We start from the raw sequence: 224688 nt of genomic DNA, 5'->3' as shown, positions 1-224688 counted from the left end.
GCGATATTGATGCGGCAACCGCATTGGCTGCGGGGGTGCCGTTTTTGCTCTATATGCAGGGCTATCTACATGTGCCCGCAGAGAGCCTCACCTGTGTCGCGCGGTTCTCGCAATTTGAGGACTTGCCGCGATTGGTCGGGCAGGCTTTGCTATAGATTGGCCCTGAAACTGAATGAGGCATGTTTTGACTGCGCCTGATCTGCTCGATGCCCCTGAGCGCCTAGCGCGCGCCAGCCTTGCGGTGACGCCCAAGGGCCGCAGGCGGCTGATCGCCCTTGCGGGACCGCCTGCCAGCGGGAAATCCACGCTGGCCGAGGCCGTGGTCGCACAGCTCAACGCGGCAGGTGCGCGCGCGGTTCTGGTGCCGATGGATGGCTTTCATCTGGACAATCGCATTCTTGAGCCACGCGGCCTTTTGGGGCGTAAAGGGGCGCCTGAAACCTTTGATGCCAAGGGCTTCGTCAAAATGGTGCAGGCTCTCACTGAGGAGGAGGAGGTTGTCTTCCCGCTTTTTGACCGCAGCCTTGATTGTGCGGTCGCGGGCGCGGGGGTGATTACGCCTGATCATGACACGGTTGTGGTTGAGGGCAATTATCTGCTTCTGGATCGCGACCCGTGGCGCGCGCTTGCCCCGCTTTGGGACCAGACGGTCTTTCTATCCGTGCCGCTGATCGAGTTGAAGCGCCGCCTTGTCGCGCGTTGGCTGCATTACGGGTTGAGCCAAGCCGCCGCCGAGGCCCGCGCAGAGGGCAATGACCTTGCAAATGCGAAAACGGTTTTGAACCAAAGCGTTAGAGAGGCTTCGATCATAATCGAGCAGCCCGCGCAGGCGCGATAGGCGCTTATATTATCCTGAGTTGAGAAGTGGTGGGCGACCCTGGAATCGAACCAGGCGTGCGTCTCCGCGAGGGAGTTACAGTCCCCTGCCACACCTTGCGGCCTGTCGCCCACTGGCGGGCGGGATAGCTGGCATAGGTCAGGTGGTCAAGAGCAAAAGCTTGTGTTTTTCACCTGCGATCAAACTCGCATGATGCGCTCGCATCTTGAACTTTCTGCCAATCGCTGCGCATGGTCCGGCCATGGTAAAGAAACCGACATGGGTGGTTGAAAAAGAACGCGTTCGCAAGGCGGCAGCGGCGGAAACCGTGTGGCTGTTCGGCCTTCATGCAGTGCGCGATGCTTTGGTTAATCCCGCCCGCGAAAAACTGAATTTGGTGGTGACAAAGAACGCCTCCGATAAGCTGGCCGAGGCGATTGCCCAAAGCGGCATGGAGCCCGAGATTGTTGATCCGCGCAAATTCACGGCACCGCTGGATGCAGGCTCTGTCCATCAGGGCGCAGCGCTTGAGGTCAAGCCGCTGGATTGGGGCCGTCTCAAGGATGTGGCCGAGCCCGGATCAGGCGCGCCGCGTCTGTTATTGCTCGACCGTGTGACCGACCCCCATAATGTCGGGGCGATCCTGCGCTCGGCCGAAGTTTTTGGCGCGCGCGCGGTTATCGCCCCCCATCGCCATTCCGCGCCTGAGACAGGGGCCTTGGCCAAAACCGCCTCGGGCGCATTGGAGCGTCAGCCCTATCTTCGCGTTCAGAACCTCGGCAATGCGATGCAAGAGCTGCGCGACATGGGCTATACCATTCTGGGCCTTGACGGGCTTGGCGAGGATGAGATCGACACGATGGCGGCAGGGTTGCATGAACACCCCGTTGCACTTGTGCTGGGGGCCGAAGGGCCAGGCATGCGCGAGCGTACCCGTGAGCTATGCCACCATCTGGTAAAAATTCCCTATGCAGGCGAATTTGGCTCGCTCAATGTCTCGAATGCGGCGGCAGTCTCCCTATATGCAGTGACACGTCGCTAGCGAGGGTTTCATGAAGCATCAAAACAAAATCGCCACTTGCTGCTATTGTGGCGCACGCAGCCTGCTGCAACTGACTGCGCGTGGTGGGCATGAACTGGCCTGTGGCTCCTGCGGGGCACCGCTGCACGAGATGAAGCCCGTCAAGCTGGATCGCTGCAGCAGCAAGCCCGCCCCCAAACCGTCACGGCCAGCGCCTGCCTCGCGGGCAAGCTGGGTGCCGGATGAGGAATATAAGCGCCCCAAAAAGAAAAAGCGCCGCAAGAGTTTCTGGCGCGAGGCTTTGGGCGAGGCCTTTGATGTGATCGAAGATATTCTCGACTGACATCCCTTCATTACAGGTTTTCACGTCTGCGTCAGGCCTCTCGCGGCAGGGCGGGCTAGGGCCTATTTGTGCTCTCGTCGCTTATAGGAGGATGCAATGCCCGATCTATCCCGAAGAATGGCCCTTGGCCTTGTTGCTGCTGCCCCCGCCGCTGTTTGGCTTGCCGCACGGCCCGCTATGGCGGCCGAGCCGATGGTTTATCAGGAAGGTGGCATTGCCATCGATGGCAGTGATGTCGTGGCTTATTTCGAGGGCAATGGCCCCGTCGCGGGGATGGCGTCGATCACCCATGATTGGAACGGCGCGCGCTGGCAATTTGCCACCGAGGCCAATCGCGATGCCTTTGCCGCCGATCCCGAGGCCTATGCCCCCGTATTTGGCGGATATTGTGCTTTTGCGGCCTCGCGTGGCTATCTTGCCCCCACAATTCCCGAGGCGTGGACGATCCATGAAGGTCGGCTCTATCTGAATGCCTCGATCCGTGTTCGGCGGCGCTGGTTGCGCGATATTGATGAAAATATCGCCGCAGGACTGGCCAATTGGCCTGCGATCTTGGGCTGATCACATCTGCGGCATCACGGCCTTCCAAAACGTAAAGGCCGACATATGTTTTTCACAGGCGCTGGTGACCGGAACTCCCAGTGTCCATTACTGTCCCTCGTTCCGCAACTTGCGCCCGCCGGATTTCCGCTGCGGGCGCCTTTTTAATATGCTAACCCAATTGCATGACCGAGACACCTTCAGATGATTTGCTTCGAAAAGTCCTGCGTGAAAACAAGGTTTTCGCCTGTGTGGGCGTGTCGCCGAATCCGGTCAGGCCAAGCCATTATGTGGGCCGTTATCTCAAGCTGAAGGGCTATCGGGTTATTCCGGTCAATCCTGTTCAGGCGGGCACATCGCTGTTCGGTGAGACGGTGCTGGCAGGCCTGTCCGAGATCACCACAGCTGTGGGGGTTGTCGATATCTTCCGCAAATCCGAGGCTGTGCCTGAAATCGTGGAGGAAGCGCTCGCCATGCCGATCCGGCCCAAAGTGATCTGGATGCAGATCGGGGTGATGCATGCCGAGGCGGCCGCAAAGGCCGAGGCCGAAGGGCTGATCGTGATCCAGAACCGCTGCCCCAAGATCGAATATCAACGCCTGTTCGGTGAATTGCGGATGGGCGGGTTCAATACGGGCATCATCAGCTCAAAGCTGTGATCAACGGCTGGCTTTTTCCTCAAGCCCGCTGGTGCCTTCGCGCCGCTCCAGCTCTGCCAAGACGTCCTCAAGCGGGACATCACGCGCCGCCAGCATGACCGCTAAGTGATAGATCACATCCGCCGCTTCCGATGTCAGTGCGGCTTGGTCGCCTTTGACAGCTTCGATGATGGCCTCAACCGCTTCCTCACCGAATTTTTCGGCGCATTTTTCAGGGCCCTTGGACAGGAGCTTGGCCGTCCATGAGCTATCGGGGTCAGCAGATTTGCGCGCGTGGATGGTTGCGAAAAGGCGGGAAAGGGTGTCACTCATGTCAGCCTCACGGGGATGCCAGCGGCGGCCATATGGGCTTTGGCCTCGCCGATTGTATAGGTGCCGAAATGGAAGATGGAGGCCGCCAGCACGGCGCTTGCATGGCCCTCGGTCACGCCTTCCACCAGATGGTCCAGCGTGCCGACACCGCCCGAGGCGATCACGGGCACATGCACCGCATCCGAGACCGCGCGGGTCAGCGGAAGGTTGAAGCCCGATTTCGTGCCATCGCGATCCATCGAGGTCAGCAGGATCTCGCCCGCGCCCTTGGAGACCATCAGCTTGGCAAACTCAACCGCATCAATACCTGTGGCCTTGCGCCCGCCATGGGTAAAAATCTCCCATTTGCCGGGGGATACGGTTTTTGCATCAATCGCCACGACAATGCATTGGCTGCCGAATTTATCAGCCGCGCGCGCCACCACATCGGGGTCGGCCACTGCGGCCGAGTTGAAACTGACCTTATCAGCGCCAGCCAGCAGCAGGTTGCGCACATCCTCAACACTGCGCACGCCCCCGCCAATGGTCAGCGGCATGAAGCATTGCTCGGCGGTGCGGGTGGCCAGATCATACATCGTGCCACGGTTTTCATGGGTGGCCTTGATATCCAGAAAGCACAATTCATCCGCGCCCGCTGCGTCATAGGCGCGGGCCTGCTCCACAGGGTCGCCTGCATCGATCAGATCGACGAAATTCACGCCTTTGACAGTGCGCCCTTCGGCGACATCAAGGCAGGGGATGATGCGTGTCTTTAGCATGGGGCCTTCCATAAGCGGGCAAACCCGCCAGAACAAGTTGTCCTTACGCTGTCCTTATGAAAGGTTCACACTCAAAACGGAAGGACGCAGATGAGTTTTGCAATCTATCCCAGCCTCAAGGGGAAGGCTGTTTTCATTTCTGGTGGTGCCTCAGGTATCGGGGCCGAGATGGTGCGCGCCTTTGCCGAGCAGGGCGCGCATGTGGGCTTTGTCGATATTGACGAGGAAACCTCATTTCGCCTGATCGAAGAGACCGAGGGTGATGTCAGCTTTGCGCGTGCCGATCTACGCGATATCGATGATCTGCGCCGCGCCTTGGCCGCGCTGGAGCAGGAGATGGGCGCGGCAGATGTGCTTGTGAACAACGCCGCCCGTGATGATCGTCATGACTGGAAAGAGGTCACGGCTGACTATTGGGATGAACGCCAGCACACCAATCTGCGCCATATGTTTTTCGCGATCCAAGCCCTTGCGCCTGGAATGGCGGGCAAGGGGGGTGGCTCGATCATCAATATGGGCTCGAATTCTTGGTGGGAGGCGGGGGGCGGTTTCCCTGCCTATGCCACGGCCAAGGCAGCGGTGCATGGCCTGACGCGCACAATGGCGCGTGATTTGGGGCGGGACCGCATTCGCGTCAATACTGTCGTTCCGGGCTGGATCATGACCGACCGCCAGAAAGAGCTATGGGCCACGCCCGAAAGCCTTGAGGCGCATCGCAACAGGCAATGCCTGCCTGATCTGATTGATCCCGTCTATGTGGCGCGGATGGTGCTGTTTCTGGCCTCGGACGATGCCAAAATGTGCACGGCCTGCAATTACATGGTCGAGGCAGGCTCGATCTAAGGCGCGGGCGCTTCAGCCCTTAAGGGCTGCCAAAGCCTCGCCCAGATCAAGCGCGCCGTCATAAAGCGCACGACCCGAAATTGCGCCCGCGATCACGGCCGTGTCGCGCAGCGCGATCAGGTCTTTCATGGAAGAGACACCGCCCGATGCAATCACTGGGATCGAGGTGGCGCGGGCCAAAGCCTCGGTCGCCTCGATATTGGGGCCCTGCATCGCCCCATCGCGGTTGATATCGGTATAGATGATGGCCGCCACGCCCGCGTCTTCAAAGCTTTTGGCCAGATCAGTGACCATCAGATCGGTTTCCTCGGCCCACCCACGGGTGGCCACACGGCCTTCACGCGCATCCAAGCCGACGGCTACTTTGCCTGGGAAGGCGCGGGCGGCCTGACGCACGAGATCGGGGTTTTCCACGGCAACGGTGCCAAGGATCACGCGTGCGATGCCTTTTTCGATCCATGCCTCGATGGTGGCCATATCACGGATGCCGCCGCCCAATTGGGCTGGCACATTTGTATCGGCCAAGATCGCCTCGACGGCGGCCCCATTGACAGGCTCGCCCGCGAAAGCGCCGTTAAGATCGACCAGATGCAACCATTCGCATCCTGCATCCTCAAAGGCTTTGGCCTGTGCTGCGGGGTTGTCGCTGAAGACTGTCGCCTGATCCATCTCGCCTTTGTAAAGGCGCACGGCCTGCCCGTCTTTGAGGTCAATCGCGGGGTAGAGGATCATGGGGCGCACCTTTCAACAATCGCTTGGCTTGCGCGCCTTTTGGCCCAACCCCGCGCGGCGGGCAAGGTGCAGCTACGTAATCCTTGCCAGATTGGTGAAAAACCCGTCAGAAATTTGAGGGAAGCTTCGGAAAGGGAGAGAGATGAAGGTATTTGTTCTGGCCAGCTTGGCCATCGGTCTGGGAAGTGCCGCGATGGCCGAAGACCTGATCGGCACATGGCGCACCGCCCCTGACGATAATGGCAATTCCGGACTTGTTGATGTGCAGGTGTGTGGCGCGGCCCTATGCGGCACCTTGGTGCAGGCCTTTGATGCCTCGGGTGCGTCGGTGGAGACGGATAATCTCGGGCGGCAGATCATTTGGGAGACCCGCCCGCAAGGGGGTGGCGAATATCGGGGGCGCATCTATTCGCCTGACCGTGATCAGGAATACCGCTCTCGGTTGCAACTTGAGGGCGACACGCTTGCCGTCTCAGGCTGTGTTATGGGCGGGGCGATCTGCCGTGAAGGCGGGCGCTGGACGCGTCAGTAAAGCCCTTGCGCCTCAAGGTGCCCAGTTCAGGAAATTGGCAATCAGGCGCAGTCCTGCGCTTTGGCTCTTTTCGGGGTGGAACTGGGTGCCCACCACATTGCCGCGCCCGACAATCGCGGTGACATCGCCGCCATAATCGACATGGGCCAAAAGTTCGGCGGGGTCCGTGACCTTCATATGGTAGGAATGCACGAAATAGGCGTGATCGCCTGTTTCGATCCCGTCTAGCAGCGGGTGGGGCTGGTCGATCACAAGATCATTCCACCCCATATGTGGGACTTTGAGGCCCGCATCCGAGGGCGTGATCTGCACCACTTCGCCCGCGACCCAGCCAAAGCCTGCCACATCCTCATATTCGCGGCCCCAACTGGTCAGCATTTGCATGCCCACGCAAATCCCTAGAAAGGGAATGCCGCGCGTCTCGACAGCCTCGACCAAGGCCTCTTCTAGCCCGTCGATGTTTTGCAAGCCGCGCCTGCAGGCAGGGAAAGCCCCATCGCCCGGCAAAACAACACGGCTGGCGCGCGCCACATCTTCGGGGCGGTTGGACACGATCACCTGATCATGCCCGCCCTCGCGCGCCATGCGTTGGAAAGCCTTCTCCGCCGAATGGAGATTGCCGCTGTCATAATCGACGAGAACAGTGGTCATCGCCTATAAGCTACCCTTGGTGGAGGGCACGGCATCGGCCTTGCGGGGGTCGGTCTCGACCGCCTCGCGCAGCGCGCGCGCAACCGCTTTGAAGGCGGCCTCGGCAATATGGTGGCTGTTAAGGCCATGGAGCTGATCCACATGCAGGGTGATCCCGCCATGCGTGGCGAATGCTTGGAAGAACTCGCGCACCAATTCGGTATCGAATGTGCCGATTTTGGCGGTTGGCATGTCCAAGGTCCACACAAGATAGGGCCGCGCGCTCAGGTCGAGCGCGGCACGCACAAGGGCGTCATCCATTGGCAAAAGGCAGGCGCCATAGCGACGGATACCACGTTTGTCGCCAAGAGCTGCTGTGAGGGCTTGGCCAAGGGCAATGCCCACATCCTCGACGGTGTGGTGATCATCGATATGCAGATCGCCGCTGGCGCGGATGGTCGTATCGATCAGCGAATGCCGCGCCAATTGGTCAAGCATGTGGTCGAAGAAACCAACACCTGTCTGGTTGTCATAAGACCCTGTACCATCAAGATTAATCTCGACGGTGATATCTGTTTCTGCCGTCTTGCGGCTGATCTCGGCGCGACGCATGGACATGTCCCTTTGGCTTGCGTGATGAGCGGCTTATAGGCGGGGGCAGGCGTGCTGCCAAGATGGCGATAATTTAGTGGGGGCGCAGTGTTGCGGCTTGGCCCAAACAATGAAAAACCCGGAAGGAAAACCTTCCGGGTTTTTTATACTGGAGCGGGCGAGGCGATTCGAACGCCCGACCCTTACCTTGGCAAGGTAATGCTCTACCCCTGAGCTACGCCCGCTCTGTGAGACAGGTATTTAATGATGCCCGCAGAGGCCTGCAAGCGGAAAATTATGCGATTGCCGCTATTTTTTCCAAGCGGCTCATTCCGCGACCAGCGAGAAGTTGTCGATGCCGTAGAACTCGTCATCTATGCCTTGGTTGGTATTGGATCGCGCGGTCAGCGACAGCTCTGGGTCGGGGTTTTCGACCGTGACAGTGATCCTTGAAATATTATCTGACCAATAGTTGCGCCCGCCCATCTCCGTGTTGTTAGCCAAGACTTCTGTTTGGATTGTAACGCCCGCGAGATTGCTATCTGCAATGCTGAGCGATCCATCAAAAGGAGAACGTGCCACGAAGATCTCTTGGCCGTTAAGGGTGAACACAGCAGTCTCGTTGTCGATACTGTCCCCCGCGACCAAATCAAATGTGAAGGTCGCCGATGACGCGCCACTGGGGATGATCGTAGAATATGTTGTCGATTGGCCGGCACCCAGAACCATCAAGCTGCCAAAGCCCGATATATCCATGACATTGCCGCCCGACCACCCCGCAGACCCGCTCGCGAAATCGGTCAAGGCCAGTTGCACGCTTTCGAAGGCGCCGAACTCTTCTCCGGCGGTGTCGAAGGCGGCAGCGATCTCGGCTTCGCTCAATTGATGCGTGATTGCGGTGACCATATTATTGACGCCACCGGTTACCAATTCATCCATCGCCATGCCAAGGCCAGCGGCTGCTGCCGTCAGCATCACCCAGTCGACGGTCACCGCGCCGGACTCATCATTTATGAAGTGCAAAAGCATTTCAGGTCCCAAAAATCCAAATTCTTACCTTAACGATTTATTGGGCAAGAGCGGCAAAATTGGGGCGCGCAGACGGTGAAAACTGGGTCTTATAACGGGTCAGGCGGGTTTGGTTTCCAGCAAATCCCACCGATTTCCAAAGGCGTCCCGAAAGACGGCGACCTTGCCATAAGGCTCTTGTCTCGGGTCTTCTTCGAAATGGATGCCTGCGGTTTTCATGCGCGCATAATCGGCATCAAAGCTGTCGCTTTCGAGGAACAACCACACCCGGCCGCCGCCTTGCTGGCCGATGGCGGCCTTTTGCTCTGGCGTGGCCGCGCGGGCCAAGATGAGGGCGACCCCACCCCCTTCGGGCCGAACGACGACCCAACGTTTGGTCGGGGAAAGCGGCGTGTCCTCGAGCAGTTCAAAGCCAAGATCGCCCACATAATGGGCGATCCCCGCGTCATATTCGGGCACTAAAAGTGAGAGCTTGCCCAGATGGCGGGTCATTCTGTGTCGAATTCCACCAAAAGGTCTTTCGCATCAATCTGCGCGCCCGGTGTCACATGGACCGCCTTGATCACCGCGTCCCGATCCGCATGAATGCCTGTCTCCATCTTCATCGCTTCGATGGTCAGGAGCAGATCACCCTGTTTGACGCTTGCGCCAACGCTCGCAGCCACGCTGGCCACAACTCCGGGCATGGGGGCGCCAATATGGGCGGGGTTGCCAAGCTCGGCCTTGGGGCGTTTCGCGCTTGTGGCGGCCACTTTGCGGTTGGGCACGCGGATCGTGCGGGGCTGGCCGTTCAATTCGAAGAACACCTTGGCCTCGCCTTCGGCATTCGTCTCGCCCACAGCCTGCAAGCGGATGACAAGTGTCACGCCCGGGTCGATCTCGGCCTCGATCTCTTCGCCGGGTTCCATGCCATAGAAGAAGGTCTTCGTGGGCAGGGTGCGCACAGGGCCGTAATCGGCATGGCGGGTGGCGTAATCGGTGAAGACCTTGGGATACATCAAGTAGCCGTTAAGATCTTCGTCATCCACGGCCTCGCCGATCTGTTCTTCCAGCTTTTTGCGGGTTGCCTCCAGATCTACGGGGTCCAGATGCTTGCCCGGACGCTCGAGATTGGGGGCTTCATCCTTGAGGATTTTGTTCAGCATCAATGTCGGGAAGCCGCCCGGAGGCTGGCCAAGATTGCCGCGCATCATGTCAATGACGCTATCGGGGAAGGCGACATCGGTTTCTGGGTCTTCGACCTGCGCGCGGGTCAGGCCTTGGCTGACCATCATCAGCGCCATATCGCCCACCACTTTGGAGGACGGCGTGACCTTCACAATATCGCCGAACATCTGGTTCACATCCGCATACATCTGCGCGACCTCATGCCAGCGTTCTTCCAACCCGAGGCTGCGTGCCTGCGCCTTGAGATTGGTGAACTGACCGCCGGGCATTTCATGCAGATAAACCTCGGAGGCGGGGGCCTGCATGCCGCTCTCGAAAGCGACATAATGGGCGCGCACGGCTTCCCAATAATCGCTGATTTCGCGCACGGCAGAAATATCGAGGCCTGTGTCACGATCCGTATAGCGCAGGGATTCGACGATCGTGCCAAGCGTGGCCTGCGAAGTATTGCCTGAGAGCGCATCCATCGCGCAATCCACCGCATCCACACCTGCCTTGGAGGCTGCAAGGATCGTCCCGCAGGCCACGCCAGCGGTGTCATGGGTGTGGAAATGGATCGGCAGATCAACGGCATCTTTCAAAGCGGGGATCAGCACTTCGGCGGCGGTTGGCTTGAGCAAGCCCGCCATATCCTTGAGGCCCAGAACATGGGCGCCTGCAGCCTCCAACTCCTTAGCCATCGAAACATAGTATTTCAGGTCATATTTGGCGCGATCTGGGTCAAGGATATTGCCTGTATAGCAAATCGTACCCTCAACAATCTTGCCAGAGCTGCCGACCGCATCCATCGCCACGCGCATATTTTCAACCCAGTTCAGGCTGTCAAAGACGCGGAAGACATCGACGCCCGAGGCGGCGGCTTGGGCCACAAAGCTTTGCACAACATTATCGGGGTAATTGGTATAGCCCACACCATTGGAGGCGCGCAGCAACATCTGTGTCATGATATTGGGCATTTTGGCGCGGATATCGCGCAGGCGCTGCCATGGGCATTCCTGCAAAAAGCGATAGGCCACATCAAAGGTTGCGCCCCCCCAGCATTCAACGCTGAACAATTCAGGCAGGTTTGCCGCATAGGCAGGGGCTGCATTGATCATATCAATCGAGCGCATCCGCGTGGCCAAAAGCGATTGATGCCCGTCGCGCATTGTTGTGTCGGTGATGAGCAATTGTTTTTGCTCTTTCATCCATGCAGCAACCGCTTCGGGGCCTTTTTCATCCAGCAGATTGCGCGTGCCTTTCGGGGCCGCCTCAAGCCGCGGCTTGGGCGCGCGGGCCAGTTTGATATCGGCGGATGGGCGCGTGCGGCCTTCGGTTTCGGGATGACCGTTGACCGTGATATCGGCGACATAGCGCAAGATACGGGTCGCGCGGTCGCGGCGCGGTGCGAAATCGAACAGCTCGGCCGTCTCGTCGATGAATTTGGTGGTGTATTGGTAATTCAGGAATGTCGGATGCTTGAGCAGGTTTTCTACGAAAGCGATATTGGTCGAGACCCCGCGAATACGGAACTCGCGCAAGGCACGGTCCATCCGCGCAATCGCGGCCTCGGGCGTGGGGGCCCAAGCGGTGACCTTTTCCAACAGGCTGTCATAATAGCGTGTGATCACCGCGCCTGAATAGGCCGTGCCGCCATCAAGGCGGATGCCCATGCCCGTGGCCCCGCGATAGGCGGTGATGCGGCCATAATCGGGGATGAAGTTATTGGCAGGGTCTTCGGTCGTGATGCGGCATTGGATGGCGTGACCATCCAGCTTCACATCATATTGGCTTGCCACGCCTGTCGCCTCGGTCAGGCTCTTGCCCTCGGCAATCAGGATTTGGGCGCGCACGATATCAATGCCTGTCACCTCTTCGGTGACGGTATGTTCAACCTGCACGCGCGGGTTCACTTCAATGAAGTAGAAAGCGCCCGTATCCATATCCATCAGGAATTCGATGGTGCCTGCGCATTCATAACCCACATGCTCGGCGATCTTTTTACCAAGCAGGCAGATATCTTCGCGCTGCGCCTCGCTCAGATAGGGGGCGGGGGCGCGTTCCACGACTTTTTGATTGCGCCGCTGCACGGAACAATCGCGCTCATAGAGGTGATAGATATTGCCATGCGTATCACCAAGCACCTGCACTTCGACATGGCGCGCGCGCTGGATCATCTTTTCGAGATAGCCCTCGCCATTGCCGAAAGCGGCCTCAGCCTCGCGGCGGCCTTCCAGCACCTTTTCTTCCAGCTCATCAGCATTCAAGATGGCGCGCATGCCCCGTCCGCCGCCGCCCCATGAGGCTTTGAGCATGATCGGGTAGCCGACCTCATCGGCCTGTTTGCGGATCAGGGCCATATCCTCACCCAGAACCTCGGATGCGGGGATGACAGGCACGCCTGCTTCAATCGCAACACGACGGGCGCTGGCCTTGTCGCCAAGCGCGCGCATGGTTTCGGCCTTGGGACCGATGAAGGTGATGCCGGCCTCAAAGCAAGCATCTACGAATTCGGGGTTTTCCGATAGCAGACCATAGCCCGGATGGATCGCATCCGCGCCAGCCATTTTGGCCACGCGGATAATTTCGGGGATCGAGAGATAGGCCGCAACAGGCCCCAGACCTTCGCCGATCTTATAGGCCTCATCCGCCTTGAAACGGTGCAGCGAAAGTTTGTCTTCCTCGGCATAGACCGCAACGGTGCGTTTGCCGAGTTCATTGGCCGCGCGCATCACTCGGATCGCGATTTCACCGCGATTGGCAATCAGGATTTTCTTGAATTCGGCCATAATGTTCCTCCCCAGAGATATAGCTTTGCGGCGGCGCGCGGGCGCTCCTGCTTCTTTTCGCTGCAAAGCAGCATAATCCCAGGCGGCAGGGGAAGGAAACCCCTGTTTTACGGATATTTTAGCGCTAACAAATCGAGCTGTTACAACTGATTTCGCCTGAAATTTCTTTAGTTTGATAGCGCAGGCTGCCGATACCTGTTGCGCAAATAGGAGGTCATTTGCCAGCGGATCAGAAAGTCGAGATCATAGCTGCGATAATCGACATCCAGCGCTTGTGCGACCGTGCGGACCTGAAATTCGGCGTTATCCTCGACCCCGTTTGTATCGATCATGATGACCATGGGTGCACGCTCGGTCAGATGCGCGTAAAAGATGGCCTGATGCACGCTGTCATAGCTTGAGCGGCGATCATCAAGGCCGATCTCGATGGCATGCTCGCTGGTCAGGCAATCCATCCGAACCGAGTGCTGGCCTTCATTGATGTCATAGGCAACCCGATATTCTGGCGTGCCGCCAAGCAGCAAAGCGCAAATGATAGGGATGAGATCGGCTTCGAACATAAGGCGAACATTAACTGTTCGTTAAAGGATTGGGAAGCCGCTTTCTCTAGGCTGAGTTAACAAGACGTGACGGCAGATCAGCCAAGGTCTTGGCGCCGATCTGGGCCATATTCGACAGCATATCGCGTTCCAGAAGGTCATGTAGGTGGGCGGGCCCCTCGGCCCCAAGCGCGCCAAGCGCGTAATGCCATGCACGCCCCATCATTACGAAATCGGCCCCGAGCGCGAGGGCGCGCAAGATATCCAAACCGCCCGCGACCCCGCTATCAAAGATGATGGGCAGGGCGGTTGCGGATTTGATCCGGGCCAGCACATCAATCGCGGCAGGCGCGCCATCGAATTGCCGCCCCGCATGGTTCGAGACCCAAACGGCATCTGCGCCCGCATCTGCTGCGCGGGCGGCGACCTCGGGTTCCATCACACCTTTGAGGATGATCGGCCCCTCCCATTCATCGCGCAGCGTCGCCAGATAGTCCCAATCAGGGGCGGCGCGCAGCAGATAGCCGACATGAGCCGTTGAGGGCAGGGTGCCTTTGCCCGCAATCTCGGGCGCGTAGCTGTCCATCAGCTTCATCCGCGGCATGCCTGCGGTGCCAATTCCAAGCGCCCATTGCGGGCAAAGCGCCACTTGCGCGGCCAGCCTTGGCGTCAGTTTGGGCGGTTGCACCAAACCGCCTCGGGTCTGGCGTTCGCGCCTGCTGGCGGCGGGGACATCCACCGTCAGGATCAGCGTGTGAAACCCCGCCTCGCGCGCACGGCGCAACATGTCGCGTCTGATATCAGGGTCGCGCGGGGGGTACATCTGGAACCAGCCCTGTTGTCCGATTGCAGGGGCAAGATCTTCGGGCGTTCGGGTGGCGACTGTGGACAGGCAATAGGGAATGCCCGCTGCCGCGCCGTGCCGCGCCAGATGCAGTTCGGCCTCGGGCCAGATCAGCCCTGACATCCCCAAAGGCGCCATGCCAAAAGGCGCGGCATAGGCTTTGCCCAGAAATTCGGTCGAGATATCTGGCGCGATTTCACCGCGCAGGGCGGCAGGGCGAAACAAGACCTGATCCAATGCCGTGCGGTTGCGATGGGTGATCGTCTCGGCCCCCGTGGCGCTGTCGAGATATTCCCACACGAAATGCGGGATGCGCCTTTTGGCGCGGGCTTTGAGATCGGAGATTGCGGGGTATCGGCTGTGTAAATCCATAGGCGCCAAAGAGCCCGATTTGGCGGGCGGAGTAAAGAGTTGGAACTGCATTTCGCCTGTTTTTGGCCTGTGCGAACAATTTAAGAACAAATCTTTAACTGTGCGGCGTTCCCCTGTAATCTATCTCGCATGAGCAGCTTTGACGATTCAGAGGCCTTTGAGGCCGCCAGCCTGTCCGCCCGCGCCATGGGTGCGCGCCCGATGCCCTATTTCGACGGTCTCAACCCGCCGCAACGCGAGGCAGTTGAAACCTTGAGCGGCCCTGTCTTGATGCTGGCCGGCGCTGGCACGGGCAAGACGCGGGCCCTGACCGCGCGGATCGCGCATCTGGTCAGCACAGGCACGGCCAGACCTGACGAGATTTTGGCGGTAACCTTTACCAATAAGGCCGCCCGCGAGATGCGCAATCGGGTGACGGGGCTGGTGGGGCCTGCCGCGGAAGGCATGCGCTGGCTTGGCACCTTCCATTCGATCTGTGTGAAGCTTTTGCGACGCCATGCCGAATTGGTCGGGCTGAAATCCAATTTCACGATCCTTGATACCGATGACCAGATCCGCCTGATGAAGCAGCTGATCAATGCCGAAGGCATCGATGAGAAGCGTTGGCCCGCGCGGCAATTGGCAGGCATCATTGATGGCTGGAAGAACCGCGCGCTGACACCTGACAAGGTGCCAAGCGCTGATGCGGGGGCCTTTAACCATCGCGGCGTAGCGCTTTATGCGCAATATCAGGCGCGGCTCAAAACGCTCAATGCGGCGGATTTCGGTGATCTGCTTTTGCATATGGTCACCATTTTCCAGAGCCATGAAGATGTGCTGGAGCAATATCAGCGCTGGTTCCGCTTCATTCTTGTAGACGAATACCAAGATACCAATGTCGCCCAGTATCTGTGGCTGCGGCTGCTGGCAGCGGGTCATCAAAATATCTGCGTGGTCGGCGATGATGACCAATCCATCTATGGATGGCGCGGGGCCGAGGTGGGCAATATTCTGCGCTTCGAGAAAGATTTCCCCGGCGCGAAAGTGATCAAGCTGGAGCAGAATTACCGCTCCACGGGGCATATTCTGGCCGCCGCTAGCGCCGTGATCAAAGGCAATAGCGAACGCTTGGGCAAGACGCTCTGGACCGATGGCGATGATGGCGAGAAATTGCGCCTGATCGGTCATTGGGATGGTGAGGAAGAAGCGCGCTGGATCGGCGATGAGATTGAGGCCGCGCAAAGCGGCACCCGCGGGATGGACCCGTTCAGCCCTGAAGATACGGCGATTTTGGTGCGCGCCTCGCATCAGATGCGCGCCTTTGAAGACCGTTTCCTGACCATTGGTCTGCCCTACCGCGTCATTGGTGGCCCCCGTTTCTACGAGCGGATGGAGATCCGCGATGCCATGGCCTATTTCCGCGTGGTGATCAGCGCTGATGATGATCTGGCTTTCGAGCGGATCGTGAATACCCCCAAGCGTGGGCTTGGGGATAAGGCGATTGCCACGATCCAGCGCATGGCGCGCTCCAATGGTATCAGCCTGATTGAAGGCGCGAAGCTGTGTGTCGAGGCGGGCGAGATCAAGGGTAAAGGGGCGGTTGAGCTGGCGCGGCTGGTGAATAACCTCGACCGTTGGCGCGATATGCTGCATGGGCCCTTGCGGCAGGTGGGGCCTGTCGATGACCTGATCGAACCTGTGGATGCCGCGCCCGCGCAGGTCAGCCATATCGAACTGGCCGAGATCATTCTTGACGAGTCGGGCTACACCACGATGTGGCAGAACGACAAAACCCCAGAAGCGCCCGGACGGTTGGAAAACCTCAAGGAATTGGTCAAGGCGCTGGAAGGTTTTGAGAACCTGCAAGGCTTCCTCGAACATGTCAGCCTGATCATGGATAATGAACAAGATGACGGCCAGCCCAAGGTCACGCTGATGACCTTGCATGGCGCCAAGGGTCTGGAATTTCCTGTCGTGTTTCTTCCTGGATGGGAGGACGGGCTTTTTCCCAGCCAACGCTCGATGGATGAGGCGGGGGCTAAAGGCCTCGAGGAGGAGCGCAGGCTGGCCTATGTCGGCATCACCCGCGCCGAGGCGGTCTGCACAATCTCCTTTGCGGGCAATCGCCGTGTCTATGGGCAATGGCAAAGCCAGATGCCGTCGCGCTTTATTGATGAGTTGCCCGAGGCCCATGTCGAGGTCATGACCCCGCCGGGGCTCTATGGGCATCAAGGTGGCCAAGGGGGCGGTATATCGTCAAGCGCCTCGCCTGTGGCGCAGATGATGAGCGGCTCGGATTTGCATGCGCGCGCGGGGCGGGCGGATGTCTATAATTCGCCTGGATGGAAACGTTTGCAGGCCAATCAGGGCCAATATGGCACGCGCCAGCCAAGCGAGGCGCGCAATATGATCATTGATGCCGAGGCGATCAGCGGCTTCGAGATCGGCGATCGTGTGTTTCACCAGAAATTCGGCTATGGCGAGGTGATGCAGATCGAGGGTGACAAGCTGGATGTGGAATTCGACAAGGCGGGCTCCAAAAAGGTGGTCGCGCGTTTCCTGCAGGCCGCAGGGGCGGGCAATGACGTGCCGTTCTGAGCTAAAGCGCGCTTGAGCTGTGCCCCTAGCTGGTTAGCATCGGGTAGAGCGAGGCCACAAGCAGCAAGGCCATTGTGATATTGAACACCCGTAAACGCCGCCCCGTGGACAGGAAGCGTTTGAGCTGCGTGCCGCCCCATGCCCAAACGGCCACGGATGGGAAATTCACCACCGCAAAGACAAGCGCCACCGCAATCGCAGCGCTCCAATTGGCCTCGGGCGTGGTGAAATTTGTCTGCGCATAGATCGCCATATACCACGCTTTCGGGTTGACCCATTGAAAGCCCGCCGCCTGTAAAAAGGTAAAGGGACGGCCCTTTTGCGGCGCATCCTCTGGGGGGGCGGCATTGGCAATCTTCCATGCGAGATACAGCAGATAGGCCGCGCTTACGACCATCAAGCTGATCCGCAGCCAAGGCAGCAGATCAAAAAGCTGCATCAAGCCCAAACCCACCATCGCCACCATAAACGCATGGCCCAAGCTGATCCCCAGCATATGGGGCAGGGTCCGTCGCAAGCCGAAATTGGCTCCTGAGGCCAGAAGCATCAGGTTATTGGGCCCCGGTGTGATCGAGGAGGCGATGCCGAATAGGGCAAGCGGGATCAAAAGGTCGAGTGTCATGGGGGTGTTCTACGGGGCGTGGCGGGGAAAGACAGCCCAAAACAAAAAAAAGCGGTGATGCTAAGGGAGGAGGAAGCATCACCGCCTTGTTTCAGTTGCCTCCAAAGGGAGGAGGAGAAGGCAACCGATGGCTCGGTCTTTCGACCGGTATGAAGTTCAGCGACCCTCAGAGGGAGGATAAGAGGGCCGCTGCCTTGGTCACGTGCCCCGAGGGAGGAGAGGGGCGACGGTTCCATGTGGATCTTTCGATCCTTGTTTCGCGGCTCATCCCCAAAGGGAGGAGGAGGAGATTTACCGCTGTTCCTGAACGCTAGAGGGAGGAGGTGCGTTCAGGTGTTCTTCAAGCTTGCGCTTACTCGCCGTAAGCCGCTTCGATCGCGATGCGGCGGATCATGGAGCGCGAGATGCCCAGATCGCTCAATTCGCGTGTTGTCAGTTGCTGAAGCTCGGCCACTGTGCGGCGATATACGCGCCATGCAGTGAAGGCTTCGGAAAACTGTGTTTTGATCTCGGCAAGGCGTGCGCCCATGGAGATCGTTGTATTGCGGCTACCTGCGACATAGGCCATTGGTAAATCCTCGGTTCAAGTTTTGCGGTTTTCGCTTTTGGCCCCGAATTGGGCCTCAGCGCGGTAATTCATGATTGGGCGTTTGCCCTTTCGTTGAGACTGAAGATAACCCAATGCTGCGTTCGCACAATCCCGTGCTTGGTCAATGCTGCTATGCAGAAAATGCATAGCAAAGGCTGACCTATTAACGGGCGCTTAAAAGAGGTGGTGGTATGGCCCTTCTGGCCTTCTCGGACAGGCAGTTCAGGCTGTTTTTTATAGGGATCTTCTTTGCTGTCCAAGGCATCTGGATGCAGCGTGTTACCCTTGCATGGATCGCATGGGAGCTGACGGGTTCTGCCGGATTTGTAGGCATCGTGGCAGGTTTGAGCATGGCGCCGACCTTGGTGGCGGGGCCTTTCTTTGGTGTTTTGGCAGATCGGATGGATATTCGAACGGCCGCGTTTTTTACCAATGGCGCCATGATTCTGACCCTGACCCTCTTGGCGCTGTTTTTGCCCTTTATCGCGCCCGTGGGGGTGATGCTGGCGGCGCTGATGATTGGTGTGATCAGCTCGGCGCATCATCCGGTGCGCATGTCGTTGGGGCCGCGCTTGGTGGCGGTTGATATGGTGCAGCATGTGGTTTCGGTCACGGCGCTGAATTTCAATCTCGCGCGTCTGGTGGCCCCTGCCGTGACAGGGCTGATCATTGCCCAATTTGGCGCGGCAATCAGCCTTTGGGTCGCGGTTGCCTTCTATATTCCGATGATTGTGGTTCTGATGCGGCTGCGCCCGCGTTCACTGCCGCCGCGCGCCGCGGCCCCTTTCCTGAGCGAATTGGGCGAAGGAGTGCGGTATTCGATGGCCAGCCCTTTGGTGCGCCAAGCGCTTTTGATCACGGTGGTCTTTGCGACCATCCTTCGCGGAGCCTTGGAGGTGCTGCCCGTGCTGGCCGATGGCGCTTTCGAGCGAGGCGCGGCAGGGCTGGGGCTGTTGACGGGGGCGGCGGGAGCTGGGGCGCTGGTGGCTGCCATGCTGAAATCCGTAGGTGTGGGCGCGGTTGGGGCGCGCATCCCTTGGCAGGTTCTTTTGGCTGCGATGGTGGGGCAGGTTGCCGTGGTTCTGATGGGGCTGGCCCCGATTTGGCCGTTGGCGCTGGCGGCTACCGCTATTTCGGGCTTTTGCGCGACATGGTGCGGGGTGTCCTTGCAGGCGGCGATCCAGACTGATCTGCCCGATGCATTCAGGGGCCGCGTCATGAGCCTTTGGACCGTTGTGGGCTTTGGGACGGTCGCCCTTGGGGCATTGGCGATTGGCGGTCTTGCCGAATGGATCGAGATTGGACCTGCCTTGGTTGTGGCGGGTGTTTTGGGCATCCTTGCGCAGGCCGCAATCATTCTAGGGGGTGTGAAAGCGTGAGAGCTGGCTTATGTCCCTGTTCAGAGTGAAAGACCGAAAAGAAGGCCAAAGCCAATGAGCGTGACGCGCGAGACTGTCCTTGAAGCCCTGAAAACACTTGCATTGCCTGATGGTGGCGATCTGGTCAGCCGTGATCTGATCCGCGCTATGCAAATCGCGGATACGCGCGTGAGCTTTATCATCGAGGCAGAAAGCGCCGAAGCTGCCAAAGCCATGGAAGGCCTGCGTCAGGCCGCACAAAAGCTTGTGCAGGATCTAGAAGGTGTGACCCAAGCCACCGTCGCGCTGACGGCGCATGGCCCCCAACCCAAAGCACCCGCCGCGCCTGCGCAAGGCGGCCAGCCGCCGAGCCTCAAGATAGGTGGTCATCCCAAGCCTCAGAATGAGCCGATGAACCCGAAAGGGGTTGCACGGATTTTGGCCATCGGCTCGGGCAAGGGCGGTGTTGGCAAATCAACGGTATCGTCCAATCTGGCCGTGGCGCTGGCCAAACAGGGCCGCAAGGTGGGCCTGCTGGATGCGGATATCTATGGCCCCTCGCAGCCGCGCATGATGGGGATTTCGAAACGCCCCGCCTCGCCCGATGGCAAAACTATTATTCCGCTGCATAATCACGGCGTCACGATGATGTCGATCGGGCTGATGCTGGCCGAGGAAAAGGCCGTGGTCTGGCGTGGCCCGATGCTGATGGGGGCCTTGCAGCAGATGATGACCCAAGTCGAATGGGGGGAATTGGATGTGCTGCTGGTCGATCTGCCCCCAGGCACGGGCGATGTCGCGATGACTCTGTGCCAGCGCTCCAAGCTGACGGGGGCGATTGTGGTGTCCACTCCGCAGGATGTGGCCCTTCTGGATGCGCGCAAGGCGCTTGATATGTTCAACACGCTCAAAACCCCTGTTCTGGGTCTGGTCGAGAATATGTCGACCTATATCTGCGAGAATTGCGGCCATGAGGCGCATATCTTCGGCCATGGCGGGGTTGCCGCCGAGGCGGACAGGATCGATGTGCCTTTCCTTGGTGCATTGCCGATCTCGCTTGAGACGCGGATTGCGGGCGATGCAGGCACGCCAATCGCGGCGGGCGAGGGGCCGATGGCGCAGGCCTATGCGCAACTGGCCGCAAGGCTGGTCGAAGGCGGGATGGCCTAAGCGACACCCCAAGACATGGATTTCTAGGCCCGGCATGCGTTGTGTGTCGGGCTTTTTTCATGGTGATTCGTGCCGATCCGCGGGGTTTTCTGGCCAGTCCGTGTGATCTGTGCGCATGTTTTGCGCGGTGCTTGGAAAAATCTTCCAAATTCTGGGACGGCCCGCTGACCCCTACATGTTGCGTGTAAAATGGCCCCACCCACAACTTAAGCGGTATTTTGCCTGATTTCACCCACCATATGTTGTTCTAAAGATGCCTCAAAAACCAAGTGTTGGGATTTTTTCCCAAAAAAAGGGATTGATTGGGAATTTATTCCATGAGACAAGATTAACCAAGGCAACAGAGGTCGAACACAGAGCTCCCAAAGCTCTGATCAAAAATAAAAATAAGGCAGGTGTTCATACAGGCATCTCTCTTGCTGGAAGAAGAGCCGACGCGCAAACGAGCAGACATCCCCCCAGGTGGCTTGCGCAGTTGGTCACCCAGAAATGGGACAGGGCGGCGGATTGGGCAGTGGCAGCTAGCTCGATCCGCCGTTGTCGTTTCTGGGGCCCAAACGGGCCAACCAGAGCGGCGCAAAAGAAAACTAGGGCCAAATTGAGGCCGAAATAGGGCGCAAAGACGTGGAACGCAGGTTTCAAGGCGAAAGCCTGAACAAGATGGACGGAAAAGGCCGGGTCTCGATCCCGGTCAAGTTTCGTCGTGTCCTGCAGAATTCTGATCAGAAAAGCGCCACCGCAGGTGCGCCGCCGCGCCTCTATATTGCTTATGGCGATAAATCGAAAAACTTCCTTGAATGCCTCTCTGGCGATGCGTTTGACCAGATTGACGGCATGATCCGCCGCACACCGCTTGGCACACCTGTGCGCAAGGCGTTGGAATATCTCTATTACCGCAAATGCGACGAGACGACCGTGGATGACACGGGCCGTCTGGTTTTGCCCCCCGCCGCGCGCGAAAAGCTCGGTCTTGCCGATGAAGCGCTGTTCCAAGGGATGGGCGACAAGTTTCACATCCTCAATCCGGTTGATGCCGCAGCAGCCGATGAGGACATGGATACTCTTCTGGCGGCTTTGGGGCAGGGTAATGATTTCTTTGATCCGCTTTCGCTGGTGGCTCAGGGCGATGAGTTGGTCGCACAAGGGGGCGAGTAATCATGGCGGAGGAGCCGGACGCCCCCGCCAAGCGCCCGCATATTCCAGTATTATTGACGCCGCTGATCAAAGCGGCAGGTCCCGTCACGGGCGTTTGGCTCGATGGAACCTTCGGCGCTGGTGGCTACGCCCGTGGCTTGCTTGAGGCGGGGGCGGATGCAGTGATCGGCGTGGATCGGGACCCTTTGGCCCTTGAGATGGCAAGCGCGTGGCAAGGCGATTACGGCACGCGGCTGAAGCTGGTTGCGGGTACATTTTCCGATATGGATGAACAGGCCGCGCAAACGGGCCATCCCGAATTGGATGGGGTTGTGCTGGATCTGGGCGTGTCCTCGATGCAGCTTGATTTGGCCGAGCGCGGCTTTTCCTTCATGCGCGACGGGCCGCTGGATATGCGGATGAGCCAGAGCGGGCTTTCAGCGGCTGATCTGGTCAATACCGCCTCGGAAGAGCTGCTGGCCGATATTCTGTATCATTACGGTGAGGAGCGCGCCTCGCGCCGGATTGCGCGTGCCATTGTGGCCGCCCGCGCGCTCCAGCCCTTCGAGACCACTTTGCAACTGACCCGCGTCATTGAGAAATGCCTGCCGCGCCCCAAGCCCAATCAAAGCCATCCCGCGACCCGATCCTTTCAGGCGATCCGCATCGCGGTGAATGATGAATTGGGCCAATTGGTCGAAGGGCTGGAGGCCGCAGAGCGCGCGCTGAAATCTGGTGGCCGCTTGGCGGTTGTGACCTTCCATTCCCTTGAGGACCGCGTGGTAAAACGCTTTTTGCAATTGCGTGCGAGCACAGGCGGGGGCGGCTCGCGCCATGCGCCCGAGCCCGAGGCGCAAATTCCAGGTTTTACCCTGACACCCAAGAAAGCCATCGCCCCTGATGAGGCGGAACTGGCCCAGAACCCGCGGTCGCGCTCGGCGAAATTGCGCGTTGCGACCCGCACAGATGCGCCAGCGGCCTCCGTGGACCGTAAAGCGCTTGGATTGCCCAAAATGCCGGAGGTGCTGTGATGCGTGGCTTTTTCAGTTTCCTGACAGCATGTGCCGTGATCGGCTTGGGCTATTGGGCCTATCATCAGAATATCCAGACCCAACATTCCATCCGCGAAGTGGAGCGTTTGCAGCGCGCCATCGGCGTGGAGCGCGAGCGCCTTTCGGTTTTGCGTGCGGAATGGGCCTATCTCAACCGTCCTGATCGCCTGCGTGAGTTGAGCGATATGAATTTCGAGCGTCTGGGTCTTTTATCCATGAGCCCCACACAATTCGGAGAGACCGCCGAAATCGCTTATCCTCGCCCGCCTGAGCCGATCCCAGAGGATGAAATACTGTTCGAGAACGCCTCGGATGCAGAGGTGCTGCCATGACCCCGCGTATACCGCTTCGCCCGCTGACCCGCATTCTTGAGGCGCGCCGCAAGGGCGAAAACCCCGATGCGATCGAGCGCGAGAACCTGCGCCTGCGCCATGAGGCCGAGAGGGACAAGATGCGCCAGCGCGCCGAAAGCCGTCTGCTCTTGATGGCTTTTTGCTTCCTCGCCGCCTTTGCGACTGTCGGCTTCAGAATGGCCTCGCTGGCCACCGCCGAGGCCGAAGAGCCGCGCATCGCGACAAGTGCTTCGGCCATTTTGAACACCCGTGCCGATATCGTGGACCGTGATGGCCGCGTCTTGGCGACCAATCTGATCACCAATTCGCTTTATGCCCACCCCCATGAGATCATCGATGTGCCCACCACGATCGAGGGTCTGGTGCGGATTTTCCCTGATCTTGATGCCGAACGTCTGGCCCGCCAATTCACCGCCGAGCGCCGTTTTGTCTGGCTGCGCCGCAATATCAGCCCCGAGCAGGAACAGATGGTTCATGATCTGGGCGAGCCTGGCTTGCTCTTTGGCCCGCGCGAGATGCGGCTTTATCCCAATGGCTCGATTGCCGCGCATATTCTTGGTGGTGCGAGCTTTGGCCAAGAAGCGGTGAATGCCGCCGAAGTGATCGGAGTGGCGGGGGTCGAGGCGCAATTCGATACCGAGCTGCGCGATCCTGCCCGCGATGGCGCGCCCTTGGAATTGTCCATTGATCTGCCTGTTCAGGCCGCCATTGAGGAAGTTCTGGCAGGCGGCATGGCAATCATGAATGCCCGTGGGGCCACGGCTGTGTTGATGAATGTGCATACGGGCGAAGTGCGGGCCATGGCCTCCTTGCCCGATTTCGATCCCAATTCCCGCCCGCGTCCCCTGACCGAGGGTGAGGCCGCCGATAGCCCCCTGTTCAACCGCGCGTTGCAGGGCGTGTATGAGCTTGGCTCGGTCTTCAAGATTTTCACTGTGGCCCAAGCGATGGAATTGGGCTTGGTCAATCCCGAGACCATGATCGATACCACAGCGCCTTTGCGCTTGGGCGGTTTCTCGATCAATGATTTCCATGATTACGGGGCCACCCAATCGGTCACCGATGTCATCGTGCATTCGTCAAATGTTGGAACCGCGCGGATTGCGGCCATGATTGGCGGCGAACGGCAGCGCGGGTTCTTGGAAGAACTCGGTTTTCTTGAACCGACCGAATTGGAAATGGTGGAGGCCGCCACGGGCCGCCCGATTGCACCTGCCCGTTGGGGTGATTTGTCGACTGCCACGATTTCCTATGGGCATGGTCTGTCCAGCTCGCCGCTACATTTGGCGGCAGCCTATTCGACCATCGCCAATGGCGGCACGCGCGTCTTTCCAACCTTGCTGCGCCAAGACGGGCCGCAAAATGGCGCGCGCGTGATCTCCGAGGAAACTTCGCGCGCGATGAGCACCATGCTGCGCGCGGTTGTCACCGAAGGCACGGCCAGTTTTGGCAATGTCGAGGGCTATGCCGTGGGTGGCAAGACAGGCTCCGCCGATAAGCCAAACCCGCAGGGCGGCTATCACGAGGATCGCGTCCTTGCCACTTTTGCCAGTGTTTTCCCTGCCGATGATCCTGAATATGCCTTGATCGTCACCTTGGATGAGCCGGAAATTGTAGCGCTTGGCGAAACGCGGCGGACCGCGGGTTGGACGGCCGTTCCCGTCGCCGCCGAGATCATTCGACGCACAGCACCATTGATGGGAATGCGACCAGAGATTGAACCTTTGGCCAACACTCAGCTATCCAACGCCTCACAATAAGAGTGATTGGGAGGATTCGGGCATGACGCCTGAGGTCAAACGCCTTTCTGCCTTGGGATTGACCCCCACGCGCGGGCAAGATGTCGAGATTACAGGGCTCAGCCTTGATAGCCGGATGATCGAGCGCGGGCATCTGTTTGCCGCCTTGCCTGGCAGCAATATCCATGGCGCCAGCTTCATCGAGACCGCGATCGAGATGCAGGCCAGCGCTGTGTTGACCGACCGCGCGGGCGCGGAGCTTGCGAAATCTGCGCTGCAAGGCAGTGAGTGCACCCTTGTTGTTGTCGAAGACCCGCGCGCCGCCTTTGCGCATGCCTGCGCGCTCTGGTTCGAGCGGCAGCCCGATGTGGCGGTTGCGATCACGGGCACCAATGGCAAAACCTCGGTCGCCAGCTTCACCCGCCAGATTTGGCAGCTTTTGGGGCTGGAGGCCGTCAATATTGGCACGACTGGCGTGGAGGGCGCATTCTCGGCCCCTGGCATTCACACAACGCCCGACCCGCTGACCCTGCACCGCGTGCTTGGCGACATGGCCAATGCCGGTGTGACCCATGCCGCGATGGAGGCCTCCTCTCACGGGTTGGACCAGCGCCGCATGGAAGGCGTGCAGCTTGCTGCGGCGGGATTTACGAATTTCACCCAAGACCATCTGGATTACCACGGCACGATGGAGGCCTATTTCGAGGCCAAAGCGCGGCTGTTCAGTGAGTTGCTGTCGGAAGACGGCACGGCTGTGATCAATATTGATGACCCCCATGGCGCTGATCTGGTCGAGGCCTGCGATGCCCGCGAAATCGAAGTGATCACCGTGGGCCATAGCAATGGCGCGGCACGGCTCAAGATCACGGGGCTTCGGATGACCGAGACGGGGCAGGAAGTGCTGTTCCGCTGGCAGGGCAATCAATACAAAGTTGCGCTTGAGTTGATCGGCAGCTTTCAGGCGATGAATGTGATGGTGGCGGCTGGCCTTGTGATCGCCGCAGGAGAAGAGGCCGAGGCGGTGTTTTCCGTCCTGCCGAAACTCACAGGCGTGCGTGGACGGATGCAATTGGCGGCCACGCGATCGCATGGGGCGCCGATCTTTGTGGATTACGCCCATACCCCCGATGCCGTGCAAACCGCGCTTCAGGCATTGCGCCCGCATGTGATGGGGCGTTTGGTGGTGGTGATCGGCGCAGGCGGCGACCGTGATCGTGGCAAGCGGCCTTTGATGGGGCAGGCGGCCGCAGATCATGCGGATGTTGTATTTGTGACAGATGATAACCCCAGATCAGAAGATCCTGACGGGATCAGGGCAGAGATTCTCCAAGCCTGCCCCGAGGCGATTGAGGTCGCAGATCGAGCTGAGGCGATCCTTCGGGCTGTGGATAACCTATCCCCCGGGGATGCGCTGCTGATCGCGGGCAAGGGGCATGAGACGGGGCAGATTGTGGGCGATGTGGTCTATCCTTTTGATGATGTCGAACAGGCCAGTGTTGCCGTGGCGGCCTTGGAGGGGCGGATATGAGCGCGCTTTGGACGGCAGATGAGGCGGCACAGGCCACAGGCGGGCAGGTGCGCGGGGATTGGTCGGTCACGGGCGTCTCAATCGACACGCGCAGCTTGCAGCAGGGGGATTTGTTTGTGGCCCTGAAGGCCGCGCGCGACGGGCATGATTTCGTGGCCGATGCCTTGGCCAATGGGGCAGGGGCCGCGCTGGTCTCGCGCATTCCTGACGGGGTGGCCGAGGATGCGCCGCTGCTGATCGTGGAGGATGTGCTCAACGGGCTTGAGGCGCTCGGACGCGCGGCGCGCGCGCGGACAAAAGCCAAGGTGATCGCGGTGACAGGTTCGGTCGGCAAAACCACCGTCAAGGAAATGCTGCGCGCGGCCCTCTCGGATCAAGGCCGCACACATGCGGCTGAGGCCTCTTATAACAATCATTGGGGCGTGCCTTTGACCTTGGCGCGTATGCCCGCCGAGACGGAATTTGCGATTATCGAGATCGGGATGAATGCGCCCGGCGAGATCGCGCCCCTGACCCGCATGGCACAGCCCCATGTGGCAATTGTCACTACGGTTGCCGAGGCCCATCTCGAAGCCTTCGGGCAGATCGAGGGGATCGCACATGAAAAGGCCAGCATCTTTGAGGGATTGGTTGCAGGCGGGATCGCCCTTGCCAATGCCGATCTGGAGACCTCGGATATCCTTTTTGCAAAAGCACGAGACGTTGGTGCGGGCTTGATCCGCTTTGGCGCGGCCCCTGAGGCGGAGGCGCATCTGACGGGGGTGACGCTGAGCGATACCGCTACGGTCATTCGGGCCAGTTTCTCGGGTATTGAGCAGCTTTTCAAACTGGCCGTTCCGGGGCGGCATCTGGCCCGCAATGCGGTCGCGGTTCTTGCGGCGGTGCAGGCGGCGGGCGGAGATATCCCGCAAGCGGCGATGGCTTTGGGGCAATGGCAACCTTATTCGGGGCGCGGCACGCGCGAGCGTTTGGTCTTGAGCACGACAGATGATCTGGCCGTCGAATTGATCGATGACGCCTATAACGCCAATCCCGCTTCGATTGCCGCAAGCCTTGAGGTCTTGGCTGCCAGCCAGCCCGAATTGCAGGGCCGCCGCATCGCGGTGTTGGGAGATATGCGCGAATTGGGTGCGGCAGGCCCCGAGTTGCATGCCGAGATTGCCGATCTCGCCTCGGTCGAGAGCATCGATCTGATCTATACCTCGGGGGAATTGATGCAGCATCTGCATGACGCGCTGCCCGAACTGAAAAGAGGGCTTCATACCGAGAATTCCGACGAGATGGCGCGCGCCTTGCCGCGCCAATTGCAGGCGGGAGATGTGGTTTTGATCAAGGGCTCGAATGGGTCAAAGCTGTCCCGCGTGGTTGACGGCTTGCGCAAACTGGGGCAATCGGTAGCGGAGAAGCGATAAAGGAACCGCCATATGTTGTATTGGTTAAGCGAACTATCGGATGGCGGGGATTTCTTTAACCTCTTCCGCTACATCACGTTCCGCGCGGGCGGTGCCTTTTTCACAGCACTTATCTTCGGCTTCATTTTCGGGCGCCCCCTGATCAATGCGCTGCGCAGAAAATACGCCCATGGCCAACCGATCCGCGAGGATGGGCCCGAGAGCCACCGTTTGACCAAGGCGGGCACCCCTACCATGGGCGGTTTGCTGATTTTGGCCGCCCTGACCCTTTCAACCTTGCTTTGGGCGCGACTTGATAACGGCTTTGTCTGGATGGTTCTGGGCGTCACCGTGGCCTTTGGCTGTATCGGTCTGGCCGATGATTGGGCCAAGGTCAGCCGCAACACGACCAAGGGCGTGTCGGGCAGGGTGCGCTTTAGCATCGGTTTGGTCATTGCGGCGGTCGCAGCCCTGATCGCGAGCTATTTGCACCCGTCTGATTTGAGCAATCATTTGGCGGTGCCCGTTTTCAAAGAGGTTCTGATCAATATGGGATGGGTCTTTGTACCCTTCGCGATGATCGTGATTGTGGGCAGCGCCAATTCGGTCAATCTGACCGATGGCTTGGATGGTTTGGCAATTATGCCTGTGATGATCGCAGCCGCGACCTTGGGCGTGATCGCCTATGCGGTCGGGCGCGTCGATTTCACCGAATATCTGGATGTGCATTACGTGCCGGGAACGGGTGAATTGCTGGTCTTCTGTGCTGGCCTTATTGGCGGTGGCCTTGGGTTTTTGTGGTATAACGCGCCACCCGCAGCCGTCTTTATGGGCGATACGGGATCGCTGGCTTTGGGCGGTGCCTTGGGCGCGATTGCGGTGGCCACCAAGCATGAAATCGTGCTGGCCATCGTGGGCGGGCTTTTCGTGGCCGAGGCTTTGAGCGTGATTATTCAGGTGCTCTATTTCAAACGGACAGGCAAACGCGTGTTCCTGATGGCGCCGATCCACCATCATTTCGAGAAAAAGGGTTGGGCCGAGCCGCAGGTGGTGATCCGTTTCTGGATTATCTCCCTGATCCTTGCCCTGATCGGACTTGCGACACTGAAATTGCGCTGACGCATCGGGCTGATCTTGGTGACGCTCGTATTTGGTGAAAGATGAAGTCAAAGGAAGTGCCATGATCCCCGTGCTTGGGTTTGAAGGTCAAAGAGTTGGAGTTCTGGGGCTGGGGCGCTCAGGCATGGCCACGGCGCGCGCCTTGCAGGCGGGCGGGGCGGAGGCCCTCTGCTGGGATGATGGCGAGGCGGGGCGAACCGCTGCCAGTTCTGAGGGCTTCACGATTTGGGATCCGCTCAAGCCTGATGCTTTTGAGGATGTGTCATGGCTCGTGACCTCGCCCGGTATTCCGCATCTTTATCCTGCACCCCATCGCGCGATTGTGGCGGCATGGGATGCGGGGGTTCCGGTTGATAATGATGTGGGTCTGTTTTTCCGCTCGCTCGGGCAGGGGGATTGGGTGAACCATGATACCCCGCCGCGCGTGATTGCGGTGACAGGCTCGAACGGGAAATCCACCACCTCGGCCCTGATTGCGCATATTCTGGAAGAAAACGGAACGCCTGTGCAATTGGCGGGCAATATCGGGCGCGGGGTTCTGGATATCGAGCCTCCAGAGGATGGCGAAGTGATTGTGCTGGAATTATCCAGCTATCAGACCGATCTGGCCCGTGCCCTGACCCCTGATATTGCTGTTTTCACCAATCTCTCGCCTGATCATCTGGATCGTCATGGCGGAATGGGCGGGTATTTCGCTGCCAAGCGCCGCCTTTTTGCCGAAGGCGGGCCTGATCGTGCGGTGATCGGTGTGGATGAGGCTGAGGGTAAATATATTGCCAATCAATTATCGATGGGTGCGGCAGACGGGCGCGTGATCCGCATCTCCTCGGGGCAGAAGCTGACGGGTGTGGGATGGGATGTGTTCGCGCGCAAGGGCTGGTTGTCGGAATATCGCAAAGGGCGGCAGGCAGGCTCGATTGATCTGCGCGCCATCACGGGCTTGCCCGGCGCGCATAATCATCAGAATGCCTGTTGCGCCTATGCGGCCGTGCGCGCTTTGGGGATTGCGCCCAAAGTGATCGAGCAGGCCTTTCACAGCTATCCTGGCTTGCCTCATCGCAGTCAGGTGGTGGGCGAGAGCGAGGGGGTTTTGTTCGTCAATGACAGCAAGGCCACCAATGTCGATGCAGCCGCCAAGGCACTGGCCGCCTTTCCTCGTATTCGCTGGATTTGCGGGGGCTTGGAGAAAGAGGGCGGTCTGGACGCCCTCAAGCCTGCTTTGGGATCGGTCGCCAAAGCCTATGTGATCGGGCGCGAGGCGCAGAATTTCGCCTTGCAGCTTGGCGATACCCCGCATGAGATTTGCACCAGCATGGAGCGCGCGGTGGCCCGCGCAACAGCCGAGGCGGAGGCCGGCGATGTGGTGCTTTTGGCCCCTGCGGCGGCGAGTTTTGACCAATATGATAATTTCGAGGCGCGCGGGCAGGATTTCATGAATCAGGTGCAAAAGCTGATCGGCTGAAATCGGCCGCTTTGCGCGTAGGCTTTCTCTGGTCAGGGCGGGCATTTTTCGCTAGTATCACGTCAGATCCGGGAACAACCCGGGCTGGTAGAGGCAGTATTGGGCGGTAATCCATGACGGAAATGGCGCATGGCACGGTTCTCGTGCAATCCGGCGAGGCGATTTTGCCGCGTTGGTGGCGAACAGTTGATCGGGTGACGATCGGCTGCATTTTGGCTTTGTTTGCAATTGGTATTTTGCTTGGCTTCGCGGCCTCGCCGCCTTTGGCCGAGCGTAACGGGCATGACCCGTTCCATTATGTCTCGCGCCAAGCCTTTTTCGGGTTTCTGGGACTGACCGCGATGGTTCTGGTCTCGATGCTGTCGCCTTTGCAGGTGCGCCGCGTCGCGGTTCTGGGCTTTTTTGGCGCGATGGTTGCGCTGGCCATGCTGCCTGTTTTTGGCACGGATTTCGGGCAAGGGGCGGTGCGCTGGTATTCGCTTGGCTTTGCCTCGTTGCAACCGTCTGAATTCCTCAAGCCTGTTTTCGTGGTGTTTGCGGCATGGATGGTGGCCTCCAGTCAGGATTTGGGTGGCCCTCCGGGTAAAACCGTGTCCTTTATTACGGCGATCACCATTGTGGGCTTTTTGGCGCTTCAGCCTGATTTCGGGCAAGCCGCGCTGATCCTGTTTTCATGGTGCGTGATCTATTTCGTGGCGGGTGCGCCGATGCTTTTGCTTGTGGGGGTTGGTATTGTCACCCTGATCGGCGGCAGTTTCGCCTATTCCAATTCCGAGCATTTCGCGCGCCGCATTGACGGGTTTCTCTCGGCCGAGGTCGACCCCAATACGCAGCTGGCCTATGCGGCCAATGCGATCCGCGAGGGTGGAATTTTCGGCACGGGTCTGGGGGAAGGCTCGGTCAAATGGACTTTGCCAGATGCCCATACCGATTTCATCATTGCTGTTGCCGCCGAGGAATATGGCGTGGTTCTGGTGCTGATGATCATCGCCCTGTTTGCAACCGTTGCCTTGCGCGCGTTTTTCCGCCTGACCAAGGAGCGTGATCCTTTCATCCGATTGGCAGGCGCGGGCTTGGCAAGCCTTCTGGCGCTGCAGGCCTTTATCAATCTTGGTGTGGCCGTGCGGCTTTTGCCTGCAAAGGGGATGACGCTGCCATTCGTGTCCTATGGCGGCTCCTCCATCATCGCGACGGGGATTTCGGTTGGTATGTTGCTGGCCTTCACCCGCTCGCGTCCGCAAGGCGGTATTGGCGATATTTTGATCAAGCGGAGCAGGTAACCCATGGCCGAGCGGCAACGCCATTTGATCATCGCGGCAGGCGGGACAGGCGGGCATATGTTCCCCGCCCAAGCCTTGGCCGAGGCGATGTTACGCAAAGGCTGGAAGGTGACGTTGTCAACTGATGCCCGCGGTGCGCGTTATGCGGGGGGGTTCCCGCATGTGGTCGAGGTTCGCAAAGTAGCCTCGGCGACATTTGCGCGGGGCGGGATTGTGGCGAAGCTGTTGGTGCCTTTCCGCGTCTTGGGCGGCATTGTTGCGGCCAGTTTCCGCATGCTTCGTGAAAAGCCCGATATGGTTGTGGGCTTTGGCGGATACCCGTCGATCCCGTCTGTGGCGGCCGCTTGGATCACGCGCCGCCCTCGGATGTTGCATGAACAAAACGGCGTTTTGGGACGTGTGAACAAGCTCTTTGCCAAGCGCGTTGATGCGATTGCCTGCGGAACATGGCCCACGGTTTTGCCCGATGGAATTGAGGGCATCCATACGGGCAATCCCGTGCGCGGCTCGGTGATGGAGCGCGCGGGCGCCCCCTACACCCCGCCCGGGGATTGGCCGATGTCGCTGGTGGCGATTGGCGGCAGTCAGGGCGCGCGTATTCTTGGTGAAAGTGTGCCGCCCGCAATTGCCCTTTTGCCCGAGGAATTGCGCGCGCGCCTTCGCGTCGCGCAGCAAGCCCGCCCTGAGGATATCGAGCATGTGACCCAAAGCTATCTGGCCATGGGCGTCACCGCCGAAATCGAGCCGTTCTTCCGCGATATTCCCCGCCGCCTTTCGGAGGCGCAATTGGTGATCAGCCGTGCAGGCGCATCCTCGGTTGCTGATATCTCGGTGATCGGGCGGCCTGCGATCCTGATCCCTTTTGCGGCTGCCACGGCTGATCATCAAACCGCCAATGCGCGCGGCTTGGTGGATGCTGAGGCGGCCATTTTGATCCCTGAATCGCAATTGAACGCACAGAGCCTTGCACAAGCCATCGAGGCTGTTTTATCGCAGCCCGACGCGGCCAATCACATGGCGCAGGCAGCCCTTGCCCAAGGCATGATCGATGCGACCGAGCGGCTTGTCGCCCTTGTTGAAACCCTGTCCGAGAAAGGCCGCCCATGAGCGCTGCAGTCACAAAACTCCCGACCCAATTGGGCGCAATCCATTTTTCGGGGATCGGGGGCATCGGCATGTCGGGCATTGCCGAAGTGCTGCTCAACCATGGCTATGCGGTGCAGGGCTCGGACCTCAAAGCGTCCAAGATCACGGAACGTCTGGAAGCGCTCGGGGCGAAGGTGTTTATCGGGCAGAATGCTGAAAATCTGGAAGGGGCCGAGGTTGTTGTGATCTCCTCTGCGATCAAGCCGGGCAATCCCGAATTTGATGCAGCCCGCCTGAAAGGCCTGCCGATTGTGCGCCGCGCCGAGATGCTGGCCGAGTTGATGCGCCTGCGCTCCAATGTGGCGATTGCGGGCACGCATGGCAAAACCACGACCACCACGATGGTGGCGACCTTGCTGGATGCGGGCGGGGTTGACCCAACTGTGATCAATGGCGGGATCATTCATGCCTATGGCTCCAATGCGCGGGTCGGGCAGGGCGATTGGATGGTGGTCGAGGCCGATGAATCCGATGGCACCTTCAACCGTCTGCCTGCCACGATTGCCGTGGTCACCAATATCGACCCCGAGCATATGGAGCATTGGGGCAGCATCGAAAACCTGCGCAAGGGCTTCCTTGATTTCGTCTCCAATATCCCCTTCTACGGGCTGGCCGTGTGCTGCACCGATCACCCTGAGGTGCAAAGCCTTGTGGGCAAGATCACCGATCGCCGCGTGGTCACCTATGGGTTCAATGCGCAGGCCGATGTGCGCGCTGTCAACCTGACCTATAAGGGCGGGATCGCGCATTTCGATATCGCGCTTCAGGCCGAGGGGCAGGTGATCGAGGGCTGCACCCTGCCCATGCCCGGTGATCACAATGTCTCCAATGCTTTGGCGGCGGTTGCGGTGTCACGGCATCTGGGGATGAAGGGCGCTGAAATCCGTGACGCGCTGGAGAATTTCAAAGGTGTGAACCGCCGTTTCACCAAAGTGGGTGAAGTGGATGGCGTTACGATCATTGATGATTACGGCCACCACCCCGTCGAGATCGCGGCGGTGCTGAAAGCGGCGCGCCAAGCCAGCGAGGGCCGCGTGATCGCGGTGCATCAACCGCATCGCTATACCCGTCTGGCCAGCCTGTTCGAGGAGTTCTGCTCCTGCTTCAATGATGCCGATGTGGTGGGGATTTCCGAGGTCTTCGCCGCAGGCGAGGAGCCGATTGCAGGGGCCAGCCATGAAGATCTGGTCACAGGGCTGATCCGCCACGGCCACCGCCATGCGCGGGTGGTCAATTCCGAGGATGATCTGGAACGCCTCGTGCGCGAACAGGCCCGCGCGGGCGATATCGTGGTCTGCCTTGGCGCGGGCACGATCTCGGCTTGGGCCAATGGCTTACCTGCAAGGTTGCAGAAATAGGGGGCTTCCCCTCGCGGCGGTATTCCCTAATCTGGGCACATAGGGTGTGTTCGGGTAGGCGTGTATGAAGGCGGAAGAAATTAGATCGACGGATGATCTAGAGGCATGGCTGAACGGCCTGCCTGAGGATCAGGTTTTGCAGGTTGCCCCGCAGATCGCGCATCGCGCGGCGATGCGGATTTTGCCTGTTTGGGCCCAATATTGTGCGCGGTCACAACAAGATGATTTTGCAGCCTTACCCGTTTTTCGGGATAGTCTTTTAAACGCGGTGTCTCATGAGGACCGCACCGCGTTTAAAAAACTTGGGCTTGGAGCCTCCGCCTCCGCCGCCGCCTTCGCCGCCCGTGCCTTCGCCTCCGTCTCCGCCTTCGCCGACGCCTCCGCCGCCGCCTTCTCCGCCGCCTCCGCCTCCGCCGCCGCCTTCTCCGCCGCCTCCGCCTCCGCCGACGCCGCCGCCTCCGCCGCCGCCTCCGCCGCCGCCTCCGCCGACGCCTCCGCCGACGCCGCCGGTGCCTTCGCCGCCGACGCCTTCGCCTCAGAGCAGGGCGAGGACCTAACGAAGTTACCTCTCTGGCCTGATGCCGCAGACCCGCTTGCCGAGGTTTGGACCAGTGCCGAACCGCTTTTCGAGCGCCACCCCGCATGGCAGGTTTTCAAGGACCTCTACGAAAACACCCTTCATGCCCGACCGCAAAATATGCCCTTGCTCATCGCCTTGGCCAAGAAGGACAAAGCCTTTTGGACGGGGACAGATACAGAGGTTCTGGATCGGATTGCAGGGGTGGTGGAGGAGTTTAGCACGATTGGTGCCGATCAAGGCTCCCCAGACCTGACCCCTGATGAAATCATTGACCGTGCTCTGCAAAATCGACCTTCTTCAACGACGTCTGAAATAGGGGCAGTCAAGCAGGCCATTAGCGCAACTCGTTCCGAGTTGCCCGCGACCTTTGATGCCGTGCTTGGTATGATCTCGTTGGAAATAGATCGCTTGCAGAAGATCAATTTTACCTCTGATGAGCATCAAGAAATTTGTGTCCAGCAAATCAAAACGCTTTCAGTGATCTATCGCGCGATAGAGCGCCTTCGCGATGCTGTTCCCGAGGGTGCTGTCGGTGATAAGGATGCAGAAAAGATTTTGTCATTGGGGCGCGTTTTTGCCAACCAGTACATGGCTTGGCCGCGACAAAACGTAGAAGATATAGTTGATACGTCATGGAACTTCGCCTTAACGGGCGGTTGTTCTGCTGTGCTTTTGGGTCTTGGTTTCCCCACGCCCGTCGTTGCGGCCACCGCAGGCGCGGCGTTTTTTGCCCCAAGGACTATTAAAGTATTACTAGGGAAAGGCGGTTCTAAATAGCCCTCACAAAACCCGCCAAGCGGGTTTTGTCGCGCACGACCCGACCCCACGGGGTGGGCGCGCCTGTGGCGCTTCCTCCCCTCGGGTCGTGCGCGTCAAAACCCTTGCGCCTGCGATCTGCAGACCGTGACCTGCTCTTCATATCGAAGATGTATTTGGCGGGCATAAAGCTCGGCTATGGCAAGGTATCTTTCGCCAACCCGTTACTCGGCGATGGCGCTGGGGCAGGCGCGGCCAATGGCTTGCGCGGTATCCTCTTCCGTCTTATCACGCAGGGCATGAGTGATCTTCCCACCCCTCGTGGCGCTTTGACGCCTGATCGCCCCTTGTCGGAGCTGACTTGGCTGCGCGTTGGCGGGCCAGCGGATTATCTGTTCCAGCCTGCCGATCACGATGATCTGGCCGCGTTTTTGGCCGCACTGCCATCCCAAACGCCTGTGTTTCCGATGGGCGTCGGCTCCAACCTGATTGTGCGTGATGGCGGTTTGCGCGCTGTCGTGATCCGTCTGGGGCGGGGGTTTAATGCCATCACCTGTGATGCGCAGGCGGGGCTTGTCACGGCGGGGGCTGCGGCGCTGGATGCGCATGTGGCACGCCGCGCGGCCGAGGCAGGGCTTGATCTGACCTTTTTGCGCACCATTCCAGGCTCCATCGGGGGGGCTTTGCGGATGAATGCGGGCTGCTATGGCTCCTATGTGGCCGATCATTTTGTGCAGGCCGAGGCGGTGTTGCGCGATGGCACGGCGATCACGCTTGCGCCTGAGGATATCAGTTTTGCCTATCGTCAGACCGATCTGCCCGAGGGCGCGGTGATAACATCGGTGCGTTTCAGGGCCGAGGCGGGTGACCCGCAGGCTTTGGCCGATCGCATGGCCGACCAGCTTGCCAAGCGCGATGCGACCCAACCCACCAAGGATCGCAGCGCAGGCTCGACCTTCCGCAACCCCGCCGGATTTTCCTCGACGGGCAGGGCCGATGACAGCCATGAATTGAAGGCGTGGAAGGTGATTGATGACGCAGGCATGCGCGGCGCGCGGATCGGCGGCGCACAGATGAGCGAGATGCATTCCAATTTCATGATCAATACAGGCAGTGCCAGCGCCGATGATCTCGAAAGATTGGGCGAAGAGGTTCGAAAAAAGGTTTTCCAAAACAGCGGAATAGAGCTACAATGGGAAATTATGCGCGTGGGTGACCCTGCGGGCGATTAAACGCCGGATCAAAAAACCAATCGGCGAAAGATAAACACCGAAACGGGCGAAAACAGCCCGACGGTATACGAGGCAGATGTGGCGGTAGGTTCGAGCAGAACTCCCCCCCTTGTTGTCGTCCTGATGGGTGGCCCCTCCGCCGAGCGCGAGGTGTCACTGTCCACAGGTCGCGAATGCGCCGAGGCGCTGAGGGGAGAAGGATTCGAGGTGGTTGAGGTCGATGCAGGCCCCGACCTTTCCGAAAAGCTTGCCCAGATCAAACCTGATGTTGTGTTCAACGCGCTGCATGGCCGCTGGGGCGAAGATGGCTGTGTGCAAGGCATCCTTGAATGGATGCGCATTCCCTATACGCATTCGGGCGTGCTGGCCTCGGCTTTGGCGATGGACAAGCAGCGCTCCAAACTGGCCTTGCGCGGCGCGGGCCTTCCTGTGGCCGATAGCGTGATCTGCTCCAAGGCCGAGGTGGAAGCCAGCCATGTGATGGCCCCGCCTTATGTTGTGAAGCCGAATAATGAAGGCTCCTCGGTCGGGGTCTATCTGGTGGGTGAAGAGGCGAATACGCCGCCCAAACTGTCCGATGACATGCCAGAGCATGTGATGGTTGAAACCTTCGCACCGGGCCGTGAGATGACAACCACCGTGATGGGTGACCGCGCTTTGACGGTGACCGATATCCTGACGGATGGCTGGTATGATTATGACGCGAAATACAAGGAAGGCGGGTCACGCCATGTTGTCCCTGCCGATATCCCATCCGAGATTTTCGAGACCTGTATGCGCATGGCCGTGACGGCGCATGACGCCCTTGGCTGCCGCGGTGTCAGCCGCACGGATTTCCGTTGGGACGAGGCGCGCGGGCTTGACGGTTTGATCATTCTGGAAGTGAACACCCAGCCTGGTATGACGCCAACCTCGCTCTCGCCCGAGCAGGGCGAGGCCGCAGGCGTCAGCTTTGGCGCCTTATGCCGCTGGTTGGTGGAGGATGCCTCATGCGACCGTTGAACGCCACGCGCCCAGACCCACATGATCCAGCGCCCTCGATCTGGTCCTATCGGTTCCAGCGCCTCTGGCTCACGCCGTTTTTCCGCCGCTTGGTCCGCGTGGGTGTGCCTGCGTTTTTTGCCATTGTGGCCCTTGGCTGGTTCATCTCGGATGAGGAACAGGTCCAAAGCATGAGCGATAGCTTGGCCGAGATGCGGCGCGAGATCGAAGGGCGGCCTGAATTTCTGGTGAATGTCATGGGCATTGAGGGTGCAAGCCCCGATCTGGCCGAGAATATTCGCACCGTTCTGTCCATTGATTTCCCCGTCTCCTCATTTGATCTGAACCTTGTCGAGATGAAGCAGCGGATCGAAGAAATCCCGGCCGTCTTGCATTCTGAGCTGCGGGTGCAATCGGGTGGCTATCTGTCGGTTGTGGTCGAGGAGCGCGTGCCGCTTCTGATCTGGCAGCGGCGTGATGCGATTGTGTTGCTCGACCGCGAGGGAGAATTCGTCGCCGATATCACCGAGCGCGGCTTTGACGAGCCGATGCCGATGGTGGCGGGCGAGGGGGCTGATCTGGCTGTGGAGGAAGCGCTTGCCCTTTTCGCGGCAGCCGCGCCGATTTCCGAGCGGCTTCAAGGCCTTGTGCGCATGGGCGAGCGGCGTTGGGATGTTGTGATGAGCGATGGCTTGCGCATCCTGCTGCCTGAGGAAGACCCCGTCCGGACCCTCGACCGCGTGCTGGCCCTGCACGACATGCAAGATGTTCTCGACCGCGATGTTCTGCGGATTGATATGCGCCACCCCGAGCGCCCAACCCTTCAACTGACCCCCGATGCAATCACCGAATTGCACCGTATGCGGGGCACTGCGATCGTAAATGGAGATCAAAACGGATGAGTATGCTGTATCAGTCGCAGCGTGCGATGCGCGCAAAACGTCAAGAAGCCATGCGCCGTGGCGTTATCGCCATTCTCGATATTGGTAGCCACAAAATCGCCTGTCTTGTGCTGCGCTTTGATGACCCCGAGGGGTTTCGCGCTTCTGAGGGTGTTGGCGCAATGGCGGGGCAGTCGAATTTTCGGGTGATCGGAGCTGCAACGACCCGTTCGCGTGGCGTGAAATTCGGTGAAATCGACACGATGCAGGAAACCGAACGCGCGATCCGCACAGTGGTGCAGGCAGCGCAAAAAATGGCCGATACCCGCGTGGATCACGTGATCGCCAGCATCGCAGGCGCGCGTCCGCGCTCCTATGGTTTGGTGGGCGAGGTCAGCTTGCAAACAGGCACCGTGACCGAGGATGATGTGGCCCGCGTTCTGGCGGCCTGTGATGTGCCAGATCTTGGGGAGGGGCGCGAAGTGCTGCATGCGCAGCCTGTGAATTTCGCCCTTGATCACCGTACTGGCCTGTCTGACCCGCGCAGCCATATCGGCAATAACCTATCGGTTGATATGCATCTTTTGTCGGTCGAGCAGCACGCGGTTGAGGCTTTGCTCTATTGTATCAAACGCTGTGATCTTGAATTGGCAGGTCTGGCGTCTTCGCCTTATGTTGCGGGTGTCTCAAGCCTTGTTGAGGATGAGCAAGAACTGGGCGCGGCCTGTGTTGATCTGGGCGGTGGCACCACGGGCATTTCGGTGTTCATCAAGAAGCACATGATCTTTGCCGATACCGTTCGGATGGGTGGCGATCACGTGACCAGCGATATTTCGCAAGCCCTGCAAATCCCCATGGGCGCGGCCGAGCGGATCAAGACCCGTTTTGGCGGCGTGGTTGCCACGGGCATGGATGATCGCGAGATGATCGAGCTGGAGGCGGATACGGGCGATTGGCATCATGACCGTCGCCGCGTGAGCCGCGCGGAACTGATCGGCGTCATGCGCCCACGTGTTGAGGAAATTCTAGAAGAAGTCCGCGCGCGGCTTGATGCGGCAGGGTTCGAGCATTTGCCAAGCCAGCGCATCGTGCTGACAGGCGGTGGCAGTCAATTGCCTGGCCTTGATGGTCTGGCGTCCAAAATTTTGGGTAATCAGGTGCGTTTGGGCCGTCCCTTGCGGGTTCAGGGCCTGCCTCAATCGGCTTGCGGGCCTGCCTTCTCGGCCTGTGTGGGGCTGTCGCTATTCGCGGCCTATCCGCAGGATGAGTGGTGGGATTTCGAGATGCCAGCAGACCGCTATCCGGCGCGCTCCCTCAAACGCGCGGTGAAGTGGTTCAAAGACAATTGGTAAGGGTTCGCCCCTTGCTAAACCGCTAGATGCAGTCGGCGGCAGCGAAATCCTGCCGAAATCAAGGGCTCGCGCCCCATATTTTGCGTTTTGTTGCTAATTTTCGCGTGACGATAGCTGTTTAACGCTCTACTATCTCTGCAAAAGGCAGATAAATTGGCCAACCGGCAGCAAGACCGTGGTCGTAACTAGGACAAACAGGCGGACAGAGCTATGACACTCAACCTTACAATGCCCGAAGCTCAAACCGAGCTGAAACCACGCATCACCGTTTTCGGTGTAGGTGGCGCAGGCGGCAATGCCGTCAATAACATGATCGAACAGAGCCTTGATGGCTGTGAATTCGTTGTAGCCAATACCGACGCGCAGGCTTTGCAGCACGCCAAGTCCAGCTCGCGCATCCAGATGGGTGCCCGCGTAACCGAAGGCCTTGGCGCAGGGGCACGCCCCTCCGTTGGCGCAAGCGCTGCCGAAGAAAGCATCGAGGATATCGTAGATCACCTCGCAGGCTCGCATATGTGTTTCATTACCGCTGGCATGGGCGGCGGCACAGGTACGGGCGCAGCCCCGATCATCGCGCAGGCTGCGCGTGAATTGGGTGTGCTGACCGTTGGTGTCGTGACCAAGCCGTTCCAGTTCGAAGGCGCCAAGCGGATGCGTCAGGCCGAAGAGGGGATCGAGCAGCTTCAGAAGGTTGTCGATACGCTCATCATCATTCCAAACCAGAACCTGTTCCGTCTGGCCAATGAGAAAACGACCTTCACCGAAGCCTTCGCCATGGCGGATGATGTTCTCTATCAAGGTGTTAAAGGTGTGACGGATCTGATGGTTCGCCCCGGTCTGATCAATCTCGACTTTGCCGATGTTCGCGCTGTGATGAACGAGATGGGCAAGGCGATGATGGGCACGGGCGAGGCCGATGGTGAAACCCGCGCGGTACAAGCCGCCGAGAAAGCCATTGCGAACCCGCTTCTGGATGAAATCAGCCTCAAAGGCGCACGTGGTGTTCTGATCAATATCACTGGTGGCTATGACCTGACCCTGTTCGAACTGGACGAGGCAGCAAACCGCATCCGCGAAGAAGTTGACCCAGAGGCCAATATCATCGTGGGCTCCACGCTGGATACCGATATGGAAGGCAAAATGCGCGTGAGCGTTGTGGCCACGGGTATCGATGTCAGCGAAGCCGCTCAGGATATCCCTGCGCCACTGCGCCGTATGCGCCCTGAAGCGCCAGTTGTGGCCGAAGCCGCCGCCGCCGCGGCGCCTGTGGAAACCCCGAGCTTTGCCGCTCAGGAAGCAAGCGAGCCTGTTGTCGAGGAGCCATCGCTCTTTGGCGAACTGGACGCGGCAGAGACCGAGGCGGCCCCCGCACCGCATTTCCCAGTTGAGACAGCCGGTGGCGATGTTCCTCCACCCGCCTATCAGCCACGCGAGATCGCCGAACCTGTTGAGCAGGCGGGATCAGAGGAATATGTAGCGCCAAAGCCAAATCCTGCAGGCACACCTTCGCCGCAGGCGCTGGAGCGTTTGAAGGCCGCAATTCACAAGGATGCGCCCGCCGCGTCCCATGCACCAGCGCCACAGCCTGAGCCTGCTGCAGAGAAGCCGCGCTTCGGGATCAACTCCCTGATCAACCGCATGGCGGGCCATTCCGATGGACATGCCGCCCCTGTAGAGCGTCGCCAGCCCACAATGGCAACCCGTCCCGCACCAGAGGAAACCGAAGTCGATCCCGATCAGGAACGCATCGAAATCCCAGCCTTCCTGCGTCGTCAGGCAAATTAAATTTAACAAATGGTTAAGAAGAGGGCTGGCCTTGTGTCAGCCCTTTTTCTTTTGAATAACAGGGTGTTAGATTTCCGCGCAAGCGTGATTGGCAAAGTTCCGCCTATGGTTTCGGCCTTTGTTGCAACGAGTCATAAAGCTTGAATTGTGGCTTCCCTGTGAAATTTGTATCAGCATTACATCCCTTTAATCTGCTTGCTATGGCGGTTTCTGGGTGTCTAGGGAAACAAAAGACTGGTGACTTTTTTGCAGGCGACACTTCGATCAGCGACCACCTTCTCGGGCATCGGTCTTCATTCCGGTCGCCCCGTGCGTATGGTGGTTCAGCCCGCGCCAGCGAATTACGGCATCTGGTTCCGCCGCTTGGATATCACGGATCGTGATCCGCTGATCGCTGCGCGCTATGATGCCGTGCCCGAAAGCCGTCTTTGCACCCAGATCGAAAACGCCGATGGTGTTGGCGTCTCGACGATCGAACATATCATGGCGGCCTTGGCTGGGATCGGCGTGCATAACGCCTTGATCGAGCTTGATGGCCCCGAAGTTCCAATCCTTGATGGCTCCTCCGCGCAATTCGTGCGTGCGATGATTGCCAAAGGTATCCAGCGCCAAGGCACTCCGATCTACGCGATTGAGGTTTTGGAAAAGGTTGAGGTCTCGGATGGCTATGCCACGGCCAGCCTGTCGCCGGCCGAAGGTCTGACGATGCGCTTCTCGATTGATTTCGAGGATGACGCTATCGGCACACAGACCCGCTTTACCGATCTGGCCAATGGCCGTTTTGTTCGCGAGTTATGCGACAGCCGCACCTTCTGTCGCCAATCCGATGTTGAGGCGATGCAGAAAGCGGGGCTGGCTCTTGGTGGCAGCTATGAAAACGCTGTTGTCGTTGATGGTGAAACAGTTCTCAGCCCTGGCGGTTTCCGCCATGAGGATGAGGCTGTGCGCCATAAAATGTTGGATGCTTTGGGTGATCTGTCGCTCGCGGGCGCGCCGATCATTGGCCATTACGAAGGCATGCGTGCGGGCCATATGCTCAGCAATCAGTTGCTGCGCGCCTTGTTCAACACGCCCGGTGCGTTTCGCATGGTTGAGTGTTCGCCCGAGATGGCCGCGCGCCTTCCCGGCATGGGCGTGAACCATGCCGATCTCGCACATGTCGCCTAACGCTATTCACACGTTTTACCCTCGAAATTAATGTGCTAGGACCAATGCAAGGGAAATCGGGCGGCTAAGCTCGGAAGCTACGCATATGGGTTGGTAGGCATGGCAAGCAGGCAAGATAAGTTGAAAGCGGGACTCAAGATCGGGGTCGTCCTCAGCCTTGTGACATTGGTGTCAGCATGCGGTGCGCGCAATGATGGCGAGCCGCGCCGTGGCCTGTTTGGCCCGCGCGAAAACACCACCCCGCTGGAACAGCTTGGCCCCGAAGATATCTACCAGCTTGCCGAGTTCGAGCTTGAGCGCAATGACGACCCAGAAGAAGCCGCGCGGCTCTTTAATGAGGTTGAGCGTCTCTATCCCTATTCGGAATGGGCGAAGCGTTCGCTGATCATGGCAGCCTTCAGCTATCATGCAGATCGTGATTATGAGGCCGCCCGCAGTGCCGCGCAGCGCTTTATCGATTTCTATCCAGCCGATGAAGATGCGGCCTATGCACAATATCTTCTGGCGCTCAGCTATTATGACCAGATCGATCAGGTCGGCCGCGATCAGGGCATCACCTTCCAAGCTTTGCAGGCCTTGCGGACCGTGATCGAATTCTATCCCGATAGCGAATATGCCGATAGCGCCGCGCTGAAGTTTGATCTCGCCTTTGACCATCTCGCGGGCAAGGAAATGGAGATCGGACGCTTTTATCTGCGCCGCGAACATTACTCCGCCGCGATCAGCCGTTTCCGCGTTGTTGTGGAGGAATTCCAAACCACGACCCATACGCCCGAGGCGCTTTTGCGTCTGGTCGAGGCCTATCTGTCGCTCGGCTTGGTCGAGGAGGCGCAGACCGCTGGCGCGATCCTTGGCTATAACTTCCAGTCCTCGCCCTTCTATGATGACGCCTTCAACCAATTGACCGGTCAAAATCTGGCACCTGACGCAACAGGCGAAAGCTGGCTGCGCGATATCTGGCGCCAGACGGTTGTGGGTGACTGGCTCTGACAAGACGGCTTTGGTCGCTTTCATTGGATCAGGAATAGATGCTGCGCCATCTCGATATCCGCGACATGCTTTTGATCGACCGTTTGGAGCTTGAGTTCCAACCGGGTCTCAATGTGCTGACGGGTGAAACAGGCGCGGGCAAATCGATTTTGCTGGACTCGCTTGGCTTTGTGCTGGGGTGGCGTGGGCGCGCCGATCTGGTGCGCGCAGGCGCTGCGCAGGGCGAGGTTGTGGCGGTTTTTGATCTGGCCAAGGATCATCCCGCGCATGCCATCCTGAGCGAGGCGGGTTTCCCGCAAGCGGAAGAATTGATCCTGCGGCGCGTGAATACGCCCGAAGGTCGCAAGACCTCTTGGATCAATGACCGACGCGCCAGCGGCGAGGTGCTGCGCGCGCTGTCCGAGACATTGGTCGAGTTGCATGGCCAGCAAGATGACAAAGGCCTTCTTGATCCGAAAAACCACCGCCTCATGCTGGATGATTTCGCAGGCCTCGCCCCGCAACGCGCGGAACTGGGCAGCCTGTGGCGCGCCCGATCCGAGGCGCGACGCGCCCTCGAAAAGGCCGAAGCCGCCTTGGCCAGCATGAAGGAGGAAGAGGATTTCCTGCGCCATGCCGTGGCCGAGTTGGACCGCCTTGATCCGCAACAAGGCGAAGAGGCCGAGCTGGATGCCCGCCGCCGCCTGATGCAAAGCGCCGAGCGTATGCGCGAAGATGTCGCCCGCGTGGTGGCCTCGCTCGGGCTGGAGGGGGCCGAGGGTGCCATGGGCAATGCCACCCGCTGGATCGAAGGCCTCACGGATAAGGCCGAAGGCGGGTTGGACGAGGCTCTGGCCGCGATTGAGCGCGCAATGGTCGAGTTGACAGGCGCGCAATCACAGGTTGAGCGTTTCGCCGATAGCCTCTCCTTCAACCCGCATGAGTTGGAAGAAACCGAAGAACGCCTTTTTGCCATTCGCGCGCTGGCGCGCAAACATGATGTTCTGGCCGATGATCTGGGCGGTTTCGCCAATGACCTGCGCGCCCGCCTTGAGGCGCTGGATGGCGGGGCAGGGCAGCTTGATGCTTTACAGCTTGCGCTCAACACGGCCGATACCGCCTATCAGACAGCCGCGCAGGCCTTGTCTGCCGCGCGCTCGGCTGCGGCCAAAGCCCTTGATGCGGCGATGAGCGAAGAGCTTGCCCCCCTCAAAATGGAGCGCGCGCGCTTTGTGACGGAGATCACGCAAGCGGCGGCTGGTGCTGACGGGATTGATACCGTCACCTTCACCGTGGCCACCAATCCAGGCGCGCCTGCGGGTGCCTTGAACAAGATCGCCTCGGGCGGGGAACTCTCCCGCTTTTTGCTGGCCCTCAAGGTTTGCCTGACCAAAGAGGCCGCGGGCCTGACCATGATTTTTGACGAGATCGACCGCGGTGTCGGCGGGGCAACGGCGGATGCGGTGGGGCGGCGCTTGGCCGCTCTGGCTGATGGAGAACAGGTTCTGGTCGTCACCCATTCCCCGCAGGTCGCGGCCTTGGGGGCGCATCACTGGCGCGTGGCCAAGGATGTGTCGGACGGGGTCACAACAAGTCGCGTGACAGCTTTGGATGCAGCCGAACGTGTTGATGAGGTCGCGCGTATGCTGGCAGGCGATACGATCACCGATGCCGCCCGAGACGCCGCCCGCGCATTGTTGCACCCGCAATAAGGTTTTTGCACCATTGCACCCGGAAAGCCGCTGATTTCGGGGTTTTGACGGTTGATCTGGCCTCGAAAAATATGCCCCATGAGACATGGTTATGCAGCGGGGCGCGGGGTGCCCGCATCATGCCCGCAAAAATCAAAACAAGCCCGCAGCAGGTTGGACGAGTGGCAGACGAGAATAACACGCAAATGCGTATCTGGACCCAAGAGATCGCTGCGGCGCTGAAATCTGGCTGGCAGATCCTTCGCGATAAAGGCCCAAGCCAGTTCCAGTTCTGGCTGATTGCGCTTGTGATCGGGATCGCGGCGGGTTTCGCGGCCCTGTTTTTCCGCAAAGGCGTCAATGCCCTTCAAAGCTGGCTTTATGGCGTGGATGATGTGCGGATGCTGCACAGCTTTGCCGAAGGGCTGCCATGGTATCTGATCCTTGTGATCCCGATGATTGGCGGGCTGGTCGTGGGGCTGATCCTGCACCGCTTCACCCCTGATGGCCGTGTCAGATCGGTCTCGGATGTGATTGAGGGCGCGGCCCTCAATAATGGTCGGGTTGAACATAAAGCGGGGCTCGCCTCGGCACTGGCCTCCATGATCACGCTTGGCTCGGGCGGCTCAACTGGCCGTGAAGGCCCTGTGGTGCATCTGGCGGCCGTGATCTCCTCCAAAGTGTCCTATTGGATCAAGGCAGACGGGATTACAGGGCGCGATCTTCTGGGCTGCGCGGTTGCGGCGGCGGTCTCGGCCTCCTTCAATGCCCCGATCGCGGGCGCGCTTTTCGCGCTTGAGGTCGTGCTGCGCCATTTCGCCGTTCACGCCTTCGCGCCAATTGTCATCGCTTCGGCTGCGGGCACCGTGATCAACCGTTTGGCCTTTGGCGAGATGACGGAATACAGCCTCGGCTCCGATAGCGCGTTGCAATTCTACGTGGAATTGCCTGCCTTTTTGCTTTTGGGCGTGGTGTGCGGATTGGTGGCGGTGGCCTTCATGCGCTCGATCTTCTGGACCGAGACGCTTGGCACAAATCTCCAGCAGCGCAGCGGCCTTCCGCGCTGGTTGCGCCCTGCGGTGGCAGGGCTCCTGCTCGGCGCGATCGCGATCTGGTTCCCCCATATCATCGGTGTCGGCTATCAAACGACAACGGCTGCATTAACAGGCCAATTGCTGCTGCATGAGGTGATAGTCTTCACCATGATCAAGGTCGCGGCAGTCGCTATCACGGTTGGCGGTCGCATGGGCGGTGGGGTCTTTTCGCCCTCGCTGATGATTGGAGCGATGACGGGGCTGGCCTTCGGGTTGATCGCAACAGGGGTCTTTCCAAATGTCTCGGGCTCCGAGACGCTTTATGCATTGGCAGGCATGGGCGCGGTTGCAGCCGCCGTTTTGGGCGCGCCGATCTCGACAACCCTGATCGTGTTCGAATTAACGGGGGATTGGCAAACAGGCCTTGCGGTGATGGTGGCCGTCTCGACCTCCATCGCGATCGCAAGCCGCATGGTGGATCGCTCCTTCTTTCTCACCCAGCTTGAGCGGCGAAATATCCATCTGGCCGCGGGCCCACAGGCCTATCTGCTCTCGATGTTTCGTGTGGGCAAAGTGATGCGCCCCATGGATCATGAAAACACGGCCCTGCAGGAGCATCTTCTCACCCTGATCGAACAAGGCATTTATACCGATACCAATGCAACGCTTGAACGCGCGCTGCCGATTTTCGAGCGTACCGGCCTTGATTATGTACCCGTGGTCCAGCTCGCACCGGGTGATGGGCCGCCCGCATTGGAAGGCGCTCTCTTCCATGTAGATGCGCTCAAAGCCTATAACCGCGCCCTCGCCGCCACCGCGGCCGAGGAACATAGCTAAAGCTCTTTCATCTTTCTAAAAATACGACCGCCGGAGGCTTTGGTTTTGCATCAGCAAAATCAATCAGCTGCGGGGCAGGGGTCAAATCTGCTCTACCGTGACCTTCTCGCCATCAAAGGCCAAATGCCCTTTGATCTCGGCTACGCCATCCAGCGGTGCCTCATAGCTCCAAGCGGCATCGGCAATCGTGCCCTCGGGTGTGACCAGCGAAAAATAGGTCGCTTGTCCTTTATGGGGGCAACGGGTCTGGCGGTCGGTTTGCTCCAGAACAGCCATCGCAACATCGCCACGCGGAAAATAAATCACTGGCGCATAATCGCCCTCGGACAATTCCAGCACGGCCGCACTTTCGGCAACAATTGCACCGCTGGTCCGCACCACATAGGTGCCTGACGCTTTGCGAATTGTGATGTGATCAGCCATGATTATTCCTCCTCATTGCCGGTCTTCTAGCACTCCAGCGCCTAAATGCACATCCAACGTTACGTTCTTGTGTCAAACGGGAGCTGTGGCCGCGATCAGCCAATCTTTCACGGCACCCTCAAGCTGCGGTCCGATTTTATCGGCCACATCACGATGATAGGCGTCCAGCCAGTCCCGCTCGGCCGCCGTAAGCAATTCAGGCAGGATCAGGCGGCGGTCAATCGGGGCGTAGCTCAGCGTGTCAAAGCACAGCATCGCCCGATCATCGCCACCCGCCAAGGCGGGGGCCTCGCGCACCACAATCAGGTTCTCGATCCGGATGCCAAACGCCCCCTCACGGTAATATCCCGGCTCATTGGACAGGATCATTCCCACCTCAAGCGGCACACTCGAGACGCGGCTGATCCGCTGTGGGCCTTCATGCACGCTGAGATAAACCCCCACACCATGCCCCGTGCCATGATCAAAATCGCGGCCAGCAGCCCAAAGCGGCGCGCGCGCCAAAGCGTCGATATCACGCCCCGAAATCCCTTTTGGAAAGCGCGCCATATGGACGCCAATCATCCCGCGCAGAACTTGGGTGAAGGCGGTTTTCTCCTCCAACCCCACTTGGCCCACGGGCAGGGTGCGGGTGATGTCGGTCGTGCCGTCCTGATACTGCGCGCCGCTATCGATCAGGAACAACTCGCCCTCTTTCAGCGGCGCATTGGTGTCTTCGGTGACGCGGTAATGCACAATCGCGCCATTGGCGCCTGCGCCCGCAATCGTGTCAAAGCTGATATCAAGCAGCGCGCCTGTCTCTGCGCGAAACCCTTCAAGCGCGCGCACGCAGTCAATCTCGGTCAGCCCGCCTTTGGGGGCTTGCTCATCAAACCAATGCAGGAATTTGGACATTGCGGCCCCGTCACGCAGATGCGCTTGGGCGGTGGCTTTGACCTCTGCGGTGGTTTTACGGGCTTTCGGGAAAATACAAGGATCAACGCTTTTGACGATCTCGATGCCTGCGGCCTCTAGGGTCAAACGGACCTGATGGGGCGCGGTTGCAGGGTCGATCTGCACGGGGCCTGTCAGCGCCTGAAGGCTTTCCTCAAACGCGTCCCAAGCCTTGATCGTGATATCGGGATCAGGGCCGAGGGGGACGAACTTTTCAGGATCGGAAAAAAGCGTCACATGCCCGTCTGCGGCGATAATCGCAAAGGTTTGGACCACGGGCAAATGCGCCAGATCATGGCCACGGATATTGAGGAGCCAGCAAATGCTGTCAGGCAAGGTCAGCACGGCGGCGGATTGGCCCTTCTCGGTCAAAAGCGCGCCAATATTTTCGCGTTTATCGACCGAACGCGTGCCCGCATACTCAACCGGATAAGCCTCTGCCTGTCCTGCGGGGCGCGGCGGCTGGTCGGGCCAGATCGCGTCGATCTGGTTGTCGGTCGGGACCAAGCTGATCTGGGCTGGTGTCAGGGCCTTTTCCAAGCGCTCGATCTCGGCGCTGCTATGCAACCAAGGGTCAAAGCCTATTGCGCCGCCTTGGGGCAAATGCGCGATCAGCCAATCCTCAAGTTTTGTTTCGGGCCAAGGCACAGGGGTATAGGCGCTTAAATCCACCTCGGATTTGACCTGCACGCGGTAGCGGCCATCGATGAACACGCCTGCGATATCGGGCAGAATAGCGGCAAAGCCTGCCGAGCCTGTAAAGCCCGTCAGCCATGACAGCCGTTCATCGCGCGGGGCGACATATTCGCCTTGATGGGCATCGGCGCGCGGCACCAAAAACCCCGCCAGCCCTTGCGCAGCAAGTCTTGCCCGCAAGCTTTCCAGCCGTGGTGGCCCGTTTTCGGGGCGGGCCGCGCTGGTGAAGCTTTGGAAACGGGTGGGGCTGGTATCGGTCATGCGCGGCGTGTCAGCTGGCTTTCCGGATACCCATGAAACGCGCCCGCGCCCTTGGGTCCGTGTCGAAAAGGGCGGCCAATTGCTCGGTGATAGCACCCGCCAATTGCTCGGCATCGGTGATGGTGACCGCACGCTCGTAATAGCGCGTCACGTCATGGCCGATGCCGATGGCCAGCAATTCCACGGCGCGGCGTTTCTCGACCATAGCGATGACATCGCGCAGGTGCTTTTCAAGGAAATTCGCAGGGTTCACAGACAGGGTGGAATCGTCCACAGGCGCGCCATCCGAGATCACCATCAGGATCTTGCGCGCCTCGGGGCGGTTGGCCATCCGGCGATGCGCCCATTCCAAGGCCTCACCGTCGATATTTTCTTTCAGCAGCCCCTCTTTCATCATCAGGCCCAGATTATCGCGCACCCGCCGCCATGGGGCATCGGCGGATTTATAGATGATATGGCGCAGATCATTCAGACGTCCGGGTTGCTGGCTGCGGCCATTGGCCAGCCATTCCTCACGCGCGCGGCCACCTTTCCAAGCGCGGGTGGTGAAGCCCAAAATCTCGACCTTCACATCACAGCGCTCTAGGGTGCGGGCCAGAACATCGGCACAGATCGCCGCGATCGAGATCGGGCGGCCCCGCATCGAGCCTGAATTATCCAGCAAGATCGTCACGACCGTGTCGCGGAATTCGGTGTCTTTTTCGCGCTTGAAAGACAAAGGCGTGGTGGGGCTGGCCACGATCCGTGCAAGGCGTCCCGCATCCAGCGTGCCTTCTTCCAGATCGAACTCCCATGAGCGGTTTTGTTGTGCTTGAAGGCGGCGTTGCAGCTTGTTGGCCAAGCGGCTCACGGCCCCTTTGAGCGGCTCCAATTGCTGATCAAGATAGGCGCGCAGGCGCTCAAGCTCTTGCGGCTCGGCCAGTTCTTCGGCGGTGATTTCTTCGTCATATTCGGTGGTGAAGACGGTATAATTCGGGTCGGCATCGGAATGGGGGGCAGGGGCGGGCGGCTCGGTCGGGGCCTCGCCTTCGGGCAATTCCTGTTCCTCGGATTCCTCCATCTCGCCCGTGTCATCCATCTGGACTTGGGCTTGGGATTCGTCTTGTTGCTCCTCTTGGCTGCGCTCGGGCGCGGCCTCGTTTTCCTGCTCGTCATCCTCATCCCCGTCGCCGGTGGAATCGGGTTGTTCCTGTTCCTCCGAGGCGCCCTCATCCTCGCTGTCATTATCCATCTCATCGGGGTCATCGCCAAGCTGGTCGCCATAGCCCAGATCATCAATCAGCTTGCGGGCAAATTTCGCAAAGCTGGCTTGATCCGCGAGGGTCTCATCGAGATTATCCAAGGTCTCGCCGCAGCGCTCTTCGATAAAGCCGCGCCACAACTCCATGACGTTTTGGGCCTCAGGCGGCAGGTCGCGGCCTGTGGCGAGATGGCGGATCAGATATCCCGCCGCCGTCGAGAGCGGCGCATCCGCACGATCCCGAATATCGCCATAGCCCTTGCGCCGTGCTTCAGATCCGATCTTGGCGTCGATATTGCCAGCCGTTCCAGGCATTTCGCGCGCGCCGATGGCTTCGCAGCGGGCGGTTTCCATCGCCTCCATCAGATCGCGGGCCATGGGGCCTGCAGGGTCATATTTTGAATGCACCTTCGCATCATGATGGCGGTGGCGCAGCGCATAGGCATCGGCCGTGCCGCGCGCCATCAGCACCTCTTCGCGGCTCATGCGGCGGCTGATCTGGGGCAGGCGCACCGCGTCATTCGAGGTCCCCGGAGGATCCACCGAATAGGTGACGGAAAGGTCTCGATCATCTGCCAAAACGCGCGTGGCATCTGCCAGCGCTTTTTTGAACGGATCAGCGGGGTTGTCTGAGGGCTTCTGCATAGGGGGGAATGTGGTTCAACACACCCCGACTGGCAAGGTCAGAAACGAAAAACAGCGCGGTTTGGTCAGCTTTGATCGTCGGTTTCTAGCGCCTCTGGCGGCAGGACGATCAGGCTGGAGCAATGCCGTATCAAACGATGTGCCATATCACTGGCCCATTCATCGCTGCGGAAGGTGGCGCGGCTGAGCAATGCGGCATGGGCGGTCTTGGCCTCAATGCGCCATTGCAGCACCCTACGACCCTGCTCGGCTTGGGTCAGGCTTGCCAAAACATCCAGCATGCTCTCGCGGATGGCCTCGGTGCGGCGCGCGTCTGGATCGGAGAGCAGCCATTGATGCTCCATCTCGGCCGAAAGCCGCCCTGCACAGGTCGCAAATTGATGGATCGGATCATTGGCCGTATTGGCCTGAGCAAGGCTGACAGGGGCGAAAAGCCCTAGAAACAAAACCAGTAAAATTGTTTTTACACTGCCCATAATTCAAGCAAACGGCCCGAAAACACGTTTGTAAAGTGTGCAGTATAAAAACTTTATGCTTAACGATGTATTGCTTCCAGCATGCCACATAAAAAAACCGCCCCCCAAGGAGCGGTTTTAGCTGTGTCATTTATGGCTGTTTGGCTCAGCCGATGCTCATGCTGGCGGCACTTTCTGGCAATTCCTCGTCAAAGCAGCGCTGGTAGAACTCGGCCACGGTCTGGCGCTCCAACTCATCGCATTTATTGAGGAAAGACAGGCGGAAGGCATAACCAACATCGCGGAAAATCTCGGCGTTCTGGGCCCAAGTGATGACGGTACGGGGCGACATAACCGTCGACAATTCGCCATTCATAAAGGCGGTGCGGGTCAGCTCGGCCACGGTGACCATCTGGCCGATCTGCTTACGGCCCGCTTCGGTGTTGAAATGCGGGTTTTTGCCCAGAACGATCGCGGCTTCGGCGTCATGGCTGAGATAGTTCAGCGTGGCGACAAGGCTCCAACGGTCCATCTGCGCTTGGTTGATCTGCTGCACACCGTGATAGAGGCCCGTTGTATCCCCAAGCCCGACTGTATTGGCCGTGGCAAAGAGGCGGAAATAGGGGTTCGGCGTGATGATCTGGTTTTGGTCCAGCAAAGTCAGTTTGCCGTCATGCTCCAGCACGCGCTGGATTACGAACATCACATCCGCGCGGCCCGCATCATATTCATCAAAAACAATCGCCACTGGATTGCGCAGCGCCCAAGGCAGGATGCCTTCGTGGAATTCGGTAACCTGCTTGCCATCGCGCAATTTGATCGCGTCTTTGCCGATCAGGTCGATCCGGCTGATGTGGCTGTCGAGGTTCACGCGAACAGCAGGCCAGTTCAGGCGGGCAGCGACCTGTTCGATATGGGTCGATTTGCCCGTTCCGTGATAACCTTGGATCATCACACGGCGGTTATGGCTAAAGCCTGCAAGGATCGCGCGGGTGGTGTCGGGGTCGAATTTATAGGTGCTGTCGATCTCGGGCACGCGGTCGGTGGCCTCGGCAAAGCCCTTTACCTTCATATCGGTGTCGATCCCGAAAACCTCGCGGACCGAGATTTCTTCAGTAGGTTTTGCGTCGCTTGCCATCGTGCCGTTTGTCATCTGCGCCTCGAGAGTTTTATGTCGGGTCCGTGGTGCAACATATTCCAGATGCCTGCAAGGGAAAGGGCTAGGATCAAAAAGGATATGGGGTGATTATTTGCACGCCATGCATGGCCTAGGCCTGTCCTGCCACAGCTTTAAGCGCGGCTTGAGGCTGTTTCAGATATCCATTCCGATCAAGCGTGTTCAAAGAAAACACCTGCGGCCTGTTCCGTGAACCGCAGGTGTTTTTCGTTTGATGCGCGGGATTAGCCCGTTAGTTCCAGCAGCTGACAAGCACCGTCATATCCGCCCCCAGACGCGCCAAGGCTTCTTGGCCCAAGGCGCGGTCTTGCGGGGCTGCGACAGGCGCGATGCCTGCTTCGTTCAGGATGCCCGCCAAAATATCGCCCCGCAATGCGAAGGTGACCCCTTGGGGCAGGCTGCGGCCTTCAACCTCGCTTGGCAGAACCATTCCAAGCACCGCCCCTGTCGGATCAAAAACGGGGCCGCCCACTTCGGTCTCGCGCGCCTCGACGCTGAGGCGCTGGATATCGGTATCGCCATCCAGCCCCGCCAGATCAGCAATCTCGCCATAGGTCAGCGAGGCCGTGCCCAATTGCCCGCCAAAGGGGAAACCCGCCACCGCGATATCACCGCGGATGCGGGCGGGCAGGGTTGCAAAAGCGGCAAAATTGACAGGGGCCAGACGGGTTTGTGGGCGCAGGACGGCCAGCCCCAGGTCATCATTGCGATAGGCGATATCGGCCTCATAGAGATCATCGATCATGATGCGGCTGCATTGACCGTCCAGCGCTTGGGTGCTCGTCATCACCGCGCCATCTTCGCTGACATAAAAGCCCGAGCGGGAAATCTCGGCTGTGCGCATCTCGAGACCTGCAAGAAGATTGATGCCTTGCGCCGTCGATGGGTCGGCCACGCTTGGATCAAGCACGCCCGCAATCGGGCTGAAGCTTTGCTCCATCATCGGCAGGACACGTTCCATCTGGGCATCGCGCTCGGGCGTCCAGATCAGGCTGAAGCCTTTGATCTGCCCGTCTTCAAGCCGCGCAATCGTGTGCGAGCGCAGCTGCGCCGATGCGCCCGTCAGCAAGAACCGCTCATTGTTGCGCTCGCGCTCACCCTCGGATGGGACAATCTCGAGCGATTGCATGATCTCGTAGAGCCCTGCCAATGTATTGCTATCGCCAGGCTGGCTGATCAGCAAAACCCGCACGCCGCTGTCAGTGAGGCTGTCGAATTGTGCAAAGGGAAATTCGTAACGTGCAAACTCGAGCATCGCCAAGGGCAGGTCGATCTCGATCCCTGCAAGGGTATCTGTGACCCGCTGCATGCCAAGCGCTGCAAGCTCGGCCTGATATTGCCCCAGCAATTCGGCGCGTTGGCGCGTGGTCAGGATGCCGCTGGCGTCATAGCCTTGTGCGGTTTGCCAAGCGCCCATGGCGCGGCGGGTGCCATTGCCGAATGCGCCATCGATGGCTGCGGTGTAAAAGCCGAACCATTGCATCGCGATTTGCAGGCCCTCGCGTTCCTCGCGGGTCAGCAGTCCTTCCGAGCGGCGCGCCTCGGCGGGGGTTTCCTCGATCACCACAAGGGTTGGGACCTCGGCTTGGGGGGCTTCGGTCTCTTCGACCAGCTCGCTTGGCTCCTCTGTAGCGGTTTCAGGGGCTTCAGGGGCCTCGGTCAGGGGGGTGGTTTCGATCTGCTCGGCAGGGGCGGCTTCTAGGGCATTCGCGCCAACGGGCCAGAATTGCTGGCGATAGACATCGCCTGTCTCGATATAGGAATCGCGCGGGATCAGGCCTTGCGCGCGCAAATCGCGCAGACGCGCATTTGCAGTTGCGCGGTCAAAGGGGCCAAGCGCCACGGCATACCAGCCCGCTGGCTGGCGAAACCCGTTCACGTCATCGACAAGCTGCGCATAAGCGCGCACGCGCGACTCGGCTGTGGCCAGATCGGGATGGGCCTCAATCTGGACCCAAACCTGATCTTGTGCCTGTGCTTGACCAACCCATGTTGTGTGGCAAATGAATACAATCCCGACCGCAAGACAAACCTGCGCAACCCAAAACTTCATATTTATATTTTTCCCGTATCGTCAGCTTGCCCCAGCAAGCCCCCAGTGGTTAGGCACGTAAGTTAACAGAGCGTTCAGGTTTTGCATCACAAAATTGCCCCCTGCGCCAATTGACCCCTGCGGGGGTGGGCCGTATTGAGGCGGCACAGGTTTGCGCAGAGCAGGATTTACAATCATGGCTGATACCACGGCACCCAAATGCTTTCAGGAGATTATCCTGCGGCTCCAGAATTACTGGGCCGATCAAGGCTGCGCGATCATGCAACCCTATGACATGGAAGTGGGGGCGGGCACCTTTCACCCCGCCACGACGCTGCGCTCGCTCGGCTCCAAGCCATGGGCTGCGGCCTATGTGCAGCCCTCGCGCCGCCCCACGGATGGCCGCTATGGCGAAAACCCGAACCGTTTGCAGCATTACTACCAGTATCAGGTGTTGATCAAACCCAGCCCGCCCGATCTGCAGGCGCTCTATCTGGGCAGCCTCGAGGCGATCGGCATCGATATGGAGCTGCATGATATCCGCTTTGTCGAGGATGATTGGGAAAGCCCGACCCTTGGCGCATGGGGCCTTGGTTGGGAGGTCTGGTGCGACGGGATGGAGGTGAGCCAGTTTACCTATTTCCAGCAGGTCGGCGGGCATGATTGCCGCCCCGTCTCGGGTGAGTTGACCTATGGGCTTGAGCGGCTGGCGATGTATGTGCTTGGCGTGGACCATGTAATGGAGATGCCTTTCAACGCACCGGATGCACCGATTGCGCTGAGCTATGGTGATGTCTTCCGCCAGACCGAGCAGGAATATTCGCGGTGGAATTTCGACGTGGCCAATACCGATGTTCTGTTCAAGCAGTTCGAGGAGGCCGAGGCCGAGTGCGCCCGCATCCTACAAGAAGCCTATGACGACCCCAAGACTGGCAAGCGTATCGTGATGGCGCACCCAGCCTATGACCAATGTATCAAGGCCAGCCATCTGTTCAACTTGCTGGATGCGCGCGGGGTGATCTCGGTCACCGAGCGGCAGGGCTATATCGGGCGCGTACGCGCCTTGGCCAAGCTTTGCGCAGATGCCTTTGTGCAGACAGAGGCGGGCGGCTGGTCCGCAACGGATGCCGCATGAGAAAGGGTCAATTCGTGGTCGCAGCGCTTGTTCTATCAGCCGCCCTTGCGGGGGCGGGCATGTGGTACACACAGACCCGCGCCTATTACGCGCCTGTGGATGCAGCAAGTGAGGCCGCCATCATCAAGCTGACAACCTATGAGGGGCTGGCCGAGCCTTTGTTGATCGAAGGCTTTGACGGGCTCGATTCCTTCTCCTCGCCGATCCGCTACCGCGCGTGTTTCACAACGCCGATCAGGTTGCCCACCCTGACCGAAACCTTCCAGAGCCACCCCGCGCCAACCCCGTTGATCGCACCGGGCTGGTTCTCCTGCTTTGATGCCGAGGCTATCGGTGAAGCGCTGGAGGCTGGCACGGCTTTGGCCTTTATGGGCGAGGAAAACATCCAATACGGCATCGACCGTGTTGTGGTGATTGATGGCGAGGGGCGTGGCTATGCATGGCAGCAGATCAACCCTTGCGGTGAGGCGGCCTTTGCAGGCGATCCATTGCCCGAAGGATGCCCCGCGCAGGAGGAGGAAGGATAATGTCCGAACCTGCGTCCGATCTTGAACAATTGCAGGCTGATTTCGACAAGTTCCGCCGCCGCACGCGCCGCAATTTGCGCAAATCCCATGCCGATGGCCTGCTGTCCGGCATCGTGTCAATGCTCAAACCTGGTGATGTGGTTTGTGATTGCGGGGCGAATGTGGGCGATGTGACCGCGCAGCTTGCCGCCTCTGGCGCGCATGTGCATGCATTTGATCCTGATCCCTATTGCATCGAGACCTTGCAAAAACGCTTTGCGGATACGCCCAATGTCACCATCCATGCCGCAGCCCTTGGCACGAGCGAGGGTTCGATCCAATTGATGCGCGCGGTGAATTTTGACGAAAACCCCAAAGGGGCTTCTGTCAAATCCACCGTTCTGGATGGTGGCCGTATGATTGACGAGGATAAGGGCCATGCCATCGACGTGCGCTTGATGGATTTCCCTGCTTTTCTGAACACCCTTCTGGCCGAGCATGGCGAGATCGCCTTTGTTAAGATAGATATCGAAGGGGCCGAGCTGGACCTTCTCGAAGCCATGGAAGAGCAACAACTTTTCGAGAAAATCCGCCTCACCGTGGCGGAAACACATGAGAATAAATTCAAAGACCTTCGCCCCCGTTTCCGCGCCCTGCGCGAGCGGATGGGAGAGGCCTACCCGATCACCCGCGTTAATCTCGACTGGATCTGAGACCGCCGCTACAGGACGATATTCATGCCCGATCTTCTGCTCGAACTTTTCTCCGAGGAAATCCCTGCCCGTATGCAGGGCAAAGCCGCCGATGACCTGAAGAAACTGGTCACCGATGGTCTGGTTGAGGCGGGGTTGACCTATGCCAGCGCGGGCGCGTTTTCTACGCCGCGCCGTCTGACCCTGACCATTGAGGGGCTCAGCATCGAGAGCCCGACTTTGACCGAGGAACGCAAAGGCCCGCGCGCGGATGCGCCCGAAAAAGCCTTGGAGGGGTTCTTGCGCTCGACAGGGCTGACCAAGGACCAGCTTGAACTGCGCGATGAGAAAAAAGGGCAGGTCTATTTCGCCAAGGTAACCAAAGCGGGCCGTCCCGCAGCCGAGATCATTGCCGAACTGGTGCCCACCGTGATCCGCAATTTCCCTTGGCCAAAATCCATGCGTTGGGGCGCGGGGGCTTTGCGTTGGGTGCGCCCGCTGCATTCGATCCTGTGTATTCTAAGCGATGAGGCTGGCGCTGAAATCGTGCCTTTTGATGTGGATGGCATCACCAGCACCGATACCACCGAGGGCCACCGTTTCATGGCAGCGGGTCGTTTCGCGGTCACGGGCTTTGAGGATTACGAGACCAAGCTCAAACGCGCCAAGGTGATCCTGTCTGCCAGCGAACGCGCCGAGCAGATTTGGCATGAGGCCGAGCAGATGGCCTTCGCGGCAGGGCTTGAATTGGTGCCTGATCGCGGGCTTCTGGCCGAGGTTGCGGGGCTAGTGGAATGGCCCGTTGTCTTGATGGGCGAGATTGGCGAGGAGTTCCTTGGCCTGCCGCCCGAGGTTTTGCAAACCTCGATGAAAGAGCACCAGAAATTCTTTTCCGTGCGCAACCCGAAAACAGGCCGTATCGAGCGGTTTGTAACCGTGGCCAATCGCGAAACCGCAGATCAGGGCACGACCATTCTGGCGGGCAATCAAAAGGTTTTGTCGGCACGTCTGTCGGATGCGAAATTCTTCTGGGAGAACGACCTCCGCGTGGCGAAATCCGACCTCTCGGTCTGGACCAAATCGCTGGAAAACGTGACCTTCCAAGCGCAATTGGGCTCTCAGGCCGCCCGTATTGAGCGGATCGCGGCCTTGGCTGAGGAAATCGCGCCGCTTCTGGGTGCCGATGCGAAAGAGGCCGCGCAGGCCGCAAAGATCGCCAAGGCTGATCTTTCCTCGGAAATGGTCTATGAATTCCCCGAACTTCAAGGGCTTATGGGGCGCTATTACGCTGCTGAGGCGGGCTTCTCCCCCGAGGTCGCAGCCGTGGCCGAGGAGCATTACCAGCCGCTTGGCCCCTCGGATGATGTGCCAACTGCGCCTCTGTCAATGGCCGTTGCCTTGGCCGATAAGCTGGACACGCTGACAGGGTTCTGGGCGATTGATGAAAAGCCAACAGGCAGTAAAGACCCTTACGCGCTGCGCCGTGCGGCATTGGGTGTTATCCGTATTCTCTTGGCCGAAAGCCGCCGCATGAGCCTTGAAGAGGTCCTTACGAGTGGCTTTGCAAAGCATGGTAAATCGGATGCGGCTGATCTGGTCGCCGATCTCCTCTCCTTCTTCCATGACCGCCTTAAGGTATTCTTGCGCGATGAAGGCATTCGCCATGATGTGATTGATGCCTGCCTTGCGATGGCGGGCAGCGATGATCTGGCGCTTGTGGTGATGCGGGCCAAGGCTCTGGCGGCTTTCCTTGCGACCGAGGATGGCGGCAACCTGACCCAAGGCTATAAGCGGGCCAATAACATCCTGACCCAAGCCGAGGCCAAGGATGGCGTGGAATATCGCTATGGCGCGGATGAGAAATTCGCGGAAACCGATGAGGAAGGCGCTCTGTTTACAGCGCTGGCCAAAGCGCGCGACAAAGTGAACCCCGCTTTGGCCTCCGAGGATTTCGCAGGCGCCATGGCGCAATTGGCAGGTCTTCGCGCACCGATTGATGCCTTTTTCGAAGCGGTTCAGGTGAATTCCGACAATGACATTGTGCGGCGCAACCGTTTGAATTTGTTGCATGAGATCGTCGAGATCTGTGGCCGTGTGGCTGATCTGGACAAGCTAGAAGGTTAAATGCCGCAACGCAGCGCTTTACAGGGCAGGTGACGGCCCTGTAGTGTCACGCTGGACTTACAAATAGGCGTAAACCCGTGCTCACAACGCCCGACTTTACCGAGATCACACCATCGGCTGACATCCGCAAATCGCGGCATGGCAACCGTGCGAAATGCTTGCAGCGCCTGATCCGTCTGGATCTTCCGGTGCCGCTGACGGTTGGGCTGTCCTTTGACACGGTGCGCGCGATTGCTGCGGGCAAGCTGCCCGATATGACATCGCTGACGGGGGTTTTTGGCGAAGGCAAGCTGCTCTCAGTGCGCTCCTCCAGTGAGATGCCCGATTGGGGCGGGCCGGGCACTGTTCTTAATATCGGGATGAATGACGAGGTCGCGGCCGGTTTGGCCAAAAGCCACTCTGCCGCCGCGGCGGATCAGCTCTATGTCAATTTCATCAAATCCTATGCCGTTGATGTGCTGCGCCTTGATGCCGATATGTTTGACGGCACCATCACGCCGCGTTTGGCCAAGCAATATTTCGAAGATGAAACCGAGGAACCTTTCCCTCAGGACCCCGCCGTTCAATTGGCCGAAGTGCTGCGCTCTATGGCGCGCGCATGGGATGGCACCACTGCGCGCCTGCTGCGTCAGGCGCAAGGCGCACCTGCGGATGCGGGGCTGGGGCTGGTGGTGCAGCGCATGGCACTGGGAATTGGCGAGGGGGTTTCAGGCTCGGGCGTGATCCAGTTCGTCTCGGGCGAGACGGGCGCGCCGCAGGTCACGGGGCGCTATCTGGCGCAAGGCCAAGGCCGCGCCGCCCTGCGTGAGGAAGACGCGCTCTTTATCACCAAGGATGAGCGCGGCCCTTCATTGGAAGATACCTCGCCCGAAATCGTCGATGCGTTGCGCGATGCGGGAAAGCTCGTGCGCCGCCGCCTGCGTGAGGAAATGCAGATCGAATTTACCCTGATGAACGGGGAATTGCATATTCTGGATGCGGTCAGAACGCCCCGCTCGGCGCTTGGCGCGGTCGAGATTGCGGTGGCTTTGGCCAATGATGAGGTGATCAGCCGTGAAGATGCGATGATGCGCATTGCCCCGTTTTCGTTGAACCAGATGCTGCACCGCCAGATCGACCCGACAGCCGAGCGCGATGTGCTCACCCGTGGTATCGCGGCAGCCCCTGGGGCGGCGACAGGCAAGCTGGTGTTTTCCTCGACCACGGCCAATGCGATGGCCGCGCAGGGGGAACCTTGCATTCTGGTCAAACGGGAAACCAGCTCAGAAGATGTGCGCGCCATGCATGCGGCCCAAGCCGTGATCACCGAGCGTGGCGGCATGACCAGCCATGCCGCTGTGATCGCGCGCGGCCTTGGCCTGCCTTGCGTCACGGGTGCCAACAGGTTGGAGCTTGATCCCCGCAAGAAAACCCTCACCGTGTCAGGGCGGCGCGTCTTCCATGAGGGGGATGTGGTGACTGTTGATGGCTCGTCGGGTGAATTGCTGGTGGGGGCTGTCAAAATGGTCGAGCCTGCCCTTGGCGGTGCCTTTGCCAGCTTGATGGAATGGGCCGATGCGGCGCGCGATATCGATATCCGAGTGAATGCCGATACGGTCGAGGATGTCAAAACAGCCGAGCAGTTTGGCGTGGACGGGATCGGCCTGTGCCGCACCGAGCATATGTTCTTTGACCCAGCCCGCCTGACCCTGATGCGCGAGATGATTTTCGCCGAAGGCCCTGAGGATCGCGCGGCCGCGCTTGAGCGGCTTTTGCCGATGCAACGCGCTGATTTCACGGATATTTTCAAGATGATGCAGGGCAAGCCTGTCTGCATTCGTCTGTTTGACCCGCCCTTGCATGAATTTCTTCCCACCGACCGTGACGGCATTCGCGCCTTGGCCGAAGCCCTTGATATTCCCGTCAGTAAAGTGGCATCGCGGATCGAGAGCCTGCAGGAATATAACCCCATGCTGGGGATGCGCGGGGTGCGTCTCGGCATCACCGTGCCCGAGATCTACGACATGCAAGCGCGCGCCATTTTCGAGGCGGCGATCAAGGCCAGCCAAGGGGCAGAGCCTGTGGTGCCCGAGATCATGATCCCGCTGGTCTCGGCTGCGCGTGAGGTTGATCTGGTCAAAACCCGCGTCGATCAGGTGGCCTCGGCGGTGAAGGCCGAAACGGGCAAAAGCTTTACCTACCGGCTTGGCGTGATGGTCGAGACGCCGCGCGCGGCGTTGCGTGCAGGCGAGATTGCCGAGAATTCGGCCTTCCTGTCATTCGGCACAAATGACCTGACCCAGATGACCTATGGTCTGTCGCGCGATGATGCGGGGCGGTTTATGTCGGCCTATGTGCAGCAGGGTGTTTTTGTCGAAGACCCGTTCACGCGGATGGATACGGATGGGGTGGGCGAATTGCTGCTTTTGGGGGCAGAACGTGGCCGCCAGACCAAGCCTGACATCACCTTGTCGATCTGTGGTGAGCATGGCGGCGATCCCGACTCGATCGCCTTTTGCCGCGCGGCTGGATTTGACTATGTCTCTTGCTCGCCTTTCCGCGTTCCGGTTGCGAAACTGGCCGCAGGGCAATTATCTATATCTGACAAATAGTTGCCGCTATTCGTTGATGTATTTTCTCAATTTGAAGTGATTCGGACCTTCTGCGCGGTCAACCCCTTGGGGGGCTTGGTCAATAGCGCACAAGATTAAGGGGCGGTTTGGCGATGCCCCGCTTTCAGGTTAACGAGTGCCTTGCGGAAAACCGCGCAGTTAAACATTGGGGAATAACCCCAAGGATGGATTGAATGGCAGTAAAACAGGTAGTCACCGCTTTGGCGGCGGGCTTGGCTTTCATGGCGGGCGCCGCACGCGCTGACGTCACAGTAAGCACAAGCACCGATCCAACAGCCATTCTCTCGGCCTTGACTGCTGTTCAAACCGCACCCGTAGGCACGATTGAATTGCGTTTGACGAGCCTGATGGGAAGCGAACACACCGCCCTGCGTTCGGTCAGTTCCACACGTATTCGCCGTCTCGGCTCGGCCATGACCACCAGCGATTTCGGCGTCAGAAATTCCCGTGCGCAAATCTACAATGTTGATCAATTGATGGCAATGCCGCGTCCGCGCCGCTCGTCCGAGCTGAATTGCCTGACCGAGGCGCTGTATTTCGAAGCGCGCGGCGAAAGCATTCAGGGCCAATATGCCGTGGCCGAAGTGATCCTGAACCGCGTCGATATGGATAATTACCCCGATACGGTCTGCGAAGTGGTCAATCAGGGCACGGGCCGTCGCCATGCCTGCCAATTCTCCTATACCTGCGATGGCATTCCCGAGCGTGTGACCGAGCGTGCGATGTGGGACCGTTTGATGCGGGTCTCTGCAATTATGCTGGATGGGGGCGAGCGTCCTTTGACAAGCGATGCCAGCCATTACCACACCACAGCCGTCAATCCGCATTGGGCCAGCGCCTACCCCCGCACCGCGCGGATCGGCACGCATATTTTCTATCGTCAACAATACTGATCGCGCAGTTGTCGGTTTGAAGCCTTTTCCCGACGAGTTTGGGTGGGTTGTTTGATATCTCTCTGGTAAAGACCGTCCCCAGAGAGAGGGCGACACCAGATGAGTGACGATATAAACCTAGCATTTTTGCACCCGTCCGAGCGGGCGAAGGCCACAGCGGGCGCTGATCCGCTTGATCGCATCTCGATGTCCGATCACGAGCGCGAGGTCGAGATCGGTGCCTTCCAGCAAGAACGCGGGATCACGCAGCGCATCCGCTTCAATGTGGTGGTCGAGGTGCGCTCCTTGGCGGAAACGGCCTCGGATGATGTGGACCGTATCCTGTCCTATGACACCATCGTCGAGGCGATTGATCTGGAATTGGCGGCCGAGCGGCTCAACCTGCTCGAGACTTTGGCCGCACGGATTGCCGAGCGTATCCTGACCCATCCGCTGGCGGCGCGCTGTTTTGTGCGGATCGAAAAGCTGGATCGCGGGCCATATACTTTGGGCGTCGAGATCGTGCGCACGGCGCAATCGGGCGCGCATCTCAAACTGGCCGAAGACCAGCCCCATCCTTTGATGGTCTATCTCTCGAATGACGCGATCGGGCGTGAGGATTTACCTGCATTGCTGGACCATCTCGAAAGCACTGGCGCGCCATTGATCCTATGTGTGGGTGCCAGTGATCTGGCCAGCCCTGCCGCGTCCCATGATATGCCGCAGCGGCGGATTGATCTGCTGGCGATTGAGCAAAACGCATGGGTTCTTGCCTCGCGCGATGATCGTTGCGTGGTGGTCGATAGCAGGACCGAGCTTGATTGGGCCATGAAACACGGGCGGATCAGCGTTTGGGCCCCCTCCAAACTGGTTCTGGATGCGGTGAATGCGCCGAAGATGTCGGTCAGGGCTGGCGAGGCTTTGGCGTTGTGGCTGGCAGAACAGCTTGAGGCGCAGCGCCTTGTGCTCTTGGGGGGCGATGTTCCGCAGGATGCACCACTTCCCGTTGAGCCATGGGCGGCAGAGGCGCTACCGAAGCTCTAGCCGCATCTCTAGCATCGGCGCGCCCTTATCCTCAAAGCGCCGCACCTCTTTGAAACCCGCCTTTTCCAAAACACGGATCGAGGGCGCGTTGAGCGGACGGACGAGCCCGAAAATGCTTTTTTGTGGACGTGTAAGGGCCGCGTAATCCAGCGCTGCAGTGACAAATTCACTGGCAAGGCCAAGGCCCCATTGCGCGGGCAAAAGGTGGTATGACAGGTTCAGCCCGTCAAACCCCTCGCGCAGGGTCAGCCCGCCAAGCCCCACGGGGTGGCCCGCATGATGAAGCGCCCATCTGCCAAAACCATGCGCCTGCCAATGGGCGAGATCGAATTCCAGACGGGTCTCACAGGCGGCGCAGTCCAGTGGTGTCGGGTCAGGCCTGAAGGCCACAACCTCGGGCTTGGAGAACAGCTCTGCATAGAAAGGGGCATCCGCGCGGGTGACGGGCTGGCCTGTCAGGCGCAAGCTGCGCAGAAGGGGATTTGCAGTGTCATTCATAGCGCGCGTTTTCAACACGGGCGTGGCAAGGGCGCAACCCGACACTTCTGCTGCACTGCCGCAAAAGGCTTGGGCCTTGTCTGTGACCTGCCGCAAAGGTAGGTCGCCTGCATGACGCAATATCTTCGCCCGATTGTCGTAACCGGCCCCGATACCCGAGGGGATGATTTGAGCTTGGCGGGTGGCTGGTGCCACTTCCGCGAGGTTGAGGTGTTGGAGCGGGGCAAACCGCGCGGCCAGATCGTTCATGCACGTGATATCCCCGTAGATCAGTTGCAGCGCCTGACCGCGCCGCGCGTGCCCTTTGCGGGCATTACGATGACATATCCATCCTTGATGGGCATTTTGAACGTGACGCCTGATAGTTTCTCGGATGGCGGGCAGCATGACGCGCCCGAGCAAGCGGTGGCGCGGGCGCGTGAAATGCTGGCAGAAGGTGCTGACATCATTGATATGGGTGGTGAATCCACCCGCCCCGGAGCGCTGGAAGTTGCCGCTGATCTTGAGCTGGCCCGCTTGGCCCCCGTGATCGAGGCCCTGCGCGCCAAGGGGATGGATATGCCGATCTCGGTTGATACGCGCAAAGCCTCGGTCGCGCAGGCGGCGATGGCGGCGGGCGCGGATGTGATCAATGATGTCTCGGCCTTCCAGTTCGACCCCGCGCTGGCCGATGTGGCTGCGCAAACGGGGGCAGGGGTGGTCTTGATGCATTCCATCGGCCTGCCCGAGACGATGCAGAAGGACGCGACAAGCGCCTATAGCGACGTGATTTTCGATGTTTATGATGCATTGGAAGAACGGGTGGCCTTGGCCGTATCAAAAGGGATCGCGCGCGAGCGGATCATGATCGATCCAGGCATCGGCTTTGGCAAAACAGACCCGCATAACCTTGCGCTGCTCGAACGGCTGTCGTTGTTTCATGCTTTGGGCTGTCCGATCCTGCTGGGGGTTTCGCGCAAAGGCATGATCGGGCGTCTTGCGGGTGTTGAGGCCGCTGACCAGCGCGGCGCGGCATCGGCGGCAGTTGGCCTATGGGCGATATCGCAGGGGATACAGATGCTGCGGGTTCATGATATAGAGATACACAGACAGATGATCGCGCTCTGGATGGCCTCCAGCGGCGCGGCGGGGGAGATGAGCAGATGAGCCGTAAATTATTTGGAACCGATGGTGTGCGCGGGCGGGCCAATGCCTATCCGATGAATGCGGAAATGGCGCTGAAGCTTGGCGCGGCGGCGGGGCGGTATTTCCGTCAGGACAATAGCCGTGGTCACCGTGTGGTGATCGGCAAGGATACGCGGCTCTCGGGCTATATGATCGAGAATGCGCTGACTGCGGGCTTTACCTCGACGGGGATGAATGTGCTGCTGTTGGGCCCTGTGCCGACCCCCGCCGTGGGGCTTTTGACGCCATCGATGCGCGCAGATGTCGGGGTGATGATTTCGGCCAGCCATAACCCTGCGACTGACAATGGCATCAAGTTTTTCGGGCCAGACGGGTTCAAATTATCCGATGAGGCAGAGGCCGAGATCGAAGCGCTCGTCTTTGGTGATATTGCCCCTGCTCAGGCTGAAAATATCGGGCGGGCCAAACGCATTGATGATGGGCGGTTCCGCTATGTTGAACGGGTCAAGGGCACTTTCCCCCAAGGGCTGACGCTTGAGGGGCTCAAAGTGGTGATCGATTGCGCAAATGGCGCGGCTTACCGCGCAGCGCCTGAAGTCTTGTGGGAATTGGGGGCTGAAGTGGTTGCCATTGGGGTTGAGCCGAACGGGTTCAATATCAATGACGGGGTCGGCTCGACCGCGCCTGAGGCAGCGGCGGCCAAAATCCGTGAAACGGGGGCGGATGTGGGCATTTGTCTTGATGGCGATGCCGACCGCGTGATCTTGATCGACGAGACAGGCGCGGTTGCCGATGGCGATCAGATCATGGCGCTGTTTGCCAATCGTTGGGCCGAGGAGGGGCGCCTGAAGGGGCGGACCTTGGCGGCGACCGTGATGTCCAATCTGGGGCTGGAGCATTATCTTGCAGATCGCGATATCGCCTTGCACCGAACTGCGGTCGGAGATCGCTATGTGGTTGAGGCGATGCGGGCCAATGGGTTGAACCTTGGCGGGGAGCAATCGGGCCATATCGTGATGACCGATTTCGCCACCACGGGCGATGGCTTGATCGCGGGGCTGCAATTTCTGGCCGAGATGAAGCGCACAGGCAAACGCGCCAGTGAGCTTACACGGAATTTCGAAAAAGTGCCGCAGCTGTTGAAAAATGTCCGCTATGCCGATGGCAAAACCCCTTTGGAGGCCGCCTCTGTGCAGGCCGCAATTGCGGCAGGCGAGGCCAAGCTAAACGGGTCGGGGCGGTTGTTGATCCGTAAATCGGGCACCGAGCCTTTGATCCGTGTGATGGCGGAAGCCGAGGATGAAGGGCTGATGTCCTCGGTGGTGGATGATATCGTGGGGGCGGTTCAGGCCATGGCCTAAGCGCGGCCCCCTTCGCGTGACGTGGGGCGGTTGAGGCCTGCGGCGCAAGTATTTTTAAAGCAAAGATGAGGCCAGCGCCGGTTTTCCGGCGATATAGGTCTGTGTGATGGCGCGGTCATCGCCCATCATGATGGTCGGGAAAAGCGCCTCCCAGATGTCATTGGCGCGCGCGCTGCGCTGCGCGATCGCGGTGGTGGAGGCGAGGTCGAGCACGGTGAGATCGGCCTCCATCCCCTCTGCGATATTTCCGATACGGTCATCCACGCGCAAGGCGCGGGCCGAGCCTTGGGTGGCCAGCCAGATCAATTGTGCAGGATGCAGTACCTGGCCGCGCAATTGCGCGATCTCATAGGCGGCGGCCATCGAGCGCAGCATCGAGAAACTAGACCCGCCGCCCGTATCGGTCGCAAGCCCCACGCGAAGGCGCTTGGCCAGCCCCATATCAAACAGCCCCGAGCCGATGAAGGTATTGGAGGTCGGGCAATGGATCAGGGCCGCGCCGATCTCGCTCAGGCGGTCAATCTCGCGCGGCTCGAGATGGATGGCATGGCCATAAAGGCCGTTTTCGCCAAGCAGGCCATGGGCTTCATAAGTGTCGAGATAATCGCGCGCCTCAGGGAAAAGGCTGCGCACCCAAGCGATTTCATCGGTTTGCTCGGAGAGATGGGTTTGCATCAGGCAATCGGGATGCTCGGCCCAAAGCGCGCCAAGGCTTGAGAGTTGCTCATGCGTGGAGGTGGGCGAGAACCGCGGGGTGATGACATAGCTTGCGCGCCCATTGCCATGCCAGCGCGCCAGCAGCGCCTTGCTGTCATCATAGGCCGATTGTGCCGTGTCGTGCAGACCATCCGGCGCATTGCGATCCATGCAGGTCTTGCCCGCAAAGACCCGCATATTGCGCGCGGCGGCGGCTGTGAACAGCGCGTCCACGCTTTCGGGATGGATCGTGCAATAGCTGGCGACACTTGTGGTGCCATTGGCCAAGAGCAGGTCGAGATAAAGCTCCGCCATCTCCTTGGCATAGGCCGGATCGCCAAAGCGCATTTCTTCGGGGAAGGTGTAGCTGTTGAGCCAGTCAATCAACCGCTTGCCCCAAGAGGCGATGATGCCTGTTTGTGGATAATGGGCATGAGCATCGACAAAACCCGGCAGGATCAGAGCCTGCCCGTGATCTGTCACTTGCGCATCTGGATGGTCGCGGCGCAGGGCATCGGCGGACCCCAGCTCGGTGATCAGGCCGTTCTGGATTACGATGCCGCCTTGGCTTTCGTGCAGCACGGCATCTGGGCCGTCATCCATAGGCCTGCCTGTGAATTGCAGATATTGCCCTAGAATAAGGTATTTCACGGTCATTTCTTGTGCCGCCCCTTTTCTTGTGCGCGCCCTAATGTCATACCGCGAGCAAGGGGCTTAGATAAGCTCTAATCGTCGCTTCAGCATGTGGGTGTGAGGCAAATGGCCGAGAATCACGAAATAGAGCTTGAGGATGATCGCGACAGCGAACGCGATGTCTATGCTTTGGATGGTGGATTGCGCGCGCAATTGAAACGCGCCGTAGCCTATCGCGATGTTAGGGCCATTGATGCCTTGATGGAGCCGCTCCACCCTGCTGATATCGCCGACCTTCTGGAACAGATTTCCAGCGGTGAGCGCGAGGCTTTGTTGGAGCTGTGGTCCTCGGGTGTTGACGGTGAGGTTCTGTCAGAACTGGAATGGTCGACGCGGGAAGAAATCCTGCCGCTTCTGCCAGATGCGGTCTTGGCAGATGCGGTCCGCGAACTCGATTCCGATGATGTTGTCGATCTGGTCGAAGATCTGGGCGAGGATCAGCAAGAGGCCATTCTGGATGCCCTGAACGATGCCGATAGGGCGGCTGTTGAACAGGCGCTGAGCTATCCTGAGGAATCCGCGGGCCGTTTGATGCAGCGCGAGGTTGTGCGCGCGCCCGATCACTGGACGGTCGGTGAGATGATCGATTTCCTGCGCAGCGATAGCGCGGAATTGCCCGAACAATTCTATCATATCGTGCTGGTGAACCCCGCGATGAAACCTATTGCACAGGTGACATTGGGGCGGCTCTTGTCCAGCCCGCGCGCGGTGAAGCTGGTCGATATCACCGAAGACAGTTTCCGCGTTATTCCTGTTACACAGGATGAAGATGACGTGGCCTATGCCTTTAACCAATATCACCTGATCTCCGCCCCTGTGGTTGATGATGACGGGCGATTGGTGGGTGTGATCACCATTGATGACGCGATGATCGTTCTGGATGAGGCGAATGAAGAAGACCTTCTGGCCCTATCAGGTGTTGGCCGCGACGAAAGCTTGAACGATTCCATCGCCACCACGGCGCGCCAGCGCTTTCCATGGCTTTTTGTGAACCTGCTGACGGCGATTGTGGCCTCTCTGGTGATTTCGGTTTTTGAGGGAACAATTTCGCAAATCGTTGCTCTGGCTGTTTTGATGCCGATTGTTGCCTCAATGGGTGGAAATGCAGGAACGCAGAGCCTTGCAGTTGCGGTGCGTTCCATCGCCACGCGGGATTTGACGCGCTCAAATATGCTGCGGGTTGTCTCGCGTGAGGCGGGGGTGGGGCTGTTGAACGGCTTTGCCTTTGCTATCATCATGGGGTTTGTGGGCTTTTTCTGGTTTGGCTTGCCACTGCTGGGGCTGGTGATTGCCATTGCGATGGTGATCAACCTTGTGGTGGCGGCATTTGCAGGCATTTTGGTGCCTGTTGCCTTGGACCGTTTCGGCGCTGATCCAGCGCTCGCCTCGGGCACATTTGTGACAACGGTCACAGATGTTGTGGGCTTTTTTGTATTTCTGGGATTGGCCTCGATGCTGCTGATCTGAGGCGTCAGGCGGGCCGCTTTAGCCTTGTGGCACATCCAAGGTGATGTTGCGCCCGTTCTTCACATATTGAAGCGAACCCGCCCCGATGGCCGCAACGCGCCCCCCATCCAGACGGTCGCCAACGGTGACGGTCACAAAGCGACCCGAGGCCAGACGCACCAGCGCGCGGCGGCTGGATTCTGAGCCTGACACACCGATCAGGTTGATATTGCGCAGGCTGATCGCGTTATTCATCGTTGCAGCGCGGCTAACAGATGCATTGGAGGGGATCGAGGGGGCCGAGCTGGATTGCGGTGCGGGCGCGGAGGCGGTTGTGATCGTAGCGCCCGAGCCGCCTTCATTGGCACGCTGCGCGCGAGCGACCAAATCTTCGATATCGGCAGGTCTGAGGCGCGGCACATTGGAGCGCGAAATCGCCAGATCGCTTGCCCCTGCCAATTGGATCAATGCGCCATTGGAACCGTCGAGATCGATCAGAGCCTCGCGCCCTTCGGTCACGGCGGCAGATGCGCTTTCGGCGGCGGCGAGCGCTTCTGCCTGACGTTCTTCGGCTGCGCGGGCCGCCAAAGCCACATCCTGAACCGATGGCGGGCGCGTGGTGGGGCGGAAGCCTGCCAATTCGGTGCGGCTAAAGCCGCCCAAGACTTGGCGTTCACGGGTTTCTTGCAGATCGTCTGGGCGCTCGGTCGGGCGGAATGTGCCGAGGATATCAGTCTCGGCCGAGGCAAGTTCTGTCTCTTCGGGGGCGTCCTCGCGATCTCTCGGGATGGGAAGGATCGGCGGTGTGCCAAGCACAACACGCACCCCGTCTGCCGTCAAAGCGCCGTCCGCGCTTGGAGCAACCAGACCGTCGGGATTGACCGCAAAGGTGGTGCCAAAGGGTGGTGGCGATGCAAAGCGCTGTGGTACTTCACCATCTGGCAAGGCTGCAGGTGTCGCCAAAGCGAACGCATCGATCACGGGTATCACAGGGTCAATAGAGGCGGTGTAGATATCCTCGACCGCGTCAAAGGTGGAAGGGGCAGGCAGGGCTTCGGGCGCGCGCTGCCAAATACCGTTCACGGCGTAAAACTGCTCGGTCTCTTCCAGCGTGGGTATGCTGATTTCAGGTTCGGCATCGGCCAATTCGGCCAAATCCAGATCGGTGTCGAGATCAGCATCGATATCGGGCAGGATCGTTTCGGGTGCCTCGATACTGGCCAGCACATCCTCTTCGATCAGGCTTTCATTCACGCTTTCATCGCTGGCGATGGTGATGTCAGGCTCGTTCAAACCAAAAAGCCGCGCGATGGAGCTTTCAGGCAGGAAAAGGATCGACCAGAGCGCCAAAAGCGCCAAGCCCAATAACAAGACAACTGTCAGCATCAGGCCCAAACGCAGGGATGGGCCCTTTGGTTTTGCATTGCTTGCGAATACCGATTTGCGGATAAGCGCGTCTGGCTTGCTAGGGGATGGGGCAGCACTTGGGGTGGGGTCGGGTGCGACAGGCGCTGTGGCGGGCTCGGTTACTGCGGCGCGCGCCAGCTGTGGTGGGTTTTCAGGCCTTGCGCGGCGGCGGGCCAGAACGCCTGAGACGCCAGCCAAGGCCGTGCCGATCCCGCGTTTGCTGGCAGGTGCGTCATCGGCTGTTGGCGCATCTGCGTCCGTTACGCCTGTGACGCGTCTGAACACATCGGCCGAGAGGGCTGGGCGTTCAAGGGCCTTATCAGGGGCCGCTTGGGGTGCAGCTACGCTGCGCTCGGCGCTGAGTTTTGGCGCCGCGCTGCTGGCGGCTGGAGGGGTGGTTGGAGCGGCGGGTGCTGCTGGCGCTTCTGGCGCGGCAGGCGTGTCGGCCTCGGCCGTGAAGCCTAAACGGGACGCACGATTTGTGACGAGGCTGCCTGACTGCCCTTCGGGTAAATCAACCTTTCCACGGCGCGCGCGGAAGGAGAGAACAGGTTCCTCAGCGGCGGGCGGCGTGTCAGTTGGACTGTCCGTCACCTCAGCGGGGGCAGTCGCCTCAGGCTGATCGTCGGTTTCGGGGGCGGCGGCCTCGGGCGGGGCGGCTTCTTCAGTCTCTGGTGCGGTGTCTTCAGCGGCGGGGGATGCGACCCATTCATCAGGGCCAAATTGCAGCCCGATACCGGGCAGCGCCAAGTCAGCTTGGGCTTGGGTTAGCGAGAAAAGCGGCACGCCAGGAAAGCGTTCGGCAGGGGGCGAGGCGGCAAAGCCCGTGCCGTTGAACCCATGATCGCGGGCAAAGCTCTCGGCCTCATCAAGGGTCTCTTTTGCGACCACGGCGACAGCAAAACGGCCATCTCCCATATCCCGCCAATCAAAGGCGAGCTCGTCAATTGCGTAAGGCGTCAGCCCGTCCAACCCGCGCGCGATATAGGCTTTCTGGCCCTCGCGATCGCCACCATTAAAGGGCAAAGTCGTGTAGAGAATTTGGTCATCGGGCAGAACCAGCACGGTTTCGAACCCTGCATCGCCTCTGCGTTCCCCTTCAAGGCGGAGGTTTTGCAAGGCAGCCGCCAGATCGGGAACATCCAGACTGGTTTCCGCAACCATTGCCCAATGGCCAGCGTCTTGCCGATGCGCAAGCGCTATCCCTCCCGGCGATAGAAAGAGTGCGAAATGAACCGTCAAGCCAGCCTCATTGCCATTGTAACCCGTCCCCTACAGCGTTGTTTTCTTTTACTATACAATATTCGAACTGGTCATGAAAGCTCGGCCTGATTTGGGCCATCCAAGGGGTTGGTGAAACCTTATGTCGCTTGAGGGCTGAGGCAAAGAGGTTTTCAGTCCCGATAGGGCTTGGATAAGCTGGATGAGCGGCTATTCGCTATGCACCACGGGTGCAGCCTTGTCGGGCCAGTGGGCCGCCTTGCGGTAATGCTTTGCGCGGCTTTGCGGCGCGTGTTCGATATAGCCACGTTGGATCAGGGATTTCAGGGCGCGGTTGAACGTCGCTGTGGGAATATCCTTGATCAGGTCATGATGCCGTATTTCGGAGCTGGTAAGCACCGTATCCGAGGTCTCGCATAGCAGGTCGATAGCATAGATCAACTCCAGCTCGACCTTAGGCAAACTCGCCAATCCAATGTCCCGTTCAAGGGATGCGAGAAGCTGCCTCATCCTAGACAACACGCTCAGCGAATATTGCTGCAAGATAAAATGTCCCAAAACCCATCAAATAATAGAGCAAACACTGGATTTCTTTTCGTGCAAGAAGCTCGTTCTTCGCTGCACCCAAAAAACATCCATGCACTGGTTACACGCTCTCATGTTCAGCAATGAATAAAATAAGGCTAAATTCAATGATTTTTAGGCCTTTAGTGACATTCCGCCGCTGTTTCGATGGCGTTTTTGTCGTTTAACGCTGGAATACGCCGCCCCACCAAGCGGAACAGGCCAAAATTCGCTGGTTCCAAAGGGGCCGCCGCGCGATTTGCGAAGGCCAGCCCCTGTCTCGGGGCTGGCCTTCAAACGCTTATGCAGTCGCTTTTGCGAGCGCTTGATCCAGATCGGCGATCAGATCATCTGCATCCTCGATGCCAATGGACAGACGCACAACATTGGGGGCCGCGCCTGCGGCTTCTTGCTGTTCGGGTGTCAATTGGCGGTGGGTGGTCGAGGCGGAATGGATGATCAGGGATCGCGTATCGCCCAGATTGGCGACATGGCTGAAGATCTCCAATCCGTCCACCAGTTTGATACAGGCGTCATAGCCGCCCTTGACCGCGAAGGTGAACAGCGCCCCAGCCCCTTTGGGGCAGACGGTCGCCGCGCGTTTGTTATAGGGCGAGGAGGCCAGGCCCGCATAGGTCACGAAATCCACCCGTGGATCGTTCTCAAGCCAAGTTGCGACCTTGACGGCATTATCGACATGGCGCTGCATGCGCAGGCTCAGCGTCTCGATCCCCATCAAGGTGTAATGGGCCGCTTGCGGGTTCATCGTCATGCCAAGATCACGAAGGCCGATGGCAATGCCGTGGAACGTATAGGCCAGCGGGCCGAAGGTCTCATGGAATTTCAGGCCGTGATAGGCAGGCTCGGGTGCCGAGAGGCTGGGGAATTTGTCATTGGCGGACCAATCGAATTTCCCTGAATCGATGACGCAACCGCCTGTGACGGTGCCATTGCCCGTGAGGTATTTGGTTGTGGAATGCACCACCAAGGTCGCGCCATGCTCGATCGGGCGGCACAGATAAGGCGTGGCGGATGTGTTATCCACGATCATCGGAATGCCGGCTGCATCCGAGACATCGGCGATGGCGCGCAGATCGGTGATATAGCCACCAGGATTGGCGATGGCTTCACAGAAAACGGCGCGGGTATCGTCATCAATGGCTGCTTTCACGGCATCAAGATCGTCAAAATCCACGAATTTCGCGGACCAGCCGAAGCGTTTGATGGTCTGGCTGAACTGGGTCACCGTGCCGCCATAAAGACGGGTCGAGGCAACCACATTCTTGCCTGGCCCCATCAGCGGGAACAGCGCCATGATCTGGGCCGCATGACCCGAGGAGCAGCACACAGCCCCAACGCCACCTTCCAGCGTGGCAAGGCGTTCTTGCAGCACGGCAACGGTCGGGTTGGTCAGGCGTGAATAGATGAAGCCCACTTCCTGCAGATTGAACAGGGCTGCCGCATGATCGGCATCACGGAACACATAGCCCGTGGTCTGGTAGATCGGCGTCTGGCGTGCGCCTGTTGCAGGATCAGGGCGTGCGCCCGCGTGAATTTGAAGTGTATCGAAGCCGTAGCTGGGTCCGTCGGACATTGGTAAACTCCCCTTAAAAATTTGCCGAAGGCATACGCCAAAGGGCGGCAGGCGACAACAGCGCGGATCGCGAAAGGAACCCGCGTTCTCGAGATCATGCCCTAGAGCGGAGAAAAGTCTGGCCAAGATGTGCTTTTCAGCTTGGGTTTCTCGGCAAAAAGACGCGGATCATGGCCTTTGCTTTTGCCATTCCCCCTAGACCTTCGCGCGCGCTTGCGGCATTACGTCTGCAACACCGCAGACCTCTGTCGGAGACAGCACATGCTTCGTTTCATCAAACGTCTCGCCACATGGTGGGATGGCCAAACAATCGGCACGCAACTCTATACTTGGCGCAAAGGCCAGAAAGTCGGGGAAGACGGGCAGGGCAACCTGTTCTATCAATCCCGCGATGGCAAACGCCGTTGGGTGATTTTCAACGGTGAGGCCGAGGCCTCCCGCGTGGATGCGGATTGGCATGGCTGGTTGCATCACACATGGGATGAAACGCCTTCTGATAAGCCTTTGGCGCATAAGGCATGGGAAAAGCCGCATCTGCCGAACCTGACAGGCACGGCACAGGCCTATGCGCCTGCGGGCTCGATCCGCGCAGGTCAGCCGACCGAGCGGCGCGATTATGAGGCATGGAGCCCAGAATAAGGCTTGGGCCGTTTGGGCCAATTGGGGGCAGAGCGCGATTATGGCTGAGAATACAACCAGTGAAGTGATCGTCGGTGGCGTTGTTCTGGCCGCAGCCATTGGCTTTTTCGTCTATGCCGCGCAGGTCAGCGGATTTCGCGCGGGCCCGCAAGGCAGCTATGAGCTGACAGCCTCCTTCCGCTCGGCCGAAGGGATCACGGTTGGCACGGATGTGCGGCTTGCAGGTGTGCGTGTGGGCTCCGTCTCGGATCTCAGTCTGAACCCCGAGACCTTCCGCGCCGATACCACGATCACGGTGTTCGACCATGTTGAATTGCCCGATGACAGCCTTGTCATGATTTCCTCCGAAGGCCTGCTCGGCGGCTCCTTTGTTGAGTTGCAGCCCGGTGGCTCGCCCTTCCTTTATGCAGCGGGTGACCAAATCCTTGATACCCAAAGCTCGGTCAGCTTGGTGACATTGCTGATGCGCTTTGTGGGTGGGGATGGCGAGTAATGCTGCGCCGTCTCGTTGCGACAGCGGCTGCGGGCCTGTTGGCCTGTGCCGCCCCTGTCACGGGGCAGGATAACAGCAGCCTGTTTCTCGAAGAAAACCCCGATGACGGGGTGGAACTGATCCAGACACCAAATCCGCTGAGCGATGTGACATCGGTGACCGAAGGCGCGGCCGAGAATGGCACAGGCGCCGTTTTGCGGGCGCTGGACAAAACCTTGGCAAGATCAACCGATATCGAGATGGCCGTGGGCCAGACGGTGGTGTTTGGCCGTGTCGCGTTTCATTTGCAGCAATGCCGCTATCCTGCTGACAACCCCGCATCGGACGCCTTCGCCCATATTCAGGTGCTCGATCTGGACGGGGTGGAATTGTTCAATGGATGGATGATCGCCTCCAGCCCCGCTTTGGTGGCTTTGGAGCATCCGCGCTATGACGTCTGGGTTTTGAACTGCAGCACATCCTGAGGCGTGACTTGGCTGCTTTGCGCCAAGAAATTCGCGGGCTTTTGCAAGGCGTCGGCCAAGCGGCTGCGATAGGCGGCGCGCGAGATTTCAACCGCGCCTAGGCTTTGCAGATGGTCTGTTACGAATTGCGTGTCAAACAGCTCGAACCCGCCAAAGCGCAGGCGGCTGACCAGATAGGCCAATGCAATTTTCGACGCATCGCGCCTGCGCGAGAACATGCTTTCGCCAAAAAACGCCGCCCCCAAAGCCACGCCATAGACACCACCAATAAGGGCATCACCCTCCCATAGCTCTAGGGAATGGGCATGGCCCGTGGCATGGAGCTGCTGGTACAGCTCGAATATCTCGGCATTGATCCACGTCTCGTCACGATCGGCGCAACCCCCGACCACGCCTGCGAAATCGGTGTTGATGCGGATATCAAAAGGGGCTTGCCGAATACGGCGCGCCAGCGAGCGGGAGATATGAAACCCCTCGAGCGGCAGGATGCCCCGTTCGCGCGGATCGACCCAGAACAGTTCGGGTTCATCGCGTCCTTCCGACATCGGAAATACCCCCGCCGCATAGGCGCGGAGCAGAAGTTCAGGCGTGATCTGTGGCCTGTCAGGTGGGAACATGTCATGGGCCATGGTCTGAATGTAGCGCGGCGCGCCTCAGATTTCGCTGGAAATCCGAAGCGCGCCGCAAAATTTTCGTATCGATTGTCGTTTAGGCGAGGTTTTTCTCGAGCCAGCCTTCCAACCAGTGGATGTTATATTCGCCCGTCAACACGGCCTCTTCTTCCAGCAATTGGTGGAAGAGCGGCACAGTCGTGTCGACACCATCAACGATCAATTCACCCAAAGCGCGCTTGAGGCGTGCCAAGGCTTCGGGCCGGTTGCGGCCATGCACGATCAGTTTCGCGATCAGGCTGTCGTAATAGGGCGGGATCGAATAGCCATCATAAAGCGCGCTATCCATCCGCACACCCAAACCACCCGGTGCATGATATTGGGTGATCTTGCCAGGGCAGGGCGAGAAATTCGGCAGCTTTTCCGCATTGATCCGCACTTCGATCGCATGGCCCTGAACCTCAAGGTCTTCCTGCTGGAAGGACATTGGCAGGCCTGCGGCCACGCGAATTTGCTCACGCACCAGATCGACACCGAAAATGGCCTCAGTGACGGGGTGTTCCACCTGAAGGCGGGTGTTCATTTCGATGAAGAAAAACTCGCCATTCTCATAGAGGAACTCGATCGTGCCCGCACCTTCATAGCCAAGATCTGCAACTGCTTTGGCGCAGGTCTCGCCGATTTGCGCACGCAATTCGGGGCTAATGGAGGGGCCGGGCGCTTCTTCAAAGACTTTCTGGTGGCGCCGCTGGAGCGAGCAATCCCGCTCGCCCAAATGCACGGCGCGGCCTTTGCCATCGCCAAAGACCTGCACTTCGATATGACGGGGCGCGCCGAGATATTTCTCGATATAGACCTCGTCATTGCCGAAAGCGGCCTTGGATTCAGAGCGCGCGGTGCGGAAGGCTGTTTCAAGATCTTCGGCGGTTTTGGCCAGTTTCATGCCGCGTCCGCCACCACCTGCCGTGGCTTTGATGATCACGGGATAGCCCATTTCATCGGCAACCGCGCGGGCGGTTTCCATATCGGGCACACCGCCATCCGAGCCGGGCACACAAGGAACGCCAAGCTTTTTCATCGTATCCTTGGCCGAGATTTTATCGCCCATGATGCTGATATGCTCGGCCGAAGGGCCAATGAATTTGATGCCGTGATCTTCGACGATCTGCACGAAATTCTGGTTCTCGGAGAGGAAGCCATAACCGGGGTGGATGGCTTCGGCACCTGTGATTTCGCAGGCGGAAATGATGCTGGGAACCGAGAGATAGCTGGCCGTGCCCGAAGGCGGGCCGATACAGACGCTTTCATCGGCCATGCGCACATGCATCGCATCGGCATCAGCGGTGGAATGCACCGCGACCGTGCCGACACCCATTTCGCGCGCTGCGCGGATGACACGAAGCGCGATCTCGCCGCGATTTGCGATAAGGATTTTGCGGAACATATGTGCCTTTGCCTTATTCGATGATCATCAGAGGGGCGCCAAACTCAAGCGGTGCGCCATCCTCAACCATAATGCGCTTGACGGTGCCTGCTCGCGGGCTGGGGATCTGGTTCATGGTTTTCATCGCTTCGATGATCAAAAGCGTTTGCCCGTCGGACACCTTGTCGCCAACCGAGACGAAGGCGGGCTGGCCGGGTTCGGCCTGAAGATAGGCCGTGCCAACCATAGGCGATGTCACTGCATTGGGGTTCTGGGCGGGATCTTCTGATGCGGCGGCAGGTGCCGCGGCGGCTGCAGGGACTGCCGCGGGTGCGGCGGCGGGCGCTGCGGCGGCTGCAGGGGCCTGCATCATGACCTGTTGTGGGGCTGCGGGCTGTTGGCGTGCGACGCGCACATTCAGGCTGTCATCCTCGCCATATTCCCGAATGACTTCCAATTCGGTCAGGTCGTTTTCGCGCAGAAGCTCTGCCAATGCCTTAATGAAGGCCACGTCCCCGTCATGCGTATTCTTGCTCATGGATATCCTCGCATCCCTTTAATCGCTCCATACGGCAATGCCGCGCCCCTTTTCTCAGTCAGGGGGTTTGGCGCTGTATACTTCACGCAGACGAGGGTGAAAAGCGCTCGGGCGTGGAAAACTCATATGCGCGCAAATGCGGGATGATTTTAACAATTTGCCCATATTTAAGGCGATTCTGGCGCTTTGCGGAAGGTTTGCGCCGAATTTCACCTTGGGATGGGAGGAATTTTTTGAAGCTGATAATTTACCATTTGATAAAATTTTTAACTCGTGCCAGCCTGTTTCCACCAGAACATGCCATTCGATCCGGGAGAGGTGACCCATGACGAACAGCCCATTGACGCCAGGCATTGCGCCCGCGCGCTTGCCGCATGAGGCATATGACGCGAATTTTGCCGATCTCCACGCGCCACTGGACCCTCATGAGGCGCTGGTTGCAGCGGATCGGTGTTATTTCTGCCATGACGCGCCTTGTGTCACAGCCTGCCCGACCTCCATCGATATCCCGCTGTTTATCCGCCAGATCGCAACGGGAACGCCTGAAGCTTCGGCGCAAACGATTTTTGACCAGAATATTCTGGGCGGCATGTGCGCGCGCGTCTGCCCGACCGAAACGCTGTGTGAGCAGGCCTGCGTACGCGAGATGGCGGAAGGCAAACCTGTCGAGATCGGACGCCTGCAACGCTTTGCGACCGATACCGTGATGGCGCAAGGGGTGCACCCCTATAGCCGTGCGGCAGCCACTGGCAAAAAGATCGCGGTTGTGGGGGCGGGCCCTGCGGGGATGGCTTGTGCGCATCGCTTGGCGTTGAAGGGCCATGATGTCGTGATGTTTGATGCCAAGCCAAAAGCGGGGGGGCTGAATGAATATGGCATCGCGTCCTATAAATCGGTGGATGATTTCGCGCAGGCCGAGTTGGATTGGCTGCTGCAGATCGGCGGGATCGAGGTCAAAACCGGCATGGCGCTTGGGCGCGAGATCACGCTTGAGGCATTGCAGGGCGAGTATGACGCCGTGTTTCTGGGCATGGGTCTTGGCGGCGTGAATGCCTTGCGGGCCGAGGGCGAGGAGCGCGCGGGCGTTTTGGATGCGGTCGGCTTCATCGCGGATTTGCGGCAGGCCGAGGATTTGTCGAAGCTGCCTGTGGGGCGCAATGTTGTGGTGATCGGCGGTGGCATGACCGCGATTGATGCGGCGGTGCAATCCAAGCTGTTGGGGGCCGAGACTGTGACGGTGCTTTACCGGCGCGGGCGCGAGAAAATGCCGGCCTCCAGCTATGAGCAGGATTTGGCGGCCTCCAAGGGCGTGCGGTTCATTTTCAATGCCATGCCTGTCGAGGTTGTGGGCAATGGGGCCGTCACGGCTTTGCGCGCGGAATACACGGCCGATAGCGTCCATGGCTTGCAGCCCACGGGCGAGCGGTTCGAGATTGCGGCGGATATGGTTCTTAAAGCCATTGGCCAGAGCTTGGAGAGCACGCCTGAAGGTCTGGATTTGGAGGGCGGCAAGATTGCCGTCTCGAGCGTGGGGCGCAGCAGCATCAAAGGCGTTTGGGCTGGGGGGGATTGCGCCTCGGGCGGGGATGACCTGACTGTGACGGCTGTGGCCGAGGGCCGTGATGCGGCTGAGGATATTCATGCAAGCCTGATGGGCTAGAGCGGTTTTGCGCGGCAAAACCTGCGCCTTCGGCGCGCGTATTTGAAGAAAGATGAAGGCAGAAGCGGCCTTAACTCAGGAGACAAGGGCAATGGCAGATCTTTCCACCGATTTCCTTGGGATCAAATCCCCCAACCCGTTCTGGCTGGCCTCGGCGCCGCCGACGGATAAGGAGTATAATGTCACCCGTGCCTTCAAGGCAGGCTGGGGCGGGGTTGTCTGGAAGACGCTGGGGCTTGACCCCAATATCGTTAATGTGAACGGGCCGCGCTATGGCGCGATATATGGTGCGGATCGCAGATTGTTGGGACTCAATAATATCGAATTGATCACCGACCGCCCCTTGGAGGTGAACCTGCGCGAGATCAAGGCGGTGAAAGCGGCTTGGCCCGATCGCGCGATGATCGTCTCGCTGATGGTGCCCTGCGAAGAAGAGGCGTGGAAATATATTTTGCCGCTGGTTGAGGATACGGGCGCTGACGGGATTGAGCTGAATTTTGGCTGTCCACATGGCATGAGCGAGCGCGGCATGGGCGCGGCTGTTGGCCAAGTGCCCGAATATATCGAGATGGTGACGCGTTGGTGCAAGCAAAACACCCGCATGCCCGTGATTGTGAAACTGACCCCCAATATCACCGATGTGCGCTATCCTGCGCGCGCGGCCAAGGCAGGCGGCGCGGATGCGGTGTCACTGATCAATACGATTTCCTCGATTGTCAGTGTTGATCTGGACAGCTTTTCGCCCCAGCCCTCGATCGATGGGAAGGGCAGCCATGGGGGGTATTGCGGGCCGGCGGTCAAACCGATTGCGCTGAATATGGTGGCCGAGATTGCGCGGGATGCGCAAACCGCGGGCCTGCCGATTTCGGGCATTGGTGGGGTCACGACTTGGCGCGACGCGGCCGAGTTTTTGGCCCTTGGGGCGGGCAATGTGCAGGTCTGCACGGCGGCGATGACCTATGGTTTCAAGATCGTTGAGGAGATGAAAACGGGCCTGAGCCAATATCTGGACCAGCAGGGCATGGGTCTGTCGGATCTGATTGGGCGCGCTGTGCCCAATGTGACGGATTGGCAATATCTCAACCTCAATTACGTGACCAAAGCGCGGATTGATCAAGATGCATGTATCAAATGTGGCCGCTGCTATGCCGCGTGTGAGGACACCTCGCATCAGGCGATTTCCATGTCCGAGGACCGCGTTTTCGCGGTGATTGATGAGGAATGTGTGGCTTGCAATCTTTGCGTGAATGTCTGCCCCGTCGAGGCTTGCATCACCATGGAGCGGCTGGAGGCTGGCGTTGTTGATCCGCGCACGGGCAAGGTGGTGGAAGACGACTACGCCAATTGGACGACCCACCCCAATAACCCCTCCTCGCTGGAGGCTGCGGAGTAGAGACCTCCGTCTCTCTCCGAGTGGTGAAGGCTGGACCGCAAAGGTCCGGCCTTTTTTATGGCGCGAGGAGTTTGCGGAACATGGCTTCGAGAAAGCCTTGCGCTTCTTCAAAAGGGTCATGTCCGGGGCCAAGGACGGCGCGCACCTGCACGTCGAAATCGGCATAATGCTGGGTCAGCGCCCAGATCGAGAAGATCAGGTGATAGGGATCAATCGAGGCGATCCTGCCTTGGGCAATCCACTGCCGTATGATTGCGGTTTTGGCATCCACCAAGGGTTTGAGATCGGTCTCGAGGGCTGCCTGCATGCGCGGCGCGCCTTGGATGATTTCTTGGGCGAAAAGCCTGCTTTCACGCGGATAGTCGCGGCTGAGTTCGACCTTGCGGCGTACATAGCCCAAAATCTCCTCCACGGGGTCACCTTGGGCATCCATTTCCCGCAACGGATCCAGCCATGTATCCATCAGACGCGATAAAAGCGTGACATGGATCGCCTCTTTCGAGGGGTAGTAATACAGCAGATTGGGTTTGGAGAGCCCCGCCTCAGTGGCGATTTGGTCAAGCGTTGATCCGCGAAAGCCCTGACGCGAGAAGACTTCTAAAGCGGCATTGAGAATCGCTTCGGTGTTTTTGCGCTGGATGCGTGTTTTGGGTGGATGGGCATTCATATTTTCAAGGTGATCGAAACTTTGACGAAGGGCAAGACCGAGAGAGTCTTTCCAAGCTGCTTATGGAACGGGCAGGCTTTGCCCAAATCGTATCATTTGCCTTGCGATTGGGCAAAGAGTGTCATTGACTCCATTGACTGGCATCGTGCCTCTGCTAGCGTGAACTTGACCATATGGTCAAAACTTCTTTCGTCCACCGAGACCTGCGCGCGCTCGGAGCAATACAGGGTGAGCCATATGGCCTTAGATCGACCAACCCCCGTTCCAAATGATCTTTCTGCGTTCTGGATGCCGTTTACGGCAAACCGGCAATTCAAGAAGAACCCGCGTATGTTCGTCTCGGCGGAGGGGATGTTCTATAAAACCGCAGATGGTCGCGAGGTGCTGGATGGCACGGCGGGTCTGTGGTGCTGCAATGCAGGCCATAAGCGGCCCAAGATTGTCGAGGCGATCCAGCAGCAGGCGGCCGAGCTTGATTATGCGCCCGCCTTCCAGATGGGTCATCCCATGGCGTTTGAGCTGGCAAATCGCCTGCGCGATATGACGCCCGAGCCTTTCGAGCATGTGTTCTTTACCAATTCTGGCTCAGAATCGGTGGAAACCGCGCTGAAGCTTGCCATCGCCTATCAGCGTGCGATCGGGCAGGGCTCGCGCACGCGGTTGATCGGGCGCGAGCGGGGCTATCATGGCGTGAATTTCGGCGGGATTTCCGTGGGCGGGATCGTCAATAACCGCAAGATGTTCGGCACGCTTCTGGCGGGTGTGGATCATATGCCCCATACCCATCTGCCCGAGCAGAACGCCTTTACCCGCGGCCAGCCCGAGCATGGCGCGCATCTGGCCGATGATCTGGAACGGATCATCACATTGCATGGGGCCGAGACGATTGCGGCTGTGATCATCGAACCTATGGCAGGCTCCACAGGGGTATTGATGCCGCCCAAAGGCTATCTTGAGAAGCTGCGCGCGATCACCAAAAAGCACGGTATCTTGTTGATTTTCGACGAGGTTATCACTGGGTTTGGCCGTTTGGGCAGTGCTTTCGCGGCGGATCATTTCAATGTGATGCCTGATATGATCTGCACCGCGAAAGGTCTGACCAATGGGGTGATCCCGATGGGGGCCGTTATGGCCACCTCCGAGATCCATGACGCCTTCATGCAAGGCCCCGAGCATATGATCGAGCTGTTCCACGGCTATACATATTCGGGCAATCCGATTGCCTCGGCGGCGGGTGTTGCGACGCTTGAGACCTATAAGGAAGAGGCACTGTTCGAGCGCGCGGCTGAGCTGGCCCCGTATTGGGAAGAGGCACTTCATAGTCTTAAGGACCACCCCCATGTGATTGATATCCGCAATATGGGGCTGATCGGGGCGGTGGAGTTGGAGCCGATTGCGGGCGAGCCGACCAAACGCGCCTTTCAGGCCTTCCTTGATTGCTATGAAAAGGGCGTCTTGATCAGAACCACAGGCGATATCATCGCCATGTCACCGCCCCTGATTATCGAGAAATCCCATATCGATCAGTTGATTGGCACTTTGGGCGATGTGTTGAAGAAACTGGCCTGAAGCGCCCTTTGCGCGTCAGGTCCGACAGAAGGACGTAAATATGCCAGCACCCGGCGAGAATATGATGATCAATGGCGAGCGCCTTTGGGACAGCCTGATGGAGATGGCCAAGATCGGGCCGGGTGTGGCAGGCGGCAATAACCGCCAGACTTTGACGGATGAGGATAGCGAGGGGCGGCATTTGTTCCAGAAATGGTGCGAAGCTGCGGGCTGTTCCATGGGGGTCGATGAGATGGGCAATATGTTTGCCCGCCGCGAAGGCACCGACCCCGAGGCGCTGCCAGTTTATGTGGGCAGCCATCTCGATACCCAGCCGACAGGCGGCAAGTATGACGGTGTCTTGGGCGTATTGGGTGGATTGGAAGTGATCCGCACGATGAATGATCTCGGGATCAAGACCAAGCATCCCATCGTTGTGACCAATTGGACCAATGAAGAAGGCACGCGCTATGCGCCTGCGATGCTGGCCTCGGGCGTTTTTGCGGGGCGGCATAGTCTGGATTGGGCCTATGACCGCGTCGATGCCAAAGGCAAGCGCTTTGGGGATGAGTTGGATCGTATTGGCTGGAAAGGTGAAGAGAAGGTCGGCGCGCGGAAAATGCATGCGTTTTTCGAGCTTCATATCGAGCAGGGCCCGATTTTGGAGGCCGAAGGCCGCGATATCGGGGTTGTGACGCATGGGCAGGGCCTGCGCTGGATCGAATGCACGATCACGGGCAAGGAAAGCCATACGGGCTCTACACCGATGCATATGCGCAAAAATGCAGGGCGCGGTTTGGCCCTTGTGACCGAATTGGTCCATGAGATCGCGATGAAGAACCAGCCCAATGCGGTGGGGGCAATTGGGCATATCGATGTCTATCCCAATAGCCGCAATATCATTCCGGGAAAGGTCGTGTTCACCATCGATATGCGCACCCATATTCTCGATAAGCTCAATGGTATGGTCGATGAATTGATGGCCCGCGCGCCCGCGCTTTGCGAGGAGATCGGGGTGGGTTTCGAGGCCGAGATCGTGGGGCAGTTCGATCCGCCCGCCTTTGACGAGGCTTGCGTGGATGCGATCCGCAAGGCGGCCGAGCGGCTGGGCTATAGCCATATGGATATCGTTTCAGGTGCGGGGCATGATGCCTGCTGGATCAATGATGTTGCCCCGACAGCAATGGTTATGTGCCCTTGTGTCGATGGCCTCTCGCATAATGAAGCCGAAGAGATTAGCCCTGATTGGGCGAAGGCGGGAACCAATGTGTTGTTCCACGCCGTGATTGAAACTGCGGAGATTGTTGAGTGAAACCTTATCAAAAATTTTTGGCCCTCGGAATTTTGCCGATTTTGGCGGCTTGTGCGGCCCCTGCGCCCACGGACACAACGGGCTTTATTGAAGAGCTGCCCGAGGGTGTTCTGGCAATTGTAGCGCCGAACCAGAACCTCGGGGCGGTGCGGGTTTTGCCCGATGACGGGTGCTATTGGTATCAATGGGTTGGACCGGTTGAGACGACCTTCCTGCCACTTTTGACCTTGGATGGGCGTATGATCTGCACGCGCTAGCCGGTTAGGGGCAATGACAACCAGCTGACGGGGCCCGAATAACGCCCCGCAGCCTCCACAATAGGAGAGATGACATGAGCAAGGTGATTAAGGGCGGCACGATTGTGACCGCCGACCGCCAATATAAAGCGGATGTGCTGATCGAGGGCGAAAAGATCGCCCAGATTGGCGAGAACCTGAAGGGCGATGAGGTGATCGACGCCTCGGATGCTTATGTCATCCCTGGCGGGATTGACCCCCATACCCATCTGGAAATGCCCTTCATGGGCACCACCGCTGCCGAGACCTTCACAACTGGGACTTTCGCGGCGGCGGCGGGTGGCACCACCATGTTGGTGGATTTCTGTCTACCGGGTGCAGATGGTAGCCTGCTCAATGCGATTGATGACTGGGACCGCAAATCAAAGGATCAGATTTGCGTCGATATCTCCTATCACATGGCGATCACGGGCTGGAGCGAGAGCATCTTTGCCGAGATGGAAGAGGTCGTCAAAAAGCGCGGCATCAACACCTTCAAGCATTTCATGGCCTATAAGGGCGCTTTGATGATTGAAGATGACGAGATGTATGCCTCCTTCAAGCGTTGCGCTGAATTGGGGGCGATGCCGCTGGTTCATGCCGAGAACGGCGATATCGTGGCGGAGTTGCAGCAGAAATATCTGGCCGATGGGGTGACTGGCCCCGAAGGCCACGCCTATTCGCGGCCCCCCGAAGTGGAAGGTGAGGCGGCCAATCGCGCGATCATGATTGCCGATGCCGCAGGCACGCCGCTTTATATCGTGCATGTCTCTTGCGAGCAGGCACATGAAGCGATCCGCCGCGCGCGCCAGAAGGGGATGCGCGTTTTTGGCGAGCCTCTGATCCAGCATCTGACCTTGGATGAGACGGAGTATTTCAACAAGGATTGGCAATATGCGGCACGCCGCGTGATGAGCCCGCCTTTCCGCTCCAAAGACCATCAAGACAGCCTTTGGGCGGGGCTTTCTTCAGGCTCGTTGCAGGTTGTGGCGACCGATCATGCGGCCTTCTCGGATGAGCAAAAGCGCATGGGGGTCGATAATTTCACCATGATCCCCAATGGCACAGGCGGGCTTGAGGAGCGGATGGCGATGCTCTGGACCTATGGGGTTGATACGGGCCGCTTGACGCCCGAAGAATTTGTCGCTGCGACCTCCAGCAATATTGCCAAGATCCTAAATATCTATCCGCTCAAAGGCGGGATCAATGTGGGCGGGGATGCCGATATCGTGGTTTGGGACCCCAAGCAAAGCCGTACGATCACTACGGCCACGGCGAAATCCATCCTTGATTACAACGTGTTTGAGGGCAAAGAGGTCAGCGCCTCGCCGCGGTTCACCTTGTCGCGCGGGGATGTGGTTTGGGCCTATGGCCAGAACAGCCAGCCACAACCGGGACGCGGGAAATTCATCAAGCGTAGCCCCTATGCCAGCGCCTCCACTGCGCTGTCGAAATGGAAATCGCTGACCACACCGCGCAAGATCGAGCGTGATCCTCTCAATATTCCTTCGGGGGTTTGATGGCGCGCGCAGCTGCAAAGACGCAGGCCTCAGTGCCTGCCGCACAGCAGGTCGTGATCAAGGCGCAAGGCCTTGATCTGACCTTCCAGACCAATGACGGCCCCGTGCAGGCGCTCTCGGATGTGAACCTGAGCATCAATAGGGGCGATTTCGTCAGTTTCATCGGCCCCTCGGGCTGTGGCAAGACCACCTTTCTGCGCAGCATTGCGGCCTTGGAGACGCCCACGGGCGGGATGCTTTCGGTCAATGGCATGTCGCCTGATCAGGCGCGGCGCAATCGGGCCTATGGCTATGTGTTTCAGGCGGCGGGGCTTTATCCTTGGCGCACCATTGAGAAGAATATCAAACTGCCGCTCGAGATCATGGGCTTTGATCAGGCCGAGCAGGAGGAGCGCGTTGCCCGCGTCTTGCAACTGGTTGATCTGGAAGGGTTTGGCAAGAAAATGCCATGGCAGCTTTCGGGGGGCATGCAGCAACGTGCTTCAATCGCGCGGGCTTTGGCCTTTGATGCTGATCTGCTGTTGATGGACGAGCCTTTTGGCGCCCTTGACGAGATCGTGCGCGACCATCTGAATGAGCAGCTTCTCAAGCTTTGGGCGCGGACCAATAAGACCATCGCCTTTGTCACCCATTCCATCCCTGAGGCGGTGTATCTGTCTACCAAGATCGTGGTGATGTCGCCCCGTCCGGGTCGGATCACGGATGTGATCGAGAGCGACCTGCCAAAAGAGCGCCCGCTTGATATCCGCGACACGCCCGAATTTCTGGCCATCGCGCAGCGTGTGCGCGAAGGTTTGCGCGCGGGGCATGCCTATGATGGATGAGGCCGCCGCATGAGTGTCGCGCTGGATCAGGCAGGGGCAGGGGGCTGCCCGCTTTGTGCAGCGATCCGCAGGCTGATCCGCGCTGTGGCGCCCGTTTTGGTTGTGGTCGGTGTGATCATCGCGCTTTGGTATGGGGCGGCGACCCAGATGAACAAGCCATGGACGCTGGATGCCGCGAACCGCGCGGGCGTTGAGCTTTCAACGGCTCAGATCATCGCCGATACGATGAATCAAGAACGCCCCGTGCTGCCAACACCGCATCAGGTTCTGGCCGAGCTATGGGATACGGCCGTGGCCGAGCCTGTGCTACGCGAGCGGCGCGGCTCCCTTGCGGGCAATCCGCGCAGCCTTGTGTTTCACGCCTATCAAACCCTTGCGCCGACGCTGCTTGGTTTTGTCGTGGGCACGTTGGCGGGGATATTGCTGGCCATTGGCATCGTGCATAACCGCGCCATGGATCTAAGCGTGATGCCTTGGGCCATTGCCTCGCAGACCATCCCGATCTTGGCCATCGCGCCGATTGTGATCGTGGTGCTGAACGCGGTGGGGTTATCGGGGCTGGTGCCGAAATCACTGATCTCGGCCTATCTGAGCTTTTTTCCTGTGGCCGTCAGCATGGTGAAAGGGTTGCGCAGCCCCAATGGGATGGATCTTGATCTGTTGCGCACCTATTCGGCCAGCGGGTCCGAGACCTTCTGGAAACTGCGCCTGCCTGCTTCGGTGCCGTTTTTGTTCACTTCGCTCAAGGTTGCGGTGGCGGCGGCATTGGTAGGCACGATCGTGGCGGAATTGCCCACGGGCGCGCGTTTCGGACTTGGGGCGCGTTTGTTGACGGGGTCCTATTACGGGCAAACCATCCAGATTTGGTCGGCGCTGTTTATGGCGGCGATTTGTGCAGCGGTCCTCGTCAGCCTGATCGGAATGATTGAGCGCGCGACCCTGAAACGCATGGGGTTGAACCGATGAGCGCGGGTCTTGCACAAAGCGCGCGGCGCTCTTGGGTGGTGCCAGCGATTGGCGCGGGGCTGATTGCGCTGGCAGCCCTGTCCGAGCCGCGCTTGGCCATTGTGCTGGCCTTGTGGCTTGGGGCATGGGGGCTGAATATCGTTCTGTCGCGCGGGGCGGAAACAGTGGCCATTCGCTTGGCCGTTCCCGTGATTTTCGGCCTGACGCTGCTGGCGATCTGGGAAGTGACGGTGCGCCTATACGAGATCAGTCCGATCATTCTGCCCGCCCCCAGCCAGATCGCGCAGGCCTTTGCAGCCAATACCGATATCCTTTGGGCTGATTTCCAGCAGACCATCCTGAAAGGCGCGCTTTCGGGCTATGTGATGGGCTGTGGCTTGGCCTTCCTGACGGCTTTGGCGGTGGATAAATCGAATTTCTTGCAGCGCGGGCTTTTGCCCGTGGGCAATTTCATCGCCGCTTTGCCGATTGTGGGCACCGCCCCGATCCTAGTGATGTGGTTCGGCTTTGGCTGGGAATCCAAGGCGGCGGTTGTGGTGGCGATGGTGTTTTTCCCGATGCTGGTCAACACCGTTTCGGGGCTGAAAGCCACCGACGCGATGCAGCGTGATTTGATGCATACCTATGCGGCCAGCTATGGCCAAAGCCTGATCAAATTGCGCCTGATGAATGCGCTGCCCTTTATCTTCAACGGTTTGAAAATCTGCACAACACTTGCGCTTATCGGGGCAATTGTTGCGGAGTTTTTCGGCTCACCCACTGTGGGGATGGGGTTTCGCATAAAAATTGAGGTGGGGCGTCTGGCCATGGATATGGTCTGGGCAGAGATCACGGTGGCAGGGCTCGCCGGATCGGGCTTTTACGGGCTCATGGCACTGATCGAGAAACGCATGACATTCTGGCACCCGTCACAGAGAGGGCGATAACGCACCCAGACAAAAAGACGGGGCCAACCAACAGATCCAACAAGGAGGATATTACGATGAAGAAACTTCTTAGCACAGCACTGGCCCTTGGCCTGACAACGGGCGCGGCTGTGGCGCAGGATGAGGTGACCTTGCAGTTGCAATGGGTGACGCAATCGCAATTCGCGGGCTATTATGTGGCGCTTGAGAATGGTTATTACGAGGCGGAAAACCTCGATGTAACGATCCTTCCCGGTGGTCCTGATATCGCGCCACCTCAGGTTCTGGCAGGCGGTGGGGCGGATGTGATGCTCAACTGGATGCCATCGGCCTTGGCTGCCCGCGAGCGCGGCTTGCCCGTGGTTAATATCGCGCAACCCTTCGTCCGCTCGGGCCTGATGCTGACCTGCTGGGGCGATGTTGGCATCGCCGAGCCTGCCGATCTGGCGGGCCATACCGTGGCGCATTGGTTCTTTGGCAATGAATACCCCTTCCTGAGCTGGATGAGCCAGCTTGGCATCCCAACAGACGGCTCGGATGGCGGCGTGACGCTTTTGCAGGCAGGCTTCAATGTGGATCCGCTCTTGCAGCGTCAGGCCGATTGCATCTCGACCATGACCTATAATGAATATTGGCAGATCATTGATGCGGGCGTCTCGCCTGATGAATTGGTGACCTTCAAATATGAAGATTACGGCGTGGCGACCTTGGAAGATGGTATCTGGGCTTTGGAAGAAAACCTCAGCGATCCTGCCTTTGTCGATAAGATGACCCGTTTCGTGCGGGCCTCGATGCAAGGTTGGGCATGGGCTGCGGAAAACCCCGATGATGCCGCGATGATCGTTCTGGATTACGACGAGACAGGCGCGCAAATCGAAGAGCATCAGCTGCGTATGATGGGCGAGATCGCCCTTCTGGTGGAAGGCGGCGATGGCACGCTGGACCCTGAGGCCTATGCCCGCACGGTCGCGACCCTTTTGGCAGGCGGTTCCGACCCTGTCATCTCGGCCGAGCCTGAGGGCGCCTTTACAAGCGTGATCACCGACGCGGCCTTGGCCAACTAAGGCGCAAGCAGCTTGAAAACAAAAGGCGCGGTCTGTGATGGGCCGCGCTATTTTCATGTCTTGGGGAAAGGCGGGACTGGGCGATTTTGCGAGATTTGACTTGGCATTCCGCGTAAGGGCTGTAAAGAATTTTACTAAACTAACCCGACAGGAGCCATCATGGCTGAGCCCCATCCCCGCCACGCCCTCACAGGAAGCCGCATTCGCGAGCGGCGCAGCGCTTTGGGGTTGCGCCAATCCGATCTGGCCCAAGCCGTGGAGATTTCGGCCAGCTATCTCAACCTGATCGAGCATAACCGCCGCCGCATTGGCGGCAAGCTGCTGGTTGATCTGGCCCGCGTGCTCGAGGTGGAACCTGCGGCTTTGTCCGAAGGGGCCGATGCCTCGGTGTTTGATGCCCTGCAACAGGCCGCCCGCGATCTGCGCGCCACTGGTGGTGCCGAGCCTGAATTGGACAAGATCGATGAAATCGCAGGGCGTTTTCCCGGCTGGACGGGGGTGCTTTCCGCGCAGCAACAGCGCATCGCCAATCTAGAAGCGATGGTGGATGGCCTGCATGACCGCCTGACCCATGACCCCGTTTTGGCCGAAGGCATGCATGAGATGCTCTCGAGCGTGGCCGCGATCCGCTCGACCTCGGATATTCTGGTGCGCGAACCTGATATCGAGCCGCAATGGCGTGGCCGCTTTCACCGCAACCTGCATGAAGAGGCCGAACGCCTGTCGCGCCGCGCCACGGGGTTGTTGGCGCATTTCGAAAACCAAGGCGGCGAGCGTCCGCAAGAGGCCGCAAGCCCTGAAGAAACCGTCGAGGCCATGCTGGATGCCGCAGGCCATCATTTCCCTTTGATCGAAGACCAAGGGGCAGGCGCGATTGAGCAGGTGATCTCGCAGGCCGCAGGCATGGAAGATGCAGCCACCCGTGATCTGGCGCGCGCGATGTTGCATGCCTATGCGCAGGACGCCGCGCGCTTGCCGCTTGGGCCGTTTCTGAGCGCCGCGCGCGCGGTCGGGTTTGACCCTGCGCGGCTGCTATCGCTTTCCTCTGGTGATGCAGCGCTTGTTTTGCGGCGATTGGCCAGCCTGCCCGCAAATGAGCAAGGCGCGCAGGACATCCCCAGTTTCGGCCTTGCGGTATGTGATGCGGCAGGGGCTTTGATCTTCCGCCGCAGACTGGCGGCCTTTTCTATCCCGCGTTTTGGTGCGGGCTGCCCGCTCTGGCCGCTCTATACCGCGCTGACCCGCCCCATGGTGCCGGAGGCCGTAAGGCTCACCATGCCAAACGGCGCGCAGTTTCAGGCATGGGCCGTGAGCCAGCCCAAAAACCCCGTGGGCTTCGGCGATAGCCCTGTGATGGAGGCGACGATGCTGTTGCGCCCGATCAAGGAGGCAGAAGCGGGCGATACAAGTGGAGAAGGGGCGGTCTTGGTTGGCTCGGGCTGCCATGTGTGTTCGCGGGATGGCTGCCCCGCACGCCGCGTGAACTCCCTTTTGGGATGAGGTCACGCCGTTAAATTCGCCCGTGCGATCAGATAAAATTGACAACTGCGCCGTTAAAGGTTTCCCTACGGCGCAACAGGGGGTGGTCAAACCCGCGTTTGGCTTCTGGGAGGGAGCGCCTTGGTCCAACGTGTGCTGCTCGTCGAAGACGAGGCGAATATCATGGAGGCGATCAGCTTCATCCTGTCCCGTGCGGGATGGGAAGTGCGCGGCCATGCCAATGGCGCAACCGCGCTGGATGAGATCGCCCGCCAAACCCCCGATGTGGTTGTGCTTGATGTGATGCTTCCGGGGCGGTCGGGCTTTGACATTCTGCGCGATCTGCGCGCGGCCCCGCAAACCCGTTCCCTGCCTGTCTTGATGTTGACGGCCAAGGGGCAGGCGAAAGACCGTGAAACCGCCATGTCACTTGGGGCAGATGCCTTTTTGACCAAACCGTTTTCCAATTCCGAACTGGTCGAGACGCTGACCCGCGTTGTAAACGGGGAAGGGGCCGAGGCCTCGGACCCGCAGGGCTGAAAGCGCGCGTAATGGATAAACCGGACCCAGAGAGAAGCGTGATCTCGCGCGGCACCCGCCGCCGTTTGTTTCTGGAGCGGCGCACCTATCGGCGCAACCGTTTGCAAGATGCCGCGCGTTTGGTCCCTGTCTTTGGGGCGCTGCTGTTTTTCGGGCCAGTGATTATCCTGACCTCGCAAAGCACTGCAGGGGCCGAGACATCCGTTTGGGCTGTGTATTTCTTTACAGTCTGGGCGGGTTTGATCGTGCTATCTGCCGTTTTGTCCCGCGCGCTAAGCCGTATCGCTGATGGCGAGAATGAGGAAAAAACACAGCCCCCCTCCAAATCTGGACCATCGGCGGGAGGGCGCTAGCCATGTTGTCCTTTGACGGTCTGGTGGCGGTTTGTGTGTTCTATGTGGCGGGTTTGTTCGCGGTCGCCTTCCTTGCGGAAAAGCGTGCAGCGGAAGGCAAGGCGCGCTGGCTGTCCTCGCCCATCACCTATACGCTCAGCCTGTCGATCTATACCACGGCTTGGACCTTTTACGGCGCTGTGGGCAGTGCTGCACGCTCAGGGCTGGAATATCTGACGATCTATCTGGGGCCGACTCTGATCTTTATCGGCTGGTTCTGGATTTTGCGCAAAATGGTGCGGATCGGGCGGGCGCAACGCGTGACCTCGATCGCGGATATGATCTCGTCCCGCTATGGCAAATCGGGCCCTTTGGCGGCTTTGGTCACCGTGCTGATGGTGATCGGCGCGACCCCCTATATAGCGCTGCAATTGCAATCGGTGGCGCTGTCTTTCGCCGTATTCGCCGAGCCCGGACCAAGGGCCAGTTTGAACAGTGACGTGATCGCGGTTTGGGTCGCGGGTGGTCTTGCGCTTTTTACCATCGTTTTTGGCACGCGCTCCCTTGATATGAATGAACGCCATCCCGGTCTGGTCTCGGCCATCGCGGTTGAGGCGATCGTGAAGCTTCTGGCGCTTCTGGCTGTGGGGATTTTCGTGGTCTGGGGGCTTGGCGATGGCGCTGGGGATATTCTGGCGCGGATCGAGGCTAGCCCGATGTCGGGGTGGTCCTCCAACGGGGCGCGTTGGGTGGGGCTGACCATGCTCTCGGGGGCGGCGATTTTATGTTTGCCAAGGATGTTTCAGGTTCTGGTGGTCGAGAATTCCGATGAAAGGCATCTGGCAACCGCGTCATGGGCCTTTCCGCTCTATATGCTTTTGATCAGCCTTTTCGTTCTGCCGATTGCTGTGGTCGGGCTTGAACTGATGCCCGAGGGCTCGAACCCTGATTTGTTCGTCCTCACCCTGCCTTTGACGCTCGGGCAGGATGGTCTGGCGCTCTTGGCGCTGCTTGGTGGGTTCTCGGCGGCGACCTCGATGGTGATTGTGGCAGCCCTCGCGCTATCCACTATGGTGTCGAACCATATCATCATGCCGATCTGGCTGAGCGCCACCCGCCACGAAAACCCCATGTCGGGCGATATGCGCCAAGTGGCGCTGTTTGCGCGGCGCTTTTCGATCTTGGGTATCATGGCGCTCGGATTGATCTATTTCCGCCTCTCGGGCGGCTCGGAGGCCTTGGCGGCGATGGGGTTGATCGCCTTTCTGGGCGTGGCGCAGGTTCTGCCCGCTTTGCTCGGCGGCATATTCTGGCGCGGTGCAACGAAAGCGGGGGCGGCAACGGGCATCGCGGTGGGGTTTGCGATTTGGGCTTGGATTTTGCTTTTGCCCAATGCGCATGTCTCGGGCTGGCTGCAAGAGGCGCTGAATGAAGGGTTTTTGGGCTTGGCATGGCTGCGGCCCGCCTCGCCTTTGGGCATTGATGGGACCGATCCGCTTTTGACAGCGATGGTTTTGTCGCTGGGGTTGAATGTGGTCTTTTTCATTCTGGTGTCCCTGCTGACCTTCCCTTCGCCATTGGAGCGTTTGCAGGGCGCGCAATTCGTCAATGTCTATGACCACACGGAAATGCCATTGGGCTGGAAGGGCAGTACGGGCACAGCGGATGATCTGCTGATCATGGCGCGGCGGGTTTTGGGGGCGGGGCCTGCGGCTCGGCTCTTTCAAACGGCCGCACGCGCGCAGGGCCGCGAGACAGGCCTGCCTGAGCCAAAACCCGATTTCATTGAGCATCTGGAACGGGAATTGGCAGGCTCGGTCGGGGCCGCGACCGCGCATGCGATGGTGGGTCAGATCACAGGCGGGGCCAATGTCTCGGTGAAGGATTTGCTGGCCGTGGCCGATGAAACTGCCCAGATCATGGAATATTCCAACAAGCTTGAGGCGAAATCGGCCGAGCTGGTCCAAACGGCTGCACGCCTGCGCGAGGCCAACCAGAAGCTGACCGAGCTTTCCGTTCAAAAGGATGCGTTTCTCAGCCAGATCAGCCATGAATTGCGCACGCCGATGACCTCGATCCGCGCGTTTTCCGAGATTTTGATGCAGGATGGCGCCGTTGATGAGGAGGCCTTGGCGCGGTTCTCGCGCATCATTCATGACGAGAGCCGCCGCCTGACGCGGCTGCTGGATGATCTTCTGGACCTTAGCGTGTTGGAGGATGGGCGCGTGACATTGAACGAGACGAATGCGCTTCTCTCCGAGGTGCTGGATCGCTCGATAGACGCCACCAGCGCGCTGCAAGATAGCGCGCGATTGACCATTCACCGCAACCCTGAGACGGAACAGGTGGCCCTCGTCACCGATGTGGATCGCCTCTCGCAGGTCTTTATCAACCTGATCTCCAATGCCCAGAAATACTGCGAGGCCGAGCCGCCTGAATTGAGCATCACCGTGCATCACCTGCCCGGGCGGGTGGAGGTCGAATTTGCCGATAACGGCGCAGGTATTCCCGTGGGGCGGCGTGCCGTGATCTTCGAGAAATTCGCGCGGCTGGAAACAGGGCGGGCAGCCCAAGGGGCGGGGCTTGGCCTTGCGATCAGCCGCGAGATCATGCTGCGCCTTGGCGGCGGTCTGGCCTATGTTCCAGCGCAAACAGGCACTGCTTTCCGTGTGCGTCTGCCAAGCAAGGCCCTGCGAGGGGCGGCAAGCTAGCCCTTTCAGGGTTTCTTTACCTCTTCACGTCATAGATTGGGGGCAACCCAAATCTGAGGGCGTGAATGCCGCTTGCTCATCGTGACATCCTGCTGGCCATGACAAAGCCGCCCAAGCCGCAGATGGCGGCGCTTGGCACGGATGCGGCCCCTCCTGCACACACGGCCAAATCCGTCTCCCGCGCATTGGCCCGCGCCATCTCCCGCGCGGGCGAGGCTTTTGCGGGGCTGGACCCTGATTGCGAACCGCCCGTATTTGATTGGTTCACAGGGCTGGACCGCGTGGAGGAGGCGCTGCCCGAGGCAGGGTTTTTATGCCTTCTTGATGCAGAGAATACGCAGCAAAAGGGCATTATGGCGCTGTCGCAATCCTTTCTGGATGGCTTGATCGAGGTGCAAACAACAGGCCGCGTTGATACTGTGGTCGGCCCCGTGCGCCGTGTGACCAAGATCGATACGGTCCTGTCACGCGATTTTCTTGACCTTCTTTTGGGCGCGCTCTCGGTAGAACTGATGCCTGTTGCGCCCGCGATCTGGCCTGCGCGCCTGCATGTGGGCGCCACGATGGAGGATCGAAACCGCGTCTCCCTTGCGATGGATGAGGGGGATTATCACATCTGGCGGGTGGGCGTGTCGCTTGGTGGCAATGTCAAACAGGGGGAGTTGGTCTTTGCCCTGCCTGCCTTACACATGCCTGCACAGGAAGCCTCGCAAGGCGTGGGCGAAACGGTTCAGGGCAATTGGCGCGACGCGTGGCATCGCGTCTTGGGGCAGGTGGAGATTGATCTTGATGCAATCCTGTATCGCCGCATGATCCCCTTGGCGCAGTTGGAGGGGCTTCAGGCGGGCGATGTGCTGCCCGTTCTCCCATCAGGTTTGGATGCGATCAGGTTTGAGGATGTATCGGGCCGCGCAGCTTTGACAGGGCGTTTGGGCCAAAGGGCAGGTATGCGGGCGGTGCGTGTTGCAGGCTCGGGCTTGCGCAAACGCGATGATGAACCTCGCGCCACGCCAAATGCGCCAAAGGCCATGGCTGAGGGGGCAGACCCTCAACCTCCCACTGCACCGCCGCCACCGCCGATGGCGGATATACCGTCACCCGAAAGCGCGGCTGCCGCATCGGAAGCTGCATCCCCTTGACCTCAAACCTCCCAAGCTCCTAGCTGGCGCCAACCATAATTCAGGAGTGCCATGTTATGAGATTTGTCCGATACGGTGAAAAAGGAGCCGAAAAGCCTGGCGTTCTGGATGAAAGCGGTCAGCTGCGCGATCTATCGGGGCAGATTTCCGATCTCGGCGGGGATGTTCTGTCCGATCTCACCGCGCTGAACGCCGATGGCCCCGTGGTCACGGGCAACCCGCGCCTCGGCATGCCGATCGCGCGGCCCGGCAAAGTGGTTTGTATCGGGCGCAATTACAAAGAACATGCCAGCGAGATGGGCGGCGAAGTGCCTGAGGAGCCGTTGATTTTCATGAAGGCGACCTCCTCCTTGCAAGGCCCGAATGATCCCGTGATCTACCCCAAAGGCGGGCAATCGGTCGACTACGAGATCGAGCTTGCAGTCGTCATTGGCAAAGCCGCCAAACATGTCTCCGAAGCCGAGGCGCTGTCGCATGTGGCGGGCTATATGACCTTCAATGATATGACCGAGCGCGTGTTCCAGAAGCAACGTGGCGGACAATGGACCAAGGGCAAAAGCTGCGACACCTTCGGCCCGATGGGGCCATATCTGGTCACCGCCGATGAATTGGGTGACCCGCAAGCGCTTGATTTGCGTCTGTCGGTGAATGGCGATCTTCGGCAAAGCTCCAATACCGGCATGATGATTTTCTCGGTCGCGGCCCTAATCGCCCATCTGAGCGAATTCTTCACGCTGGAAGTGGGCGATGTCATCGCAACGGGCACGCCCGCAGGTGTTGCCGCAGGAATGAAGCCGCCGCAATTCCTTCAAGTTGGCGATGAAGTGTCCTGTTCGGTTGGCCCTTTGGGCGAGCAACGCTTCCAGATCGTGGCGGGCTAAACCTGCAAGCTATGCGCGTGGCGCATGGCGGGCGTTCCGAATTGAGAATTGTAGGACATGCTTGCTGACATATATGCTGCATTGCAGAGGGGCATGATGAATGCCCGAGTATTTTCGCTGCAAGGCAGAAAGAGGATAAAGATTATGTCGGCTCACGAACTCTATCACATCCAATACGACCTCCGCGAAATCGAAGATCGCGCCCGCGCAATGCGTGGTGAAGCCCTTCGCTATGGCATCACATGGATGGTAACACGCCTGCGCGACGGCCTGACATCGTTGGCTACACGCCTGCACGTTGGTCTGCGTTCGGCCAAAACCACAGGTGGTCTTGCAACCAGCTGACCCTTTTCTGCCTCAATTCTGACGGTAGAAAAGCACGAAATGGCCCCGGCAATGCGCCGGGGCTTTCTCATTTGAGACAAATTGAAACTGCATCTTTGACCGTATCAACGCATGCCCGTGATGGGGAAACGTGTTCGATATAGGATAAAGAAAATGCAAAGATTCATTCTTTCCGCGATCCTTTTGGGTATGTCTCTGGCCGTGTCGGCATGTGCGACCCCAGGTCCGGTGATGCGAAACGCGCCAACTGATCTGAGCACGGCCGCTCTGCTGCAAATGCCCTCCGCAGAGGCGGAGACTGCAGAACGTCCTGTTATGCCTGATTGGACGGTTGCACAGATCAATGTGAATGTTCCCCAAACGCTGAGCGTATCGGAAGCCAATTCCTTCAAGCCGCGCGCTGATATCGTCTGGCGCGAGGATCCTTTGGGAAACCGTCACCAGCAAGTTGCAGATGTGATGATGCATCCGCTCCAAGAGCTTATGCCGATGTTGCAGGGCGAGCGCGAGGTGATCGTTCAGCTTGATGTGGAAGAATTTCACGCTCAAACGCAACGCGTGCGCTACAGCTTTGGCGGCGAGCACGAAATCCAGTTCCAATTCACGGTCTTTGATGCCGCAACAGGCGCGCCGATCTTGGGACCTGAGCCGCGTGATCTGACATTCCGCGCATTGGGTGGTCAGGAAGCGGTTGACTCGGAAGCGCGTGGCATTGGCCAGAGAGAACGTATTCAGGCCCGTCTGCGGGATTGGGCGCGCGAGGAATTCGCCCTGCCGATCCAACATTCGGGCATGACCTACTGACCCTTTCCGAAAGCTCAAAACCAGAGTAGAGGGGGCGTATGACAACGCCCCTTCAAGATTTGCCCGCCCTTCGCCTGAAACCCAAAGCCGATGCCCGCCGTATCCGGTTTGGCCATCCTTGGGCATGGTCTGACGATCTCGTGCTTGATCGCCGCTCCCGCAATATTCCTGCGGGGGCTTTGGCCGTTCTCGAGGATAACGAGCGCAATCCGCTCGGGCTCGGAGTGGCCACCGTTGAGGCCAAGATCGCCTTGCGCCTGCTCGACCGCGACCCTGCTGCCGTGATCGATGCGGCATGGTTCCGTGCCAAAATCGGGACCGCACTCGCCCTGCGCGACACACTGTTCGCCGCGCCCTTCTACCGCCTCATCCATGCTGAAGGCGATGCCTTGCCTGGCCTGATCGTTGACCGCTTTGGCGACACTCTGGTGATGCAACCCAATGCGATCTGGCTGGAAGACAGGCTGGAGAGTATCGCGGACGTGCTGCTTGATCTGACAGGCTGCACCACCTTGATCAAGAATGGCACCAGCCGCGCCCGTGCCGCCGAAGGTTTGTCCGAAGAGATGGTCGTTTTGACCGGCAGCGCACCTGAGGCCGCCATCCCTGTGATGATGAATGACGCGACCTATATGGCCGATATTATGGGCGGGCAGAAAACGGGCCTCTTCTACGATCAACGCCCCAATCATGCCTTCGCAGCCTCCATGGCCAAAGACGCGAAAGTGCTCGATGTTTTCTCCCATGTCGGCGGTTTTGCCTTGGCCAGCCTCGCGGCGGGTGCGCAAAGCGCCTTGGCGATTGATGCCTCAAAGCCAGCGCTCGACCTCGCCGCACAAGGCGCGCAAGCCATGGGCGTGTCGGATCGTTTCGCCACCCGCCAAGGGGATGCTTTCTCCACGCTCGAGGCTTTGGCCACCGAGGGGGAAAGCTTCGATCTCGTGATCGCAGACCCGCCCGCTTTTGCGCCGAGCAAAAACGCGCTCGAGCAAGGCCTGCGCGCCTATGAACGCATCGCGCGGCACGCGGCCACATTGGTCGGCGAGGGGGGCACATTGATCTTGTGTTCCTGCTCGCATGCGGCCGATCTTGGCAAATTCCGCGCGGCCTGTTTGCGTGGGATCGGCAAAGCAGGGCGCGAGCCGCGCTTGCTCTATACGGGCTTTGCAGGTGCCGATCATCCCCAACATCCCGCCTTGACCGAAACCGGATATCTCAAGGTATTGGCATTCCGGCTGCTGCCGTGAAGCTCTGCCTTGATGCCTGCACCCTCTATCCAACCGTCCTGCGCGAGATCGTCATGGGCGCGGCAGGTGCGGGCCTGATCACCCCGATCTGGTCTGCGCGTATCTTCGAGGAATGGGCGCGCGCGGCCCTCAAAAATGGCGGCGCTGGCGATGAGACCATCGCGCGCGGCGAAATAGCCATGCTGCGCGCCGCCTACCCTGAGGCCGAGATCGCATATGCCCCCGCGCTCGAGGCGCAGCTTTGGCTGCCCGACCCCAATGATATCCATGTTCTGGCAAGCGCAATCGCAGGTGGGGCCGAGGCAATTCTGACCCTGAACCTCAAGGATTTCCCGCGCCGTGAATTGGAAGGCCATGCGCTGCAAGCGCTGCACCCTGATGCCTATCTCTACGGTCTCTGGATGGATCACCCCGCCAAGATCGAGCAGATCACCCGCTCGGTCCATCACCGCTTCGAAAGCCTTGCAGGCCAAACCATGAGCTTGCGCGCCCTTATGAAACGCGCGCGCCTGCCACGGCTTGGCAAAGCGTTGGACAGTTAAGCTCTATCTTTGCTTGAAAAATACTTCTGGGGAGGCGCGCGCGTCAGTGCGCGGCGGGGGCAGCGCCCCCTTGAAGCGCGCGTCCTAGTCCTGCTGCTGCCAGCGGGTCTCCATCGCTTCGATCGCGCGGATACGGTCAGATGTTTTGGGGTGGCTCATCAGCCAAGCAGGCGCGCCGCGCCCTCCCATTCCTGTCAGATCTTCCAATTTGCGAAAAAGCGAGATCTGCGGCGCAGTGCCGATCCCTGCCTTGACCAGAAGCGCCGAGGCATAGGCATCTGCCTCGTATTCATCCTGCCGCGACAGACGTGCTGCAATCAGCCCTGTCAGACCATTGGCAATCCAGATGCCGATTGCCGCGATTGGGATCAACCGCCCAAGCAGGCTGGCCAATGCAATTCGGATTGCATTCTGCCCCGAAAAATCAATCATCCTGCGCCGCGCATGGCCCAAAGCAACATGACCCAATTCATGCGCGATCACGCTGGCCAATTCCTCATCCGTCACCTCGCCGGCGCGGTATTTGTTGTAAAATCCGCGCGTCAGGAAAATCCGCCCGTCAGGGGCTGCCAAACCATTGACGGGATCAACCTCATAGAGATGCACGCGGATACGCTCGATCTCCAAAGCCTCGGCCATGCGGTCTGTCAGGGCTTTCAGGCGCGGATCAGCCAATTCGCTCGATTTCTCATCCAGCTCGCGCTTGAGCCGCCAGCTTGAGAATTGATACATCACCAGCGCATAGCCGATGGCCAGAAGGATTGGGGTAAGTTTTAACATAAAGGTGATATGGGGCGGGGAAGGGGGTGCGGCAATAGCTTACCGCCCCAATTCCCGCATGCCCCGATCAATCCCTTCCAGCGTCATCGGCACCATCTGCCCCTCGAAAATCTTCGAGATCATCCCGACCGATTGCGTATAGGGCCAATGCCGTTCGGGCAGCGGATTGATCCAGAGATGATTGGGCCATTTGGCACGCGCCCGATCCAGCCAGACCTGCCCCGCTTCCTCGTTCCAATGCTCGTTTGCACCGCCTGGCACCGCGATCTCATAGGGGCTCATTGAGGCATCGCCCACGAAAATGCATTTGTAATCAGAGCCATAGGTATTGAGCACCTCCCATGTCGGGATTTGCTCGGTCCAGCGGCGTTTATTGTCGCGCCACACGGCTTCATAGAGGCAATTGTGGAAATAATAATGCTCAAGATGTTTGAATTCCGCCCGCGCCGCCGAGAACAATTCCTCGACCAGTTTGATATGCGGGTCCATCGAGCCACCGACATCGAGAAACAGCAGCACTTTGACGGCATTGCGTCTTTCGGGCCGCGTTTTGACATCAAGATAGCCTTGCTCAGCGGTGGCGCGGATCGTGCCGTCAAGGTCCAGTTCCTCTTCCGCCCCGTCGCGCGCCCATTGGCGCAGCCGCTTGAGCGCGACCTTGATATTGCGGGTGCCAAGCTCGACATCGCCATCAAGGTTCTTGAAATCACGCTTGTCCCAAACCTTGACTGCGCGCTGGTGGCGGCTGCCATTCTGGCCGATGCGCACCCCTTCAGGGTTGAAGCCAAAGGCCCCGAAGGGCGAGGTGCCCGCCGTGCCGATCCATTTATTGCCCCCTTGGTGGCGGCTGTCTTGTTCCTTGAGCCTTTCGCGCAAAGTCTCCATCAGCTTGTCAAACCCGCCAAGCGCGTCGATCTCGGCGCGTTCTTCCTCGGATAGGAATTTCTCGGCCAGTTTCTCCAGCCAGTCCTGCGGGATTTCTGCCGCTTCCAGCACGTGCTCGGGGGTGATTTTCTCAAGCCCCGCGAAGGCATGGGCAAAGGCGCGGTCAAAGCGGTCCAGATGGCGTTCATCCTTCACCATCGCGGTGCGGGCAAGGTAATAGAACCCGTCAAGATCATAGGTCACCAGACCCTTTGAAACCCCTTCCAGAAAAGCCAGATATTCCCGCAGGCTTACGGGAATTTTGGCAGATCGCAGGGTTTCGAAAAACGGCAGGAACATAGTTCCAAACCTGTCACGCAGGCGCGGGAACCACAAGCATGATGAAATAGCCCAAGGTCAGGCCGATCAGCCCCATCACAACCGAATAATGCAGCAGGTCGAGCTTATTGCCCTTTTTGCGATAGGCGGTGAACAGGCCGAGGGCCAGCCCTGCGACAAGACCGATAAGTGCGGGAAGGGGGATCATGGAAAACCTCTGCCTAAGGCGGTGTCAGATAGCGGGTGCGAGAGAGGCGATCTCGGTCAAGCGTTCTTCAACCGCAGCCTCTCGGCCGAACCCATAGCGACCCCAAGCGAGAGAGTCGAGCCGCACAGTTCGCGCCTCCGAGGCGCGTCCCGACAACGCCAAGGCTTCGGCCCGCATCATCAACAAGGTCGACAATAGGGCCGCATTCTCGGCGCGGCGCGCAACGGGCGTGGCCAGCCCCGTCAGTTGCAAGGCGGCCTCGGCATCGCCATTGCTTAGCGCGAAGGCTGCCAATTGCATGCGCACATGGGCCAGTTGCACCGATTGCGGATCAAGCTGGGAATAGATGCGCGAGGCACTTTGGAACGCGGTGAAAGAGGCCTCGGCATCGCGGGCCAAACTCAGCCGTCCCAGCACGAAATAGCCAAAGGCTGTGCGGTTGTCGTTCCAGCCCGCTTCCGTGGCAATGCTGACGGCGCGTTGTGCTGCGGCAATGCGGCGCGCGCCATTTGCAGTGCCCCCAAGCGCCGTTTCAATCGCGTCGATCCATGCGCGGGGGGTATCGCTGCTCGGGCCGCCGTCACGGCCTGCACCATTGGGGTTGAAGCGTGCCAGCAGGTTTGGAAGGGCGGCAGCAACCTCGCCTCGGGTCATGCCCGAGCGCAGGCTGTCCGAGTTATACACCCTGAGAACCAGCATATCGAAACCCGTCAGAACTGCATTGAAATTGTCGTCATTAAAGACGCTATCGGGCAGGCGGTAGAGGTCATTGAGGGGGCCGATGGCTTGGCTGACTTCCTCATGCAGGCAATCGCGCATTTCTTGCGGGCTGACATCATTGGGAATGAAAACCGCAACCCGCTCGCGGGTTTGCAAGGTGGTCCAATCCAGACTGCGCTGTCCGCGCTGGCTGCGGAATTCCGACCAACTGGAGATACGCGGCACCACGAAACAGGCCGCTTGGGGTACCACGCGCTGCATCCTTGCGCGCGGCAATGTCTCGATTGTGACCGAGGCATTTTGCTCGGAGGAAAAAGGAACTTGCGAGATATCGATCCGTGCTTCGCGGCGCATGCGCCCCAGCAGGCGCCCCAGATCAATCGACAGGTTTTCCGGTGCTCCGGGGGCAATGGTCACGCTGATCGGCCCCTCAAAACGCGAGATCGTCTCGAGTTGGCGGCCCGTCTCCATAGCAAAGCTGAGGTCAAGGATATCCTCGGCAATCGCGATATTTGAGCGGGAGGGCGGCGTTGGGTTGGGCGCGCCAAAACTGGCCATGCTTGGCATGATATCGGGCAGGGCCACGACCCTGCGTTCCGCCACATCCGAGATTTGCGCGCTTGGCATACAGGCGCCAAGAGCCATGAGAGATAACAGGGAAACAATACGAACTAACACTACTCAGCCTCTCGCATATTTAATGAATTCGGTCTTGACCGCGATCCGGTCATACAGTGCGCGCGCAGTGGCATTGCCCTCTTGCGTCATCCAGTAAACCGAAGGTCTGCCCGCTTTATCGGCATCCTCATAAATTGTGGTGATCAAGCCCCGCGCAACACCGCGCCCACGGGCGGCTTGGGCTGTAAACAAATCCTGCAAATAGGTGACAGGGGCCTCATGCCAGCCATGCGAATGGATAATCACATGGCATAGACCAAGGATTTCTCCGCCCTCAACAGCGACCCAAGCCTTCATATCTTGGCGATCAGGGTCGCAATAGCGTGAAAATGTCAGGGCGATTTGGGCGTCGCTCAGATTGGCTTTGTAGAATGACAAATACTCCCGCCAAAGCGGTTCCCATAGCGCCATATCGTCCAACTCAAGTGGGCGGATGCGAAAATCCGGTGTCATGGGCCTGCCTCGATCTGGCCAATAGAGCCTGGCCTCTGGGTGCCAGTTAGCCCAGAAAATGCAGTTTATTCCGCCCCATGTAAAGCATTTGATCGCGCCTTTGGCCTTTTTCGAGGGCCAGTGTGCAAAGCGCGCAGGGGCGGCGGGGCCCTTGCCCCTGCCTTGCGCTAACGCCCTTGGCGGCGTGCCAGAAAGGCGAGGCGCTCGAACAACGCCACATCCTGTTCGTTCTTCAACAGCGCGCCATGCAGTTTCGGAAGCGCATTCTCGGCATCTTTTTGCAAATCCTCAGGCGAAAGATCTTCGGCCAGAAGCAGCTTCAGCCAATCCAGCACCTCCGAGGTCGAGGGCTTCTTCTTCAACCCTTGTTGCTCGCGGATCTCGTAGAATTGCGTGAGCGCTGTGGTCAGCAAATCGGCTTTGATATCAGGGTGATGGACCTCGACGATCTTCTTCATCACATCCATTTCGGGAAAGCGGATATAGTGGAAAAAGCAGCGCCGCAGAAAGGCATCGGGCAGCTCTTTTTCGTTATTCGATGTGATGATGATGATCGGGCGGGTGGTGGCGCGGACGGTCTCGCCTGTCTCATAGACAAAGAACTCCATCCGGTCGAGTTCCTGCAACAGATCATTGGGAAACTCGATATCGGCCTTGTCGATCTCATCGATCAGCAACACGCATTTGCCCTGCTGCTCAAAGGCCTGCCAGAGCTTGCCCTGTTTGATGTAATTCTTCACATCATTGACGCGCTCATCGCCCAATTGGCTGTCGCGCAAACGGCTGACGGCATCATATTCATAAAGGCCCTGCTGCGCGCGCGTGGTGGATTTGATATGCCATTCGATGATCGGAAGCCCCAAGGATTTCGAGACTTGCCGCGCCAATTCGGTTTTGCCGGTTCCGGGCTCACCCTTGACCAAAAGGGGGCGCTCAAGGGTGACGGCGGCATTGACCGCAACGGTCAAATCCTCGGTTGCGACATAGTCGGCGGTTCCGTCGAATTTCATGGCAACTCCCGAAGTTTTGACCTGTTTTAACTCTATCGTGACGCGCAGAACGTCCATAGGCAATATAGGGGCACTCTGCACGTGACAAGGCCCGCAGCTTGCTGTAAGCGAGGCGCGAATGACGGGTTGCAGGCATGTATCAGACCTGCAGGGTTCACCCGACATCAATGAGGGGAACGACATGAAAGCCGAGAACTTTCTTGCTGACGACTATCGTCCCGCCGAGGACGAACCATTCATGAACGAGCGTCAACTTGAATATTTCCGCCGCAAGCTAACTGCTTGGAAAGAAGACCTTCTTGAAGAAAGCCGTGGCACTGTTGTCGGCCTTCAGGACGGGACAAGAAATATCCCTGACGTGGCAGATCGGGCCAGCGAAGAAACCGACCGCGCACTTGAATTGCGCACTCGGGACCGCCAGCGCAAATTGATTGCCAAGATCGACTCGGCGCTGCGCCGTATTGATGAGGGCGAATACGGCTATTGCGAGAAAACGGGCGATCCGATCTCGCTCAAGCGTCTGGACGCGCGCCCCATCGCGACGATGACCCTTGAAGCACAAGAGCGTCACGAGCGCCGTGAAAAGGTCCATCGCGACGATTGATCCTTTGGCCCGCGCCGATGATCGGTCGCGGCTACGGGCAGGCAGAACTTCTTAAGGGGCATCCGTTCAGGGTGCCCTTTTGTTATCGGGGATATGAGATGCTGAGCGGAGACATGATCACCATTTTGGGGGCAGGCATTGGCGGGCTGGCGGCATCCATTGCCCTTGCACAAAGCGGCGCGCAGGTGCGGGTGATTGAACAAGCCGCCGAGATCGCCGAGGTCGGCGCAGGCATCCAAATCAGCCCCAACGGGTTTGTCGTGCTCAAAGCCTTGGGTCTGGGCGATGCCGTGGCGCAGGCCGCAATGCGCGGCAGGGCGGTGCGCTTGCGTGATTTCCGCAAAGGGGCGGCGGTTTTCCACCTCCCGCTCACCCGCGCCGACCGCCCCTATCATTTCATCCATCGCGCCGATCTCATCACCCTCTTGCTCGACGCGGCCAAAGCGGCTGGCGTTACATTCGAGCTTGGCCGCACAGTCACCTCCGTTGAGACGGGGCAGGGCGGCGCGACCCTTGTTTTTGAGGATGGGACAACGGAAACCATCGGCCTTCTGGTCGGCGCAGATGGCCTTCATTCCAAAACCCGCGCGGCGCTCGCCCCGAAATCCCGCCCCTTCTTCACAGGCCAAGTCGCATGGCGTGCCACAGTACCTGCCGAGACAAATCTTGCCCCCGAGGCCCATGTGTTCATGGGGCCGGGTCGGCATCTGGTGCGCTACCCGATCAAGGATGGCAGCCTCGTGAATATCGTCGCGGTCGAGGAGCGGGATAATTGGGCATCCGAGGGCTGGAACCACCGCGATGATCCCGCCCATCTGCGCCGCGCCTTCACGGATTTCTGCCCCGAGATTCGAAGCCTGCTGGATCAGGTGGAAGAAACCTATCTCTGGGGCCTTCACCGTCACCCGCTTGCCAAAACATGGGCGGATGGTCACGCCGTGCTGCTTGGCGATGCGGCCCATCCAACGCTGCCCTTCCTCGCCCAAGGGGCCAATATGGCGCTTGAAGATGCGTGGGTGCTCGCCCAATGCCTCGATCAAGCCGATAATCAACCCGCAGCGCTCACCCAGTTTGAGCAAACCCGCCGTCCCCGCTGCGCACGGATCGTCGAGGCCGCGTCCCGAAACGCCGAAAACTACCACCTGCGCCCGGGTCCTTACCGATTTGCAGCCCATAGCGCCCTGCGCCTCTCGGCCCGCTTGGCCCCCCATATCGCCAGCAATCGTTTCGAATGGCTCTACGGGCATGACGTCACACGTGGCTGACGCCAGCCCGAACGGGTCCCCGCGCTCATTCATCTTTGCTTGAAAAATACTTCCGCCGGAGGCGGCAAAACGTGCATCACTCCGCGTGCGCTCAGTCGAGCCGATAGGAGGGCAGCTTCTGGAAGGCATCGCGCAGCGCCTCGCCCCAGCCGCTCGAGATCATCTCATAGAAGGGATCGCCCCCTTCAATGCGGATGATCTGTCCATGCGAGAAGGTCTCGCGTTTATAGAGGTGCAAATCCAGCGGCAGCCCGACGGAAAGATTGGCCTTGATGGTGGAATCAAAGCTCAGCATCAGCAGTTTCACCGCATCCTCAAAACTCATATCCGGCTCATAGGCGCGCACAAGGATCGGCTTGCCATATTTCGTCTCGCCAATCTGGAAAAACGGCGTATCCGCGCTGGCTTCCACAAAATTCCCCTCGGGATAGATCAGGAACAGGCAGGGCTCCCCGCCTTTGATCTGCCCGCCAAGGATCATGGTCGCTGAAAAGGTTGCCTCTGCCTCGGGGCCATCAGGGGCGGATTGGCTCTTGATCACCTCGCGCAGGGTTTCGCCAAGCAGTTTGGCCACCTGAAACATCGAAGGCGCTTCCATGATCGACAAGGTGCCACGTTCATCCGCCGCGCGGCTGCGCTCATTGATCAGGCTTACAACGGCTTGGGTTGTTGCCAGATTGCCAGCCGTCATCAAGGTGATGGAGCGCTCGCCTTCCTCTTCCCAAAGAAACATCTTGCGAAAAACACTGATATTATCCACGCCCGCATTGGTGCGGGTGTCAGACATCATCACCAAGCCGCTATCCAGTTTGAGACCAACGCAATAGGTCATATCACTTATCCTTACGCCTTTTGCGGCGCAGCCTGCACCGGCAAGGGTTTATTGTTGTTGAACCTGAATATCGACGCTCATCGACTCGGTCCCTGATCCATAGCGCACTCCCGAGACGGGTGCAGCCTCTGTGTAATCCAGCCCCGTTGCAACACGGACATATCTTTCATCGGGCGATATCCCGTTCGAGACATCAAATCCGACCCAGCCAATCCCCTCGATATGGGCCTCGGCCCATGCATGGCTTGCATCTTGGTGCACGCGGTCTTCCATCATCAAATAGCCCGACACATAGCGCGCAGGGCTGCCAAGCGCGCGGGCAGCCGCCACAAAGATATGGGCATGATCCTGACATACGCCCGCGCCTTGCTCGACCGCTTCTTCAGCGGTGGTGGTGGCATGGGTGGTGCCGATCTCATATCTCACATCTTGCAGAATTCGTGCCGACAGGGCGTGTAGACGCTCCAGCTCATTGTCGAACTCATCCTTGAGGCCTTTGGCCAAACTGCGCACATTCGCGCCCGCCCGCGTCAAATCCGTGGAGCGCTGGAACAGCCAGAGCGGGACAAACCCGCCATGCTTGCCCACGACACCTGCCAGATCGCTGGTCTCAACCTCGCCTTCGCATTGCACAACAATCGCGCTTGCCTCGGGGTCGAATGAAATCAGCGACACGGTATTATTGTGGTGATCGGTGAATTCAGTCTCGGGTGTGCCGCCCTCAACGCTCATGCGCCAGTTGATCACATCTTGGCCATGGCGGCTTTTGGGGATCAGGCGCAATTGCTGCAATCCATAGCTGACGGGGCGCTCAAAAGCATAGGTGGTGGTGTGCAGGATTTTCAGGCGCATCTTTTGTCCCTCCCTATCCCAAAAAGCGGTAATCGGTTTCGATCTGCAGGCCCAAACCTGCCAGATCTTTCAGGAAATCGGTGATGAATTCATGCAGGCCTTCCTCAAAGACCTGATCAATCGTGATCCGCTGCAATTTGTGATCCAAGGCTTCGGCCATGCCTTGGCTGGGGTGGCGGTCGCCATATTCGATCTCGAGATATTTCAGATTGGTGACCATTTTCGCCACCGAGAATTTCAAACTGCGCGGCATGCGGCCATCTAGGATCAGGAAATCGGCAATCCCCTTGGGATTGGCCTTGCCTTGGTTGAGCCATGCATAGGAACGCTGCCCCGCCACGGAACGCAGGATCGTTTCCCATTGCACATTATCAAGGCTGGAGCCGATCTGGTTTACCGAGGGCAGCAGCACATAATATTTCACATCCAGAATGCGCGCGGTGTTATCGGCGCGCTCAAGGAAGGTGCCGATACGGGCGAAATCGAACACGTCATTGCGCAGCATCGTGCCATGCAGCGCGCCGCGCACTAGGGCCGAGTTCTGGCGGATCAGGCCCAAAACCTCGGGCAGGTTGCGATCTGCGACAGGGCGGGCCAAGGCATCGCGCAGCGACATATAGCTGTCATTCACGGCCTCCCAAACCTCGCGGGTCAGTGCGGTGCGCACCAGCCGCGCATTTTGCCGTGCGCCCGCGATGCAGGACATCACCGAGGAAGGGTTGCTTGGCTCGCGCAGCAGAAAATCAATGACCTTACCTGCCTCAAGCTGTTCGTGACGCTCATAAAAGGCGGTGGCGGCAGCGGCTGTTTGCAGAACACTGGCCCATTCATCATCCGCCCCATCGGGCCGCGTAAGTGCGATGCGAAACCCCGCCTCGATAAGGCGCGCGGTATTCTCGGAGCGCTCAAGAAGGCGGAACATCCAGAACAGGCCGCCTGCGGTTTTTCCCAGCATCCCCTATTCCTCCAAAACCCAAGTGTCCTTGGTCCCGCCCCCTTGCGAGGAATTGACAACCAAAGACCCTTTCTTGAGGGCAACGCGCGTCAATCCACCTGGTGTGATATCAACACCTTGCGGGCTGACCAACACGAAGGGGCGCAGATCAACATGGCGCGGGGCAAGCCCTGCCTTTGTCAGGATCGGCACGGTCGAGAGGGCCAGCGTGGGCTGTGCGATGTAATTTGCGGGCCGCGCGCTGAGCTTGGCGCGGAAGGCGGCCAGTTCCTTCTTGGAGGCTGCGGGGCCCACCAACATGCCGTAACCACCCGAGCCATGCACCTCTTTGACCACGAGCTCCGAGAGATTGTCCAAAACATAGGCCAGCGCGTCAGGCTCAGAGCATCGCCATGTCGGCACATTCTTCAAAATGGCCTTTTCGCCCGTGTAGAATTCAACGATATCAGGCATATAGCTATAGATTGCCTTGTCGTCCGAGATGCCTGTTCCGGGGGCGTTGGCAATCGTGATCCCGCCTGCGCGATAGACATCCATAATGCCCGGAACCCCCAAAAGACTGTCGGGGTTGAAATTCAGCGGGTCCAAGAAATCATCATCGACACGGCGGTAAATCACATCGATCGGGCGGTAGCCGCGGGTGGTACGCATGGCGATTTTGCCATCCATCACGCGCAGATCACTGCCCTCGACCAGTTCAACCCCCATATGATCGGCAAGAAAGGCATGCTCGAAATAGGCGGAGTTATGGATGCCGGGGGTGAGAACGGCGACCGAGCGGTTGGCGCTGGCATTGATCGGCATGCATGCCCCGAGGGAACGGTGCAATTTCGTTGGATAATCCGAGACAGGGCGGACTTTGACGCGGCTGAACAGTTCGGGGAACATCTGCAGCATCGTCTCGCGGTTCTCCAGCATATAGGAGACACCCGAGGGGGTGCGGGCGTTATCCTCAAGGACGAAAAACTCATCCTCACCTGTGCGCACCAGATCAATGCCGACGATATGGGTATAGATACCGCCTGGCGGCTCGACCCCGATCATCTCGGGCAGGAAAGCCTCGTTGCGCGCGATCAGATTGGCGGGCACGCGGCCTGCGCGGATGATCTCTTGGCGGTGGTAGATATCATAGAGAAAGGCATTGATGGCGCGCACGCGTTGCTCGATGCCGCGCACCAGCCGTGACCATTCCCGCCCCGAAATAATGCGCGGGACGATGTCAAAAGGTATCAAACGTTCATCGGCCTGATCCTGACCGTAGACATTGAAGGTGATGCCTGTGCGGCGAAAGAAACTCTCGGCTTCGGAGGATTTCTTTTTCAGCTCTTTGATGTCTTCGTTATGGAACCATGCATCATAGGATTGATAGGGGGATCGGGGGGCATCGCCTTGCCCGAACATCTCATCGAAAAATCTGGTCTCTTTTTCCATTTGGCCCTTAAGCGTCTGCTGCAAATCATCGAGCCAGAATTTGAAGAAAGCTGCTAGCAGAGGCGCTGCGTTAAGAATTAATCAAGACCGCGATGCACAGTAGCTATGCGAGGTGATTAATTTTCAAGCGAAATGGTGACGGGCCCGTCATTCACAAGGCTGACCGACATATCTGCACCGAATTGCCCTGTCTCAACAGGGATGCCGAGGGCCGCCAGTGAGGCCGCGAAATGCTCATAGAGGCGGCGGCCTTCGTCAGGAGGTGCTGCGCTAGAAAATCCGGGTCTGTTGCCCGAGTGGGTATCGGCGGCCAGCGTGAATTGGCTGACCACAAGCGCGCCGCCACCACTATCGAGCAGCGAGCGGTTCATCTTGCCCGCCTCATCCTTGAAGATACGCAATTTGGCGATCTTGGCGGCAAGCGCCTCGGCCTTGTCCTGCGTGTCGCCCTGCATTGCGCAAACAAGGATCAACAGGCCCGCGCCCGTTTGCCCGATCAGCGCGCCGTCCACCTCGACCGAGGCGCGGGTGACGCGTTGGATCAGCGCTCTCATGCAAGCTCGTCGCGGCGGGGCGGGTTTGCACCTGCGCGCGATACCGTCACAGCCGCCGCCTTTGACCCAAGCGCCAAGGCCGCGCGCAACGCATCTTCGGGCAGGCCCGCTGCCACAGCACTTTTGCTCAAAAGGCCCGCGTCCGACAGCCCTGCAAGAAAGCCCGCATTGAATGTATCGCCAGCCCCCACGGTATCAATCACCTCGACCCGCTCAGAGGATTGGAACAAGCTGCCGCCATCCCAATAAGCGGTGACGCCATCGGCCCCTTGCGTGATCAAAGCCAGCTTTGCGCCCTTGGCGAGAACCGAAGCCGCGCCTTTTTCAAGGTCGTCATGCCCTTCGAGCCAAGCGAGATCCTCATCCGAGAGTTTCACCACGTCACTGACCGCCAGCATCTTATCAAGCCGCGCGCGATAAACAGCTTCATCGCGGATAAAGCCTGTGCGGATATTCGGGTCGATCATCACCAGATGATCAGGGGCCGCGCGCAGGCAAAGCGCCTCATAGGCGCGTGCGCAGGGCTCCACCACCAAGGAGATGCCGCCGAAAAACAGGGCTTCAACCCCTGTCAATTCAGTTGGCAGATCATCCTCCGACAGCATCCGACCTGCAGTGTTTTCATCATAGAATGCATAGCTTGCCTGCCCATTGGTCAGGGTCACGAAAGCCAATGTTGTAGGGCTGTCCGATCGCGCGCTGAGCGCGCAGGAGACGCCATTGTCATCCAGCGCCTGCGCCAGTCTTTGGCCAAACAGATCGGTTGAAAGGCCCGTGAACATGCCCGTGGGCAACCCCAAACGGCCTGCCGCAATGGCTGTGTTGAACACCGCGCCGCCGCTATAGGGCGCAAAGGCGTGTTCGCCTTGCGTTGTTTCGCGGGGCAACATGTCAATCAGGGCTTCACCACAGCAGAGCAGCATCTTTTGATCCTTTGAAGTCTTGCGGACCAAGGGAGTAACGCTGAATGCATCGCGCTGCCAGTCTTTTTGTCAGGCAGGTTTATTTATTGATCGGCAAACCGCCCGTGGACGGCGCAAATCCCGTGGCTGCACCGCCCCCTTCGCCATAGAGCGCATAGAGATAGGCCCCGATGCTGATCACGATCAGCGCGCCAAGGATCGCAAAGGCGATTTTGATAGCGGAATAGGGGCGCTCGCCCTCGACCTTGCCTGTTTGGGCATTGACCACAAAGCGGAAGCTCTTGCCGCGGTATTTATAGGCCGCCAGCCAGACGGGCAGCAGGATATGTTTGAAGGTCACATCCGAGACTTCGGTATTCACATGGTCAATGCGCTGTCGGTCCCCCCCGATATCGCGGCGGATATCGCGGGCGATATGGGCATCCATGATCTGACGCGCCTCGATCATGCCCTCTTCCAGCTCGACGGTGTAGCCCTCGGCGCGGAAGCCTGCCAGATATTGCGGTGAATAGGGCTGAAGCGCGCTCAGGTCCCAAGGGGCCAGTGCATCGGTGAAGCGTTTGGGTAGGCTTTTGGAGGCCAGAACCAGCACATCATCAAAGAACCGCGCAACACGGCCCGAAGTGCGATGCCAGCGGATGCGCTGCTGTTGGCGCGTGCGTCCTTTGCCTGCCGACACCGTCACATAATAGATCGTGCCGCGCTGCCCGCGATAGGCGCTGCGGGTATCGGCATCAAAGGTCCAATAGGGAACATAGATGCCCTCCATCTTGCGGCCCTTGCGCGCGTAGTCCTGCAACCCATTGGGCGCAAACCACAGCCGCCCCAACCATTTGGTCATGGCATCGCGCGCGGCCTCTTCCCCGATGGAGAAGGGCAGCAGGCCTTTGGGTTTGATATGGCGATGGGTGCCCGTATCCGTGACCACGGGGGTGGCGCAAAACGGGCATTCATCGGCATGGGTATCGGCGGAAAATTCGACCTGCGCGCCGCAATTGGGGCATTGGGTGACGCGGGTTTCCTCGATCTCTTCTTTGGGCAGGCGGTTGCGGATCGCATCATCGAAATCCAGCTCGCGGATGGCAGTGCCGCCCCAAGGGCCTGCCGTGCCCTCGCCGATCTCGACCTCGGCCTCATTGCCGCAATGATCGCAGATCAGCTTGCCCTGATGCGGCGCAAAGCGCATATCCGCGCCGCATTGGTCGCAAGGGAAGTGATGTTCCTCAACGATATCGGTGTCTTGGAAGCTGGTATCACTGGTCATGGGTGCAAAATTCCGTTCAGCCAGCAGCGGGCGGTGGTGGCGGCGGAGGAGGGGGCAGAACCGTAAAGAGTTGCGCCAACTCGGTCACATCTTCGGCCTGCTTCCAGCCATCCTGACCCGGCGTCCAGACCAATGTCTCACGCGAGAGGCTGCCTTCGGCGGTCATACGCCCCATCGCGGCCTTGGAATAGGGGCCCTTTGTCTGACCGTTTTCAGCAATATGCCAGACATGTTCCACAGGCGGCGGGGGTGGGGCCATGGGGGCGGCTGCGGCAGGCTGTTGTTGCTGTGGGGCAGCTCCCCAAGGGCCTTGGGCCGCCATCTGGTTGGCCATCGCCATGCCCATTCCCATGCCTAGCCCTGCGCCCATCCCGCCACTTCCGGGGTTATCGGCGGCGGCGCGCATGGCTTCTGCGGCTTGGAACTGGCTGTATTTGTTCAGATCCCCCACAACCCCCATCGAGGTGCGCTTGTCCAAAGCCTCTTCGACGGCAGGCGGCAGGCTGATATTTTCGATGTAAAGCTCGGGCAGGCTCAGGCCATATTTATCGATGGTCTCAGAGATCTTGCTGGCGACCATGCCGCCAAATTCGCCCGTATTGGCCGCCATATCCAGCACAGCCACGCCTGATCCTGCAACGGTCTGGCTGAATTGCTGCACGATGATATTGCGGATCTGGAAGCTGATCTCATCGCTGGTGAATTCCCCATCCGTGCCCACGATCTCGGACATGAAGCGGGCGGGATTGTCGATCTTGACGGAATAGGTACCGAAGGCGCGGATGCGGGTCGGCCCGAATTCGGGGTCGCGCAGCATAATCGGATTTTTCGTGCCCCATTTGAGATTGGTAAACCGATTGGTGGAGACGAAATAAATCTCGGATTTGAAGGGCGATTTAAAGCCGTGATCCCAGTGCTGAAGGCTGGTCATGATCGGCATGTTATTGGTCTCGAGCATATAGAGGCCCGGGGTGAAGACATCGGCCAATTGGCCTTCATGGATAAAGACTGCCGCCTGTCCTTCGCGCACCGTCAGCTTCGCGCCGTATTTGATCTCATAGCCATGGCGTTCAAAGCGCCAAACCATCGTGTCGCGGGTGTCATCTGTCCATTCGATAACATCGATGAACTGGCCTGAAAGAAAATCAAAAATAGACATGGGTTTGGTCCAATCGTCACAATATGTCTTGGCCAATTATAAACGCTGCTGCGTGATAGGGCCAATGAAAACGGGGTGGAAAAGGCGGGGTATTTTCCCCGCCCCGACCAGTGATCTTAGTAAACGACGAGGCTTGCGTCGCAATAATCGCCGCCAAATGTGCCAACCCAGACATCCATCCGGCCATCGCCGACATAGGCTTCGATCCAAGGCATCAGATCGCCCGAGCTGTCATCATCGTAATACCAGCTTCCATCAGGCGCATTGAGCAGCAAGACCGTATCACAGCCGGGGCTGCTGACCGAGAACTGCACAGGGCCGTTGAAATCATACATATAGAGAGAAAAATCGGGGTTTGGCACAACCCAGCCCCCTGCAAAGCCGCAATTGGCCAGATTGACCTGACCGCCAGCGACAACGGGGAAATAGAAGGGATCTTCCTGCATTTCGCTTGCATAAATCCGGTTGATTTCTGCGCCCTCGGAGATCACGGGGCAGGCATTTGCGATTTGGAAGGAGGCCAGAAACAGGCCAATCGTAAGGAGGAGTTTTTTCATTTTGAAACCCTGAAAAGGAGTGAATTTGAACCTGCTACAAACGCGTAACGAACATAGTGAAACTATCTCATAAGGGGGGTTCAATTCCAAGAACTCCCTCAAGATGGCATTAGCTGGAACCGCCAAGCAATTCGGCGGCGATCTCCGCAACAATCGGCCTTGCGGCTGCGGGCTCCATTCCTGGTCTCAGGCGCGGATCATAGAGGATGCGCAGCAGCAATTCGTCATGGCGGGTCAGAAGAGCGAACTCTTCGTCATCATTGAAGATCGAGGGGCGCGCGGCGGGGCTGTCATTGGGCAGACCAAGGCCTTGGGCGATTTCTTCATGAATGCAGGAGCGGCGCAAAAGGTCGGGATGCTCGGTGCGGATGATGGCGACCGCTGTTTGATAGACAGGCGTGCCGCCCGCCTCCGAGAAGGCATAGACCGAGCAGAAAGTATGGCGGGGCAGATTGCTGATTTCGCGCAAGGTTTCAGGCCCAATGCCTGGAACCAGTTGTTGCAGAAGCGGGCCTGTCAATTGCTGCTCGTCACGGCTGACAAAGAGCACATGGAAATTCCCCCCCGAGGAAACCTTACGGATGGGGTGGCCCGTGGCACGGGCAAGGCGTTGCGCATAGGTGCCGATGACCGCGCTATCATCCGAGCGTGCCGCGGCGGAGAGGGAGGGGCCGAAATGGGCCTGAATGCGCACCGGCACCTCCCATCGGCGCAGGCGTGAGGGGGTCTGGCGGGCCACAAAGCGCCCATTGGTCAGGGCATATTCATCAAACAGCGCGATGCGTTCGAAATTGGCCACCAGCATGCGTTGCGAGAAAGGCGTATCATCCCCGCCGCCATCGGTGCGAAGCAACCCATTGGCGACGAGGCGTTGTTCGATCGAGGCGTAATAGCTGGCATAGCCACGGCTCAGCGCCGATTGCGGCCCTGCACCAGGCAGGGCCAAGACGCCGCGCGTCTCGGGACGGGGCGAGTTCACAGGGGGTGACGCCACACAGGCCGACAGGCCAAGCGCCACCAATCCGAGCGTCATACAACGCCCCAGATGCCCCATGATCATCGCGTCCGTCCCTCAATCACGCATCAACCGTCCGATCAGCTATCGCCTGTCGAGGTGCCGACATTATAGCCCACACCATCGCCCCGCGCTTTGGCGGCCGAAAGCGTGTCGCGCAATTCGGTCTCCATTTTCTGCATCTCGACCTCGGCGGCCGCGCGGCGGGCTTTGCCCTCATCGGCGATTTGCAGGCTTTCCTCGATGGTGGCGACCAGATCGGCATTGGCCTTTTTGACCGCTTCGATATCAAAGACACCGCGCTCCATTTCCTCACGCACCATACGGTTCGATGTGCGCAGGTTTTCGGCGTTTTTGGTCAGCAATTCATTGGTCAGATCATTGGCCTCGCGCACGGCGGCTGCGGCCTCGGTCGAGCGCTGGATGGTCACGGCTTGGGCCAATTGGGTTTCCCAAAGCGGCACGGTGTTGACCAGCGTGGAGTTGATCTTGGTGACCAGCGATTTGTCGTTTTCCTGCACCAGACGGATCGAGGGCAGCGATTGCATGGTGACCTGACGGGTCAGTTTGAGGTCATGGACGCGGCGTTCCAGATCATCACGCGCGGCACGCAGATCGCGCAATTCCTGCGCTTTCATCACCTGCTGCTCGGATGGGGCGGCTTCCACCTCGGCCTCTTTGGCAGGGATGGTTGTGCTGTCCAGCTCGTTCAGCTTCTCTTCGCCCGCCGCGATATAGAGCGCCAGCTCGTCATAAAAGGCCAGCGTCTTGTCGTAAAGGATATCGAGCGATTTGATATCCTTCATAAGGGTATGCTCATGGCTCAACAGCTCATCCGTGATCTTGTCGATCTGGCCCTGTACATCTTCATAGCGCGCCATGAAATCATGCAGCGGCTTGGCCTTGCCAAAAAGACGCTCCCACCAGCTGCGTTTGCGGTTGGGGTCCAGCTCATCCACCGAGAACCCGCGGATCGTGCCCACGATATCGCGCAAGCTATCGCCTGCGGGGCCGACATCCTTGTTCTTGACGTCTTGCAACATGGCTTGGCTGATCTGCTGCAATTCCGCCTGCGCGCCCGAGCCAAAGGAGACGATGGAATTGGTGTCTTCCATATCGATCTCTTTGATGCGCTTGCGGATCGCTGCGGCGGTTTTCTTATTGGCATCGGCCAAGGGCACCAGCGCGGTCGAAGGTTCCGCCAGCGTGACGGATGTCACTTCTTCAATCATCTTCGCGGCCGCTTCGGCTTTTTCTTTGATTTCAGTGCTCATGATGGTGTCGTCCCTAATCAGAAATATGAATATTATCGCGGTTCAAACGGTCCCGCAGGACACTGATTTCGACATCCAGATCACTGCGGTTATCGGTCAGCATCGTTTTGGTGCGTTTGGTAAAATTCCCCTCGAGATCATCGAGCAGCCCCACATAATCGGATCGCACCGAAGCATCGCGATTATTGGAATAGAGATCGGCGAATTTGACAGTCGCATCGCGCGCGCCCTGTAGATAGACGCCCAGATATTTGCGCGCCCCGCTCAGATCGCGCGGATCGCTTTCAACCTGTCGGAACATCTGGCGCACAGCATGCTGGAACCCGTCTACACGGGCCTCCAATTCACGGTCGCGCGCGCGCAAAATGGCGTCTTTCATCTGGGCCAGAACGGCCTCGGCCTCTTCGATCTTGCGCGCCACACGGTCGGTCTGGAAGCTGTCCACCCCTTCAAGGCCCTTATCCGACATTGGATCAAGCCCGAAGGTAAACAGATGCAGACCCGCCGCAATTGCGCCCATCAAGATCGCGGGGACCAATTGCCATTGGCCGCCAAAAATCAGCAAGCCCACGCCAATACCCACACCGACCGAAGCGAAAAGCTTGCGCGGAATGGCGGGGCGGCGCGCGACCTTGCGTTCCATATAGGCATCTTCTGCGCGGATACCGTCGCGCGTCAGCCAAGCGGCCAGAAGCAGCATTGCAGCCCCTGCCAGATCGCTGGCCAGCGCCAAGGTAGAGCCTTGGAAAAACACCGTGACCAGCGTTAGCGCGGCTGCCAGAAATAACAGATTGATCTTGGCCCCATGGCGCTGCGGGCTGCGGCCCTTAAAGCTTGCGGGCTCAGGTCGGATGGGGGCAGTGACCGATGGCCGAGTATCAGGATCGGGAATTTGCCCGTTCGGGCTGAATTCTCCACCAAAGCGTTTTGCCATATCAAAGTGCTCCGAAACCGCCAAAGCCCGCCATCAAAATGATGACCAGCAACGCGCCAAAGGAAACACCCTTAAGTGTATTAGACGTCACGTATTTGCCCCCTGTTTGACCCCAAGATAGGTATGTTTTGTTACAAAAACCAGACATTGTGCTTGGGCGGGGCGGAATAATGCCTTTGTGGCGGAAAAAAACGGGGTCTTGAACCGCGCTGCGGGTTATTTTTGTTTGAATAGAGTATCTTGCTTCTTGCGGTCGCGGGTGACCTCGCGCTTTTCCAAGGCGATTGTGACGGCTTTTGCTGTGGCGGGGCGGGCAGCGAGGGCGTCCAGCCAGCGGGCCATATGGGGTTTATCCTCAAGGCTTTGCTGCTGTCCTTCCCAAAGCCGCGCCCATGGAAAGGCCGCGAAATCGGCAATCGATACAAAATCGCCCGCGATGAATTCACTTTGCTCCAATCGGGTGTTGAGCACACGGTAGAGCCGCGCCACCTCGTTGCGGTAGCGGTCCTTGGCATAGGGCAGGTCTTGGGGTGGGTCCATCAAAGGCGCATATTTCAGGAAGTGATGGGCTTGGCCTGCCATCGGCCCCAAACCGCCCATTTGCCACATCAGCCATTGATCTACCGCAATCCTGTCCCGCTCGGACTGGCCATAGAACAGCCCTGTCTTGCGCGCCAGATATTGCAGGATTGCCCCCGATTCAAAGATCGAGACCGGCGCGCCATCAGGCCCGTCGGAATCGATCATCGCGGGCATACGGTTATTGGGAGAAATCGCAAGGAAATCGGGCTTGAACTGATCGCCCGCGCCGATATCAACCAGATGCAGGTTGTAGGGCAGGCCCATCTCCTCAAGCGCGATGGCGACCTTCCAGCCATTGGGGGTGGGCCAGTAATACAGATCAATGGGTTTGGACATTTTTCGCTCCCGCAACTTAGTGGCAAGCATGGCGCGGAAGCAGGGCAGTCGCAATATAAATGCGGGTCATCCCGACTTGACCTTGCAGCGCAGCAGGCGTAATTCCGCCCCAGTGGCGATTTGTTACCGGATTGCGGGCCACGTTAAAAAAACCGCTAAAGAGGTCAGGGTCGCGATGGCGCGAATACCCCCGACCAAAACCGGTTCGGGGGTTTTGTTTTGCCGATCCGCCGGACCAGATGAGGATATGAAAGAATGACCGACGCCCGATCGACAAAAAACTGGTCCCGCCGCACCCGTGCCGTGCATGCAGGCACCCGCCGCAGCCAATATGGCGAGGTGAGCGAGGCGCTCTATCTCACGCAGGGCTTTGTCTATGACAGCGCCGAAGCTGCCGAGGCCCGTTTTCTGAGCATTGGTGAGGATGAGTTCATCTATGGCCGTTATGGCAACCCCACCGTCGCCATGTTCGAGGATCGTATCGCCTCGATCGAGGGGACCGAGGATGCTTTTGCAACGGCCTCAGGGATGGCAGCGGTGAATGCCGCGCTGACCTCGATGCTGCGCGCGGGCGATCATGTGGTTTCGGCCAAGGCGCTATTCGGCTCCTGCCTCTATATCCTCGAAGAGGTTCTGACCCGCTTTGGCGTCGAGGTTACTTTTGTCGATGGCACCGATCTGGATCAATGGCGCGCAGCAATGCGCCCCGGCCAGACCAAGGCTGCGTTTTTCGAGACCGTGTCCAACCCGACATTGGAGGTGATTGACCTGCCAGCCGTGGCCGAGATTGCCCATCAGGCAGGCGCGTTGGTGGTGGTGGATAACGTTTTCTCCACCCCGATCTTCCAAGACAACCAAACCTTGGGCGCTGATGTGATCGTCTATTCCACGACCAAGCATATCGACGGGCAGGGGCGCTGTTTGGGTGGCGTGATCTGCGGCACGACCGACTTCATCCGCAAAACGGTGGAGCCCTATCTCAAACATACAGGCGCGGCCATGTCGCCCTTCAATGCTTGGGTGATGCTGAAGGGGCTGGAAACCTTGGAGCTTCGGGTGCGCGCACAAGCGGATGCGGCTTTGCATATTGCACAAGGTCTGGAAGGGCAGGCGGGCATGAAACGGGTGATCTACCCCGGCCTTGCTTCACATCCGCAATTCGATCTTGCGACGCTCCAGATGGAGCAGGGTGGCACTGTGATCGCGCTGGAACTTGAAGGCGGGCGCGAGGCGGCGTTCAAATTCCTTAATGCGCTCGAGATTGTGGTGATCTCCAACAATCTGGGCGATGCGAAATCGATCATCACCCATCCCGCCACAACCACCCATCAACGTCTCAGCGATGAGCAACGTGCTTCGCTTGGGATCTCAGAGGGGCTGGTGCGCTTCTCGGTTGGGCTGGAAGATGCCGATGATCTTTTGGCGGATTTCAAACAGGCGCTCTCGCATCTTTAAAAAGCTTTCCTTCAAGTTTCGCGTCTGAATTCAAGCTTTTAGGCGCGAAGCTGCGATTGTTTGTCTGGATAGAGCACCGTTTATTTGTGATCCAAACCCGTCCTTGGGCCGTAATGTAATTGATAAAACAATTTGGAAGACCTCGGCCTTGCCCCCATATTGATGGACGAAGCCGAGCAGGGAAGGGGCTTTCACATGAATGTACACGTGCCAAATGTTACCACCGAACCCACGCGCGACGAGGCCGAACAGGCTTTGGAGCTTCTCAAAGCTTGGGCTGAAACTGCGCCGCGCGACCAGATCGAAGCGCTCGATCCTTCAGCGACGAAATTGCTGAGCGAGACCTATCCTGTGTTCTCGCGCGACTATCCCACTGAGTTCAATGTCGATGCGGCCTATAAGGACAGCCTGCCTGATCTGCAGAATGGCCCGTCTTCCCTGATCAAGGGAGCCAAGCGGCAAATCCAGCATGTTGGGATTTCGAATTTCCGCCTGCCGATCCGCTATCACACCCGCGACAACGGTGATCTGAACCTCGAGACCAGTGTCACAGGCACGGTCAGCCTTGAGGCGGATAAGAAGGGCATCAATATGAGCCGCATCATGCGCTCCTTTTACGCGCATGCCGAAAAGACCTTCAGCTTCGAGGTGATCGAGGCGGCACTTGATGACTATAAATCAGACCTCGAGAGCTTTGATGCCCGTATCCAGATGCGGTTCTCCTTCCCCATGAAGGTCGAGAGCCTGCGCTCGGGTCTGTCGGGCTATCAGTATTACGATATCGCGCTGGAGCTGGTGGAAAAGGACGGGGTGCGCCGCAAGATTGTGCATCTTGATTACGTCTATTCCTCGACCTGCCCTTGTTCGCTGGAATTGTCCGAACACGCACGCGCGACCCGCAACCAGCTTGCCACGCCGCATTCGCAGCGCTCGGTCGGGCGTTTGTCGGTTGAGGTTCTGGAAGGTGCGGAATGTCTGTGGTTCGAAGACCTGATCGATATGGCCCGCAATGCCGTGCCGACCGAGACGCAAGTGATGGTCAAGCGCGAAGATGAACAGGCATTCGCGGAATTGAACGCAGCCAACCCGATCTTTGTGGAAGATGCCGCCCGTCTTTTCGCCGAGCAGCTTAGCGCGGATGCGCGTATCGGTGATTTCCGCGTGGTGGCAAGCCATCAGGAAAGCCTGCACAGCCATGATGCGGTCAGCGTGTTGACCGAGGGCGAGACCTTTGATGCTGATAGTCTGGACCCGAAACTTTTCTCAACGCTGTTTCACGTGGGCTAGCCTGCGTCACGGCTGATCACAAAAAAACGCCCCGACCATTGGCTTGGTCGGGGCGTTTTCGTTTGAAGCTGTGGCGTGCTTACCAGCCGCGGCGTCCGCGACCAACGGGGTCGGCGCTGAAACCGCTATCACTATCAGTCAGCCCCGAATTGCCGCGTCCACGGCCCACGGGGTCAGCATAGGTGCCGCCGTCGCTATCGGTGATGCCTGCACTGACGCGGCGGGTGACGCCGCGGCCATTGCCAACTGGGTCGGCATAGGCCCCGCCATCGCTATCGGTAATGCCTGATGTTGTACGCCTGACAGTGCCGCGCCCCATGCCAGCGGGATCGGCATAGGCGCCGGCATCTGCATCTGTCACACCCGTGGTGACGCAGCCTGACAACCCAACCGCCGAGAGGCCGAGCGTGCCCGCGCCAAAGCCGCGCAACAGGCTGCGGCGGCTTGGTCCGCGCTTGGTTTCAACATCGCTTTCCGAAAGGCTGGTTTTCTTGGCTTTTTCGTCGTGATCTTTCTTATCAGACATCTGGTTTCTCCCCCGAGTTTGCCCAGTCTCATCAAAAAAGCCCGCCTCCTGAGGAAGCGGGCTGTCTTGTTTTGCCTCACCCGCGGCCATTGCCGCCTGGATCGGTGCAACCACCTTGGTCGGCATCTGTATAGCCTGTGGCGAAATTGCGTGGTGCGCCGCGGCCTTGGCCACCCGTATCCGTCCATGTGCCATTGTCGCTATCGGTCACGCCCGCACGCGCAGACTCGCTCCCGCCACGGCCATTTCCGCCTGGATCGGTCCAAGCGCCGTTATCCTGATCCGTCACGCCCGAGTTATAGCCACGGCAATACCCGCGTCCTGCGCCGCCCGGATCGGTGATTGCACCGCCATCGCTATCGGTTGCAGCAGCCGCTGAGCGCGCGGTGGCCCCCAGGGCCAAGGCGCTGACACCCATCGCACCCGCGCCGCGCATCATGCCGCGGCGGCTGGTTTTGATATCGGAATCTGTCAGGCTCAAGGTTGCAGCGCCACTGTTTTTCGTTGGTTTGTCAGACATTTAGTTATTCCCTCTTGAGGGCGCTTTACCCTCATGCTGCTTTTCAAGCACGCCGGAATTCACAACAAACACGAGATACCAATGGGTGCTTAACGTATATAATGCCCCTACCCTAGGCGTACGGAAACGCATTTGGCAATGAAATTCGCGCTTTGTGCATGGAAAGCAGGGTGGCCGATACCGCAGCTTGCTTGACATGGCGCGTCGCTCGCGCCAACGCTCCGCGCATGTTTGATCTACGTCCTGTTGGATATGTCTTGGGCCTTTTGGTCGCGTCAATCGGTGTCACCATGGTGATCCCGCTCTTTGTCGATCTCTCGCAAGGCAACGGGCATTGGGCCGCTTTCGCGGAAGCGGCAAGCCTGACCATCTTTATTGGTGGGGCCTTGACCTTGGCCTGCGCCAATGCGGTGCGCGAAGGCCTCTCGATCCAGCAAACCTTTTTGCTCACAACTGGCGTTTGGCTAGTGCTGCCAGTTTTTGCGGCGCTTCCTTTCATATTGGGCGCGACCGAGGCGCGGTTTGTGGATGCGTTTTTTGAAGCCATGTCGGGCCTGACCACCACAGGGGCGACCGTGTTTTCGGGTTTGGAGAGCCTGCCTGACGGATTGAACCTGTGGCGCGGGATGATCCAGTGGTTTGGTGGGATCGGTATCATCGTTGTGGCCATGGTGTTTCTGCCTGAACTCAGGGTCGGCGGGATGCAGATTTTCCGCTCGGAAGCCTTTGATACAATGGGTAAAATCCTGCCCCGCGCGACCGAGATCGCCAGCCGGATTTGGGTGATCTATCTTGGGCTGACGGGGCTATGCGCCTTGGTCTATTTGCTGCTTGGCATGCCGTTTTTCGATGCGGTGATGCATGCGCTGACCACGCTGTCCACGGGCGGGTTTTCGACCAGTGATGCGTCCTTCGGGGCCTATCAGGGGCCTTTGGAATATGCGGCTGCCGTCTTTATGATTTTGGCCAGCCTGCCTTTCGTGCGCTACATCCAGCTGGTTGCGGGCACCGCCAAACCCTTGTTTCGCGACACCCAGATACAGGCCTATCTGGCAATTATTCTGGCGCTGACTGTGCTGTTCACGCTGTATCGATTGTTTGCCAATGGAGACCAGCTTGAGCACGGGTTTCGCGAAGGTATTTTCAATGTCACATCGATTATTTCGGGCACAGGCTATGCTTCGGTTGATTATCAACTTTGGGGGCCGCTGCCCGTTGTTTTGTTCTTTTTCATCGGCCTGATCGGCGGCTGCGCGGGCTCGACCTCCTGCTCGATCAAGGTGTTTCGCTACCAGCTCCTGATCGCCTCAATCGCCACGCAGGTGCGCCGCCTTTACGCCCCCCATGGCATATTCGAGCCCCGCTATGACGGGCGGCCTGTTGCCGAAGATATTCTGTCTTCGGTGATGGCGTTTTTTGTGCTGTTTTTCGTGACGCTTGGGGTCACGGCGGTATTGCTGGGGCTGACAGGGCTGGATTTCATCACCTCTGTTTCGGGCGCGGCCTCGGCCTTGGCCAATATCGGGCCGGGCTTGGGCGAGATCATCGGGCCTGCGGGGAATTACGCCTCGCTCAATGATACGGCGAAATGGATTTTGTCTTTTGCCATGTTGATCGGGCGTTTGGAATTGATGGCCGTTTTCGTGCTGTTCACGGTCACCTTCTGGCGTGCGTAACGCGAACCGCTTTAGGCGCTCGCTATGGCACGGCCTGCGGCCACAGCCGAGGACCACGCCCATTGGAAATTATACCCGCCAAGCCACCCCGTGACATCGACGGCCTCACCAATGAAATAGAGATGCGGGACCAATTGCGATTGCATGGATTTTGAGCTGATCTTATCGGTCGAGACGCCGCCGAGCGTGACCTCTGCGGTGCGGTAGCCCTCGGATGAGGTGGGGGTGATTTCCCAACGGGTCAATTGATCGGCCAAGGCCCGCAGGCTTGCATCAGATTGATCACCCAGATTGCCCGAGAGCTGCAATTCAGCCGTCAGATGGGCGGCCAGCTTCTTGGGCAGAAGCTCCCCCAAAACGGTGCTGACGGCTTTGGCCCCTGCCTCTGCGCGGCGCTGTTTGAGATGCTCGAACATATCGCCTTGCGGATGGAGGTTGATGCTGAGCTTGTCACCCTCGCGCCAATAGGATGAAATCTGCAGGATTGCGGGCCCCGAGATGCCACGATGGGTAAAGAGCATCGCTTCCTCAAAGGCGGTTCCATTGCAACTGATCTGCGTGTCCAGCGCCACGCCGGGAAGGGCTGCGAATTCCGCTTTTAGCTTCTCATCAAAGGTCAAAGGCACAAGGGCAGGGCGCGTCTCGGTCAGGGCATGGCCGAATTGCTCCGCGATGCGATAGGCAAGGCCCGTAGCCCCCATTTTGGGAATGGATTTACCGCCCGTGGCCACAACCAGATGCTCGGCCGTGATCATATGGGCGCGGCCCTCACGGCTCAGCGCGACATGGTAGAGACCGTCGCGATGGGTGATCTCGCCAATCTCGGTTTGCAGCCAAAGTGCTGCCTCCCCCATCTCGGCGCGCAGCATGGCGATGATTTCCTTGGCGGAGCCATCACAGAATAATTGCCCGAGGGTTTTCTCGTGCCATGCGATACCGTGGCGATCCACCAAATCGATGAAATCCCATTGCGTATAGCGGCTGAGCGCAGATTTCGCGAAATGGGGGTTCTCCGACAGAAAGTTCTCGGCTGCGGCATGCAGATTGGTGAAGTTGCACCGCCCCCCGCCCGAGATGCGGATTTTCTCGCCTGCTGCTTTGGCATGATCCACGACGAGGACATCGGGGCCCGCATAGGCCGCGCACATCAGGCCTGCCGCGCCTGCGCCAAGGATCAGGGTGCGCACATGATGGCGGCTCATGATCGGCCCCGCGCTATTGCGCTCATTCCTTGAAGTTGCGGCTGGCCTTGATCTGGTCCCATGCCCAGACAACCTCTTGCAGGCGCTCCTCATCCGAGCGGTCGCCACCATTCATGTCGGGGTGAAGAATCTTGATCAAAGCTTTGTAAGATTTGCGGATTTCAGGCTTGGTCCAGTGATCCTTTGCCTCGAGGATCTGGATCGCGCGGCGTTCGGTGGGGGGCAGTTTGCGCGTGCCGCCCGTGGTGCTTTTGCCGGGGTTTCTGGTGGCGTTTTCGCCCAGAACCTGATGGGCATCATCCACACCCAGACGCGCCCAAGCCTTCTCCTCAACACTTTTCTTGAAGGGTTTTGTCGGGCGGTCCCAAACGCGGTCACGGTCCAGTTGGGCCTCCATCTCGGCCTCGGTGGTGCCGTCGAAGAAGTTCCATTTGAGATTGTATTCGCGCACATGCTCGCGGCAGAACCACAAAAACTCCTCAAGGTTATCGGGCGATTTCGGCGCGCGATATTGGCCCGTTTCCTCACAGCCCGGATGCTCGCAAACCCGCTTCGACGTCTCGAACGCGCCCGACATGCCGCGACGGCCTGTCTTGCGTTTCTTCTTGTCGGTCGACACACGTAGGTCGAAATTGAAAGGGTCTTTGTCAGTCATTGAGCAGGGGTCCTTCTCGACTCGGAACAAGCACTCTAATGTTTTGGCGGGCGAGGTGAAGAGGAAAGGTGCGAAAAACGTGACCAGAGCAGAGAAAATCCAGACACGTCTGAGTGAGGCCTTCGCCCCGCGCATGCTAGAGGTGGTTGATGACAGTGAAAGCCATCGCGGCCATTCGGGATTTCAGGACGGCGGCGAGAGCCATTTTCAGGTCAGTATCGCCTCGGATGCCTTTGCAGGCATGTCGCGGATCGCGCGCCACCGCGCCGTCCATGCGGCTTTGGGAAAGGATTTGGTCACCGAGATCCACGCGCTGGCGCTGACCATAACCGATTAGGCCTTTGGCTCACCCTCAGGGGCGGCCGTATCCAGACTCTCGTCGATCTGCGCGGTTTGCAGGTCAGGCTCGGCCTCGGAAGGCTCAGACCATTCCTCTAAAATGGCGGTCTCGGGCGCGTCATCTTCCTCAAGGGTGATCTCGTGGCTTTCGCCCGTCACAGAGCGGCGAAACACCATCACATTGCGATAGACGGTTTGGGTCGAGGTCAGGCCCGAACGCTCAATCGAGGGCAGGGTATCGGTGCGGATATACTCCCAGCCCTCAGCGGCCATCGCGTTCATCTGTTCGGTCAGCGCCAAGGCGAAGCGGTCAGCGGGGGATTTGACCCCTTTGACCTTCAGCCCTTTTTCTGGCGCCGCAATCACCTTGTATTCAAACTCACTCATACCCCACCCCAATCTTGATTTAACAAGGTTAACAAACGCGAGATCCCCCACAAGGCTGACGGCCTGTCATTTGGATGATCTCAGCGGATCTCTATGCCGTCACAGCCCTAGTTTTGCACTTACGATCTGGTTAACGGCGGCAGGGTTGGCCTTGCCACCTGTGGCTTTCATCACCTGACCCACGAACCAGCCTGCAAGTTTGGGGTTCTGCTTGGCCTTTTCGACCTGAGCGGGATTGGCGGCGATGATCTCGTCCACTGCTTTTTCGATGGCGCCGGTATCGGTCACCTGCTTCATGCCGCGTTCTTCTACGATTTTGGCAGGATCACCGCCCTCGGAATAGACGATCTCGAAGAGGTCCTTGGCGATCTTGCCCGAGATATCACCCGATTTGATCAAGGTGATGATGCCCGCAAGCTGCGCGGGCGAAACGGGGCTATCGCTGATGCCGCGCTCGTCCTTCTTGAGGCGGCCGAATAATTCGTTGATCACCCAATTGGCGGCAAGTTTGCCATCCCCTGCCTCGGCTGCGACCTTCTCGAAAAAGCCTGCCGCCGACAGTTCCGCCGTCAAAACGCTGGCATCATAATCGGCAATGCCGAATTCGGACATGAAGCGGGTTTTCTTGGCATCGGGCAATTCGGGCAGATCAGCCGCGATGGCATCTACATAGGATTGCTCCAGCTCAAGCGGCAGAAGATCGGGGTCGGGGAAGTAGCGGTAATCATGCGCCTCTTCCTTTGAGCGCATCGACCGCGTCTCGTTCTTGTCGGCATCATAAAGGCGGGTTTCCTGATCCACCGTGCCGCCTGCTTCGACGATAGCGATCTGGCGGCGCGCCTCATATTCGATGGCGGCTTGGATAAAGCGCATCGAGTTCATGTTCTTGATTTCGCAGCGTGTGCCCAGATGCGAGAAATCGCCCGTTTCGCGGAATTTCTCATAAGCGCCAGGCTGGCAGATCGAGACATTGACGTCAGCGCGCAGATTGCCGTTTTGCATATTGCCATCGCAAGTGCCCAGATAAAGCATGATCTGGCGCAGTTTCACGACATAGGCGGCCGCCTCTTCGGGGCTGCGGATATCGGGGCGGCTGACGATCTCCATCAAGGCCACGCCCGTGCGGTTGAGATCGACGAAGGACAGCGCGGGGTCCATATCATGGATCGATTTGCCCGCATCCTGTTCAAGGTGGATACGCTCAACACGGACCATACGCGCCGTGCCATCGCCCAATTCGACCAGAACCTCACCCTCGCCCACAATCGGGTGGTAGAGCTGGCTGATCTGATAGCCCTGTGGCAGATCGGGGTAGAAATAGTTCTTGCGGTCAAAGGCCGAGCGCAGATTGATCTGTGCTTTCAGGCCAAGCCCCGTGCGCACCGCTTGTGCCACGCAGGCCTCGTTGATCACGGGCAACATGCCGGGCATACCTGCATCCACGAATGCCACATTGGAGTTCGGCTCGGCCCCGAATTGCGTCGAGGCGCCCGAGAACAGCTTGGCCTGCGTCGAGACCTGCGCATGCACCTCCATCCCGATGACGAGTTCCCAATCGGACTTTGCGCCAGCGATCACTTTGGGTTTGGGGGTTTCATAGGTCAGGTCGAGCATTAGCCTGTGGCCTCCGGACTAGAATTCCCCAGCGGTTTAGGCGAGCCGCGCGGGCACGGCAAGGGGGAGAAGTGGCAGATTTCAGCCGATATACACGTCCTCGTGACTTGCGCGCATCCTCTATTCATTGCACATGCCGCCGATTGAAACGGTACAGGATAGTTTAGGTATGTTTGATTTACGCAAATTTGCAGGTGCTTTGGCGTTGGTTATCGGGGTGACGGGATGCAGCTTGTCGGGGGCGTCGACCACCGAGCAGGAGGGGTTCACCCCCACTGCGCGTTGGGATTACCACCCAGAAGCCACGGGATGGACCGATGCGAGCCTGCAAATGCTGCAATCCGATGCTGCGATCCTGACCGAGTTGGAACCCGCCGATATCGATCAATGGTGCCCCGCCTATCTTGAGGGCGATGCCGAGCAGCGCGCGGCCTTCTGGAACGGCATTCTTTCGGCGCTGGCCTTTCACGAAAGCACCCATCGCCCCGATGCGATTGGCGGGAACGGGCGCTGGTTCGGTTTGACCCAGATCGTGCCTGCTACCGCGCGCGGCTACGGCTGCGAGGCGGGCTCGGCGGATGCGTTGCTGGATGGTGAGGCCAATCTGCAATGCGCGCTGCGTATCTGGGCCACAACCGTGCCGCGTGATGGCGTGATCTCGGAAGGGATGCGCGGGATCGCGGCTGATTGGGGGCCGTTCCATTCCTCTCGCAAGCGCGAAGATATGCGCCAATGGGTCAGCCAGCAGGAGTATTGCGCGGGCTGATTTGACCGCTTTGCTGACCGCCGATGCTGCCTTGCGGCATGATTGTGCGGTTGTCACCCCCTTTGCCTTCTGGCAAATTGGCGCGGTTGGAGGCTGGGGGGCTTTCTGGATGCGTTTGAAGTTTGTTGGATTTGTTGCTGCTGTCGCCATGCTGTCGGGCGCCAGTGCCGCTTTGGCGGATGTGGGTTTGCGGCCTTTGCCGCGGCCTGAATTCACCGCGCCGCAGGTCACGCAGGCCCAGATGCAGCTTGCCCCTGTCGCGGCATTGCCAAGCCAGCCCTCCGCCATTGCCCCGCAAGCAAGCTTCCGCCCTGTGATGCGCACCCAATTCACCGTGCCTGAGTTGCGCTGGGACAATCACCCGCGCGGCACACGGTGGTCGATTGCCATTATGAACGCACTCCGCACGCATGGACGGGGTTTGGTTGATGTGGTGCCCGCCGATATCGAGGCATGGTGCCCTGCCTATGAGAGCGCTGATGCTGATCAACGCGCTGCTTTTTGGGCGGGGTTGGTCTCGGCACTGGCATGGCATGAAAGCACGCATCGCCCGACAGTTGTGGGCGGGGGCGGGCTGTGGTTCGGCTTGACCCAGATCGCGCCGCCAACGGCGGATTGGCGAAATTGCGAAGTAACAACTGGTGAGGGCTTGCTGGATGGGCCTGCCAATCTGCGCTGTGCGATCCGCATTATGGCGATCACGGTGCCACGTGACGGGGTCGTCTCGGCAGGGATGCGCGGTGTGGCGGCGGATTGGGGGCCGTTCCATTCCAGCCGCAAACGCGAAGATATGCGCCAATGGGTCAGCCGTCAGGACTATTGCAGGGGGGCGACGCGGCCTGTTCTGCGTCCGGCAGATTTGGCGACCCGCGCAATGCTGACAAGCCCGTCAGAGCCCGCGCAAGAGAGCTGATCAGATCAGGCGGCCCGAACAATGACGCCGCTTTGGGACGCCATGTTGCGCAAGTGATCCATGTCAGTGGGCAGAACCAGATCAGGCAATTCGATTTCCTTGCCATCGCGCATTACGAAAGCGGCGGGCCTGTGCTGAACAGGGCTCACAAGGCGCAAATAGGCAACCTTATCCACGGGAACGCAGGCCGCACCCTTCTTTGAGGTCACTTTGATAAGCTCTTTCCCGAAGCTCACGCCATAGCTGGGGGCAAAGACCAATTTCCAAAGAGCAAAAGACGCAACAGGTATCGCAATGGCCAGCGCAAGCGCGGGTGCAACGCTCCAAACCCATAGAAGGGGAACGATCAAAGCGCTGAGCGCAAGAACGATCACGACTCGGTTTGCAGAGCGGCGCGAATAAGACATGCTGTTGCTTTCAGTAAACATAATAAACCATTACAACCGTTATAAGTTTCTATTGTATTTGAATTACGGCACAAAAAAGGCGTGGTTTAGATGATTTTGGGACAAGCGCGCATGAGAGGCAGACCCACAAAGGCAAAACGACCGTGACGCGAGGGGTCGCGCACAGCGCTGTTTCATCCCCTGAGGCGGGGCGGATTGCGGCCTTGGATATTGCGCGCAGTATCGCCTTGTTTTCTATGGCAATTTATCATTTCACCTTTGATCTCGAACTGTTCGGTTTTGTTGCAGCAGGCACGGTTTTTTCCCCGCTATGGCGCGGTTTTGCGATGGCGATTGCGGCCTCGTTTCTGTTTCTTGCGGGGGGCAGCCTGATTTTGGCGCATGATCCCGTGGCGCGGATGCGCGGTTTTTGGCGGCGTCTGGCGATGATTGTGGCCTGCGCCTTGGCGATCACGGCGGTGACATGGGTTGTCTTTCCCAATGCCTTCATCTTTTTCGGTATTTTGCATTCCATCGCCTTGGCCAGCGTGATCGGGCTTGTGATCCGCCGCTGGCCTGCATGGGTTTTGGGGGCGCTTGGCGGTTTTGTGCTGGTGCTGCCGATGGTCTTTCGTGCGCCGCTATTTGATCAGCCTGCGCTGCTTTGGGTCGGGTTGCACACGCGCAATCCCGTCTCCAATGATTTCGTGCCGCTCTTTCCTTGGTTCGCACCCTTTTTGATCGGGATGGCGGCGGCCAAACTGGCCCGCGCCTCGGGGCTGTTGGAGCGTTTGGGCAGGCTCGGGCAAGGCCGCTTGAGCCAACTGCTGGCCTGGCCTGGGCGGCATTCCTTGGCTGTTTATATGATCCACCAGCCCGTTCTGCTCGGGCTGGTCTGGCTTGCGGCGAATGTGCTGCGCTAGGGGCTGGCTTTAGGCCGCACTGATACGGGCCACCATCTCGCCCATATCGCGGCTGAGATCGGGGGTGGCGGCAATGCGGGCCAGTTCATCCTGTATCATCCCTTGGCGGTCCGCATCATAGCGCCGCCATGTCTCGAAGGCGGTGGACATGCGCGCGGCTGTCTGCGGGTTCTTGCCATCCATCTTGATCAGCCAATCGGCCAGAAAACGGTAGCCTGCGCCAGACGGGTCATGGAAGCCCGCGGCATTGCCCGAGGTCAGCCCCGCCACCAGCGACCTGAAGCGGTTGGGGTTTTGCCAGTCGAAATCAGGATGCGCGCTCAGGGTGTTTGCGGTGGCCACGGCCTGCTCGGGGGCGGCATGGGCCACTTGCAGCATGAACCACTTATCCATGACCAATCGGTTCTTGTGCCATTGATCATAGAAGGCCCGCACAGGCTCGGTTTGGCCTGCGCCGATCAAGCAGGAGAGGGCGGCAAGCTGGTCTGTCATATTGCTGGCCGCCTGATATTGCGCCTGCGCCAGATCAGGCCCCAACGCCGCTGTCAAATAGCGCAGGGCCTTGTTGCGCAACGCGCGTTTGCCTGCCGAGGCCGCGTCAGGGCTATAGCGGCGGCCTGTATCCATCTCGGCATAAAGCGCCTCGAATGTGGCGCGCATATGGGTGCCGATCGCGTGCTCAAGCTTCAACACAGCCGCATGGATCGCCACAGGATCGGGGGTGATGCCATTGTCATGCAGGCTTTGGGCAAGGCTGTCCTCAGATGGCAGCGCCAAGGCAAGCGCGCGGAAATCAGGGTCAAGGCTTGCATCGCTGGTCAAGCACTCAAGCCCGTCAAGAAAGGCAGGGGCAGGCGCGCGGGTTTGGGTGAGCATATCAACCAGAACCTCCCGCGAGAGGGATCGCCCCGCCTCCCAACGGTTGAACGGGTCCGTGTCATGGGCCAGCAGCAAGGCGCGATCTTCAAAGCTGGGGCTATGATCAAGGATCACGGGGGCGGAAAAGCCCCGCAGGATCGACAGAACGGGCTTTTCGCTCAGCCCGCCCATAATAAGTGTGGTCTCGGGGTCGGTCAGCTCGGCAAGACGCGAGGGGTGCGTTTCGCGGCCCTCACTATCCAGCAAGCCGAAGGAGACGGGGATGACCAGAGGCTCTTTGAGCGGCTGGCCCGGGGTCGGGGCGCTGCTTTGGTGTAGTTTAAGGGTGTAGATCCCCCCTTCGAAACGTTCCTCGACACTCAGGCGCGGGGTGCCTGCTTGGGTATACCAGCGTTTGAATTGCGACAGGTCGCGCTCGGTCACATCTTGGAAGACTTGCAGCCAATCCTCGATGGTGCAGGCCTGCCCGTCATGGCGATCGAAATAGAGTTGCAGCGCCGCGTCATAAGCTTCGCTGCCAACCAGAAGGCGCAGCATGCGGATCACTTCGGCCCCTTTTTCATAGACAGTGGCCGTGTAGAAATTATTGATCTCGACATAGGATTCAGGCCGCACGGGATGGGCCAGCGGGCCTGCATCTTCGCGGAACTGGCGGGCGCGCAATTGCAATACGTCTTCAATGCGTTTGACAGGCGCGCTGCGCATATCGGCGCTGAACTGCTGGTCGCGGAAGACGGTCAGGCCTTCCTTGAGGCAAAGCTGGAACCAATCACGACAGGTGATGCGGTTGCCCGTCCAATTGTGGAAATATTCATGTGCGATGATGCCTTCAATGAAGTCATAATCGGTATCTGTCGCGGTTTGGGGTGAGGCGAGGACAAATTTGGAGTTGAAGATATTCAGCCCCTTATTCTCCATCGCGCCCATATTGAAATCATCAACCGCAACGATGTTGAACACATCAAGATCGTATTCGCGGCCATAAACATCCTCATCCCAAGTCATGGAGCGTTTGAGCGCATCCATGGCGTAATCGCAGTTCTCCTCATCTCCGGGGCGGACCCAGATATTGAGATCGACCTTGCGGCCCGAGGTGGTGGTGTAGCTGTCAGAATGGGCGCGCAGATCGCCTGCGACCAGCGCGAACAGATAGGCGGGTTTGGGCCATGGATCATGCCATTCTGAAAACCCGTCGCCTTGGCTGGTCGGATTGCCATTGGACAGCAGCACAGGCAGATCGCTTTCGATCCGCACGGTGAAAGGGGCCATCACGTCGGGGCGGTCTGGGTAATAGGTGATCTTGCGAAAGCCTTCCGCCTCGCATTGGGTGCAGAACATGCCGTTTGACATATAAAGCCCTTCAAGGGCGGTGTTGTCTTCTGGGTTGATCTCGACCTCGGCCTCCCATGTGAAGGTGGGGTGGGGCAGGCGTGTGTTGGATACGGTCAGGCCACGGGGCGTCAGATGATATTCGTCTTCGCGCAGCGGCGTGCCGTCGATGCTGGCTGAGATCAGGTTCAGCTGTTCGCCATCGAGATACAGGTTGCCATCGTCCAGCCCGTCAGGGTTTTCGCGAAATGTGATTTTCGAGAAGACACGTGTGCCCTTGGGGGACAGCTTGAAGGTCAGATGCACCTCATCAATCAGGTGGCTCGGCGCCCTGTAATCAGCAAGTTCAATCGAAAGCGGCGCTGAATCCTTCACGAATGTCTCTCCAAAATGCAGTCGTAAATAAGGGGCGCAGCTTAGGCACGCGCGGGCAAAGTGCAACACGTTAACTGGCCCGTTCGGGAATGTTTATTGGGGCCTTGGGATGGGATTGGCGGCGCGCGCAAAATCCTTTGGACGGGGTGCGCAGGCGGGCTAGGTCAGGGGCATGGCCAAAATGATCCGAAAATCCGACCTGCCCACCAAAACATGCGCATCCTGCGGCTTGCCATTCACATGGCGTAAGAAATGGGAAAAGGTCTGGGATGAGGTCCGCTATTGCTCGGATCGCTGCCGAAATGCGCGGGGCAAACGGCCAGATGCAAAATCTAAGCCCTGAATTGGTTAGTTTTTCTTACCACGCTGTTGCCTATCGGAAACTTTTTGTCTAATCACGATGCGAACAAGGGCCGCTTGGCCATGCATTCGAGAGGGACGGACATGACTGCAAGGGTTGATCGCGACGGGTTGCAGGTTGCAACCGAATTGGCTGATTTCATCGAAACGCAAGCTCTGCCAGGCACTGGTATTGAGGCGGGTGCGTTTTGGGCAGGGTTCTCGGCGCTTTTGCATGACAAGGCGGGCAAGAACCGCGCCTTGCTCGAGAAGCGCGAGAGCCTGCAAAAGCAGATTGATGACTGGCATATCGCGCATCGCGGCAAGCCGCATGACCGTGACGCCTATCAGGATTTCCTGCGCGAAATCGGCTACCTTTTGTCCGAGGGCGAGGCCTTCGAGATCGAAACCAGCAAGGTGGACCCCGAGATAGCCACAGTGGCAGGCCCGCAGCTTGTCGTTCCAATTACCAATGCGCGTTTTGCCCTGAATGCGGCCAATGCACGGTGGGGCAGCCTTTATGATGCCTATTACGGTACCGATGCCATGGGCAGCCTGCCGACACCGGGGGGCTATGATCGCGGGCGCGGGGCGCGGGTTGTGGCGCGCGCACGGGTCTTTCTGGATGATGCCTTCCCGATTGAGGGGGGCAGCCATGCCGATATGCGACGCTACTATGTCGAAAAGGGCCAATTGCTGATTGACGACAAGGCGCTGGTTGATCCGTCGAAATTCATCGGCTTTACGGGCAATCCCAAAGCGCCTGACACGGTATTGCTGCGCAATAACGGCATGCATGTGGAACTGGTCTTTGATCGCGCCCATCCGATTGGCAGCCGCGATCAGGCCTTGCTGGCCGATATCCGTATGGAAAGCGCTGTCTCCGCGATCATGGATTGCGAAGACTCGGTCGCTTGTGTCGATGCCGAGGATAAAGTGCTGGCCTATGGCAATTGGCTGGGGCTGATGCGGGGCGATCTGGAGGAGAGCTTCGAGAAATCCGGCCAGATGATGACCCGCCGCCTTGCGGGCGATAAAACCTATACGGGTCCTGATGGCAGCGAGATCAGCGTTAAAGGCCGCGCCTTGATGCTGGTGCGCAATGTGGGCCATCTGATGACCAACCCAGCCATTCTGCTGCGCGATGGATCAGAAGCCTTTGAAGGCATGATGGATGCGATGATCACCGCTTCGATCGCCAAACATGATCTGAACAAATCCGAGGGCGCGCGCAATTCGGTTGCGGGGTCCGTCTATGTGGTGAAGCCCAAAATGCATGGCCCCGAAGAAGTGGCCTTTGCGGATGAGATTTTCACCCATGTTGAAGGCGTGTTGGGCCTTGAAGCCAATACCGTCAAACTGGGAGTTATGGATGAAGAGCGCCGCACGACGGTCAATCTCAAGGAATGTATCCGCGCGGCGAAAAAGCGTTTGTGCTTTATCAATACGGGCTTTCTGGATCGCACGGGTGATGAAATCCACACCTCGATGGAGGCAGGGCCTTTCAGCCGTAAGGACTTCATCAAGCGCAAGGGCTGGATCACGGCCTATGAAAACCAGAATGTCGATATCGGTCTGGAATGCGGGCTTCGCGGTCGGGCGCAGATCGGCAAGGGCATGTGGGCCATGCCTGATGCGATGGCATCCATGCTGGAGGCCAAGATCGAACACCCCCGCGCTGGCGCCAATTGCGCTTGGGTCCCCAGCCCGACAGCGGCGACCCTGCATGCGCTGCATTACCACAAGGTCAATGTGGCCGCGGTTCAGGAGAAGCTTGCCAAGGGCGGGCGTCGTGGTGATGTGAGCGCCATTCTCGATATCCCGCTGGCCAGCTATCGACGTTGGGAGCCCGAGCAGATCACACGTGAGCTTGAGAACAATGCCCAAGGCATCCTTGGCTATGTCGTGCGCTGGATCGATCAGGGCGTTGGCTGTTCCAAAGTGCCTGATCTGAACCATGTGGGCCTGATGGAGGACCGCGCGACCTGCCGTATCTCGGCGCAGCATATCGCGAATTGGTTGCATCACGATGTGGTCTCGGAAGAGCAGGTGATCGCCGCAATGCGCCGCATGGCGGAAGTGGTTGATGGCCAGAATGCAGGCGATGCGGCCTATACCAATATGGCACCGGGCTTTAATGGCATAGCTTTTGCAGCGGCCTGTGACCTTGTCCTGAAGGGACGTGAACAGCCCTCAGGCTATACCGAGCCAGTCCTCCACGCGCGGCGTTTGGAATGGAAGGCTGCGTAACCTTTTCATCAAGATGGAAAAGCAACGGATGCTGAGCGCCCTGTTTTAATCGAAATTCTTGTGATTTCTACGCCATTTTGATGATTTCGATACGTTGCGATCAAAAGATACAAAACTCTCATAAAGAGCGCCAATTTGGCGCTCTTTTGTTTATTGATGTTTACCCATCGTGCATCTGACATCTTCCAGAATTTCAAATTCTATCCCACGAGAGTCTTCCCCACTACAGACTGCGCGTTTCACTCCTAGGCATCACCAGTCCCTGCACAATTCTTGCTGAAATCAATCTTGGAAAATGAGTAATTTTTGGGATTGGTAAGATGCAGAATGTATCGGTTTCGGTATCTGCTGGCGTGTTTTCGGGGGAAACAATTTCAGCAGATCATTTTGGCACTAATTTTGTTTATGCATGGGACCGCGTCGACGGGACCTTCGATGATCGGGCCGAAGATCTTGGCACAAGCTTGATCAGATATCCCGGTGGCACCGTCACCGAGCAATATTTTGATCCTGCCAATCCAAACGCCTCTATCGGGTATCGCACCGATGCGGATGGAACGGTTGTCGCCAAAACGGTCGAGCCGCTGGATGAGTTCCTGACCTATCTGTCGGAAAATGATATCTCGGGCCTCTTTGTGCTGCCGACCCTGCGCTATTTGCCCGAAGATGGCAGCTTGCCCCCCCCATGGGCAGCTCGATCCTGAGCGCGGCAGATGCCGAAGGTATTCGGGGCTATCTGCGTCAGGTTCTGGAAAGCGGCGTTGATGTCACTGGGTTCGAGCTTGGCAATGAATTCTGGATTTATCCCGATATGAGCGCCGAGGAATATGGCCGTGTGGCCTCGGAACTGGCGGTTATCGCGCGCGAAGAGATCGACGCATTCGAGGCGGCAGGCAATCTGCCCTTGGGCTATGAGCGCCCCGCAATTTCCCTGCAAGCCAGCCATTTTGGCGATAATGGCGATTTCAACGGGGATGGAATTTCATCGGCGCAGGAATTGTCGCAAATCCTGATCTCGAACCTGCCATCTGATGCGATTGATGCGATCGATGCGATCACGGGCCATCGCTATATCAGCAGCAGCTAAGAGACGATTGACCGTTTCGATGCCCCTTGGGACCATTGGAACAGCTATTCCGACCTGATGGGCAAGGATCTCGATATCATCCTGTCGGAATGGAATATCAGCGCGCGTCAGGGCGGTGTTTCGAATTGGGACACGGCCAGCGAGAGCGAACGCGATGCGATTGATACGGGCCTCAAGCAAGCTGGTGCCTTGGCCGCCTATTTCCACGAGATGACAGCCAATGGTGTCGATATCGCCACCTCTTGGGCTTTGCAGCAGCAGGTGAAAACCTCCTTCGCGGGCCGCGAGGGCACGGAGACGGGCCTGAAAGCGGGTGGCGAGATGATGGCGCTTCTGGCGGAAAACACCATCGGCATGACGCCCATCTTGTTGCCTCGCCCCGATTCACGGCTGGATATGCATGGCTTTGGCGACGAAGACAGCACATATATCGTGATCAATTCTCGCGTGAACGAGGATATGGCGCTTGATCTCGATCTGGATGCTTTGATCGGCGATAGCACTGGCGCGCAGGTTCAGATCATGGGTGTGGCCGAAGGCGAAGACCCGCGCGATCCTGATGCCGTCACCGTTATCCGCGATGTTGATGCGCAATCGGTTCTCAATGACGGGCAGCTCTCGCTTGAGTTGAACCCCCATGAGATCGTTCTGTTGTCCATCGGCACCCAGCCAGAGGTCGCGCCGCTTGCCATCGAAAGCAACACATTGTTCGGCAGTGAGGGCGATGATTGGGTGATTGGCGCTGAAATCGCCGAGCGGATCGAATTGGGCCTTGGCAATGATTTCGCCAATGGCAAAGGCGCCGCGGATGAGATCATTCTGGGCGCGGGCGATGACACAGGCCGTGGCGGCTGGGGCCGTGACACGCTTGAGGGTGGTCTGGGCAATGACCGCCTGTTTGGCGATGCGGGTGGTGATTTCCTCTTTGGGGGTGACGGAGGCGATAGTCTGAGTGGCGGCTACGGGGCCGATATCCTGTTCGGAGAGCTTGGCGTTGATACGCTTGATGGCGGGTTCCAGAACGACCAGCTCTTTGGTGGAGAAGGCGCGGATGTTCTGAATGGCGATGGGGGCTATGACATCCTTGATGGCGGTGCAGGCGATGATTTCCTGCGCGGCGGCGGGCTCTATGACAAATTCACCGGTGGTCAGGGCGCGGATATCTTTGCCTTCCAGCAGGGCGATCAAGCATGGCGCGAGCAGGTCTTCGACTTCACCCAAGGCGAAGATAAAATCCAGCTTGGCTTCAGCGGGGTCGAGGGTTTCGAGGACCTCTTCCTGAGTGCCGAAGACAGTGCCGTGATCATCAAATACGGGGCAGGCTCGATCTATCTGCATAACACCGAGCTTGATCAGATGGATGAGGGTGATTTTGCCTTCGTTTGAAGGCAAATAGGCCAATAAAACCTTCCTGTTGCGCGCGTTGGCTGCTATCTCTTCGGCCAACGTAAATGCATTGGGAGCAGGGAATATGATTTCATTGGATGCCGCACGCGAGATGATCGCAAAGGCCCGCGAAAAAGGTCGTGAATTGGGGCTGAAACCCCTCTCTGTGGCTGTGCTGGATGCAGGGGGTCACTTGCTGGCATTTGAGCGTGAAGATGGCTCCAGCCCCGGTCGTTTCGAGATCGCGCGCGGCAAGGCCTATGGCGCGGTTATGCTTGGCATGCCCGGCTCGGCGCAGATGGCGCGAGCCGAACAGCAGGCCTATTTCATGGCAGCCGTAAACGGCGCATTTGAAGGCCGTGTTGTCCCTGTTCCAGGTGGGGTTCTCATCAAACAGGATGGTGCCGTGATCGGCGCGATCGGTGTGACAGGCGACACGTCTGACAATGACGCACTGGCCGCTGTTGCAGGAGTTGAAGCGGCAGGGTTTGAAGCACTGTCATGAGCCGTGAGCTGATTTCCTCGGGCTCGCCCTTCGAGGCGCAGATCGGATATTCCCGCGCGGTTGTGCAGGGGGATTGGGTCTTCGTCTCGGGCACCACGGGCTTTGACTATGCCACGATGGAGATCTCGGAGGATGTCGCGGCGCAGGCCGAGCAATGCTTCGCCAATATCGAAAAAGCGCTTCTAAAGGCGGGCTCCAGCATGGCGGATGTGGTGCGGGTGCATTACATCCTGCCAGATGCTGCTCTGTGGGAGGCCTGCTGGCCTGTGACCAGCAAGTGGTTGGGGCAGGTGCGCCCCGCCGCCACGATGTTTGTCGCGGCCCTGCAAGACCCGCGCATGAAAATCGAGATCGAGGTGACCGCGCTGAAACAGGCGGGGTAGGGCGCGGGGCAAAGCTTGCCTATTTTATCGGCAACCCCGCCCCATTTGCGGCGCATCCACATAAAGCGGGACGTGCGCAGCGGTGGGGTCTCTTCCCCTTATGTGCAGCGCGCGCTATATCTTGCCCATCACATCTCGGGAAAAGACATGGCACGCCCCATTATCGGCATCATCGGAAATCACCATTTGATCAATGATCAATATGAGGTGCATGGCGGTGCATCGATGAATTCGGAGGCCATCGCCAGTGTCTCGGAGGCGCTGCCGCTGCTCATTCCCGCCGATCCGCGCTTTGTCAAAATCGAAGATTTGCTTGAGTCTTGTGACGGGTTTTTGTTCACGGGCGGGCGGCCCAATGTGCATCCCGAGGAATATGGCGAGGAAGAAACCGAAGCGCATGGTGCCTTTGACCGCGCCCGCGATGCGGTGGCTTTGCCGCTGATCCGCGCCTGTGTCGAGCGGGGCCAACCCATCTTTGGCGTGTGCCGCGGTTTCCAAGAGGTCAATGTCGCCATGGGCGGCAGCCTCTACCCTGAAATCCGCGATTTGCCGGGGCGGATGAACCACCGCATGCCACCAGATGGCACGCTTGAGGAGAAATTCGCGCTGCGCCATACGGTCAGCTTCACCGAAGGCGGCCCGTTCCACCGCCTGTTTGGCGCATCGCAAGTGATGACCAATACGCTGCATGGCCAAGGCATCAACCGCGCGGGCGCGCGGGTGGTGATCGACGGGCAGGCCCCTGATGGCACGCCCGAGGCGATCTTTATCAAGGATGCGCCCGGCTTTACGCTTTCGGTGCAATGGCACCCTGAATATCGCGCTGCCGAAGATCCCGTCTCGCGCCCCCTCTTTGCGGCTTTCGGGCTGGCGGCCAAAGCATGGGCCGCAGGCCGCCGCCCCGTCCCCGTGGCCGAGGTCGCTTGAACCTGTGATCAGGCTTGCGCCGCTTAGGTCGCGAGCGGGCCGCGCATTTGGCGGATGTGAATGCGCACCTTATCCCATGTGGCTGCCCGCCTAAGATCGCCCTTTTCGCGTGCGACACGGGCTTTTTGCGCCGCCTCGAATTCGGCCTGATCACCATGGGCGCTATAGAGTGCACTTGCATATGTCATGATGGAAGATGGTCCCATGATCGCCTCCCTTGGTTGGTGACTTGGGAAGGCCAGCATAGCACGGATCGCCACAATTTTCAGGGTTTTCTAGCCATATAGGCGGAGCATGGCCTGAAGCTCTTCGAATGTATTGGCTTGGTCTGCGGGTTTATCCTTGCGCCAGCGCAACATGCGCGGAAAGCGCAGGGCGACGCCAGATTTATGGCGGGGGCTGGATTGGATGCCCTCAAAGGCAATCTCGAAGACATGATGGGGGCGCACGGCGCGCACGGGGCCAAAGCGGTCGGTGGTGTTTTTGCGCACCCAAGCCGTGATCTCGCGGAACTCGGTATCGGTCAGGCCCGAATATGCTTTTGCAAAGGGGACCAGCTCATTGCCTTTCCACACGGCAAAGGTGAAATCGGTATAAAGCGTGGCGCGACGGCCTGAGCCTGCCTGCGCATAGATCATCACCGCATCAATGGTGAGCGGGTCGATCTTCCATTTCCACCAATCCCCCTTTTTGCGCCCCGCCAGATAGGGCGCATCAAGCCGTTTGAGCATCAACCCCTCCGCTCCGATCTCGCGTGAGCGGGCGCGCTCGACCGTCAGGCTCTGCCAATCGGGGGCGGCCAGATCGGCTGAGAGGCGCAGGGGCATGTCGGGCGGCACATAGTCCAAGGCTTGGCGCAGCAGGGCGCGGCGGTCGCGCAGCGGGCTTTGGCGGATATCTTGGCCCTGCCATTCCAGAAGGTCATAAGCCATCAGGATAACGGGGGCCTCGCTGAGCAGTTTCATGGACACCGTCTTGCGCCCGATGCGCGGTTGCAGGCGGGAAAAGGGCAAGGGGCGCTCCTCGGCAAAGGCCAGAACCTCGCCATCAATCACGGTGCCACTTGGCAGATGATCCTTGAGGCGGGCCAATTCAGGAAACCGCTCGGTCATCAGGTCTTCGCCGCGCGACCACAGAAAATGCGCGCCCTCTCGATGAATGAATTGCCCGCGTATGCCATCCCATTTCCGCTCGGCCAGCCAATCACTGGCGGGGCCAAGCGCCTCGGGCGGGTTTTCCAATTGATAGGCGAGATAGAAGGGGTAGGGCCGCGACAGGCCAGCGCTTGGGTCAGGCGCTTCGACCAAAGCGTGAAAGCTGATGCTATCGGGGTGCCAATCGCCCATCAGGCGGTGGGTCAATTCGGCCTCGTCGATATCGGTGGCCTGCGCCAAAGCGCGGGTCATCAATTTCTGGCTGACCCCCATACGCCAGCCACCCGTGATCAGCTTGTTAAAGACAAACCTCTCGGTCTGGCCAAGCCGATCCCAAGCTTCAAAAATCGTGGCCTTGCGTTCCTCCTCCTCGACCTTGTCCAAGCCGCGCAGACGGGCGATCCAAGCGCTGAGGCTTTCATCGCTGTCTTTCGTATTGGGGGGCAGGACCAGCGCGATGGTCTCGGACAGATCGCCCACCACGCGGTAGCTTTCCTCGAACAGCCATAGAGGGATGCCCGCGCGCTGGGCTGCCCATTCGCGCAGTTTCGTGCTGGTGATGGCGCGGCGGGGGCGGCGGCCCGACAAAAGCGCGATGGTCCAAAGCTTGTCAGGATCGGGTGCCTCGCGGAAATAGCTGGCCAGCGCATCGGTTTTCACGCGGGTCTTGGTGCTTTGATCAAGGGCTGTGAAAAGGGCTGCAAAGCGTTTCATTCTGCGCCCCCTGTCTGGGCGCTGGTATCCGCCTCAGGCTCAGCGATATCGAGGCTTTCGCCGCTGAATTCTGTCTCAACGATGCCTGCATCATACCCTTGTTCGCGCAGATAGGCCGAGAATTGGTTCACATAGCCATGGGTCACAAAAATGCGTTCTGCACCAGTGGCTTGGATAGCAGAGTTCAAGCCCGCCCAATCTGCATGATCCGAGATGATAAAGCCCCGATCTGCCGCCCGCCTGCGGCGCACGCCGCGCAATTGCATCCAGCCCGAGGCGAAGGCCGTCGAGGCCTGCCCAAAGCGCCGCATCCATGAAGACCCAAGCGCCGAAGGCGGGGCCATGACCAAAGCACCTGCATGGGCTTTGACGTCCAGATCAGGGGTCACTTGCAGCGTGTCGGGCAAAGCCAGCCCTTGGGCGCGGATCACTTGGTTGGTGGCCTCGATCGCGCCATGGGTCAGGATCGGGCCAATCGCAGGGTCGAGCAGGCGCAGCACGCGCTGCGCCTTGCCGAGCGCGTAGCACCCCAAGACCGAAAACCGCCCCGCCGCAGCATTTGCGGCCCACCACGCATTGATATCGCGCGCGAGCCTGTCCTGATCGGGCCAGTTGTAAATCGGTAGGCCAAAGGTGCTTTCGGTGATGAAGGCGTGGCAGGGCACGGGCTCGAAGGGTTCAGACAATCCGTCGTCGATGGTTTTGTAATCGCCTGAGGCCACCCAGACTTCACCCGCCACCTCCACCCTGATTTGGGCTGATCCAGGAACATGGCCTGCAGGGTGATAGCTTACGCGGGCATCCCCGATCTGGCGGGTCTCGCCATAGGCGATGGTCTCAAGCGCGATATCGCCCAAGCGGTGGCGCATGACAGGGGCGGCGGATTGGGTTGCCAGATAGGCACCATGGCCTGAGCGGGCGTGATCGGCATGGCCATGGGTGATCAGCGCGCGCTCCACGGGACGCCACGGATCGATATAGAAATCGCCCGCAGGGCAATAGATGCCACGCTTTGTGAATTGCAAAACCATTCAGCCCTCCATCGCCCAAACCTAGGGCGAGGAGAGGGGCAGGACTAGGGGTGGTTCCCCCTCATTCCTCAGCGGGGACCAAAAGCAGCTCGCCCGCGCTTTCAAGATCGCGGATCGCTGTGACAATGCGGGCCTGCGCGGCTTCGCCTTCTTCCACGCGCGGTGTGCCGCGCCCCTCGGCCTCCTCGCGCAATTGCTCGGCCATGCGTTTTGACATGTTCTCGAGCAGGAATTCGACCGAAAGCGGCGCGGTTTCCAGACCTGTGGCCAAGGCGGTGACCAAGCTGTCGCTCTCGACCTCACGGATGATTTTGGGCACATCCTTGGGATCAATGCGGCGCGGAATATGATCGAAGGTGAAGATCGCGCGGCGCACTTCTTCGCCAAAGAGCGCATCGCGGGCGATGATCCCTTCCAGCACGGCGTCGCGCGTAACGCCTGTGGCCGAGTTGAGGATCGCGCCGACGCGGTCCACATCGCTGGCCTTGAAGGCCGAGCGAGGGGTTGAGCGGATTTGGTTGAGCAGGGTCTCGCCAATGGTTTCAATGGTTTGCGGCGAGATCGTCGCGGTGAGCGAGACGGCATGGGCCACGGCAGGCGCGCGGTCCTCGGGCAAGGCCGCAAGCAGTTGCGCGGCCTTTGCCACCCCGATCTTGGAAAGCAGAATGGCGCAAATCTCGGCGCTTTCGCGGCTTAGGATCGGGCGCAGGGTCTCGGCCTCCATGGCGGCCAGTTGCGTCCATGGATCGGTGCCGTCATGCAGCGCGGCCTTCTCGCTCAGCGCTTCTTGGGCTTTGGCTGAGAGATGCGGCTCCAGCAGGGCCACGGCATCGGACAGGGCGCTTGGAAAGGTCAGGGCCATATTGTCGAGCGCTTCGGCAAATTCACGCACCACCGCACCAAGCGTGTCGCGGTTGATATGGCCCAGATTGGCCATGCTTTGGGTCAGCCGCTCTTGTTGTGCAGGGCTCAACCTGTCAATCGCGGGCGAGAGGCCCTGTGTCAGCAAAAGCCGCACGATCACGGCGGCCTTTTGCGAGGGCTGCAGCTTTTGCACATTCGGTTGCGGCGCCGCGTCAAGCACGGCGGCCGTGGTTGTTTCTAGATTACTCACCGTGCCACTCCTGACGCGATTGTTTCACTCCGCCTCAAAATGATGGGCAAGTGTTAATCAGAGGTTTCCGCGGCCACGGCCAATACAGACGATTTTAGCGGCAGGACACGCGGCTGCCATAGTCCAAATGAAAAAGGGCGACACATCGCTAGGTGATGGTCGCCCTTCGTTGTCAGTTTTTGCGGTTTATCTTACGCGCCAAAGACCCGCTTGAAGATCGTGTCCACATGTTTGGTGTGGTAGCCAAGGTCGAATTTCTCCTCGATCTCGGCAGGGCTAAGCGCGGCTGTCACCTCGTCGTCTTTAAGGAGTTCTTCTTTGAAATCAGCACCTTGCTCCCAGACCTTCATCGCATTGCGCTGCACGAGGCGATAGGCATCCTCACGCGAGGTGCCCGCTTGGGTCAGTGCCAGAAGAACGCGCTGCGACATGACCAGACCTTTGAACTGATTCATATTGCGCAGCATGTTTTCGGGATAGATCACCAGCTTTTCAACAACGCCTGCAAGGCGGTTCAGGGCGAAATCAAGCGTCACGGTCGCGTCAGGTGCGATGCTGCGCTCGACCGAGGAATGCGAGATATCGCGCTCATGCCAGAGAGCGACATTTTCCATCGCAGGGATGACCGACATGCGCACCAGACGGGCCAGACCTGTCAGGTTTTCGGTCAGCACGGGGTTGCGTTTATGCGGCATCGCCGATGAGCCTTTCTGACCTGCCGAGAAGAACTCCTCGGCCTCCAGAACCTCGGTGCGCTGCATATGGCGGATTTCAGTAGCGATATTCTCGATGCTGCTGGCGATCACACCGAGCGTGGCAAAGAACATTGCGTGTCGGTCACGCGGGATCACCTGGGTCGAGATCGGCTCGGGCTTGAGGCCCAGTTTCTCGCAGACATGCTCTTCCACGGCGGGGTCGATATTTGCGAAGGTGCCGACAGCCCCCGAGATCGCACCCGTGGCGATTTCGTCACGTGCATTCACAAGGCGTGCGCGCCCGCGATCCATCTCGGCATAGAAACGCGCGAAGGTCAGGCCCATGGTGGTGGGCTCGGCATGGATACCATGCGAGCGGCCGATGCGAACGGTGTCTTTATGCTCCAAGGCGCGGGTTTTCAGCGCGGCCAGAAGGCGGTCCATATCGGCCAGCAGAATATCGGCGGCGCGCACCAATTGCACATTCAGTGTGGTGTCCAGAACATCCGAGGAGGTCATGCCCTGATGCACGAAACGCGCATCCTCCGAGCCGATATGCTCGGCCAGATGGGTGAGGAAGGCGATGACGTCATGCTTGGTGACGGCTTCGATCTCGTCGATGCGGGCCACGTCAAACTCGACATCTTTGGCTTTCCAGACGGCTTCGGCATTTTCCTTGGGGATCACACCCAGATCAGCCTGTGCGTCGCAAGCATGGGCTTCGATTTCGTACCAGATGCGGAATTTGGTCTCGGGCGACCAGATGGCGACCATTTCGGGGCGAGAATAACGGGGGATCATGGGAGGTCGGACCTTGTTCTTTGGGACGTTGCGGGTTCTCATAAGGGGCGCGAGGCCAAGGAACAAGGGAGACAGGGAATTATGGGCCAATCTGCCCCGAATTTGGCGATCAGCTTGGCCGATCTGATCGGGGCTTGGCGGTTGAGCCGTGTGATCGAGGATCAGCGTGCGGGTATCACGGGGCGCTTTGAGGGGGAGTGTCACTGGCGTGAGGAGGGGTCACACATCTGGCAGGAGGAAAACGGTTTGCTGCATTACGGCACTGCCCCGCCGATGCGCGCCACACGGCGCTATCTTTGGCAGCAGCAGGGCGCAGCTTTGGCCGTGTTTTTCGAGGATGGCCGCCCGTTTCATACCCTATCCACCGATCAGACCCGCGACGCGCATTGGTGTGACCCCGATATGTATCATGTGAGCTATGATTTTAGCCAATGGCCCGAATGGCAAAGCGTTTGGAAGGTCACGGGGCCGCGCAAAGACGCGCTGATCACCAGCCGGTTTACACGTTAAAACAGGGGCGCGGCGTAGGGCGATCAGTCGGAATTTTCTGCCTTTTGGGCTTTGATCAAGCGATCTGCTTTTTTGCGGACCAAGACGCTGCGCAGGTCATGCATCGCGAGAAGAAGACGGTCGGTGATCGAGTCGAGCTCGTCCTCGGAGGCGCGGCTTTGGACCCATTGCGTGGTCAGATTGAGGTGGTCAATGGCGCGGTGGATATCATCAAGATCGCGCTCGGCCAGAATGGCGCGACGTTCCTCCATCCATTCGGCGATGACCTCGCGCTCGTCCTCGGTCAGGACATGATCCCCGTGAGGGCGAATATTTCCGTTGCGCACATTGATAACAGCGATCTCGGACATTTCGATCCGTCGCTGGCGGTTCTCTGTATCGACGCGGAACATAACGGCGCCGTTTTCACGAATACGGAAATAAAACTCGGGTAAATCTGTCATAACAGTGCGCGGTGTATTGAAAGCCGTGGCAGGCGTCCACTGTTTTCCTGCTCGGGGCGGAAGTGCTTGGGCGCAGCTGAGGTTTCTACCACGCTTGGCGCCACCTCAGATTGACTTCTGATTGACGCGGTTGGAGAGCGCCTGCGCTGTCTCGACCCGTTCAGAATAGCGATCAGTCAGGGCTGCGCGCCCGCGCGTCATATAGGTGAATTTCACCAATTCCTCCATCACATCGACGATCCGGTTGTAATAGGGCGATGCGTTCATGCGCCCCTCGTCGTCGAATTCGAGGAAAGCCTTGGCGACCGAGGATTGATTGGGGATTGTCACCATCCGCATCCAGCGGCCCAGAATGCGCATCTGGTTAACGGCATTGAAGCTCTGCGAGCCGCCACAGACCTGCATCAAAGCCAGTGTCTTTCCTTGCGTGGGCCGCATGCCGCCAAGCGACAGGGGAAGCCAGTCAATCTGCGCCTTCAGGATGCCTGTCATCGCGCCATGGCGTTCGGGGCTGGACCAGACCATTCCTTCGGACCACATCGCCAAATCGCGCAGCTCGGCCACTTTGGGATGGTCTGCGGGGGCAGCATCGGGCAAGGGCAGGCCTTCGGGGTTGAAGAAGCGCACCTCACAGCCAAAAGCTTCCAGAATGCGCGTGGCTTCTTCGGCGCAGAGCCGTGAGAAAGACCGTTCGCGCAGCGAGCCATAGAGCATCAATATCCGCGGCGCATGGCCATCATCGCCTTGGCCGATATACTCGGCAGGCTCGATTGGAAGCAGCGATGGCGCGTCGATATTTGGCAGGCTCATGAGGTATATCCCGTATTTCGTGAAATAGTGAAATAAAGAAGGAATATGGTTTCCACAAGGGCAAAACCGTATAGCCTTTTTATCTCAGGGGTCAGCTGCTTTGGCGCTGGCCTAAATTGCGCGCCTTTGCAGCCGCGCGCGCCAGAACCCACCGTGCGAGCTGTTCAAGGCCTATCCCTGTGCGGAACTCGAATTCCTCATAATGGAAGTTGCGCGCGGTCACGCCGTATCGCCGCAGCCCTGTTTTCAGGGCCTCACGCAAGCTGGCAGGCCCGCAAAAACCCAGTTTGGCCTCGGAAAGACGCGCGCCGATGGTCTGGAAGATCACCTCAGGCGTCAGTCTTTTGCCCTCAGAAGAGACAATAAGATGCAAGGTTAGATTTGGCTTTGATGCGGCCAATTCCTCGATCCGGTCCAGATGCGGTGCCAGCGCGCGCGAGCGGATGCAATAGAACAGATCAACGGGGGCGCTGTCGGCCTCAAGTGTTTCTGCCCAAGCTAAAATCGGGGTGATCCCGATACCCGCGGCAATCCAGATTTCGGGCTTATTGCCCTTGCGCTCGAACCGCCCGTATGGGCCTTGCAGGCGCAGCTCTTGGCCGATTTGCAAAGCGGGAAGAAGCTTGGTGGTGAAATCGCCCATTGGCTTGATGGTCACCCGCAAGCCGTGATCGGCGCGCGGGGCATCCGAGAAGCTGAAAGGATGCGCCTCGCCCATATTGGCGCCTGTAAAGCGGAAGACACCGAATTGCCCCGCCTTATGGCGCAGACCGCGCCCCAACGGGGCCAGCGTAATCGCGGTGGCATCGCCCGTCTGATCAAGCGCGGTGATGCGGTAGCCATGGGAGGGGCGCATCGTTTCGGGCAGCACTGTCCAAGCATAGGCAATCAGGCCTGCGATACAAAATGCACCTGTATAAAAGCCTGCGGGATCGGTCATCGCAAAAGGTTTCAGGATAAAAAAGAAATGGAATGTGCCTGCTGCAAACAACGCCCCCATCGCCTTATGGGTCCATTTCCACAGATGATAGGGGATGAAAGTCGCCACCGAGATCACGACGAGGATCAGCAGACCGTACAGGCTGATCTCTCCCAAGGTTTCGGCAAGATCGTTTAGAGCGGATTCCGCCCCCAGCCCGTCCATATCTGCATCAATCGTATCATGGACCAGAATGGCCAACATCGCGATGATGCCCGCCCATTTATGCAAAACGTACACGCGGTCCAAGCCGCCAAAGATCGTCTCGATCCCGCGCAGGCGGGTGGCCATGATCTGCCCCCAAGCCATCAAGATCAGGGCCGCCATGCCCAAATACTGGCTAAAAAGCGCGATCTTATCTGTCACATTCGGCAAGGCCGCGAGTTGGAGGATCGGAAAAAGCGTTGTCAGAGCAATAAGAGCGAGGCCGAAGAGGGACATTTTGATCCTTTAGATAGGAATTGCGTCGATTGGCGTTGCTATAAGACCTTTCAGCCTGGTCGCAATAAACCTTCCTCATAAATCCATCTGTTTGGCCTGCTTGCGGCGCGCATTCCTTGGGGCTTTGCTTGGCATTGCGCAGGTGTGCTGCAAAAATGCGCATCAAATGCTGGAAACTGCGCATTGAGGTAACTTCGCGCGCATGAGAGATTGGCACAAATCAAAAAGCAAAGATGAGTATTAAAATGAAATATGTTTCTCTTGGTCTTCGCGCGCTGCTGACCCTCGCATTTGTCGGGGCGGGTGGTGCAAAGCTCGCGGGCGTGGACATGATGGTTCAGACCTTTGACGCGATCGGGGCTGGTCAATGGTTCCGCTATGTGACGGGTCTGATCGAAGTGGGGGCCGCTGTGCTTCTCTGGGTTCCGGGAATGCAGGCGATTGGTGCGGCTGTTCTGGGCGGCACCATGGTTGGCGCGGTTCTGGCCCATCTGCTGATTTTGGGGCCATCGGCGGTTCCAGCGATGGTTCTGGGTCTGATCTGTGCTGCGGTTCTGTATATCTACCGCGATCAGGCTTTGGCGCTTTTGGGCAAATCAACCGCCGCTAGCTGATCTATTTCCAAAGCTGACATGAAAGGGCGGGCGCCGCAGAGGCGCCCGCCTTTTTTCTTAGCTCAATTCAGCGCAAAATGCCTGAATACGCTCGCAGGCTTTCTTGAGGTTCTCATCAGAAGTTGCGTAGCTGACACGGAAATTCGGGCTTAGGCCAAAAGCCCCACCAAAGACCACTGCCACGCCTTTTTCTTCCAGAAGGGCGCGGGCGAAATCCTCATCCGTTGCGATTTTCGTGCCTTCTGCGCTGGTTTTTCCGATGCAGCCCGCAACCGAAGGATAGACATAAAACGCGCCTTCGGGCTTGGGGCAGGTGATGCCTTCGGCCTCATTGAGCATATCCACCACCAGATCGCGGCGGCGTTTGAACATGGCGTTGTTTGGCTCAAGAAACTCCTGCGTGCCATTTAGCGCCTCTACGGCGGCCCATTGGCTGACCGAGCAAGGGTTCGAGGTGCTTTGCGACTGGATTTTGCGCATCGCCTTGATCAACTCCTCGGGGCCCGCGGCATAGCCGATGCGCCAGCCCGTCATCGCATAGGCTTTGGAGACGCCATTGCAGGTCAGGGTGCGGTCATAAAGGCCGGGCTCGATCTGAGCGGGGGTGGCAAACTCGAACCCGTCATAAACCAGATGCTCATACATATCATCGGTCATCACCCAGACATGGGGGTGGCGCATCAAGACATCTGTCAGTGCTTTCAGCTCCGCCGCCGAATAGGCCGCCCCTGTCGGGTTGGAGGGCGAGTTGAAGATGAACCATTTGGTTTTTGGCGTGATGGCGGCTTCAAGCGCTTCGGGCGAGAGCTTGAAATTCGTCTCGATGCCCGCCTCGACGGCCACAGGCTCACCGCCGGCCAGCAACACCATATCGGGGTAGCTCACCCAATAAGGCGCGGGGATGATCACCTCATCGCCGGGGTTCATCGTGGCCATCAACGCATTGTAAAGGATCTGCTTGCCACCCGTGCCCACGGTGACTTGTGCAGGGATGTAATCCAGCCCGTTATCGCGCTTGAGCTTGGCGCAGATCGCCTGCTTCAGCTCGGGAATGCCATCGACTGCCGTATATTTCGTTTTGCCTGCATCAATCGCCGCTTTTGCGGCTGCTTTGATGTTCTCGGGCGTGTCAAAATCAGGCTCACCGGCCCCAAGGCCAATCACATCCTTACCCTGCGCCTTCAGCTCGTTTGCAAGATTGGTGACAGCAATGGTGGGGGAAGGTTTAACACGTGCGAGGGTTTCAGACAGGAAGGGCATCGGGTCTCTCCGGGGTTGGTGGCCGGACCTGATGGAAGGGCCCAAATGGGCGGGCGGTCCGGTTTACATCGTTCGGGCCCATGCTTAGGGTCCGCGAGGCAGACGATCAAGCGACGAATCCACTCTCTCGTGTAGGAAATATGACGAAAAGCGCTGTTTCGCGCCGGAAAGGTTACACCATGACGGATGACATCATTACAGGCTCCGATATTCAGGACGGTTGGTATGACGAGGATACCGCGACCTTCGGGGATCGTTTGGCAGGCGCACGCGAGGCGGCTTCGCTGACACAAGCGGGACTGGCCCGTCGTTTGGGGGTGAAAACCACCACCGTCCGCGCATGGGAAAACGACATGAGCGAGCCGCGCGCCAATAAATTGCAAATGATGGCAGGTGTTTTGGGCGTCTCCATCATGTGGCTCTTGAACGGCAAGGGCGACGGGATCGACGCGCCTGTCGAGACCGCGCCGCTGACAGGGGATGTAAATTCCCTTATGGCGGAAATGCGCAGCCTGCGGGTCGAGCAAAACCGAATTGCCGAGGAAATGGGCCGGCTTGAAAAGCGCCTGCGCCTCGCTTTGGCCGAGAAGGTATAAAGAATGGCATCTGAGACCCGAGATATCCGGATCAAACGCTTGCGCATGCGGGCATGGCATCGCGGCATCAAGGAGATGGATATTCTGCTCGGGTCATGGGCTGATGCCAATCTGGCCGATGCGGATGATGCCACGCTGGACCTTGTCGAGACGATCATGGCCGAGGCGGATCATGACCTTTACCAATGGGTCTCGGGCCAGAAAGAACCACCCTCTGCCTATGCGGAATTTCTCTCGGGCCTGACCGCTTACGTCAAACCTGTCTGAGGGCAGGCGCGGGCCGAGGTCGCGGCCCCATGGTTCAAAAATTCTTATCCACAGCCCCCTGTTGTTAACTCAACATTAGGGAATTAACCCTCTTTTGGACGCGTTTATTGATCTTTTGATCGAAAGGCGCGTGCCGTGCAGACAGAGTCGAGATGTTATCCACCGTATCGGTGGCGCCCCGTGGCCCTGTTTTTGGGCTTGGTGTGGCTCTGTCTGATATGGATGAGTTTCGCGTTGCCCGCTTCTGCCCAATCCGTCTCCTGCCCGTCGGTGACGGGGACAAGCTCGAATGGTTCGGGCATTTATCAGCGTTTGGACGGAACATCTTGCACAGCAGGATCCGGTGGGGTGACCAGCAATCCGTCAGATGGCCACTTTTTTCAGGTCACTCGGATGAGTGGGCGTTATCAGATATATTTTGGGGCCGCGTCGCCGTCGGGCATGTCGGGGCTTGGCTTTTCCTGCGCGGGCGGAGTTTCAATCGCTTCAGGGCCCAGTCTTTACGGGGCGGTTGGCATTGTGCAGATCAACAGCTCAGCCGATATTCATGAATGTACCTTGAGCTACACGATCGGTGGCACCGATACCCGCAACATCCCTGTCCAGATTTCTGCCCCCTCGGGCGCGGCGATCACCATGCAAGCCACCAGCTTTAACCTTGGCGGCACGCCTCCTGATAGCACTGCACCTGCCTTGGTCTCGGCCAGCCTGTCGCCAACACCAGCGGGGCGCGGCACCGAGGTGGTGGCCAGCGCCAGCTTCGATGAAGACCTCGCCGCTACCCCGCAAATGAGCTTGCAAGGCCAAGCCATGGTTGTGACGGGCAGTGGCACGGATTGGACGGGCCGTGTGACGCTGTCCGAGACATCCTTTTCAGATGGGGCCGCTGCGCTGAGTATCGCAGGCGTGGTCGACGCGGCGGGCAATGCCGCGGATACCATCGCCTCGGCGGCCAGTATGAGCATTGATGTGACAGGCCCCAGCCTCACAGCCGCCACGCTGACCCCTTCGGTGATTGGCGCGGGCGGGCAGGCGGTCGTCACGCTCACCTATGATGAGGCGCTTGTCTCCGCCCCGAGTGTCAGTTTGCAGGGCCAAGCCATGGCTGTCACAGGCAGCGGCACGGATTGGAGCGCGCAGGTCTTAGTCTCGGCACCCGATTTCTCGGATGGTGCGGCCAGCTTGTCGGTCTCGGGCGGGCAAGATGCGCTTGGCAATCCCACCAGTTTGGGCGTTGCGCTGCCATCTGCCACGCTTGATCTGACCGCGCCGCAGGGCAGTGCTGTCCTATCCCAAAATCTGGCGCGCGCGGGTGAGACGGTGACGCTGACGCTGGGTTTTTCCGAAGGGTTGGCAGCGGCCCCGACCGTCACCATTGGCGGTGAGGCGGCCAGTGTTTCTGCAAATGGCGGAGGGTATGACGCAAGCCTCGTGATCCCGAACAGTCTTGCTGATGGACCAGCGACGATCTTGATCACGGCGCAGGATGCGGCTGGCAATGACGCTGTATTTGCCTCCCTCCCGAGCCTGACCATTGATAGCAGCGCGCCAAGCGTCACGGCGGCGTCACTGACGCCTTCGCTTGGCCGCGCGGGCCAAGAGATCGTGGCGCAGCTGAGCTATTCCGAGGCTTTGACCAGCGCGCCGAGCTTCACCCTTGGCAATGTGGCAATGGTGCTAAGCGGGAGCGGCACAAGCTGGCAAGGCCGCGTCACTTTGAGCGAGGCCGAGTTCTCAGATGGCCCTGCGCAATTTGCAGCAACAGGCGGGGCGGATGCGGCTGGCAATACCGTGCCTGATTATACGGGCGACAGCGTCACCGTTGATTTCACGTCCCCCAACCTCTCGATTGATGCGATCCCCGCAACGCTTTCGGGGACGTTGACCCTGAGCATCCGAGCGGATGAAGCGGTCACAGGGCTTGGCTTGGATGATTTTACCGTCATGGGGCCTGTCAGTCTTTCAAATCTCACTGGCGGGCCAACGCTGTTTAGTGCCGTGCTGACACCCTCGGCAGATGGTGCATTTTCAGTCGGGATCGCGTCAGGTGCCGCGCAGGATACGGCGGGAAATATTTCTGGTGCGGTTTCAGCGGTGTCGGGATCGGTTGATATCTCGGCGCCACGCGCCCTTTCGATCACCCGCAGCGCGCCGCTGTCCGAGATCACAAATGCCGATACGCTGACTTGGCAGGTGGGTTTCAGTGAAACGGTCTCGCAAATCTCGGGCGATGATTTCACCCTGACGGGACGCACAGCAGCCCTTGCCGTGTCTGCCTCCAGCGGGGCGGGCGTGTTTGTCACCGCCTCGGGCGGGAATTTGGCGGATGGCTCGGGCACCGTCTCGCTTGGCTTTGCAAGCGGGCAGGATATTGTGGATGCTGCTGGCAATGCATTGGACACAAACAGCCTTTCGACGCCTGCGCAAAGCTATTCCCTCGACAATACCGCCCCTGAGGTCACTTCTGTCAGCGTGACCCCCGCCAATGCAGGGCTTGGCCAAACCGTGACCGCAGCGCTAACCCTGTCCGAGGATTTGGCGCAGCCCCCCGTGCTGCGATTGCAGGGCCAAGAGATGACGCTTACGGGCGGGCCGAGAAGCTATACAGGCCAGATCATTGTCGGCAATCCGCTTTCAACTGGCTTTGCAGCCTTGAGCATCACCGGCGGCGCGGATGCGGCGGGCAATGCGTTGGTGGTTTCGGCGGGTTTGCCAAGCATCGATATCGATACCGAGGCCCCATCGCCACGGCTTGAGGCGATCACGCCCTCCCCGACCAATGCGGCGCAGATCGTGCTGGAGGTAGATTTTGGCGAAGCAGTCACAGGGTTTGAGGTTAGCGATGTCACGGCTGTGCTCGGGTCTGCCAGTTTGCCTGTGACGGTCGCTCCCTTAAGTGGTGAGCGGTATCGGCTGACCCTTGATATGGCGGGCGCGGGGGGCGCAACGGGCAGCGTTTCGGTCTCCATCGCGGCGGGAGCGGCCCAAGATCTAGCGGGCAACTCCAGTGGGGCAAGCGCTGTGGCAAGCCTGTCCTATGACGCGCAACCGCCTGAGGTGAGCCTGTCATCCGCCACGCTTGCCAGTTTTGCAACGGGCCTGCTGGAGGCGCGGATTGGCGTCAGCGAACCTGTGGAGGGCCTGTTGGCGGCGGCCTCCTCGCTGGTGATCACCAATGGTACGATTGAGGGATCGAGCCTTGCAAATGCGCAAGAATTGATCCTGACGATCCGACCGAACTCAAGCGGGCAGGTCACGCTTGCGGTGCCGTCGGGCTGGGTGTCCGACGCCCTTGGCAACCCGTCCACCAGCACGCCGAGCCTCTCGCGCAGTTACGAGCCTGACTTGAGCGCGCCGCAGGTTGTCTCCTTCCTCAGGGCAGGTGGCGCGCCCGCTGTGACCAATGCCGATACTCTGACATGGCGGATTACCTTCTCCGAAGAGATCACGGGGCTCACGGCCAATGATTTCACCCTGACCCCCGCAATCGCTACGCTTTCGCTGTCAGGCCAAGGGGCGGATTGGGCCGAGGTCACGGCTTCGGGGGGCAGCTTTGCCAATTATAACGGCACGCTGGGGATCGCTTTGCGGTCGGGGGCTGGCCTTACTGATCTGGCGGGAAATGGCGTGACGGGCCCCGCCACAGGCGAAAGCTATGAGTTGGACAATACCGCGCCCGCGCTTGTCTCGGTCAGTTTGACCACAGGCCCTGTCAGGCAGGGTGATCTTGTGCGTGCGACGCTGAGTTTCTCGGAAAACCTCTCAGCCCCGCCTGTGCTGCGATTGGGCGGGGTGGCAATGTCGGTCAGTGGCTCGGGGTTGCAATTCACGGGCGAGCTGACAATCGGGGCCAGTGCGCCCAATGCGGGCAGCGCCGCTTTGAGCATCGAGGCGGTGAGCGATCTTCTGGGGCAAAGTGCCAACCTCTTTTCCAATCTCCCAAGCATCGAGATTGACCGCAGCGCGCCTGTGGCAAATTTCGGCGCAATGCCTGCCGAGGTAACAGGGCCCTTTGATCTGACCCTTGGCTTTACTGAGAGCGTCACGGGGTTGGAGGTGGCTGATTTCGATTTGACCAATCTCCAGCTCACGAGCCTTTCTGGCGCGGGGCAGAGCTATACCCTGTCGCTTGCGCCGATCACTTCGGGCCCCGTCGCGGTGGCGTTGCGCGGGGATGCCGTGCAGGACGCGGCTGGCAATGCCAACCCTGCGGGGGCAAGTGAAAGTTCGAGTGCAGATTTGACGGGGCCGAGCGTGACGCTGAGCGGTGTCGCCAGTTTCCCAGGTCAGCCCTATAGCGTAACTATAGCCTTCGCCGCACCCGTGACGGGCTTGGAGATATCCGATTTCGATGTGAGCGCTGCGCAAGTAAACGGTCTGAGCGGGTCGGGCGCGGATTACACGCTGACAGTGACGCCGTCTGATTACGCGCATGACGTTTCGCTGCGCCAAGGGGCGGCGGTTGATCAGGCGGGGCGGGCCTCATTGGCCTCGAACACGCTCGCCAATACGCCCGATGGCACGCAACCAAGCGCCAGTTTCACAGCCCCTGCGCAGGCTTTGGCACCTGATCAAAGCCATTCGATCGACTTGAGTTTTAGCGAGGCGGTTGAGGGGCTTGGACTTGACGATTTCACAAGCACCAATGGCACGCTCGACGGGGTAAGTGGCGCAGGCACAAGCTGGAGCGTGGCCTTCACGCCAGATGGTGCGGGTGATCTGGTATTGACGCTACTGGCAGGGGCCGCACGCGATGTTTCGGGCGAGCCGAGCCAGACCGCATCGCTCACCGTTTCGATGACAGGGCAGAGCCAGACATCATCAGGCGAGACGCAAGGCGGAGGCACATCATCTTCAAGCTCGGAAAGCGAGGGCAATGAGACAAGCCCCGAAACGGAAACCACAGATAGCGGGGCGGGCACGACCACCAACTCTGCCCCGCCCGCGCAGAGCACGCCATCCCCAAGCGGTCAGATGGTCTCGGATTTCATGCAATTTAGAACGCGCTCATTCGTGCAGATGCAGCCCAATGTGACGCCATTTTTGCAAAATACGGCCACGGGCGTGTTCCGTGCCAATGTCAGGCAAGGGCTCGGCACGCTTGATTTTGCGACAGCAGGGCGGGGGCCTGTTTGGGCGACCTTGCAAGGTGTCCTATCCGAGGATGATCAAAGCTCATCGGATTTTGTATTGGCCGCCTTCGGCACGCATCGTCCCGTTCTGGATCGTGGAATTCTGGGCGTCATGCTGCAATTTGATCATGCCGAGACCGTCACAAATACGGGCGCGGTTGCGACGGGGCGGGGTTGGATGGCGGGCCCCTATTTCGCCACAAGCCTGCGCGACCAACCCCTCTATCTCAGCGGACGGCTGCTCTATGGCCAATCCGATAACACGCTGTCCCCGACAGGGGCATTCCGCGACAGTTTTGATGGTACCCGCTGGCTGGCCATGCTGGCCTTGCAGGGCAGGGCAGAGCTTGGGACGACTGCCCTGATCCCGCGGCTTGGATTTAGCCAGTTTATCGATCAGCAAGAGGCCTATATCGACGGGTTCGGCGCGATGGTTCCTGATCAGGAGATCACCCAGACCGAGGTCGATCTGGGTCTGTCCTTGGAGCATGGTTTCGAGATGCGGCAGGGAAATTTGACTATTGAATGGGGCGCATCGGGGATATGGACCTCCCTTGAGGCCAATGGGGCCGCGACCCTTTATCTCGCTGACCGCGAAGGCGGGCGCGCACGGCTCAATCTGGGGGCCTCCTATCAATCCGATGGTGGGCTCTCGGCGCGCGTGATGACCACGCTGGATGGTCTGGGCGCGCGGCGTGACTTCCGCGCCTATGGGCTTGAGGCCTCGATCCAATTCGAATTTTAGCGAATTCGCGGGAAAGGGGCGGGCCGCTTTAACCCAATCTTGGGGTTTCTCCGTCATCGCTTGTTGCAGCAGCAATGCGGAGATCAGGATGAGTATGAACGCCCCAATCAAGGATGTGACGCGGCATGATTTCGTGTCGAATTATCTGGAATCCCTATCCATGGTGGAGCGGCTTCATCGTCTCCTTCTGGATGTGATCAAGGATGAATTCGAACGGCTTGGCCATTTGGATTTGAACTCGGTTCAGGCGCTTTTGCTGTTCAATATTGGCGATCACGAGGTCACGGCGGGCGAATTGAAATCGCGCGGATATTATCAGGGCTCGAACGTGTCCTATAATCTCAAGAAACTGGTGGATTTGGGCTATATGCACCATCAACGCTGCGAGATTGACCGCCGCTCAGTGCGCGTAAGGCTGACCGAAAAGGGCCGCGAAGTGCGAGACGTAGTGCGTGAGCTTTTCGCGCGTCATGCGCAGGGTCTGGCGGAAAAGGGGTTCTGGGCCCCGATGGTGTGGGCCAGATCAACCATTCGCTCAAACGGCTGGAGCGCTATTGGACCGATCAAATCCGCTATATCTATTAAGGCAGGGTCAGCCTTCAGTGCCTGCCGCAATCGGGGCCAAGTTATAACCCGCCTCGGCCAAACTGGGGATCACCTGATTATCGAGCACACGGCTCGTGATCGGCCCTCGGAAATGGTACACCACAACCCCTTCATCATTAACAAAGAAGGTCTCGGGCATCGCAACAACCCCCCAATCGCGTCCGTTTCGTGCCTCAAGGTCTTGGCCGATCCGGTCATAGGGATTGCCAAGTTCCTCAAGGAAGGACAGCGCCTGATTGGTTTGATCGCGGTAATTCACCCCGAAAAGCGGGTTTCCAGCTTCGGCCAATGCGGTGAGCGTCGGGTGCTCGGCCCGACAGGGTGGGCACCATGACGCAAAGAAATTGACGATGACCAGCCCATTGCCTTCGAGATCCGCGCGGGACAGCAGATCGGTATCGCCCAATTGCGTCAATTCCAGCGGTGGGGCATCGCGGCCCTCTCGGGTTGAGGGCAGGGCTTGGGTATCCACACCTTGCTGCAGGCCGGATTGATTATTCATCAATTGCACGCCCGCAATGCCGAAAAACCCCAGCGTTACAATCAGCGGGACCATCATCAGCCAATTTATTTTCATGAGGATTTGCCCCGCCGCGCTTCGACCTCGGCCAGCGCTTGGCGCACGCGGCGCGCTTTCCAGACCGATCCTGCCACAAGGGCCACCAGCAAAAAGATGGTGCCCGCATAGGCCGAGAGAACTTCGGCTGCATATTGTCCCAAATCCGGCATCACGCCATCCTTTCCTGCGCGATCAAAGCCTGCAAACGGCGGGCGCGAATTTCGGTGCGTGTGCGGTAAAGAACCAATGCCACAAACATCAGCCCAAAGCCGATAATGCACAACCATAGCGGATAGGCGAAGACATCGGCCACATTTTCCTCGGCATCCATCGACAGCGACGCGCCTTGATGCAGGCCTTGGTTCCAGAACAAGATGGCATAGCGCGAAATCACCGCGAAGACGGTGCCCACAAGGCAGAGCACGGCTGTCAGATCGGCGGCGGAATCGGGGTTATCGATCGCCTCCCAAAGCGCGATATAGCCAAGATAGAACAGGAACAGCACAAGAAAGGCCGTCAATCTCGGGTCCCATTCCCACCACGTGCCCCACATCGGCTGGCCCCAAACAGCGCCCGTATAAAGCCCGATCAGGGTGAAAATCATGCCCACTGGTGCGGCCGCTTTGGCGGCCAGCGCGCTGACATGATGGCGGCGGATAACCCAGATCAGCGAGGCCACAAGCATCATGAACCACGCGCTTGATCCCATGATCGCGGCGGGGACATGGATATAGATGATTTTGACGGTGGAGCCTTGGCGGAAATCATTGGGCGTGAAGAAAAAGCCCCAAACCAGCCCGACCACCACGCAAATAGCGGCCAAACCCGCCACCCAAGGCAGCAGTTTGCCCGAGACGGACATGAATTTCCGAGGATTTGCATATTCCCACATCGACATGAGCGCGAACCTAACTAGGCTTGAAGGGGCAAACAAGATGTCATGGGCCGCATGCTCTAGCGCAGATTGACGCGGAGCGCGCTTGCTGCCGCAAAGGGCAGCGCCGCGATACTGATCAGCGTAATCCCCCCCAGCATCGCCAAAGGTGTCAACGCATCCGCGCCTTGCGCGCCGCGCGTAACAACAAGTGCGCCAAACAGCAGTGTAGGCACGTAAAGCGGCAGCACCAGAAGCGAGAGCAGCAATCCCCCCCGTCTGATCCCCACGGTCAGTGCTGCGCCGAATGTGCCGATGGCCGACAGCGCGGGCGTGCCCGCCAGCAGCGAGGCAATCAGCCAAAGGTATCCGTCTGAGGGCAGGTTCAGCAAAATGCCCAGAACGGGGGCCAGTGCCACCAGCGGCAGGCCCGTTGTCAGCCAATGCGCCAGCGCCTTGATCGCGGCGACGCCCTCCAGCGGCAAAGGCGAGGTTGCCAAGAGATCAAGCGAGCCATCCTCCCAATCCAGCTGGAACACACGGTCAAGCGAGAGGAGGCAGGCCAAAAGCGCACCGATCCACAGGATGCCAGGCGCGATTTGCGACAGGATGCCTGTTTCGGGGCCAACGCCGAAGGGCACCAATACAGTCACGATCAGGAAGAAGGCCAGCGCAAGGCCAAAGCCGCCGCCTGCCTTGATCGCCAAGGCGAGATCGCGTTTGAGAAGCCCGATCATAAAAACCCCTCGCCTGCGAAAGGGTCATTATCGGCCAGTTTTTTGGCGATGAAGGGCGTGACATCCAAGCTGCGCGCATTGGGAAGCCCGAGATCGATATGGGTGGCGATCAGCGCCGCGCCGCCCTCGGCGAGGTGGGTTTTCACCGCATTGGCAAAGCGTGCGACATTCTCGGTATCAAGCGAAACGGTGGGTTCATCCAGACACCAGACAGGCCGCCCCGTGACCAGAAGGCGCGCAAGGCTCAGGCGGCGTTTCTGGCCCGCGCTCATTTCGCCCGCGCGCCGTGTCAGCAAAGGGGCAAGGTCAAAAGCCGCGACCGCCTTATCGATGGAACGGGTGCCAAACACCTCGGCCCAGAACCGCAAATTCGCTTCGACGCTAAGCTGTGATTTGATCCCGTCGGCATGGCCTGCATAAGCGATGCTCTCTGGCTCGGCCTCGATCTGCCCTGCCAGCGGCTCGGCAAGACCTGCGATTGCGCGCAAAAGGGTTGTCTTGCCCGAGCCGTTCGGCCCGCGCAGCACCAGCGCCTCGCCCGCGTTGAGCGCGAAATTCACCCCGGCCAGAACCTGAACCGAGCCGCGCGCGCATGAAAGATTGTGAACTGCCAGCCTCATTTCATCATGGCTAGCCGATTGCACCTGCCTTGGAAAGCGCCGATGATGGGCGGTGAGGGGTGCTTTTTTCGGGCCTGCGACACTATACAGTATGCAATTGCATACAAAAAATGCCATCTGCCCCTTGAACGACTCTCGCCATGATGGCAAAGGCATGTCCAACACCAACCCGTTTCCACTGGATTGAGGGAGGCACACATGCCCATCACCGTCGGCCATGATACGTCCAACACGCGCAAAACGCTCAAAGTTGGCAATAAATCTTACGCCTATTACTCCATTGCTGCTGCTGAAGCCGCAGGTCTTGGCGATTTCTCGCGCCTGCCCGCCGCGCTGAAAGTTGTTCTTGAGAACATGCTTCGCTTCGAAGATGGCAAGACCGTTTCGGTCGATGACATCAAAGCGTTCTCGGAATGGGCAGAGAAGGGTGGCAATAACCCGCGCGAGATCGCCTATCGCCCCGCGCGCGTTTTGCTTCAGGATTTCACAGGCGTTCCCGCCGTGGTCGATCTGGCCGCGATGCGCGATGCGCTGATGTCGCTTGGTGGCGATGCCCAGAAGATCAACCCGCTCAACCCTGTTGATCTGGTCATCGACCACTCGGTCATGATTGACGAGTTCGGCAATCCACGCGCCTTCCAGATGAATGTGGACCGCGAATATGAGCGCAACATGGAGCGCTATACCTTCCTTAAATGGGGTCAAAACGCGTTCAACAATTTCCGCGTTGTTCCCCCCGGAACGGGCATTTGCCATCAGGTGAACCTTGAATATCTTGCCAAGACCGTTTGGTCCGACACGGACCAAAATGGCGATATGGTTGCCTATCCCGATACGCTGGTCGGCACCGATAGCCACACAACCATGGTCAATGGCGCAGCCGTTCTTGGTTGGGGTGTTGGCGGGATCGAGGCCGAGGCCGCGATGCTGGGTCAGCCGATCTCGATGCTGATCCCCGAAGTGGTTGGCTTCAAGCTTACAGGCGCGATGATGGAAGGCACCACGGGCACCGACCTCGTGCTGAAAGTGGTCGAGATGCTGCGCGAAAAAGGCGTGGTTGGCAAATTCGTTGAATTCTATGGCCCCGGCCTTGATACGCTGCCTTTGGCGGATCGTGCGACCATCGCCAATATGGCCCCTGAATATGGCGCGACCTGTGGCTTCTTCCCGATCGATGGTGAGACGCTGCGCTATCTGCGCAATACGGGCCGCGAAGAAGACACCGTGGCCTTGGTCGAGGCCTATGCCAAAGAGAACGGGTTCTGGCGCGGTGCCGATTATGAGCCTGTTTATACCGACACGCTGAGCCTTGATATGGGCTCCATCGTGCCTGCAATCTCGGGCCCCAAACGCCCACAGGATTACGTGGCGCTGACGGGTGCGAAGCAGGATTTCGCCAAGCAGATGGAAGAGACTTTCAAACGCCCATTGGGCAAGGAAGTGGCCGTTGCGGGTGAAGATTACACGATGGAATCGGGTAAGGTTGTGATCGCCTCGATCACGTCCTGCACCAATACATCCAACCCTTACGTTATGATCGGCGCGGGCCTTGTGGCGCGCAAAGCGGCCGCTTTGGGCCTGAACCGCAAGCCTTGGGTCAAGACATCGCTGGCCCCTGGTAGCCAAGTGGTCAGCGCCTATCTGGAAGCCGCGGGCCTGCAGGAAGACCTTGATAAGGTTGGCTTTAACCTTGTTGGCTATGGCTGCACGACCTGTATCGGTAACTCTGGCCCATTGCAGAAAGAGATCTCCGAGGCGATTTCTGAGGGCGATCTGGTGGCCACGGCTGTTTTGTCGGGCAACCGCAATTTCGAGGGCCGTATCAGCCCCGATGTGCGCGCCAACTACCTCGCTTCGCCGCCGCTGGTTGTGGCCTATGCGCTGGCAGGCACGATGGATATCAACCTTGCCACCGACCCGATTGCACAGACGCCAGATGGCAAGGATGTCTATCTCAAGGATATCTGGCCCACCACGCAAGAAGTCGCGGAGATGGTCGAGCAGACCGTCACCCGTGAGGCCTTCCTGACCAAATATGCCGATGTCTTCAAAGGCGATGAGAAATGGCAGGGCGTTGAGACCACCGAACAGCAGACCTATGACTGGCCTGCCGCCTCGACCTATGTTCAGAACCCGCCTTATTTCCAAGGCATGACGATGGACACCAAGCAGATCGAGAATGTGGAAGGCGCGAAAGTGCTGGCCCTTCTGGGCGATATGATCACCACCGATCATATCAGCCCCGCAGGCTCCTTCAAGGATACCACACCCGCAGGCCAATACCTGCTGGAGCGTCAGGTTTCCCCGCGTGAATTCAACTCCTACGGATCGCGCCGTGGCAATCACGAGATCATGATGCGCGGCACTTTCGCCAATATCCGCATCAAGAACGAGATGCTGGACGGGGTCGAGGGTGGCTATACCAAAGGCCCTGATGGATCGCAGATGTCGATCTATGACGCCTCGATGGCCTATCAGGCCGAGGGCACGCCATTGGTCATCTTCGGTGGTGAGCAATATGGCGCGGGCTCTAGCCGTGACTGGGCGGCCAAGGGCACAGCGCTTTTGGGTGTGAAAGCGGTCATCGCCGAGAGCTTTGAGCGTATCCACCGCTCCAACCTCGTTGGCATGGGCGTTATCCCGTTTGAATTCACGGGCGGCGACAGCCGTAAATCGCTCGGCCTGACGGGCGAGGAAACGGTCTCGATCAAAGGGCTTGATACGGTCACTCCATTGGCCGAAGTGCCTTGTGAGATCACCTACCCTGATGGAGCGGTCAAAACGATCACGCTGAAATGCCGGATCGATACAGCCGTCGAGATCGAATATATCGAAAACGGTGGCGTGCTGCATTACGTGCTGCGCAATCTGGCCCGCGCCGCCTGATATCATCGGAAAATTCCAAGGAAAGCCCCGCAATTTTGCGGGGCTTTTTTTGTTTTCCCTATCATCGATATCGCAAGGCTTTTTTCTTCCCTCTCAAAGGCTTGGAAATTTTCTGCCCCAAGCTTGAATTGGAGAGCGCCAGACCTACCGTATACCATAGTATGGAGAGGCCCACTGGCTTGGGCTTGGGTTTCATCTGATCGAGGGGGAAGATCAATGAGCGATCCAGATCAACCTGGAAACGGTTTTGACGTCAGTAAATATGTGCGGTCGCAAACGGGGTTGCGGCAGCTGAAATCAACATTGCCAGAACATTCGGTGGAACAGCTTGCGCGTGAAGTGCTCAGGCGTCTGGCAAGTCATAGCGGCGAGACGGTGTCTTTCGCGCCGCCCAAGGATGAAATCGAGCATCTGTGCAACGCGCTGCTATCGGAGAATGACAATGCGGGCGCCGAGTTCATTCAGGACCTGCGCAGCGAGGGTGTGTCGATTGAAACCGCCTATCTGGTCTATCTTGCAGGTGCCGCGCGCCTGCTCGGGGAATGGTGGGAGAGTGACAAGGTTTCCTTTACCGCTGTGACGCTTGGCACCTCGCGGATGTATGGAATTATGCGCGCGCTCAGGCATCAATTCGGGGCGGCCCGCGCTGCCGTGAAACGCTCGGCGGTGTTTGTCTCGGTGCCGGGCGAGACCCATGTTCTGGGCGTGCGCATGGCCGCAGACCTGTTTCGCAAGGAAGGCTGGGAGATCGATTTGATCATCGATAAATCCCATGATGAGCTGGTCGATGAGGTCAGCCAGTCACGCGCGATCATCATCGGCATCTCGGCGGGCGGCGAGCATGCCGTTGAAGCCTTGTCAAAACTGATGATCGCCCTGCGGATCAGCAACCCGAATGCGTGGATATTTGTCAGCGGTAATATCGTTGATGAGGCGCGCGATGCGATCGAGTTGATGGATCCCGATGGCATGGTGACCACGATTGAGGATGCCAAGAAAATCCTGAACGGCATTTGGGACGGGTCCGAGCCGGTTTGAGCGCGTCAGGGGTCCTCTGAAAAGGCGACTTCGATGATCTGGGCCTGTTTCGTTGCAAGCTGCCAAAGCTGTCTTGGCGCTTGGTTGATCTCGCTCGTGCCGCGTTTGAGTTTTCGCCATGTTTTACGCCATCCCTTGGGGCGGATGGCCTTGCCCAAAGGCGCGATGTCGGAATTGTAATCATAGGCGCGCTGCGTGGCCATGGCGGGCACGATGATGCTGGCAGCCAATGCGCGCCGAATGGGCGAGACCGTGTCGTTGAACAGGAAATGGTCAATCGGCACACGCATCTTGCCGCGTTGTGACAGGGCCAATTCCGCTCCGCGCCGCGACAGGATATAAGCCCCACCGCCCACATGACGCGACCGCATCGGATGGATGCAGCGGCCCGATGGCGTCTGACCAATAGACGGGGCCAGCAGCAGGCGCGACACGCCTTCATTGAATTTCTCCAACTTCACGGCATGGGTGCCCTCAGGGATCCACGCGGTCGAGGCCAAGACCTGCGCCAAATCTTGTGCGAGAAAGATATCATCTTCGAGAAACAGCGCATGGGTCGCCTCGCTGGCCAAAAAGGCCTCCCAAGCTTGCGTATGGCTGACGGTGCAGGCCCGATCCCCCAAACCCAACCGCCCCAAAGGGCCGTTTTCCGCGATGGTCTTAGCGATCTCGGCCTCATCCACGCTTTGCGCATCACAGGCGCTATGGCGGATAAACGCGACGCCGCGCTCGGACAGATGTGCTTCAATCCGCTCCAACCTGTCGGGGCGGCGGTCAAGATTGATGACATAGCAGGGAATGGTCTGGGGCATGCTCGGCTCACGCGGTTTGATGAGGCCATCTGTCATGAAAGGCGGGGTTGGGGCAAGCCTTGGCGGGGGGTGCTTGTGTTCAGGGGCCGCTCTGCTTAGAGCAGGGAAGACGAAAAAAGGATGACCACGATCATGCAGAACTGGCCCGTCTATGTGATTAATATGGATGCCAATGACGCCCGTTTGGCGCAGGTCGCAGAGGAACTGGGCAAGGCTGGCGTGGAATGGATGCGTCTGCCTGCGGTTAACGGGCGTGCGATGGCGCCCGAGGATTTGGCGCAGGTCTATGACGAAAGGGCCAATCAGCGTTTCGCGCGTCACAATCTCGTGGCCCCTGAAATCGGCTGTTATCTTAGTCATATCAAGGCGGCAGAGTGGTTGATCGAAAGCGGCGCCGAGGCGGCTGTGGTGCTTGAAGATGACCTATGCGTCACGGGCGATCTGAAGGCGACACTTGATGCGCTGCAGTTGGATTTTTCATCACAAAACGCGCCTTGGGATTTGGTCAAGCTATTCTCGTTCAAGCCGGTGCGCCTTAGGCAGACCCGCGAATTGGACCATGGCTTTACCATCGGAAAGCCCGATCGTGTTCCATCAACAACGCTTGGTTATGTGCTGACCCGTGAGGGTGCTGAGAAAATTTTGGCCAAAGTGCCGCCGATTTTTCGACCAGTGGATGAAGACCACAAGCATTTTTGGGAATTCGATTTGCGGGTGGCGATGATTGCGCCACAATCCATCGCGATTGGCGCGCAAGACAGTGCAGATGGAACGGTCGGCGATAGTCGCAGGCAAATGGCCCATCGAGATGGCCTTGCCCGCCGTTTATGGCGCTTTGCAAGCTATCGCATCAATTATCGCCTGAACCTCGCGCTAGCGCGGCTGCGTGGGCTGTAGTGCCGCATGAAGCGCCGCATCTTTCATATCATGATGGGCCGTGATGGTGGCACCGAGCAGTTCTTCTTACGCCTCACCCGAGGCTTTCATGAGGCGGGCCTAGAGCAGGAATTCGCGGTACGGCCCAACCAGACTTGGCTTGGTGAATTGGCCCCGCTCGGAAGGGTGCATCAGGGCACATACCTTCGCCGCGATCCGCTTTCTTTGCTCCGTCTTTGGGGGCTGCATCGACAGATCGCGCGGTTTCAGCCTGATGTGGTCATGGCTTGGCGCGCGCCAGTTGTACGATTGATCCCGCAAGGACCATGGAGCAAGATCGTGCGCCTTGGGGATTTTCCATTTAACATCAAGTATTTCAAAAAACTGGATGGGGTTGTCGCGAACACGCCTGATATTGTCACCCATATCCGCGCCCAAGGGTGGCAGGGCCGCGCGGAGGTGATTTCAAACTTCCCTCCCGCCAAAGTTGCGCCTGAACCCCTCACCTCAGAGGATGATTGCAAAAGTGCGGATGGAACCCGTGTTTTGGCCTATGGTCGTTTTGTTGAAAGCAAAGGCTTTGATACATTAATCAAAGCAATGGTGTTCGCTCCGGATGCGACTTTGACGTTGCTTGGTGACGGGCCGCTGAGACAAGACTTGATAAATTTGGCGGCCTCCATAGGGGAATCGGATAGAATTGCCTTTTTAGGGTGGCAGTCAGACCTTACGGAATATCTCAACAAGGCCGATATTATGGTTCTCCCAAGCCGAGACGAGCCATTGGGAAATGTGATCTTGGAAGCATGGGGGGCGGATCTGCCAGTGGTTGCTACACGTAGCCAAGGACCGATGTGGTTCGGGGCAGATGGGATCAATATGGATTTGGTCGATATTGATGATGCACAGGCCATGGGGGCTGCAATTGCGCGCTTGGTGCGTGAGCCTGCCCGCCGTGTCCAGCTTGCTGAAGGGGGCGCAAAAACGCTCGCATCGCAATTTTCCGAAGAAACTGTAATTGCGAGTTACATGAAGCTCTTCGATCAAATTTCTGATGAGAAAGGCGCGCTGTGAGCAACCGTCGAATCCTTCACATGCATTTCGGCACAGATGGCGGGGCCGAGCGCTTTTTTGTGAACCTTGTAAACGCCTTTGGCGAGCGCGGGGTGGAGCAGCGGTTTGTGACCCGCCCCAACCGTGACTGGTTGTCTGAGATTTCACCTTTGGGCCCGATCTTAGAAAGCAATTTTCGCCTTGCCTCGCCCGCCTCTCTCTTGCTGCGCTGGCGGGTGCGCCAGATGATCCGCCAATGGCAGCCCGATGCAGTGATGGCGTGGATGTCGCGCTCCTCCAAGCTTTTGCCGCGCAAGGCGGGGCCCGTGCGGCTGACGCGTTTGGGTGACTACCCGCGCCATCTCAAGAATTTCCGCAATAACGACCTGATCGTCGCCAATACGCCCGGCATTGCGCAGAGCTGCCTTGATCTGGGTTGGGAAAAACCCGTGCAGGTCGTGTCGAATTTCGTACGCGAGGTGGAGCCTGTGGCGGTGTCGCGGGCCAAGCTGGACACGCCCGAGGACGCATTCCTGATCGTCGGCACGGGGCGGTTTATCCGGCGCAAGGGCTTTGACACATTGATCCGCGCGGCCGCGAAACTACCCGATGCATGGCTCTGGCTGGCAGGAGACGGTGAAAGGCGGGCCGAGCTTGAGGCTTTGGTGGATGAATTGGGCCTGCGGCCCCGCACGCGATTTCTGGGCTGGGTGGAGGAACCTTTGCATTATGTCGCCGCTGGCGATGTTTATGTGATGCCATCGCGCCATGAGCCGCTTGGCAATGTCATTCTCGAGGCTTGGAAAGCGAAGACGCCAGTGATCTCGACCCGCTCGGAAGGGCCAAGCTGGTTTGCCAGCGATGAACAGGATTGCCTGCTGGTCGATATCGATGATGAGGCGGCCATGGCTGCCGCATTGACGCGTCTACGTGTCGATCAGGGTTTGGCAGACAGGTTGGTTGCGGGGGGCAGCGCCACCCTTGAGGCCCGCTTCACCAAGGACCGTATCGTGGATCAATATCTTGAGATCATCGAGGGGCGGTATTGAGCCGATGAAGGTCTTGATCATCAATATGGCTTCGGCCACGGACCGAATGGGGTTTATGGCGGCGCAAATGGCGCATTTCGGCTTTGATTGGGAACGGGTTGAGGCGATCACGCCCGACACGCTTCAGCCCCCCGCCGATGATCCCGTCTGGCATCGCTGGCAGCGCCCGTTGCGCGTGACCGAGATGGCGCTTTGCGCCTCGCATATGGCGGCATGGGCGCGCGTGCTGGAGCTGGACGCGCCTTGTCTGATCTTGGAGGATGACGCCGTGCTGGCCGCGGGCCTCCCCGCATTTCTGGAGGCTGTTGCCCCATTGAGCGGCGTTGATCATCTGAGCCTCGAGACGCGCGGGCGCAAGAAATTCGTAAGCTTTCATATGCATCCTGCCGCGCCCATCCGCAGGCTTTGGCAGGATCGCACAGGCTCTGCCGCCTATATCGCATGGCCCAAGGGCGCGCGCGAGATGCTGGCCCATGCAAGGCAGACGGGCGGGCCATCGGATGCGATCATTTCCTCAACCTATGGGATGGATAGCTGGCAGGCCGATCCGGCGCTTTCGATCCAGCTGGATCAATGCGCGGCCTATGATGTGCCGCAAGCCTTGGCGACAGCCTCGCTTATTGATGCGGTGAAAAAGCCCAATCTGCTGGAGAGCTATAGCAAGGCCGCGCAAAAAGCCTTTCGCCGCCGCCGTATTCTGGCGCAAATCCAGATGGGTCTGCGCCAGCTTTTGCGGGCCTCGAAAGGGCAGCGCAAGCATATCAAGCCAGCCGCTGACTGGCCCGACATCGCCCTTGATTAGGGCTATTTCCAGTAGAGGTTGATATAGGGGCGATCCATCTGCGCGAAACGGGCCTGCATGGCGCGCACCTCGGGCAGGATCGACAAATCGAAGCGTTCATGGGTTTCGATGAACATGGCATCGAAGCGGTCCAGCGCGCGGGCTTCAACCGCGCGCAACATGGCCCATTCCGCCCCTTCGATATCCACTTTGATGACTTTTACTTTTGTCGGTAATTCATTGAGGAACCTTGCAAAATCAATCAATTCAACCTCGCAAGCGGCATCAAACTGCGCTGTGCGATCCCCTGTCATGATAGAATTGGCCTTGGAGGCGCTGCGCCGCGATTGCTCGTCCTGCCATGACGGGGGGCGGAACAAGGTGACAGTGCCATCCTCGCCACCGACAGCGGCCTGATGCAGCACGACATTGTTCAAATCCTTCGTGGCGTTTTGTAGATGGGTGAAGGTCTCGGGGTCAGGCCCGAACGCATGAACGGTGGCACCGGTTGCCGCCATTTGCTGCGTGATCTCGCCCACATTCGCTCCAAGATCGATCACGATATCACCCGCGCCGATCTGCTCCAGCATCTGGTCAAACACGGCATAGGACCGGTTCGAGAGGCGGCGTTTGAGTTTTCGGTAGCAAATCCAGCCCAATGCGCCCGGCAGGTGCTGACCCAGATCGAGCAGTTTTTCCAGCGGTGTTTCAGGGCGCAGGTCGCGCATGAAGAAGCTGCGGGAAGAGGTCTCGGTCACGTCAGGATCCATAAATGAGGTTGGCTGGAAACCGCCTTGTGACGGCCTAGCATGCCTGCGCGCGGGCGGGCAAGCCATCGCGCTTGTCGGGTAAAGGCTCTATTGCTATAGCAAAGCATATTTTATTGAGGATGCCCCCTTGGCCGACCCGTTTCGAAACCTGAAATTATACTGGCATCGATTGCTCAATACCCAGATCATCACCCGTGATGGGATAAGCGTACATTGCGGCGAGACAATCCCGCGGGCGGTGCGCAACGGGTTGTTCAAAAACACCTATGAAGATGGTGAACGCGAAATGCTCAGGCGTTGCGTCCGCGCAGGGGATAAAGTGCTGGAGATTGGCGGCGGCATCGGCTTTGTCGGGATGGCGGCCGCCAAAATCGCGGGCGAGGGGAATGTCGTCTCCTATGAGGCCAATCCCCGTCAGAAAGAGGTGATCGAGGCGAATTATGCGCTGAACTCGCCCGTGCCTGAATTGCGGATGAAGGCGTCACACATGATGGCAAGCCTGTCACTTTTCATCAAAGCGATAATGTGATCTCGTCTTCGATCTATCAACGCGCTGAGACGCAAACCGCGATCACGGTGCCAAGTGACGCGCTGGCCGATGTTCTGGCCGAGCTGCGCCCCGATGTGGTGGTAATGGATGTCGAGGGCGCGGAGATCGAATTGCTGGCAGATGTCGATCTGGCAGAGGTGCGGGCCATGGTGGTTGAATTGCACCCCCATATCGTGGGCGAGGATAAGATCGCAGCACTTATGGCATCGCTTGAGGCGCGCGGCTTCGAGGTGACGGGGGATATGCGCAAAAACGTGCTTTTGACACGGGCGGCAGCCGCATGAAGGGCTTTCCCGATCTTCCGCCCCTTTGGCTTGCGGGGTTTTGCGCGCTGGCTTGGGTCATTGCCAAGGTCTTGCCTTTGATCACCTTGCCAGGTTCGGTCGGGCTGGCCAGTGGCGTGGCCTTGATGCTTGGCGGGTTCGGGCTGGTGGGTTGGTCTGCGATGTGGTTCCTGCGCAAAAAGACAACGATCGAGCCGCATCACAAGCCGCAATCCCTGATCATCGAAGGGCCTTACCGCCTGTCGCGGAACCCGATCTATCTGGCGATGCTGATGATCCTTGTGGGCTGGGTGTTTTACCTTGGCGCGCTGCTGCCTTTGGTTTTGCCTTTCATCTTTGCGCGCATCCTGACCACGCGTTTTGTGCTGCCCGAAGAAGCCACCCTGCGCGAGGCTTTCGGGGCCGAGGCCGAGCGATACATGGACGCAACGCGGCGTTGGTTGTAACAGGGTCTCGCAAAGGCTTGATTGGATTTGTCATGCCATCGCGCTTAACTAGGGTGCTCAAGACCCCTACGACCCAACCCGAAGGAAACCCAATATGATCCGAGCCGTCCTGTCCGCGCTGACCGCGCTGTCCTTGACGCTGGCCGCAAATACTGCGCGCGCCGATGGTCCTGTTGTGGTGGAATTATATACCTCGCAAGGGTGCTCTTCCTGTCCGCCCGCCGATGAATTGCTGGCGCAATTGGCAGATCGCGACGATGTGATCGCGCTTGGCCTGCATGTGGATTACTGGGATTACATCGGATGGGCCGATACTTTTGCCGACCATCAATTCACGCTTCGCCAGCAAAGCTATGCGCGTGTCGCGGGGGCGGGTATGGTCTATACCCCGCAGATGATCATTGGTGGGGCCGATCATGTGGTGGGCAACCGTCCTATGGAGGTGGCTGATACCATCGCCGCACATCGTGGGCTGAGCTACCCCGTTGCAATCAATATCAGCCATGAGGGCGGCATCTATACGATTGAGGCCCGCACCGAGATGGCACCACCGCGCCCAGATATGCTTGTTCAGCTTGTCCGTTTCATGCCTCATAGCGAGGTGGAGATTGCGCGCGGTGAAAATGCAGGGCGCAATGCGGAATACCACAATATCGTGCGTTCTTGGCAGGTGATCGGGGAATGGGATGGCGGGCGGCCCTTTGTGGGGCGTGTACAGCCGCAGGATGATCTGCCCTTGGCCGTGATTGTACAAGCCGCAGGCCCTGGCCGTATCCTTGGCGCGATGCGCCTGCCGCGCGAGGATTAATCCTCGCCCGTTCTTTTCGCGGCGGTATCTGCTGCGCGGCTTTCTTCGTCCAATGGTGCGAAAAAACGTTCCTGCCGCGAGGGTTTCCAGCGGCGATGCACCCAATACCATTGCTCGGGCGCGGCCTCGACCTGACGCTCAAGGCTGGTGGCGATGGCTTGGGTCATCTCTTCGGCATTGGAATGGGGAATGGGCGGCTCCACGATGATTTCGAAATCAGCCGTTTTGCCGATGCGTTTGGCATAGATCGGAACCAAAAGCGCGTCATAGCGCAGGGCCATTTCACCGCCTGTTAGGGCCGTGGGGGCGGGCTTGCCCATGAAATCCACCCGAACGCCATCGTAGAAATACTGATCCAGCAGGATCGCGCATTGGCCTGCATTTTTCATATGGCGGATGAGGTCATTCAGGCCGCGCCGTCCGCGCGGGAAAGCAGGGCCTCCGAAGGATTTCATCATCTCGATGTAATGATCGTTGAAATACCCGTTATTCATCGGGCGATAGAGCCCCCCCATCGCATAGCCGCGCATATTCAGCGTGCCGCGAAAGGCCTGAAAATTCCCGAAATGTCCCGACACGAACAAGATAGGCTGCCCCGCTTTGCGCGCTTCTTCTACTGCGTCCCAGCCTTCGCCCGTGATGCGCCAAGCCTTGGAGCGTTCCAGCAGCTCCTCGCCTGAATATTGCTCGATCAGGGATTGGCCGAAATTGAACAGGACATCATTGGCAATCTGGCGGGTGCGGGCAGGGGGCATATCGGGCCAGATATAGCGCAGCTGTTCTTCTGCACGGGGGCGAAAACGGGTGATCGGGCCAAAGACGCGCCTCATCAGCCAGCCCATGAAGTGGCCCCGCGTCTCATAGGGCAGCAGACGCGCCGTGCCAATCAGGCCGCGTGCGAGCCTGTCGATCAGCCAATCTGATGTGGTGCGTCTGTCGCGGTCATAGGCGGCCATGGGCCAGACTTTCCCCTGATCAATCCCGATGCGCGGCCGAAGCGCTAGCCTCTGGCGCGGCTTTGGCTTGCGTTTCGCGGTGCCAGACATAAAGCCCCGCCCCGATGATCACAAGCGCGCCAAGCAGGCCATAGGCATCGGGCAATTCGCCAAAGACGATCACGCCGTAGAAGGTTGCAAAGACCACACCGCAATAGCCAAAGGGCGCCACGGCGCCTGCCTCGGCCACGGTCAGCGATTTGATCAGCGCCAATTGCCCCACAGCCGCGATCGCGCCAAGCAAAAGGAATAGGCCGGTATCGCCCATATCCGGCAGGGTCCAGACCGTTGGCACAAGGCTGGAGGCCACGATCGTGCCGATCAGCGCGGTATAGATGAAGGAGGTCAGGATATCCTCGTCGCGGCCCAAAAACCGCGTTGCCAGCGCATAGGAGGCATAGAAAAACCCTGCCGCCAGCGGCAAGAGCGAGGCCAGCGTGAACACATCCGCCCCGGGGCGGATGATGATCAACGCGCCTATTAGGGCGGCGATGATGCCAAAGATACGGCGCGGACCTAAACTTTCCTTGAGGATCAGGGCCGCCCCCAATGTCAGCAGCATCGGATGCACATTCATCACCGCCGTGGCCGAGGCGATATTCATGTAAGAAAGCGATGTGAAAAAGCAAAAGGTTGCTGAAAACAGCAGGGCCGAGCGCAGCAATTGCAGCCCGAGATGCTTGGTCTGGATCAGCGCCCGCAAACGCGGGGCCAGCACGATCAGCACAACAGCCATCTGTCCTGCATAGCGCGCCCAAACCACCTGCAGCACCTCGTATCGCTCCGAGAGCAGCTTGGCCAACATATCCATGCTGGAAAACATGAACATCGCGGCCACCATATAGAGGATGCCTTGCGCATTGGGGGAAAGGCGGCTCATGGGGTGGCCATCAATCGCGTGCCTGTGCGATGGCGTCGATCTGGCCTGCCATATGATCAAGTTGATACCCAGCCGCGCTGACCGATGCGAGGATATCCGCGGTCGCCATTTCGCCCGCCATGGCAAAGGCCCACATCACGGCAGATCGGGTTCCGCTGGCGCAATAGGCCACAATTGGCCCTTCGGACCCTGCAATCGCATCGGATTGTTCTTCGACATTATTCATGGTCATGGCGCTGCCCGTCACGGGGTTGAAGACGAACTCCAGACCCGCGGCTTCGGCTGCTATTTGCATTTGGGGGGCCTGAAGCTCGGGCGGGTTTTCCATATCGGGGCGGTTGCAGATGATCGTTTTAACCCCTTGCTCTGCCAATAGGCTCAGATCGCTGGGTTGGAGTTGCGGCGCGACTGAGAAACGATCGGTGATGGGGCGGATATCCATGGAAATTGCCTTGTCTCTATCAGTATTTTGTCATCTGTGATGGGCTGTGCCTCACCATGCCTGCTTGCTGCATCCAAGGAAAGCGCATTCGGCAGGCACAGCGCGGGCAGCGATGTGCCAAAGGGGAATGTGATGGCAAACCCCTCAAGGGGCTCAGCTTAGAATAATGCCCGTGACCACGCACATCAGGCCAAGCGCCGAGATCAGAAGTGCGGCCATATTGATCGCGACTACGCGCTGCAGACGGCTGCGCATTTCCTCATCGGGCAGGTTGGCCCGTTTGGCGCGCATCGCGGTAACAATGCAATATACCAGCCCGATCAATCCGATCACTGCCAAGCCGCTTCCCGACCAGATAAGCCAATCCATGCTGCATTCCTTACGTAACTTGCCTTTGCGCCTGCGCTAACGGATCACAGGCGCACGGGCAAGCGCCATCGGCCCTTGCAGCGCGGCCTGAGGCCCGCTAATCGTGCCCTTCGATCCTTTTTCATATCAGATCAGAGGCCCTTGATGATGGATGATGTCACCGACCCCAGCTCCAACTCCTATCGCGTCACCGCGGATGAGCTTCGCCAGTTCGTCGAGCGCTTCGAGCGCCTCGAGATGGAAAAGAAAGACATTGCCGATCAACAAAAAGAGGTGATGGCCGAGGCGAAATCGCGTGGCTATGACACCAAGGTCCTGCGCAAGGTCGTGGCGCTGCGCAAGCGCGAGCCTGATGATATCGCCGAGGAAGAGGCGGTTCTCGAGATGTACAAGGAAGCTTTGGGAATGCGCTAAGGCGCATTGTCCCAAACATGATCCGTTAAGGCATCAATAGGTTCACACCGGGGATACGGGAGATGGCGTCGAGATCTGCGTCATAGGTCTCGGATAGCTCATCCATCAATTCTTCGGTCCAGCCGGGCACATCCATCTGATCCTCGATTTCTTCTTCAAGGGCGTATTTGTCGAGGAACGCGCCCAAAATCCTGCGGCGATGCATTTCATTCTCGGGCGGATTTTTCGCCAGATAGGCCTTCATCCGCTCAAAACCTGCGGGCTGCATGATGGTCTCGATCAAATCATCGACCCCCGCAAGCGGTGAAGTCTGATCAACGCCCGCCATCTCGCGCAATACCTCGCCCCATAGAAACGGGGTATCCTCATTCGCCCAAACGGTGATGCCCGCATCGGGCTGTGCCGCGCGCAAACGGTGCAGCATCTCGGACCAAGTGACGGCTTGGTGCTGCATGTTTTCGGTGAATTCGTTGAAATCGGCAAAGCGTGAGCTTTTGAACAGGGCAGGGATCAAGGTTGCCGGATCGCGCATACCGAAATGAAACTCGATCTCTGCCTCGGGAAAGAGCGCTCGCAGATTATTGGTTTGCCGCTCTATCGCGGGCCAGATCTGCGCCCCCTGAATCACCAGACGATTGATGCAGATGAATCGCGGGTCCGATAGAATCAGGCGGTCGGGCTGTAGATTATCAACGATCGCATTGAGCAACGCATCCTGCACCTCTTCCGAGGCAGGCCGCCCTTTGAGCGCGCGCGAGGTGTCGCGGATCACGGTGCGGTAGCGTCCCGGAGGGGGCACGCACACGCCTGATTTCATCAGCCGACGCCTGTTTTTCAACAGGGATTTGACCAAGAGGTCATCGTCGGTGCAAGGTGCTCCCAGATGAAAAATGACCTGCATGATCCCGTGCCAATCCTTCGCTTCGTGTTTCGCGTTTCTACATGCGACTATCTGTCAGAGTAAATGGATCATCATAAGGATGCAGGCAAGGCTTGCACTGGCGCGCGACCTGATTTATTGCACCTCCCAACGCCCCTATAGCTCAGCTGGTAGAGCATCTGATTTGTAATCAGAGGGTCCGCGGTTCGAGTCCGTGTGGGGGCACCATATCATTCTAGAACATCTATATGGATCATAGGCTGGTGGCTTTTTCTTCGTGCCCGTGGCAACGCTTACTACAAGCCTATATCGAGCGTGGGCTTTCGGACTAGAGCTTGATGATTATGAGGATTCCATCTGAAAACCGAGGCGACGCCCTCTTTGGCCTTACTAGCTCTTAAAAGTAACCATAGGGCGGCCTACGGTTTTCAAATGGCACCGCAAAACCCTGCGACCCTACCGCTAGATAACCGACTTTTTTCGTGCTTCAGTCAGGCGTTTGCAAATTGTAAGCGATAGGATTTGCTGAACCCCGCTTTTTGAAAATCTTCTTGTTGAGGTAGAGCTTCCTTACATCCTCAGGTGCGACCTTTCCTTGAAAACCCCACCTTTGCGTTGTGCTATTGGCAGCCTCAGGTTGATACCATTCTTCGACCTCAAAGACTTCGACTACAAATGAACGAAATTCAGCCAGAACGAACTTAACACCTTTTTTATCGGGGTTTGCCATAGACCAGTAACCTTTGGTCACATCATAAATTGAGAGCGCTCCCTTTGTTTCACGATAGCGCTTATTGATATTGATTAGCACGCAATCGGAGCCTATCGCGTCAAGTGGTGGCGAATTGAATTTTCGGCTTATTTCATCTGTCGTCATCACACCAAATGCAGAAGCATGATGGCCAGAAACTAAGTTCGTCAGCTCCAACTCGAAAAAGCGGGCAAAGTCGATAAGCGAAGATTCGGTAGTCAGCGCGGTGGCGTCATCCAAGCCGTGACGCAAAATCATATGTTTAACTTGGAGCTTATCCTTGGTGATGGCGCGTACCGTTTCCAACTTGTCGGTTTCAACTTCCGTTTCTAAAGCATCGTTCGCGTGAGCGAAGACACGGTTCCCGCGTCCCTTTCCAACATAGAATGGTTTTTGATCACGTGGGTCTATTAGCGTGTAAACATATGCACCGATTTCTTCACAGGTGCGAGCATCAAAAGTACCAGTAAAGGACACTGCGGTTCTCCAATTTATTTAATCGAAAATTAAGGGGCTAAAAATATATAGCGATCAGAAAATAGCTATCTAAGCTGCTTTTGTCTAACGCAGTTTCCCGCAGTGCTGAATGCATCCTTCTGTTTGCGTTGTGGCGCAAATGGCGCAAGCACTCGTCGAAGTTAAGGCTGGAAAGGCTTGATTTCGGTGTTAGGCTTTCCCGACAGCTTGGGAGGGCGACACGCGGCGGGTTGGAACAGGCCTTGGCCCTTGAAACCGAGGCCACCGTGGCAGGGTTCCTAGACCCTGAAACAACTCGGTTATTGAAAAATTTCTGAGGCTTAAGCGCACGGCTTACTGCTGCTTCTAGGGTGTCACACCCCGCGCGACGCTTTTGCCTGCCTTGCCTTATGCATGCGAAATAAAACGGGCGCGAGGATGCGGGTATAAACTGCCTCTAGCAGCAGTTTGAGCGGCTTGAACCGCAGGATTTGCGACAGGCGGCGATAATAGGGAAGCCTCGCCCAAAGGGCGATGAAGGCCTCCACGCCCTCGATGCGCTGGCCATCCATGCGGGCATGCAGCTTTTTGGCGGCCCTGTCTTCCTCAAGGCCCCATTCTTCCAGCGCCTCGGGCGCGATCGGGACGAATTCCAACTCTGATGCAGGCAGCTTTTTGTAATGCGCGATCTCGCGGCTGCAAATCGGGCATTCGGCATTATAGAGGATTTCAAGCTTTGACATCGGGACCACGCGTTCGTTTGAGCATGACCTTGAGTTAGCCCGTTTGCGCGCATCTTCCAGCGCCGCTGTCTTGTCCCTAGATTTGCACCCAGATGCGTCCGCCATCTTGTTTGACGGGATAGGTTTGCAGGTCCACGCAGACGGGTGCGCGCAGGGCCTCGCCTGTGCGGATATCGAATTGGCCGTTATGTTTGGGGCATTCGATGGTGTAATCCATCACCAGACCATCGGCCAGATGCACCTCCTCATGGGTGCACAGCCCCGCCGTGCAGAAATACTCATCCTCAAGGCTGCGATAAAGCGCATAGCTCCGCCCGTCATGATCAAAGCGGATCACATCCTCTTGCTCGATATCCTCGGGGGCGCATGCATCAATCCAATCGGCCATGTTCTGATCTTTCTGTTGGTTATTCAGCGGGTTGGCCCAAAGCTGCGCGGTGGAATTCATCGCGGTAGGGTTGGGCGGTCGGGGGCAGGGCGCGGCGCAGATAGACATCCTCGCCGCGCAATTGGCGTCGGATCACGGGCCACATCTCGCGTAGGGCGGCCAGCATTGAGGGGCTGGCAGGCGGCAGGTCATCCTTGATCAGCGCATGCAGCTCGGGAAGGCGGTGATAGGGCACCATCGGGAACATGTGATGCTCTACATGGTAATTCATATTGAGATAGATGAAGCGGCTGATCGGGTTGATATAGACGGTGCGGGTATTGAGCCTGTGATCGGTCACATTCTCGGCCAGCCCTGTATGTTGCAAAATCCCCGTCAGCACATGATGCCATGCACCATAAAGGCGGGGCAGGCCGATCAGCATCAGCGGCAGGATCGAGCCGAGCATCACAGCAAGCACAACGGTCGCGGCATAGATCGCAAGCCAGACCCGCGCGACCTTGATCACCTTGGGCTGTTCGCTTTGCGGGATATAGCTCGCCTCCTGCGGGTCGAGCCTGCCTGACGCATTCAGCATCATCCGCGCGAGCCCCCGCCAGACATCAATCACCCCGAAGAAATTTACCGCAATCATCAGGGCGGCAGGCGGGCGCATGGCAAGGATTTCGGGGTCGCGGCCAATGATGATCGTATCGGAATGGTGGCGCGCATGGCTCCAGCGCCACGAGATAGGGTTCCGGATCATGCAAAAACACGCGATCTGGTAGATCACGTCATTCATCCATGCGGTCCGAAAAGCCGTGCCATGCCCACATTCATGCCAGCGCGCATCCATCGCCGAGCCATAGAGTACCCCGAAAGCCAGCCAGAAGGGCAGCGACCACCATGTTGGCCAAAGCGCTACGCCCATGCCCGCAAAAAAGATCATCGCGGCAAAGAGGAGTATCGCATCGCGCAGGGCAGGCTGGTCCGAGCGTTTCATCAGCGCCTTCATCTGCGGGCGCGGGATGTCGCTGTGATACCACTCGGCGGCAGCCAAACCGCTTTGCACGGCGCGCTCTGCGTCTTCACCCAATAAGCTGTAATCGCGTTTCTCCACCCCGCTCCTCCCAAAGCGTTCTGGCATCTTCTCGGCAAACCCTAGCAGGGAATTCGGCGCTGCCCATATGTGACTTGCGGTTCCTCTCAAAACCTCTCAAATTCCCATTTCAAGGATGAGAGATTTCAAGCAGAAGGACCTGCCCAATGGCCAAGCGGCCCACTATCCCCGATCTGGCGGTTGCCGCTGGCGTCTCCATCGCGACGGTTGACCGCGTTCTCAATGGCCGCGCGCCCGTGCGCGAGGAGACAACGCGCCGTGTCTATGAGGCGGCACAGCGCATTGGCTATCATGCGGTTTCTCTGATCGGGCATCGCTTGCAGGTGGATTTGCCTGAACTGACCATCGGCTATGTGCTGCATAAGGAAAAGCAGGCTTTTTATCAGACATTTATCGAAGAGGCCGTTTCTGCGGCGGCCAATGCAACGGGCGTGCGGGCCAAGGCGATTATCGAGTTTTCGCATTCGCAAACGCCCCGCGATTTCGTGGCCTGTATGGAGCGCTTGGCCCCTCGGGTGGATGTTTTGGGGGCGACGGCGGTCAACCATGTCGAGGTGACGGAAGCCGTGCAGCGGCTGCAAGCCTCAGGCACGCCATGTTTTGCGCTGCTCAATGATTTCGCCCAAGGGGTGCGCAAAAGCTATATCGGCATGAATAACATAAAAATTGGGCGGATTGCGGCGCATATGATTGCCACAGCGATGCGCAAGAAAGGGCCTGTGGCGCTGTTTGTAGGCGGGTATCGCTGGCACGGGCATGAGCTGCGTGAGACAGGGTTTCGCAGCTATTTCCGCGAATATGCGCCCCAGTGCCAATTGCTTGAGACCCGCGTCAATCTTGAGACGCGGCAACTGACCTATGAAGCCACACATGATTTGCTGGATCGCCACCCCGATCTGGCGGGGATTTATTGTGCAGGCGGCGGGATGGAAGGCGCGATTGCCGCCCTGCGGGAGTTGCGTGAACCCAATGAGGTGGCGCTGGTCGTGCAGGAATTGACCCGCGAGAGCCGCTTGGCACTGGCCGAGCGCTTCGCCTCCATGGTGATCGGGACGCCTGTGGCCAAAATTTGTGCCGATATGGTGGATCTGGCGCAGGTGGTTTTGAATGAGGATGCGGTGGCTATTCCGGGGCAGCATTTCCTGCGCCCAGATATCTATCTTCCTGAATCCGTCTAGATGATAGTTTCCTTTCATTCCTCCTGTCAAAAACCTCTCATGCATGAGGGGTTCCATTCGTACCCTCATTGACCTGAGGCACGGAATATCGACACCGTCTTTCCAGAGTTTGCGGCAAGGAAGAATCCTGACACAGCGCTTGACCTCAAGCGCCGATTTAGGGGAACGTCCGCGGCGTAGAATAACAGCGATTGGGCCGAAAAAAGCTGCGCCGCCGGGAGAGTGGCGTGGCCTTTCATGTCGGTAAGGGAGAGACAGATGTCAGTCAGATTTGCCGTCCTAGGGGCGGGTCGTATCGGTGTGGTTCATGCAAGTGCGATCCGCGCTGTTGAAGGTGCCGAGCTTGTTGCCATTGCTGAGCCTTTCGCGGGCGCGGCCAAAGCCGCTCAAGACAGGTTCGGCTGTGATTTGCGCACAATCGAGGAATGCGCCACGTCTGATGATATCGATGCGGTGGTCATCTGCACCCCGACCGACACCCATTCCGATCTGATCGAGCAATTCGCCAAAGCGGGCAAAGCGGTTTTTTGTGAAAAGCCTGTCGATCTGTCTCTGGCGCGCGTTCAGGCCTGCCTTGAAACAGTTTCGGCACAAAATGGGCAGTTGATGGTGGGCTTTAACCGCCGCTTCGACCCTGATTTCGCAGCCCTCAAGGCAGAAATTGACGCAGGCAAAATCGGCGATGTCGAGATGGTGACCATCATTTCCCGCGATCCAAGCGCGCCGCCTGTGTCTTATATCGAACGCTCGGGTGGTATTTTCCGCGATATGACGATCCATGACTTTGACGTGGCACGCTGGCTGCTTGGCGAGGAGGTCGAAACCGTGATGGCTCAGGCCTCGGTTCTGGTTGATCCCGAGATCGGCAATGCCGGTGATTTCGACAGTGTGAATGTCATTTTGAAAACGGCTTCGGGCAAGCAATGCACGATCACCAATTCGCGCCGTGCAAGCTATGGCTATGACCAGCGCATGGAAGTGCATGGCTCCAAAGGTTTGGTCTCGGTTGAGAACCACCATGAAAGCCGCGTCACGGTGGCGAGTGAGGGGGGCTATACCCGCCCGCCTTTGCTGGACTTCTTCATGTCACGCTACATGGCCGCCTATGAGGCAGAGATCGCGGCCTTTGTTGCAGCGGTTCAAAATAAGACCGAGATGCCAACGACAGGCCATGATGGCTTGATGGCTTTGGCTCTGGCAGATGCGGCTTTGAAATCGGTCACCGAGGGGCGCGCTGTGAAAGTCGCGGAGGTTCTGTAATGACTAAAACGCTTGATCTGATCACAATCGGACGCTCGTCGGTGGACCTTTACGGCGGACAGATCGGTGGTCGCCTTGAGGATATGCGCTCGTTCGACAAATATATTGGCGGCTCGCCAACCAATATCGCCTGCGGCACCGCCCGTCTTGGGCTGAAATCGGCAGTGATCACAGGTGTCGGTGACGAGCATATGGGCCGTTTCATCACCGAACAGCTGCGCGCCGAAGGGGTGAATACAGACGGCGTCAAGGTTGACCCTGAGCGTCTGACGGCACTTGTATTGCTGGGTATCCGCGACCAAGAACAATTCCCCCTGATCTTCTACCGCGAAAACTGTGCCGATATGGGGCTGACAGCGGATGATATCGATGAGGGCTTTATCCGCTCGGCCCGCGCCGTGGTGGCAACGGGCACCCATCTGAGCCACCCTGATGTGGAAGCCGCCACTCTCAAAGCACTTGAAATCGCGCGCGCCGATGGCATGCAGACCGCCCTTGATATCGATTATCGCCCGAACTTGTGGGGCGTTGCAGGGCATGGTGACGGCGAAAGCCGCTTTGTTGAAAGCGCCGCCGTTACCGCAAAGCTGCAAAGTACGCTGCATTTGTTCGATCTGATCGTGGGCACCGAAGAGGAATTCCATATCGCAGGCGGCACCACCGATACCATCGCGGCCTTGCGGGCGGTACGGGCTGTCTCGCAAGCCACCTTGGTGTGCAAGCGCGGTGCTGACGGGGCCGTGGCCTTCACAGGCGCGATCCCCGACAGCCTTGATGATGGCGAAGCCGGCCCCGGTTTCCCGATCGAAGTGTTCAATGTGCTTGGCGCGGGCGATGGGTTCATGTCTGGCCTGCTCAAAGGGTGGCTCGATGGGGCCAATTGGCCCACAGCGCTGAAATATGCCAATGCCTGCGGGGCCTTTGCGGTCAGCCGCCATGGCTGCACCCCTGCCTATCCCAGCCTTGAGGAGCTTCAGTTCTTCTTCGAGCGGGGTATCAAACAGCCCGATCTGCGCAATGATGTTGAACTAGAGCAGGTTCATTGGGCCACGAACCGTTCGGGCGATTGGTCCTCGGTGAAAACCTTTGCCTTTGATCACCGCCTGCAATTGGAAGAGATGGAAGGCTATACGCTTGAAAAAGCGGGTGAATTCAAATCGCTCTGCCTTGATGCGGCGCTTGAAGTGCAGGGCGGAAAGCCGGGCTATGGTATCTTGTGCGATAACCGCATCGGGCGCAGCGCTTTGCATGCGGCCTCGGGCTCGGGGCTCTGGATCGGACGCCCGACAGAATTGCCGGGTTCGCGCCCAATCGAGTTTGAAGCTGAGCTTGGCGATGACCTTGGCGGCCTTGAGGAATGGGCGCGCGAAAACGTGGTCAAGCTGCTGGTCTTTTGCCACCCCGATGATGATGACGCGACCCGTCAATTGCAGGAGGAGCGTGTGAAGCGCCTCTTTGCAGCGGCGCGGCGCAATAATCTGGAATTTCTGCTTGAGGTGATCCCCTCCAAGGTCGCGCCCGTCAATGACGAGACGACCGCGATCCTTATCCAGCAATTCTATGATGCAGGCGTTTATCCTGATTGGTGGAAGCTGGAGCCGTTCAAAACGGAGGCGGCTTGGGGCAATGCAGTTGAAGCGATCACCCGCAATGACCCGAATACCCGCGGCATCGTGGTTTTGGGCCTTGATGCCCCCGAGGCCGAACTGGCCGCGAGCTTCGCCCTTGCCGCCAAGCAGCCCTTGGTGAAGGGGTTTGCCGTAGGGCGCACCATTTTCGGGGATGCCGCGCGGGCTTGGCTCAAAGGGGATATGAGCAGCCCTGATGCCGTTGCACAAATGGCCGAGCGCTTTACCCGCCTATGTGAAATCTGGGATAAGGCCCGTGCCGATGCCCGTTTGAATGCCGACTGAAGGAACCAAGCCATGACACAGACGATACGACTGACGGCCGCGCAGGCCATGGTTAAATATATCGCGGCCCAGATGAACGAAGAGGGTGATCCCTTTATCGCGGGCTTTTGGGGCATTTTTGGCCATGGCAATGTGGCAGGTCTGGGTGAGGCGCTTTACGGCATCCGCGATGAATTGCAGACCTATCGCGGCCATAACGAACAAAGCATGGCCCATTCGGCGATTGCCTATTCCAAGCAATTGGGCCGCAAACGCGCGATGGCGGTGACCTCCTCCATCGGGCCTGGTGCAACCAATATGGTGACGGCGGCAGCGCTTGCGCATGTGAACCGTCTTCCTGTCCTTTTCGTGCCGGGGGATGTGTTTGCCACGCGCGGACCAGACCCCGTGTTGCAACAGATCGAGGATTTCGGCGATGGCGTGGTCAGTGCCAATGATTGCTTCCGCCCCGTAAGCCGCTATTTCGACCGGATCACACGGCCCGAGCATCTGTTGACAGCCCTGCCACGTGCCTTCCGCGTCATGACGGACCCCGCTGATTGTGGCCCTGTCACCTTGTCCTTCTGCCAAGATGTGCAGGCCGAAGGGTTTGACTGGCCTGTCAGCTTCTTTGAGCCCAAGGTCTGGCGTTTGCGCCGCGTACAGCCCGACCCCGTTGAGTTGGACAGCGTGGCAGCCCTGCTGTCTTCGGCCAAATCGCCCGTGATCGTGGCAGGCGGCGGCGTGCATTACGCCCATGCGACCGAGCAATTGCGCTACTTCGCCGAAACCCATCAGATCCCCGTGGTCGAGACCCAAGCAGGCAAATCCGCCCTGCCTTGGGACCATCCGATGAATTTCGGCCCCATTGGTGTAACGGGGGCGGCCTCGGCCAATACGGTTTGCGAAAAGGCCGATCTGGTTTTGGGCCTTGGCACCCGTTTTCAGGATTTCACCACAGGCTCTTGGGCGCTGTTCAAACAGCCTGACCGCAAGCTGGTCAGCCTCAATGTCAATGCCTATGACGCGATGAAACACGGGGCCGAGCCGCTTTGCGCTGATGCGGGCGTCGGCCTTGAGGCATTGGGCAAAGCCCTTTCTGGCAAAAGCTTCGCCGCCCCTGCGGCCAGCCTCAAGACGGATTGGTTCGCAGCGGTTGATCCGCTCACGGATGCACCCAGTGACAATCAGGCGCTGCCAACGGATATGCAGGTTGTGGGCGCAGTCCAGCGCGCCGCGGGTCCCGATACGGTCGTGATGTGCGCGGCAGGCACCATGCCTGGCGAATTGCACAAGCTGTGGAAGGCCACGCGGCCCATGTCCTATCACATGGAATACGGCTTTTCTTGCATGGGCTATGAGATTGCGGGTGCGCTTGGCATCAAGATGGCCGAGCCCGAGCGCGATGTCGTCTGCATGATCGGCGATGGCAGCTATATGATGATGAACTCGGAACTGGCCACGGCCGTGATGATGGGCATCAAATTCACCATGGTGATCACCGATAACCGTGGCTATGGCTGCATCAATCGTTTGCAGATGGGCACAGGCGGGGCCGAGTTTAACAACCTGCTCGACAAATCCCATCACGTGAACCCCTCCAATATCGATTTCGCGGCGCATGCGGCCAGCATGGGGGCTGCGGCTGTTCATGTCGGCTCGGTCGCTGAATTGGAGGAGGCGCTGGTTCGCGCCAAAGAGGCCACAGGCCCCTTCGTGATTGTCATCGACACCGATCCATACCCCTCTACGCCCGATGGCGGCACATGGTGGGAGGTTGCGGTGCCCGAGGTGAGCGAGCGTGAGCAAGTGCGCAAAGCCCGCGAAGGTTATGAGGCAAATCTGGCCAAGCGTGGGCGTTCATGAACCGGATTGATGGCAAGGTTTGCGTTGTCACAGGCGGCAGCCAAGGATTGGGCGCTGCGATTTCGCGGCTCTTTGCCAAAGCGGGCGCGCATGGTCTGATGATTTGCGCGCGCAGCGAGGTCAAAGGCCAAGAGATGGCGGCCAAAATCACGCAGGACACGGGCGTGCGCACAGTCTTTGTGCAGGCTGATCTGGGCAAGGTCGAGGAGTGCCGCAAGGTGATCGCTGCTGCGGATACGGAATTTGGCCGCTTGGATGTGCTCGTCAATGCAGCTGCGCTGACTGATCGGGGTGGCTTGCTTGATACCAGCCCTGAGTTGTTCGACCAGATGATGCAGGTCAATCTGCGCGCGCCTTTCTTTTTGATGCAGGACGCGGCCAAACTGATGATCCGTGACGGCATTGAAGGCTCGATGATCAATATCGGCTCGGTGTCGCAATATGGTGGCCAGCCTTTCATCACGCCCTATTGCGCTTCCAAGGCGGGGCTTGCCAGCCTGACACGCAACGCGGCCTTTTCGCTGTTGCGCAACCGTATTCGGGTCAATCAGCTTGATATTGGCTGGATGTCCTCGGACCATGAGCGGGAATTGCAAATCGCCGAGAGCGGCGATCCTGATTGGGAAGAAAAAGCCCGTGCAAGCCTGCCTTTTGGGCGCTTGCTGGACCCTGAGGAGGTTGCGCGGACGGTTCTGTTCCTTGCCTCGGATGACAGCGGCATGATGACAGGCACCACCACGCCGATGGACCAATCGGTCCAAGGCAGCTTTGCTGCGGGAACGCCGCAACCGTCTCGGGCCTTGACGTTGGATGACGTCAACCAGCCTGCCAAACTCTAACTTTTTGACAATGGAAATTGAGCCATGATCCGCTTCGGTACCAACCCCATCGCATGGGCCAATGATGATGACCAAACCCTCGGCGCGCATATCCCGACCGAGCAAATCCTGCGCGAAGCAGGCGAAATCGGCTTTGACGGGATCGAGAACGGCCATCGCTGGCCCAATGATCCGGCCGAGCTGAAAGAGGCCCTTGGCGCCCATGGTCTGGCCTTTATCACAGGCTGGTATTCCACAGAATTGCTGACCCGTTCGGTGGAAGAGGAGATCGAGAATTTCCAGCCCCATCTCGCCAAGCTCAAGCATAATGGCTGCGCGGTCTGCGTCACGGCCGAGACCTCGAATGCCATTCATGGCGAAGACAGCAAATCCTTGGCGGATACGCCGCGCCTTGATGCCGCGCAAATGCAGGCCTTTGGCGCGAAGATGGAAGAATTTGCCCAATATATGGCCAGCCAAGGCATCGCTTTGGTCTATCACCACCATATGGGCACCGTGGTTGAGACGGCAGAAGATATCGAAGGCTTCATGGCGGCCACTGGGCCCGAAACGAAGCTGTTGTTCGATACAGGCCATTTCTATTTCGGCACGAACGGGGCTGACCCTGCGCCGATGCTGGCGCGTTATGTCGATCGTGTCGCCCATTTCCACGCCAAGAATGTCCGCCCCGAGATCATGGCGCAGGTGCGCGATGGCGGGCTGTCTTTCCTTGAGGGCGTGCGCCGCGGTGTTTTCACCGTTCCCGGTGATACTGAGGGCGGCGTTGCATTCACGCCTTGCCTCACGATCCTTGCCAAGGCAGGCTATGAGGGCTGGTTGGTGATCGAGGCCGAGCAAGACCCCGATCAACGCAATCCGTTTGAGTATCAAAGCTTGGGTCTCAAAGCCCTGAAACAGGCCGCATCCGAGGCCGGATTGGTTTAGGTATGATCAAGAAAGAGGCTTTCGACGTCCGCCACCCATGGTTCAAACCCGTATGGACCAGAATTCTGGTCACGGGCCTGACCATTGCTTGGGCGACCGTTGAATTCATGAATGGCAATAACATCTGGGCCATCGTCTTCGGGGCGGCAGGGGCCTATCTGGTCTGGGCCTTTTTCGTGGATTGGCAGGACCCCGAGCCTGACCCCAAAGATGAGACCCCTTCCGATGGAGATGAGACATGAGTGATCTGCTGCGCAAACCTTTTGGCACACGTGGCGAGGTGCATCGCATCACGCCTGAAAGCGCAGGCTGGCGCTATGTCGGCTTCTCCTTGCATCGTTTGAAAGCGGGCGATCGCGCCGCCGAGGCGACAGGCGAGCGTGAAGTGATCCTCGTGATGGTCGAGGGCAAAGCCAAGATCACGGGCGCAGGTCAGGATTGGGGAAGTGTCGGCGAGCGGATGGATGTCTTTGAAAAGACCCCGCCCCATTGCCTCTATCTGCCCAATGGAACCGAGTGGGAGGCCGTGGCCGAAACCGATTGCGTGATTGCCGTATGCTCTGCGCCTGGAATGGGCGGGCATGAAGCGCGCCGCATCGGCCCTGATGGCATCACGCTGACGCCACGCGGCACGGGCAGCAATACCCGCCATATCAACAATATCGCGATGGAGAATGAGGATTACTGCGACAGCCTTCTGGTGACCGAAGTGTTCACCCCGCAAGGCAATTGGTCCAGCTATCCGCCGCATCGCCATGATGAGGATGATTTCCCGCGCATCACCTATCTTGAAGAAACCTATTACCACCGCCTCAACCCCGCCTCAGGCTTTGGCATCCAACGGGTCTATACCGAGGATGGCACGCTGGACGAGACGATGGCCGTGGCGGATGGCGATGTGGTTTTGGTGCCGCGCGGGCATCACCCCTGCGGCGCGCCTTATGGCTATGAGATGTATTACCTCAATGTCATGGCAGGCCCACGCCGTAATTGGCGCTTCCAGAACGATCCAGCGCATGACTGGATTTTTCAGCGCGATTCCAAGGCCTAAGCAGGCTTTTTAAATGTGGATAACACGCTGCGCGTCGCTGTCACCATTGGGGGGATGGTGTCGCGCAGGATCTCGACCCTGTCAAAGCGTGCGGGGTCTTTATCCACAGCCGCGCGCAGCGCGGTTCCAAAGGCCATCCGCAATTCGGTGCCGATATTGAATTTGCAGATATTGGAGTTGCGCGACAGATCGCGCCGCTGATCGGCGGGCACGCCTGATCCGCCATGGATGACCAAAGGCGTGTCGCATAGCGCCTCGATCGCGCGGATGCGCGCGATATCCAGCCCCGTGCCCGTATCCTGCTGCAAATGCAGATTGCCGACCGAAACGGCCATCGCATCCACCCCTGTCTCACGGGCGAATTGCGCGGCCTCTTCGGGGTCAGTACCCGCTGAGGCCGCCCCGCCCGAATAGCCCACAAAGCCGATCTCGCCCTCGCAGGAGATGCCCGCGCCATGGGCTAGCTCTGCCACTTTGGCGGTCTCAGCGATATTCTGTGCCAAAGGCAGGCGCGAGCCGTCATACATGAGTGAGGTGAAGCCTGCATCAAGGGCTTGCTGGCATTCCTCAAAGCTGGACCCGTGATCGAGATGCGCGACCACAGGAACGGAGGCAGCTTCTGCCAGATGGCGGAACATTTTGCCCAAGACGGGCAGAGGCGTATGCGCTCGGCAGGACGGCCCCGCTTGCAAGATGACAGCCACGCCCTCGGCCTCTGCGGCCTCGATGAAAGCGCACATATCCTCCCAGCCCAAAGTGACCAGCCCCGCTACGGCATAGCCTTCGCGCAAAGCGGGTTGGAGCACATCTGACAGGGTGACTAGGCTCATTTGAACTTGGCGATCATATCCTTGATGCCGGGGATCGTTTCGATCTGGGCCTCATGGGTGGGTTGGAAGAATTGCACCAGCGAGCGCTGCGACAGCCCGCCCAGAATGGTGAAATAATACATCTCATGGCCAGGCAAAACGCAGCAGGGGTGATAGCCCGTGTCGATACACACGGTCGAGCCGTCAACGATGTGATAGGCATCGCCGGGCTTGTTATCCTCGCGTTGCAGCATTTGAAGCCCCGAGCCCCAATTCGGCTTGAAGCGGAAATTATAGGTCTCGTCATGGCGCGTCTCGAGCGGCAGGCGGTCGGTGTCATGCTTATGGCTTGGAAAGCCCGACCAGCCGCCTGTGCCCACGGTATAGAGCTCGCTCACCAGAAGGCGGCCCACCTTATCGGCCTGTTTCTGGCCAAGGATATGTTTGATCTTGCGATGGGTTTTGGTGTCATCCGAGCCGTATTGCACCAGATCAATCGCATCGGCGCGCACCTCGAAGGGCTCCAGCACCTCTTCATAGCGTGCGCCTGCGACAAAGACCTCGGCGCTGTCGGAGACACAGACCATCATCGCCTTGGCGCCTGACGGGATATAAGCGCCCTCGGGCTCGCCATCCCAGACATCCTCACCGCGCAGCCCGAGCGCTTTGAAACTGACCCCTTCCACCTCGATATCGACGCAGCCTGTGGCAGGCACGATGCAGGTCTCGTAATTGGGCACCTGATATTCGAAAGCCTCGCCGCGCTTGAGCTTGACGATATTGAAATAGTTCAGCGGAACGGTCGCATTGTCTGCATCGACGATGGGGTCGTTCTTGTTGTCATAGGGGGCGATATGCATGGTCGTGATCTCTCAAGGGGTGGTGGGGCCCGGATGGGTACTTAGAAACTCTTCCAACTCGGTTGGGGTGGGCATTGCAGGCGCACAGCCCGGTTTTGCAACAACGATCGAGGCGCAGGCCGAGCCGCGCAGCACGGCTGTTTCCAACGGGGTGCCCGCGCAAATGCTGGCCAGCAATCCTGCCATGAAACTATCGCCCGCGCCTGTGGGCTTAAGGGCGGTGACGGGGTAAATCCCCGTTTTGATTTCCGCGCCATTGGCAAAGGTCACGGCCCCGTTGGGGCCTTTTTTATAGATGATGATCCGAGGCGCTTGTGTGGCCAGATCACGCGCGGCCTCAAAGCCTTTGTCGTAATCGCCAACCATGAAGCCAAATTCCTCGTCATTGCCGACAATCATATCCGACAAAGCCCCCGCCCGCGTCAGCACATCCTTGGCGATCTCGGGCGATGGCCAGCTATAGGGGCGGTAATCAATATCGAAAATAACAGGCAGGCCCGCCGCGCGGGCTTTGTCCAAGGCAAGGAAGGCGGCGCTGCGTGACGGCTCAGCCGCAAAGACAGTGCCTGTGGTGATCAATGCGCCGTATTTTGCGAAATCAATCGCCTCGATATCGGCAGTGTTCATTTGAAAATCGGCGGCATTATTGCGGTAGATGACGCTTTGATGGTCTTCCATCCGCGTCTCGACCACAGCGAGCGAGGTTCGCTCCTCGCCTTTGACTTTGCGCAGATGGCTACGGTCGATACCGTAATGGTCCAACTGGCCCGAACAATACCACCCCACCGCATCATCCGAGACGCAAGTAACCAGTGAGGCAGGCGCGCCAAGCTTGACCAGACCGGCCGCAATATTGGCGCTGGAGCCGCCCATGGAGACGGCCATATCGACGGCCTCGGCAATCGGGGTGCCTGCTGGTTTCGGCGTTAAATCCATGCCGACACGACCCAAAACCAGAAAGCCCATAGGCGCGCGTTCGCGCAGGCGGCCCATAAGGGCTGCGTCTTGATCGGCGTTCATTTTTGGTCGTCCTCCCAGTGTAGCTTGCACAGCGAATATCTCCTCCGTATCCGCTTGCGTGGCTGCGACTCGCAGGCTAGCGTTTTTGAGGCCGTTTGCAAAGATTGTCGCAGGCGGATTCTGAAGAACCGAAAAGGGATGGCATGTCGGGTATCGGAATAGGGATCGTCGGGGGCGGATATATGGGCAAGGCCCATTCTGTGGCCATGTCTTGTGTGGGGGCCGTGTTCAACACCGCTTTGCGCCCCCGCCTTGAGATGGTGGCGGCGTCCTCGGCGCAAAGTTCTGCGCGCTACCGCGACATGTATGGCTTTGCGCGCGCCGCGCAGGATTGGCAGAGCCTTGTGGCCGACCCAAGCGTTGAAGCGGTCGTCATCGCCTCGCCGCAAGACAGCCACCGCGCCATTGCGGAGGCCGCCTTTGCCCTTGGAAAGCCTGTTTTATGCGAGAAACCTCTGGCCGATAGCCTTGAAGATGCCCGCGCCATGGTGGCCGCGGCTGAGGCTGCGGGTGTCGCCAATATGGTGGGGTTCAACTATATCCGCTCACCCGCCAGCCAATTTGCGCAAAAGCTGATTGCGGAAGATGCGATTGGCCAGATCACATGGTTTCGCGGCGAGCATACCGAAGATTTTCTGGCCGATCCCGAGATGCCTTTTAATTGGCGCTGCGAGGGGATGGCCAATGGCAATATGGGCGATCTCGCGCCGCATCCGATCAATGCGGCCATGGCGCTGATGGGGCCGATTGAACGGGTGATGGCCGATGTCGAATGCGTGCATAAAACCCGCCCCGGAGGCGTGGTGACAAATGACGATCACGCCCAGATCATGTGCCGTTTTGAAAACGGTGTGATGGGCCATATCTATTCCAGCCGCACAGCGACGGGGCGCAAGATGGGCTATGCCTATGAAATTCACGGTACCAAAGGCTCGATCCGCTTTGACCAAGAAGATCAAAACGCGGTCTGGCTCTACCGTGCGGAAGGCCCCGAGGCCGAGCGCGGTTTCCGCAAGATCCTCACAGGCCCCAGCCATCCTGATTACGAGCCCTTCTGCCTCGGGCCAGGTCATGGAACGGGGTATCAGGATATGATCACGATTGAGGCCAAGGACTTCCTCAATGCTATTGCAACTGGCGCGCCTGCGCCGTTTACATTCCGCGATGGTTTGGCCGTTGCCGAAGTGGTTGAGGCCGCCATTCAGGCCTCACAAACTGGACAATGGACGCCCGTGCTGCCAGTCTAAGGAGCTTCAGACATGACGATACGTATTGGCAATGCGCCCTGTTCTTGGGGCGTTGAATTTGCGGATGACCCGCGCAACCCCGCATGGCGGCAGGTTTTGGCGGAATGCGCCGAGGCGGGCTATAAGGGGATCGAATTGGGTCCTGTCGGTTTTATGCCCGAAGACCCGGTGGAGCTGTCCGAGGCCTTGGATGAGTTTGGCTTGGAATTGATCGGCGGTGTGGTCTTCCGCCCCTTCCACGACCCTGCCGCTTGGGAGGATGTTCTGGATGGTGCGCGCCGCACCTGCCAAGCGCTCAAGGCGCATGGGGCCGAGCATTTCGTGCTGATCGACTCCATCTCGCCGCGCCGCGCGCCCACGGCAGGCCGCGCGGCCGAGGCCGAGAAAATGGAGGCCGCCGAATGGGCCGCCTATCGCGACCGCGTGATGACCATCGCCAAGATGGGGGCCGAGGAATACGGGCTTATCCCCGAATTGCACCCCCATGCGGGCGGCTTTCTCGATTTCGAGGAAGATGTAGAGCGTATCTTGGCCGAGACCGATGCCAAGGACCTGAAGCTTTGCATCGATACGGGCCATTGCACCTATGCAGGCTTTGACCCCGTTGCTTTCATGCGCCGCCATATGGAGCGCATCACCTATGTGCATTTCAAATCCACCGATGCGGCTGTGAAGGCAGATGTGATCGCCAATCGCACTGGGTTTTATGACGCTTGCGGGCAGGGGATTTTCTGCAATCTCGACAAGGGCGAGGTGGATTTCCCCGCCGTGCGGCAATTGCTGTTGGATGCGAATTATCAAGGGTGGTGTACCATCGAGCAGGATTGCGACCCTACGCTGGATGTCTCACCCATCGACGATGCGCGGGCCAACCGCGCCTATCTTGAAACCATCGGATTTAGCTAGGGAGGGCTGGATCAATGCCAAAACTGAATTGGGGAATGATTGGCGGCGGTGAAGGCAGCCAGATCGGACCAGCGCACCGCCTTGGGGCAGGGCTTGATGGGGCGTTTGACTTTGTGGCGGGCGCTTTGGATCACCGCGCAGAGCAGGGCCGCGACTATGGCCAGCGCCTCGGGCTTGCGGCGGATCGGGCCTATGGCGATTGGCGCGAGATGTTGGAGGGCGAACGCAACCGCGAGGACCGCGTTGATCTGGTCACGGTTGCCACGCCCAATGCGACGCATTTCGAGATCACCAAAGCCTTCCTTGAGGCAGGGTTTCACGTGCTTTGCGAAAAACCCATGACCATGACCGTCGAAGAGGGCGAGGAAATCGTGCGTGTGGCCAAGGCCTCGGGCAAGATTTGCGCGGTGAATTACGGCTATTCGGGCTATTCGCTGGTGCGCCATATGCGGGCCATGGTGGCCCGGGGTGATCTGGGCGCGATCCGTTTGGTCAAGGCCGAGTTCGCCCATGGCCATCACGCGGATGCGGCCGATGCGGATAACCCGCGCGTGCGCTGGCGCTATGACCCCGCGCAGGCAGGCGTCTCGGCGCAATTTGCCGATTGCGGCATTCATGCGCTGCATATGGCCAGTTTCGTGATCGGTAAGGAGACCGAGCGCCTTTCGGCTGATACCGTGTCCTGTATTGCCAGCCGCGAATTGGAAGATGACGCGATGGTTAATCTGCGCTTTGACGGCGGCGCGGTGGGGCGGCTTTGGACCTCCTCGGTTGCGATCGGGCGCCAGCATGGTCTGACGATGCAGATTTTCGGCGAAAAGGGCGGTCTGCGCTGGAGCCAAGAGCAGCCCAACCAGCTCTATTGGATGCCCCTTGGTGAGCGGTTGCAGGTGATCGAGCGGGGCGAGGCCAATCTTTCGCCCGAGGCAGATCGCACAACGCGGGTGACGATTGGCCATGCTGAAGGGATGCCTTTGGCTTTTGCCAATATTTACAAAGATTTGGCCGAAGCGGTCACCGCTGATAAAGAGGGCCGTGCGATTGATCCTGCCGCCGATCTCTACCCCCGTGCCGAGGATGGATTGCGCTCCATGGCGGCTGTGGTGGCCGTGGCGGAAAGCGGCAAATCCGAGGGCGCTTGGATGGATGCGCGCCCGCCCATGTTTCGCTGATTGAACCCGCGCGGGGGAGGGGCGCTCAAAGGCCTTTCTCCCGCGTGATTTGCTTTTTCTCTGTTCTGATTGCTGCGGATCGCGTATCTCGGAGGGAGAGTTTCACTATCCGGTCTCCGGTTTCAATATTTGGAACATGATCATGTCGAATACCCGCGCAAATCGCCGTTACCGCAGCCAGGAATGGTTTGATAACCCCAATAATCCAGGGATGACCGCGCTCTATCTCGAGCGGTATCAAAACCAGAGCTTTACCAAGGGCGAATTGCAAAGCGAGCGGCCCATCATTGGCATTGCGCAAACGGGCTCTGATCTCGTTCCTTGCAATAAAATCCATGTTTTCTTGATGGATCGCATCAAGGCGGGCATTCGCGATGCGGGTGGGGTTCCAATGGAGTTTCCCGTCCATCCCATTCAGGAAACAGGCAAACGCCCCACGGCGGCGCTGGATCGTAACCTGCAATATCTCAGCCTTGTCGAGGTGCTGCATGGCTATCCGATTGACGGTGTGGTGCTGACCACGGGCTGTGACAAGACAACGCCTGCAATGTTGATGGGGGCGGCCACCGTTGATCTGCCTGCGATTGCGCTCAATGGCGGGCCGATGCTGGATGGCTGGTGGAAAGGCAAGCGCGCGGGGTCGGGCACGATTATCTGGGAATCGCGCCGCCTGATGGCCGAGGGCAAGATCGACTATGAAGAATTCATGGAGCGCGCCTGCGCCTCCGCGCCCTCGCTGGGGCATTGCAACACCATGGGCACCGCCAGCACGATGAACGCGATGGCCGAGGCTTTGGGCATGACCCTTCCGGGCAATTCCGCCATCCCCGCGCCTTTCCGCGAGCGGATGGAGATGGCCTATCAGACGGGCCGTCGTATCGTTGAAATGGTTGAGGAAGACCTCAAACCTTCCGATATCTTGACCCGCGAAGCTTTTGAGAATGCGATCCGCGTGAATACAGCGATTGGCGGGTCGACCAATGCGCCCCCCCATCTGCAAGCGATTGCGCGGCATGCGGGTGTGACGCTGGATGTCACGGATTGGCAGGCCGTGGGCTTTGATCTGCCGCTTTTGGTGAATATGCAGCCAGCGGGTGCCTATCTGGGCGAAAGCTTCTTCCGCGCGGGCGGTGTGCCTGCTGTGATGGGCGAGCTATTGGCCGCAGGGCATCTGCATGGGGATGTCATGACCGCCTCAGGCCTGCCTGTGGATAAGTCGCTTGCGGGCGCGAATTCACAGGATCATGACGTAATCCGCCCTGTGGATAACCCATTGCGGGAGAAGGCGGGTTTTCTGGTGCTCAAGGGGAACCTCTTTGAGTCTGCCTTGATGAAAACCAGCGTGATTTCTGCTGATTTCCATGCGCGTTTCCTTGTGGATAACATTTTTGAGGGCCGCGCCGTGGTCTTTGAAGGGCCGGAGGATTACCACGATCACATCAATGACGAGAGCTTGGGCATTGACGAGAAAACCGTGCTTTTCATTCGCAATGTCGGCTGCGTTGGCTATCCCGGCTCGGCCGAGGTTGTGAATATGCAGCCGCCCGATGCTTTGATCCGCGAGGGTATCAACCATCTTCCCACAGTTGGGGATGGGCGCCAGTCGGGTACATCCGAGAGCCCCTCGATCCTCAATGCATCGCCTGAGGCCATGGTTGGCGGCGGTCTGGCTTTGATCAAAACGGGCGATAAGGTGCGGCTTGATCTGAACGAGGGCAGGCTGGATGCCTTGGTGGATGAGGCGGAATGGCAAGCCCGCCGCGCCGCATGGACCCCGCCTGAATTGGACAACCAAACCCCGTGGCAGGAGATTTACCGCGCCCATGTCGGTCAATTGGCCGATGGCGGATGTCTGGAATTGGCGACAGCCTATCAGCGCATTGCCAAAGACCTGCCGCGCGACAATCACTAGCGGGACGCGGCCCAAATAAAAAACGCGCCACCGAGGTGACGCGTTTCAAAATCTCAGCGCCGCGGGTAAATCGCGGCGAAAACCTGATTAGACCAGTTCGATGTTTACGGCGCTTTCGCGACCATCGCGGCCTTTTTCGAGGTCGTAGGTAACTTTCTGGTTGTCTGCGAGTGCAGTCAGGCCCGAACGCTCTACGCCAGAGATGTGAACAAACACATCTTTGCCGCCATCGCCTGGCTCGATGAAGCCATAGCCTTTAGTTGCGTTGAACCATTTCACGGTGCCATTGGCCATATCCGTGTCTCCTTAAATATGCGCTGCCCACAACATGCGACAGCTCGGCGATAGTCATACAAGATCGAGTGTACTGTTGCCGGTCTAAGGTGACAGGGGTCGATAGAGATAACGTAGCAAAGGCTCTATGTCATAAATTGGGCCTATCGTAAAGGGAAATAGCTGACAGCCCTTTTTATCGCCCGCTTGATTTCTATCTCCTAGAGGGTGATGGAGCGCCCCAAAACAGAAGGGTTTGGCATGCGTATTGTGGTGTTTTCAGTTGTTTTTGTGCTGGTTTTTCTCCTCGTTGTGAGTTTTTTCATACGGCTTGCCCCCATGCATCCTGATCAGTGGCATGTCGATCCGAGCAGCGTAACGCCCCCGAACTCGCCCAATTACGCGCTGCTAATCGGCGAAAACGCGCCTGTCGTGGCGGGCAGCGTGCAAGACCTTTCCGCTCGGGTTGCGCAGATCGCGCAAGACAATGGCTGGCAGGTGATCGGCGGCGATGCGCAAGCGGGGTTTATCACCTATGTCACCCGAAGCAGGGTGTTTGGTTTTCCCGATGCGATCAGCATCAAGCTAAGCGTGGTGCAATCCGAGGGCGATGCCGCGCGGTCACAGATCGAGATATTCTCGCGCTCGCGCTTTGGAAATGATGATCTGGGCGCCAATGAGGAGCATGTCGCCAAACTGCTGCGGCCGCTCACGTCTTGACGCTGCGGGCGGGGCAGGCCAAACCCTGTTCATGTTGCCCATAGACCGCCTCCGCCAAATTCGCGAGCGTTTCGAGTTTCTCGAAGCGCAGCTAAATGCTGGCCCCGCCGCCGATAAAATCGAAGCCATCAGCCGTGAATATTCGGAGCTGAAGCCCGTGGTCACGCAGATCGAAGCCTATGAGCAGCTCAAATCCGATCTGGCCGAGGCCGAGGCCATGCTGGCCGATCCCGAAATGCGCGAATTGGCCGAAGATGAACTGCCCCGCTTGCGCGAGGCCCTGCCTGCCATCGAGCAGGATTTGCAGATCGCCCTTTTGCCCAAGGATGCCGCCGATGGCCGCCCCGCCATCCTCGAGATCAGGCCGGGCACTGGCGGGGATGAGGCCGCCCTTTTCGCGGGCGATTTGCTGCGCATGTATCAGCGCCATTCCGAGGCGAAGGGTTGGCGGTTCGAAATTCTGGAACAGCAACACTCGGAGCTTGGCGGCATCAAGGAAGTCACTGCGCGCATCGAAGGCGAGAGCGTTTTTGCCCGCCTGAAATATGAATCCGGTGTGCACCGCGTGCAACGCGTGCCCGAGACGGAATCGGGCGGGCGCATTCATACCTCAGCCGCCACCGTGGCCGTTCTGCCTGAGGCCGAGGCCGTTGATATCGATATTCCCGCCACGGATATTCGCATTGATACGATGCGCGCCTCAGGCGCGGGTGGGCAGCATGTGAACACCACGGATTCCGCCGTGCGGATCACGCATATCCCCACAGGCGTTATGGTCACCAGTTCCGAGAAATCGCAGCACCGCAACCGTGAGATCGCGATGAATGTTCTGCGCGCGCGGCTCTATGATCTGGAGCGCCAGAAGGTCGATGATGAACGCGCCGAGACGCGGAAAAATCAGGTGGGTTCAGGCGATCGGTCGGAGCGCGTCCGCACCTATAATTTCCCGCAAGGCCGCATGACCGACCACCGCATCAATCTGACGCTTTATAAGCTTGATCAGATCATGCAGGGCGATCTGGATGAGACGATTGACGCGCTGACCACCCATGACCAAGCCGCCCTTCTGGCCGAGATGGAGGGATGAGCGCTACGGCGGCTCAAACCTTGCGCGATGCCCAGTTGCGGTTGAGCGACCCCCTCGGGCCCGAGATTGCCGCGCGCGATACGCGCCTGCTTCTGGCCCATGCAGCAGGCTGGAGCGGGGCGCAGATGCTTGCCAATCTGCATGACCCGATGCCCTCTGAGGCGCGGCAGCGCTTTGACGATAGTATCGCTGCGCGGCTCTCGGGCCTCTCGGTGGCGCATATCATTGGCGAGGTGGAGTTTTACGGGCGGCCCTTTCATGTGGGCAAAGGCGATCTTGCGCCGCGCCCTGATACCGAGACGCTGATTGATCTGGCGTTGGCGGGCCCCTTTGAAACCCTGCTTGATCTGGGCACAGGCACGGGTGTGATCGCGGTCACGCTTCTGGCCGAGCGGGCAGGGGTGCGCGGCATGGCAACCGATCTGGAGGATGGGTTTTTGGACCGCGCGCGCCGGAATGCTGCGCGCCACGGCGTGGCGGATCGGTTGGCGCTTTGTGCCAGTGACTGGTTCACGGATGTGTCGGGGCGGTTTGACCTGATCATCTCGAACCCGCCTTATGTATCAGAGGCGGATTATCAGGGATTGGCCCCTGACATTTTGATCGGCGAACGCCGCGAGGCCCTGACCCCCGGTGGAGACGGGCTTGGAGCCTATCGCGTTATTGCGGGGCAGGCCTTGGCGCATCTTACCTCGACGGGGCGGCTGATGGTCGAGATCGGCCATGACCAAGGCCAAGCTGTTGCCGAGATTTTTTCAGCCATTGACCTTGCAGAGGTTGAAATTCACGTTGATATTAATGGCACTGATCGTGTGGTCAGTGGCAGAAATTCCGCTTAATGCGATTTTGCCCCTGCGGTCAGTGTTTGCTTTTTATTATAAATTTTTAATTAGTCCTTGTTTTACAGCCCATAGCATGGTTATTCAAAGGCAGCGAGCGCGGAATGATATGTCATTCCCCCGCGATTCTACCAAAATGACCGGGTCAACCGAAGGTTAGGGAATTGGCGTGGACATAAAATCAGGTTTCGACCTGAACATGCCGCAACCCCCAGGAAAACTGGAAACGACAAACTCATGAGATCATCGAAGAACCGCTCGCGGTCCAAGGGCAACCGGAACCGTTCGGTTGGAAACAACATCAACCGAGTGTTCGACAGCTCGGGCCCAGAAGGTAAGGTGCGCGGCACGCCGCAGCAGATTATCGACAAATACCAGCAGCTTGCCCGTGACGCGCAGCTCAGCAATGACCGCGTTGCGCATGAAAACTTCCTTCAGCATTCCGAGCATTACACCCGCATGTTGGGTGAAGCGATGCGCGAGATGGAAGCCCGCCGCGAGCAGCAGGAAAACAACCAGTCGCAACAAGGCCGCGACAATAACAACCGTGACGGCAATCGCGACAATAACCGCGATGACAACCGCAATAACAACCAGCGCAACCGCAATGACGAGCAATCTCAGAACGGCGCTGCTCCTGCTGCGGCAGGCACGGGCGAACAGCCTGATGTTGCCCCTGTGATTGAAGCGGATGAGCGCGCGGATGCGGGCTTGGTGGAAACACCTGAAAGCGCACATGCCGAAAAGCCGAAACGCCCCCGCGCACGTCGTCCGCGCAAAACGGATGCGGATGCGGATGCAAGCGCGCCAAAGCCTGAGGGTGAGCCGCAGGAAGCGGCTGAATAAAGCGCCAAGGGCCGCGCGCGTAACGATATCGCGCTCAGCCCGCCTCGATCTGGCGGGCGAGCGCGCAAAACCCCTCAACCGAGACCTGTTCTGCACGATCTGTGGGTTTAAGCCCCGCAGCAGTGATCCTGTCTTCAATATCTGGTCCCATGCCCTTGAGGGCCGCGCGCAGCATTTTGCGGCGCTGGTTAAAGGCGGTCGCTACAACACGTTCCAAAACCTTACGATTTGCAGGAAAGCGCGGCTCGGGCAGGGCCGCGATATGGACAACCGCCGAATGGATTTTCGGCGGTGGCGTAAAGGCCTCGGGCGGCAGGGTCATCACGATTTTCGCACTGGCGCGCCATTGTGCCAGCACCGCCAAACGCCCATAGGCCTTGGAGCCGGGCGTGGCCACAATGCGGTCGGCCACTTCGCGTTGAAACATCAATGTGAGACTTTGCCAGAGCGGCGGCCATGCCTCGGGTGTCATCCAGCGCACCAGCAATTCCGTCCCCACATTATAAGGCAGATTGGCCACGATCTTAACGGGGGCTGTCAGATGCGCGGCCCAATCAAGCTCCAGCGCATCGGCATTGAGAACCTCAAGCCGCTCGGGATAGGCCTCGGAAATCTCGGCCAAGGCGGCAAGGCAGCGGGCATCTTTTTCCACGGCCACTACGCGGCGCGCGCCTTCGGCCAGAAGCCCGCGGGTCAACCCACCTGGGCCTGGACCGATCTCCAGAACATCACAACCCGTCAAATCCCCCGTACAGCGCGCGATTTTCGCGGTCAGGTTGAGATCGAGCAGGAAATTCTGCCCCAAAGCCTTTTTCGCCGATAGCCCGTGATCAGCAATCACGGTGCGCAGCGGAGGAAGGTTATCAATCCCGCTCATGATTGGGCCGCGCGGGCTTGGGCCATTTGTGCGGCCATTTTGAGGGCTGCGATAAAACTGGTGGGATCAGCCACACCCTTGCCCGCGATATCAAAGCCTGTGCCGTGATCGGGCGAGGTGCGGATAAAGGGCAGGCCAAGCGTCACATTCACGCCGCCTGCAAAATCAATCGTCTTGATCGGGATCAGCGCTTGGTCGTGATACATGCAGATCGCCACATCATAGGTTTTGCGTGCGCCCGCATGAAACATCGTATCGGCGGAATGCGGCCCCGAGATCGCATAGCCCTCGGCGCGCAAGGCCTCGATTACGGGGGTGATCACCTCGATCTCCTCGCGGCCCATCACACCGCCTTCGCCCGCATGGGGGTTGAGGCCCGCAACCGCGATCCTTGGGGATTTGAGGCCAAAATCACGGCGCAGATCAGCGGCTGTGATGCGGATAGTGTCGCTTAACAGCGCGCGATCCAGTTGGGCAGGCACATCCTTAAGGGCGATATGGATGGTTGTGGGCACCACGCGCAAGGCATCACAGGCCAGCATCATCACCACGCGTTTGACGCCTGCCAGATGGGCAAGATATTCCGTATGGCCCGGAAAGCCGAAACCCGCGCCATCGACCAAAGCCTTTTTATGGATGGGCAGGGTGCACAGGCTCGAGGCCTCGCCGCCCATCACCAGTTCAACCCCGCGTGCAATCGCATCGATCACGCCTTGGGCGTTTTCCGCGATTGGCAGGCCAGCGGTCGCAGGTTTTGCAAAGCTTTGTGGCAAGACCGCCAAAGCATGGTTCGAGGCGGTGATGGCATCGGCTGGTCGTGCGATCACTTCGATCGCTCGGCCAAAGCCGTGGAAATGCTCAGGCTCACCAATGACGAAAAAGGGCAGGCTGCTGCCCAGGCTTTCCGAGGCTTTCGCGGCAATCTCGGGGCCGATCCCCGCAGGCTCGCCACAGCTGACTGCGACGGGACGCGCGCGGCTCATTCGTCTATGCGGATGATGGCGGCCGCGCGAAGTTCCTCAAGATAGCCACTGGCATAGCTTTCCAAACGCTGTGAAAACAGGGCTTGGCGCACTTCTTCACGACCGCCCTCAGGCAGTTCCGTGGTGCGGCCACACATCATGACCATCAGCAGGGTCTGGCCATTGTTGCGGGTCAAAAGCGTGGAGGTCTCGTTTGCGTCGAGCTTGGCCAATTCAAAGGCGATATCAGAGGGCACTTCGCCAATCGGCAGGGCGATCCGCTCGAACCCGCCGGGCAAGACGCCATAGAGATCATCGCAGGTATCAAGATCATCGATCAAATCTTGGGCTTGGGCGAGGGTCTCTTCGCTGCGGCCACCGGGTAGGGCGATTGTGGCGTAATCCACGGTGCTGACTGTTGGGTTCACAAAGCCCGTTTCCTGAAAGCCGCGCATCTGGAACAGGGCAAGGGCGGGTCCGAGCGGTACGGGTTCGGTCACGTCACCATCCCCCAGCACCAGCACAAGAGATTGCAATCCGGGCGGGATCGAGGAGAGGGGGCGCCAGTCCAGCAGCCCGCCATCCGCGGCTGTTGGTGCGGCGGAGAAATCCCGCGCGGCCTGCGCAAAACCGCCTGTATCGCCTTGCAGATTGCGCGACAGGTCATTCATCAAAAGGCGGATCTCGTCTTCGGTTTCAGGGGTGAGGGGGATCACCAATTCGGCCAGACGGACGCGCGCGGCCCCTTCGCTTGATCCAAGTGCCAATGCGCGGTCGATCTCATCATCGCTTACTCGTGCCTGAGCGCTGAAACGCGCGCCCAGAACATTGCGCCATGTCACGCCAGCAGCGACGAAATCACGGAAGGTTTCGGCAGCGATGCCGTCTTGGGCGATGAGAGTGATCAATTCTTCGGTTGTCAGGCTAGCCCGTGCGGCAAACTCTTCCATGCCGGCTTGGATTTCATCGACAGAGGCGCTGACCCCCAACAGAGCGCCCGCTTGCTCTTGTAGGCGTTCGTCCAAGAGTTCTTCGCGTGCGCGTTCTCTCAGGTCACCTGGGGCGTTGACCACTTCCAAGAAGCGTTCGCGCTGGTCGATCTCGTAATAGGTGACGACGTCATTATTCACGATGATCGCAGGGCTGAAGGGGGATTGCTGTGCAAAGGCAGCCTCGGGTGTCTGCATGGCTGTCGCGCCAAGGACAAGGGCCGCCAAAAGTGCGATGGGGCGCAGCTTTGTTCTGCTCGGTGCTGTGTTCTGTTTCTGCTTCATGCCAATTTCCGCCGTCTATGCGACCTTGTTGCGCGTCCTGCGACAGTGATGCCGAATTTAAGCGTTAAGCGCAAGTTAACCGAGCATGGAATGCGGTGCGAGAGGGGAATTAAGCCACCTTATGCGCCGATCTAGGGGCGCTCAGCCATCTTCGGTATGCAGCAACAAGCCAAGCGCTAGCATGATAGCGGCCAAAGGCGGGGCCCATGCCACGACCAGAACGGGCAATTGTCCTGACTCGCCAAGGACTTGCGCGAAGGATCGGATGAAGAACACTCCAAATCCCAAGAGGATCGCGGTCAGCACCATCACACCCGTGCGGCCAAAACGCGTGTGCCGCATCGTGAAACCCGCCCCGATCAGCACCATTGCGACCAGCATCAATGGGGTGGACAGCTCCATCTGCAGCCAGACCCTATGGGTCAGGGCGGCAAAGCCTGCATTGTTCAACTGCGTGATAAAGCCCGGCAATTCATAGATCGGAACGGTGGACGGTTGGCCGAAGCTATCCCTGATCTGCTCGGGCGTCAGGGTCGAGGGCAATATATATTCCGGCAGGGATAGGGCCACCGCTTCGGCATTTGAGACCGTCAAATCCCAGATTTTCGCCCCTGTGATGACCCATGCCCCGTCTTGCAATGCGGCCTGCTGGCCCTCAATGCGTTGCTGCATCTCACCCTCGCGGGAGAAGGTGAAGAAGCTGGCCTGCGACAAAAGCGTGCCATCCCCATTGGCTTGGCTGGCGCGGATCACGGTCTGGCGTTCCTCATTGCCCTGCCGCAGCCACAACCCCTCGGCGCTGACAGACAGGGTGCGCACTTCGCCGCTCTGGAAGCGCGAGATCGAGGCGTCGTATTGCGCTTGCGTGGCCGCCACGATTGGGTTGACCACCATGATCCCGATCAGCCCCAAAACAATCGCTGCCCCCACTGCCGCCATAGTGGTGCGCAGGGCGGAACGGCCTGCCGCGCGGATCACCACCAATTCCGAGGTGCGGGCCAGACCCAGAAACATCAATAATGTGGCCAGCATGACGAAAAGCGGCATCATCTCATACAGCGCGCCCGGAAGGTTCAGCAGGGCCAGTTCCAGAGCGGCCGAGAACCCCGCCTGTGTCGAGGCGATCCGCCCTGCCTGCTCGGTCAGATCAATCGGCAGCAAGATGGAGATGAACACGGCCAGAACGATCAGGAAGGCGCGGAAAAAGCGTTTTGCGATATAGATGTTCAGGATCATGCGGAGATCTCCGCAGGGGCGCCAAGATCATCGCGTTTGCGCCGTTTTTTCAGGGCAATCGTCATAACCGATATCCCGATCCCTGCCGCCAGAACGGGCTGGAAATAGGCAATCAAGGCCAGAGCAGCATCGCCCAATGCGATATCTTCAAGCGCATTGCGCCCGATTTGCAGCGGAATAACAAGGATCACAGCAAGCAGGATTTGCGGCCAAACGCCAAGGCGCGAAAAAGTTCCCAGCATCAGGCTTGCGGCCCCGATCATCGGGATGAAGATCACAAAAAGGGATCGCGCGATGCGGTCATGCCCCTCCCACCGCATCACGGCGAAGCTGGTGCCCAAGGCGCTGGCATCTGCCTGATCCGCGCCGATCAGCGCAAAGGTGGATAATTCGCGCGGGTCTTGCCTGCGCCCTGCCTCGGCCCCGTCCTGTGGGCTGGTCAGATCGAAAGTGAATTCCTCGAATTCCACGGTTGAAAGGCGCTGAGTCTCGCGGCTCAAAGTTTGTGACATGCCCTCGAACATCACCAAACGCGGGCCTGTTTCGGAGCGAACGACATAGGCGCGCGGCGCGTTATAGCTGGTATCGGCATTGGGGTTTCTGCGGTCTTGCAGGAACACATCGCGGAACTCGCCCAATTCGGTGATTTCGCGGATATAGACGGCTATGCCTGTTGTGGGGAAGGTGAATTGCCCCTCGCGCAACAGCCGCCCCACCAGATCTTGGCTGACCTCGCTCTCGCGGGAATTGAATTGCTCGCGCGCGGCAGGCGACAACACATTGGCAAGAATGGCAATCATCACGCAAAGAAGCACGCCGAAGACCAGAACAGGCCGCATCAGCCTGATGGGCGAGAGGCCTGCGGTTTGCAGCACGACCAATTCGGATTCGCTGATCATGCGGTTGAAGACGTAAAGCGTGGCCACAAAAGCCGCGACAGGCAGCACCAAAAGCATGATCTGGGGCAGAGAGAGCGCGGTGAATTCCAGAAAAACCAGAAAGTTCTGACCGTCGGAAATCAACGAGTCGAACAGATCAACCGCACGGTTGATCCAATAGACCGAGATCAGCACGAGGCTGAAAAAGCCAAACAGCACAAGAAGCTGCGACAGGATATACCGGTCATATCGCCCCAATGCTGTGCCCCTTTTCTGCGCCGTCTCTAGGTTTATGCCCTGTCTTCTACTGCATCACGTCAGGGCTGGACAGGGTGATCTGGTCAAGCCCGTGTTTGCGCCCTAGTGTTTGCGCAACACGAAACCTGTGAGGACCAATATGACCAGCCCGATCTCCATTGAATTTGCCGAAACCGAAATTGACGTGATCAAGGAGGCGGAGGGGAAACTGGCGATTTTCGTCACGCCCGATGGCAAGCTGGATGTCTCGGGGCGGCGGGTAAACCGTTTGATCCGCGGCGGGGTGGAGCGTTTGGTCCAGACGGCGGCTTGGGAAAAGGCCAAGGAAGGCGATGGCGTCACGCTGGCTTTTCCTGCGGGCATGGCGGCCGAGGCTGTTCAGGTTATCAAACTGGCGCGCCGCCCGAGCGTGGAGCAGGCGCGCAAGGCGGGCGCGAGCTTGGCGAAATTCAAAGGCACCGCGCCCTTGAAGGTTTTCGCGGGCAATACAGGCCGGATCGAGCATCTGGCCTTGGGTCTGGCGCTGCGCGGCTATGAGTTTAGCGATCATAAGACCGCATCCAAAGAAGACAGTGCAGGCGCTGTGATCCATGTCGGCAAACCCGATGAGGCGCGGGCGGCTGCATCCTCGCTTCTGGCTGTGGCTGATGGTGTGTTTTTCACCCGTGATCTGATCAATGAGCCCTCCAATGTGCTGACCACGACTGAATTCGCCACCCGCCTTGAGGGGCTCAAAGAGCTTGGGGTCGAGGTCGAGGTGCTGGAAGAAAAGGATATGGAAAAGCTCGGCATGGGCGCGCTTTTGGGTGTGGGCATGGGCTCGGAAAGCCCCTCCAAGCTGGTGGTCATGCAATGGAAGGGCGGCAAAGAGGAAGCACCGCTTGCGCTTGTGGGCAAGGGGGTTGTCTTTGACACGGGCGGTATCAGCATCAAGCCTGCGGGCGGCATGGAAGATATGACCATGGATATGGGCGGCGCGGGCGTTGTGGCGGGCGTTATGAAGACGCTGGCCTTGCGCAAGGCCAAAGCCAATGTGGTCGCTCTGGTCGGTTTGGTCGAGAATATGCCTGATGGCCGCGCACAGCGCCCGGGTGATGTGGTGACCTCGATGAAGGGCGACACGATCGAGGTGATCAATACCGATGCCGAGGGGCGTTTGGTGCTATGTGATGTGATGTGGTACGCGCAGAACCGTTTTGCCCCAAGTGGCATGGTTGATCTGGCCACGCTGACAGGGGCGATCATCATCGGGCTTGGGCATGAGAATGCGGGCGTTTTCTCGAATAATGATGCGTTTTGTGACAGTTTCCTGAAATCGGCCAAGTTGGAGGGTGAGGGCGCGTGGCGTCTGCCGCTAAGCGAGGCCTATGATGCCCTGATCAAAAGCCGTATCGCGGATATGAAGAATGTCGGGGGACGGGCCGCAGGCTCGATCACGGCGGCGCAATTCCTGCAGCGTTTTGTCAAACCTGAGACACCTTGGATCCATCTTGATATTGCGGGTGTGGCCAGTGTGAAATCCGCGACCAGTTTTGCCCCCGCGGGGGCGACAGGCTGGGGGGTGATGGCGCTGAACCGTTTGGTGGCCGATCACTATGAGACGGAAGACTGATGGGGGCTGCCTATTTCTACCATCTGACCCAATCGGGGCTCACGCAAACGCTGGCCAGCCTGATCGAGAAATCGCGCGGGGCGGGCTGGCGGGTTGTGGTGCGGGCACGCTCGGACCAGATGGTGGACAAGCTTGATGCCGATTTGTGGAAAGGTGCGCCTGAGGGGTTTTTGCCCCATGGCATGGCAGGCGCGCCTTTCGAGGAGGAGCAGCCTGTATTGCTGACAACGGGTATGTCCAAGCCCAATGGGGCCTCCTGCCTGATGAGCGTGGAGGGGGCCATGGTCGAGGCGGCCGAGGTCGCCGATTTGCAGCGGGTCTGTGTGATTTTCGACGGGGATGATCCGCAAGCGGTGCAGAGCGCGCGCGAGCAATGGAAGGCGCTGACGGCGGCGGGCTGTGCGGCGCAATATTGGTCGGAGGCCTCTGGCAGATGGTCCAAACAGGCGGAAAGCGGGGGCTGATCTGGCCCCTGTCGGGTTTTCGTATTTTTGGAAAGATGAAAGAGGCGCGCCTTTAGCGTTCGAGCGTGAGCGTGCCATTCGAGATCGACAGGGTTGAGAAACGGTTGAGATAGCTCATCCCCAGCAGGCTGTCGGACATCTCGCCATTATTGACGACAGCGCGAATGCCGCTCTCCTCGATGCCGCCAAAGCCGATCCTCTCGAGCCGGACGGGAGCTGTTTGTACGATGCCATTGGCGGTGAAGGCGCGGCCTGAATAGACGAGGTTCTCGACGTCCAGGCCGATGCGGGCGGCGTCATTGCGGCTGAGCACAATCTCGGTGGCGCCTGTATCCACGACGAAACGCACCGATTTTCCGTTCACATCAAGGGTGAGGTAATAATGCCCGTCTTGCGAACGGGGTACGGTGATGCCTGTGCCCTCCTGCATCACCGATTGGCGCGGCGCGATGTCATGGCGCAGATCATTCCATAGGCCGACAGCGGCAATCGCCCCTAGGAAGATGAAGACCCAAAGGGCCGCATTTCGGACCATGCTGCCCAATTGGCTGCGATTGGCGACAATCATATAGCTGACCAGCACGGCGCCAAGCAGAAGCAGATAGATCAGATTGCCATATTGGTCACCGCTCATTGCGCGCCCTCCTGCCCCTCTATTTAGGAGGCCTTGGCCTTCAAAACACCTGCAAGTCGTAAAAACCATCGATCACGAACTGGATAGCGAGCGCGGCCAGCAGCATGCCGAGAAGGCGGGTGACCACATTGATGCCAGTGGGGCCCAAGAGCCGCTCGAGCGGGGCGGCGAGCAGGAAGAGGGCGAAGACACATAGCAGAACAAGGCCCATGACCAGATGGATGGCGAAGATATGCAGCGCATCCGCCCCGTCTTGGCCCGTGAGAAGGATCATCGTGGCCAAGGCGCCTGGACCCGCGATGAGCGGCGTGGCCAGCGGAAAGACCGACGGGTCATCGGCATGGGGTTCATCGGCTTGGTCTTGGCGGCGTTCCTTGCGGCGCTCGAACAGCATATCAAGGGCGGTCAGAAACAGCAGGATACCCCCTGCCATGCGGAAGGCGGGCATCGAGATGCCCAAAAAGCTGAGCACGGATTCGCCCGCAATCCCGAAAATGGTGAGCAGGCCAAAGGCGATGAGGCAGGCCCGCATCCCGATCACGCGCCGCGCGCGTGCAGTCTCGCCTTGGGTGAGGGCCGCAAAGAGAGGGGCCAGACCGATTGGATCGATGATCACGAAAAGGGCCACGAAGGCGGGGATATAGGCGGTGATTTCCATGAGGCAGGAGTGGCGGGAATGGCGGCTTTGGTCAAGCGGTGGCTTGGGCTCAGCCCGTTTTCTCGGCCTTTTCCAGTTTCTCCAAGGCGCTGACCCAAAGGGCCTCGGCGCGGTCCAGCGCCTCCATCACCTCGGCGTATTTCTTTTGCCACACCCCCAGATCGCCCTTGCGCTCGGGCTCGTAGATATCGGGATCGGCGAGTTTATCGGCCAGTTTTTGGCGCATCTCTTCGATCTTTTCGATCCGTGCTTCGGCGCGGCGGGCCTCGGAGCGTAGCTCCTTGATTTCATCCTTGGAAAAGACCTTTTCGCGGGGCTTTTCCTTTTTCGGCTTGGTGGGGCGGTCTTCGGTTTGCAGCAGCAGTTTGCGGTAGCTTTCCAGATCGCCCTCATAGGGGTTCACGCCGCCATCTTTCACCAGCCAGAGCCTGTCGGCCACGAGGCTGAGAAGATGCATATCATGCGACACCAGAATGACCGCGCCCGAATAGGCCGAGAGCGCCTCGACCAGTGCTTCGCGGCTCTCGATATCGAGGTGGTTGGTCGGCTCGTCGAGGATCAGCATATGCGGGGCGTCCAGCGTGGCCAGCAGCAGCGAGAGCCGTGCCTTCTGTCCGCCCGAGAGGCGGCGCACCTCGGTTTCGGCCTGATCGGCGCCAAGGCCGAAGCCCGCCAGCTTGGCGCGCAATTTCGGCGGCATCACGCCGGGCAGGGCGCTTTGGACATGCTGGAGCGGGGTTTCATCGATATGCAGCTCATCCACCTGATGCTGCGCGAAATAGCCTATGCGCAATTTGGAGGATTTGGTGACCTCGCCCGCCATTGTGGGCAGCTTGCCCGATAGCAGTTTCGATAGGGTTGATTTGCCTTCGCCATTGCGCCCCAACAGCGCGATGCGGTCATCTTGGTCGATGCGCAGGCTGAGGCGTTTGAGAATGGCTTTGCCGTCATAACCCACTTCCGCCCCTTCAAGGCGCAGGATCGGAGGCGAGAGGGGTTCAGGCTCGGGGAAGGTGAAAACGGTGCGCGCGGCATCTTCGGGCGCGCGGATGGTGACCATTTTTTCAAGCATTTTTACGCGCGATTGCGCCTGCTTTGCCTTGGAGGCTTTGGCTTTGAAACGGTCCACAAAGCTTTGCAAATGGGCGCGGCGCAGGTCCTGCTTTTTGGCCTCGGCGGCTTGGATGGCGCGTTGCTCGGCGCGGGCGCGGGCGAAATCATCATAGCCGCCCGTCCAAAGCGTCAGCTTGCGCTCGTTGAGATGCAGGATATGGCCCACGGCGCGGTTCAACAGGCCACGGTCATGCGAGATCACCAGAACGGAATTGGGATATTTGGCGAGATAGGTTTCGAGCCAGAGCGCGCCTTCGAGGTCGAGATAGTTGGTCGGTTCGTCCAAAAGCAGCAGATCAGGCTGTGCAAAAAGAACGCCCGCCAAAGCCACGCGCATCCGCCAGCCGCCTGAAAAGGCCGAGCAGGGCATATGCTGTTCTTCATCGGTAAAGCCGAGGCCCTTGAGAATGGCGGCGGCGCGCCCCTCAGCCGACCATGCATTGATATCGGCAAGGCGGGTCTGGATATCGGCGATCCGCTCGCCTTGGGCGGTTTCGGCCTCGGCCAGAAGGCTGGCGCGCTCGGTATCGGCTTCTAGCACCGTATCGAGCAACGAGGTCTCATTGCCCGGAACCTCTTGGCTGACCCCGCCGATGCGCGCACGCTCGGGCAGGGTGATACTGCCGCCATCAAGGCCCAACTCCCCCTTGATCAGGCGAAACAGCGTCGTCTTGCCGGTGCCGTTTCGGCCGACAATACCGACCTTATGGCCTGCGGGAATGGTAACGCTTGCGCCTTCCAGAAGAGGGCGGCCAGCGACGGAATATGAAATGTCTGAGATCCTGAGCATGGGGTGCGGTGTCGCGCGCGCAGCATCGCTTGTCAATCGCGGGTTTTCATCGTGCAGAGGCCATGGTAATGGCGCGCCAAATACCAACCCTTGAGGATTTAGACATGGCTATTCAGCGTACCTTCTCCATCATCAAACCCGACGCCACCAAGCGCAACCTGACAGGCGCGATCAACGCCAAGATCGAAGCGGCTGGCCTGCGCATCATCGCGCAAAAGCGTATCCATATGACACCAGCACAGGCCGGCGTTTTCTATGCCGTGCATGCCGAGCGCCCCTTCTATGGTGAGCTGTGCGAATTCATGGCCTCCGAGCCTGTTGTTGTTCAGGTCCTCGAAGGTGAGAACGCGATTGCGGTTTATCGTGAAGTCATGGGCGCCACCGATCCTGCAGAAGCGGCTGAAGGCACGATCCGTGCGGAATTCGCGCTGTCCAAGGGTGAAAATTCGGCTCATGGTTCGGATGCACCCGAGACGGCTGCCGAAGAGATCGCCTATTTCTTCGCAGGTCTTGAGCTGGTTGGCTAAGGCCAAAGCTGCTTTTTGAGATTAGGGGCCGCGCCTATTGGGTGCGGCCCTTTTTTGTTGGTAGGTTTAGATTTCGCGTTGCCTTCGAGCGAGGGCATGTCACGCAAATCCGAATTGCCAAAGCAGGGCTTTGGCAGCGCCCGAACCGCCCCCACGGGGCGGGCGCTTCTCGCCCACCCCTCGGTTCGGGCGCGCGTAATTCATACCTAACCTTTGGGAAGAATACCGATCTCGTTCATCGCGCGTTCAAAGGCCGAGGCGGCTGGGTCATGGGTTTCAGCTTTGATCGCGTCAAAGCGACGGCGCAGGGCAGCCTTTTCCTCGGCCTTGCAATCATTCCAAGGGCGGCCTTGCAGCGCCATATGCAGCACATAATAGCCGATGAAATGCGGGCGCGTGCCTGCGCGCAACATACGGGTATAGGCTTCATCGGCCCCCATTTCGCGCAAAGTTTCGGCGTCATGGATGCCCGCTTTGGCCATTTCCGCGGCCACGGCTGGCCCGAGATTGCGAAGCGCCGTTACCGGCTCAGGGGGGATGCTCATGATGGAAACCTAGACCATTTTTCTGGCCCAAACCTATCAGATGCTGGCCCAATCCGAGAAGCGGACAGGTGTGGGGCGTTCCTTTTGCGGAAGCGTCTTCTTTGTTGGTGTTGTGGTCGGGGCTGGCATTGGCCCTCTCCTTTTTTACTGATTACCTCAAGAAACCAGCTTGGCGGGCGAATACGGCAAAAGTTTGACCGGATGTCCGATTTGTGGCGCTGCTGTGGCTCGGGGGAGAAAACGCTGGTGATCCAACCAAGAAAAGGGAGGAGAGATTTGGTGGACCACCAGCAGTCTGATTGCGCCAAGTATCAGGGGTAGGAAGGGAGGAGAAACCCGCTGACATTGGTAACATCTTCATATTGCGCGGGGGGATCGGGTTAGAAAAGACGCGCGGAGGATTTTGCTAGGGTTTTTATCAATCGCCTAAATCTTGACCAATTATTCCGACGAGAAGGTTCAGAAAAAGCGGTTTGAAAGTTCAGCAGGTCAGATCAGACGCCGCATCGCCCGCCTGCGGCTTGCCTGCGGCTTTGCCCCGAAAACCCGCCGAACTCGACCCGAAGACTGAATTCGGTCGCTGCATCCACATTGCTGACCACCGAGTCGCGCCGCGACAAAAGGCTGGAGACGCGCATACATTCATTCAGATAGTTAAGCCCGAGCCCGATGCGCCGCGCTTCATCGCGATCGAAATCATACAGCAAAGAGATCGCGCCGCCCCAATCGGTGGTATGGGTCAGGTTGAACCCGCGCGTGTCGAATTCGCTGCTATCAAGGCTATAGGCCCAAGTCAGCGAGGAGGACCAATCCACCAGATTGTTGTAATTGATGGCACCCGTCACAAAAGAGGCGGTGGTGCTGATATTGTCGCGGATAATGCCCGTGCTGAGCGAGAGATGCTCATGCGGTGTGACCGAGAGATTTGCGTTGAGAATATCGGTGGCGCTGGTCGAGCCGTAATCGGCATCAATCTCGACGCTGCGATAGGAGGCACTCAGCGTGACATCACTGCCCGACCAAGAAAGACTGGCCACATCCAATACCGGTTCGCCAACGGAATTCAGGGTTTGACTAAGTCCGAATGCAAGGCGCTCGCCAGTATATCCCGCATCGAAGCGGTATAGCTCGCCCCCCGTAAAGGCGCCCGGTGCCGTGTCATGCAGGAAGTCCCGCTCAACCCCGCCGCCCAGATACCAGCCATTTGCGAAGCTGGCGCGGTAATTGACCCCGATCTCGGTGGAGTTGAGATCCGTGTTGCGGTCAAACCGACGAAAGCGGGAGAGGCCGAAACGCGAATTTGGATCGAAATTGTCAATTGTTCCGTCAATGCTGGGAATTTGCATCGCCTCGGTATTGAAGACAATCTGGCGGATGAAGGGTTCAAAATCATGGGTGATCCCGCCCGCTCCTGTGATGCTTTGCGGCCAGCGCAGCGCGACCATGCCGTAGCGGCTGATGGCGTCTTGCTCCTGCGGGAAGGCGCGATCATCCATGATGCGGTAGCGGTCACCGAAAACGGCGGTTTCGGTATCCAGCTCGAAGCCTGCGCCGAGATCAAAGGTATTGGCCCAACCCAAGCCGCCGAACACACGGCCGACATCGCGTTGGCGCGCATTGGTGGGGCCGAATTCATTGTAATCGGCTTGGCCGACCAGATCGAAGGTAAAACGGCCCGGAAGATCGCCAAGCTCGAACCAGCGCGCCCATTCGCCTTCAAACACGCGGTTGGGATAGTCAAGACTTGCATTGGAGGCCAGTAGGTTCTGGAGCCTTGTATAATTCAGCGAAATTACCTCATCCGTACGCAGGCGGGAGAGCGATAAACGACTTGTCAGCTTTGCACTGTCAAAGCTCAGCGGGTCATCCATGAAGGTTCGGGTTTCGCCATCGAAGAAATTATAGGTCGAGAGATAGCTCCGGTCGCTCGCGGTTTGCAGCTGGAAGCCGAGGTCAAACCCGTTATCAAATTGGAACCCGCCATTGGCGAAGAGAAAGCTCCGATTGCTTTCAGGCGTCAGGTCATCGCGGCTGAAGGCGCCGTTCAATTCAACATAGCCATTGGAAAAGGCCTGCCTGTAGCGCGCCTCAAGCGTGCTGAGCCCATCACCTGCGCTGCCGAAGGAGAGAACAGGGGTTAGGGTCAGGTCGGCGTGATCGCCAAGGGTGATGAAATAAGGCATGCGCAAGCTTGTACCGATCAGCGTGCTGGAGCGCAGGGTAGGGGGCAAAAACCCTGTCGCGCGCTCCACACCCGGGCCTGGCATGCGCAGGCGCGGGATATAGGCAATAGGCACATCGGCGAGGCGAAATTGCGCATTCTCGAAATAGATCATCCGCGCCTCTTGGTCATGCACGATCCGACGCGCGCGGATTTCCCAAAGCGGGCGGGGGTTATTGGCGCAAACCTGACAATAGGAGGCGCGGGCCTGATAGGCCTCATTATAGCGCCCGCCCGTGCGGATGAATTCGGTGGCCGCGATCTGGAGGCTGTCTTCCATCACTTGTCGCGCAGAGAGCAACATGCCCCGCTGCATATCGGTCGAAAGCTCGGCGAAATCACCATAGAGAACCGATGAGCCATCCGCGCTGGTCAGGATCAGAGGCCCTTCCACGGTGATCAAATCAGAGGCGCCATCATAGGTCACAGCGCTTGCCTGAAGCTGGTTGCCTTGTTGGAACACCTCGACATTGCCGCGTGCGGTGAGAAGTTCGGTGGCGTTGTCAAAGGCGATCTCATCGGCAACCAGAACACTGCCGGGAAAAAACTCAGCCTCTTGGGCGTGGAGGGGTTGGGTGGTGTTGGCAGCGAGACTGCAAAGGGTCAGAATCGCTGCGATCAAGCCCGAAAATCGGCCTCGGCGCGGCAATATCGCAAGAAGCGAGAAGTCCCTCATCAAGTCTTTTGCTCTGTCTTTGGCCGAAACGCGCGCGGGCGCGCGAGACAGCACTTATCCCCAGTTTCAAAACTTCTAGCGAAGGGGGCGGGGTTTGGCCACCATAAACACGGGGAAGGGCAAGCGGAACTTGGAAACCCTCAAAGTGAAATGGCTTTGGAGTTCGCGCTGTGGTCAGGATGTTTCCCGTTGGGGCTGCACGCGACCACGCAAATACCCCGACGCAATGGCAAGCATCATCATTCCCGCCTGACCATGTTCATTCTGCATCGTGGTGTTGCCGAGCCCGCCGATAATGAAACCGATCACCACAAGCTGCGCCGTCAGAACAACCATGCGGTCGGTTGCATTCGGGTCATCTATTCGACGCAGGATTGTCCAAAAATACCACACGTATAGTCCCAAGAGTACGGTGAAGAGGGTCAGCCCTACCAAACCCCGCTCGATCAGAGCGTTTGTCCACAGGTTGTGGCCATGTACGGTTCTGAAGAAGCGATCCGCTTCAGCGTCATAGTCACGGCCCTCTGCCTCCAACTCTGCGCGGACGACGTCCGGATCCGTGGCCGCATCGAAGCTGTTGAAGCCTGACCCGAAGATCGGATTGCGATCCCAAACTTCGAGGGCCGTGTAGAGAATTTTGTCACGGTAGGAGAATATCTCATCCCCGGTCACGCGCTGTTGCAATTCTGTGCGGAATGGCGCGCCGATAGGGGACATCAACCCACCTGCACATATTGCGACCAAGACCGTGACCCCAATAGCCGCGCGCATCACTTGGCCCGACTGTTTGACAAAGACATAGCCCGCAAAAACCAGCAGCGCGCCGGCTGCGGTTAGGGTCACGATTGAGCGCGACGGGATGATGAAGCCAATTGCTGCAATCAGCACTGCAGCACCCAAAATTCGCGCCCATATAGGTTTGACGTGTAACAGGCCTAAGCCCACGGCGATCGAGACCAATACATATAGGCCTGACGGGTTCACATGACCTACGGAGCGAATTTCTGGATATAGCTTTCCTGCGGCATGCCATCCGTAGAGTGCATCTCCCACCGCCAGAATTGCCGTGCAGCCCGCAACGACCCAAAGGATGCGCACTTGCTGTTCTGTGAAGGAGTAACGACCTGTGATAAGGACAACGACGCCCAGAAAACTCCACCGCAACGCGTTTTCGAATAGATTGAGCTCGCCATGATACCAGCCAGTTGAGCCCTGATATTCCGATGTGAAGCCTGCGACCCACAATACCAAGACCAAACCGATGATTGGCCATTCGAACGGGTTTCTGTGACCGAACCCGCGCCTCCATCCGAGACCAAGAAATGCAATGACGAGAAATAGGCCGAAGACGTTCTTTGGGGCTTCAAAGAGGGGGAGGCAGAACAGGATGATTGAGAGAAGCGTGATTTCAAATTTGTCAGCAAATCGTTCGGTCATCTTACTGTATTCCCCTGCCACTACGGTGGCACCTATTTTGGTCTTGTGCAATTCAAGCAGGTGATCGCATTATTTCATAACAAGTGACCACCCCAATTCGAACAGTATTGTGTTGAAAAGTTTGGCTGTAGGCTTCGCAACCAGATCGCGTTTTGATTGATGTTTATGGGCGTGGTCTTGCTTGATAGAAATGTTGCGTAACTGGTGTTTCGTGACATTTGAAATTTTCAAAAAACACTCGAAATACACAGCCGCGCGCGCAGGACGCGTCTTTTGTAAATAAAAACAATACCTAATGCGTGTTTGTTGATTTTTGGTTTCGTGGGTGGAGTGTCCCCTCTCCCGCGCGCATCGGTTGCAAATGTAGTGGTGTGTGTATTGCATCTGTGCGGAGTTCGTTGTTTTGGGGGCTGGCGCTGTGCGGCTGATATTTTCGTTGTTTTTTGGAGTGGCCTTACTGGCCGGCGGGGCTGCGGCCGCGCAGGGTTACGCTGAGCCGCAGAGGGGTACTGCCACGCGGGCGGCACTGATGGACGCCATACGGCCGCACGTGGAGTGGGAGCTCGGCCAGCCGATTGAGTTCGTGGTCGACGGCTTGCGGGTGGCGGGCGACGTGGCCTACGGCTCGCTGTCTCCCCAGCGGCCGGGTGGTGGTGCTATCGACCTCTACACTACGCCCGGCTTCCGGCGCGGTGTGAACCCTGAGCATATGGACGGCACACATGTCGCCGTCCTCTACCGCAGGCTCAGGGAGACTTGGGTGGCCGTGCACCACTCCATTGGCGCGACTGGCGTGTGGTTCGCGGGTCCCGAGTACTGCTTCGAGTATGCTGCAGTCATCCCTGAGTGGTGCGGGTAGTGCCGCTTGGCGCCGCTGTCGCGACTTTGGGTGGGGTCTGACGGTCCACAGGATATATCATACGGGGCGGGGCGTGGATGGCGGGACGGGGCGCTGCCCCGTGGCGCCATCGGGGGAGGCTCTGGGCGGCGTGTTGATCTGGCATTTGCGATTTGTCCTGTGCGGGCGCGTTGACGATAACTTGCGGGACGGGGTCTATTTGAGCTGTTACCGTAGTGGTCGTGGTGGGGGAGTTGGCCTTGGGTAAAAACTCTGCAGTGGCTTTTATAGTAGCTCGCACGGAGGTATGCGCCTCGAATATAAATATTTAAAACCTTTTATGTTTATTTAGGTTTTGTCTTCTGTTGCTCTCGTTCCTTGGAACTCTGATCAGGTGAGTGTGTCACTTGGTGTTGATGCGGATGCCGGGGCGGTCGTCGGGCGTGCCGATGAATTCGACGCCGGCGGCTTCGTAGAAGCTTTTAATTTTTTGGAGGTTGTTTTTTTTTGCTGCTGGTACGCCCGTCTTAGCTTCGTAACGCTTTAAGGTTGCTATTCCTATTCCGGTTGCATCAGCTACCTGCGCTAGGGTTAATACTAGCGCAGCACGAGCAGCTCGAATTTGACTTACAGTTATATTTTGGTCTTGCAATTTGATACCTCAAGTATCATTTTTGAGGAATGAGACATCACACTAAACACGACTGGGAGCAAGCACTTGAATTGCTCAATGGCGCTTATGCCCAGTCGACGATTGACGCTTACTATCGCGATTTTTACGTGTTTGTCCAATGGTGTGGCGTGAACAATATTGTGCCGCTGCCGTGTGGCGCCGTTGGCCTTGCATCTTTTATAGATGATCAGTCACAGGCTAAGGCTGCGGCCACTGTCCGTCGGTACGCTGTGTCAGTGGGTAAAATGCACCGCCTCCTGAATTTTGATGACCCCAGTAAGGAGGAGGTTGTGCGATTGGCATTGCGCAGGGCGCATAGATCCGCCGTCGCGCCTCAGCGGCAGTCAGCTGGGCTCACTCGCAGTGACGTTGATGCGATTGCCGCGATGGCGGATAGGTCTTTGCGGAATTTGCGCGACGCCGCCATGATTTCTGTTGGGTTTGACGGTTTAATGCGGCGGTCTGAGATTGCGGCCCTCGCAGTGCGGGACGTGGAATTTATGGGTGGTGCTGGCGCGAGAGTAGTTGTGCGCCGGAGTAAAACTGACCAGTTGGCGCGGGGCAGGGTGGTTCACCTCACTCGGCCCACGACTAATGTGCTGGCTCGGTGGGTCGAGAGAAGTGGCTGTGAGGGGGCTCTGTTCGGGCCTGTCTACGGCGGTCGAGTTATTAGTCGGCACGTTAATCCTGTCACAGTGCAGCGCGCAATCAAGCGGTGCCTGCATGAAATTGGCAAAGATCCGCGTGGGGCTTGCACCGGCCACGCTCTCCGAGTGGGTGCCGCTCAGGAACTACTGGCTATGGGGTTGGATGCGGCTAGTATCATGCGCGCGGGTGGTTGGAAGTCGTTTCCGACCCTCGCGCGATATCTTGAGCGTGTGGAGCACTCGGTTTGGCCGGCATAGCACTTTGGGCGTTATCTTTGCGCCCACATGCGGCGGTCGACATTTTGTATTTCCAGAATTGATTGGGTGTGGTATCGCTCAAAATTGAGCACATGGAGATTTTTTCAAAACTTAACTGGTGCAGCGTGGGTGCGTCACCGTGACCTGCGGTGCGGTAGCCGTGCTGAGGGGCCATTTTGGCTAGTCGACGCGAAGACCGGCAGGCGGAAATCCGTTTGAAGGTGATGCGGATCATTTCGCAGAACCCTGAAGTGTCCACTCGCCAGGTTGCTGATGAAGTTGGGATTTCAAACGGGTCAGCTTATTATATTCTTGCGGCCCTCGTTGAGAAAGGCCTCGTGAAACTAAGCAACTTCAAACAGAACCCCAGTAAGGCCCAGTATGCCTATTTACTTACACCAAAAGGTGTTCGCGAAAAGTCGCTCCTCACGCATAGCTTCATCGAGCTGAAGCGTGAAGAGTTCACGGCGCTAAAGGCAGAAATTAAAGCTCTTGAAGAAGAGGTCGGCCTTGCACCTGAGGCGACACCGGCACCAAGGGGCGGCGCGCTGTGACAGAGTTTACCGGTTTCAAGGCCTACGACATGCGCCGCAATATTGGTTTGAGCAGTGATGAAGATACCAGTTTCACTTCTACCGCACGTAGTCACAATTGCGGACTTTGTTGCGGAGCGCCTGCTTAAAGCGGCCGATAATGGGGTGTTATGGTAGGTCAGGCGAGAATTTTCCGACGCCGTAAAAAAGAAGATTTGAGACGTAATCCATGAAAATTGTTGTTGTAGGTTTGGGGTATGTAGGGCTCTCGAATGCGGTCTTGTTGGCGCAGCACAATGAAGTCATTGCCGTAGATATTTCACAGGAGCGCGTAGATATGTTGAATGCGCGCAAGTCTCCTATCATTGATGCTGAACTTTCTGACTATTTGTCCAAGAGGGGTTTGAACCTTTCAGCTAGCATAGACTTGAAAGGCTCAATTATTGGCGCTGACTATGTGATTGTGTCGACGCCTACCAATTATGATGAAAAGACAAATTTCTTCGATACGTCGTCGGTTGAGGCAGTGATTGCGCAAGTCCTTGCCAATGAACCCGATGCCTGCATCGTCGTAAAATCTACGATACCGGTTGGGTTTATTGACGAAGTGATAGAGCGATTACATACCGGTGCTGTGATATTTTCGCCAGAGTTTTTGCGAGAGGGCAAGGCGCTACACGATAACCTATACCCAAGCCGTATCATTGTAGGCGAGAAATCAGAGCGTGCAGCGGTATTTGCGCAATTGCTAGCACAGGGTGCCATAAAGTCTGATATTGATATTTTGTTGACGGGTTCGCGCGAAGCTGAGGCTATTAAGTTGTTTTCAAATTCATATCTTGCGATGCGGGTGGCGTTTTTTAATGAATTGGATAGTTATGCGTTGGCTGGTGAAATGAATAGTCGCGAGATTGTCGATGGCGTGTCTCTAGATCCGCGCATTGGCGATCACTACAATAACCCCTCATTCGGTTATGGTGGGTATTGCTTGCCGAAAGATACGAAACAGCTGTTGGCGAATTATGACGCCGTTCCGCAGAATATCATTCGCGCAATCGTTGATGCCAATTCAACGCGCAAGGATTTCTTGGCAGATGTAATTATTAAAACTCAACCCAAGACTGTTGGCATTTATCGGCTTGTGATGAAGGAGGGGAGCGATAATTTCCGTGAGAGCTCCATCCAGGGCATTATGAAACGGATCAAGGCCAAATGTATTGAAGTTGTTTTGTATGAACCAGCGCTAAAAGAGCCTTATTTCCATAATTCTCGCGTTGAAACAGATCTAAGTGCTTTTAAGGATAGTGTGGATATCATTTTAGCAAATCGTATGGTTGCTGATTTAGAAAATGTTTTAGAAAAAGTATTTACGAGAGATTTATTCCATGAAAATTAGAAAAGCCGTATTTCCCGTTGCTGGTTTTGGTACTCGCTTCCTTCCAGCTACTAAAGCGATGCCAAAAGAGCTGCTGCCAATCGTGGATAAGCCTTTGATCCAATACGCAGCGGAGGAGGCGATTGCTGCTGGTATTGACACATTAATTTTTGTGACTGGCCGAAATAAGCGTGCGATTGAAAATCACTTTGATGCGAATAATGAATTAGAAAACATGCTGCGCGCCAAGGGCAAAATGCGCAGGCCGACATGGTGCGAAATATCATTCCTGCGGGTGTGGAGTGTATATTTGTACGTCAGGCCGAGCAGTTGGGTTTAGGCCACGCTGTATTATGTGCGGAGCGATCTGTTGGCGGTGATCCCTTCGCTGTTTTGCTGGCAGACGATTTTCTTACGGATTACGGACCCGGTGTGACTGCGGATCTGGCAAAAACGTTTGCCAGCAGTGGAAAGCCGCAACTTTCAGTGATGGAGGTCGATGGGCCTGATATCTCAAAATACGGCGTTGTTGTGCCAAATGGGTCTGGTGCGGGTATTGCGGGACTGGTTGAAAAACCCGATATATATGATGCACCCTCAAATCTGGCGTCTATCGGACGGTATGTTTTAACGCCCGATATCTTCGATACCTTGCGGGGCCTGAAGGCGGGATCAGATGGTGAAATTCAATTGGCAGATGCGATCAACATGCACGCACAGCAGGGTTCTGTCGAAACTGTGCGCCTTAATGGTCGGCGGTTTGATTGTGGGGCGTTGAATGGGTGTATGCAGGCAGCCGCGCATGAATATGAAAAGAGATTGGTAATTTAATATGTTAAAGATAAGTCCGGTTCTACTAGCTGGTGGTTCAGGAACTCGACTGTGGCCATTATCACGGAAATCATACCCTAAGCAGT

The 224688-nt window shown here is 58.7% G+C and carries 221 protein-coding genes, 3 tRNA genes, 1 pseudogene and 1 riboswitch (2 of these 226 running past the window's edge); of the genes and pseudogenes, 126 read left to right on the top strand and 99 right to left on the bottom strand.

Annotation, left to right across the window (positions count from 1 at the left end; all coding sequences use genetic code 11):
• A protein-coding gene (gene gph, locus ACTYEO_RS10130; protein ID WP_449323620.1) for a phosphoglycolate phosphatase crosses the window boundary here: on the top strand, nucleotides 1-155 show its end. Its footprint begins 493 nt before the window's first position; 155 of the gene's 648 nt are visible here — the last part of the coding sequence; its start codon lies off the left edge, out of view; its stop codon occupies nucleotides 153-155.
• A 17-nt stretch (nucleotides 156-172) separates the two neighbouring features.
• The gene (locus tag ACTYEO_RS10125; RefSeq protein ID WP_449323619.1) at nucleotides 173-838 is read left to right on the top strand and encodes a nucleoside triphosphate hydrolase; all 666 of its coding nucleotides are present in this window, start codon (nucleotides 173-175) and stop codon (nucleotides 836-838) included.
• Nucleotides 839-865: 27 nt separating this feature from the next.
• On the opposite strand, the gene ACTYEO_RS10120 is transcribed toward ACTYEO_RS10125, so the two are convergent.
• Nucleotides 866-949 (bottom strand) — tRNA-Tyr (locus ACTYEO_RS10120).
• A 130-nt stretch (nucleotides 950-1079) separates the two neighbouring features.
• Between ACTYEO_RS10120 and rlmB the strand changes: the two genes are divergently transcribed.
• From rlmB to ACTYEO_RS10100, 4 genes are all read left to right on the top strand, one after another.
• Complete coding sequence (gene rlmB, locus ACTYEO_RS10115) at nucleotides 1080-1859, top strand: 23S rRNA (guanosine(2251)-2'-O)-methyltransferase RlmB (RefSeq protein WP_449323618.1); 780 nt, start codon at nucleotides 1080-1082, stop codon at nucleotides 1857-1859.
• A gap of 10 nt (nucleotides 1860-1869) precedes the next feature.
• Nucleotides 1870-2181 (top strand): hypothetical protein, encoded by a 312-nt coding sequence (locus tag ACTYEO_RS10110; protein ID WP_449323617.1) that lies wholly within the window; start codon nucleotides 1870-1872, stop codon nucleotides 2179-2181.
• 96 nt (nucleotides 2182-2277) lie between these two features.
• Entirely contained in the window at nucleotides 2278-2742 is a 465-nt protein-coding gene (locus ACTYEO_RS10105; protein WP_449323616.1) for a YHS domain-containing (seleno)protein, read from the top strand.
• A gap of 164 nt (nucleotides 2743-2906) precedes the next feature.
• On the top strand, nucleotides 2907-3380 hold the full coding sequence (locus ACTYEO_RS10100) for a CoA-binding protein (RefSeq protein WP_449323615.1): 474 nt from the start codon (nucleotides 2907-2909) through the stop codon (nucleotides 3378-3380).
• On the opposite strand, the gene ACTYEO_RS10095 is transcribed toward ACTYEO_RS10100, so the two are convergent.
• Both ACTYEO_RS10095 and hisF read right to left on the bottom strand, forming a co-directional pair.
• Nucleotides 3381-3692 carry a phosphoribosyl-ATP diphosphatase gene (locus ACTYEO_RS10095; RefSeq protein WP_449323614.1) on the bottom strand — a complete coding sequence of 104 codons (312 nt, stop codon included), beginning with the start codon at nucleotides 3690-3692 and terminating at the stop codon, nucleotides 3381-3383.
• Nucleotides 3689-4450 (bottom strand): imidazole glycerol phosphate synthase subunit HisF, encoded by a 762-nt coding sequence (gene hisF / locus ACTYEO_RS10090; protein WP_449323613.1) that lies wholly within the window; start codon nucleotides 4448-4450, stop codon nucleotides 3689-3691. The genes ACTYEO_RS10095 and hisF overlap by 4 nt, the downstream gene beginning before the upstream one ends.
• Before the next feature lie 90 nt (nucleotides 4451-4540).
• Here hisF and ACTYEO_RS10085 point away from each other — a divergent pair, with 90 nt between their 5' ends.
• On the top strand, nucleotides 4541-5293 hold the full coding sequence (locus tag ACTYEO_RS10085; protein WP_449323612.1) for an SDR family NAD(P)-dependent oxidoreductase: 753 nt from the start codon (nucleotides 4541-4543) through the stop codon (nucleotides 5291-5293).
• 12 nt (nucleotides 5294-5305) lie between these two features.
• On the opposite strand, the gene hisA is transcribed toward ACTYEO_RS10085, so the two are convergent.
• Nucleotides 5306-6025, bottom strand: a complete 720-nt coding sequence (gene hisA / locus ACTYEO_RS10080) for a 1-(5-phosphoribosyl)-5-[(5-phosphoribosylamino)methylideneamino]imidazole-4-carboxamide isomerase (RefSeq protein WP_449323611.1) — start codon at nucleotides 6023-6025, stop codon at nucleotides 5306-5308.
• Nucleotides 6026-6167: 142 nt separating this feature from the next.
• On the opposite strand from hisA, the gene ACTYEO_RS10075 reads away from it, so the two are divergent.
• Nucleotides 6168-6557: a DUF2147 domain-containing protein gene (locus ACTYEO_RS10075; RefSeq protein ID WP_449323610.1), complete on the top strand. Its 390-nt coding sequence runs from the start codon at nucleotides 6168-6170 to the stop codon at nucleotides 6555-6557.
• Between the two features lie 12 nt (nucleotides 6558-6569).
• On the opposite strand, the gene hisH is transcribed toward ACTYEO_RS10075, so the two are convergent.
• The 8 genes from hisH to ACTYEO_RS10035 form a co-directional block, all read right to left on the bottom strand.
• On the bottom strand, nucleotides 6570-7208 hold the full coding sequence (hisH, locus tag ACTYEO_RS10070) for an imidazole glycerol phosphate synthase subunit HisH (protein WP_449323609.1): 639 nt from the start codon (nucleotides 7206-7208) through the stop codon (nucleotides 6570-6572).
• A 3-nt stretch (nucleotides 7209-7211) separates the two neighbouring features.
• Entirely contained in the window at nucleotides 7212-7799 is a 588-nt protein-coding gene (gene hisB, locus ACTYEO_RS10065; protein ID WP_449323651.1) for an imidazoleglycerol-phosphate dehydratase HisB, read from the bottom strand.
• Nucleotides 7800-7948: 149 nt separating this feature from the next.
• Nucleotides 7949-8023: transfer RNA gene (locus ACTYEO_RS10060), tRNA-Gly, on the bottom strand.
• An 82-nt stretch (nucleotides 8024-8105) separates the two neighbouring features.
• Entirely contained in the window at nucleotides 8106-8807 is a 702-nt protein-coding gene (locus ACTYEO_RS10055; RefSeq protein ID WP_449323608.1) for a hypothetical protein, read from the bottom strand.
• Between the two features lie 99 nt (nucleotides 8808-8906).
• Complete coding sequence (locus tag ACTYEO_RS10050; protein WP_449323607.1) at nucleotides 8907-9299, bottom strand: VOC family protein; 393 nt, start codon at nucleotides 9297-9299, stop codon at nucleotides 8907-8909.
• Nucleotides 9296-12742, bottom strand: coding sequence for a pyruvate carboxylase (locus ACTYEO_RS10045; RefSeq protein WP_449323606.1), 3447 nt, complete (start codon nucleotides 12740-12742; stop codon nucleotides 9296-9298). Before ACTYEO_RS10045 ends, ACTYEO_RS10050 begins: the two co-directional genes overlap by 4 nt.
• 167 nt (nucleotides 12743-12909) lie before the next feature.
• The gene (locus tag ACTYEO_RS10040; RefSeq protein ID WP_449323605.1) at nucleotides 12910-13302 is read right to left on the bottom strand and encodes a hypothetical protein; all 393 of its coding nucleotides are present in this window, start codon (nucleotides 13300-13302) and stop codon (nucleotides 12910-12912) included.
• A gap of 46 nt (nucleotides 13303-13348) precedes the next feature.
• The gene (locus ACTYEO_RS10035) at nucleotides 13349-14497 is read right to left on the bottom strand and encodes an alpha-hydroxy acid oxidase (protein WP_449323650.1); all 1149 of its coding nucleotides are present in this window, start codon (nucleotides 14495-14497) and stop codon (nucleotides 13349-13351) included.
• Nucleotides 14498-14626: 129 nt separating this feature from the next.
• Between ACTYEO_RS10035 and ACTYEO_RS10030 the strand changes: the two genes are divergently transcribed.
• Complete coding sequence (locus ACTYEO_RS10030; protein WP_449323604.1) at nucleotides 14627-17074, top strand: ATP-dependent helicase; 2448 nt, start codon at nucleotides 14627-14629, stop codon at nucleotides 17072-17074.
• Between the two features lie 25 nt (nucleotides 17075-17099).
• Here ACTYEO_RS10030 and ACTYEO_RS10025 read toward each other — a convergent pair whose 3' ends face one another.
• Together ACTYEO_RS10025 and ACTYEO_RS10020 are read right to left on the bottom strand one after the other, a co-directional pair.
• Nucleotides 17100-17696, bottom strand: coding sequence for a LysE family translocator (locus ACTYEO_RS10025; RefSeq protein ID WP_449323603.1), 597 nt, complete (start codon nucleotides 17694-17696; stop codon nucleotides 17100-17102).
• A gap of 352 nt (nucleotides 17697-18048) precedes the next feature.
• Nucleotides 18049-18264 (bottom strand): DUF1127 domain-containing protein, encoded by a 216-nt coding sequence (locus ACTYEO_RS10020; protein ID WP_449323602.1) that lies wholly within the window; start codon nucleotides 18262-18264, stop codon nucleotides 18049-18051.
• A gap of 212 nt (nucleotides 18265-18476) precedes the next feature.
• Here ACTYEO_RS10020 and ACTYEO_RS10015 point away from each other — a divergent pair, with 212 nt between their 5' ends.
• From ACTYEO_RS10015 to ACTYEO_RS09905, 23 genes are all read left to right on the top strand, one after another.
• Nucleotides 18477-19664 carry an MFS transporter gene (locus ACTYEO_RS10015; RefSeq protein WP_449323601.1) on the top strand — a complete coding sequence of 396 codons (1188 nt, stop codon included), beginning with the start codon at nucleotides 18477-18479 and terminating at the stop codon, nucleotides 19662-19664.
• A 54-nt stretch (nucleotides 19665-19718) separates the two neighbouring features.
• Nucleotides 19719-20813, top strand: coding sequence for an Mrp/NBP35 family ATP-binding protein (locus tag ACTYEO_RS10010; protein ID WP_449323600.1), 1095 nt, complete (start codon nucleotides 19719-19721; stop codon nucleotides 20811-20813).
• 624 nt (nucleotides 20814-21437) lie between these two features.
• Nucleotides 21438-21968 carry a division/cell wall cluster transcriptional repressor MraZ gene (locus ACTYEO_RS10005; RefSeq protein ID WP_449323599.1) on the top strand — a complete coding sequence of 177 codons (531 nt, stop codon included), beginning with the start codon at nucleotides 21438-21440 and terminating at the stop codon, nucleotides 21966-21968.
• Nucleotides 21969-21970: 2 nt separating this feature from the next.
• Nucleotides 21971-22978 (top strand): 16S rRNA (cytosine(1402)-N(4))-methyltransferase RsmH, encoded by a 1008-nt coding sequence (gene rsmH, locus ACTYEO_RS10000; protein WP_449323598.1) that lies wholly within the window; start codon nucleotides 21971-21973, stop codon nucleotides 22976-22978.
• Nucleotides 22978-23331, top strand: coding sequence for a cell division protein FtsL (gene ftsL, locus ACTYEO_RS09995; protein ID WP_449323597.1), 354 nt, complete (start codon nucleotides 22978-22980; stop codon nucleotides 23329-23331). Before rsmH ends, ftsL begins: the two co-directional genes overlap by 1 nt.
• Nucleotides 23328-25112: a peptidoglycan D,D-transpeptidase FtsI family protein gene (locus tag ACTYEO_RS09990; RefSeq protein WP_449323596.1), complete on the top strand. Its 1785-nt coding sequence runs from the start codon at nucleotides 23328-23330 to the stop codon at nucleotides 25110-25112. The genes ftsL and ACTYEO_RS09990 overlap by 4 nt, the downstream gene beginning before the upstream one ends.
• A 22-nt stretch (nucleotides 25113-25134) precedes the next feature.
• The gene (locus ACTYEO_RS09985; protein ID WP_449323595.1) at nucleotides 25135-26619 is read left to right on the top strand and encodes a UDP-N-acetylmuramoyl-L-alanyl-D-glutamate--2,6-diaminopimelate ligase; all 1485 of its coding nucleotides are present in this window, start codon (nucleotides 25135-25137) and stop codon (nucleotides 26617-26619) included.
• Nucleotides 26616-28031, top strand: coding sequence for a UDP-N-acetylmuramoyl-tripeptide--D-alanyl-D-alanine ligase (locus ACTYEO_RS09980; RefSeq protein WP_449323594.1), 1416 nt, complete (start codon nucleotides 26616-26618; stop codon nucleotides 28029-28031). Before ACTYEO_RS09985 ends, ACTYEO_RS09980 begins: the two co-directional genes overlap by 4 nt.
• A 12-nt stretch (nucleotides 28032-28043) precedes the next feature.
• A complete protein-coding gene (mraY, locus tag ACTYEO_RS09975; protein WP_449323593.1) occupies nucleotides 28044-29129 on the top strand; it encodes a phospho-N-acetylmuramoyl-pentapeptide-transferase in 1086 nt (361 codons plus the stop codon).
• 61 nt (nucleotides 29130-29190) lie between these two features.
• On the top strand, nucleotides 29191-30591 hold the full coding sequence (gene murD, locus ACTYEO_RS09970) for a UDP-N-acetylmuramoyl-L-alanine--D-glutamate ligase (RefSeq protein ID WP_449323592.1): 1401 nt from the start codon (nucleotides 29191-29193) through the stop codon (nucleotides 30589-30591).
• A 113-nt stretch (nucleotides 30592-30704) separates the two neighbouring features.
• Nucleotides 30705-31871, top strand: coding sequence for a putative lipid II flippase FtsW (ftsW, locus tag ACTYEO_RS09965; RefSeq protein ID WP_449323591.1), 1167 nt, complete (start codon nucleotides 30705-30707; stop codon nucleotides 31869-31871).
• A gap of 3 nt (nucleotides 31872-31874) precedes the next feature.
• A complete protein-coding gene (locus ACTYEO_RS09960; RefSeq protein ID WP_449323590.1) occupies nucleotides 31875-32978 on the top strand; it encodes a UDP-N-acetylglucosamine--N-acetylmuramyl-(pentapeptide) pyrophosphoryl-undecaprenol N-acetylglucosamine transferase in 1104 nt (367 codons plus the stop codon).
• Nucleotides 32975-34375: a UDP-N-acetylmuramate--L-alanine ligase gene (murC, locus tag ACTYEO_RS09955; RefSeq protein WP_449323589.1), complete on the top strand. Its 1401-nt coding sequence runs from the start codon at nucleotides 32975-32977 to the stop codon at nucleotides 34373-34375. Before ACTYEO_RS09960 ends, murC begins: the two co-directional genes overlap by 4 nt.
• Before the next feature lie 64 nt (nucleotides 34376-34439).
• Nucleotides 34440-35732 carry a hypothetical protein gene (locus tag ACTYEO_RS09950; protein ID WP_449323588.1) on the top strand — a complete coding sequence of 431 codons (1293 nt, stop codon included), beginning with the start codon at nucleotides 34440-34442 and terminating at the stop codon, nucleotides 35730-35732.
• Nucleotides 35733-36010: 278 nt separating this feature from the next.
• The gene (gene murB, locus ACTYEO_RS09945) at nucleotides 36011-36943 is read left to right on the top strand and encodes a UDP-N-acetylmuramate dehydrogenase (RefSeq protein WP_449323649.1); all 933 of its coding nucleotides are present in this window, start codon (nucleotides 36011-36013) and stop codon (nucleotides 36941-36943) included.
• A 123-nt stretch (nucleotides 36944-37066) separates the two neighbouring features.
• On the top strand, nucleotides 37067-37945 hold the full coding sequence (locus tag ACTYEO_RS09940) for a D-alanine--D-alanine ligase (RefSeq protein ID WP_449323587.1): 879 nt from the start codon (nucleotides 37067-37069) through the stop codon (nucleotides 37943-37945).
• A complete protein-coding gene (locus ACTYEO_RS09935) occupies nucleotides 37933-38826 on the top strand; it encodes a cell division protein FtsQ/DivIB (RefSeq protein WP_449323586.1) in 894 nt (297 codons plus the stop codon). The genes ACTYEO_RS09940 and ACTYEO_RS09935 overlap by 13 nt, the downstream gene beginning before the upstream one ends.
• Nucleotides 38823-40157 (top strand): cell division protein FtsA, encoded by a 1335-nt coding sequence (gene ftsA, locus ACTYEO_RS09930; protein ID WP_449323585.1) that lies wholly within the window; start codon nucleotides 38823-38825, stop codon nucleotides 40155-40157. The genes ACTYEO_RS09935 and ftsA overlap by 4 nt, the downstream gene beginning before the upstream one ends.
• Nucleotides 40158-40367: 210 nt before the next feature.
• Nucleotides 40368-41942 carry a cell division protein FtsZ gene (ftsZ, locus tag ACTYEO_RS09925; protein WP_449323584.1) on the top strand — a complete coding sequence of 525 codons (1575 nt, stop codon included), beginning with the start codon at nucleotides 40368-40370 and terminating at the stop codon, nucleotides 41940-41942.
• Between the two features lie 246 nt (nucleotides 41943-42188).
• Nucleotides 42189-43109, top strand: coding sequence for a UDP-3-O-acyl-N-acetylglucosamine deacetylase (gene lpxC / locus ACTYEO_RS09920; RefSeq protein WP_449323583.1), 921 nt, complete (start codon nucleotides 42189-42191; stop codon nucleotides 43107-43109).
• Between the two features lie 99 nt (nucleotides 43110-43208).
• Nucleotides 43209-44099: an outer membrane protein assembly factor BamD gene (locus ACTYEO_RS09915; RefSeq protein WP_449323582.1), complete on the top strand. Its 891-nt coding sequence runs from the start codon at nucleotides 43209-43211 to the stop codon at nucleotides 44097-44099.
• A gap of 38 nt (nucleotides 44100-44137) precedes the next feature.
• Nucleotides 44138-45790 (top strand): DNA repair protein RecN, encoded by a 1653-nt coding sequence (gene recN / locus ACTYEO_RS09910; RefSeq protein WP_449323581.1) that lies wholly within the window; start codon nucleotides 44138-44140, stop codon nucleotides 45788-45790.
• A gap of 185 nt (nucleotides 45791-45975) precedes the next feature.
• Entirely contained in the window at nucleotides 45976-47640 is a 1665-nt protein-coding gene (locus ACTYEO_RS09905; protein WP_449323580.1) for a chloride channel protein, read from the top strand.
• Nucleotides 47641-47721: 81 nt separating this feature from the next.
• On the opposite strand, the gene ACTYEO_RS09900 is transcribed toward ACTYEO_RS09905, so the two are convergent.
• From ACTYEO_RS09900 to ACTYEO_RS09875, 6 genes are all read right to left on the bottom strand, one after another.
• Entirely contained in the window at nucleotides 47722-48063 is a 342-nt protein-coding gene (locus tag ACTYEO_RS09900) for a DUF427 domain-containing protein (RefSeq protein ID WP_449323579.1), read from the bottom strand.
• 72 nt (nucleotides 48064-48135) lie between these two features.
• On the bottom strand, nucleotides 48136-49953 hold the full coding sequence (locus ACTYEO_RS09895; protein ID WP_449323578.1) for an aminopeptidase P family protein: 1818 nt from the start codon (nucleotides 49951-49953) through the stop codon (nucleotides 48136-48138).
• A 10-nt stretch (nucleotides 49954-49963) separates the two neighbouring features.
• Nucleotides 49964-51838 carry a cobaltochelatase subunit CobT gene (gene cobT, locus ACTYEO_RS09890; protein ID WP_449323577.1) on the bottom strand — a complete coding sequence of 625 codons (1875 nt, stop codon included), beginning with the start codon at nucleotides 51836-51838 and terminating at the stop codon, nucleotides 49964-49966.
• A gap of 65 nt (nucleotides 51839-51903) precedes the next feature.
• Nucleotides 51904-52314 (bottom strand): hypothetical protein, encoded by a 411-nt coding sequence (locus ACTYEO_RS09885; protein ID WP_449323576.1) that lies wholly within the window; start codon nucleotides 52312-52314, stop codon nucleotides 51904-51906.
• A gap of 145 nt (nucleotides 52315-52459) precedes the next feature.
• Nucleotides 52460-53446, bottom strand: a complete 987-nt coding sequence (gene cobS / locus ACTYEO_RS09880) for a cobaltochelatase subunit CobS (RefSeq protein ID WP_449323575.1) — start codon at nucleotides 53444-53446, stop codon at nucleotides 52460-52462.
• 256 nt (nucleotides 53447-53702) lie between these two features.
• The gene (locus tag ACTYEO_RS09875; RefSeq protein WP_449323574.1) at nucleotides 53703-55523 is read right to left on the bottom strand and encodes a trypsin-like peptidase domain-containing protein; all 1821 of its coding nucleotides are present in this window, start codon (nucleotides 55521-55523) and stop codon (nucleotides 53703-53705) included.
• A 175-nt stretch (nucleotides 55524-55698) separates the two neighbouring features.
• On the opposite strand from ACTYEO_RS09875, the gene ACTYEO_RS09870 reads away from it, so the two are divergent.
• From ACTYEO_RS09870 to ACTYEO_RS09840, 7 genes are all read left to right on the top strand, one after another.
• The gene (locus ACTYEO_RS09870; RefSeq protein ID WP_449323573.1) at nucleotides 55699-56637 is read left to right on the top strand and encodes a glycine--tRNA ligase subunit alpha; all 939 of its coding nucleotides are present in this window, start codon (nucleotides 55699-55701) and stop codon (nucleotides 56635-56637) included.
• Complete coding sequence (locus ACTYEO_RS09865; protein ID WP_449323572.1) at nucleotides 56634-57164, top strand: DUF6446 family protein; 531 nt, start codon at nucleotides 56634-56636, stop codon at nucleotides 57162-57164. The genes ACTYEO_RS09870 and ACTYEO_RS09865 overlap by 4 nt, the downstream gene beginning before the upstream one ends.
• The gene (locus ACTYEO_RS09860; RefSeq protein ID WP_449323571.1) at nucleotides 57164-57856 is read left to right on the top strand and encodes an FkbM family methyltransferase; all 693 of its coding nucleotides are present in this window, start codon (nucleotides 57164-57166) and stop codon (nucleotides 57854-57856) included. Before ACTYEO_RS09865 ends, ACTYEO_RS09860 begins: the two co-directional genes overlap by 1 nt.
• Nucleotides 57857-57880: 24 nt before the next feature.
• Nucleotides 57881-59959, top strand: coding sequence for a glycine--tRNA ligase subunit beta (gene glyS / locus ACTYEO_RS09855; RefSeq protein ID WP_449323570.1), 2079 nt, complete (start codon nucleotides 57881-57883; stop codon nucleotides 59957-59959).
• Between the two features lie 77 nt (nucleotides 59960-60036).
• Nucleotides 60037-62550 (top strand): putative PEP-binding protein, encoded by a 2514-nt coding sequence (locus tag ACTYEO_RS09850; RefSeq protein WP_449323569.1) that lies wholly within the window; start codon nucleotides 60037-60039, stop codon nucleotides 62548-62550.
• Nucleotides 62551-62744: 194 nt separating this feature from the next.
• Entirely contained in the window at nucleotides 62745-63464 is a 720-nt protein-coding gene (locus ACTYEO_RS09845; protein WP_449323568.1) for a cell wall hydrolase, read from the top strand.
• A 99-nt stretch (nucleotides 63465-63563) separates the two neighbouring features.
• Complete coding sequence (locus ACTYEO_RS09840; protein ID WP_449323567.1) at nucleotides 63564-64487, top strand: dihydroneopterin aldolase; 924 nt, start codon at nucleotides 63564-63566, stop codon at nucleotides 64485-64487.
• On the opposite strand, the gene ACTYEO_RS09835 is transcribed toward ACTYEO_RS09840, so the two are convergent.
• Nucleotides 64473-65081 (bottom strand): GNAT family N-acetyltransferase, encoded by a 609-nt coding sequence (locus ACTYEO_RS09835; RefSeq protein ID WP_449323566.1) that lies wholly within the window; start codon nucleotides 65079-65081, stop codon nucleotides 64473-64475. The genes ACTYEO_RS09840 and ACTYEO_RS09835 overlap by 15 nt on opposite strands.
• 15 nt (nucleotides 65082-65096) lie before the next feature.
• Here ACTYEO_RS09835 and folP point away from each other — a divergent pair, with 15 nt between their 5' ends.
• Both folP and glmM read left to right on the top strand, forming a co-directional pair.
• Nucleotides 65097-66131, top strand: coding sequence for a dihydropteroate synthase (folP, locus tag ACTYEO_RS09830; RefSeq protein WP_449323565.1), 1035 nt, complete (start codon nucleotides 65097-65099; stop codon nucleotides 66129-66131).
• Complete coding sequence (glmM, locus tag ACTYEO_RS09825) at nucleotides 66128-67471, top strand: phosphoglucosamine mutase (protein ID WP_449323564.1); 1344 nt, start codon at nucleotides 66128-66130, stop codon at nucleotides 67469-67471. Before folP ends, glmM begins: the two co-directional genes overlap by 4 nt.
• Before the next feature lie 54 nt (nucleotides 67472-67525).
• On the opposite strand, the gene guaD is transcribed toward glmM, so the two are convergent.
• Nucleotides 67526-68824, bottom strand: a complete 1299-nt coding sequence (guaD, locus tag ACTYEO_RS09820) for a guanine deaminase (protein WP_449323563.1) — start codon at nucleotides 68822-68824, stop codon at nucleotides 67526-67528.
• A 102-nt stretch (nucleotides 68825-68926) separates the two neighbouring features.
• On the opposite strand from guaD, the gene mgtE reads away from it, so the two are divergent.
• Nucleotides 68927-70327 (top strand): magnesium transporter, encoded by a 1401-nt coding sequence (mgtE, locus tag ACTYEO_RS09815; protein WP_449323562.1) that lies wholly within the window; start codon nucleotides 68927-68929, stop codon nucleotides 70325-70327.
• Between the two features lie 18 nt (nucleotides 70328-70345).
• On the opposite strand, the gene ACTYEO_RS09810 is transcribed toward mgtE, so the two are convergent.
• From ACTYEO_RS09810 to ACTYEO_RS09800, 3 genes are all read right to left on the bottom strand, one after another.
• The gene (locus ACTYEO_RS09810) at nucleotides 70346-72955 is read right to left on the bottom strand and encodes a hypothetical protein (protein WP_449323561.1); all 2610 of its coding nucleotides are present in this window, start codon (nucleotides 72953-72955) and stop codon (nucleotides 70346-70348) included.
• 189 nt (nucleotides 72956-73144) lie between these two features.
• Nucleotides 73145-73405, bottom strand: a complete 261-nt coding sequence (locus ACTYEO_RS09805; RefSeq protein WP_449323560.1) for a hypothetical protein — start codon at nucleotides 73403-73405, stop codon at nucleotides 73145-73147.
• A 394-nt stretch (nucleotides 73406-73799) separates the two neighbouring features.
• A complete protein-coding gene (locus tag ACTYEO_RS09800) occupies nucleotides 73800-75092 on the bottom strand; it encodes an O-acetylhomoserine aminocarboxypropyltransferase/cysteine synthase family protein (protein WP_449323559.1) in 1293 nt (430 codons plus the stop codon).
• Nucleotides 75093-75353: 261 nt separating this feature from the next.
• Between ACTYEO_RS09800 and ACTYEO_RS09795 the strand changes: the two genes are divergently transcribed.
• The 3 genes from ACTYEO_RS09795 to ACTYEO_RS09785 are packed head-to-tail and all read left to right on the top strand — an operon-like array spanning nucleotide 75354 to nucleotide 76688.
• Nucleotides 75354-75731 carry an NADH:ubiquinone oxidoreductase subunit NDUFA12 gene (locus ACTYEO_RS09795; RefSeq protein WP_449323558.1) on the top strand — a complete coding sequence of 126 codons (378 nt, stop codon included), beginning with the start codon at nucleotides 75354-75356 and terminating at the stop codon, nucleotides 75729-75731.
• A 40-nt stretch (nucleotides 75732-75771) separates the two neighbouring features.
• Nucleotides 75772-76224, top strand: a complete 453-nt coding sequence (gene mlaD / locus ACTYEO_RS09790) for an outer membrane lipid asymmetry maintenance protein MlaD (RefSeq protein ID WP_449323557.1) — start codon at nucleotides 75772-75774, stop codon at nucleotides 76222-76224.
• Nucleotides 76224-76688, top strand: coding sequence for a DUF2155 domain-containing protein (locus tag ACTYEO_RS09785; RefSeq protein WP_449323556.1), 465 nt, complete (start codon nucleotides 76224-76226; stop codon nucleotides 76686-76688). The genes mlaD and ACTYEO_RS09785 overlap by 1 nt, the downstream gene beginning before the upstream one ends.
• Here the strand turns inward: ACTYEO_RS09785 and aat are convergent.
• The 4 genes from aat to ACTYEO_RS09765 all read right to left on the bottom strand — a co-directional run bounded on the left by aat (nucleotide 76652) and on the right by ACTYEO_RS09765 (nucleotide 79587).
• Nucleotides 76652-77317 carry a leucyl/phenylalanyl-tRNA--protein transferase gene (aat, locus tag ACTYEO_RS09780; RefSeq protein WP_449323555.1) on the bottom strand — a complete coding sequence of 222 codons (666 nt, stop codon included), beginning with the start codon at nucleotides 77315-77317 and terminating at the stop codon, nucleotides 76652-76654. The two genes, ACTYEO_RS09785 and aat, sit on opposite strands and share 37 nt — an antisense overlap.
• Nucleotides 77318-77396: 79 nt before the next feature.
• Nucleotides 77397-78743, bottom strand: a complete 1347-nt coding sequence (accC, locus tag ACTYEO_RS09775; RefSeq protein ID WP_449323554.1) for an acetyl-CoA carboxylase biotin carboxylase subunit — start codon at nucleotides 78741-78743, stop codon at nucleotides 77397-77399.
• A gap of 13 nt (nucleotides 78744-78756) precedes the next feature.
• Complete coding sequence (gene accB / locus ACTYEO_RS09770; RefSeq protein WP_449323553.1) at nucleotides 78757-79260, bottom strand: acetyl-CoA carboxylase biotin carboxyl carrier protein; 504 nt, start codon at nucleotides 79258-79260, stop codon at nucleotides 78757-78759.
• 54 nt (nucleotides 79261-79314) lie between these two features.
• Nucleotides 79315-79587 (bottom strand): hypothetical protein, encoded by a 273-nt coding sequence (locus tag ACTYEO_RS09765; protein ID WP_449323552.1) that lies wholly within the window; start codon nucleotides 79585-79587, stop codon nucleotides 79315-79317.
• Here ACTYEO_RS09765 and ACTYEO_RS09760 point away from each other — a divergent pair.
• Nucleotides 79586-80920: an NAD(P)-dependent oxidoreductase gene (locus ACTYEO_RS09760; protein ID WP_449323551.1), complete on the top strand. Its 1335-nt coding sequence runs from the start codon at nucleotides 79586-79588 to the stop codon at nucleotides 80918-80920. The genes ACTYEO_RS09765 and ACTYEO_RS09760 overlap by 2 nt on opposite strands.
• 91 nt (nucleotides 80921-81011) lie before the next feature.
• Nucleotides 81012-82313 carry an NAD-dependent dihydropyrimidine dehydrogenase subunit PreA gene (gene preA / locus ACTYEO_RS09755; RefSeq protein WP_449323550.1) on the top strand — a complete coding sequence of 434 codons (1302 nt, stop codon included), beginning with the start codon at nucleotides 81012-81014 and terminating at the stop codon, nucleotides 82311-82313.
• Nucleotides 82314-82368: 55 nt separating this feature from the next.
• On the opposite strand, the gene ACTYEO_RS09750 is transcribed toward preA, so the two are convergent.
• The gene (locus ACTYEO_RS09750; protein ID WP_449323549.1) at nucleotides 82369-82980 is read right to left on the bottom strand and encodes a TetR family transcriptional regulator C-terminal domain-containing protein; all 612 of its coding nucleotides are present in this window, start codon (nucleotides 82978-82980) and stop codon (nucleotides 82369-82371) included.
• Between the two features lie 237 nt (nucleotides 82981-83217).
• Between ACTYEO_RS09750 and ACTYEO_RS09745 the strand changes: the two genes are divergently transcribed.
• From ACTYEO_RS09745 to ACTYEO_RS09660, 18 genes are all read left to right on the top strand, one after another.
• Nucleotides 83218-84549 (top strand): aminotransferase class III-fold pyridoxal phosphate-dependent enzyme, encoded by a 1332-nt coding sequence (locus ACTYEO_RS09745; protein WP_449323548.1) that lies wholly within the window; start codon nucleotides 83218-83220, stop codon nucleotides 84547-84549.
• Nucleotides 84550-84589: 40 nt separating this feature from the next.
• On the top strand, nucleotides 84590-85840 hold the full coding sequence (locus ACTYEO_RS09740; protein ID WP_449323547.1) for a Zn-dependent hydrolase: 1251 nt from the start codon (nucleotides 84590-84592) through the stop codon (nucleotides 85838-85840).
• Between the two features lie 17 nt (nucleotides 85841-85857).
• Nucleotides 85858-86097, top strand: a complete 240-nt coding sequence (locus tag ACTYEO_RS09735) for a hypothetical protein (RefSeq protein WP_449323546.1) — start codon at nucleotides 85858-85860, stop codon at nucleotides 86095-86097.
• Between the two features lie 74 nt (nucleotides 86098-86171).
• Nucleotides 86172-87635 carry a dihydropyrimidinase gene (gene hydA / locus ACTYEO_RS09730; RefSeq protein ID WP_449323545.1) on the top strand — a complete coding sequence of 488 codons (1464 nt, stop codon included), beginning with the start codon at nucleotides 86172-86174 and terminating at the stop codon, nucleotides 87633-87635.
• Nucleotides 87635-88459: an ABC transporter ATP-binding protein gene (locus ACTYEO_RS09725; protein WP_449323544.1), complete on the top strand. Its 825-nt coding sequence runs from the start codon at nucleotides 87635-87637 to the stop codon at nucleotides 88457-88459. Before hydA ends, ACTYEO_RS09725 begins: the two co-directional genes overlap by 1 nt.
• A gap of 75 nt (nucleotides 88460-88534) precedes the next feature.
• A complete protein-coding gene (locus tag ACTYEO_RS09720; RefSeq protein ID WP_449323648.1) occupies nucleotides 88535-89425 on the top strand; it encodes an ABC transporter permease in 891 nt (296 codons plus the stop codon).
• On the top strand, nucleotides 89422-90351 hold the full coding sequence (locus tag ACTYEO_RS09715; protein WP_449323543.1) for an ABC transporter permease: 930 nt from the start codon (nucleotides 89422-89424) through the stop codon (nucleotides 90349-90351). The genes ACTYEO_RS09720 and ACTYEO_RS09715 overlap by 4 nt, the downstream gene beginning before the upstream one ends.
• 56 nt (nucleotides 90352-90407) lie before the next feature.
• Nucleotides 90408-91394: an ABC transporter substrate-binding protein gene (locus ACTYEO_RS09710; protein WP_449323542.1), complete on the top strand. Its 987-nt coding sequence runs from the start codon at nucleotides 90408-90410 to the stop codon at nucleotides 91392-91394.
• A 159-nt stretch (nucleotides 91395-91553) separates the two neighbouring features.
• Entirely contained in the window at nucleotides 91554-92894 is a 1341-nt protein-coding gene (locus ACTYEO_RS09705) for a short-chain fatty acyl-CoA regulator family protein (RefSeq protein ID WP_449323541.1), read from the top strand.
• Nucleotides 92895-93014: 120 nt separating this feature from the next.
• Entirely contained in the window at nucleotides 93015-93413 is a 399-nt protein-coding gene (locus ACTYEO_RS09700; protein ID WP_449323540.1) for a response regulator transcription factor, read from the top strand.
• 11 nt (nucleotides 93414-93424) lie between these two features.
• The gene (locus ACTYEO_RS09695; protein WP_449323539.1) at nucleotides 93425-93766 is read left to right on the top strand and encodes a hypothetical protein; all 342 of its coding nucleotides are present in this window, start codon (nucleotides 93425-93427) and stop codon (nucleotides 93764-93766) included.
• A gap of 2 nt (nucleotides 93767-93768) precedes the next feature.
• Nucleotides 93769-96456, top strand: coding sequence for an ATP-binding protein (locus tag ACTYEO_RS09690; RefSeq protein WP_449323538.1), 2688 nt, complete (start codon nucleotides 93769-93771; stop codon nucleotides 96454-96456).
• A 65-nt stretch (nucleotides 96457-96521) separates the two neighbouring features.
• Entirely contained in the window at nucleotides 96522-97595 is a 1074-nt protein-coding gene (locus ACTYEO_RS09685; RefSeq protein WP_449323537.1) for a FliM/FliN family flagellar motor switch protein, read from the top strand.
• A gap of 56 nt (nucleotides 97596-97651) precedes the next feature.
• A complete protein-coding gene (locus ACTYEO_RS09680) occupies nucleotides 97652-98476 on the top strand; it encodes a fumarylacetoacetate hydrolase family protein (RefSeq protein WP_449323536.1) in 825 nt (274 codons plus the stop codon).
• Between the two features lie 144 nt (nucleotides 98477-98620).
• On the top strand, nucleotides 98621-98821 hold the full coding sequence (locus ACTYEO_RS09675) for an RSP_7527 family protein (RefSeq protein WP_449323535.1): 201 nt from the start codon (nucleotides 98621-98623) through the stop codon (nucleotides 98819-98821).
• A gap of 153 nt (nucleotides 98822-98974) precedes the next feature.
• Nucleotides 98975-99625: a DUF6778 family protein gene (locus ACTYEO_RS09670; RefSeq protein WP_449323534.1), complete on the top strand. Its 651-nt coding sequence runs from the start codon at nucleotides 98975-98977 to the stop codon at nucleotides 99623-99625.
• 38 nt (nucleotides 99626-99663) lie between these two features.
• Entirely contained in the window at nucleotides 99664-100872 is a 1209-nt protein-coding gene (locus ACTYEO_RS09665) for an RSP_2647 family RNA methyltransferase (RefSeq protein ID WP_449323533.1), read from the top strand.
• Nucleotides 100869-101414: an RSP_2648 family PIN domain-containing protein gene (locus ACTYEO_RS09660; RefSeq protein ID WP_449323532.1), complete on the top strand. Its 546-nt coding sequence runs from the start codon at nucleotides 100869-100871 to the stop codon at nucleotides 101412-101414. The genes ACTYEO_RS09665 and ACTYEO_RS09660 overlap by 4 nt, the downstream gene beginning before the upstream one ends.
• 84 nt (nucleotides 101415-101498) lie before the next feature.
• On the opposite strand, the gene ACTYEO_RS09655 is transcribed toward ACTYEO_RS09660, so the two are convergent.
• The 6 genes from ACTYEO_RS09655 to ACTYEO_RS09630 all read right to left on the bottom strand — a co-directional run bounded on the left by ACTYEO_RS09655 (nucleotide 101499) and on the right by ACTYEO_RS09630 (nucleotide 106466).
• On the bottom strand, nucleotides 101499-102194 hold the full coding sequence (locus ACTYEO_RS09655) for a M48 family metallopeptidase (RefSeq protein WP_449323531.1): 696 nt from the start codon (nucleotides 102192-102194) through the stop codon (nucleotides 101499-101501).
• A 39-nt stretch (nucleotides 102195-102233) separates the two neighbouring features.
• Nucleotides 102234-103418, bottom strand: a complete 1185-nt coding sequence (locus ACTYEO_RS09650) for a vWA domain-containing protein (protein ID WP_449323530.1) — start codon at nucleotides 103416-103418, stop codon at nucleotides 102234-102236.
• 13 nt (nucleotides 103419-103431) lie between these two features.
• On the bottom strand, nucleotides 103432-103605 hold the full coding sequence (locus ACTYEO_RS09645) for a hypothetical protein (protein ID WP_449323529.1): 174 nt from the start codon (nucleotides 103603-103605) through the stop codon (nucleotides 103432-103434).
• A 24-nt stretch (nucleotides 103606-103629) separates the two neighbouring features.
• Nucleotides 103630-104952: a DUF2927 domain-containing protein gene (locus tag ACTYEO_RS09640; RefSeq protein WP_449323528.1), complete on the bottom strand. Its 1323-nt coding sequence runs from the start codon at nucleotides 104950-104952 to the stop codon at nucleotides 103630-103632.
• Between the two features lie 54 nt (nucleotides 104953-105006).
• On the bottom strand, nucleotides 105007-105456 hold the full coding sequence (locus tag ACTYEO_RS09635) for an N-acetyltransferase family protein (RefSeq protein WP_449323527.1): 450 nt from the start codon (nucleotides 105454-105456) through the stop codon (nucleotides 105007-105009).
• A 167-nt stretch (nucleotides 105457-105623) separates the two neighbouring features.
• On the bottom strand, nucleotides 105624-106466 hold the full coding sequence (locus tag ACTYEO_RS09630; RefSeq protein ID WP_449323526.1) for an AAA family ATPase: 843 nt from the start codon (nucleotides 106464-106466) through the stop codon (nucleotides 105624-105626).
• Nucleotides 106467-106647: 181 nt separating this feature from the next.
• On the opposite strand from ACTYEO_RS09630, the gene dksA reads away from it, so the two are divergent.
• Together dksA and ACTYEO_RS09620 are read left to right on the top strand one after the other, a co-directional pair.
• Nucleotides 106648-107070: an RNA polymerase-binding protein DksA gene (gene dksA, locus ACTYEO_RS09625; protein WP_449323525.1), complete on the top strand. Its 423-nt coding sequence runs from the start codon at nucleotides 106648-106650 to the stop codon at nucleotides 107068-107070.
• Between the two features lie 98 nt (nucleotides 107071-107168).
• Nucleotides 107169-108335: an FAD-dependent oxidoreductase gene (locus tag ACTYEO_RS09620; RefSeq protein WP_449323524.1), complete on the top strand. Its 1167-nt coding sequence runs from the start codon at nucleotides 107169-107171 to the stop codon at nucleotides 108333-108335.
• A 91-nt stretch (nucleotides 108336-108426) separates the two neighbouring features.
• On the opposite strand, the gene ACTYEO_RS09615 is transcribed toward ACTYEO_RS09620, so the two are convergent.
• The 13 genes from ACTYEO_RS09615 to ACTYEO_RS09555 all read right to left on the bottom strand — a co-directional run bounded on the left by ACTYEO_RS09615 (nucleotide 108427) and on the right by ACTYEO_RS09555 (nucleotide 121003).
• A complete protein-coding gene (locus tag ACTYEO_RS09615) occupies nucleotides 108427-109167 on the bottom strand; it encodes a peptidase (RefSeq protein ID WP_449323523.1) in 741 nt (246 codons plus the stop codon).
• 48 nt (nucleotides 109168-109215) lie between these two features.
• On the bottom strand, nucleotides 109216-110019 hold the full coding sequence (locus ACTYEO_RS09610; RefSeq protein WP_449323522.1) for a transglutaminase family protein: 804 nt from the start codon (nucleotides 110017-110019) through the stop codon (nucleotides 109216-109218).
• A gap of 13 nt (nucleotides 110020-110032) precedes the next feature.
• On the bottom strand, nucleotides 110033-110974 hold the full coding sequence (locus ACTYEO_RS09605; protein ID WP_449323521.1) for an alpha-E domain-containing protein: 942 nt from the start codon (nucleotides 110972-110974) through the stop codon (nucleotides 110033-110035).
• Nucleotides 110975-110977: 3 nt separating this feature from the next.
• A complete protein-coding gene (locus ACTYEO_RS09600) occupies nucleotides 110978-112405 on the bottom strand; it encodes a circularly permuted type 2 ATP-grasp protein (RefSeq protein ID WP_449323520.1) in 1428 nt (475 codons plus the stop codon).
• A gap of 116 nt (nucleotides 112406-112521) precedes the next feature.
• Nucleotides 112522-112959: a D-aminoacyl-tRNA deacylase gene (gene dtd / locus ACTYEO_RS09595; protein ID WP_449323519.1), complete on the bottom strand. Its 438-nt coding sequence runs from the start codon at nucleotides 112957-112959 to the stop codon at nucleotides 112522-112524.
• Nucleotides 112956-113882, bottom strand: coding sequence for a carbohydrate kinase family protein (locus ACTYEO_RS09590; protein ID WP_449323518.1), 927 nt, complete (start codon nucleotides 113880-113882; stop codon nucleotides 112956-112958). Before ACTYEO_RS09590 ends, dtd begins: the two co-directional genes overlap by 4 nt.
• 79 nt (nucleotides 113883-113961) lie before the next feature.
• Nucleotides 113962-115146, bottom strand: a complete 1185-nt coding sequence (locus ACTYEO_RS09585; protein WP_449323517.1) for a primosomal protein N' (replication factor Y) - superfamily II helicase — start codon at nucleotides 115144-115146, stop codon at nucleotides 113962-113964.
• A gap of 16 nt (nucleotides 115147-115162) precedes the next feature.
• A complete protein-coding gene (locus ACTYEO_RS09580) occupies nucleotides 115163-116305 on the bottom strand; it encodes an SPFH domain-containing protein (protein WP_449323516.1) in 1143 nt (380 codons plus the stop codon).
• A 116-nt stretch (nucleotides 116306-116421) separates the two neighbouring features.
• Nucleotides 116422-116862, bottom strand: coding sequence for a peptidase S1 (locus tag ACTYEO_RS09575; RefSeq protein WP_449323515.1), 441 nt, complete (start codon nucleotides 116860-116862; stop codon nucleotides 116422-116424).
• A 109-nt stretch (nucleotides 116863-116971) separates the two neighbouring features.
• Nucleotides 116972-117895, bottom strand: a complete 924-nt coding sequence (locus tag ACTYEO_RS09570; RefSeq protein WP_449323514.1) for a DUF2927 domain-containing protein — start codon at nucleotides 117893-117895, stop codon at nucleotides 116972-116974.
• A 62-nt stretch (nucleotides 117896-117957) separates the two neighbouring features.
• A complete protein-coding gene (locus tag ACTYEO_RS09565; RefSeq protein WP_449323513.1) occupies nucleotides 117958-119151 on the bottom strand; it encodes a toxic anion resistance protein in 1194 nt (397 codons plus the stop codon).
• Between the two features lie 13 nt (nucleotides 119152-119164).
• Nucleotides 119165-120085 (bottom strand): 5-bromo-4-chloroindolyl phosphate hydrolysis family protein, encoded by a 921-nt coding sequence (locus ACTYEO_RS09560; protein WP_449323512.1) that lies wholly within the window; start codon nucleotides 120083-120085, stop codon nucleotides 119165-119167.
• A gap of 216 nt (nucleotides 120086-120301) precedes the next feature.
• Nucleotides 120302-121003, bottom strand: a complete 702-nt coding sequence (locus ACTYEO_RS09555; protein WP_449323511.1) for a glutathione S-transferase N-terminal domain-containing protein — start codon at nucleotides 121001-121003, stop codon at nucleotides 120302-120304.
• 102 nt (nucleotides 121004-121105) lie between these two features.
• A riboswitch (SAM riboswitch) is annotated at nucleotides 121106-121183 on the top strand.
• Nucleotides 121184-121258: 75 nt separating this feature from the next.
• Here ACTYEO_RS09555 and metZ point away from each other — a divergent pair.
• Both metZ and folE2 read left to right on the top strand, forming a co-directional pair.
• Nucleotides 121259-122458, top strand: coding sequence for an O-succinylhomoserine sulfhydrylase (gene metZ, locus ACTYEO_RS09550; protein WP_449323510.1), 1200 nt, complete (start codon nucleotides 121259-121261; stop codon nucleotides 122456-122458).
• Between the two features lie 195 nt (nucleotides 122459-122653).
• Nucleotides 122654-123745, top strand: a complete 1092-nt coding sequence (folE2, locus tag ACTYEO_RS09545; RefSeq protein ID WP_449323509.1) for a GTP cyclohydrolase FolE2 — start codon at nucleotides 122654-122656, stop codon at nucleotides 123743-123745.
• 79 nt (nucleotides 123746-123824) lie between these two features.
• Here folE2 and ACTYEO_RS09540 read toward each other — a convergent pair whose 3' ends face one another.
• Nucleotides 123825-124271 (bottom strand): hypothetical protein, encoded by a 447-nt coding sequence (locus tag ACTYEO_RS09540; RefSeq protein ID WP_449323508.1) that lies wholly within the window; start codon nucleotides 124269-124271, stop codon nucleotides 123825-123827.
• Between the two features lie 76 nt (nucleotides 124272-124347).
• The gene (locus ACTYEO_RS09535; RefSeq protein WP_449323507.1) at nucleotides 124348-124791 is read right to left on the bottom strand and encodes a hypothetical protein; all 444 of its coding nucleotides are present in this window, start codon (nucleotides 124789-124791) and stop codon (nucleotides 124348-124350) included.
• Between the two features lie 227 nt (nucleotides 124792-125018).
• Between ACTYEO_RS09535 and ACTYEO_RS09530 the strand changes: the two genes are divergently transcribed.
• Entirely contained in the window at nucleotides 125019-126467 is a 1449-nt protein-coding gene (locus ACTYEO_RS09530) for a TrkH family potassium uptake protein (protein WP_449323506.1), read from the top strand.
• 11 nt (nucleotides 126468-126478) lie between these two features.
• On the opposite strand, the gene ACTYEO_RS09525 is transcribed toward ACTYEO_RS09530, so the two are convergent.
• Both ACTYEO_RS09525 and ACTYEO_RS09520 read right to left on the bottom strand, forming a co-directional pair.
• On the bottom strand, nucleotides 126479-127669 hold the full coding sequence (locus ACTYEO_RS09525; protein ID WP_449323505.1) for an NAD(P)/FAD-dependent oxidoreductase: 1191 nt from the start codon (nucleotides 127667-127669) through the stop codon (nucleotides 126479-126481).
• 22 nt (nucleotides 127670-127691) lie between these two features.
• Nucleotides 127692-128324, bottom strand: coding sequence for a DnaJ domain-containing protein (locus tag ACTYEO_RS09520; protein ID WP_449323504.1), 633 nt, complete (start codon nucleotides 128322-128324; stop codon nucleotides 127692-127694).
• 79 nt (nucleotides 128325-128403) lie between these two features.
• On the opposite strand from ACTYEO_RS09520, the gene ACTYEO_RS09515 reads away from it, so the two are divergent.
• A complete protein-coding gene (locus ACTYEO_RS09515) occupies nucleotides 128404-128661 on the top strand; it encodes a BolA family protein (RefSeq protein WP_449323503.1) in 258 nt (85 codons plus the stop codon).
• Here ACTYEO_RS09515 and ACTYEO_RS09510 read toward each other — a convergent pair.
• Both ACTYEO_RS09510 and gatB read right to left on the bottom strand, forming a co-directional pair.
• Nucleotides 128658-129050, bottom strand: coding sequence for a DUF4177 domain-containing protein (locus tag ACTYEO_RS09510; RefSeq protein WP_449323502.1), 393 nt, complete (start codon nucleotides 129048-129050; stop codon nucleotides 128658-128660). The two genes, ACTYEO_RS09515 and ACTYEO_RS09510, sit on opposite strands and share 4 nt — an antisense overlap.
• A 99-nt stretch (nucleotides 129051-129149) precedes the next feature.
• Nucleotides 129150-130664 carry an Asp-tRNA(Asn)/Glu-tRNA(Gln) amidotransferase subunit GatB gene (gene gatB / locus ACTYEO_RS09505; protein WP_449323501.1) on the bottom strand — a complete coding sequence of 505 codons (1515 nt, stop codon included), beginning with the start codon at nucleotides 130662-130664 and terminating at the stop codon, nucleotides 129150-129152.
• 169 nt (nucleotides 130665-130833) lie between these two features.
• Here gatB and ACTYEO_RS09500 point away from each other — a divergent pair, with 169 nt between their 5' ends.
• Together ACTYEO_RS09500 and ACTYEO_RS09495 are read left to right on the top strand one after the other, a co-directional pair.
• A complete protein-coding gene (locus ACTYEO_RS09500) occupies nucleotides 130834-131430 on the top strand; it encodes a lytic transglycosylase domain-containing protein (protein ID WP_449323500.1) in 597 nt (198 codons plus the stop codon).
• A gap of 109 nt (nucleotides 131431-131539) precedes the next feature.
• Entirely contained in the window at nucleotides 131540-132343 is an 804-nt protein-coding gene (locus tag ACTYEO_RS09495) for a hypothetical protein (RefSeq protein ID WP_449323499.1), read from the top strand.
• A gap of 5 nt (nucleotides 132344-132348) precedes the next feature.
• On the opposite strand, the gene ACTYEO_RS09490 is transcribed toward ACTYEO_RS09495, so the two are convergent.
• Complete coding sequence (locus ACTYEO_RS09490) at nucleotides 132349-132750, bottom strand: hypothetical protein (protein ID WP_449323498.1); 402 nt, start codon at nucleotides 132748-132750, stop codon at nucleotides 132349-132351.
• Between the two features lie 143 nt (nucleotides 132751-132893).
• Between ACTYEO_RS09490 and ACTYEO_RS09485 the strand changes: the two genes are divergently transcribed.
• Complete coding sequence (locus ACTYEO_RS09485) at nucleotides 132894-133652, top strand: heparan-alpha-glucosaminide N-acetyltransferase (RefSeq protein WP_449323497.1); 759 nt, start codon at nucleotides 132894-132896, stop codon at nucleotides 133650-133652.
• A 9-nt stretch (nucleotides 133653-133661) separates the two neighbouring features.
• On the opposite strand, the gene pepN is transcribed toward ACTYEO_RS09485, so the two are convergent.
• Nucleotides 133662-136235 carry an aminopeptidase N gene (pepN, locus tag ACTYEO_RS09480; protein ID WP_449323496.1) on the bottom strand — a complete coding sequence of 858 codons (2574 nt, stop codon included), beginning with the start codon at nucleotides 136233-136235 and terminating at the stop codon, nucleotides 133662-133664.
• Nucleotides 136236-136407: 172 nt separating this feature from the next.
• Here pepN and ACTYEO_RS09475 point away from each other — a divergent pair, with 172 nt between their 5' ends.
• From ACTYEO_RS09475 to ACTYEO_RS09440, 8 genes are all read left to right on the top strand, one after another.
• Entirely contained in the window at nucleotides 136408-136578 is a 171-nt protein-coding gene (locus ACTYEO_RS09475) for a DUF2256 domain-containing protein (protein WP_449323495.1), read from the top strand.
• Between the two features lie 101 nt (nucleotides 136579-136679).
• On the top strand, nucleotides 136680-138824 hold the full coding sequence (locus ACTYEO_RS09470) for a malate synthase G (RefSeq protein WP_449323494.1): 2145 nt from the start codon (nucleotides 136680-136682) through the stop codon (nucleotides 138822-138824).
• 320 nt (nucleotides 138825-139144) lie between these two features.
• Nucleotides 139145-139528, top strand: a complete 384-nt coding sequence (locus tag ACTYEO_RS09465; protein ID WP_449323493.1) for a hypothetical protein — start codon at nucleotides 139145-139147, stop codon at nucleotides 139526-139528.
• The gene (locus ACTYEO_RS09460) at nucleotides 139510-139911 is read left to right on the top strand and encodes a hypothetical protein (RefSeq protein ID WP_449323492.1); all 402 of its coding nucleotides are present in this window, start codon (nucleotides 139510-139512) and stop codon (nucleotides 139909-139911) included. Before ACTYEO_RS09465 ends, ACTYEO_RS09460 begins: the two co-directional genes overlap by 19 nt.
• Before the next feature lie 57 nt (nucleotides 139912-139968).
• Entirely contained in the window at nucleotides 139969-141297 is a 1329-nt protein-coding gene (locus ACTYEO_RS09455) for a calcium-binding protein (protein ID WP_449323491.1), read from the top strand.
• Between the two features lie 85 nt (nucleotides 141298-141382).
• Nucleotides 141383-141802, top strand: coding sequence for a GlcG/HbpS family heme-binding protein (locus ACTYEO_RS09450; RefSeq protein WP_449323490.1), 420 nt, complete (start codon nucleotides 141383-141385; stop codon nucleotides 141800-141802).
• Nucleotides 141799-142185 carry a RidA family protein gene (locus ACTYEO_RS09445; protein WP_449323489.1) on the top strand — a complete coding sequence of 129 codons (387 nt, stop codon included), beginning with the start codon at nucleotides 141799-141801 and terminating at the stop codon, nucleotides 142183-142185. Before ACTYEO_RS09450 ends, ACTYEO_RS09445 begins: the two co-directional genes overlap by 4 nt.
• 147 nt (nucleotides 142186-142332) lie before the next feature.
• Entirely contained in the window at nucleotides 142333-143112 is a 780-nt protein-coding gene (locus ACTYEO_RS09440; protein WP_449323488.1) for a gamma-glutamyl-gamma-aminobutyrate hydrolase family protein, read from the top strand.
• A 23-nt stretch (nucleotides 143113-143135) separates the two neighbouring features.
• Here ACTYEO_RS09440 and ACTYEO_RS09435 read toward each other — a convergent pair whose 3' ends face one another.
• The 5 genes from ACTYEO_RS09435 to purB form a co-directional block, all read right to left on the bottom strand.
• A complete protein-coding gene (locus ACTYEO_RS09435; RefSeq protein WP_449323487.1) occupies nucleotides 143136-143318 on the bottom strand; it encodes a hypothetical protein in 183 nt (60 codons plus the stop codon).
• A gap of 69 nt (nucleotides 143319-143387) precedes the next feature.
• Nucleotides 143388-144980, bottom strand: a complete 1593-nt coding sequence (locus ACTYEO_RS09430) for an ATP-dependent DNA ligase (RefSeq protein ID WP_449323486.1) — start codon at nucleotides 144978-144980, stop codon at nucleotides 143388-143390.
• On the bottom strand, nucleotides 144977-146011 hold the full coding sequence (locus ACTYEO_RS09425; protein WP_449323485.1) for a ligase-associated DNA damage response exonuclease: 1035 nt from the start codon (nucleotides 146009-146011) through the stop codon (nucleotides 144977-144979). Before ACTYEO_RS09425 ends, ACTYEO_RS09430 begins: the two co-directional genes overlap by 4 nt.
• 61 nt (nucleotides 146012-146072) lie before the next feature.
• Nucleotides 146073-147125: a FliG C-terminal domain-containing protein gene (locus ACTYEO_RS09420; RefSeq protein WP_449323484.1), complete on the bottom strand. Its 1053-nt coding sequence runs from the start codon at nucleotides 147123-147125 to the stop codon at nucleotides 146073-146075.
• A gap of 191 nt (nucleotides 147126-147316) precedes the next feature.
• Complete coding sequence (gene purB, locus ACTYEO_RS09415) at nucleotides 147317-148621, bottom strand: adenylosuccinate lyase (protein WP_449323483.1); 1305 nt, start codon at nucleotides 148619-148621, stop codon at nucleotides 147317-147319.
• 81 nt (nucleotides 148622-148702) lie between these two features.
• Here purB and ACTYEO_RS09410 point away from each other — a divergent pair, with 81 nt between their 5' ends.
• Entirely contained in the window at nucleotides 148703-149131 is a 429-nt protein-coding gene (locus ACTYEO_RS09410; protein WP_449323482.1) for a DUF6314 family protein, read from the top strand.
• A gap of 23 nt (nucleotides 149132-149154) precedes the next feature.
• On the opposite strand, the gene ACTYEO_RS09405 is transcribed toward ACTYEO_RS09410, so the two are convergent.
• The 3 genes from ACTYEO_RS09405 to ACTYEO_RS09395 form a co-directional block, all read right to left on the bottom strand.
• A complete protein-coding gene (locus ACTYEO_RS09405) occupies nucleotides 149155-149574 on the bottom strand; it encodes a hypothetical protein (RefSeq protein WP_449323481.1) in 420 nt (139 codons plus the stop codon).
• Between the two features lie 105 nt (nucleotides 149575-149679).
• Complete coding sequence (gene arsH, locus ACTYEO_RS09400) at nucleotides 149680-150384, bottom strand: arsenical resistance protein ArsH (protein WP_449323480.1); 705 nt, start codon at nucleotides 150382-150384, stop codon at nucleotides 149680-149682.
• 91 nt (nucleotides 150385-150475) lie between these two features.
• Entirely contained in the window at nucleotides 150476-151804 is a 1329-nt protein-coding gene (locus tag ACTYEO_RS09395; protein ID WP_449323479.1) for a ferredoxin reductase family protein, read from the bottom strand.
• A gap of 245 nt (nucleotides 151805-152049) precedes the next feature.
• Between ACTYEO_RS09395 and ACTYEO_RS09390 the strand changes: the two genes are divergently transcribed.
• Nucleotides 152050-152418 (top strand): DoxX family protein, encoded by a 369-nt coding sequence (locus ACTYEO_RS09390; protein ID WP_449323478.1) that lies wholly within the window; start codon nucleotides 152050-152052, stop codon nucleotides 152416-152418.
• 57 nt (nucleotides 152419-152475) lie between these two features.
• On the opposite strand, the gene ACTYEO_RS09385 is transcribed toward ACTYEO_RS09390, so the two are convergent.
• Entirely contained in the window at nucleotides 152476-153678 is a 1203-nt protein-coding gene (locus tag ACTYEO_RS09385; protein WP_449323477.1) for a pyridoxal phosphate-dependent aminotransferase, read from the bottom strand.
• A 179-nt stretch (nucleotides 153679-153857) separates the two neighbouring features.
• Between ACTYEO_RS09385 and ACTYEO_RS09380 the strand changes: the two genes are divergently transcribed.
• Together ACTYEO_RS09380 and ACTYEO_RS09375 are read left to right on the top strand one after the other, a co-directional pair.
• Nucleotides 153858-154274, top strand: a complete 417-nt coding sequence (locus ACTYEO_RS09380) for a helix-turn-helix domain-containing protein (RefSeq protein ID WP_449323476.1) — start codon at nucleotides 153858-153860, stop codon at nucleotides 154272-154274.
• A gap of 3 nt (nucleotides 154275-154277) precedes the next feature.
• Entirely contained in the window at nucleotides 154278-154541 is a 264-nt protein-coding gene (locus ACTYEO_RS09375) for an FAD assembly factor SdhE (protein WP_449323475.1), read from the top strand.
• A gap of 155 nt (nucleotides 154542-154696) precedes the next feature.
• On the opposite strand, the gene ACTYEO_RS09370 is transcribed toward ACTYEO_RS09375, so the two are convergent.
• Nucleotides 154697-154843, bottom strand: a complete 147-nt coding sequence (locus tag ACTYEO_RS09370; RefSeq protein WP_449323474.1) for a hypothetical protein — start codon at nucleotides 154841-154843, stop codon at nucleotides 154697-154699.
• A 91-nt stretch (nucleotides 154844-154934) separates the two neighbouring features.
• On the opposite strand from ACTYEO_RS09370, the gene ACTYEO_RS09365 reads away from it, so the two are divergent.
• Complete coding sequence (locus tag ACTYEO_RS09365; RefSeq protein WP_449323473.1) at nucleotides 154935-160418, top strand: Ig-like domain-containing protein; 5484 nt, start codon at nucleotides 154935-154937, stop codon at nucleotides 160416-160418.
• 88 nt (nucleotides 160419-160506) lie between these two features.
• Nucleotides 160507-161003: pseudogene (locus tag ACTYEO_RS09360) on the top strand (MarR family winged helix-turn-helix transcriptional regulator).
• A gap of 7 nt (nucleotides 161004-161010) precedes the next feature.
• Here the strand turns inward: ACTYEO_RS09360 and ACTYEO_RS09355 are convergent.
• From ACTYEO_RS09355 to ccmA, 5 genes are read right to left on the bottom strand one after another with little or no spacing between them, the layout of a single operon-like run.
• The gene (locus ACTYEO_RS09355; RefSeq protein WP_449323472.1) at nucleotides 161011-161601 is read right to left on the bottom strand and encodes a DsbE family thiol:disulfide interchange protein; all 591 of its coding nucleotides are present in this window, start codon (nucleotides 161599-161601) and stop codon (nucleotides 161011-161013) included.
• Nucleotides 161598-161753, bottom strand: coding sequence for a heme exporter protein CcmD (ccmD, locus tag ACTYEO_RS09350; RefSeq protein ID WP_449323471.1), 156 nt, complete (start codon nucleotides 161751-161753; stop codon nucleotides 161598-161600). The genes ACTYEO_RS09355 and ccmD overlap by 4 nt, the downstream gene beginning before the upstream one ends.
• Nucleotides 161753-162481, bottom strand: a complete 729-nt coding sequence (locus tag ACTYEO_RS09345) for a heme ABC transporter permease (RefSeq protein ID WP_449323470.1) — start codon at nucleotides 162479-162481, stop codon at nucleotides 161753-161755. The genes ccmD and ACTYEO_RS09345 overlap by 1 nt, the downstream gene beginning before the upstream one ends.
• Before the next feature lie 56 nt (nucleotides 162482-162537).
• Complete coding sequence (gene ccmB / locus ACTYEO_RS09340) at nucleotides 162538-163194, bottom strand: heme exporter protein CcmB (RefSeq protein WP_449323469.1); 657 nt, start codon at nucleotides 163192-163194, stop codon at nucleotides 162538-162540.
• Nucleotides 163191-163814, bottom strand: coding sequence for a heme ABC exporter ATP-binding protein CcmA (gene ccmA, locus ACTYEO_RS09335; protein WP_449323468.1), 624 nt, complete (start codon nucleotides 163812-163814; stop codon nucleotides 163191-163193). The genes ccmB and ccmA overlap by 4 nt, the downstream gene beginning before the upstream one ends.
• Before the next feature lie 198 nt (nucleotides 163815-164012).
• On the opposite strand from ccmA, the gene acnA reads away from it, so the two are divergent.
• Together acnA and ACTYEO_RS09325 are read left to right on the top strand one after the other, a co-directional pair.
• The gene (gene acnA / locus ACTYEO_RS09330; RefSeq protein WP_449323467.1) at nucleotides 164013-166700 is read left to right on the top strand and encodes an aconitate hydratase AcnA; all 2688 of its coding nucleotides are present in this window, start codon (nucleotides 164013-164015) and stop codon (nucleotides 166698-166700) included.
• A 216-nt stretch (nucleotides 166701-166916) separates the two neighbouring features.
• Nucleotides 166917-167738, top strand: a complete 822-nt coding sequence (locus tag ACTYEO_RS09325) for a cobalamin B12-binding domain-containing protein (protein ID WP_449323466.1) — start codon at nucleotides 166917-166919, stop codon at nucleotides 167736-167738.
• A gap of 5 nt (nucleotides 167739-167743) precedes the next feature.
• Here the strand turns inward: ACTYEO_RS09325 and ACTYEO_RS09320 are convergent, their stop codons facing one another.
• Entirely contained in the window at nucleotides 167744-168586 is an 843-nt protein-coding gene (locus ACTYEO_RS09320; RefSeq protein WP_449323465.1) for a glycosyltransferase family 25 protein, read from the bottom strand.
• Between the two features lie 84 nt (nucleotides 168587-168670).
• Here ACTYEO_RS09320 and ACTYEO_RS09315 point away from each other — a divergent pair, with 84 nt between their 5' ends.
• Genes ACTYEO_RS09315 through ACTYEO_RS09300 form a run of 4 tightly spaced genes read left to right on the top strand, consistent with a single transcriptional unit; the run spans nucleotide 168671 to nucleotide 172330 of the window.
• Nucleotides 168671-169447 carry a glycosyltransferase family 25 protein gene (locus tag ACTYEO_RS09315; RefSeq protein ID WP_449323464.1) on the top strand — a complete coding sequence of 259 codons (777 nt, stop codon included), beginning with the start codon at nucleotides 168671-168673 and terminating at the stop codon, nucleotides 169445-169447.
• A 6-nt stretch (nucleotides 169448-169453) separates the two neighbouring features.
• Nucleotides 169454-170500 (top strand): glycosyltransferase, encoded by a 1047-nt coding sequence (locus ACTYEO_RS09310; RefSeq protein WP_449323463.1) that lies wholly within the window; start codon nucleotides 169454-169456, stop codon nucleotides 170498-170500.
• Nucleotides 170497-171528 carry a glycosyltransferase gene (locus tag ACTYEO_RS09305; RefSeq protein WP_449323462.1) on the top strand — a complete coding sequence of 344 codons (1032 nt, stop codon included), beginning with the start codon at nucleotides 170497-170499 and terminating at the stop codon, nucleotides 171526-171528. Before ACTYEO_RS09310 ends, ACTYEO_RS09305 begins: the two co-directional genes overlap by 4 nt.
• The gene (locus ACTYEO_RS09300; RefSeq protein ID WP_449323461.1) at nucleotides 171503-172330 is read left to right on the top strand and encodes a glycosyltransferase family 25 protein; all 828 of its coding nucleotides are present in this window, start codon (nucleotides 171503-171505) and stop codon (nucleotides 172328-172330) included. Before ACTYEO_RS09305 ends, ACTYEO_RS09300 begins: the two co-directional genes overlap by 26 nt.
• 2 nt (nucleotides 172331-172332) lie before the next feature.
• Here ACTYEO_RS09300 and ACTYEO_RS09295 read toward each other — a convergent pair whose 3' ends face one another.
• A complete protein-coding gene (locus ACTYEO_RS09295) occupies nucleotides 172333-173067 on the bottom strand; it encodes an FkbM family methyltransferase (RefSeq protein WP_449323460.1) in 735 nt (244 codons plus the stop codon).
• Nucleotides 173068-173206: 139 nt separating this feature from the next.
• Here ACTYEO_RS09295 and ACTYEO_RS09290 point away from each other — a divergent pair, with 139 nt between their 5' ends.
• The 4 genes from ACTYEO_RS09290 (at nucleotide 173207) to ACTYEO_RS09275 (ending at nucleotide 175167) form a co-directional block, all read left to right on the top strand.
• A complete protein-coding gene (locus ACTYEO_RS09290) occupies nucleotides 173207-173608 on the top strand; it encodes a hypothetical protein (RefSeq protein ID WP_449323459.1) in 402 nt (133 codons plus the stop codon).
• The gene (locus tag ACTYEO_RS09285; protein ID WP_449323458.1) at nucleotides 173605-173913 is read left to right on the top strand and encodes an FkbM family methyltransferase; all 309 of its coding nucleotides are present in this window, start codon (nucleotides 173605-173607) and stop codon (nucleotides 173911-173913) included. The genes ACTYEO_RS09290 and ACTYEO_RS09285 overlap by 4 nt, the downstream gene beginning before the upstream one ends.
• Complete coding sequence (locus ACTYEO_RS09280; RefSeq protein ID WP_449323457.1) at nucleotides 173910-174359, top strand: methyltransferase; 450 nt, start codon at nucleotides 173910-173912, stop codon at nucleotides 174357-174359. The genes ACTYEO_RS09285 and ACTYEO_RS09280 overlap by 4 nt, the downstream gene beginning before the upstream one ends.
• Before the next feature lie 94 nt (nucleotides 174360-174453).
• Entirely contained in the window at nucleotides 174454-175167 is a 714-nt protein-coding gene (locus tag ACTYEO_RS09275) for a DUF1223 domain-containing protein (RefSeq protein ID WP_449323456.1), read from the top strand.
• Here the strand turns inward: ACTYEO_RS09275 and ACTYEO_RS09270 are convergent.
• The 4 genes from ACTYEO_RS09270 to ACTYEO_RS09255 form a co-directional block, all read right to left on the bottom strand.
• Nucleotides 175164-176123 carry a lysophospholipid acyltransferase family protein gene (locus tag ACTYEO_RS09270; RefSeq protein ID WP_449323455.1) on the bottom strand — a complete coding sequence of 320 codons (960 nt, stop codon included), beginning with the start codon at nucleotides 176121-176123 and terminating at the stop codon, nucleotides 175164-175166. The genes ACTYEO_RS09275 and ACTYEO_RS09270 overlap by 4 nt on opposite strands.
• A gap of 19 nt (nucleotides 176124-176142) precedes the next feature.
• Nucleotides 176143-177042, bottom strand: coding sequence for a DMT family transporter (locus tag ACTYEO_RS09265; protein WP_449323454.1), 900 nt, complete (start codon nucleotides 177040-177042; stop codon nucleotides 176143-176145).
• 10 nt (nucleotides 177043-177052) lie between these two features.
• Entirely contained in the window at nucleotides 177053-177484 is a 432-nt protein-coding gene (locus tag ACTYEO_RS09260; protein ID WP_449323453.1) for a TIGR01244 family sulfur transferase, read from the bottom strand.
• Nucleotides 177485-177637: 153 nt separating this feature from the next.
• On the bottom strand, nucleotides 177638-177853 hold the full coding sequence (locus ACTYEO_RS09255; RefSeq protein WP_449323452.1) for a hypothetical protein: 216 nt from the start codon (nucleotides 177851-177853) through the stop codon (nucleotides 177638-177640).
• A 144-nt stretch (nucleotides 177854-177997) separates the two neighbouring features.
• Between ACTYEO_RS09255 and ACTYEO_RS09250 the strand changes: the two genes are divergently transcribed.
• Nucleotides 177998-178267 (top strand): DUF2312 domain-containing protein, encoded by a 270-nt coding sequence (locus ACTYEO_RS09250; protein WP_449323451.1) that lies wholly within the window; start codon nucleotides 177998-178000, stop codon nucleotides 178265-178267.
• 25 nt (nucleotides 178268-178292) lie between these two features.
• On the opposite strand, the gene ACTYEO_RS09245 is transcribed toward ACTYEO_RS09250, so the two are convergent.
• On the bottom strand, nucleotides 178293-179168 hold the full coding sequence (locus ACTYEO_RS09245; RefSeq protein ID WP_449323450.1) for a hypothetical protein: 876 nt from the start codon (nucleotides 179166-179168) through the stop codon (nucleotides 178293-178295).
• Between the two features lie 131 nt (nucleotides 179169-179299).
• On the opposite strand from ACTYEO_RS09245, the gene ACTYEO_RS09240 reads away from it, so the two are divergent.
• Nucleotides 179300-179375 (top strand) — tRNA-Thr (locus ACTYEO_RS09240).
• A gap of 259 nt (nucleotides 179376-179634) precedes the next feature.
• Here ACTYEO_RS09240 and ACTYEO_RS09235 read toward each other — a convergent pair.
• From ACTYEO_RS09235 to ACTYEO_RS09220, 4 genes are all read right to left on the bottom strand, one after another.
• Complete coding sequence (locus tag ACTYEO_RS09235) at nucleotides 179635-180375, bottom strand: LEM-3-like GIY-YIG domain-containing protein (protein WP_449323449.1); 741 nt, start codon at nucleotides 180373-180375, stop codon at nucleotides 179635-179637.
• A 353-nt stretch (nucleotides 180376-180728) separates the two neighbouring features.
• Complete coding sequence (locus ACTYEO_RS09230) at nucleotides 180729-181097, bottom strand: thiol-disulfide oxidoreductase DCC family protein (protein ID WP_449323448.1); 369 nt, start codon at nucleotides 181095-181097, stop codon at nucleotides 180729-180731.
• Between the two features lie 76 nt (nucleotides 181098-181173).
• Nucleotides 181174-181485, bottom strand: a complete 312-nt coding sequence (locus tag ACTYEO_RS09225) for a MocE family 2Fe-2S type ferredoxin (RefSeq protein WP_449323447.1) — start codon at nucleotides 181483-181485, stop codon at nucleotides 181174-181176.
• A 19-nt stretch (nucleotides 181486-181504) separates the two neighbouring features.
• Complete coding sequence (locus ACTYEO_RS09220; RefSeq protein ID WP_449323446.1) at nucleotides 181505-182584, bottom strand: fatty acid desaturase family protein; 1080 nt, start codon at nucleotides 182582-182584, stop codon at nucleotides 181505-181507.
• 146 nt (nucleotides 182585-182730) lie between these two features.
• Between ACTYEO_RS09220 and ACTYEO_RS09215 the strand changes: the two genes are divergently transcribed.
• The 8 genes from ACTYEO_RS09215 (at nucleotide 182731) to iolB (ending at nucleotide 191594) form a co-directional block, all read left to right on the top strand.
• The gene (locus tag ACTYEO_RS09215) at nucleotides 182731-183762 is read left to right on the top strand and encodes a LacI family DNA-binding transcriptional regulator (RefSeq protein WP_449323445.1); all 1032 of its coding nucleotides are present in this window, start codon (nucleotides 182731-182733) and stop codon (nucleotides 183760-183762) included.
• A gap of 258 nt (nucleotides 183763-184020) precedes the next feature.
• Nucleotides 184021-185022 carry an inositol 2-dehydrogenase gene (gene iolG, locus ACTYEO_RS09210; RefSeq protein WP_449323444.1) on the top strand — a complete coding sequence of 334 codons (1002 nt, stop codon included), beginning with the start codon at nucleotides 184021-184023 and terminating at the stop codon, nucleotides 185020-185022.
• Nucleotides 185022-186935, top strand: coding sequence for a bifunctional 5-dehydro-2-deoxygluconokinase/5-dehydro-2-deoxyphosphogluconate aldolase (locus tag ACTYEO_RS09205; protein WP_449323443.1), 1914 nt, complete (start codon nucleotides 185022-185024; stop codon nucleotides 186933-186935). The genes iolG and ACTYEO_RS09205 overlap by 1 nt, the downstream gene beginning before the upstream one ends.
• A gap of 12 nt (nucleotides 186936-186947) precedes the next feature.
• Nucleotides 186948-188780, top strand: coding sequence for a 3D-(3,5/4)-trihydroxycyclohexane-1,2-dione acylhydrolase (decyclizing) (gene iolD / locus ACTYEO_RS09200; protein ID WP_449323442.1), 1833 nt, complete (start codon nucleotides 186948-186950; stop codon nucleotides 188778-188780).
• The gene (locus tag ACTYEO_RS09195; protein ID WP_449323441.1) at nucleotides 188777-189619 is read left to right on the top strand and encodes an SDR family oxidoreductase; all 843 of its coding nucleotides are present in this window, start codon (nucleotides 188777-188779) and stop codon (nucleotides 189617-189619) included. The genes iolD and ACTYEO_RS09195 overlap by 4 nt, the downstream gene beginning before the upstream one ends.
• Before the next feature lie 24 nt (nucleotides 189620-189643).
• On the top strand, nucleotides 189644-190543 hold the full coding sequence (iolE, locus tag ACTYEO_RS09190; RefSeq protein WP_449323440.1) for a myo-inosose-2 dehydratase: 900 nt from the start codon (nucleotides 189644-189646) through the stop codon (nucleotides 190541-190543).
• 2 nt (nucleotides 190544-190545) lie between these two features.
• Nucleotides 190546-190785: a hypothetical protein gene (locus tag ACTYEO_RS09185; RefSeq protein WP_449323439.1), complete on the top strand. Its 240-nt coding sequence runs from the start codon at nucleotides 190546-190548 to the stop codon at nucleotides 190783-190785.
• A complete protein-coding gene (gene iolB, locus ACTYEO_RS09180; RefSeq protein WP_449323438.1) occupies nucleotides 190782-191594 on the top strand; it encodes a 5-deoxy-glucuronate isomerase in 813 nt (270 codons plus the stop codon). The genes ACTYEO_RS09185 and iolB overlap by 4 nt, the downstream gene beginning before the upstream one ends.
• Here iolB and ACTYEO_RS09175 read toward each other — a convergent pair.
• The 3 genes from ACTYEO_RS09175 to iolC are packed head-to-tail and all read right to left on the bottom strand — an operon-like array spanning nucleotide 191591 to nucleotide 194283.
• On the bottom strand, nucleotides 191591-192424 hold the full coding sequence (locus ACTYEO_RS09175; protein WP_449323437.1) for a class II fructose-bisphosphate aldolase: 834 nt from the start codon (nucleotides 192422-192424) through the stop codon (nucleotides 191591-191593). The two genes, iolB and ACTYEO_RS09175, sit on opposite strands and share 4 nt — an antisense overlap.
• Nucleotides 192421-193263: a 5-deoxy-glucuronate isomerase gene (locus tag ACTYEO_RS09170; protein ID WP_449323436.1), complete on the bottom strand. Its 843-nt coding sequence runs from the start codon at nucleotides 193261-193263 to the stop codon at nucleotides 192421-192423. The genes ACTYEO_RS09175 and ACTYEO_RS09170 overlap by 4 nt, the downstream gene beginning before the upstream one ends.
• 12 nt (nucleotides 193264-193275) lie before the next feature.
• A complete protein-coding gene (iolC, locus tag ACTYEO_RS09165; protein WP_449323435.1) occupies nucleotides 193276-194283 on the bottom strand; it encodes a 5-dehydro-2-deoxygluconokinase in 1008 nt (335 codons plus the stop codon).
• A gap of 143 nt (nucleotides 194284-194426) precedes the next feature.
• Between iolC and ACTYEO_RS09160 the strand changes: the two genes are divergently transcribed.
• The 4 genes from ACTYEO_RS09160 (at nucleotide 194427) to ACTYEO_RS09145 (ending at nucleotide 199520) form a co-directional block, all read left to right on the top strand.
• Nucleotides 194427-195530: a Gfo/Idh/MocA family protein gene (locus ACTYEO_RS09160; RefSeq protein WP_449323434.1), complete on the top strand. Its 1104-nt coding sequence runs from the start codon at nucleotides 194427-194429 to the stop codon at nucleotides 195528-195530.
• 12 nt (nucleotides 195531-195542) lie between these two features.
• On the top strand, nucleotides 195543-196436 hold the full coding sequence (locus ACTYEO_RS09155; protein WP_449323433.1) for a sugar phosphate isomerase/epimerase family protein: 894 nt from the start codon (nucleotides 195543-195545) through the stop codon (nucleotides 196434-196436).
• A 14-nt stretch (nucleotides 196437-196450) separates the two neighbouring features.
• On the top strand, nucleotides 196451-197608 hold the full coding sequence (locus ACTYEO_RS09150; RefSeq protein WP_449323432.1) for a Gfo/Idh/MocA family protein: 1158 nt from the start codon (nucleotides 196451-196453) through the stop codon (nucleotides 197606-197608).
• A gap of 142 nt (nucleotides 197609-197750) precedes the next feature.
• Nucleotides 197751-199520, top strand: a complete 1770-nt coding sequence (locus tag ACTYEO_RS09145; protein ID WP_449323647.1) for an IlvD/Edd family dehydratase — start codon at nucleotides 197751-197753, stop codon at nucleotides 199518-199520.
• Between the two features lie 87 nt (nucleotides 199521-199607).
• Here the strand turns inward: ACTYEO_RS09145 and ACTYEO_RS09140 are convergent, their stop codons facing one another.
• Nucleotides 199608-199814 (bottom strand): cold-shock protein, encoded by a 207-nt coding sequence (locus tag ACTYEO_RS09140; RefSeq protein ID WP_449323431.1) that lies wholly within the window; start codon nucleotides 199812-199814, stop codon nucleotides 199608-199610.
• A 318-nt stretch (nucleotides 199815-200132) separates the two neighbouring features.
• Here ACTYEO_RS09140 and ACTYEO_RS09135 point away from each other — a divergent pair, with 318 nt between their 5' ends.
• The 4 genes from ACTYEO_RS09135 to ACTYEO_RS09120 all read left to right on the top strand — a co-directional run bounded on the left by ACTYEO_RS09135 (nucleotide 200133) and on the right by ACTYEO_RS09120 (nucleotide 203285).
• A complete protein-coding gene (locus ACTYEO_RS09135) occupies nucleotides 200133-200513 on the top strand; it encodes a DUF1499 domain-containing protein (protein WP_449323430.1) in 381 nt (126 codons plus the stop codon).
• A gap of 31 nt (nucleotides 200514-200544) precedes the next feature.
• On the top strand, nucleotides 200545-201600 hold the full coding sequence (gene prfA, locus ACTYEO_RS09130; RefSeq protein WP_449323429.1) for a peptide chain release factor 1: 1056 nt from the start codon (nucleotides 200545-200547) through the stop codon (nucleotides 201598-201600).
• Entirely contained in the window at nucleotides 201597-202439 is an 843-nt protein-coding gene (prmC, locus tag ACTYEO_RS09125) for a peptide chain release factor N(5)-glutamine methyltransferase (RefSeq protein ID WP_449323428.1), read from the top strand. The genes prfA and prmC overlap by 4 nt, the downstream gene beginning before the upstream one ends.
• 237 nt (nucleotides 202440-202676) lie before the next feature.
• A complete protein-coding gene (locus ACTYEO_RS09120; protein ID WP_449323427.1) occupies nucleotides 202677-203285 on the top strand; it encodes a DUF4167 domain-containing protein in 609 nt (202 codons plus the stop codon).
• Between the two features lie 34 nt (nucleotides 203286-203319).
• Here ACTYEO_RS09120 and rsmA read toward each other — a convergent pair whose 3' ends face one another.
• From rsmA to lptF, 5 genes are all read right to left on the bottom strand, one after another.
• Complete coding sequence (gene rsmA, locus ACTYEO_RS09115) at nucleotides 203320-204162, bottom strand: 16S rRNA (adenine(1518)-N(6)/adenine(1519)-N(6))-dimethyltransferase RsmA (protein WP_449323426.1); 843 nt, start codon at nucleotides 204160-204162, stop codon at nucleotides 203320-203322.
• Complete coding sequence (pdxA, locus tag ACTYEO_RS09110; RefSeq protein ID WP_449323425.1) at nucleotides 204159-205145, bottom strand: 4-hydroxythreonine-4-phosphate dehydrogenase PdxA; 987 nt, start codon at nucleotides 205143-205145, stop codon at nucleotides 204159-204161. The genes rsmA and pdxA overlap by 4 nt, the downstream gene beginning before the upstream one ends.
• On the bottom strand, nucleotides 205142-206398 hold the full coding sequence (locus tag ACTYEO_RS09105) for a peptidylprolyl isomerase (protein ID WP_449323424.1): 1257 nt from the start codon (nucleotides 206396-206398) through the stop codon (nucleotides 205142-205144). Before ACTYEO_RS09105 ends, pdxA begins: the two co-directional genes overlap by 4 nt.
• Before the next feature lie 141 nt (nucleotides 206399-206539).
• Complete coding sequence (lptG, locus tag ACTYEO_RS09100) at nucleotides 206540-207634, bottom strand: LPS export ABC transporter permease LptG (protein ID WP_449323423.1); 1095 nt, start codon at nucleotides 207632-207634, stop codon at nucleotides 206540-206542.
• Nucleotides 207631-208770, bottom strand: coding sequence for an LPS export ABC transporter permease LptF (gene lptF, locus ACTYEO_RS09095; protein WP_449323422.1), 1140 nt, complete (start codon nucleotides 208768-208770; stop codon nucleotides 207631-207633). The genes lptG and lptF overlap by 4 nt, the downstream gene beginning before the upstream one ends.
• 139 nt (nucleotides 208771-208909) lie before the next feature.
• Between lptF and ACTYEO_RS09090 the strand changes: the two genes are divergently transcribed.
• Both ACTYEO_RS09090 and ACTYEO_RS09085 read left to right on the top strand, forming a co-directional pair.
• Nucleotides 208910-210382 (top strand): leucyl aminopeptidase, encoded by a 1473-nt coding sequence (locus ACTYEO_RS09090; protein ID WP_449323421.1) that lies wholly within the window; start codon nucleotides 208910-208912, stop codon nucleotides 210380-210382.
• Nucleotides 210382-210846, top strand: a complete 465-nt coding sequence (locus ACTYEO_RS09085; protein WP_449323420.1) for a DNA polymerase III subunit chi — start codon at nucleotides 210382-210384, stop codon at nucleotides 210844-210846. Before ACTYEO_RS09090 ends, ACTYEO_RS09085 begins: the two co-directional genes overlap by 1 nt.
• Before the next feature lie 52 nt (nucleotides 210847-210898).
• On the opposite strand, the gene ACTYEO_RS09080 is transcribed toward ACTYEO_RS09085, so the two are convergent.
• The 3 genes from ACTYEO_RS09080 to ACTYEO_RS09070 are packed head-to-tail and all read right to left on the bottom strand — an operon-like array spanning nucleotide 210899 to nucleotide 214041.
• Nucleotides 210899-211480 carry a retropepsin-like aspartic protease family protein gene (locus ACTYEO_RS09080; RefSeq protein WP_449323419.1) on the bottom strand — a complete coding sequence of 194 codons (582 nt, stop codon included), beginning with the start codon at nucleotides 211478-211480 and terminating at the stop codon, nucleotides 210899-210901.
• Between the two features lie 40 nt (nucleotides 211481-211520).
• Complete coding sequence (locus ACTYEO_RS09075; protein WP_449323418.1) at nucleotides 211521-212138, bottom strand: MarC family protein; 618 nt, start codon at nucleotides 212136-212138, stop codon at nucleotides 211521-211523.
• A 49-nt stretch (nucleotides 212139-212187) separates the two neighbouring features.
• Entirely contained in the window at nucleotides 212188-214041 is a 1854-nt protein-coding gene (locus tag ACTYEO_RS09070; RefSeq protein WP_449323417.1) for an ABC-F family ATP-binding cassette domain-containing protein, read from the bottom strand.
• Between the two features lie 104 nt (nucleotides 214042-214145).
• Here ACTYEO_RS09070 and ndk point away from each other — a divergent pair, with 104 nt between their 5' ends.
• Nucleotides 214146-214568 carry a nucleoside-diphosphate kinase gene (ndk, locus tag ACTYEO_RS09065; protein WP_449323416.1) on the top strand — a complete coding sequence of 141 codons (423 nt, stop codon included), beginning with the start codon at nucleotides 214146-214148 and terminating at the stop codon, nucleotides 214566-214568.
• A gap of 206 nt (nucleotides 214569-214774) precedes the next feature.
• Here the strand turns inward: ndk and ACTYEO_RS09060 are convergent, their stop codons facing one another.
• The 3 genes from ACTYEO_RS09060 to ACTYEO_RS09050 all read right to left on the bottom strand — a co-directional run bounded on the left by ACTYEO_RS09060 (nucleotide 214775) and on the right by ACTYEO_RS09050 (nucleotide 219447).
• On the bottom strand, nucleotides 214775-215113 hold the full coding sequence (locus tag ACTYEO_RS09060) for a TfoX/Sxy family protein (protein WP_449323415.1): 339 nt from the start codon (nucleotides 215111-215113) through the stop codon (nucleotides 214775-214777).
• A 494-nt stretch (nucleotides 215114-215607) separates the two neighbouring features.
• Nucleotides 215608-218010, bottom strand: coding sequence for an LPS-assembly protein LptD (locus ACTYEO_RS09055; protein WP_449323414.1), 2403 nt, complete (start codon nucleotides 218008-218010; stop codon nucleotides 215608-215610).
• A gap of 174 nt (nucleotides 218011-218184) precedes the next feature.
• Nucleotides 218185-219447 carry an O-antigen ligase family protein gene (locus ACTYEO_RS09050; RefSeq protein ID WP_449323413.1) on the bottom strand — a complete coding sequence of 421 codons (1263 nt, stop codon included), beginning with the start codon at nucleotides 219445-219447 and terminating at the stop codon, nucleotides 218185-218187.
• 529 nt (nucleotides 219448-219976) lie between these two features.
• On the opposite strand from ACTYEO_RS09050, the gene ACTYEO_RS09045 reads away from it, so the two are divergent.
• On the top strand, nucleotides 219977-220306 hold the full coding sequence (locus tag ACTYEO_RS09045) for a hypothetical protein (protein WP_449323412.1): 330 nt from the start codon (nucleotides 219977-219979) through the stop codon (nucleotides 220304-220306).
• A gap of 382 nt (nucleotides 220307-220688) precedes the next feature.
• Here the strand turns inward: ACTYEO_RS09045 and ACTYEO_RS09040 are convergent, their stop codons facing one another.
• Nucleotides 220689-220937, bottom strand: coding sequence for a transcriptional regulator (locus ACTYEO_RS09040; RefSeq protein ID WP_449323411.1), 249 nt, complete (start codon nucleotides 220935-220937; stop codon nucleotides 220689-220691).
• Between the two features lie 29 nt (nucleotides 220938-220966).
• On the opposite strand from ACTYEO_RS09040, the gene ACTYEO_RS09035 reads away from it, so the two are divergent.
• The 6 genes from ACTYEO_RS09035 to ACTYEO_RS09010 form a co-directional block, all read left to right on the top strand.
• Nucleotides 220967-221863 carry a tyrosine-type recombinase/integrase gene (locus ACTYEO_RS09035; RefSeq protein WP_449323410.1) on the top strand — a complete coding sequence of 299 codons (897 nt, stop codon included), beginning with the start codon at nucleotides 220967-220969 and terminating at the stop codon, nucleotides 221861-221863.
• A 176-nt stretch (nucleotides 221864-222039) separates the two neighbouring features.
• On the top strand, nucleotides 222040-222417 hold the full coding sequence (locus ACTYEO_RS09030; RefSeq protein WP_449323409.1) for a MarR family EPS-associated transcriptional regulator: 378 nt from the start codon (nucleotides 222040-222042) through the stop codon (nucleotides 222415-222417).
• Nucleotides 222418-222625: 208 nt separating this feature from the next.
• Nucleotides 222626-223792 carry a nucleotide sugar dehydrogenase gene (locus ACTYEO_RS09025; protein WP_449323408.1) on the top strand — a complete coding sequence of 389 codons (1167 nt, stop codon included), beginning with the start codon at nucleotides 222626-222628 and terminating at the stop codon, nucleotides 223790-223792.
• The gene (locus ACTYEO_RS09020; protein ID WP_449323407.1) at nucleotides 223782-224111 is read left to right on the top strand and encodes a sugar phosphate nucleotidyltransferase; all 330 of its coding nucleotides are present in this window, start codon (nucleotides 223782-223784) and stop codon (nucleotides 224109-224111) included. The genes ACTYEO_RS09025 and ACTYEO_RS09020 overlap by 11 nt, the downstream gene beginning before the upstream one ends.
• Nucleotides 224042-224602, top strand: coding sequence for a sugar phosphate nucleotidyltransferase (locus ACTYEO_RS09015; protein WP_449323406.1), 561 nt, complete (start codon nucleotides 224042-224044; stop codon nucleotides 224600-224602). Before ACTYEO_RS09020 ends, ACTYEO_RS09015 begins: the two co-directional genes overlap by 70 nt.
• 1 nt (nucleotide 224603) lies before the next feature.
• On the top strand, nucleotides 224604-224688 hold the beginning of the coding sequence (locus tag ACTYEO_RS09010) for a mannose-1-phosphate guanylyltransferase/mannose-6-phosphate isomerase (protein WP_449323405.1). 1349 nt of this gene lie beyond the right edge of the window; 85 of the gene's 1434 nt are visible here — the first part of the coding sequence; its start codon is at nucleotides 224604-224606; the stop codon falls past the right edge of the window.

This window comes from Rhodophyticola sp. SM2404, assembly GCF_053570515.1.
This window is presented reverse-complemented; position numbering and strand designations above follow the sequence as displayed.

Excerpts from the sequence above, each read along its gene's own strand:
- ACTYEO_RS10125 (WP_449323619.1), top strand. The coding sequence starts at position 173 with ATGAGGCATGTTTTGACTGCGCCTGATCTGCTCGATGCCCCTGAGCGC.
- rlmB (WP_449323618.1), top strand. The coding sequence starts at position 1,080 with ATGGTAAAGAAACCGACATGGGTGGTTGAAAAAGAACGCGTTCGCAAG.
- ACTYEO_RS10110 (WP_449323617.1), top strand. The coding sequence starts at position 1,870 with ATGAAGCATCAAAACAAAATCGCCACTTGCTGCTATTGTGGCGCACGC.
- ACTYEO_RS10105 (WP_449323616.1), top strand. The coding sequence starts at position 2,278 with ATGCCCGATCTATCCCGAAGAATGGCCCTTGGCCTTGTTGCTGCTGCC.
- ACTYEO_RS10100 (WP_449323615.1), top strand. The coding sequence starts at position 2,907 with ATGACCGAGACACCTTCAGATGATTTGCTTCGAAAAGTCCTGCGTGAA.
- ACTYEO_RS10095 (WP_449323614.1), bottom strand. The coding sequence starts at position 3,692 with ATGAGTGACACCCTTTCCCGCCTTTTCGCAACCATCCACGCGCGCAAA.
- hisF (WP_449323613.1), bottom strand. The coding sequence starts at position 4,450 with ATGCTAAAGACACGCATCATCCCCTGCCTTGATGTCGCCGAAGGGCGC.
- ACTYEO_RS10085 (WP_449323612.1), top strand. The coding sequence starts at position 4,541 with ATGAGTTTTGCAATCTATCCCAGCCTCAAGGGGAAGGCTGTTTTCATT.
- hisA (WP_449323611.1), bottom strand. The coding sequence starts at position 6,025 with ATGATCCTCTACCCCGCGATTGACCTCAAAGACGGGCAGGCCGTGCGC.
- ACTYEO_RS10075 (WP_449323610.1), top strand. The coding sequence starts at position 6,168 with ATGAAGGTATTTGTTCTGGCCAGCTTGGCCATCGGTCTGGGAAGTGCC.
- hisH (WP_449323609.1), bottom strand. The coding sequence starts at position 7,208 with ATGACCACTGTTCTCGTCGATTATGACAGCGGCAATCTCCATTCGGCG.
- hisB (WP_449323651.1), bottom strand. The coding sequence starts at position 7,799 with ATGCGTCGCGCCGAGATCAGCCGCAAGACGGCAGAAACAGATATCACC.
- ACTYEO_RS10055 (WP_449323608.1), bottom strand. The coding sequence starts at position 8,807 with ATGCTTTTGCACTTCATAAATGATGAGTCCGGCGCGGTGACCGTCGAC.
- ACTYEO_RS10050 (WP_449323607.1), bottom strand. The coding sequence starts at position 9,299 with ATGACCCGCCATCTGGGCAAGCTCTCACTTTTAGTGCCCGAATATGAC.
- ACTYEO_RS10045 (WP_449323606.1), bottom strand. The coding sequence starts at position 12,742 with ATGGCCGAATTCAAGAAAATCCTGATTGCCAATCGCGGTGAAATCGCG.
- ACTYEO_RS10040 (WP_449323605.1), bottom strand. The coding sequence starts at position 13,302 with ATGTTCGAAGCCGATCTCATCCCTATCATTTGCGCTTTGCTGCTTGGC.
- ACTYEO_RS10035 (WP_449323650.1), bottom strand. The coding sequence starts at position 14,497 with ATGGATTTACACAGCCGATACCCCGCAATCTCCGATCTCAAAGCCCGC.
- ACTYEO_RS10030 (WP_449323604.1), top strand. The coding sequence starts at position 14,627 with ATGAGCAGCTTTGACGATTCAGAGGCCTTTGAGGCCGCCAGCCTGTCC.
- ACTYEO_RS10025 (WP_449323603.1), bottom strand. The coding sequence starts at position 17,696 with ATGACACTCGACCTTTTGATCCCGCTTGCCCTATTCGGCATCGCCTCC.
- ACTYEO_RS10020 (WP_449323602.1), bottom strand. The coding sequence starts at position 18,264 with ATGGCCTATGTCGCAGGTAGCCGCAATACAACGATCTCCATGGGCGCA.
- ACTYEO_RS10015 (WP_449323601.1), top strand. The coding sequence starts at position 18,477 with ATGGCCCTTCTGGCCTTCTCGGACAGGCAGTTCAGGCTGTTTTTTATA.
- ACTYEO_RS10010 (WP_449323600.1), top strand. The coding sequence starts at position 19,719 with ATGAGCGTGACGCGCGAGACTGTCCTTGAAGCCCTGAAAACACTTGCA.
- rsmH (WP_449323598.1), top strand. The coding sequence starts at position 21,971 with ATGGCGGAGGAGCCGGACGCCCCCGCCAAGCGCCCGCATATTCCAGTA.
- ftsL (WP_449323597.1), top strand. The coding sequence starts at position 22,978 with ATGCGTGGCTTTTTCAGTTTCCTGACAGCATGTGCCGTGATCGGCTTG.
- ACTYEO_RS09990 (WP_449323596.1), top strand. The coding sequence starts at position 23,328 with ATGACCCCGCGTATACCGCTTCGCCCGCTGACCCGCATTCTTGAGGCG.
- ACTYEO_RS09985 (WP_449323595.1), top strand. The coding sequence starts at position 25,135 with ATGACGCCTGAGGTCAAACGCCTTTCTGCCTTGGGATTGACCCCCACG.
- ACTYEO_RS09980 (WP_449323594.1), top strand. The coding sequence starts at position 26,616 with ATGAGCGCGCTTTGGACGGCAGATGAGGCGGCACAGGCCACAGGCGGG.
- mraY (WP_449323593.1), top strand. The coding sequence starts at position 28,044 with ATGTTGTATTGGTTAAGCGAACTATCGGATGGCGGGGATTTCTTTAAC.
- murD (WP_449323592.1), top strand. The coding sequence starts at position 29,191 with ATGATCCCCGTGCTTGGGTTTGAAGGTCAAAGAGTTGGAGTTCTGGGG.
- ftsW (WP_449323591.1), top strand. The coding sequence starts at position 30,705 with ATGACGGAAATGGCGCATGGCACGGTTCTCGTGCAATCCGGCGAGGCG.
- ACTYEO_RS09960 (WP_449323590.1), top strand. The coding sequence starts at position 31,875 with ATGGCCGAGCGGCAACGCCATTTGATCATCGCGGCAGGCGGGACAGGC.
- murC (WP_449323589.1), top strand. The coding sequence starts at position 32,975 with ATGAGCGCTGCAGTCACAAAACTCCCGACCCAATTGGGCGCAATCCAT.
- ACTYEO_RS09950 (WP_449323588.1), top strand. The coding sequence starts at position 34,440 with ATGAAGGCGGAAGAAATTAGATCGACGGATGATCTAGAGGCATGGCTG.
- murB (WP_449323649.1), top strand. The coding sequence starts at position 36,011 with ATGAGTGATCTTCCCACCCCTCGTGGCGCTTTGACGCCTGATCGCCCC.
- ACTYEO_RS09940 (WP_449323587.1), top strand. The coding sequence starts at position 37,067 with ATGGGTGGCCCCTCCGCCGAGCGCGAGGTGTCACTGTCCACAGGTCGC.
- ACTYEO_RS09935 (WP_449323586.1), top strand. The coding sequence starts at position 37,933 with ATGCGACCGTTGAACGCCACGCGCCCAGACCCACATGATCCAGCGCCC.
- ftsA (WP_449323585.1), top strand. The coding sequence starts at position 38,823 with ATGAGTATGCTGTATCAGTCGCAGCGTGCGATGCGCGCAAAACGTCAA.
- ftsZ (WP_449323584.1), top strand. The coding sequence starts at position 40,368 with ATGACACTCAACCTTACAATGCCCGAAGCTCAAACCGAGCTGAAACCA.
- ACTYEO_RS09915 (WP_449323582.1), top strand. The coding sequence starts at position 43,209 with ATGGCAAGCAGGCAAGATAAGTTGAAAGCGGGACTCAAGATCGGGGTC.
- recN (WP_449323581.1), top strand. The coding sequence starts at position 44,138 with ATGCTGCGCCATCTCGATATCCGCGACATGCTTTTGATCGACCGTTTG.
- ACTYEO_RS09905 (WP_449323580.1), top strand. The coding sequence starts at position 45,976 with ATGCGTATCTGGACCCAAGAGATCGCTGCGGCGCTGAAATCTGGCTGG.
- ACTYEO_RS09900 (WP_449323579.1), bottom strand. The coding sequence starts at position 48,063 with ATGGCTGATCACATCACAATTCGCAAAGCGTCAGGCACCTATGTGGTG.
- ACTYEO_RS09895 (WP_449323578.1), bottom strand. The coding sequence starts at position 49,953 with ATGACCGATACCAGCCCCACCCGTTTCCAAAGCTTCACCAGCGCGGCC.
- cobT (WP_449323577.1), bottom strand. The coding sequence starts at position 51,838 with ATGCAGAAGCCCTCAGACAACCCCGCTGATCCGTTCAAAAAAGCGCTG.
- ACTYEO_RS09885 (WP_449323576.1), bottom strand. The coding sequence starts at position 52,314 with ATGGGCAGTGTAAAAACAATTTTACTGGTTTTGTTTCTAGGGCTTTTC.
- cobS (WP_449323575.1), bottom strand. The coding sequence starts at position 53,446 with ATGACAAACGGCACGATGGCAAGCGACGCAAAACCTACTGAAGAAATC.
- ACTYEO_RS09875 (WP_449323574.1), bottom strand. The coding sequence starts at position 55,523 with ATGAAGTTTTGGGTTGCGCAGGTTTGTCTTGCGGTCGGGATTGTATTC.
- ACTYEO_RS09870 (WP_449323573.1), top strand. The coding sequence starts at position 55,699 with ATGGCTGATACCACGGCACCCAAATGCTTTCAGGAGATTATCCTGCGG.
- ACTYEO_RS09865 (WP_449323572.1), top strand. The coding sequence starts at position 56,634 with ATGAGAAAGGGTCAATTCGTGGTCGCAGCGCTTGTTCTATCAGCCGCC.
- ACTYEO_RS09860 (WP_449323571.1), top strand. The coding sequence starts at position 57,164 with ATGTCCGAACCTGCGTCCGATCTTGAACAATTGCAGGCTGATTTCGAC.
- glyS (WP_449323570.1), top strand. The coding sequence starts at position 57,881 with ATGCCCGATCTTCTGCTCGAACTTTTCTCCGAGGAAATCCCTGCCCGT.
- ACTYEO_RS09845 (WP_449323568.1), top strand. The coding sequence starts at position 62,745 with ATGGCAGTAAAACAGGTAGTCACCGCTTTGGCGGCGGGCTTGGCTTTC.
- ACTYEO_RS09840 (WP_449323567.1), top strand. The coding sequence starts at position 63,564 with ATGAGTGACGATATAAACCTAGCATTTTTGCACCCGTCCGAGCGGGCG.
- folP (WP_449323565.1), top strand. The coding sequence starts at position 65,097 with ATGACGCAATATCTTCGCCCGATTGTCGTAACCGGCCCCGATACCCGA.
- glmM (WP_449323564.1), top strand. The coding sequence starts at position 66,128 with ATGAGCCGTAAATTATTTGGAACCGATGGTGTGCGCGGGCGGGCCAAT.
- guaD (WP_449323563.1), bottom strand. The coding sequence starts at position 68,824 with ATGACCGTGAAATACCTTATTCTAGGGCAATATCTGCAATTCACAGGC.
- mgtE (WP_449323562.1), top strand. The coding sequence starts at position 68,927 with ATGGCCGAGAATCACGAAATAGAGCTTGAGGATGATCGCGACAGCGAA.
- ACTYEO_RS09800 (WP_449323559.1), bottom strand. The coding sequence starts at position 75,092 with ATGTCCGACGGACCCAGCTACGGCTTCGATACACTTCAAATTCACGCG.
- ACTYEO_RS09795 (WP_449323558.1), top strand. The coding sequence starts at position 75,354 with ATGCTTCGTTTCATCAAACGTCTCGCCACATGGTGGGATGGCCAAACA.
- mlaD (WP_449323557.1), top strand. The coding sequence starts at position 75,772 with ATGGCTGAGAATACAACCAGTGAAGTGATCGTCGGTGGCGTTGTTCTG.
- ACTYEO_RS09785 (WP_449323556.1), top strand. The coding sequence starts at position 76,224 with ATGCTGCGCCGTCTCGTTGCGACAGCGGCTGCGGGCCTGTTGGCCTGT.
- aat (WP_449323555.1), bottom strand. The coding sequence starts at position 77,317 with ATGGCCCATGACATGTTCCCACCTGACAGGCCACAGATCACGCCTGAA.
- accC (WP_449323554.1), bottom strand. The coding sequence starts at position 78,743 with ATGTTCCGCAAAATCCTTATCGCAAATCGCGGCGAGATCGCGCTTCGT.
- accB (WP_449323553.1), bottom strand. The coding sequence starts at position 79,260 with ATGAGCAAGAATACGCATGACGGGGACGTGGCCTTCATTAAGGCATTG.
- ACTYEO_RS09760 (WP_449323551.1), top strand. The coding sequence starts at position 79,586 with ATGACGAACAGCCCATTGACGCCAGGCATTGCGCCCGCGCGCTTGCCG.
- ACTYEO_RS09765 (WP_449323552.1), bottom strand. The coding sequence starts at position 79,587 with ATGGGTCACCTCTCCCGGATCGAATGGCATGTTCTGGTGGAAACAGGC.
- preA (WP_449323550.1), top strand. The coding sequence starts at position 81,012 with ATGGCAGATCTTTCCACCGATTTCCTTGGGATCAAATCCCCCAACCCG.
- ACTYEO_RS09750 (WP_449323549.1), bottom strand. The coding sequence starts at position 82,980 with ATGAATGCCCATCCACCCAAAACACGCATCCAGCGCAAAAACACCGAA.
- ACTYEO_RS09745 (WP_449323548.1), top strand. The coding sequence starts at position 83,218 with ATGGCCTTAGATCGACCAACCCCCGTTCCAAATGATCTTTCTGCGTTC.
- ACTYEO_RS09740 (WP_449323547.1), top strand. The coding sequence starts at position 84,590 with ATGCCAGCACCCGGCGAGAATATGATGATCAATGGCGAGCGCCTTTGG.
- hydA (WP_449323545.1), top strand. The coding sequence starts at position 86,172 with ATGAGCAAGGTGATTAAGGGCGGCACGATTGTGACCGCCGACCGCCAA.
- ACTYEO_RS09725 (WP_449323544.1), top strand. The coding sequence starts at position 87,635 with ATGGCGCGCGCAGCTGCAAAGACGCAGGCCTCAGTGCCTGCCGCACAG.
- ACTYEO_RS09715 (WP_449323543.1), top strand. The coding sequence starts at position 89,422 with ATGAGCGCGGGTCTTGCACAAAGCGCGCGGCGCTCTTGGGTGGTGCCA.
- ACTYEO_RS09710 (WP_449323542.1), top strand. The coding sequence starts at position 90,408 with ATGAAGAAACTTCTTAGCACAGCACTGGCCCTTGGCCTGACAACGGGC.
- ACTYEO_RS09705 (WP_449323541.1), top strand. The coding sequence starts at position 91,554 with ATGGCTGAGCCCCATCCCCGCCACGCCCTCACAGGAAGCCGCATTCGC.
- ACTYEO_RS09695 (WP_449323539.1), top strand. The coding sequence starts at position 93,425 with ATGGATAAACCGGACCCAGAGAGAAGCGTGATCTCGCGCGGCACCCGC.
- ACTYEO_RS09690 (WP_449323538.1), top strand. The coding sequence starts at position 93,769 with ATGTTGTCCTTTGACGGTCTGGTGGCGGTTTGTGTGTTCTATGTGGCG.
- ACTYEO_RS09685 (WP_449323537.1), top strand. The coding sequence starts at position 96,522 with ATGCCGCTTGCTCATCGTGACATCCTGCTGGCCATGACAAAGCCGCCC.
- ACTYEO_RS09680 (WP_449323536.1), top strand. The coding sequence starts at position 97,652 with ATGAGATTTGTCCGATACGGTGAAAAAGGAGCCGAAAAGCCTGGCGTT.
- ACTYEO_RS09675 (WP_449323535.1), top strand. The coding sequence starts at position 98,621 with ATGTCGGCTCACGAACTCTATCACATCCAATACGACCTCCGCGAAATC.
- ACTYEO_RS09670 (WP_449323534.1), top strand. The coding sequence starts at position 98,975 with ATGCAAAGATTCATTCTTTCCGCGATCCTTTTGGGTATGTCTCTGGCC.
- ACTYEO_RS09665 (WP_449323533.1), top strand. The coding sequence starts at position 99,664 with ATGACAACGCCCCTTCAAGATTTGCCCGCCCTTCGCCTGAAACCCAAA.
- ACTYEO_RS09655 (WP_449323531.1), bottom strand. The coding sequence starts at position 102,194 with ATGTTAAAACTTACCCCAATCCTTCTGGCCATCGGCTATGCGCTGGTG.
- ACTYEO_RS09650 (WP_449323530.1), bottom strand. The coding sequence starts at position 103,418 with ATGTTCCTGCCGTTTTTCGAAACCCTGCGATCTGCCAAAATTCCCGTA.
- ACTYEO_RS09645 (WP_449323529.1), bottom strand. The coding sequence starts at position 103,605 with ATGATCCCCCTTCCCGCACTTATCGGTCTTGTCGCAGGGCTGGCCCTC.
- ACTYEO_RS09640 (WP_449323528.1), bottom strand. The coding sequence starts at position 104,952 with ATGCCAAGCGCGCAAATCTCGGATGTGGCGGAACGCAGGGTCGTGGCC.
- ACTYEO_RS09635 (WP_449323527.1), bottom strand. The coding sequence starts at position 105,456 with ATGACACCGGATTTTCGCATCCGCCCACTTGAGTTGGACGATATGGCG.
- ACTYEO_RS09630 (WP_449323526.1), bottom strand. The coding sequence starts at position 106,466 with ATGAAATTCGACGGAACCGCCGACTATGTCGCAACCGAGGATTTGACC.
- dksA (WP_449323525.1), top strand. The coding sequence starts at position 106,648 with ATGAAAGCCGAGAACTTTCTTGCTGACGACTATCGTCCCGCCGAGGAC.
- ACTYEO_RS09620 (WP_449323524.1), top strand. The coding sequence starts at position 107,169 with ATGCTGAGCGGAGACATGATCACCATTTTGGGGGCAGGCATTGGCGGG.
- ACTYEO_RS09615 (WP_449323523.1), bottom strand. The coding sequence starts at position 109,167 with ATGACCTATTGCGTTGGTCTCAAACTGGATAGCGGCTTGGTGATGATG.
- ACTYEO_RS09610 (WP_449323522.1), bottom strand. The coding sequence starts at position 110,019 with ATGCGCCTGAAAATCCTGCACACCACCACCTATGCTTTTGAGCGCCCC.
- ACTYEO_RS09605 (WP_449323521.1), bottom strand. The coding sequence starts at position 110,974 with ATGCTGGGAAAAACCGCAGGCGGCCTGTTCTGGATGTTCCGCCTTCTT.
- ACTYEO_RS09600 (WP_449323520.1), bottom strand. The coding sequence starts at position 112,405 with ATGGAAAAAGAGACCAGATTTTTCGATGAGATGTTCGGGCAAGGCGAT.
- dtd (WP_449323519.1), bottom strand. The coding sequence starts at position 112,959 with ATGAGAGCGCTGATCCAACGCGTCACCCGCGCCTCGGTCGAGGTGGAC.
- ACTYEO_RS09590 (WP_449323518.1), bottom strand. The coding sequence starts at position 113,882 with ATGCTGCTCTGCTGTGGTGAAGCCCTGATTGACATGTTGCCCCGCGAA.
- ACTYEO_RS09585 (WP_449323517.1), bottom strand. The coding sequence starts at position 115,146 with ATGACCAGTGATACCAGCTTCCAAGACACCGATATCGTTGAGGAACAT.
- ACTYEO_RS09580 (WP_449323516.1), bottom strand. The coding sequence starts at position 116,305 with ATGTCTATTTTTGATTTTCTTTCAGGCCAGTTCATCGATGTTATCGAA.
- ACTYEO_RS09575 (WP_449323515.1), bottom strand. The coding sequence starts at position 116,862 with ATGAAAAAACTCCTCCTTACGATTGGCCTGTTTCTGGCCTCCTTCCAA.
- ACTYEO_RS09570 (WP_449323514.1), bottom strand. The coding sequence starts at position 117,895 with ATGACGCTCGGATTGGTGGCGCTTGGCCTGTCGGCCTGTGTGGCGTCA.
- ACTYEO_RS09565 (WP_449323513.1), bottom strand. The coding sequence starts at position 119,151 with ATGAGCACTGAAATCAAAGAAAAAGCCGAAGCGGCCGCGAAGATGATT.
- ACTYEO_RS09560 (WP_449323512.1), bottom strand. The coding sequence starts at position 120,085 with ATGGCAAAACGCTTTGGTGGAGAATTCAGCCCGAACGGGCAAATTCCC.
- ACTYEO_RS09555 (WP_449323511.1), bottom strand. The coding sequence starts at position 121,003 with ATGTCCAAACCCATTGATCTGTATTACTGGCCCACCCCCAATGGCTGG.
- metZ (WP_449323510.1), top strand. The coding sequence starts at position 121,259 with ATGACCGACGCCCGATCGACAAAAAACTGGTCCCGCCGCACCCGTGCC.
- folE2 (WP_449323509.1), top strand. The coding sequence starts at position 122,654 with ATGAATGTACACGTGCCAAATGTTACCACCGAACCCACGCGCGACGAG.
- ACTYEO_RS09540 (WP_449323508.1), bottom strand. The coding sequence starts at position 124,271 with ATGTCTGATAAGAAAGATCACGACGAAAAAGCCAAGAAAACCAGCCTT.
- ACTYEO_RS09535 (WP_449323507.1), bottom strand. The coding sequence starts at position 124,791 with ATGTCTGACAAACCAACGAAAAACAGTGGCGCTGCAACCTTGAGCCTG.
- ACTYEO_RS09530 (WP_449323506.1), top strand. The coding sequence starts at position 125,019 with ATGTTTGATCTACGTCCTGTTGGATATGTCTTGGGCCTTTTGGTCGCG.
- ACTYEO_RS09525 (WP_449323505.1), bottom strand. The coding sequence starts at position 127,669 with ATGAGCCGCCATCATGTGCGCACCCTGATCCTTGGCGCAGGCGCGGCA.
- ACTYEO_RS09520 (WP_449323504.1), bottom strand. The coding sequence starts at position 128,324 with ATGACTGACAAAGACCCTTTCAATTTCGACCTACGTGTGTCGACCGAC.
- ACTYEO_RS09510 (WP_449323502.1), bottom strand. The coding sequence starts at position 129,050 with ATGAGTGAGTTTGAATACAAGGTGATTGCGGCGCCAGAAAAAGGGCTG.
- gatB (WP_449323501.1), bottom strand. The coding sequence starts at position 130,664 with ATGCTCGACCTGACCTATGAAACCCCCAAACCCAAAGTGATCGCTGGC.
- ACTYEO_RS09500 (WP_449323500.1), top strand. The coding sequence starts at position 130,834 with ATGTTTGATTTACGCAAATTTGCAGGTGCTTTGGCGTTGGTTATCGGG.
- ACTYEO_RS09495 (WP_449323499.1), top strand. The coding sequence starts at position 131,540 with ATGCGTTTGAAGTTTGTTGGATTTGTTGCTGCTGTCGCCATGCTGTCG.
- ACTYEO_RS09490 (WP_449323498.1), bottom strand. The coding sequence starts at position 132,750 with ATGTCTTATTCGCGCCGCTCTGCAAACCGAGTCGTGATCGTTCTTGCG.
- ACTYEO_RS09475 (WP_449323495.1), top strand. The coding sequence starts at position 136,408 with ATGGCCAAAATGATCCGAAAATCCGACCTGCCCACCAAAACATGCGCA.
- ACTYEO_RS09470 (WP_449323494.1), top strand. The coding sequence starts at position 136,680 with ATGACTGCAAGGGTTGATCGCGACGGGTTGCAGGTTGCAACCGAATTG.
- ACTYEO_RS09465 (WP_449323493.1), top strand. The coding sequence starts at position 139,145 with ATGCAGAATGTATCGGTTTCGGTATCTGCTGGCGTGTTTTCGGGGGAA.
- ACTYEO_RS09460 (WP_449323492.1), top strand. The coding sequence starts at position 139,510 with ATGGGCAGCTCGATCCTGAGCGCGGCAGATGCCGAAGGTATTCGGGGC.
- ACTYEO_RS09455 (WP_449323491.1), top strand. The coding sequence starts at position 139,969 with ATGGGCAAGGATCTCGATATCATCCTGTCGGAATGGAATATCAGCGCG.
- ACTYEO_RS09450 (WP_449323490.1), top strand. The coding sequence starts at position 141,383 with ATGATTTCATTGGATGCCGCACGCGAGATGATCGCAAAGGCCCGCGAA.
- ACTYEO_RS09445 (WP_449323489.1), top strand. The coding sequence starts at position 141,799 with ATGAGCCGTGAGCTGATTTCCTCGGGCTCGCCCTTCGAGGCGCAGATC.
- ACTYEO_RS09440 (WP_449323488.1), top strand. The coding sequence starts at position 142,333 with ATGGCACGCCCCATTATCGGCATCATCGGAAATCACCATTTGATCAAT.
- ACTYEO_RS09435 (WP_449323487.1), bottom strand. The coding sequence starts at position 143,318 with ATGGGACCATCTTCCATCATGACATATGCAAGTGCACTCTATAGCGCC.
- ACTYEO_RS09430 (WP_449323486.1), bottom strand. The coding sequence starts at position 144,980 with ATGAAACGCTTTGCAGCCCTTTTCACAGCCCTTGATCAAAGCACCAAG.
- ACTYEO_RS09425 (WP_449323485.1), bottom strand. The coding sequence starts at position 146,011 with ATGGTTTTGCAATTCACAAAGCGTGGCATCTATTGCCCTGCGGGCGAT.
- purB (WP_449323483.1), bottom strand. The coding sequence starts at position 148,621 with ATGATCCCCCGTTATTCTCGCCCCGAAATGGTCGCCATCTGGTCGCCC.
- ACTYEO_RS09410 (WP_449323482.1), top strand. The coding sequence starts at position 148,703 with ATGGGCCAATCTGCCCCGAATTTGGCGATCAGCTTGGCCGATCTGATC.
- ACTYEO_RS09405 (WP_449323481.1), bottom strand. The coding sequence starts at position 149,574 with ATGACAGATTTACCCGAGTTTTATTTCCGTATTCGTGAAAACGGCGCC.
- arsH (WP_449323480.1), bottom strand. The coding sequence starts at position 150,384 with ATGAGCCTGCCAAATATCGACGCGCCATCGCTGCTTCCAATCGAGCCT.
- ACTYEO_RS09395 (WP_449323479.1), bottom strand. The coding sequence starts at position 151,804 with ATGTCCCTCTTCGGCCTCGCTCTTATTGCTCTGACAACGCTTTTTCCG.
- ACTYEO_RS09390 (WP_449323478.1), top strand. The coding sequence starts at position 152,050 with ATGAAATATGTTTCTCTTGGTCTTCGCGCGCTGCTGACCCTCGCATTT.
- ACTYEO_RS09385 (WP_449323477.1), bottom strand. The coding sequence starts at position 153,678 with ATGCCCTTCCTGTCTGAAACCCTCGCACGTGTTAAACCTTCCCCCACC.
- ACTYEO_RS09380 (WP_449323476.1), top strand. The coding sequence starts at position 153,858 with ATGACGGATGACATCATTACAGGCTCCGATATTCAGGACGGTTGGTAT.
- ACTYEO_RS09375 (WP_449323475.1), top strand. The coding sequence starts at position 154,278 with ATGGCATCTGAGACCCGAGATATCCGGATCAAACGCTTGCGCATGCGG.
- ACTYEO_RS09370 (WP_449323474.1), bottom strand. The coding sequence starts at position 154,843 with ATGCCCGAACCATTCGAGCTTGTCCCCGTCACCGACGGGCAGGAGACG.
- ACTYEO_RS09365 (WP_449323473.1), top strand. The coding sequence starts at position 154,935 with ATGAGTGGGCGTTATCAGATATATTTTGGGGCCGCGTCGCCGTCGGGC.
- ACTYEO_RS09355 (WP_449323472.1), bottom strand. The coding sequence starts at position 161,601 with ATGAAAATAAATTGGCTGATGATGGTCCCGCTGATTGTAACGCTGGGG.
- ccmD (WP_449323471.1), bottom strand. The coding sequence starts at position 161,753 with ATGCCGGATTTGGGACAATATGCAGCCGAAGTTCTCTCGGCCTATGCG.
- ACTYEO_RS09345 (WP_449323470.1), bottom strand. The coding sequence starts at position 162,481 with ATGTCGATGTGGGAATATGCAAATCCTCGGAAATTCATGTCCGTCTCG.
- ccmB (WP_449323469.1), bottom strand. The coding sequence starts at position 163,194 with ATGATCGGGCTTCTCAAACGCGATCTCGCCTTGGCGATCAAGGCAGGC.
- ccmA (WP_449323468.1), bottom strand. The coding sequence starts at position 163,814 with ATGAGGCTGGCAGTTCACAATCTTTCATGCGCGCGCGGCTCGGTTCAG.
- acnA (WP_449323467.1), top strand. The coding sequence starts at position 164,013 with ATGCCCATCACCGTCGGCCATGATACGTCCAACACGCGCAAAACGCTC.
- ACTYEO_RS09325 (WP_449323466.1), top strand. The coding sequence starts at position 166,917 with ATGAGCGATCCAGATCAACCTGGAAACGGTTTTGACGTCAGTAAATAT.
- ACTYEO_RS09320 (WP_449323465.1), bottom strand. The coding sequence starts at position 168,586 with ATGACAGATGGCCTCATCAAACCGCGTGAGCCGAGCATGCCCCAGACC.
- ACTYEO_RS09315 (WP_449323464.1), top strand. The coding sequence starts at position 168,671 with ATGACCACGATCATGCAGAACTGGCCCGTCTATGTGATTAATATGGAT.
- ACTYEO_RS09310 (WP_449323463.1), top strand. The coding sequence starts at position 169,454 with ATGAAGCGCCGCATCTTTCATATCATGATGGGCCGTGATGGTGGCACC.
- ACTYEO_RS09280 (WP_449323457.1), top strand. The coding sequence starts at position 173,910 with ATGAAGGGCTTTCCCGATCTTCCGCCCCTTTGGCTTGCGGGGTTTTGC.
- ACTYEO_RS09275 (WP_449323456.1), top strand. The coding sequence starts at position 174,454 with ATGATCCGAGCCGTCCTGTCCGCGCTGACCGCGCTGTCCTTGACGCTG.
- ACTYEO_RS09270 (WP_449323455.1), bottom strand. The coding sequence starts at position 176,123 with ATGGCCGCCTATGACCGCGACAGACGCACCACATCAGATTGGCTGATC.
- ACTYEO_RS09265 (WP_449323454.1), bottom strand. The coding sequence starts at position 177,042 with ATGAGCCGCCTTTCCCCCAATGCGCAAGGCATCCTCTATATGGTGGCC.
- ACTYEO_RS09260 (WP_449323453.1), bottom strand. The coding sequence starts at position 177,484 with ATGGATATCCGCCCCATCACCGATCGTTTCTCAGTCGCGCCGCAACTC.
- ACTYEO_RS09255 (WP_449323452.1), bottom strand. The coding sequence starts at position 177,853 with ATGGATTGGCTTATCTGGTCGGGAAGCGGCTTGGCAGTGATCGGATTG.
- ACTYEO_RS09250 (WP_449323451.1), top strand. The coding sequence starts at position 177,998 with ATGATGGATGATGTCACCGACCCCAGCTCCAACTCCTATCGCGTCACC.
- ACTYEO_RS09245 (WP_449323450.1), bottom strand. The coding sequence starts at position 179,168 with ATGCAGGTCATTTTTCATCTGGGAGCACCTTGCACCGACGATGACCTC.
- ACTYEO_RS09230 (WP_449323448.1), bottom strand. The coding sequence starts at position 181,097 with ATGTCAAAGCTTGAAATCCTCTATAATGCCGAATGCCCGATTTGCAGC.
- ACTYEO_RS09225 (WP_449323447.1), bottom strand. The coding sequence starts at position 181,485 with ATGGCCGATTGGATTGATGCATGCGCCCCCGAGGATATCGAGCAAGAG.
- ACTYEO_RS09215 (WP_449323445.1), top strand. The coding sequence starts at position 182,731 with ATGGCCAAGCGGCCCACTATCCCCGATCTGGCGGTTGCCGCTGGCGTC.
- iolG (WP_449323444.1), top strand. The coding sequence starts at position 184,021 with ATGTCAGTCAGATTTGCCGTCCTAGGGGCGGGTCGTATCGGTGTGGTT.
- ACTYEO_RS09205 (WP_449323443.1), top strand. The coding sequence starts at position 185,022 with ATGACTAAAACGCTTGATCTGATCACAATCGGACGCTCGTCGGTGGAC.
- iolD (WP_449323442.1), top strand. The coding sequence starts at position 186,948 with ATGACACAGACGATACGACTGACGGCCGCGCAGGCCATGGTTAAATAT.
- ACTYEO_RS09195 (WP_449323441.1), top strand. The coding sequence starts at position 188,777 with ATGAACCGGATTGATGGCAAGGTTTGCGTTGTCACAGGCGGCAGCCAA.
- iolE (WP_449323440.1), top strand. The coding sequence starts at position 189,644 with ATGATCCGCTTCGGTACCAACCCCATCGCATGGGCCAATGATGATGAC.
- ACTYEO_RS09185 (WP_449323439.1), top strand. The coding sequence starts at position 190,546 with ATGATCAAGAAAGAGGCTTTCGACGTCCGCCACCCATGGTTCAAACCC.
- iolB (WP_449323438.1), top strand. The coding sequence starts at position 190,782 with ATGAGTGATCTGCTGCGCAAACCTTTTGGCACACGTGGCGAGGTGCAT.
- ACTYEO_RS09175 (WP_449323437.1), bottom strand. The coding sequence starts at position 192,424 with ATGAGCCTAGTCACCCTGTCAGATGTGCTCCAACCCGCTTTGCGCGAA.
- ACTYEO_RS09170 (WP_449323436.1), bottom strand. The coding sequence starts at position 193,263 with ATGCATATCGCCCCCTATGACAACAAGAACGACCCCATCGTCGATGCA.
- iolC (WP_449323435.1), bottom strand. The coding sequence starts at position 194,283 with ATGAACGCCGATCAAGACGCAGCCCTTATGGGCCGCCTGCGCGAACGC.
- ACTYEO_RS09160 (WP_449323434.1), top strand. The coding sequence starts at position 194,427 with ATGTCGGGTATCGGAATAGGGATCGTCGGGGGCGGATATATGGGCAAG.
- ACTYEO_RS09155 (WP_449323433.1), top strand. The coding sequence starts at position 195,543 with ATGACGATACGTATTGGCAATGCGCCCTGTTCTTGGGGCGTTGAATTT.
- ACTYEO_RS09150 (WP_449323432.1), top strand. The coding sequence starts at position 196,451 with ATGCCAAAACTGAATTGGGGAATGATTGGCGGCGGTGAAGGCAGCCAG.
- ACTYEO_RS09145 (WP_449323647.1), top strand. The coding sequence starts at position 197,751 with ATGTCGAATACCCGCGCAAATCGCCGTTACCGCAGCCAGGAATGGTTT.
- ACTYEO_RS09140 (WP_449323431.1), bottom strand. The coding sequence starts at position 199,814 with ATGGCCAATGGCACCGTGAAATGGTTCAACGCAACTAAAGGCTATGGC.
- ACTYEO_RS09135 (WP_449323430.1), top strand. The coding sequence starts at position 200,133 with ATGCATCCTGATCAGTGGCATGTCGATCCGAGCAGCGTAACGCCCCCG.
- prfA (WP_449323429.1), top strand. The coding sequence starts at position 200,545 with ATGTTGCCCATAGACCGCCTCCGCCAAATTCGCGAGCGTTTCGAGTTT.
- prmC (WP_449323428.1), top strand. The coding sequence starts at position 201,597 with ATGAGCGCTACGGCGGCTCAAACCTTGCGCGATGCCCAGTTGCGGTTG.
- ACTYEO_RS09120 (WP_449323427.1), top strand. The coding sequence starts at position 202,677 with ATGAGATCATCGAAGAACCGCTCGCGGTCCAAGGGCAACCGGAACCGT.
- rsmA (WP_449323426.1), bottom strand. The coding sequence starts at position 204,162 with ATGAGCGGGATTGATAACCTTCCTCCGCTGCGCACCGTGATTGCTGAT.
- pdxA (WP_449323425.1), bottom strand. The coding sequence starts at position 205,145 with ATGAGCCGCGCGCGTCCCGTCGCAGTCAGCTGTGGCGAGCCTGCGGGG.
- ACTYEO_RS09105 (WP_449323424.1), bottom strand. The coding sequence starts at position 206,398 with ATGAAGCAGAAACAGAACACAGCACCGAGCAGAACAAAGCTGCGCCCC.
- lptG (WP_449323423.1), bottom strand. The coding sequence starts at position 207,634 with ATGATCCTGAACATCTATATCGCAAAACGCTTTTTCCGCGCCTTCCTG.
- ACTYEO_RS09090 (WP_449323421.1), top strand. The coding sequence starts at position 208,910 with ATGACCAGCCCGATCTCCATTGAATTTGCCGAAACCGAAATTGACGTG.
- ACTYEO_RS09085 (WP_449323420.1), top strand. The coding sequence starts at position 210,382 with ATGGGGGCTGCCTATTTCTACCATCTGACCCAATCGGGGCTCACGCAA.
- ACTYEO_RS09080 (WP_449323419.1), bottom strand. The coding sequence starts at position 211,480 with ATGAGCGGTGACCAATATGGCAATCTGATCTATCTGCTTCTGCTTGGC.
- ACTYEO_RS09075 (WP_449323418.1), bottom strand. The coding sequence starts at position 212,138 with ATGGAAATCACCGCCTATATCCCCGCCTTCGTGGCCCTTTTCGTGATC.
- ACTYEO_RS09070 (WP_449323417.1), bottom strand. The coding sequence starts at position 214,041 with ATGCTCAGGATCTCAGACATTTCATATTCCGTCGCTGGCCGCCCTCTT.
- ndk (WP_449323416.1), top strand. The coding sequence starts at position 214,146 with ATGGCTATTCAGCGTACCTTCTCCATCATCAAACCCGACGCCACCAAG.
- ACTYEO_RS09060 (WP_449323415.1), bottom strand. The coding sequence starts at position 215,113 with ATGAGCATCCCCCCTGAGCCGGTAACGGCGCTTCGCAATCTCGGGCCA.
- ACTYEO_RS09055 (WP_449323414.1), bottom strand. The coding sequence starts at position 218,010 with ATGAGGGACTTCTCGCTTCTTGCGATATTGCCGCGCCGAGGCCGATTT.
- ACTYEO_RS09050 (WP_449323413.1), bottom strand. The coding sequence starts at position 219,447 with ATGACCGAACGATTTGCTGACAAATTTGAAATCACGCTTCTCTCAATC.
- ACTYEO_RS09045 (WP_449323412.1), top strand. The coding sequence starts at position 219,977 with ATGGACGCCATACGGCCGCACGTGGAGTGGGAGCTCGGCCAGCCGATT.
- ACTYEO_RS09035 (WP_449323410.1), top strand. The coding sequence starts at position 220,967 with ATGAGACATCACACTAAACACGACTGGGAGCAAGCACTTGAATTGCTC.
- ACTYEO_RS09025 (WP_449323408.1), top strand. The coding sequence starts at position 222,626 with ATGAAAATTGTTGTTGTAGGTTTGGGGTATGTAGGGCTCTCGAATGCG.
- ACTYEO_RS09020 (WP_449323407.1), top strand. The coding sequence starts at position 223,782 with ATGAAAATTAGAAAAGCCGTATTTCCCGTTGCTGGTTTTGGTACTCGC.
- ACTYEO_RS09015 (WP_449323406.1), top strand. The coding sequence starts at position 224,042 with ATGGTGCGAAATATCATTCCTGCGGGTGTGGAGTGTATATTTGTACGT.